231 protein-coding genes, 4 tRNA genes, 1 other RNA gene, 10 pseudogenes and 1 other annotated feature (2 of these 247 only partly in view) are annotated in these 230,686 nt (G+C 49.6%); of the genes and pseudogenes, 94 read left to right on the top strand and 152 right to left on the bottom strand.

Annotated elements, in window-relative coordinates; translation table 11 throughout:
• A protein-coding gene (locus F4V61_RS01545; protein WP_000493935.1) for a riboflavin synthase crosses the window boundary here: on the bottom strand, window positions 1-151 show its start. It extends 491 nt beyond the left edge of the window; the window shows 151 of its 642 coding nt (coding positions 1-151); it begins with the start codon at window positions 149-151; the stop codon falls past the left edge of the window.
• 216 nt (window positions 152-367) lie between these two features.
• Here F4V61_RS01545 and mdtK point away from each other — a divergent pair, with 216 nt between their 5' ends.
• The 3 genes from mdtK to F4V61_RS01530 all read left to right on the top strand — a co-directional run bounded on the left by mdtK (window position 368) and on the right by F4V61_RS01530 (window position 2,056).
• Window positions 368-1,741, top strand: coding sequence for a multidrug efflux MATE transporter MdtK (gene mdtK, locus F4V61_RS01540; protein ID WP_001175086.1), 1,374 nt, complete (start codon window positions 368-370; stop codon window positions 1,739-1,741).
• 151 nt (window positions 1,742-1,892) lie between these two features.
• Window positions 1,893-1,969: transfer RNA gene (locus F4V61_RS01535), tRNA-Val, on the top strand.
• A gap of 10 nt (window positions 1,970-1,979) precedes the next feature.
• A tRNA-Val gene (locus F4V61_RS01530) sits at window positions 1,980-2,056 on the top strand.
• Window positions 2,057-2,237: 181 nt separating this feature from the next.
• Here F4V61_RS01530 and F4V61_RS01525 read toward each other — a convergent pair.
• The 30 genes from F4V61_RS01525 to spiC form a co-directional block, all read right to left on the bottom strand.
• Complete coding sequence (locus F4V61_RS01525) at window positions 2,238-3,293, bottom strand: EscU/YscU/HrcU family type III secretion system export apparatus switch protein (RefSeq protein WP_001291704.1); 1,056 nt, start codon at window positions 3,291-3,293, stop codon at window positions 2,238-2,240.
• A complete protein-coding gene (locus F4V61_RS01520; RefSeq protein WP_079832353.1) occupies window positions 3,290-4,069 on the bottom strand; it encodes an EscT/YscT/HrcT family type III secretion system export apparatus protein in 780 nt (259 codons plus the stop codon). The genes F4V61_RS01525 and F4V61_RS01520 overlap by 4 nt, the downstream gene beginning before the upstream one ends.
• Window positions 4,070-4,336, bottom strand: coding sequence for an SPI-2 type III secretion system apparatus protein SsaS (gene ssas / locus F4V61_RS01515; RefSeq protein ID WP_000999984.1), 267 nt, complete (start codon window positions 4,334-4,336; stop codon window positions 4,070-4,072).
• Window positions 4,333-4,980, bottom strand: a complete 648-nt coding sequence (ssaR, locus tag F4V61_RS01510) for an SPI-2 type III secretion system export apparatus protein SsaR (RefSeq protein WP_000056362.1) — start codon at window positions 4,978-4,980, stop codon at window positions 4,333-4,335. Before ssaR ends, ssas begins: the two co-directional genes overlap by 4 nt.
• A gap of 65 nt (window positions 4,981-5,045) precedes the next feature.
• A complete protein-coding gene (locus F4V61_RS01505; protein ID WP_038396068.1) occupies window positions 5,046-6,014 on the bottom strand; it encodes a YscQ/HrcQ family type III secretion apparatus protein in 969 nt (322 codons plus the stop codon).
• The gene (gene ssaP, locus F4V61_RS01500) at window positions 5,995-6,366 is read right to left on the bottom strand and encodes an SPI-2 type III secretion system apparatus protein SsaP (protein WP_001223314.1); all 372 of its coding nucleotides are present in this window, start codon (window positions 6,364-6,366) and stop codon (window positions 5,995-5,997) included. The genes F4V61_RS01505 and ssaP overlap by 20 nt, the downstream gene beginning before the upstream one ends.
• On the bottom strand, window positions 6,347-6,724 hold the full coding sequence (gene ssaO / locus F4V61_RS01495) for an SPI-2 type III secretion system apparatus protein SsaO (protein ID WP_058345414.1): 378 nt from the start codon (window positions 6,722-6,724) through the stop codon (window positions 6,347-6,349). The genes ssaP and ssaO overlap by 20 nt, the downstream gene beginning before the upstream one ends.
• Window positions 6,725-6,726: 2 nt before the next feature.
• Window positions 6,727-8,028 carry an EscN/YscN/HrcN family type III secretion system ATPase gene (locus F4V61_RS01490; protein WP_080161016.1) on the bottom strand — a complete coding sequence of 434 codons (1,302 nt, stop codon included), beginning with the start codon at window positions 8,026-8,028 and terminating at the stop codon, window positions 6,727-6,729.
• Window positions 8,018-10,063 (bottom strand): SPI-2 type III secretion system apparatus protein SsaV, encoded by a 2,046-nt coding sequence (gene ssaV, locus F4V61_RS01485; RefSeq protein ID WP_038396070.1) that lies wholly within the window; start codon window positions 10,061-10,063, stop codon window positions 8,018-8,020. The genes F4V61_RS01490 and ssaV overlap by 11 nt, the downstream gene beginning before the upstream one ends.
• Window positions 10,048-10,416 carry a type III secretion system apparatus protein gene (locus tag F4V61_RS01480; protein WP_000383707.1) on the bottom strand — a complete coding sequence of 123 codons (369 nt, stop codon included), beginning with the start codon at window positions 10,414-10,416 and terminating at the stop codon, window positions 10,048-10,050. Before F4V61_RS01480 ends, ssaV begins: the two co-directional genes overlap by 16 nt.
• Window positions 10,417-10,473: 57 nt before the next feature.
• Window positions 10,474-11,466 (bottom strand): SepL/TyeA/HrpJ family type III secretion system protein, encoded by a 993-nt coding sequence (locus F4V61_RS01475; protein WP_000351794.1) that lies wholly within the window; start codon window positions 11,464-11,466, stop codon window positions 10,474-10,476.
• Window positions 11,456-12,130: an SPI-2 type III secretion system apparatus protein SsaK gene (gene ssaK, locus F4V61_RS01470; protein ID WP_080161017.1), complete on the bottom strand. Its 675-nt coding sequence runs from the start codon at window positions 12,128-12,130 to the stop codon at window positions 11,456-11,458. The genes F4V61_RS01475 and ssaK overlap by 11 nt, the downstream gene beginning before the upstream one ends.
• Window positions 12,127-12,696: a type III secretion system domain-containing protein gene (locus F4V61_RS01465; protein WP_080161061.1), complete on the bottom strand. Its 570-nt coding sequence runs from the start codon at window positions 12,694-12,696 to the stop codon at window positions 12,127-12,129. Before F4V61_RS01465 ends, ssaK begins: the two co-directional genes overlap by 4 nt.
• Window positions 12,693-13,442: an EscJ/YscJ/HrcJ family type III secretion inner membrane ring protein SsaJ gene (gene ssaJ / locus F4V61_RS01460; protein WP_080152497.1), complete on the bottom strand. Its 750-nt coding sequence runs from the start codon at window positions 13,440-13,442 to the stop codon at window positions 12,693-12,695. Before ssaJ ends, F4V61_RS01465 begins: the two co-directional genes overlap by 4 nt.
• Complete coding sequence (gene sctI / locus F4V61_RS01455; RefSeq protein WP_001026717.1) at window positions 13,439-13,714, bottom strand: type III secretion system inner rod subunit SctI; 276 nt, start codon at window positions 13,712-13,714, stop codon at window positions 13,439-13,441. The genes ssaJ and sctI overlap by 4 nt, the downstream gene beginning before the upstream one ends.
• Entirely contained in the window at window positions 13,711-14,001 is a 291-nt protein-coding gene (locus tag F4V61_RS01450) for an EscG/YscG/SsaH family type III secretion system needle protein co-chaperone (RefSeq protein WP_000444711.1), read from the bottom strand. Before F4V61_RS01450 ends, sctI begins: the two co-directional genes overlap by 4 nt.
• Window positions 13,979-14,194 (bottom strand): type III secretion system needle filament subunit SctF, encoded by a 216-nt coding sequence (gene sctF, locus F4V61_RS01445; protein WP_000351074.1) that lies wholly within the window; start codon window positions 14,192-14,194, stop codon window positions 13,979-13,981. The genes F4V61_RS01450 and sctF overlap by 23 nt, the downstream gene beginning before the upstream one ends.
• A 96-nt stretch (window positions 14,195-14,290) precedes the next feature.
• Window positions 14,291-14,983, bottom strand: coding sequence for a pathogenicity island 2 effector protein SseG (gene sseG / locus F4V61_RS01440; RefSeq protein ID WP_038396073.1), 693 nt, complete (start codon window positions 14,981-14,983; stop codon window positions 14,291-14,293).
• Window positions 14,980-15,768 (bottom strand): type III secretion systems effector SseF, encoded by a 789-nt coding sequence (gene sseF, locus F4V61_RS01435; RefSeq protein WP_038396074.1) that lies wholly within the window; start codon window positions 15,766-15,768, stop codon window positions 14,980-14,982. The genes sseG and sseF overlap by 4 nt, the downstream gene beginning before the upstream one ends.
• A 15-nt stretch (window positions 15,769-15,783) precedes the next feature.
• Window positions 15,784-16,218, bottom strand: coding sequence for a SycD/LcrH family type III secretion system chaperone (locus F4V61_RS01430; protein ID WP_024131908.1), 435 nt, complete (start codon window positions 16,216-16,218; stop codon window positions 15,784-15,786).
• A 48-nt stretch (window positions 16,219-16,266) separates the two neighbouring features.
• Window positions 16,267-16,686 (bottom strand): pathogenicity island 2 effector protein SseE, encoded by a 420-nt coding sequence (locus tag F4V61_RS01425; RefSeq protein WP_038396076.1) that lies wholly within the window; start codon window positions 16,684-16,686, stop codon window positions 16,267-16,269.
• Between the two features lies 1 nt (window position 16,687).
• Window positions 16,688-17,275, bottom strand: a complete 588-nt coding sequence (gene sseD, locus F4V61_RS01420; protein WP_080152496.1) for an SPI-2 type III secretion system translocon protein SseD — start codon at window positions 17,273-17,275, stop codon at window positions 16,688-16,690.
• A 15-nt stretch (window positions 17,276-17,290) separates the two neighbouring features.
• Window positions 17,291-18,745, bottom strand: a complete 1,455-nt coding sequence (locus tag F4V61_RS01415; RefSeq protein ID WP_080161018.1) for a type III secretion system translocon protein — start codon at window positions 18,743-18,745, stop codon at window positions 17,291-17,293.
• Window positions 18,746-18,751: 6 nt separating this feature from the next.
• Window positions 18,752-19,225, bottom strand: coding sequence for a CesD/SycD/LcrH family type III secretion system chaperone SscA (sscA, locus tag F4V61_RS01410; RefSeq protein ID WP_080161019.1), 474 nt, complete (start codon window positions 19,223-19,225; stop codon window positions 18,752-18,754).
• A complete protein-coding gene (gene sseB, locus F4V61_RS01405) occupies window positions 19,222-19,818 on the bottom strand; it encodes an SPI-2 type III secretion system translocon protein SseB (protein WP_080161020.1) in 597 nt (198 codons plus the stop codon). The genes sscA and sseB overlap by 4 nt, the downstream gene beginning before the upstream one ends.
• 6 nt (window positions 19,819-19,824) lie before the next feature.
• Window positions 19,825-20,175, bottom strand: coding sequence for a type III secretion system chaperone SseA (gene sseA, locus F4V61_RS01400; protein ID WP_080161021.1), 351 nt, complete (start codon window positions 20,173-20,175; stop codon window positions 19,825-19,827).
• Window positions 20,176-20,216: 41 nt separating this feature from the next.
• Complete coding sequence (gene ssaE / locus F4V61_RS01395; RefSeq protein WP_038396082.1) at window positions 20,217-20,474, bottom strand: type III secretion system chaperone SsaE; 258 nt, start codon at window positions 20,472-20,474, stop codon at window positions 20,217-20,219.
• A gap of 6 nt (window positions 20,475-20,480) precedes the next feature.
• Window positions 20,481-21,692: a type III secretion system inner membrane ring subunit SctD gene (gene sctD / locus F4V61_RS01390; RefSeq protein WP_080161022.1), complete on the bottom strand. Its 1,212-nt coding sequence runs from the start codon at window positions 21,690-21,692 to the stop codon at window positions 20,481-20,483.
• Window positions 21,673-23,166, bottom strand: a complete 1,494-nt coding sequence (gene spiA, locus F4V61_RS01385; RefSeq protein ID WP_038396084.1) for an SPI-2 type III secretion system protein SpiA — start codon at window positions 23,164-23,166, stop codon at window positions 21,673-21,675. Before spiA ends, sctD begins: the two co-directional genes overlap by 20 nt.
• 1 nt (window position 23,167) lies before the next feature.
• Window positions 23,168-23,569, bottom strand: a complete 402-nt coding sequence (spiC, locus tag F4V61_RS01380; protein ID WP_012210205.1) for an SPI-2 type III secretion system protein SpiC — start codon at window positions 23,567-23,569, stop codon at window positions 23,168-23,170.
• A gap of 400 nt (window positions 23,570-23,969) precedes the next feature.
• Between spiC and F4V61_RS01375 the strand changes: the two genes are divergently transcribed.
• The 4 genes from F4V61_RS01375 (at window position 23,970) to F4V61_RS01360 (ending at window position 29,429) form a co-directional block, all read left to right on the top strand.
• A complete protein-coding gene (locus F4V61_RS01375; protein ID WP_080161023.1) occupies window positions 23,970-26,732 on the top strand; it encodes a two component system sensor kinase in 2,763 nt (920 codons plus the stop codon).
• Window positions 26,733-26,762: 30 nt separating this feature from the next.
• Window positions 26,763-27,401 (top strand): two component system response regulator, encoded by a 639-nt coding sequence (locus tag F4V61_RS01370; RefSeq protein WP_000666339.1) that lies wholly within the window; start codon window positions 26,763-26,765, stop codon window positions 27,399-27,401.
• A gap of 168 nt (window positions 27,402-27,569) precedes the next feature.
• The gene (locus tag F4V61_RS01365; protein WP_000331735.1) at window positions 27,570-28,298 is read left to right on the top strand and encodes a MerR family transcriptional regulator; all 729 of its coding nucleotides are present in this window, start codon (window positions 27,570-27,572) and stop codon (window positions 28,296-28,298) included.
• 171 nt (window positions 28,299-28,469) lie between these two features.
• Window positions 28,470-29,429, top strand: a complete 960-nt coding sequence (locus tag F4V61_RS01360; RefSeq protein ID WP_000792038.1) for a YbgA family protein — start codon at window positions 28,470-28,472, stop codon at window positions 29,427-29,429.
• A 226-nt stretch (window positions 29,430-29,655) separates the two neighbouring features.
• Here F4V61_RS01360 and fumD read toward each other — a convergent pair whose 3' ends face one another.
• The 3 genes from fumD to ttrS all read right to left on the bottom strand — a co-directional run bounded on the left by fumD (window position 29,656) and on the right by ttrS (window position 32,340).
• Complete coding sequence (fumD, locus tag F4V61_RS01355; RefSeq protein ID WP_024131912.1) at window positions 29,656-29,868, bottom strand: fumarate hydratase FumD; 213 nt, start codon at window positions 29,866-29,868, stop codon at window positions 29,656-29,658.
• Between the two features lie 98 nt (window positions 29,869-29,966).
• Window positions 29,967-30,587: a tetrathionate respiration response regulator TtrR gene (gene ttrR / locus F4V61_RS01350; RefSeq protein WP_079781653.1), complete on the bottom strand. Its 621-nt coding sequence runs from the start codon at window positions 30,585-30,587 to the stop codon at window positions 29,967-29,969.
• Window positions 30,562-32,340 carry a tetrathionate respiration histidine kinase TtrS gene (gene ttrS, locus F4V61_RS01345; protein WP_077946357.1) on the bottom strand — a complete coding sequence of 593 codons (1,779 nt, stop codon included), beginning with the start codon at window positions 32,338-32,340 and terminating at the stop codon, window positions 30,562-30,564. Before ttrS ends, ttrR begins: the two co-directional genes overlap by 26 nt.
• Window positions 32,341-32,521: 181 nt before the next feature.
• Between ttrS and ttrB the strand changes: the two genes are divergently transcribed.
• The 8 genes and pseudogenes from ttrB to lpp all read left to right on the top strand — a co-directional run bounded on the left by ttrB (window position 32,522) and on the right by lpp (window position 40,251).
• Window positions 32,522-33,256, top strand: coding sequence for a tetrathionate reductase subunit TtrB (ttrB, locus tag F4V61_RS01340; RefSeq protein ID WP_345941255.1), 735 nt, complete (start codon window positions 32,522-32,524; stop codon window positions 33,254-33,256).
• Window positions 33,257-34,279 carry a tetrathionate reductase subunit TtrC gene (ttrC, locus tag F4V61_RS01335; protein ID WP_000149340.1) on the top strand — a complete coding sequence of 341 codons (1,023 nt, stop codon included), beginning with the start codon at window positions 33,257-33,259 and terminating at the stop codon, window positions 34,277-34,279. It abuts the gene before it with no gap.
• Window positions 34,272-37,334 (top strand): tetrathionate reductase subunit TtrA, encoded by a 3,063-nt coding sequence (gene ttrA, locus F4V61_RS01330; RefSeq protein WP_000002340.1) that lies wholly within the window; start codon window positions 34,272-34,274, stop codon window positions 37,332-37,334. The genes ttrC and ttrA overlap by 8 nt, the downstream gene beginning before the upstream one ends.
• A gap of 95 nt (window positions 37,335-37,429) precedes the next feature.
• A pseudogene (locus tag F4V61_RS01325) lies at window positions 37,430-37,560 on the top strand (proline iminopeptidase-family hydrolase); the annotation flags it as partial.
• Between the two features lie 4 nt (window positions 37,561-37,564).
• Window positions 37,565-37,891: pseudogene (locus F4V61_RS22210) on the top strand (amino acid permease); the annotation flags it as partial.
• Window positions 37,892-38,090: 199 nt separating this feature from the next.
• Complete coding sequence (locus F4V61_RS22205) at window positions 38,091-38,285, top strand: hypothetical protein (protein ID WP_244757366.1); 195 nt, start codon at window positions 38,091-38,093, stop codon at window positions 38,283-38,285.
• 7 nt (window positions 38,286-38,292) lie between these two features.
• Complete coding sequence (gene pykF, locus F4V61_RS01315) at window positions 38,293-39,705, top strand: pyruvate kinase PykF (protein WP_000751454.1); 1,413 nt, start codon at window positions 38,293-38,295, stop codon at window positions 39,703-39,705.
• Between the two features lie 309 nt (window positions 39,706-40,014).
• Window positions 40,015-40,251, top strand: a complete 237-nt coding sequence (lpp, locus tag F4V61_RS01310) for a murein lipoprotein Lpp (RefSeq protein ID WP_001082307.1) — start codon at window positions 40,015-40,017, stop codon at window positions 40,249-40,251.
• A 68-nt stretch (window positions 40,252-40,319) separates the two neighbouring features.
• Here lpp and ldtE read toward each other — a convergent pair whose 3' ends face one another.
• From ldtE to sufA, 7 genes are all read right to left on the bottom strand, one after another.
• Complete coding sequence (ldtE, locus tag F4V61_RS01300; RefSeq protein ID WP_000817053.1) at window positions 40,320-41,321, bottom strand: L,D-transpeptidase LdtE; 1,002 nt, start codon at window positions 41,319-41,321, stop codon at window positions 40,320-40,322.
• Between the two features lie 154 nt (window positions 41,322-41,475).
• Window positions 41,476-41,892 (bottom strand): cysteine desulfuration protein SufE, encoded by a 417-nt coding sequence (gene sufE / locus F4V61_RS01295; RefSeq protein WP_038396090.1) that lies wholly within the window; start codon window positions 41,890-41,892, stop codon window positions 41,476-41,478.
• Between the two features lie 12 nt (window positions 41,893-41,904).
• Complete coding sequence (gene sufS, locus F4V61_RS01290) at window positions 41,905-43,125, bottom strand: cysteine desulfurase SufS (RefSeq protein ID WP_000143846.1); 1,221 nt, start codon at window positions 43,123-43,125, stop codon at window positions 41,905-41,907.
• 2 nt (window positions 43,126-43,127) lie between these two features.
• Window positions 43,128-44,393, bottom strand: a complete 1,266-nt coding sequence (sufD, locus tag F4V61_RS01285; RefSeq protein WP_079835170.1) for a Fe-S cluster assembly protein SufD — start codon at window positions 44,391-44,393, stop codon at window positions 43,128-43,130.
• Window positions 44,368-45,114 (bottom strand): Fe-S cluster assembly ATPase SufC, encoded by a 747-nt coding sequence (sufC, locus tag F4V61_RS01280; protein WP_000932071.1) that lies wholly within the window; start codon window positions 45,112-45,114, stop codon window positions 44,368-44,370. The genes sufD and sufC overlap by 26 nt, the downstream gene beginning before the upstream one ends.
• A 16-nt stretch (window positions 45,115-45,130) precedes the next feature.
• A complete protein-coding gene (sufB, locus tag F4V61_RS01275; protein ID WP_000089391.1) occupies window positions 45,131-46,618 on the bottom strand; it encodes a Fe-S cluster assembly protein SufB in 1,488 nt (495 codons plus the stop codon).
• An 8-nt stretch (window positions 46,619-46,626) separates the two neighbouring features.
• Window positions 46,627-46,995, bottom strand: coding sequence for a Fe-S cluster assembly scaffold SufA (gene sufA / locus F4V61_RS01270; RefSeq protein ID WP_079781663.1), 369 nt, complete (start codon window positions 46,993-46,995; stop codon window positions 46,627-46,629).
• Between the two features lie 426 nt (window positions 46,996-47,421).
• On the opposite strand from sufA, the pseudogene F4V61_RS01265 reads away from it, so the two are divergent.
• A pseudogene (locus F4V61_RS01265) lies at window positions 47,422-47,746 on the top strand (cation:dicarboxylate symporter family transporter); the annotation flags it as partial.
• Window positions 47,747-48,033: 287 nt separating this feature from the next.
• On the opposite strand, the gene F4V61_RS01260 reads toward F4V61_RS01265, so the two are convergent.
• From F4V61_RS01260 to ydiJ, 3 genes are all read right to left on the bottom strand, one after another.
• On the bottom strand, window positions 48,034-48,222 hold the full coding sequence (locus F4V61_RS01260; protein ID WP_000102233.1) for a YdiH family protein: 189 nt from the start codon (window positions 48,220-48,222) through the stop codon (window positions 48,034-48,036).
• 98 nt (window positions 48,223-48,320) lie between these two features.
• Window positions 48,321-48,731 (bottom strand): 1,4-dihydroxy-2-naphthoyl-CoA hydrolase, encoded by a 411-nt coding sequence (gene menI, locus F4V61_RS01255; protein WP_000637925.1) that lies wholly within the window; start codon window positions 48,729-48,731, stop codon window positions 48,321-48,323.
• Entirely contained in the window at window positions 48,728-51,784 is a 3,057-nt protein-coding gene (gene ydiJ, locus F4V61_RS01250) for a D-2-hydroxyglutarate dehydrogenase YdiJ (protein WP_079903971.1), read from the bottom strand. Before ydiJ ends, menI begins: the two co-directional genes overlap by 4 nt.
• A 263-nt stretch (window positions 51,785-52,047) precedes the next feature.
• Between ydiJ and ydiK the strand changes: the two genes are divergently transcribed.
• From ydiK to aroD, 3 genes are all read left to right on the top strand, one after another.
• Window positions 52,048-53,166: an AI-2E family transporter YdiK gene (gene ydiK, locus F4V61_RS01245; protein WP_058345366.1), complete on the top strand. Its 1,119-nt coding sequence runs from the start codon at window positions 52,048-52,050 to the stop codon at window positions 53,164-53,166.
• Between the two features lie 182 nt (window positions 53,167-53,348).
• An RNA gene (gene rprA, locus F4V61_RS01240) (antisense sRNA RprA) lies at window positions 53,349-53,456 on the top strand.
• Between the two features lie 62 nt (window positions 53,457-53,518).
• Window positions 53,519-54,277 carry a type I 3-dehydroquinate dehydratase gene (aroD, locus tag F4V61_RS01235; RefSeq protein ID WP_000860211.1) on the top strand — a complete coding sequence of 253 codons (759 nt, stop codon included), beginning with the start codon at window positions 53,519-53,521 and terminating at the stop codon, window positions 54,275-54,277.
• Window positions 54,278-54,379: 102 nt separating this feature from the next.
• Here aroD and ppsA read toward each other — a convergent pair whose 3' ends face one another.
• The gene (gene ppsA / locus F4V61_RS01230) at window positions 54,380-56,758 is read right to left on the bottom strand and encodes a phosphoenolpyruvate synthase (RefSeq protein WP_080161025.1); all 2,379 of its coding nucleotides are present in this window, start codon (window positions 56,756-56,758) and stop codon (window positions 54,380-54,382) included.
• Window positions 56,759-57,093: 335 nt separating this feature from the next.
• Here ppsA and ppsR point away from each other — a divergent pair, with 335 nt between their 5' ends.
• The 3 genes from ppsR (at window position 57,094) to hemP (ending at window position 59,479) form a co-directional block, all read left to right on the top strand.
• A complete protein-coding gene (gene ppsR / locus F4V61_RS01225) occupies window positions 57,094-57,927 on the top strand; it encodes a posphoenolpyruvate synthetase regulatory kinase/phosphorylase PpsR (RefSeq protein WP_000370989.1) in 834 nt (277 codons plus the stop codon).
• A gap of 155 nt (window positions 57,928-58,082) precedes the next feature.
• Window positions 58,083-59,129, top strand: coding sequence for a 3-deoxy-7-phosphoheptulonate synthase AroH (aroH, locus tag F4V61_RS01220; protein ID WP_001082186.1), 1,047 nt, complete (start codon window positions 58,083-58,085; stop codon window positions 59,127-59,129).
• Window positions 59,130-59,287: 158 nt separating this feature from the next.
• Window positions 59,288-59,479, top strand: coding sequence for a hemin uptake protein HemP (gene hemP / locus F4V61_RS01215; protein ID WP_000089115.1), 192 nt, complete (start codon window positions 59,288-59,290; stop codon window positions 59,477-59,479).
• 34 nt (window positions 59,480-59,513) lie between these two features.
• On the opposite strand, the gene selO is transcribed toward hemP, so the two are convergent.
• The 16 genes from selO to F4V61_RS01130 all read right to left on the bottom strand — a co-directional run bounded on the left by selO (window position 59,514) and on the right by F4V61_RS01130 (window position 74,383).
• On the bottom strand, window positions 59,514-60,956 hold the full coding sequence (gene selO, locus F4V61_RS01210; RefSeq protein ID WP_080161026.1) for a protein adenylyltransferase SelO: 1,443 nt from the start codon (window positions 60,954-60,956) through the stop codon (window positions 59,514-59,516).
• Between the two features lie 61 nt (window positions 60,957-61,017).
• A complete protein-coding gene (ydiV, locus tag F4V61_RS01205; protein ID WP_080161027.1) occupies window positions 61,018-61,731 on the bottom strand; it encodes an anti-FlhDC factor YdiV in 714 nt (237 codons plus the stop codon).
• A gap of 312 nt (window positions 61,732-62,043) precedes the next feature.
• Complete coding sequence (locus F4V61_RS01200) at window positions 62,044-62,508, bottom strand: C40 family peptidase (RefSeq protein WP_038396098.1); 465 nt, start codon at window positions 62,506-62,508, stop codon at window positions 62,044-62,046.
• A gap of 76 nt (window positions 62,509-62,584) precedes the next feature.
• A complete protein-coding gene (btuD, locus tag F4V61_RS01195; RefSeq protein WP_038396099.1) occupies window positions 62,585-63,334 on the bottom strand; it encodes a vitamin B12 ABC transporter ATP-binding protein BtuD in 750 nt (249 codons plus the stop codon).
• Window positions 63,334-63,885 carry a glutathione peroxidase gene (locus F4V61_RS01190; RefSeq protein ID WP_001181558.1) on the bottom strand — a complete coding sequence of 184 codons (552 nt, stop codon included), beginning with the start codon at window positions 63,883-63,885 and terminating at the stop codon, window positions 63,334-63,336. The genes btuD and F4V61_RS01190 overlap by 1 nt, the downstream gene beginning before the upstream one ends.
• Before the next feature lie 91 nt (window positions 63,886-63,976).
• Window positions 63,977-64,957 carry a vitamin B12 ABC transporter permease BtuC gene (gene btuC / locus F4V61_RS01185; protein WP_038396100.1) on the bottom strand — a complete coding sequence of 327 codons (981 nt, stop codon included), beginning with the start codon at window positions 64,955-64,957 and terminating at the stop codon, window positions 63,977-63,979.
• Window positions 64,958-65,159: 202 nt separating this feature from the next.
• Window positions 65,160-65,459, bottom strand: a complete 300-nt coding sequence (gene ihfA / locus F4V61_RS01180; protein ID WP_001229266.1) for an integration host factor subunit alpha — start codon at window positions 65,457-65,459, stop codon at window positions 65,160-65,162.
• Window positions 65,460-65,463: 4 nt separating this feature from the next.
• A complete protein-coding gene (gene pheT, locus F4V61_RS01175) occupies window positions 65,464-67,851 on the bottom strand; it encodes a phenylalanine--tRNA ligase subunit beta (protein ID WP_038396101.1) in 2,388 nt (795 codons plus the stop codon).
• Window positions 67,852-67,866: 15 nt separating this feature from the next.
• Window positions 67,867-68,850: a phenylalanine--tRNA ligase subunit alpha gene (pheS, locus tag F4V61_RS01170; RefSeq protein WP_000018570.1), complete on the bottom strand. Its 984-nt coding sequence runs from the start codon at window positions 68,848-68,850 to the stop codon at window positions 67,867-67,869.
• Window positions 68,851-68,912: 62 nt separating this feature from the next.
• Window positions 68,913-69,037, bottom strand: a sequence feature (Phe leader region).
• Window positions 68,988-69,032, bottom strand: coding sequence for a pheST operon leader peptide PheM (pheM, locus tag F4V61_RS01165; RefSeq protein ID WP_001386830.1), 45 nt, complete (start codon window positions 69,030-69,032; stop codon window positions 68,988-68,990). It overlaps the preceding feature by 45 nt.
• Window positions 69,038-69,152: 115 nt before the next feature.
• Entirely contained in the window at window positions 69,153-69,509 is a 357-nt protein-coding gene (rplT, locus tag F4V61_RS01160) for a 50S ribosomal protein L20 (RefSeq protein ID WP_000124849.1), read from the bottom strand.
• Window positions 69,510-69,559: 50 nt separating this feature from the next.
• On the bottom strand, window positions 69,560-69,757 hold the full coding sequence (gene rpmI, locus F4V61_RS01155) for a 50S ribosomal protein L35 (RefSeq protein WP_001124225.1): 198 nt from the start codon (window positions 69,755-69,757) through the stop codon (window positions 69,560-69,562).
• A 95-nt stretch (window positions 69,758-69,852) separates the two neighbouring features.
• Window positions 69,853-70,395, bottom strand: a complete 543-nt coding sequence (gene infC / locus F4V61_RS01150; RefSeq protein ID WP_001574431.1) for a translation initiation factor IF-3 — start codon at window positions 70,393-70,395, stop codon at window positions 69,853-69,855.
• 3 nt (window positions 70,396-70,398) lie between these two features.
• Complete coding sequence (gene thrS / locus F4V61_RS01145; protein ID WP_080161028.1) at window positions 70,399-72,327, bottom strand: threonine--tRNA ligase; 1,929 nt, start codon at window positions 72,325-72,327, stop codon at window positions 70,399-70,401.
• A 365-nt stretch (window positions 72,328-72,692) separates the two neighbouring features.
• On the bottom strand, window positions 72,693-73,961 hold the full coding sequence (locus tag F4V61_RS01135; protein WP_000457668.1) for a Y-family DNA polymerase: 1,269 nt from the start codon (window positions 73,959-73,961) through the stop codon (window positions 72,693-72,695).
• 2 nt (window positions 73,962-73,963) lie between these two features.
• Window positions 73,964-74,383 carry a translesion error-prone DNA polymerase V autoproteolytic subunit gene (locus tag F4V61_RS01130; RefSeq protein ID WP_000394195.1) on the bottom strand — a complete coding sequence of 140 codons (420 nt, stop codon included), beginning with the start codon at window positions 74,381-74,383 and terminating at the stop codon, window positions 73,964-73,966.
• A 226-nt stretch (window positions 74,384-74,609) separates the two neighbouring features.
• Between F4V61_RS01130 and F4V61_RS22015 the strand changes: the two genes are divergently transcribed.
• The 3 genes from F4V61_RS22015 to F4V61_RS01120 all read left to right on the top strand — a co-directional run bounded on the left by F4V61_RS22015 (window position 74,610) and on the right by F4V61_RS01120 (window position 76,288).
• On the top strand, window positions 74,610-74,765 hold the full coding sequence (locus F4V61_RS22015) for a hypothetical protein (protein WP_000106124.1): 156 nt from the start codon (window positions 74,610-74,612) through the stop codon (window positions 74,763-74,765).
• Window positions 74,766-74,803: 38 nt separating this feature from the next.
• Window positions 74,804-75,073 (top strand): helix-turn-helix domain-containing protein, encoded by a 270-nt coding sequence (locus F4V61_RS01125; protein ID WP_001236869.1) that lies wholly within the window; start codon window positions 74,804-74,806, stop codon window positions 75,071-75,073.
• A 72-nt stretch (window positions 75,074-75,145) separates the two neighbouring features.
• The gene (locus F4V61_RS01120) at window positions 75,146-76,288 is read left to right on the top strand and encodes a lipopolysaccharide N-acetylglucosaminyltransferase (RefSeq protein ID WP_058345373.1); all 1,143 of its coding nucleotides are present in this window, start codon (window positions 75,146-75,148) and stop codon (window positions 76,286-76,288) included.
• Window positions 76,289-76,347: 59 nt separating this feature from the next.
• Here F4V61_RS01120 and F4V61_RS01115 read toward each other — a convergent pair.
• Together F4V61_RS01115 and F4V61_RS01110 are read right to left on the bottom strand one after the other, a co-directional pair.
• A pseudogene (locus tag F4V61_RS01115) lies at window positions 76,348-77,225 on the bottom strand (integrase core domain-containing protein); the annotation flags it as partial.
• A gap of 14 nt (window positions 77,226-77,239) precedes the next feature.
• Window positions 77,240-78,094, bottom strand: a complete 855-nt coding sequence (locus F4V61_RS01110) for a DNA/RNA non-specific endonuclease (protein ID WP_000335345.1) — start codon at window positions 78,092-78,094, stop codon at window positions 77,240-77,242.
• Window positions 78,095-78,541: 447 nt separating this feature from the next.
• Between F4V61_RS01110 and F4V61_RS01100 the strand changes: the two genes are divergently transcribed.
• Entirely contained in the window at window positions 78,542-79,501 is a 960-nt protein-coding gene (locus tag F4V61_RS01100; protein ID WP_001046443.1) for a lipid A deacylase LpxR family protein, read from the top strand.
• A gap of 48 nt (window positions 79,502-79,549) precedes the next feature.
• Here the strand turns inward: F4V61_RS01100 and F4V61_RS01095 are convergent, their stop codons facing one another.
• Window positions 79,550-80,308: a DUF481 domain-containing protein gene (locus F4V61_RS01095; RefSeq protein ID WP_012210221.1), complete on the bottom strand. Its 759-nt coding sequence runs from the start codon at window positions 80,306-80,308 to the stop codon at window positions 79,550-79,552.
• Window positions 80,309-80,595: 287 nt separating this feature from the next.
• On the opposite strand from F4V61_RS01095, the gene pfkB reads away from it, so the two are divergent.
• The 3 genes from pfkB to F4V61_RS01080 all read left to right on the top strand — a co-directional run bounded on the left by pfkB (window position 80,596) and on the right by F4V61_RS01080 (window position 82,882).
• Complete coding sequence (gene pfkB, locus F4V61_RS01090) at window positions 80,596-81,528, top strand: 6-phosphofructokinase II (RefSeq protein WP_080161029.1); 933 nt, start codon at window positions 80,596-80,598, stop codon at window positions 81,526-81,528.
• 96 nt (window positions 81,529-81,624) lie between these two features.
• Window positions 81,625-81,915, top strand: a complete 291-nt coding sequence (gene ghoS, locus F4V61_RS01085) for a type V toxin-antitoxin system endoribonuclease antitoxin GhoS (protein WP_080161030.1) — start codon at window positions 81,625-81,627, stop codon at window positions 81,913-81,915.
• A gap of 106 nt (window positions 81,916-82,021) precedes the next feature.
• Window positions 82,022-82,882: a fructosamine kinase family protein gene (locus F4V61_RS01080; protein ID WP_038396109.1), complete on the top strand. Its 861-nt coding sequence runs from the start codon at window positions 82,022-82,024 to the stop codon at window positions 82,880-82,882.
• Between the two features lie 50 nt (window positions 82,883-82,932).
• Here the strand turns inward: F4V61_RS01080 and F4V61_RS01075 are convergent, their stop codons facing one another.
• The gene (locus tag F4V61_RS01075) at window positions 82,933-83,469 is read right to left on the bottom strand and encodes a YniB family protein (protein WP_000222159.1); all 537 of its coding nucleotides are present in this window, start codon (window positions 83,467-83,469) and stop codon (window positions 82,933-82,935) included.
• 147 nt (window positions 83,470-83,616) lie between these two features.
• Here F4V61_RS01075 and hxpB point away from each other — a divergent pair, with 147 nt between their 5' ends.
• The 3 genes from hxpB to tcyP all read left to right on the top strand — a co-directional run bounded on the left by hxpB (window position 83,617) and on the right by tcyP (window position 86,549).
• A complete protein-coding gene (gene hxpB / locus F4V61_RS01070; protein WP_000106850.1) occupies window positions 83,617-84,285 on the top strand; it encodes a hexitol phosphatase HxpB in 669 nt (222 codons plus the stop codon).
• A gap of 137 nt (window positions 84,286-84,422) precedes the next feature.
• Window positions 84,423-85,022, top strand: a complete 600-nt coding sequence (locus tag F4V61_RS01065; protein WP_000505807.1) for a metal-dependent hydrolase — start codon at window positions 84,423-84,425, stop codon at window positions 85,020-85,022.
• A gap of 135 nt (window positions 85,023-85,157) precedes the next feature.
• Window positions 85,158-86,549: a cystine/sulfocysteine:cation symporter gene (gene tcyP, locus F4V61_RS01060; RefSeq protein ID WP_038396111.1), complete on the top strand. Its 1,392-nt coding sequence runs from the start codon at window positions 85,158-85,160 to the stop codon at window positions 86,547-86,549.
• A gap of 106 nt (window positions 86,550-86,655) precedes the next feature.
• On the opposite strand, the gene cedA is transcribed toward tcyP, so the two are convergent.
• Window positions 86,656-86,898 carry a cell division activator CedA gene (cedA, locus tag F4V61_RS01055; protein WP_000977506.1) on the bottom strand — a complete coding sequence of 81 codons (243 nt, stop codon included), beginning with the start codon at window positions 86,896-86,898 and terminating at the stop codon, window positions 86,656-86,658.
• A gap of 214 nt (window positions 86,899-87,112) precedes the next feature.
• Between cedA and F4V61_RS22195 the strand changes: the two genes are divergently transcribed.
• The 4 genes and pseudogenes from F4V61_RS22195 to F4V61_RS22190 all read left to right on the top strand — a co-directional run bounded on the left by F4V61_RS22195 (window position 87,113) and on the right by F4V61_RS22190 (window position 88,736).
• Window positions 87,113-87,337, top strand: a complete 225-nt coding sequence (locus F4V61_RS22195; protein WP_232081969.1) for a hypothetical protein — start codon at window positions 87,113-87,115, stop codon at window positions 87,335-87,337.
• Window positions 87,338-87,384: 47 nt separating this feature from the next.
• A complete protein-coding gene (locus F4V61_RS22585) occupies window positions 87,385-87,678 on the top strand; it encodes a catalase (protein ID WP_256865941.1) in 294 nt (97 codons plus the stop codon).
• Window positions 87,563-88,540, top strand: a pseudogene (locus tag F4V61_RS01050) (catalase). The gene F4V61_RS22585 and the pseudogene F4V61_RS01050 overlap by 116 nt, the downstream one beginning before the upstream one ends.
• Window positions 88,527-88,736, top strand: coding sequence for a hypothetical protein (locus F4V61_RS22190; protein WP_232081968.1), 210 nt, complete (start codon window positions 88,527-88,529; stop codon window positions 88,734-88,736). Before F4V61_RS01050 ends, F4V61_RS22190 begins: the two are co-directional and overlap by 14 nt.
• Before the next feature lie 43 nt (window positions 88,737-88,779).
• Here F4V61_RS22190 and chbG read toward each other — a convergent pair whose 3' ends face one another.
• The 7 genes from chbG to osmE form a co-directional block, all read right to left on the bottom strand.
• Window positions 88,780-89,538 carry a chitin disaccharide deacetylase gene (gene chbG / locus F4V61_RS01045; RefSeq protein ID WP_058819616.1) on the bottom strand — a complete coding sequence of 253 codons (759 nt, stop codon included), beginning with the start codon at window positions 89,536-89,538 and terminating at the stop codon, window positions 88,780-88,782.
• A gap of 12 nt (window positions 89,539-89,550) precedes the next feature.
• Complete coding sequence (locus F4V61_RS01040) at window positions 89,551-90,906, bottom strand: 6-phospho-beta-glucosidase (protein WP_080161031.1); 1,356 nt, start codon at window positions 90,904-90,906, stop codon at window positions 89,551-89,553.
• A 124-nt stretch (window positions 90,907-91,030) separates the two neighbouring features.
• Window positions 91,031-91,873: a transcriptional regulator ChbR gene (chbR, locus tag F4V61_RS01035; RefSeq protein ID WP_012210223.1), complete on the bottom strand. Its 843-nt coding sequence runs from the start codon at window positions 91,871-91,873 to the stop codon at window positions 91,031-91,033.
• A 10-nt stretch (window positions 91,874-91,883) separates the two neighbouring features.
• Complete coding sequence (chbA, locus tag F4V61_RS01030) at window positions 91,884-92,231, bottom strand: PTS N,N'-diacetylchitobiose transporter subunit IIA (RefSeq protein ID WP_000459884.1); 348 nt, start codon at window positions 92,229-92,231, stop codon at window positions 91,884-91,886.
• A gap of 50 nt (window positions 92,232-92,281) precedes the next feature.
• Window positions 92,282-93,640, bottom strand: coding sequence for a PTS N,N'-diacetylchitobiose transporter subunit IIC (gene chbC / locus F4V61_RS01025; protein ID WP_080161032.1), 1,359 nt, complete (start codon window positions 93,638-93,640; stop codon window positions 92,282-92,284).
• 83 nt (window positions 93,641-93,723) lie between these two features.
• Window positions 93,724-94,044 carry a PTS N,N'-diacetylchitobiose transporter subunit IIB gene (chbB, locus tag F4V61_RS01020; RefSeq protein WP_000412175.1) on the bottom strand — a complete coding sequence of 107 codons (321 nt, stop codon included), beginning with the start codon at window positions 94,042-94,044 and terminating at the stop codon, window positions 93,724-93,726.
• A gap of 300 nt (window positions 94,045-94,344) precedes the next feature.
• Entirely contained in the window at window positions 94,345-94,686 is a 342-nt protein-coding gene (osmE, locus tag F4V61_RS01015) for an osmotically-inducible lipoprotein OsmE (protein WP_001039301.1), read from the bottom strand.
• A 217-nt stretch (window positions 94,687-94,903) separates the two neighbouring features.
• On the opposite strand from osmE, the gene nadE reads away from it, so the two are divergent.
• On the top strand, window positions 94,904-95,731 hold the full coding sequence (gene nadE / locus F4V61_RS01010; RefSeq protein WP_079903668.1) for an ammonia-dependent NAD(+) synthetase: 828 nt from the start codon (window positions 94,904-94,906) through the stop codon (window positions 95,729-95,731).
• A 120-nt stretch (window positions 95,732-95,851) separates the two neighbouring features.
• The gene (gene cho, locus F4V61_RS01005; RefSeq protein WP_000252416.1) at window positions 95,852-96,733 is read left to right on the top strand and encodes an excinuclease Cho; all 882 of its coding nucleotides are present in this window, start codon (window positions 95,852-95,854) and stop codon (window positions 96,731-96,733) included.
• 74 nt (window positions 96,734-96,807) lie between these two features.
• Here cho and spy read toward each other — a convergent pair whose 3' ends face one another.
• The 6 genes from spy to astC all read right to left on the bottom strand — a co-directional run bounded on the left by spy (window position 96,808) and on the right by astC (window position 103,655).
• Complete coding sequence (gene spy / locus F4V61_RS01000) at window positions 96,808-97,293, bottom strand: ATP-independent periplasmic protein-refolding chaperone Spy (RefSeq protein ID WP_001229006.1); 486 nt, start codon at window positions 97,291-97,293, stop codon at window positions 96,808-96,810.
• Between the two features lie 334 nt (window positions 97,294-97,627).
• Window positions 97,628-98,596, bottom strand: coding sequence for a succinylglutamate desuccinylase (gene astE, locus F4V61_RS00995; RefSeq protein ID WP_080161033.1), 969 nt, complete (start codon window positions 98,594-98,596; stop codon window positions 97,628-97,630).
• A complete protein-coding gene (gene astB, locus F4V61_RS00990) occupies window positions 98,589-99,932 on the bottom strand; it encodes an N-succinylarginine dihydrolase (protein WP_058819620.1) in 1,344 nt (447 codons plus the stop codon). Before astB ends, astE begins: the two co-directional genes overlap by 8 nt.
• Complete coding sequence (gene astD, locus F4V61_RS00985) at window positions 99,929-101,407, bottom strand: succinylglutamate-semialdehyde dehydrogenase (protein ID WP_080161034.1); 1,479 nt, start codon at window positions 101,405-101,407, stop codon at window positions 99,929-99,931. The genes astB and astD overlap by 4 nt, the downstream gene beginning before the upstream one ends.
• A complete protein-coding gene (gene astA, locus F4V61_RS00980; RefSeq protein WP_001263898.1) occupies window positions 101,404-102,438 on the bottom strand; it encodes an arginine N-succinyltransferase in 1,035 nt (344 codons plus the stop codon). Before astA ends, astD begins: the two co-directional genes overlap by 4 nt.
• Window positions 102,429-103,655, bottom strand: coding sequence for a succinylornithine/acetylornithine transaminase (gene astC / locus F4V61_RS00975; protein WP_000059517.1), 1,227 nt, complete (start codon window positions 103,653-103,655; stop codon window positions 102,429-102,431). The genes astA and astC overlap by 10 nt, the downstream gene beginning before the upstream one ends.
• A gap of 444 nt (window positions 103,656-104,099) precedes the next feature.
• On the opposite strand from astC, the gene xthA reads away from it, so the two are divergent.
• Both xthA and F4V61_RS00965 read left to right on the top strand, forming a co-directional pair.
• Window positions 104,100-104,906: an exodeoxyribonuclease III gene (gene xthA / locus F4V61_RS00970; protein WP_058819622.1), complete on the top strand. Its 807-nt coding sequence runs from the start codon at window positions 104,100-104,102 to the stop codon at window positions 104,904-104,906.
• A gap of 72 nt (window positions 104,907-104,978) precedes the next feature.
• Window positions 104,979-105,395, top strand: a complete 417-nt coding sequence (locus F4V61_RS00965) for a pyrimidine (deoxy)nucleoside triphosphate diphosphatase (protein ID WP_000592143.1) — start codon at window positions 104,979-104,981, stop codon at window positions 105,393-105,395.
• Here the strand turns inward: F4V61_RS00965 and F4V61_RS00960 are convergent.
• On the bottom strand, window positions 105,355-105,630 hold the full coding sequence (locus tag F4V61_RS00960; RefSeq protein WP_080161035.1) for a YnjH family protein: 276 nt from the start codon (window positions 105,628-105,630) through the stop codon (window positions 105,355-105,357). The two genes, F4V61_RS00965 and F4V61_RS00960, sit on opposite strands and share 41 nt — an antisense overlap.
• Window positions 105,631-105,868: 238 nt before the next feature.
• Here F4V61_RS00960 and gdhA point away from each other — a divergent pair, with 238 nt between their 5' ends.
• Window positions 105,869-107,212 carry an NADP-specific glutamate dehydrogenase gene (gene gdhA, locus F4V61_RS00955; protein ID WP_058819624.1) on the top strand — a complete coding sequence of 448 codons (1,344 nt, stop codon included), beginning with the start codon at window positions 105,869-105,871 and terminating at the stop codon, window positions 107,210-107,212.
• 29 nt (window positions 107,213-107,241) lie between these two features.
• Here gdhA and topB read toward each other — a convergent pair whose 3' ends face one another.
• From topB to F4V61_RS00940, 3 genes are all read right to left on the bottom strand, one after another.
• Window positions 107,242-109,191: a DNA topoisomerase III gene (topB, locus tag F4V61_RS00950; RefSeq protein WP_038396119.1), complete on the bottom strand. Its 1,950-nt coding sequence runs from the start codon at window positions 109,189-109,191 to the stop codon at window positions 107,242-107,244.
• Window positions 109,192-109,195: 4 nt separating this feature from the next.
• Complete coding sequence (gene selD / locus F4V61_RS00945) at window positions 109,196-110,239, bottom strand: selenide, water dikinase SelD (protein WP_038396121.1); 1,044 nt, start codon at window positions 110,237-110,239, stop codon at window positions 109,196-109,198.
• A gap of 117 nt (window positions 110,240-110,356) precedes the next feature.
• Window positions 110,357-110,908: an NAD(P)H nitroreductase gene (locus F4V61_RS00940; RefSeq protein ID WP_000339320.1), complete on the bottom strand. Its 552-nt coding sequence runs from the start codon at window positions 110,906-110,908 to the stop codon at window positions 110,357-110,359.
• A gap of 173 nt (window positions 110,909-111,081) precedes the next feature.
• Between F4V61_RS00940 and sppA the strand changes: the two genes are divergently transcribed.
• The 3 genes from sppA to pncA all read left to right on the top strand — a co-directional run bounded on the left by sppA (window position 111,082) and on the right by pncA (window position 114,724).
• Window positions 111,082-112,938, top strand: coding sequence for a signal peptide peptidase SppA (gene sppA / locus F4V61_RS00935; RefSeq protein ID WP_038396123.1), 1,857 nt, complete (start codon window positions 111,082-111,084; stop codon window positions 112,936-112,938).
• Between the two features lie 86 nt (window positions 112,939-113,024).
• A complete protein-coding gene (ansA, locus tag F4V61_RS00930; protein ID WP_080152877.1) occupies window positions 113,025-114,041 on the top strand; it encodes an asparaginase in 1,017 nt (338 codons plus the stop codon).
• Window positions 114,042-114,067: 26 nt separating this feature from the next.
• Window positions 114,068-114,724 carry a bifunctional nicotinamidase/pyrazinamidase gene (gene pncA, locus F4V61_RS00925; protein WP_038396125.1) on the top strand — a complete coding sequence of 219 codons (657 nt, stop codon included), beginning with the start codon at window positions 114,068-114,070 and terminating at the stop codon, window positions 114,722-114,724.
• Between the two features lie 247 nt (window positions 114,725-114,971).
• Here pncA and F4V61_RS00920 read toward each other — a convergent pair whose 3' ends face one another.
• Entirely contained in the window at window positions 114,972-115,250 is a 279-nt protein-coding gene (locus F4V61_RS00920; protein WP_001046862.1) for a YeaC family protein, read from the bottom strand.
• Between the two features lie 41 nt (window positions 115,251-115,291).
• Window positions 115,292-115,705, bottom strand: coding sequence for a peptide-methionine (R)-S-oxide reductase MsrB (gene msrB / locus F4V61_RS00915; protein ID WP_001519539.1), 414 nt, complete (start codon window positions 115,703-115,705; stop codon window positions 115,292-115,294).
• Window positions 115,706-116,046: 341 nt separating this feature from the next.
• Between msrB and gapA the strand changes: the two genes are divergently transcribed.
• Together gapA and F4V61_RS00905 are read left to right on the top strand one after the other, a co-directional pair.
• Window positions 116,047-117,042: a glyceraldehyde-3-phosphate dehydrogenase gene (gene gapA, locus F4V61_RS00910; protein WP_000153505.1), complete on the top strand. Its 996-nt coding sequence runs from the start codon at window positions 116,047-116,049 to the stop codon at window positions 117,040-117,042.
• Between the two features lie 321 nt (window positions 117,043-117,363).
• Entirely contained in the window at window positions 117,364-118,248 is an 885-nt protein-coding gene (locus tag F4V61_RS00905; protein ID WP_058345388.1) for a D-hexose-6-phosphate mutarotase, read from the top strand.
• A gap of 117 nt (window positions 118,249-118,365) precedes the next feature.
• On the opposite strand, the gene F4V61_RS00900 is transcribed toward F4V61_RS00905, so the two are convergent.
• The 3 genes and pseudogenes from F4V61_RS00900 to F4V61_RS00890 form a co-directional block, all read right to left on the bottom strand.
• Complete coding sequence (locus F4V61_RS00900; protein WP_072160199.1) at window positions 118,366-119,223, bottom strand: aldo/keto reductase; 858 nt, start codon at window positions 119,221-119,223, stop codon at window positions 118,366-118,368.
• A gap of 108 nt (window positions 119,224-119,331) precedes the next feature.
• Window positions 119,332-120,088, bottom strand: a pseudogene (locus F4V61_RS00895) (SPASM domain-containing protein).
• Between the two features lie 290 nt (window positions 120,089-120,378).
• The gene (locus F4V61_RS00890; protein ID WP_058819629.1) at window positions 120,379-121,125 is read right to left on the bottom strand and encodes a MipA/OmpV family protein; all 747 of its coding nucleotides are present in this window, start codon (window positions 121,123-121,125) and stop codon (window positions 120,379-120,381) included.
• A gap of 424 nt (window positions 121,126-121,549) precedes the next feature.
• On the opposite strand from F4V61_RS00890, the gene yeaG reads away from it, so the two are divergent.
• From yeaG to F4V61_RS00870, 4 genes are all read left to right on the top strand, one after another.
• On the top strand, window positions 121,550-123,484 hold the full coding sequence (gene yeaG, locus F4V61_RS00885; protein ID WP_024131915.1) for a protein kinase YeaG: 1,935 nt from the start codon (window positions 121,550-121,552) through the stop codon (window positions 123,482-123,484).
• 122 nt (window positions 123,485-123,606) lie between these two features.
• Window positions 123,607-124,887 carry a YeaH/YhbH family protein gene (locus F4V61_RS00880; protein WP_000219709.1) on the top strand — a complete coding sequence of 427 codons (1,281 nt, stop codon included), beginning with the start codon at window positions 123,607-123,609 and terminating at the stop codon, window positions 124,885-124,887.
• Between the two features lie 646 nt (window positions 124,888-125,533).
• On the top strand, window positions 125,534-127,024 hold the full coding sequence (gene dgcJ / locus F4V61_RS00875) for a diguanylate cyclase DgcJ (protein ID WP_058345389.1): 1,491 nt from the start codon (window positions 125,534-125,536) through the stop codon (window positions 127,022-127,024).
• A gap of 58 nt (window positions 127,025-127,082) precedes the next feature.
• Window positions 127,083-127,601, top strand: coding sequence for a YbaK/prolyl-tRNA synthetase associated domain-containing protein (locus F4V61_RS00870; RefSeq protein ID WP_170243769.1), 519 nt, complete (start codon window positions 127,083-127,085; stop codon window positions 127,599-127,601).
• On the opposite strand, the gene yoaI is transcribed toward F4V61_RS00870, so the two are convergent.
• Window positions 127,598-127,702 (bottom strand): small membrane protein YoaI, encoded by a 105-nt coding sequence (gene yoaI, locus F4V61_RS00865; protein ID WP_058345415.1) that lies wholly within the window; start codon window positions 127,700-127,702, stop codon window positions 127,598-127,600. The two genes, F4V61_RS00870 and yoaI, sit on opposite strands and share 4 nt — an antisense overlap.
• A gap of 205 nt (window positions 127,703-127,907) precedes the next feature.
• On the opposite strand from yoaI, the gene F4V61_RS00860 reads away from it, so the two are divergent.
• Window positions 127,908-128,354 (top strand): DUF441 domain-containing protein, encoded by a 447-nt coding sequence (locus tag F4V61_RS00860; protein ID WP_000460699.1) that lies wholly within the window; start codon window positions 127,908-127,910, stop codon window positions 128,352-128,354.
• Here F4V61_RS00860 and F4V61_RS00855 read toward each other — a convergent pair whose 3' ends face one another.
• The gene (locus F4V61_RS00855; RefSeq protein WP_038396128.1) at window positions 128,355-129,128 is read right to left on the bottom strand and encodes an AraC family transcriptional regulator; all 774 of its coding nucleotides are present in this window, start codon (window positions 129,126-129,128) and stop codon (window positions 128,355-128,357) included. It lies immediately after the preceding gene.
• A gap of 100 nt (window positions 129,129-129,228) precedes the next feature.
• On the opposite strand from F4V61_RS00855, the gene F4V61_RS00850 reads away from it, so the two are divergent.
• A complete protein-coding gene (locus F4V61_RS00850) occupies window positions 129,229-130,413 on the top strand; it encodes a CynX/NimT family MFS transporter (RefSeq protein ID WP_079798802.1) in 1,185 nt (394 codons plus the stop codon).
• A gap of 181 nt (window positions 130,414-130,594) precedes the next feature.
• Window positions 130,595-130,942 carry a DUF488 domain-containing protein gene (locus tag F4V61_RS00845; protein ID WP_058345391.1) on the top strand — a complete coding sequence of 116 codons (348 nt, stop codon included), beginning with the start codon at window positions 130,595-130,597 and terminating at the stop codon, window positions 130,940-130,942.
• Here the strand turns inward: F4V61_RS00845 and F4V61_RS00840 are convergent.
• Window positions 130,928-131,239 carry a hypothetical protein gene (locus tag F4V61_RS00840; protein ID WP_000487134.1) on the bottom strand — a complete coding sequence of 104 codons (312 nt, stop codon included), beginning with the start codon at window positions 131,237-131,239 and terminating at the stop codon, window positions 130,928-130,930. The genes F4V61_RS00845 and F4V61_RS00840 overlap by 15 nt on opposite strands.
• 68 nt (window positions 131,240-131,307) lie before the next feature.
• Window positions 131,308-131,559 carry a putative hemolysin gene (locus tag F4V61_RS00835; protein ID WP_000671039.1) on the bottom strand — a complete coding sequence of 84 codons (252 nt, stop codon included), beginning with the start codon at window positions 131,557-131,559 and terminating at the stop codon, window positions 131,308-131,310.
• Between the two features lie 196 nt (window positions 131,560-131,755).
• On the opposite strand from F4V61_RS00835, the gene F4V61_RS00830 reads away from it, so the two are divergent.
• Entirely contained in the window at window positions 131,756-131,854 is a 99-nt protein-coding gene (locus F4V61_RS00830; protein WP_001589065.1) for a YoaK family small membrane protein, read from the top strand.
• Window positions 131,855-131,992: 138 nt separating this feature from the next.
• On the opposite strand, the gene F4V61_RS00825 is transcribed toward F4V61_RS00830, so the two are convergent.
• From F4V61_RS00825 to F4V61_RS00790, 7 genes are all read right to left on the bottom strand, one after another.
• Window positions 131,993-132,241: a GlsB/YeaQ/YmgE family stress response membrane protein gene (locus F4V61_RS00825; protein ID WP_000512151.1), complete on the bottom strand. Its 249-nt coding sequence runs from the start codon at window positions 132,239-132,241 to the stop codon at window positions 131,993-131,995.
• A gap of 308 nt (window positions 132,242-132,549) precedes the next feature.
• A complete protein-coding gene (locus F4V61_RS00815) occupies window positions 132,550-133,191 on the bottom strand; it encodes a hypothetical protein (RefSeq protein ID WP_058819343.1) in 642 nt (213 codons plus the stop codon).
• A gap of 228 nt (window positions 133,192-133,419) precedes the next feature.
• Complete coding sequence (locus F4V61_RS00810) at window positions 133,420-133,602, bottom strand: DUF1869 domain-containing protein (protein ID WP_024131918.1); 183 nt, start codon at window positions 133,600-133,602, stop codon at window positions 133,420-133,422.
• Between the two features lie 2 nt (window positions 133,603-133,604).
• Window positions 133,605-133,967, bottom strand: a complete 363-nt coding sequence (gene yeaR, locus F4V61_RS00805) for a DUF1971 domain-containing protein YeaR (RefSeq protein WP_038396133.1) — start codon at window positions 133,965-133,967, stop codon at window positions 133,605-133,607.
• A 172-nt stretch (window positions 133,968-134,139) separates the two neighbouring features.
• Window positions 134,140-134,778 carry a leucine efflux protein LeuE gene (gene leuE, locus F4V61_RS00800; protein WP_000457192.1) on the bottom strand — a complete coding sequence of 213 codons (639 nt, stop codon included), beginning with the start codon at window positions 134,776-134,778 and terminating at the stop codon, window positions 134,140-134,142.
• A 95-nt stretch (window positions 134,779-134,873) separates the two neighbouring features.
• On the bottom strand, window positions 134,874-135,656 hold the full coding sequence (locus tag F4V61_RS00795; RefSeq protein WP_080161037.1) for a transporter substrate-binding domain-containing protein: 783 nt from the start codon (window positions 135,654-135,656) through the stop codon (window positions 134,874-134,876).
• A 22-nt stretch (window positions 135,657-135,678) separates the two neighbouring features.
• Window positions 135,679-136,224, bottom strand: a complete 546-nt coding sequence (locus F4V61_RS00790; RefSeq protein WP_080161038.1) for a chorismate mutase — start codon at window positions 136,222-136,224, stop codon at window positions 135,679-135,681.
• A gap of 315 nt (window positions 136,225-136,539) precedes the next feature.
• On the opposite strand from F4V61_RS00790, the gene F4V61_RS00785 reads away from it, so the two are divergent.
• Window positions 136,540-136,788, top strand: a complete 249-nt coding sequence (locus F4V61_RS00785) for a biofilm/acid-resistance regulator YmgB/AriR (protein ID WP_038396136.1) — start codon at window positions 136,540-136,542, stop codon at window positions 136,786-136,788.
• Window positions 136,789-136,840: 52 nt separating this feature from the next.
• Here F4V61_RS00785 and F4V61_RS00780 read toward each other — a convergent pair whose 3' ends face one another.
• The 6 genes and pseudogenes from F4V61_RS00780 to F4V61_RS00755 form a co-directional block, all read right to left on the bottom strand.
• Window positions 136,841-137,689, bottom strand: a complete 849-nt coding sequence (locus F4V61_RS00780) for a MerR family transcriptional regulator (protein WP_012210236.1) — start codon at window positions 137,687-137,689, stop codon at window positions 136,841-136,843.
• Window positions 137,690-137,757: 68 nt separating this feature from the next.
• Window positions 137,758-138,351, bottom strand: a complete 594-nt coding sequence (locus F4V61_RS00775) for a helix-turn-helix domain-containing protein (RefSeq protein WP_072159237.1) — start codon at window positions 138,349-138,351, stop codon at window positions 137,758-137,760.
• A gap of 153 nt (window positions 138,352-138,504) precedes the next feature.
• Window positions 138,505-138,666, bottom strand: a pseudogene (locus tag F4V61_RS00770) (aminoglycoside adenylyltransferase domain-containing protein); the annotation flags it as partial.
• Between the two features lie 146 nt (window positions 138,667-138,812).
• Window positions 138,813-139,460 carry a metal-binding protein ZinT gene (gene zinT, locus F4V61_RS00765; protein ID WP_164967343.1) on the bottom strand — a complete coding sequence of 216 codons (648 nt, stop codon included), beginning with the start codon at window positions 139,458-139,460 and terminating at the stop codon, window positions 138,813-138,815.
• Window positions 139,461-139,573: 113 nt separating this feature from the next.
• Window positions 139,574-139,650: transfer RNA gene (locus F4V61_RS00760), tRNA-Arg, on the bottom strand.
• Between the two features lie 8 nt (window positions 139,651-139,658).
• Window positions 139,659-139,985, bottom strand: a complete 327-nt coding sequence (locus F4V61_RS00755; protein WP_001183701.1) for a four-helix bundle copper-binding protein — start codon at window positions 139,983-139,985, stop codon at window positions 139,659-139,661.
• Window positions 139,986-140,178: 193 nt separating this feature from the next.
• Here F4V61_RS00755 and F4V61_RS00750 point away from each other — a divergent pair, with 193 nt between their 5' ends.
• A complete protein-coding gene (locus F4V61_RS00750) occupies window positions 140,179-141,312 on the top strand; it encodes a mechanosensitive ion channel family protein (RefSeq protein ID WP_038396139.1) in 1,134 nt (377 codons plus the stop codon).
• Between the two features lie 81 nt (window positions 141,313-141,393).
• On the opposite strand, the gene F4V61_RS00745 is transcribed toward F4V61_RS00750, so the two are convergent.
• From F4V61_RS00745 to F4V61_RS00725, 5 genes are read right to left on the bottom strand one after another with little or no spacing between them, the layout of a single operon-like run.
• Window positions 141,394-141,984 carry an ATP-binding cassette domain-containing protein gene (locus tag F4V61_RS00745; protein ID WP_038396140.1) on the bottom strand — a complete coding sequence of 197 codons (591 nt, stop codon included), beginning with the start codon at window positions 141,982-141,984 and terminating at the stop codon, window positions 141,394-141,396.
• Window positions 141,978-142,775 (bottom strand): ATP-binding cassette domain-containing protein, encoded by a 798-nt coding sequence (locus F4V61_RS00740; protein WP_038396141.1) that lies wholly within the window; start codon window positions 142,773-142,775, stop codon window positions 141,978-141,980. The genes F4V61_RS00745 and F4V61_RS00740 overlap by 7 nt, the downstream gene beginning before the upstream one ends.
• Window positions 142,769-143,581 (bottom strand): ABC transporter permease, encoded by an 813-nt coding sequence (locus tag F4V61_RS00735; RefSeq protein ID WP_080161039.1) that lies wholly within the window; start codon window positions 143,579-143,581, stop codon window positions 142,769-142,771. The genes F4V61_RS00740 and F4V61_RS00735 overlap by 7 nt, the downstream gene beginning before the upstream one ends.
• Window positions 143,571-144,545 (bottom strand): ABC transporter permease, encoded by a 975-nt coding sequence (locus tag F4V61_RS00730; RefSeq protein WP_038396142.1) that lies wholly within the window; start codon window positions 144,543-144,545, stop codon window positions 143,571-143,573. The genes F4V61_RS00735 and F4V61_RS00730 overlap by 11 nt, the downstream gene beginning before the upstream one ends.
• Window positions 144,545-146,209 carry an ABC transporter substrate-binding protein gene (locus F4V61_RS00725; RefSeq protein WP_001141166.1) on the bottom strand — a complete coding sequence of 555 codons (1,665 nt, stop codon included), beginning with the start codon at window positions 146,207-146,209 and terminating at the stop codon, window positions 144,545-144,547. The genes F4V61_RS00730 and F4V61_RS00725 overlap by 1 nt, the downstream gene beginning before the upstream one ends.
• Before the next feature lie 686 nt (window positions 146,210-146,895).
• On the opposite strand from F4V61_RS00725, the gene F4V61_RS00720 reads away from it, so the two are divergent.
• Both F4V61_RS00720 and F4V61_RS00715 read left to right on the top strand, forming a co-directional pair.
• Entirely contained in the window at window positions 146,896-147,210 is a 315-nt protein-coding gene (locus F4V61_RS00720) for a TRL-like family protein (RefSeq protein WP_000791256.1), read from the top strand.
• Window positions 147,211-147,355: 145 nt separating this feature from the next.
• Window positions 147,356-147,885, top strand: a pseudogene (locus tag F4V61_RS00715) (cytochrome b).
• A gap of 92 nt (window positions 147,886-147,977) precedes the next feature.
• On the opposite strand, the gene F4V61_RS00710 reads toward F4V61_RS00715, so the two are convergent.
• The 4 genes and pseudogenes from F4V61_RS00710 to F4V61_RS22580 all read right to left on the bottom strand — a co-directional run bounded on the left by F4V61_RS00710 (window position 147,978) and on the right by F4V61_RS22580 (window position 150,578).
• A complete protein-coding gene (locus F4V61_RS00710) occupies window positions 147,978-149,021 on the bottom strand; it encodes a sialidase family protein (RefSeq protein WP_058819349.1) in 1,044 nt (347 codons plus the stop codon).
• A 340-nt stretch (window positions 149,022-149,361) separates the two neighbouring features.
• Window positions 149,362-149,829 carry an Hsp20 family protein gene (locus F4V61_RS00705; RefSeq protein ID WP_001218114.1) on the bottom strand — a complete coding sequence of 156 codons (468 nt, stop codon included), beginning with the start codon at window positions 149,827-149,829 and terminating at the stop codon, window positions 149,362-149,364.
• Between the two features lie 152 nt (window positions 149,830-149,981).
• A pseudogene (locus tag F4V61_RS00700) lies at window positions 149,982-150,254 on the bottom strand (hypothetical protein).
• Window positions 150,255-150,452: 198 nt separating this feature from the next.
• Window positions 150,453-150,578 carry a hypothetical protein gene (locus tag F4V61_RS22580; protein ID WP_000758949.1) on the bottom strand — a complete coding sequence of 42 codons (126 nt, stop codon included), beginning with the start codon at window positions 150,576-150,578 and terminating at the stop codon, window positions 150,453-150,455.
• 378 nt (window positions 150,579-150,956) lie between these two features.
• Between F4V61_RS22580 and F4V61_RS00690 the strand changes: the two genes are divergently transcribed.
• Window positions 150,957-151,301: a c-type lysozyme inhibitor gene (locus F4V61_RS00690; protein WP_012210244.1), complete on the top strand. Its 345-nt coding sequence runs from the start codon at window positions 150,957-150,959 to the stop codon at window positions 151,299-151,301.
• A gap of 729 nt (window positions 151,302-152,030) precedes the next feature.
• Here the strand turns inward: F4V61_RS00690 and F4V61_RS00685 are convergent.
• The 3 genes from F4V61_RS00685 to F4V61_RS00675 all read right to left on the bottom strand — a co-directional run bounded on the left by F4V61_RS00685 (window position 152,031) and on the right by F4V61_RS00675 (window position 153,823).
• Window positions 152,031-152,107 (bottom strand) — tRNA-Arg (locus F4V61_RS00685).
• A gap of 356 nt (window positions 152,108-152,463) precedes the next feature.
• Window positions 152,464-153,021 (bottom strand): Ail/Lom family outer membrane beta-barrel protein, encoded by a 558-nt coding sequence (locus tag F4V61_RS00680; RefSeq protein ID WP_038396145.1) that lies wholly within the window; start codon window positions 153,019-153,021, stop codon window positions 152,464-152,466.
• 283 nt (window positions 153,022-153,304) lie between these two features.
• The gene (locus F4V61_RS00675) at window positions 153,305-153,823 is read right to left on the bottom strand and encodes a hypothetical protein (protein WP_139814953.1); all 519 of its coding nucleotides are present in this window, start codon (window positions 153,821-153,823) and stop codon (window positions 153,305-153,307) included.
• Window positions 153,824-153,871: 48 nt separating this feature from the next.
• Between F4V61_RS00675 and pagD the strand changes: the two genes are divergently transcribed.
• The 4 genes from pagD (at window position 153,872) to F4V61_RS00655 (ending at window position 155,996) form a co-directional block, all read left to right on the top strand.
• On the top strand, window positions 153,872-154,135 hold the full coding sequence (gene pagD, locus F4V61_RS00670; RefSeq protein WP_038396146.1) for a virulence protein PagD: 264 nt from the start codon (window positions 153,872-153,874) through the stop codon (window positions 154,133-154,135).
• Between the two features lie 130 nt (window positions 154,136-154,265).
• Window positions 154,266-154,478 (top strand): cold shock-like protein CspF, encoded by a 213-nt coding sequence (gene cspF, locus F4V61_RS00665; RefSeq protein WP_080161040.1) that lies wholly within the window; start codon window positions 154,266-154,268, stop codon window positions 154,476-154,478.
• Window positions 154,479-155,024: 546 nt separating this feature from the next.
• Window positions 155,025-155,546 carry a ricin-type beta-trefoil lectin domain protein gene (locus F4V61_RS00660; protein ID WP_012210247.1) on the top strand — a complete coding sequence of 174 codons (522 nt, stop codon included), beginning with the start codon at window positions 155,025-155,027 and terminating at the stop codon, window positions 155,544-155,546.
• Window positions 155,547-155,756: 210 nt separating this feature from the next.
• On the top strand, window positions 155,757-155,996 hold the full coding sequence (locus F4V61_RS00655) for a DinI family protein (protein WP_000497456.1): 240 nt from the start codon (window positions 155,757-155,759) through the stop codon (window positions 155,994-155,996).
• 90 nt (window positions 155,997-156,086) lie between these two features.
• On the opposite strand, the gene F4V61_RS00650 is transcribed toward F4V61_RS00655, so the two are convergent.
• Window positions 156,087-160,241 carry a S6 family peptidase gene (locus F4V61_RS00650; protein ID WP_080161041.1) on the bottom strand — a complete coding sequence of 1,385 codons (4,155 nt, stop codon included), beginning with the start codon at window positions 160,239-160,241 and terminating at the stop codon, window positions 156,087-156,089.
• A 694-nt stretch (window positions 160,242-160,935) separates the two neighbouring features.
• Between F4V61_RS00650 and F4V61_RS00645 the strand changes: the two genes are divergently transcribed.
• The 4 genes from F4V61_RS00645 to F4V61_RS00625 all read left to right on the top strand — a co-directional run bounded on the left by F4V61_RS00645 (window position 160,936) and on the right by F4V61_RS00625 (window position 166,569).
• Window positions 160,936-161,337 carry a PPC domain-containing protein gene (locus tag F4V61_RS00645; protein ID WP_000695107.1) on the top strand — a complete coding sequence of 134 codons (402 nt, stop codon included), beginning with the start codon at window positions 160,936-160,938 and terminating at the stop codon, window positions 161,335-161,337.
• Between the two features lie 800 nt (window positions 161,338-162,137).
• Entirely contained in the window at window positions 162,138-162,428 is a 291-nt protein-coding gene (locus tag F4V61_RS00635; RefSeq protein WP_000598354.1) for a Bor family protein, read from the top strand.
• A 499-nt stretch (window positions 162,429-162,927) separates the two neighbouring features.
• Window positions 162,928-163,875, top strand: coding sequence for an omptin family outer membrane protease (locus F4V61_RS00630; RefSeq protein ID WP_038396149.1), 948 nt, complete (start codon window positions 162,928-162,930; stop codon window positions 163,873-163,875).
• A gap of 237 nt (window positions 163,876-164,112) precedes the next feature.
• A complete protein-coding gene (locus F4V61_RS00625; protein ID WP_080161042.1) occupies window positions 164,113-166,569 on the top strand; it encodes an SET domain-containing protein-lysine N-methyltransferase in 2,457 nt (818 codons plus the stop codon).
• Between the two features lie 622 nt (window positions 166,570-167,191).
• Here the strand turns inward: F4V61_RS00625 and F4V61_RS00620 are convergent.
• The 3 genes and pseudogenes from F4V61_RS00620 to F4V61_RS22715 form a co-directional block, all read right to left on the bottom strand.
• Window positions 167,192-168,259, bottom strand: coding sequence for an LD-carboxypeptidase (locus F4V61_RS00620; protein WP_232081967.1), 1,068 nt, complete (start codon window positions 168,257-168,259; stop codon window positions 167,192-167,194).
• 82 nt (window positions 168,260-168,341) lie between these two features.
• A pseudogene (locus F4V61_RS22720) lies at window positions 168,342-168,521 on the bottom strand (IS3 family transposase); the annotation flags it as partial.
• 111 nt (window positions 168,522-168,632) lie between these two features.
• The gene (locus F4V61_RS22715; protein ID WP_430624687.1) at window positions 168,633-168,779 is read right to left on the bottom strand and encodes a hypothetical protein; all 147 of its coding nucleotides are present in this window, start codon (window positions 168,777-168,779) and stop codon (window positions 168,633-168,635) included.
• Window positions 168,780-169,104: 325 nt separating this feature from the next.
• Here F4V61_RS22715 and F4V61_RS00610 point away from each other — a divergent pair, with 325 nt between their 5' ends.
• Window positions 169,105-169,791, top strand: a complete 687-nt coding sequence (locus F4V61_RS00610; protein ID WP_080161043.1) for a PipA/GogA/GtgA family type III secretion system effector — start codon at window positions 169,105-169,107, stop codon at window positions 169,789-169,791.
• 435 nt (window positions 169,792-170,226) lie between these two features.
• On the opposite strand, the gene icd is transcribed toward F4V61_RS00610, so the two are convergent.
• Window positions 170,227-171,477, bottom strand: coding sequence for an NADP-dependent isocitrate dehydrogenase (icd, locus tag F4V61_RS00600; RefSeq protein ID WP_079827582.1), 1,251 nt, complete (start codon window positions 171,475-171,477; stop codon window positions 170,227-170,229).
• A gap of 171 nt (window positions 171,478-171,648) precedes the next feature.
• On the opposite strand from icd, the gene rluE reads away from it, so the two are divergent.
• The 9 genes from rluE (at window position 171,649) to F4V61_RS00555 (ending at window position 179,837) form a co-directional block, all read left to right on the top strand.
• Entirely contained in the window at window positions 171,649-172,314 is a 666-nt protein-coding gene (gene rluE / locus F4V61_RS00595; protein ID WP_080161044.1) for a 23S rRNA pseudouridine(2457) synthase RluE, read from the top strand.
• A complete protein-coding gene (locus tag F4V61_RS00590; protein WP_058345829.1) occupies window positions 172,311-172,640 on the top strand; it encodes a lysozyme inhibitor LprI family protein in 330 nt (109 codons plus the stop codon). Before rluE ends, F4V61_RS00590 begins: the two co-directional genes overlap by 4 nt.
• Window positions 172,641-172,651: 11 nt before the next feature.
• Window positions 172,652-173,113, top strand: coding sequence for an NUDIX hydrolase (locus tag F4V61_RS00585; protein WP_000917250.1), 462 nt, complete (start codon window positions 172,652-172,654; stop codon window positions 173,111-173,113).
• Between the two features lie 53 nt (window positions 173,114-173,166).
• Complete coding sequence (gene mnmA, locus F4V61_RS00580; RefSeq protein WP_000004544.1) at window positions 173,167-174,273, top strand: tRNA 2-thiouridine(34) synthase MnmA; 1,107 nt, start codon at window positions 173,167-173,169, stop codon at window positions 174,271-174,273.
• A gap of 85 nt (window positions 174,274-174,358) precedes the next feature.
• Window positions 174,359-175,000, top strand: a complete 642-nt coding sequence (gene hflD / locus F4V61_RS00575) for a high frequency lysogenization protein HflD (RefSeq protein WP_058345858.1) — start codon at window positions 174,359-174,361, stop codon at window positions 174,998-175,000.
• Window positions 175,001-175,003: 3 nt separating this feature from the next.
• Complete coding sequence (gene purB / locus F4V61_RS00570) at window positions 175,004-176,374, top strand: adenylosuccinate lyase (protein WP_000423755.1); 1,371 nt, start codon at window positions 175,004-175,006, stop codon at window positions 176,372-176,374.
• Window positions 176,375-176,500: 126 nt separating this feature from the next.
• Window positions 176,501-177,172 carry a two-component system response regulator PhoP gene (phoP, locus tag F4V61_RS00565; protein WP_024131926.1) on the top strand — a complete coding sequence of 224 codons (672 nt, stop codon included), beginning with the start codon at window positions 176,501-176,503 and terminating at the stop codon, window positions 177,170-177,172.
• Entirely contained in the window at window positions 177,172-178,635 is a 1,464-nt protein-coding gene (gene phoQ / locus F4V61_RS00560; RefSeq protein WP_080161045.1) for a two-component system sensor histidine kinase PhoQ, read from the top strand. Before phoP ends, phoQ begins: the two co-directional genes overlap by 1 nt.
• 80 nt (window positions 178,636-178,715) lie before the next feature.
• Window positions 178,716-179,837 carry a cupin domain-containing protein gene (locus F4V61_RS00555; protein ID WP_080161046.1) on the top strand — a complete coding sequence of 374 codons (1,122 nt, stop codon included), beginning with the start codon at window positions 178,716-178,718 and terminating at the stop codon, window positions 179,835-179,837.
• A gap of 105 nt (window positions 179,838-179,942) precedes the next feature.
• Here F4V61_RS00555 and pepT read toward each other — a convergent pair whose 3' ends face one another.
• Window positions 179,943-181,169, bottom strand: a complete 1,227-nt coding sequence (gene pepT / locus F4V61_RS00550; RefSeq protein ID WP_080161047.1) for a peptidase T — start codon at window positions 181,167-181,169, stop codon at window positions 179,943-179,945.
• A 250-nt stretch (window positions 181,170-181,419) separates the two neighbouring features.
• Between pepT and potA the strand changes: the two genes are divergently transcribed.
• From potA to potD, 5 genes are all read left to right on the top strand, one after another.
• Window positions 181,420-182,556, top strand: a complete 1,137-nt coding sequence (gene potA / locus F4V61_RS00545) for a spermidine/putrescine ABC transporter ATP-binding protein PotA (protein WP_000531349.1) — start codon at window positions 181,420-181,422, stop codon at window positions 182,554-182,556.
• Complete coding sequence (gene potB, locus F4V61_RS00540) at window positions 182,540-183,403, top strand: spermidine/putrescine ABC transporter permease PotB (protein WP_000799379.1); 864 nt, start codon at window positions 182,540-182,542, stop codon at window positions 183,401-183,403. The genes potA and potB overlap by 17 nt, the downstream gene beginning before the upstream one ends.
• A gap of 321 nt (window positions 183,404-183,724) precedes the next feature.
• The gene (gene sifA / locus F4V61_RS00535; protein WP_001122915.1) at window positions 183,725-184,735 is read left to right on the top strand and encodes an SPI-2 type III secretion system effector SifA; all 1,011 of its coding nucleotides are present in this window, start codon (window positions 183,725-183,727) and stop codon (window positions 184,733-184,735) included.
• A gap of 440 nt (window positions 184,736-185,175) precedes the next feature.
• Complete coding sequence (gene potC, locus F4V61_RS00530; RefSeq protein ID WP_000580296.1) at window positions 185,176-185,955, top strand: spermidine/putrescine ABC transporter permease PotC; 780 nt, start codon at window positions 185,176-185,178, stop codon at window positions 185,953-185,955.
• A gap of 24 nt (window positions 185,956-185,979) precedes the next feature.
• Window positions 185,980-187,026 (top strand): spermidine/putrescine ABC transporter substrate-binding protein PotD, encoded by a 1,047-nt coding sequence (gene potD, locus F4V61_RS00525; RefSeq protein WP_080161048.1) that lies wholly within the window; start codon window positions 185,980-185,982, stop codon window positions 187,024-187,026.
• 81 nt (window positions 187,027-187,107) lie between these two features.
• Here the strand turns inward: potD and cobB are convergent, their stop codons facing one another.
• Genes cobB through lolC form a run of 5 tightly spaced genes read right to left on the bottom strand, consistent with a single transcriptional unit; the run spans window position 187,108 to window position 192,023 of the window.
• Complete coding sequence (cobB, locus tag F4V61_RS00520) at window positions 187,108-187,929, bottom strand: Sir2 family NAD+-dependent deacetylase (RefSeq protein WP_079781939.1); 822 nt, start codon at window positions 187,927-187,929, stop codon at window positions 187,108-187,110.
• A gap of 16 nt (window positions 187,930-187,945) precedes the next feature.
• Window positions 187,946-188,857 carry an N-acetylglucosamine kinase gene (gene nagK, locus F4V61_RS00515; protein ID WP_080161049.1) on the bottom strand — a complete coding sequence of 304 codons (912 nt, stop codon included), beginning with the start codon at window positions 188,855-188,857 and terminating at the stop codon, window positions 187,946-187,948.
• Window positions 188,858-188,885: 28 nt separating this feature from the next.
• On the bottom strand, window positions 188,886-190,130 hold the full coding sequence (lolE, locus tag F4V61_RS00510; RefSeq protein ID WP_000168085.1) for a lipoprotein-releasing ABC transporter permease subunit LolE: 1,245 nt from the start codon (window positions 190,128-190,130) through the stop codon (window positions 188,886-188,888).
• Complete coding sequence (gene lolD / locus F4V61_RS00505) at window positions 190,130-190,831, bottom strand: lipoprotein-releasing ABC transporter ATP-binding protein LolD (protein ID WP_001033711.1); 702 nt, start codon at window positions 190,829-190,831, stop codon at window positions 190,130-190,132. The genes lolE and lolD overlap by 1 nt, the downstream gene beginning before the upstream one ends.
• Entirely contained in the window at window positions 190,824-192,023 is a 1,200-nt protein-coding gene (lolC, locus tag F4V61_RS00500; protein ID WP_170243762.1) for a lipoprotein-releasing ABC transporter permease subunit LolC, read from the bottom strand. Before lolC ends, lolD begins: the two co-directional genes overlap by 8 nt.
• Before the next feature lie 337 nt (window positions 192,024-192,360).
• On the opposite strand from lolC, the gene mfd reads away from it, so the two are divergent.
• Both mfd and ldtC read left to right on the top strand, forming a co-directional pair.
• Entirely contained in the window at window positions 192,361-195,807 is a 3,447-nt protein-coding gene (gene mfd, locus F4V61_RS00495) for a transcription-repair coupling factor (RefSeq protein ID WP_080161050.1), read from the top strand.
• 148 nt (window positions 195,808-195,955) lie between these two features.
• Complete coding sequence (gene ldtC / locus F4V61_RS00490) at window positions 195,956-196,915, top strand: L,D-transpeptidase LdtC (RefSeq protein WP_058345825.1); 960 nt, start codon at window positions 195,956-195,958, stop codon at window positions 196,913-196,915.
• A 121-nt stretch (window positions 196,916-197,036) separates the two neighbouring features.
• Here the strand turns inward: ldtC and bhsA are convergent, their stop codons facing one another.
• Window positions 197,037-197,294 (bottom strand): multiple stress resistance protein BhsA, encoded by a 258-nt coding sequence (gene bhsA, locus F4V61_RS00485; protein WP_000800122.1) that lies wholly within the window; start codon window positions 197,292-197,294, stop codon window positions 197,037-197,039.
• A gap of 238 nt (window positions 197,295-197,532) precedes the next feature.
• Between bhsA and comR the strand changes: the two genes are divergently transcribed.
• Window positions 197,533-198,168, top strand: a complete 636-nt coding sequence (gene comR / locus F4V61_RS00480; RefSeq protein ID WP_000205978.1) for a TetR family copper-responsive transcriptional repressor ComR — start codon at window positions 197,533-197,535, stop codon at window positions 198,166-198,168.
• A 73-nt stretch (window positions 198,169-198,241) separates the two neighbouring features.
• On the opposite strand, the gene F4V61_RS00475 is transcribed toward comR, so the two are convergent.
• The 8 genes from F4V61_RS00475 to hinT form a co-directional block, all read right to left on the bottom strand.
• Entirely contained in the window at window positions 198,242-198,781 is a 540-nt protein-coding gene (locus F4V61_RS00475) for a glycine zipper 2TM domain-containing protein (protein ID WP_079829076.1), read from the bottom strand.
• Between the two features lie 178 nt (window positions 198,782-198,959).
• Window positions 198,960-200,264, bottom strand: coding sequence for an NADH-quinone dehydrogenase (ndh, locus tag F4V61_RS00470; protein ID WP_000211059.1), 1,305 nt, complete (start codon window positions 200,262-200,264; stop codon window positions 198,960-198,962).
• A gap of 247 nt (window positions 200,265-200,511) precedes the next feature.
• Window positions 200,512-201,054: an alpha/beta hydrolase YcfP gene (gene ycfP, locus F4V61_RS00465; RefSeq protein ID WP_038396169.1), complete on the bottom strand. Its 543-nt coding sequence runs from the start codon at window positions 201,052-201,054 to the stop codon at window positions 200,512-200,514.
• Window positions 201,055-201,078: 24 nt separating this feature from the next.
• Window positions 201,079-202,104 (bottom strand): beta-N-acetylhexosaminidase, encoded by a 1,026-nt coding sequence (nagZ, locus tag F4V61_RS00460; RefSeq protein ID WP_024131929.1) that lies wholly within the window; start codon window positions 202,102-202,104, stop codon window positions 201,079-201,081.
• 18 nt (window positions 202,105-202,122) lie between these two features.
• Window positions 202,123-202,938, bottom strand: coding sequence for a thiamine kinase (gene thiK, locus F4V61_RS00455; RefSeq protein WP_001257897.1), 816 nt, complete (start codon window positions 202,936-202,938; stop codon window positions 202,123-202,125).
• Entirely contained in the window at window positions 202,919-203,548 is a 630-nt protein-coding gene (gene lpoB, locus F4V61_RS00450) for a penicillin-binding protein activator LpoB (protein ID WP_000164364.1), read from the bottom strand. The genes thiK and lpoB overlap by 20 nt, the downstream gene beginning before the upstream one ends.
• 13 nt (window positions 203,549-203,561) lie before the next feature.
• Window positions 203,562-203,936 carry a YcfL family protein gene (locus F4V61_RS00445; RefSeq protein WP_012210257.1) on the bottom strand — a complete coding sequence of 125 codons (375 nt, stop codon included), beginning with the start codon at window positions 203,934-203,936 and terminating at the stop codon, window positions 203,562-203,564.
• Between the two features lie 2 nt (window positions 203,937-203,938).
• Complete coding sequence (gene hinT, locus F4V61_RS00440) at window positions 203,939-204,298, bottom strand: purine nucleoside phosphoramidase (RefSeq protein ID WP_000807126.1); 360 nt, start codon at window positions 204,296-204,298, stop codon at window positions 203,939-203,941.
• A gap of 341 nt (window positions 204,299-204,639) precedes the next feature.
• Here hinT and fhuE point away from each other — a divergent pair, with 341 nt between their 5' ends.
• The gene (fhuE, locus tag F4V61_RS00435) at window positions 204,640-206,814 is read left to right on the top strand and encodes a ferric-rhodotorulic acid/ferric-coprogen receptor FhuE (RefSeq protein WP_080161051.1); all 2,175 of its coding nucleotides are present in this window, start codon (window positions 204,640-204,642) and stop codon (window positions 206,812-206,814) included.
• Window positions 206,815-206,898: 84 nt separating this feature from the next.
• On the opposite strand, the gene ptsG is transcribed toward fhuE, so the two are convergent.
• The 6 genes from ptsG to pabC form a co-directional block, all read right to left on the bottom strand.
• Window positions 206,899-208,332, bottom strand: coding sequence for a PTS glucose transporter subunit IIBC (gene ptsG, locus F4V61_RS00430; RefSeq protein WP_000475728.1), 1,434 nt, complete (start codon window positions 208,330-208,332; stop codon window positions 206,899-206,901).
• Between the two features lie 293 nt (window positions 208,333-208,625).
• Window positions 208,626-209,423, bottom strand: a complete 798-nt coding sequence (locus F4V61_RS00425; RefSeq protein ID WP_038396172.1) for a metal-dependent hydrolase — start codon at window positions 209,421-209,423, stop codon at window positions 208,626-208,628.
• 10 nt (window positions 209,424-209,433) lie between these two features.
• Window positions 209,434-210,438 carry a DNA polymerase III subunit delta' gene (holB, locus tag F4V61_RS00420; RefSeq protein ID WP_000872462.1) on the bottom strand — a complete coding sequence of 335 codons (1,005 nt, stop codon included), beginning with the start codon at window positions 210,436-210,438 and terminating at the stop codon, window positions 209,434-209,436.
• On the bottom strand, window positions 210,435-211,076 hold the full coding sequence (gene tmk / locus F4V61_RS00415) for a dTMP kinase (RefSeq protein WP_000535398.1): 642 nt from the start codon (window positions 211,074-211,076) through the stop codon (window positions 210,435-210,437). The genes holB and tmk overlap by 4 nt, the downstream gene beginning before the upstream one ends.
• Complete coding sequence (yceG, locus tag F4V61_RS00410; protein WP_000736468.1) at window positions 211,066-212,088, bottom strand: cell division protein YceG; 1,023 nt, start codon at window positions 212,086-212,088, stop codon at window positions 211,066-211,068. The genes tmk and yceG overlap by 11 nt, the downstream gene beginning before the upstream one ends.
• Before the next feature lie 2 nt (window positions 212,089-212,090).
• On the bottom strand, window positions 212,091-212,900 hold the full coding sequence (pabC, locus tag F4V61_RS00405) for an aminodeoxychorismate lyase (RefSeq protein ID WP_079799192.1): 810 nt from the start codon (window positions 212,898-212,900) through the stop codon (window positions 212,091-212,093).
• Between the two features lie 350 nt (window positions 212,901-213,250).
• Here pabC and F4V61_RS00400 point away from each other — a divergent pair, with 350 nt between their 5' ends.
• From F4V61_RS00400 to F4V61_RS00375, 6 genes are all read left to right on the top strand, one after another.
• Window positions 213,251-213,799 (top strand): fimbrial protein, encoded by a 549-nt coding sequence (locus F4V61_RS00400; RefSeq protein WP_000975389.1) that lies wholly within the window; start codon window positions 213,251-213,253, stop codon window positions 213,797-213,799.
• 184 nt (window positions 213,800-213,983) lie between these two features.
• Window positions 213,984-214,661: a fimbria/pilus periplasmic chaperone gene (locus F4V61_RS00395; RefSeq protein WP_000675313.1), complete on the top strand. Its 678-nt coding sequence runs from the start codon at window positions 213,984-213,986 to the stop codon at window positions 214,659-214,661.
• 57 nt (window positions 214,662-214,718) lie between these two features.
• The gene (locus F4V61_RS00390) at window positions 214,719-217,262 is read left to right on the top strand and encodes a fimbria/pilus outer membrane usher protein (protein ID WP_048908564.1); all 2,544 of its coding nucleotides are present in this window, start codon (window positions 214,719-214,721) and stop codon (window positions 217,260-217,262) included.
• Between the two features lie 32 nt (window positions 217,263-217,294).
• A complete protein-coding gene (locus F4V61_RS00385) occupies window positions 217,295-218,293 on the top strand; it encodes a fimbrial protein (RefSeq protein WP_080161052.1) in 999 nt (332 codons plus the stop codon).
• Window positions 218,294-218,308: 15 nt separating this feature from the next.
• Entirely contained in the window at window positions 218,309-218,836 is a 528-nt protein-coding gene (locus tag F4V61_RS00380) for a fimbrial protein (RefSeq protein ID WP_000848751.1), read from the top strand.
• Between the two features lie 14 nt (window positions 218,837-218,850).
• Window positions 218,851-219,375 carry a fimbrial protein gene (locus F4V61_RS00375; RefSeq protein ID WP_000331639.1) on the top strand — a complete coding sequence of 175 codons (525 nt, stop codon included), beginning with the start codon at window positions 218,851-218,853 and terminating at the stop codon, window positions 219,373-219,375.
• A 73-nt stretch (window positions 219,376-219,448) separates the two neighbouring features.
• Here the strand turns inward: F4V61_RS00375 and fabF are convergent, their stop codons facing one another.
• The 8 genes from fabF to yceD all read right to left on the bottom strand — a co-directional run bounded on the left by fabF (window position 219,449) and on the right by yceD (window position 225,851).
• Entirely contained in the window at window positions 219,449-220,690 is a 1,242-nt protein-coding gene (gene fabF, locus F4V61_RS00370) for a beta-ketoacyl-ACP synthase II (RefSeq protein WP_058345814.1), read from the bottom strand.
• Between the two features lie 85 nt (window positions 220,691-220,775).
• A complete protein-coding gene (gene acpP, locus F4V61_RS00365) occupies window positions 220,776-221,012 on the bottom strand; it encodes an acyl carrier protein (protein ID WP_000103754.1) in 237 nt (78 codons plus the stop codon).
• A gap of 153 nt (window positions 221,013-221,165) precedes the next feature.
• Window positions 221,166-221,900 (bottom strand): 3-oxoacyl-ACP reductase FabG, encoded by a 735-nt coding sequence (fabG, locus tag F4V61_RS00360; protein WP_000007240.1) that lies wholly within the window; start codon window positions 221,898-221,900, stop codon window positions 221,166-221,168.
• Window positions 221,901-221,912: 12 nt separating this feature from the next.
• The gene (gene fabD / locus F4V61_RS00355; protein ID WP_000191344.1) at window positions 221,913-222,842 is read right to left on the bottom strand and encodes an ACP S-malonyltransferase; all 930 of its coding nucleotides are present in this window, start codon (window positions 222,840-222,842) and stop codon (window positions 221,913-221,915) included.
• Between the two features lie 15 nt (window positions 222,843-222,857).
• Window positions 222,858-223,811 carry a beta-ketoacyl-ACP synthase III gene (gene fabH / locus F4V61_RS00350; RefSeq protein ID WP_038396180.1) on the bottom strand — a complete coding sequence of 318 codons (954 nt, stop codon included), beginning with the start codon at window positions 223,809-223,811 and terminating at the stop codon, window positions 222,858-222,860.
• Window positions 223,812-223,890: 79 nt separating this feature from the next.
• A complete protein-coding gene (gene plsX, locus F4V61_RS00345; RefSeq protein ID WP_071820908.1) occupies window positions 223,891-224,970 on the bottom strand; it encodes a phosphate acyltransferase PlsX in 1,080 nt (359 codons plus the stop codon).
• A 134-nt stretch (window positions 224,971-225,104) separates the two neighbouring features.
• Window positions 225,105-225,278, bottom strand: a complete 174-nt coding sequence (rpmF, locus tag F4V61_RS00340) for a 50S ribosomal protein L32 (RefSeq protein WP_000290727.1) — start codon at window positions 225,276-225,278, stop codon at window positions 225,105-225,107.
• A 51-nt stretch (window positions 225,279-225,329) separates the two neighbouring features.
• Window positions 225,330-225,851, bottom strand: a complete 522-nt coding sequence (gene yceD, locus F4V61_RS00335; RefSeq protein WP_038396181.1) for a 23S rRNA accumulation protein YceD — start codon at window positions 225,849-225,851, stop codon at window positions 225,330-225,332.
• A gap of 197 nt (window positions 225,852-226,048) precedes the next feature.
• Here yceD and F4V61_RS00330 point away from each other — a divergent pair, with 197 nt between their 5' ends.
• A complete protein-coding gene (locus F4V61_RS00330) occupies window positions 226,049-226,633 on the top strand; it encodes a Maf family protein (protein WP_001137611.1) in 585 nt (194 codons plus the stop codon).
• 59 nt (window positions 226,634-226,692) lie between these two features.
• Here F4V61_RS00330 and rluC read toward each other — a convergent pair whose 3' ends face one another.
• A complete protein-coding gene (rluC, locus tag F4V61_RS00325) occupies window positions 226,693-227,646 on the bottom strand; it encodes a 23S rRNA pseudouridine(955/2504/2580) synthase RluC (protein WP_038396182.1) in 954 nt (317 codons plus the stop codon).
• A gap of 573 nt (window positions 227,647-228,219) precedes the next feature.
• Between rluC and rne the strand changes: the two genes are divergently transcribed.
• Window positions 228,220-230,686 carry the 5' portion of a ribonuclease E gene (gene rne, locus F4V61_RS00320; protein ID WP_038396183.1) on the top strand. It continues 743 nt past the right edge of the window, so 2,467 of the gene's 3,210 nt are visible here — the first part of the coding sequence; the start codon lies at window positions 228,220-228,222; its stop codon lies beyond the right edge, outside the window.

The following is a 230,686-nucleotide window of genomic DNA, read 5'->3' as shown; positions in this document are numbered from 1 at the left end:
CGGTCAAACAGCATCCGTTATTCGCCACGGACGCCCCCGTCTCCAGCCCCTCCAGCATGTGGTCCGGTAACGTCACCACATGTGTGCGAAAGTTGGGTTTTTCATCAATCAATACCAGTTTCGCAGTACCTTGTACGATCCCCGTGAACATATCTTCAACTCCTGAAATAAATAAAAACAGAACTGTTCAGCACAATAACAGGTGGAAAAACAGCTTGCCAGCAATGCCCCCTCAACGACTGTTTTTTCACTGGAGAAATAGTAATACCTCGCTACAATAGACTGAAATATCCCCTGCTATTTCTTTTGGCTGCCACTACGGCGGCTTTTTAGTCTTTCATATAACAACAAAATAAAAGGTGAATTCGTGCAGAAGTATACCAGTGAAGCGCGTCAGTTATTAGCGTTAGCTATACCGGTGATCCTTGCGCAAGTGGCTCAAACCGCAATGGGATTCGTTGATACCGTCATGGCAGGTGGCTATAGCGCTACGGACATGGCTGCAGTCGCTATCGGCACCTCTATCTGGCTTCCCGCCATTCTGTTTGGTCACGGCTTACTGCTGGCCTTGACGCCTGTGATTGCCCAGCTTAATGGTTCCGGTCGCCGTGAGCGCATCGCGCATCAGGTTCGACAAGGATTCTGGCTGGCGAGCTTTGTATCTGTGCTGGTGATGATTGTCCTGTGGAATGCCGGGTACATTATCCGCTCTATGCATAATATTGATCCGGCGCTGGCCGATAAAGCCGTAGGCTATCTTCGCGCGTTACTGTGGGGTGCGCCGGGATATCTTTTCTTTCAGGTAGCGCGAAACCAATGCGAGGGTCTGGCCAAAACCAAACCGGGTATGGTGATGGGATTTCTGGGCCTGCTGGTCAATATCCCGGTGAACTATATTTTCATCTATGGGCATTTTGGTATGCCGGAGCTCGGTGGTATCGGCTGTGGCGTTGCCACTGCCGCAGTCTATTGGGTGATGTTTATCGCCATGCTTTCTTACATTAAACACGCACGTTCAATGCGTGATATTCGTAATGAAAAAAGCTTTGGCAAACCCGATAGCGCCGTCATGAAACGCCTGATTCAACTGGGGCTGCCGATTGCGCTGGCGCTGTTCTTTGAAGTGACGTTATTTGCGGTCGTCGCGCTGCTGGTTTCGCCGTTAGGTATTGTGAACGTCGCAGGTCATCAGATTGCGCTTAACTTTAGCTCGCTGATGTTCGTACTGCCGATGTCGCTGGCTGCGGCGGTAACGATTCGAGTGGGTTATCGTCTGGGTCAGGGGTCGACGCTGGATGCGCAAACCGCAGCGCGAACCGGTTTAAGCGTCGGCGTTTGTATGGCTGTGGTCACCGCAATCTTTACCGTTACACTGCGTAAGCACATTGCTTTGCTCTACAATGACAATCCCGAGGTCGTGTCACTTGCCGCGCAATTAATGCTACTCGCTGCGGTTTACCAAATTTCCGACTCAATTCAGGTTATTGGCAGCGGTATTCTGCGCGGTTATAAAGATACACGCTCCATCTTTTTTATCACCTTTACCGCCTACTGGGTGTTAGGCTTACCCAGCGGTTATATTCTTGCGTTAACGGATCTGGTGGTTGATCGTATGGGACCGGCTGGGTTCTGGATGGGGTTCATCATCGGCCTGACCTCAGCGGCGGTGTTAATGATGCTACGGATGCGTTATCTGCAACGACAGCCATCCTCCATTATTTTGCAGCGCGCTGCGCGATAATACGAAAATAGCTGCCGCATGGCGGCTATTTTCTCGACATATTGCATATTTCAACCGCAATCAGGTGATTTTAGGAAGAAAATTGCGATTTCCCTCTTGCCTCATTGCGGTTGTGACGCTAATATTCGTCCCCGTTGTCACCTACAACGTTGCGTTCATAGCTCAGTTGGTTAGAGCACCACCTTGACATGGTGGGGGTCGTTGGTTCGAGTCCAATTGAACGCACCATCATTTTAATGCGTCTGTAGCTCAGTTGGTTAGAGCACCACCTTGACATGGTGGGGGTCGATGGTTCGAGTCCATTCAGACGCACCAATCCTTTGCATTCTGTGAATATTTGGTTTTATAATTCGCTATATCTTGTGCTGATACCAGTTAAAAGATATTATATTCAGTATCCCAGCGTTGTCATGAAACAAATCCGTTATCTGTTCTATTCTTTATTACCCATCCTGATATTCGCAGTAGTTTGAATGGAGTATACTAAAGGTATTCATTATGTTTCAGTAGAATGCGCATAATCTATCTTCATCACCATACGTAACAATGCTGCAACGGGTTCAAATAAAGTTTCAGGAATTTTATCTCCACGTTCTACTTCAAAAAATAATGAGCGGGCCAGATCAACATTTTCAACAACAGGAATGCAGTTGCGTTCAGCTATATTAACAATATAGTTAGCTTGAGCATCACTACCTTTCTCCAGAACCCGTGGTATTGGCATATCGGTGGGATGATAGCCAAGACAAACCGCAATATGCGTTGGATTACGCACTACCGCAACAGATTGTTTAACAGATTGAGCTAAACTACCACTTTGTATTTCACTCTGCATTTCCCGACGACGTGTCTTCATTTGAGGATCGCCCTCAAGATCTTTATGCTCCTGTTTTACGTCATCTTTGCTCATTTTTAGATCTTTTCTAATTTTATAATATTGAAAAGAATAATCAAGTATGCCAACAACTATATAAAAGGCCATCACCCCTACCCATAACCATTTTATTAAACAAAAAACCACAGGTAAGGCACAAGCTAATCCACAGTACGGTAGCGCCCGAAAAGTACTGACATAATAATAAAAGAAAAATGCTAAGATAAGAGATAATATGATAACTTTCAATGTGGATTTACATAATTCCACTACGCTATGTAAAGAGAATATCTGCTTAAAGTTGCTTACCGGATTTATGTGATCGCTTTTAAAACCAATGGCTTTGCTGGCAATAACTACTCCCACCTGAAGAAACACGCTAGCAACAGTAGAAATTATTATCCCTGCCCCCAGAAATAATATTACTGAACTTAATGAATCTACTAAAGAATAACTCAACTGCGTTAATGCATAAGAAAATGGTTTATTTATTAATTGTAATGTAAAATTTATTAACTCGATAATTCTCAATATAACCTTTTCAGTAAGGAAATGAAAATATAAAAAAAGTGCAATAAGCTGAAATAATGATGTTATCTCAATACTTTTGACAACCTGCCCCTCCTTACGGCCGTCACGTAATTTCTTTTCTGTAGGTTGTTCTGTTTTTTCGCTCATACAGATGGAAACCAGTTTTTTAGATAAATATAAAATTTATCGCTTTCAACCAAATAATGATGAAGGGCATAAGGGAATGATATCAAGAGCATTAATAAAACAAGTATACTTTTGAGTGGCATTGAGAAGAAAAACACATTCAGTTGTTGCGCCGAGCGATTTAAAAGACCTAACGCCAGATCAGCTAATACCATACATATTATGGCAGGAAGAGAGAAACTGATACATAGTTGATAAAGTGTTCTCCACTCTACCTGGATATATTTAAGAAATTGACGGTCGAATAATAAAGTACGCCCCGGTGGTAAATATTGGTAGGATTCATATAGAATGTTTAATATAAATTCCATACCGCCACTTATAAAAAAAATCATACACAGGAACTGGCTGAAAAGCAAGCCAAAGAGTGAGGTTTCAGCCTCCAGTGTAGAATTGAATATTGCACCCATTGTAGCCCCTCGTAAAGTATCTAACAAAAATCCTGCCATATCAACTGCCCAAAAGGGTATCGCCGCACAAAATCCAATTAAAAAGCCAATAATTATCTCTCCTGTGATTAAACCCAACCAACTGTAATCTTTACCAACATGCATAAAAATATGTTGCTGATAAATGATCGGCAATACGGGAAAGGTAAGCGATATAAGAACACCATTACGTAAAAGCTCGGTCCCAAGACTGCTACTTTTTAGTAGAGGAAGTAATAAAGAAAGGCCTAATGGTCTAATAAAAGCCACAGCTAATACAATAATCCATTCATTTAGCTGCTGCGTCATTCAACCATGTTCTCCAATTCGAAGCATTATTTGACGAGTATAATTCAAAAGAATGCCGCTAAGCCATGGGTAGCTAACCATTAAAGTTGTTGCAATTGCCAATAATTTAATCATGAATTGTAGAGTTTGATCCTGTATTTGGGTCAGGGCCTGAACAAGGCTTACGATGACACCAACTACCGATGCAACTAACACCACCGGCATAGAAGTAAAAAGAACGATCCATAAAAGTTGCGTTACAAATTGCGTCAGCTCAGAATCGTTCATGAAAAGCTCTGTACTAATTGTGCCAGTGTCAGATCCCAGCCGCCTGCCAGTAAAAATATCAGCAATTTAAACGGTAATGAAATAGTCATAGGCGATACCATCATCATCCCCATAGCTAGCAGTATATTTGAAATAAGTAGATCAATAGCCAGAAAAGGAAGATAAATTAATAATCCGATCCGAAATGCCTGCGTTAATTGACTCACAGTAAATGCAGGAATTAATATCAACAAAGAATCAGGCTTTATTTTTCTTTTTATATCTTCAGGCCAGGTTCGTTTTATCAAATTCCGAAAATAACTGGCCTCCTTTTCTTCAGAGTTTTTTTGCAAAAATTGTCGATAAGGAGCTAATGCTTTACTGTCCCATTCAGACATCCAGAATGGAGCGTCAGCGACCTGAACTGGATGCCAGCGCTCTTTTACAGCCAATAGCGTTGGTCCCATGATGAATAAGGAAAGTACAAGCGCAAGGCCATAAAGCGCAATGTTTGGGGGAACTTGTTGAATACCAAGAGCATTTCGTAAAATCGAAAAAACCACCGCCAGTTTAAGAAAAGAGGTTCCCATTACGATAATAAGAGGCAATATTGAAAGGAGAAACAATATACCAATCAGTTGCAAAGGCGAATCTGGTAAAGACATACTTTATATCTCATGATACTGCATGGAACCATATTATATTGTTTACATATTATTTTTTATCGGGTTTACACTGTATTTTTGCTTAGATACCAACGTGTAATACGCACCATGAATTCATTCCCACAGGCAATCAGCTCACCTTGCCCGATAACACGGCCATTTAACCTTATCGTTACCTCTGGCGCAAAGCACCCACCTACAGGCAAAACGTCACCCGCTTTAAGTTGTCGTAATTGTCCAATTTCTACGCTCGCACGACCGATCTCAAAGAGCACACTTTGCGGTAACCGCTCCAGTTCGACTGAAGACGCTACGTCACTCTTTAAAATAGGCCCCTCTTGCGCAAGCAACGTTTCGATATCTTGTACTAACTCATCAAATTTCATCATATTATCCTCTGTTAGCAACACCCTGGCATAGATACGTCCAGGTAATTGGATAACAAAACAACCAATTCTGACATCACCAAAGCAATGAATCCGAATGCCCATTCCAATTTCAATAGACTCAAGTTCAGTTAACGTAAGGTGGCACCAACCTAAATATACAGGAACCACTATTGGAGGAGCAGGATAAATCTGTTGACGCTCGGCAGAAAGCTCTCCGACTATATTTTGCAAAAACGCAGTTGGCCACTTAAAAATAATGCTATGGAATTCATGTTCCTCAACTATCCATTTGATGTTCAGCGTTAGCTGATGTGGTACATTACTGCAAAATGTTGGAGGCTCTTTCTGACAAAGTGTCGCATCACTGGCTTGCAATAACGGCGCCAGCCCCCATTCAGCTATTCCATATAGCAATTCAGGATCAATCGCTGATCGATTAGCTGTGCCAATTAACCCTTCACACCAGCGCAGCCAGCATTGTTCTGCAATCCATACCCTACCCAGCTCATTATTATAATTTATAGTAAATAATATCCCTTCCTGTACCGGATATTCTTGCATACGCAATGTCAGCTCCCCAATGGTAGCCCCTTCTGTTGGGAGTATATCCATCCACGGGCGCTCTTCATTCGCTATTGTTAACATAGAATATCTCCAGGGAGATTACATACCCTATATTCAGCAACTGAGATTCCAGCCACTGCTTTAGCGTTTTCATCGAACGATAAACTTCATGATGAGGAACATTAATTTTAAGCTGAATTAGTCCTCCGGATTCGCATACCTCACATTCTACACCGTCAAGATAACCGCCACTAACGCGATAACATTGCGTGAAAACCACGTTCTTATTCAATGCCACAAGATTATTTTCACCAATGGGTAACGCCTGGTACATGAGTTGCTCAAAGTCCGTACGCCCAGCCTCTGCCTCGTTATCATCCTGATAAGATTTGCGTGGCAACCCAAGACTTCCCTCAACTTTGGTAATACGCATCGTTTAATACCATAGTAATTTTTTCTTTTCTTTTCATAAGAGCATTGACATTCTCCTGTAATTTACTTTGCTGGGAGACAAGCTGCTGATATTGATTATCTAACTGCTGGCGCTGCGTCAAAAAACTCTGTGCCTGGGTGAATAGCCTGGCCATTTGTAGTTTCTTATCCAACAGTAAATGACAAGATAACGTTCCTTGCCAGTCCGTTAATTCTTTCAACCTGGCATTCACTGCTAAAGCGCGCGTCTGGCAAATCTGCTGTTCAGAAATAAGCGCCTGTTGCTGCTGATCAAGTACGGCAAGTTTGCCTCGTAATTGCTTTTCACGTCGCGCTATTATCTCCAGCAAGGTTTCCAGAATCACTCGGTGAGTATTTGCTGTAATTTTTCTATTAGTAACTCGGGCCCGCATACCTCATCCTTACTTTGTCGCAAAAATGTGCAAATATTCGGATACGTATCAATGGCTTTATCAGCAGCAGCATCGACCCCTCGCTGGTATTCCCCAATGCGTATTAACAGCTCAACGTCCTGGTAAAGCGCCAGATGTCGCCGCAGCGTAGTCGCTAATTGACGATGTTCAGGACTTGTAACGGCTGGAAAAACGCGACTTAGCGTTGCCAATACGTCAATTGCAGGATAATGCCCCATCTCTGCAAGCCGCCGGGATAGCACAATATGCCCATCAAGCAGTGAGCGGACTTCATCCGCCAGCGGCTCATTCATATCATCACCTTCAACCAGTACCGTATAAAACGCGGTAATACTCCCTTTTTCACCCATTCCTGTACGTTCTAAAAGTCGTGGCAATGCACTAAAGACGCCAGGCGGGTATTCTCCAGAAACAGCGGTTTCCCCAGCGGCCAGAGCGATTTCCCGTGCCGCCCTGGCATAACGCGTCAGTGAGTCGGCAAGCAAGACGACTCGTTTTCCATGGTCGCGAAAAAACTCCGCTATCGTGGTGGCCACAAACAGCGCCCTTACACGCTCTAAGGCTGGTCTGTCTGAGGTTGCGACAACAATGACACAACGTTTTCGGCTCTCTTTAGTCAGTGTAAAATCAATGAACTCGCGAACCTCTCGTCCACGTTCACCAATTAAAACCAGAACATTAACATCTGCGCCGGGGGCATTACACAGCATTGCCAGAAGCGTACTTTTACCCACGCCAGGAGCAGAAAAAATGCCCACTCTTTGCCCTTCGCCACAGGTCGCAACGCTATCTATGGCGCGAATTCCCGTCATTAATGGTTGAGTGATAGGCCGTCGAACCATAGCGGGTGGAGGCATTGCATCATAGTCTTTCCAACAGACCTCAGGCAGCTCGCTACCATCAAGAGGGCGACCAAAACCATCAATCACTCGTCCTAACAACACCTCTCCTACAGGGACCTGGTGACGTCGCCTTAAAGCCATCACTTGCTGTCCACAGTAAAGTCCGACGGTACTTGTAAAAGGAGACAACAAAGCTTTGCTGCCGTTAATCCCGACAACCTCCGCAAATTCACCGCCAGGCTTTATACAGCATAGCTCTCCCATAAATACCCCAGGCAACCACGCATTTAACAACGTTGCGCTGATATCCTGAATTCGGCCCCATCGCCGATACCCATCAGGGGGAGGATATTTCAGCCTCAGGCATTGCATCAATTCATTCTTCATTGTCCGCCAGTTCCTCTTCGCTAAGGTCAATACTTTCTACCACTTGTACAAAGCACTCCTCTCCCAGTTCCTGCCATGACAAAATCGGTACGTCGAATAAGGTCGCTTCTGTAATTTTTCGCAAGAAACGCCGGGTATCGACAGAGGTAACAATGAATAATTTGGCAGAGCGCTTCAGCGCCTGCTCAATCAATTGCAGAATCTGAGACTTATGGCGAGACGATAGCGCAGTATAGGTGCCCATTGCCGTCTGGCGAATAGATTCGCGAACGAGATTCTCAATACCTTCTCCGATCCGCAAAATCGGTAACGGTTTTCCTTCAGGATTAAGACGACGCAGAATATGACGGCGAAGTGCGATACGGACGTATTCTGTCAACATCAGGACATCTTTTTCACGTGGCGCCCAGTCAATTAACGTGCCGAAAATAAGGCGTAAATCTCTAATAGAGACCCGTTCTGATACAAGCCGCTGCAAGGTTTCAGCGATTTTGTTGATGGGCAACTGACGCTGAAGTTCTTTTACCAGTTCGGAGTAGTTTTTTTCCATTGCATTCATCAGATAACGCGTTTCCTGAACACCAATAAACTCTCCCATATGGCGAAGCAGCGCACATTTTAGTAAGGCAGAGATACGTTGGCTGCCAGCAAAAACTTCCAGCCCAAAACCTTGCGCCTTATTGCCCATGTCTTTTGAAAGCCAACAGATCTGCCCCATTCCGTTCGGTAATGTCTGGCTTTCGCCCACCACACTAGCATCCGCGCCTATTAATAAATAATCCGCCTGGGTGGGGATAGATAAACTAAAAACGGGTTCCTGATATAGCAGTACGGTCAATTTTTCAGTGGGTTCAGGTAAAACTTCAATATTAACTTCAGGAAGAGGAACTCCGGTATCCTCAAATACTAGCCACCTCATGGCATCAATATCACGTATCAGGTCAGCAGAATGTAACGTCGGTGTAAGACGTAAGATCAAGGGACACGCGCCGGGAACCATACTATCTTTTTCCGGCGCTTCTGCTCCACTTACGGAAACCACAGCCTTTTTGCGGCGAATGAGAATAATTGGTAACGCCAATAAAGCTGAAAAAAAAGCGAGAATGATAAAAGGGAAGCCAGGAATAAAAGCGAGGAGCATTAAAACAACAGCGGTTAATATGAGTGACTGAGGCTGTCTGGCAATCTGAGAACTCAACTCTGTCGCCAGGTTCTGGCGTTTCTCACCTGGAACACGGGTAACAATAATTCCCGCGCTAAGAGAAATAAGCAGAGATGGAATTTGCCCACATAAACCGTCTCCGATCGAAAGTACACTGTAAGTGTGAACAGCTTCACTCATTGACATATCATATTGTACGATAGCTATAATGATACCACCGATAATATTTACCAGTACTACAATAATACCGGCAATCGTATCGCCTTTAACAAATTTCATTGCGCCATCCATCGCACCGAGGAAGCGGCTTTCCTGCTGGACATGCTGTCTTAATGTACGGGCATGGTCTGCATCGATGACTCCGGCGCGCAAATCTCCATCAATACTCATTTGTTTGCCTGGCATGCCATCAAGTGAGAAACGTGCGCTAACCTCAGCCACCCTCTCGATACCTTTTGTAATGACAATAAATTGCACGATTGTAATGATGGTAAATACGACCAACCCAACGGTAAGATTTCCCCCAACGACAAACCTACCGAAAGCGTCTACAATATTACCGGCGTTGTGTTGCAACAGTACCAGCCGTGACGTGCTGATTGTTAGTGACAAACGATATAACGTAGTAATCAGTAATAAAGACGGAAATACAGATAAATCGAGTGGGTCGCTAAGATAAATTGCGATTAAGAGCAGGATCACTGAAAACATGAGGTTGATAGTAATCAGGATATCGACCATCCAGGTCGGTAAAGGTAACAGCATCATCACAATAGCGATTAATAATACCGTCGCCAGAACCATATCCTGCCGACCAGCACATACATTAAGCCAGTGTTGCGCCCTGATTCCCACACCTAAATGTGAACGCATTGCGACTCCAGGAATTTTATTTGTCGATGATGTAACCGTAACCAGAGCTCTGCAGAACTGGAAGGGGGAGGAGAACAACTAATTGCAAGCCCATCGCGCAACAAAAATAATCGTTGAGGAATACCTATAAACTCTGCTGGTTTCCAGTTAGTCAACGCTTTAAACAACAGGTCTTCATCTAAAAAGGTCTGCTGGAGTATCTGACATAAGTGAATACGACCATTCTGATAGTTGAGATAGGTTTCATATTGTCCTTGCCGCCAGAACATATTTGTCGCTAAAGGTCGTTCAGCTAATCCTGATAATCGAATAAAAAGCTGAATATTACGTTCAGTAATGAGATCCCAATCCATCCTACCGCCTCGCGATGAGCCAGAAAAAAAAATTACCGAAATGTTTAAAGTCAGCTATCAGAATAAAACCTGATTTACCTTTAATTCTCGAAGAGTTTCGAGGATTTGTTCACGTTGATCTTCATCGTTAAAACAGTTATCTGGTATCAACATAAACTGCGCATCAAGTTGTTGGAGTAACCGATTAAACATCCTCGATGAAGAAACTACAGCGGTAAGTCTGTCAAGCAACCAATCACTGAAAAGCCAGCGCTCACAAATGATGTCGAGCAACAGCGTTAGTAACGTATTAGGCGGTAACTGGCAAATAAGCTCCTCACGCTGGCACTCTTTTTCAAGGCCGAGGAATAGCAGCAAACGACGCAAACGTACTAATGCTGCGGCCAAGCGACTTTGCTGCGAGGGTTCGATGCATATGCTAAGTTCAAATGCGATTGCTCTTAGCAAAATACGGACCCGCTCACAACGATCCGGCCAGTCTGCCACGCGTCTAAACCACTGCGATAAGGGCATTTCATCGTTGTCTATCGCCTGTTGCATAAAACGCTTCAGAGATGCCAGCGTAGCGGTATCCACTTCGCCAAGTTCCATTAAACTAAAAACGGCAAGTTCCCACCCCTCCTCCGCTGTGAGCGTATCCAGTTGGGCTTGTAAAGCACGTTTTTTCTTTTTAGACAATCCACTGTCAGTAAGCGCCATTGCAAGAGAGATAATTTGATATGCATTCTGCAAATTAGGATCACTATTTTCTTCGGCAAGCGGGCGCAATGTTGCCCCATTATCCTCCTGTATTTGTTTTAGCAAACGCAGCAAAGCCTGCTGTCTGCGCTCCAGTTTCTCAGCATCAATGAGTTTATATTTCTCCCGGAGTTTACCACTCAGCGCCATTCCTATCTCTTCCATCGTCTCATAGAGCGCTGTCCCCGTGGTCTCCTGTAATTCCTGGAGAGCCAACATTGAAGGAGAATTAATCTCTTTTTCCTCTATAAGCTGATCCGGGGTAAACTCTGTAGGAGGCATTATTTTTATTTCATTAATTTTAATATCCATCGCCACCTCTATAATCTTCACCGTTACGTAACCATTTCAGTAACGCGTTGAAATGACGAGAGAGTGAAAATTCAACTGAATATCGTGTTGAAGAAAGCTCAGCCTGATCTGTAGAGAAACCAGGCTCGATAATCAAAGTGAACCGCTTCCCAAAGGTCTCACGCATCAACGCCTCTTTTTCAGGGTGAATATGCAAATAAAGCACCCCCTCTTCCGCTATAGTCATCGCCTGGCGTGCCAGACGATGACACATCACACTGTCTACCGACTGTTGTTCGAACCAGGACATCAGAACCTGTTCTATACTATTTTTAATATGATGTGCCGCTTGATCGACCAAGGCCCGAAATTGACTTTCATCTTCTAGTAAATATTTGACATGCCGTTCCAGCCATTCTGCCTCCAGTTCTTCCAGCGTATGTTTACGCAACCTCTCTATTTCCTGTTGCTGCTCCATTTTTTGTTGACGCTGGGAGCGATAGGCGTCTCGAATGATTTTTTCAGCCTTACGGTAAGCGGCGTTTACAATAGCATGTGAAACGCTATTAGCTTGTTGTTCCTGCGCAAATAATGTTAATTGTAAAGTTATCCATTGTGATTCAATGATATTTCGAGCTGGCAGTTTATGGTTAATTTCCGTCAGCGGTAGTGAATTGAAACTCATAGCAAATGCTCCATGAAGATAATCTCGTTAAGAGAAGTCTTCGGCCAAAGTGCGCGCTGAGGAGGGGGTAATAACACTAATAGCGCATGTAAAACCACATCGTCATACGCTTCCCGATTAAGAATGGCGGTACCGATCTGCAGTGCTGTTTGTAGCATCGCTTGCGGCGAAAGTAATTTGCCATCTCTTTGCCCCAACCAACCATATAGCTGCCAGATTTCATCCTCGCTAAACCACTTTAGGAGCAATTGCCGATACTCTGGTAGCATAAAATAGTCACTGCACCTGAGTTTGAATAACCCCAGTCCAAATGCAAATGCAGACATACGTGGCGCAAGGCGAACCTGACGTTTTTGTCTGTCGCTTAAACAGGCTGGAATAACAGAACTTCCCCTTAGCCCATACAACGATCTGTCAAGAAGGCGATCCAACTCTGGTCGATCGCCATAACGCCAGCAGCTGGAAGGATGAAAGCCCAGTTTGTGCAGCCATTCCGGTACAGCGTAACGAGCAGGTTGCCAGAAATAACGATAAAGCTGCAAAACCTCCGGATCAGGTCGGCTCAGAAACGGCGCCTCAGCCAAAAATAGCCGATCACAATGCCCACCCCCAATAGCAGTCCTGTTAATGATAACATCAACTGATAAGGGTATTTGATCAACCACTTCACCACCTTTTCTTTATTGGCACTGATAACGTCCATAATCGAGAACGTTTGTCTCGCTGGCGCGTCAGGTACCATCCTGAATTCAGCAGGCTGCATCAAGATACTAATCCTGCCGTATTGCAACCCAGGAATCGACTTCTCTATTAAGTCTTTAATTTTTATCCGGAAGGCCTCCATGTTGACCTGAGGTGAATATTTTATAAATACGGCAACAGAACTCGGAGAGGAATTACTTCCCTCATCATAAATCGGTAGTGCAATGGTAACTTTCGTATTAATCACTCCCTCCATCTGACTCAGCATTCCTTCAATTCTTTGCTCTTTTAAAAAATTAATTTTCTGCTGTTCTTCCTGGGGTGATACCACTAGCTGATTAGCCGGAAACATCTTATCCGCTGTCGTAAACTGGCGATGCGGGTAACCGTTAAGTCTCAGTAGCTCAACCGCATTAATAAACTGCGACTGCTCGACACGTAAGGTAATACCATTCTCTTCTTGTTTTTTTTCCGCATTGATGTGATGCTGCATTAGTAATGCCAGCATCTGATTCGCCTCATCTTCCGGCAATGAACGATAAAGATCCACATCACATCCCGTAAGAAAAAATGCCAGCGCAGTAAGGAATAATATACGATGAACCTTCATGTCATGCTTACCAGCTTATTAAGCGCTTGAGAGGTTGAGCCTGATATCCTGGCAAGAAAATCCATATCTACTGTCAATTCCATATAATTCATTTGTCTGGCCAACATAACCTGAGGTAGTAAGACATCGTCTTTACTGGTTGACATACCATCTGTCAATAATTGTTTAAAAAGATTAACTTGCTCCTGGTGTTCCTGGCCTGAGTCCGTAGAGGGCATTACAGAAGATTGAGTGTTTGCCGACATTACTCTGCTGATATCAGAAATATTCAATTTTTAAGCTCCTCATTTGGCGCAGGAAATAACAGGCGTAACGCCATAGCCTCTGGTAAATCAATACCCGCTAAAATCTCCCCAGCTTTTAATGGTTCATTTAAACCCGCCAACAATAATGCCAAACATACCAACTGTAATTTTTTATCCGGAACAATAACAGATAGCGCTGGTAACATCGCATGAACCTGAGAAATAAGGCTATGGTTAACGCCAGCAAACATAATTTCTAACAGCAACCGTCGAATATCGTCGCTAATAATTTCAGATTTTAGCAATGATTCCACTAAGCATGTCCTTGATCATTTTGATCATTGAGCTTTCGTAATTAATAAATGTAGAATACTGCTGTAAGGCAAATTGCACTTTAATCATTGATTCTGGGTTGAGCAAATCATTGCCATTCATTTTGTCATTAATGGCCTCTCCTGCCTGACGCGCCATGTGGGAGAGCATATCCACTAATTGTCCAATATCCATAATGCTTTTCCTTAATTAAATACATCGTAAGGATACTGGAAACATATCAAAATTTAGAAACCAGTTAACATCAGGTATATACCTGAAAAACGGTTACTACGGTACACTTTTTTCCGGCCTAACCTGAGCCAGCAAACGATATAATGGACTACTGACCTGCATACCAGTCATCGACATCCCATCCATACCAAAGCGAGTAAAACGCATTAGTCCATACGTAATATCATTAATACGCTCTAGTAAATGAGACTGTAGTCCCAAAGTACTACACCAGTATGAATGTGTCATCACCGTCGCTGTTAAGGCTACTCTACCTCCCAGGGAAACGGCTTTAGCAAGAGCCATACTTGAGCGTTGACTGATAAAACAATTAGCAATATAAAAAACAGCATTTCCAATGCTATCGTGAGCCATAGGCAAGTTATGTTTATGGTGATAGATAAGACAGGCTACATCAGCAATGGCGATAGCGAGGCCAACTCCCGCCAGGGCTAAGAGCGGTACGCCTCCACCACTTAGCACTGTTAACGCTATCCCGGCGGAACAACATAAAACCTGCCCGCCCAAAATGACCATTTGCCAATTAAAAATTTCTTTAGGAAAAACCGCTATCACTCGTTTAGCAAATCCGGTCAATAAGCGTTCTTTTCCTTGCTCAGGTCCTATTCTACCGATCTCCACATCCATATTGGTTTCCGGATGCGGCAATGAGGGGCATGGAGGTGAATCCGCAGGCGCGTGAACAGGAAGTTGCCCTCCCACCTGAGCATTTGGGCTAATAGGTTTCATGGTCCTCCCTCTCCCTGATATCCATTATCAATACATTCCATTAATGCAGGTGGAGTATCTGATTGACAAAACTCTGTAATTTTTTCAGCCAATAACACACAGGGATCGGCAGGGCGCTCATCAAAAGTAATTTCCTGATCGACATTTTGGGGGCGGACACGGCAATAATCCAGTACCGCACCTATCGCAGTCAGGCTAGCGGAGGTAATTACTGTTCCCATGACCAAAGAGGCCGCTATGTTGTCAGCGGCAGGCAGTGGAAACTGTATGGGTATAACCAGGGAAGAAATAGCGATCCCTGAACGTATCAATAAAGAAAGACAGTTGGCAAGGGTGTTAGCGCAGTTTAGACTTGCTCCGCATTCTAACGACAGCTTACTGACTACAAAAGCAACGCTATCACTGGCGGTTTGTAACGGTTCCTTTTGATGACATATCAATTGATAATTATGATATGCGCAGCAAGCATCTCCAGTGGCAATCACTAGCGCAACCCCCGCAAGAATAAGAATGGGTAACCCTGCCCCGCCAGAAATTACCGCTGCAGCGATCGATAATCCAAATACGACGGCTGCACCCAGTGCACGAATGGTGTATTGAATAAAATGCATAGCATAATCCCTCTGCTGCTTTATCTGTTCAGGCGTAAGCAGCACAGGTGTCGTGGGGGTGTCAGGGGCTGGAATTTCAGGAGGAAGAAACGATGCCCCCTCCGCTTGCATATCGGAAGGAACGCTATTATCCCCGACGATATTGTTTACCGCTGGCGGAATATGAACCACTATAATTCGCTCTGTTATTTAAGTAACAAGAGTGTCAAACATTATTTGCGCATTCTGGCGAATCTCGCTCCATGAGGCATCCGCATAACTCATCTTGATGGCGGTTTGAAAGGCCTCCCTCGCCAGCCCTGGTTCACCCATCATTTTGAGACAGACGCCTGTTTGATAAACCGGTTCTGGATGACTGGCATCCAGCATCAATGCATGTCCATAGAAATTGATGGCTGTTGAGTATTCTTTAAGCATCATCCAGGTCCCAGCCAATGCAATATGGGCACGCCAACTCCATGGCTGGGCCATCACCAACCAGCTAAAATCGATTAAAGCGCGCGAATAATCACCTTCCTGCCATGAGGCATAACCCTTGGCGTAAACGGTCTCCGGATCAACAGATAAGAGCTGTTTCAGAATTTCTTCGGGTACTTTATTTTTCTGATTTTCTTTCATCTGAATACCTATTGATTGTTATTTTTCACTTGACAGTGGGTTATGTCAGGGACGTCATTTAAAATGCCGCTGGATAAGTTGCTCTGCGGATAAAATTGTCCAGTTATCGCCATCAAGCATAGTGTAGGTCGCTCCCATTGCTGTCAGGATGCGCAATAATTTCCTGCGTAGCATTGATTGTTTTTCATCCAGAACATCGGTAATTATCAACATCTTTAAATATTTTAACTGCGGGTGATGAACAAATATCCCGCGTAAAAGGCCCAGTAAGTGAAATAATTGCTGCGGTCGAGGCTGCCCGGGCGTCAGGCGCCTAAACTCACAAATAATCATTTCTTCTGCCTCAATGCGATATACTACCAGGTAAGGTGATAATATAAACTGCTGCCCAAGGAATATAGAGGTTTCCCCTAAATATGCAGGTTCAGTTAACACCTGATGCCGGCGCAACCATTGCTCTATTTCTTGCACTATTTTACCTCGTTAATGACTGGAGTATATGAGCAAGAACATCGACCAGTGCTGTCCCCATGCCCATGATTTGCTGCATGATATCAGCCGCTTTATCCATGATATCCGTCAAGGTTTTATTATAAGATTGGACCCCCTTTTGTTGCAGGTCGGCAATCGCACCAGTTTGATCGCTTTGACGTTGCGCAGCACTGCCCCCCAGGCTAAAGCCACCCGCAGCGACGTGCCCTGCGCCTTGACCGAACATAACGCCGGCCTCCCCGCCTGTAGCCCCGAATCCTAACGTCAGCATTCCCGAACAAATTGAGCCAACCCCATTAAGTATTGAGGCTTTATACGTTTGATCAATCGTTTTCATTTGCGTGTTAAAGGCATTGACCTGTAGTTCCCAACTCAACTTCTGTTTTACTTCGTTATAGGCGCGCATGATATTGCGCAGCTTTTTGGCAAGCTCTATTAGCGTCTCCCAGATTTTATCAAATAACCAAAGCAATGATTCAGCATCCACTTTCTCCCCAGATGGGGATGGAGTGGAAGAAGGCGCTAACGAGGGAGACGTCGTTAATACCGGTATTACGTTACTCGTTTCCATATTTTTATCCTCAGATTAAGCGCGCCAGCCAGCAATTTTCGCCTGAACGCTACTATAATCATCAATGATATCTAATGTATCTTTAAGCGCTGCGCCGCTACCTTTATAAAGTACCTGTAAGCGTTTTTGTTCCATCTCTTTTTGACCTTCCGTTTGTTCCATTATGAAATCCAGAAACTGTTGCCGAGTTATTAATTGCTCTATTTTTTTTTCGAGCTTCGCTTTTTCTGCTTTAATCACCCCAGCATTCGTCTGATTGCCTCCTTCGGTTGCACATCTGATTGCCTGTAAGCTTTTGCATGAACAATCCGTCAGTAATGCAGACATAATTTTTTTAAACACCTTGACAAGGATCTGTTTACGAATATTTTTTAACAGAAATTTTTCCCCTTCTTGCGCACATTTTTCCAGGGCTTCTTTTGCCGCTTCTTTCACCATGGCTTTCACCCCCTCTTTCGTAAAGCTTTTTCCCGCCCTTCGTGTCATATTTTTTTCGGCGGTACGAGAGAACTCAGCAGATTCCTCTTCCATCTCTCCCAGCTCAACCATTTCACGATCAAGAGACTCGAATTGTTTGGAAAAATTTTCGCACACCTGCCTGCCAAACTCTTCAGCCAGCGCGTCTATTTCTGCTTCGCCTGCGCCTGCCATACGCTCAGCTAATTCCTCTCCAAAACCAGAGTCAAGCACTTTTTCAGCGGCGCCAGACAAGGCTCTCGTCGCCATAAAAGCACGACCAATCTGGAAAACATCCAGTACCAGCGCGACGGTTTCACAGCCAAGCTGAATCTTACTTGTAACGTTAATAATCGCCTTACAGGTATCGGGGTCAGCGCCGAATAACATTGCGGTTTCGGCTCCGGCTTTAACCATTCCTGCACAACCTGCGGCCATATAGGCTACGCCGCTAGCCATTTCTAAGGGATTATCTGACAGAAAACCTTCCACAACTTTGAAGGCGCCAATCACGGTTTCAAATATGCCGGTAATCCAGTCAAAAATAGCGCCAAAAATGCCCGCTTTACGCGCTTTATCAGCCTGCTCTATCGCTTTCTGAATCTGCTCCTGATACTCCTTCACCTGCTTATCACGTAATGCATTTTGTACCTCAGTTGCCCGCTCAAGCTGTTGGCATAACGATTGAGCGCTACTACCGAAGACGCTGAGTAATACTCCCGTCATCATCATTGATAAAACCGTGGGATCTATCAGCAAAAAGTCAGGCAATGATGGACTCCTATGATTTCCGGGGACCGCATCAAGTAGTTCCTTCAACGCGTTGTTTGCCTCCTGAAGGCTAATTTTCCCTGTTGTTACCGCACACATTGCGTTACCATTGCCAAAAGCAAAATCCGCACGCCGCTGGCGTTTTCCCAGCGATCCCGAGGAAACACAACTGACATTGCTTAAATGATGATGTGATGAAGCTACTCCCGCGGCGCTATCGCTATTACTGTAGATTCGATTCATTCTTACTTAGCTCCTGTCAGTAAGTTGCTGTAACATCTTTTCTGCGCGCAATCGGAGGATGTGATGTTCACTGGCCTCGCCGCAGATGCGCACCACGGCCTTTAACGCTTTCCTTGCATAACGAACGTTATCACACGCGAGATAGCATTCCGCTGCCGCCCAGGGCGCCTGCGGCGCATCCAGCTTAATCTGTGCCGCGCGTCCATAGGCGTATATCGCTTCCCCCCAGAGTTTTTGAGCCTGGCAGCATTCTCCTAACCGAAACCAGTAGTCAAATGACCAGGCATCATATATTGTCAACAATTGAAAGAGTCGCGCTGCGCCGGAGAACTCTTGTACCTCCATAAGCTGCATGGCATAGCGATACAAAGTATTAAGCGGCTGTGTAACATCATCATCCAACAACATACGCAGCGAGCCGCCACGCCGGAAAAATCGCATCGTGTCATATACTTGCTGTAGGGTTGGTTCTTTTTTCATGAATACGTTTTCTGCGCAATCATGGTGGAAATTTCTCCCCACTTACTGATAAGCCCCGTCAGTTGGCTAAGGACAGCGTTAAGCATCTGAGCCGCTTTTTGAATTAATAACTGTCCCTGACTCATCAAATCGGTTTTCCGGTTGGCGTCATTATCCAGGGCCGCTTTTACCTCCTGTAGACCACCTTTATCCAGTTTCCCATGATCGCCGTATTTAGCCATATACTGATCAATGGTCATACCTTCGACAGTAATATCATTCTTGCGCATGTAGTCAATTACATCCTTAGGCACCGTCTCTTTGGTTTTAGGATCCCCTTTGGCGGCTTCAGCAATAACCTTATCCATTTCATTTGACTTTTCCTGGGTATCTCTGGCACTTTCAGCGTTCTTCTGAACGTCCAAAAATTTAGCGTTTGCGATAGCCTGAATGACCATAAGGAGAGTAAGCAATACATCATAACCTTTGGCAAAAGGGTTTTGCTGATATAAACCATCCTGACTCTCTGTATCAGAATCAAAATTGCTGACTCCGAAATTATTTTTAACCTTAGTGGGGTTTGGTGTTCCCCAAAAGATGTTTCCTGCAGACATTGGACTTTACCTTTTTTTTGTTTTACCTGAGGGTATCTCCACCGTGGATTGAGTATTATCCACCGTGGATTGAGTATTAAGTTGTTGCAGCCGTGCTTCAAGTTGTTTAAACATATTTACTATTTTCTTTAAATCTCTCTCAGCCTCCCGGTTAACCCCGGCAACGCCTTGTGGAAATAAGTTATCAAGAATAGTATCTGGCTCTCTGTTTTTTTTTGAACTCTGTGCTCTTTCGGAAATCTGTTGACTCACTTTAGCCCTGATTTGATGAAATTTTTTAAGATAATGATTTAGCTGCATGTAACTCTGCTCTAAGTCACGATATTCATCACTTAAAACAACCTTTTTCTTTAACATCGCACTCCTCCTGTTATATACACGATAGAAAAATTAACGTGCTAACTAAGAGTTTTTTGCGGTCCTTCGCTCACTACAAGCGCACAGTTATGGTAACGATAATAAATAATGTTGATAATATTTTCTGCCTGTTCGATCGCTTCAATCAATAAGGTGTTCTGCTGATATTGCTGTGGGTCCTGTATCTTACCGCAGGCCTTTTCTAATTGCCGGCGGGCCGCTCTTAATTGTAAAATTATTCCTTTAGCCTCTTCACGGGAATGAAGCAGCAAATCTTCTAACTGCGTCAGAGTTGTCATTTTCACTCACTTAAAATCTAATGGATAGTTAATCAAAGTATCAGAATGTTTAATTGTTACCACATCAGCACTCAGATGGACAATTTCTCCCCCATCGGGTAATAGCGCTCCTACACGTAAACGCTCCTTGTCGGTCAGTAATAAATAATCACCATGGCGGCTCTGCACAAATCCAGCCACTGGCGCAGGTAGATACCTTCCTGCATCATGGGAAGGCGCAATATCCTGATAGATTATAGAAAGCGCGGGGTACTTTTTCTTTAATGCTGCTAGCGTTTCTTGCAAAATACGTTGGTGAGATTCATCTAGTACACCACTAATAACAAAAGAGCATCGCATTGGCGTAACATTAACAAGGCCCACTAATCCATTCTCTATTATCGCAGAAATAATGTCATTCCCCTGAGATTGATGAGAATTACTTATCCTCCAGTGTAATAAACCGGGAACATCTGCAAGTAACGGTTGGACTTTACGCCATTTCTGATCCATCTGTATATTATCATGAATTAATACGCTACCAGGCCCTTCACTGGATACTTCAGCATGGGGGTAACCCATTTGTATCAAAATATCCTGCACTTCTCGTATTAATAAGTCATCGCAGATTACGCCATCCCGGTACATGACCCCCCAAGATTCGAGAGTCGCTCTCACCTTTTGCATCTGTTCACTTGACGAACAATAGCCGGACAACTGCAAGCTTCCATCTTTTTTCCATTGTGTCCGGACATAATGAATGTTACTTTTATCTAATAAGGACTTAACCCGTAAAGGTAAGTCATTCACCGTTTCAGGCTGACCATCAATACTTAACAAGACACCGATTCCACCAATGAAAATCAAGAATATGCCAGCCAACCACCAATACCCTAAACTGGAAACCGGTATTTGGTAACTGGCAAGATCACAATCTTCTTTACCAAACGCCAGAGCAACTCCCGCAACCTGCAAAACCCCGCTGGACGGTAGCGGTTTATTTTGATTAAATCTGCGTCCATTAACTTTAACTCTGGCTTTCCCGGCATCAACAAACAAACTCTCTTCCTGTTCTCTCAGAACAATTTTTCCATTTATAGTAAGCGGAATACAAATATCACACCCCTTCTCCCCCAGTGATAAATTCCCCTCATTCAACCATACTTCTCGGCCCTGTAAAAGGTGACCCAAAAAACGTATTTTCCATGAACTCTTCAGATTAGCCATGAGATATGCCATTATTTACTACTGAAGCTTTAATCAAAAAAAGCCTGATTACACTATGTACTTGAGTCGTATCGTTGCGAAACAAATGACCTAAAACAGGAATATCGCCTAATAAAGGAATTTTATTTTGCGAGCGAATTTGCTTACCTTGTTTAAACCCTCCCAGCAATAAACTTTGTCCGGCCAATAATGTAGCTTGCGAAGCAATTTCAGAGTTTTGCACTTCGGGCAGTGGATTTGTTTCGCTTTGCGTATCACTTTGTTGACCATCCTGAATATTGAGATTCAGCATTATTTTTTGCGTCCCATTATCATTTAATAACCGAGGTGTAACACGCAGCAAAGACCCTGTAGTAATGGATTCAAGTTTAGCAACTTTTTCTCCCTGCAATTTGGTATAGAAAGTAATATTTTTATCCAGTACAGCCTGGATATTATTTAAAGTAACGACAGATGGTTGAGAAAGTACATAAGCCTGAGAGCTTTTCTCCAGCGCATTTAAACGCACCATAAAGTTTGAAGTATCACTGATTACTGTTGAAAAACCGTTAGTATCGCCTTCATTCGGACCCGAATTGAAAGCAATCTTCTTTCCGCCCAGCGACACTGCCGTCCCCCAGTCGATCCCTAACTGGTTAATATCTCCAGCATTAACATCAATAATTTTCACAGAAATCTCGATCATTTGCTGACGCTGATCCAATTCTGTGATCAGTTTCCGATAACCTGCCATATTGACCGAATAATCACGAACGATAACCGCATTTTGTCGTGGATCGGCAGCAAACATAGGTAATTCCTGTGTTGCGGGTGAACCATTATTCGTAGATGACGCCGGTACGCTAGATTTACTCATCTCACGCAATACACTCACAACCCCAGGAACCACAACGGCTTGATCTCGATATTGGTATTGAGTATCCATGGCAGTAGCATACTTAAGTGTGTATATACTCACACTAACCGCGCTATCTTTCTGTTTGATTAATGCATTATCCAGTACTGAGGCTAATTGACTAATACGAGTCAGACAACTTGGAACACCGCTCACCTCCACCGCGCTAGTACCGGTAATTTCTTTAACCTCGCATCCCGGTGATGAAAGAATATTCTGGCTACGTAAATAATGAATAAACCGCCCAGTAGATAAAATATTGAAATTGATGACCTGATGTTTTAATAATGATGCGGGATATACATATAGCATATTACCATCAAACCAAGTAAGTAAATCATATTGTGCAGCCAAGTTATTCAGAATATCTACGGGTGGTCCTGGAGATATTTTCCCGCTAAATGTGGCTGTTATAGATGGACTAATAGTAATAGCTGTATCATAGTTCTCTGAGAGAAGGTGTAAAACCTCTGTTAATGGCATCTGTCTGGCGTAGAGGGTAAAGTCATTACCTTTCCATGACAACTCATAACTTTTTGCTGTATTGAGCATAAACAGTAAAATTAATAATAAGCATCTATTTGCTATCATTTTATAGCCCACCCGAATAAAGTTTATGACGATTACGTATTACATTTTTTAAAATACAAGTTAAAGACAAGTGTTTTTCTATCTCAATAGCAATAAGCTCAGCGCTATTACTTGTAGTATAATAACCGTTTAACCATCCTGCATCCGCTGTGAGCTGTATAGCATAATCATGGATGTCCGGGTGTGCTGCAAGCAGTAATGTCACATAGACAAGACAAGGTGTAGGTAAACTTTCCAGGTTATTTAAGAACAAAGAAATAGAAAACGCGTCTGAGAAAATCTCTCCTCTGGCAGGATGTCCATCAATAGTCATTATCCAGAATCGGCTATTACCTTCCGCCTTGATATCCTGGATCAATGGAATACCTTTTAAAACTGCCAGCATGAATCCCTCCTCATACATAAAAATGAGTTTCTATCAAATTCGGTCACAACCACATCCGTAAAAAGCCTGATTCATATTTATTTTAACTATACTCTTCTTATACAATATTAGAATGTTGTCTACATACATCTTGTCAGGCACGATCCTATCACTCGGATTTTCCGATATATTTACAATTGTATTTTTATCATTGAAACAATACATTACAATTAGAAAAGTAATTTATTAAATTAACTGTTACGATGCTTTTACATCGCCACCTTATTAATAAGTAATTGTAGTCATCAGGTGAGTTATATATGAAGAAATTTATCTTCCTAATGATAACACACTCCATTAATCTTCTATTGAAACTATATGTACTGCTATAGTGATCAAGCACCAAATATTTTGCAACTGGAAACTGAAGGAAGGTATTATGAATTTACTGAACCTGAAGAATACGCTGCAAACTTCTTTAGTAACCAGGCTAACTTTTTTATTTTTATTAACAACGATAATTATTTGGCTGCTATCCGTGTTTGCAGCAGCTTATATATCAATGGCTCAGAACAGGAAGCATATAATGGAGGACTTATCCACTATCTCCGAGATGAATATTGTACTAAACAATCAACGTTTTGAAGAAGCTGAGCGTGACGCCCAAAAGTTAATGTATCAATGTTCATTTGCGACTGTTATTCGCCATAACAATACTTTTCCTGGGGTTAGTCGGCATCTGCCTGTAGGTCCCCCAAATTGCACGCCAACGCTAAACCGAGATAAGCCTCGTATTTTTCCACAGCCCTATGATATCGATGAAGAAAATAATCATCGCGATCATTTTATCCTTAACCATAAAAATGAGATTTCATTATTACCGGCTAATGCCCCCTCAGGGTATTCTACTCTACAGCTTATGACACTAAGACGTTTACCTTTATACCCGAACCATGCAGGGTTTTACTGGAGCAAACCAGAATACATAAACGGCAAAGGATGGAATGTTTCTGTTGCAGTTACCGATCAGCATGGCGTATTTTTTGGAGTGACTGTTGACCTACATGATCTCATTACCAATAACCATCCACAATTAGATGATAGTATTCATGTGTGGCTAGATCAGAACAATCACTTATTACCGTTTTCATACGCATCTCAAAAAATACGTACACGGTTAGAAAATGTAACGTTGCATGATGGATGGCAACAAATTCCAGGTTTTCTGATATTACGCACGACCCTGCATGGCCCCGGTTGGAGTCAGGTTATTTTGTACCCATACGGTAATCTATCTAGTCGCATCTTAAAAACTATCATTCAACAAATCCCCTTTACGTTAACAGCGTTGGTGTTGATAACGTCAACTTTTTGTTGGTTACTCCATAGCTTACTGGCCAAACCGTTATGGCATTTTGTCGATGCCATTAATAAAACCGCAACTGAACCGCTGAGCACACGTTTGCCAGAAGAACGACAAGATGAATTAGGTAGTATTGCCTACGCTTTTAACCAACTGCTTAACACCCTACAAGTACAATACGACAATCTGGAAAGTAAAGTTGCAGAACGTACCCACGCGCTAAATGAGGCAAAAAAGCGAGCCGAGCAAGCTAACAAACGTAAAAGCATTCATCTTACGGTAATAAGTCATGAGTTACGTACCCCGATGAATGGCGTACTCGGTGCGATTGAATTATTACAAACTACTCCTTTAAATATAAAACAGCAAGGATTAGCAGATACAGCCAGGTATTGTACATTGTCTTTACTAACTCTTATTAATAATCTGCTGGATTTTTCACGCATCGAATCTGGTCATTTCACATTGCATATGGAAGAAACGGCGTTACTTCCGTTACTGGACCAGACCATGCAAACCATCCAGGGACCAGCGCAAAGCAAAAAGTTGTCATTACGTACTTTTGTCGGTCAACATGTTCCCCTTTATTTCCACACCGACGCTATCCGTTTACGTCAAATTTTGGTTAATTTACTCGGAAATGCGGTAAAATTTACCGAAACCGGAGGGATCCGTCTGACGGTTAAACGTCATGCGGAACAATTAATATTTCTAGTTAGCGACAGCGGTAAAGGGATTGAAATACAACAGCAGCCTAAAATATTTACTGCTTTTTATCAAGCGGACACAAATTCGCAAGGTACGGGTATTGGACTCACTATTGCTTCAAGCCTGGCTAAAATGATGGGCGGTGAATTAAAAATAGATAGTATCCCCGGGGTTGGAACCTGTATATCGCTAGTATTACCTTTACAAGAATACCAGCCGCCTCAACCTATTAATGGTACACTGTCCGCCCCTATCTGCTTGCATCGTCAACTTGCCTGCTGGGGGATACGCGGTGAACTATCCCACCAGCAAAATGCGCTTTTCAACGCAGAACTTCTGTATTTCCCCGGAAAACTCTATAACCTGGCACAACAATTAATATTATGTACTCCGAATACTCCAGACATAAATAAATTGGTACAACCCTGGCAATTACAGATTCTTCTGGTTGATGATGCCGATATTAATCGGGACATCATCGGCAGAATGCTTGTCAGTCTGGGCCAAAATGTCACCATTGCAGCCAGTAGTAACGAGGCCCTGACTTTATCGCAACAACAGCGATTTGATTTAGTACTAATGGATATTAGAATGCCAGAAATAGATGGCATTGAATGTGTACAATTATGGCATGATAACCCGGCTAATTTAGATCCTGACTGCATGATTGTGGCGCTATCAGCTAGCGTTGCTTCAGAAGATATTAATCGTTGTAAAAAACATGGGATACATCATTACATTACAAAACCTGTGACATTAGCTACCCTGGCTCGCTATATCAGTATCGCTGCAGAATACCAGCTTTTACGAAATATCGAACTGCAGGAGCAAGATCCAAGCCGCTGTTCAGCGTTACTGGCAACAGATGATATAGACATTAATAGCAAGATTTTCCAATCACTGGACCTCTTGTTATCGGATATTGAAAGTGCTGTGTCTACTGGAAAAAAAGTCGATCAGTTACTTCACACATTAAAAGGCTGTTTAGGTCAAGCAGGGCAGACTGAATTGGCGTGCTATGTAGCAGATATTGAGTATCGAGTAAATATGGGGAAAATCATCACCATGGAGGAACTAACCAACCTACGCCAGAAAGTACGTATAATTTTTAACAACTACACCATTACTTAATGTTATCTTAATTTTCGCGGGAGCAGCAAAATGAAAGAATATAAAATCTTATTAGTCGACGATCATGAAATCATCGTTAACGGCATTATGAATGCCTTATTACCTTGGCCTCATTTTAAAATTGTAGAACATGTTAAAAATGGTCTTGAGGTTTATAATGCCTGTTGTGCACACGAGCCTGACATACTTATACTTGATCTTATCTTACCGGGTATCAATGGCCTGGATATAATTCCTCAATTACACCAGCGTTGGCCAGCAATGAATATTCTGGTTTACACTGCATACCAACAAGAGCATATGACCATTAAAACTTTGGCCGCAGGTGCCAATGGTTATGTTTTAAAAAGTAGTAGTCAGCAGGTTCTGTTAGCGGCATTACAAACGGTAGCAGTAAACAAGCGTTATATTGATCCGACGTTGAATCGGGAAGCCATTATGGCTGAATTAAATGCTGACGCCCCCAATCATCAACTACTCACTTTACGCGAGCGTCAGGTTCTGAAACTTATTGACGAAGGGTATACCAATCACGGGATCAGTGAAAAATTACATATCAGTATAAAAACCGTCGAAACGCATCGGATGAATATGATGAGAAAGCTACAAGTTCATAAAGTGACAGAGTTACTTAACTGCGCCCGAAGAATGAGGTTAATAGAGTATTAACCAAGGCATCCTATGGTATTGAGCATTTTGTCATACTTTGATGAGCTTTACGCCATTCAATATTGCTCATCACCGACAAAAGCCATACAGATGCCACACAATTTATAACTACCTTAATCTTTGGTTAGTTATGATATAGTAAAATTCTCATATTTAACGGGCTTCACCATGGCGTATTCTATCGGCGAATTTGCCAGACTATGCGGTATCAATGCCACCACGCTAAGAGCATGGCAGCGACGCTATGGTTTGTTGAAACCACAGCGTACTGACGGCGGACATCGCTTGTACAGTGATGAGGATGTACAACAAGCGCTTAGCATCCTCGAATGGATGAGAAAAGGCGTGCCGATAAGCCAGGTCAAACCCTTATTGTCGCGTCCGGTCATTCGCTTGGGCGATAACTGGATAACGATCCAGGAGACAATGCTTCAACATCTCCACGAAGGGCGAATCGACGCGCTACGGCAGTTGATTTATGACTGCGGCCGAGAATATCCCCGAGCGGAGCTGGTGACCCACCTATTGCGTCCGTTGCGCAGCAAAGTGTCAGCTCATCTTCCCGCCGTGATGACGCTGCGCGAAGTACTGGATGGCATTATTATTTCTTACACCACTTTTTGCCTTGAAGGCGACAGAAAAGCGCCCGGCTACAGTGCGTTTATTAGCGGCTGGAACCTCTCAGATCACTGCGAAATCTGGCTGGAAGCGTTGACGCGTACCGGACAGGGACTGCGGATCGATATTCTTCCCTCTCCACCAACTGTACTGGCGCCCGAACTGTTCTCCCAGAGAAAATGGTTCCTGGTGACCACCGGAAAGCTCACTGCCGGGCAGAAAAAACAGCTCGCCCAATGGCACAACGTTATTGCCTCGCTTGAGCTTATCACGCTATAAGCCCTTAAATGTACGTCCTTCCCTCATTTTATCTTACTAATATTCCAATACGTCAAAAAAATTCTCTCGAAAACTTAGACAAACAAACAAAGTTGTGTAAGTTTTAAATCTACGCAAGATAACGTTTTGCGCCATTCGGCGTCAGTCGTCGTGCTTCAATAAGGGGAAATCATGAAAAATAAACCCGTAATCGGCATTAGCGAATGTCTGACTGGCGCCGCGGTACGCTTCGATGGCGGACATAAGCGTATGGATTTCGTAATGAACTCTCTGGCGCCGTGGGTGACCTACAAAACGATCTGCCCGGAGGTTGCAATCGGCCTGCCCGTTCCTCGCCCTGCGCTGCGCCTTATCCAGACGACCTCCGGCGACATTCGGATGCGCTATAGTCATGCTCCGTACGATGATATCACCGATAAAATGAATGCTTTTGCCGATCGGTTTCTGCCAACGATGGGCGAACTGGCGGGATTTATTGTGTGTGCAAAATCGCCCAGTTGCGGAATGGAGCGTGTTCGCCTGTATGATGAAAAGGGAAATCGGGGCCGCAAAGCGGGCACGGGACTGTTTACCGCTGCGATGATGGCCAAATATCCCTGGCTACCGGTGGAAGAAGATGGTCGCCTGCACGATCCGGTATTACGCGAGAATTTTATCGAACGCGTCTTCGCACTAAATGAATTAAATGCGCTACGCGCGCAGGGCTTGAATCGTCACAGTTTGCTCGCGTTTCATAGCCGATACAAACTTCAGCTTCTCGCGCACCACCAGGCAGGCTACCGCGAAATTGGCCCTTTCGTCGCGCGTCTGCATGAGTGGGACGATCTGGAGGCATTCTTTGTTCACTATCGGGAAAAACTGATGGCTATCCTGCGCCATCCCGCTTCACGTAAAAATCACACTAATGTGCTAATGCATATCCAGGGGTATTTTCACCGCGCGCTGAACAGCAGACAACGCGCGGAATTACGCGAAGTGATTCTCGGCTATCGGGCAGGCCGGCTGCCGATCCTGGCGCCGTTAACGCTACTGAAACACTACCTGGCGGAACATCCGGATGACTATCTGCGCACGCAGAATTATTTTGAGCCGTACCCTGATACGTTAGGACTGCGTTTAACCATCACCTGATAATCCTGCGGATCGCTGCTTCGTTATTGATAACGCCACACTAACTGTCTGTAAGCCGTTCCGTTTAGATACGGCTTCGCGCCTGTTGTAATGAAGGCAAAGAGAAATCCCCCCTGAAAGCGAAGCGCATTCTCCAGACCAACCGCCTCATCGCGCATGATACAGATTGCGCGCACATTTCAACATACGTTATCGCCAACAGGCCGCTTATCCACCATGATACCGACTATGACCCCACCAGGGCGTTAATCACGGTTTCCATAGCTTTTTTTTCTAACGCGCTACGTTGGATACGTTGATTCGCCAGCGCGGTTCTTAACACCCCTGCAATAACAATATGCTTCGGCTCCTGTCCCAGATCGCGCATTTCCAGTACAACTTTGCCCACCACTCTGCACATCTCGCGGTACAGTTCGTCATCTTTTGTCGGTTTTCCCATACGTTTTTCTCGTCCGCCAGCGCAAACCAACAGAATATAACAGTCTCCGCCCTTAAACAAAATTTGATCCAAATCAAAGCAATAGCGTAGTTTATTATTCACGAATCATAATTTGTGCTAATTTTGGTCTCTGGCGCAGTCAGTTTTTCGAAGCGCCTAATCAGTTCCGCCAGGCTACCGGCCTGCATTTTTTCCATTACTCTGGCCCGGTGCACCTCTACGGTACGCAGCGCGATATTCATCGCTTCGGCAATTTCGCGGTTCATAAATCCTTTTGCCACCAGACTGGCCAGCTCACGCTCTTTCGGCGTCAACTGCTGGTAACAAAGCATAATTTCACGGCGCGCCACCGCTAGCGATGAAACCCTCAGCGCACGTTCCAGCGCCGCCTGTAGCGGTTTGACCGCTACCGGTTTTTGCAGAAAGTCGACAGCGCCGCGTTTCATCTGCTCCACGGCCATCGGTACATCGCCATGTCCGGTAAGAAAGATAACCGCCAGGGTACCTCCGCACTGGCGCAACGCATCATGAACATCTTGTCCATCCAGTACCGGCATTCGCATATCCAGTAATACTACACCGGTCTGATACAGACCGGCCTGCGCCAAGAAATCCGCCCCCTGCGTCCAGCATTTTACGTCATATCCCAAGCTTTCCAGTAAAAACGCGCACGCGTTAGTGACCGCCGTATCATCATCCAATAGATGTATTATCGCCATCCTTGCCCCCATTTTCCTGTAAGAAATGTATCGTGACCACCGTTCCCGCCTGGCCGTCCGGCGCGGTCTGATTCCTGATGCTGATATCGCCACGGCCATACCGAACCAGTCGCTGGCAAATCGCCAGCCCTAAGCCCATACCCTCTTTGCGAGTGGTCATAAATGGCTGAAACGCCTGACGTAATAGCGCGTTATCGATTCCCCCGGCGTTATCCTGTAAAACAATGCTGACGCCGTTTTCAATCCGTTCAGCAATGATCCATAAATGGGTGGCGCCCGCCTGAGCCGCATTAAGAATGACATTAGCCAGTACCTGCTCCAACAGTACCGGCGGCAACGTAACGCGTAGCGCGGCGCTAACCTCGGTATGCAGATCCACTGACGGAAATTGATGCGCCATACGCAACAATTGCCAGACGTGATCAATCGCCTCCCTAATGGCTATCGCCTTCCACTCTTCGGTCAGCACAGGGTTGCCCTGTGCCTGACTAACCCAGTGACGCAGGTTACGCAAAGTGTCCGCGCCACGTTGCGCCTGCTGGTCAATATGATCCAGCGCCGACAGCAAGGGATGCCGTTCATCTTCAACGCGCAGTCGAATCAGGCATCCCTGGGCGTAATGTCGAATCGCGGAAAGCGGTTGATTAAGTTCATGAGCAAACCCGGAGGTCATTTCCCCCAACACGCTCATTTGCCGGGCGGTCTCCAGTGCACGCTCATGCTGATGGAGTACCACGCTATTACGTTCCAGTTGTTTTCCGCGTCGACGCACCAGCAGCATGACCCAAATGTAATTGAGCGTGAGCAACAGGAACGCCAGCGTCACACCGCCGACCATCAACTGATGTTGAATCAACCAACTTTTAACGTCCAGCCACAGTCGACGCTGCTGAGGGTGCTGACGAACATCACGCAGCAACGCTTCCACCTGACTGGTTGACGCAGGCGCCCCCCAGTGAAATGGCGCGGCGGCAGGCGCGTTAAATAGCGCTCGCGTGACGCGATCCGCCAGCGCATCGCTTACCGCGGGTAGCGCCGCGAACGACCAGTCAGGATATAGCTGCGTACTGGTTAAACAAGGCAGGGTCGTCGGTCGGGAAAGCAGCGCGATAAAGTCCTTCTCATCAATCAACCCTTCCTGATCCATATTTTCTAATAAGCACACCGGCACAATTGCCGCCTGCACCGCTTTTTCGCGCAGCATATAGACTAAGGCATCGCCAGGAAATCCGGTAAAACGGAAATGGAAATCGCGCTCCGGGCGTAAGCCCGCGTCGCTGAGCGCTTTATAGCCTAATAAATAGCCGCCAAACGCCTGAGCATCAATCGCGCCGACCGTCTTACCGATCAGATCGTGCGCCGTGGTAATCCCGCTATCGCGCCGGGTAAGGATCACGCTGCCAATGACATTGCCAACCGCTTTCCCATCGCGCGTAGAGCGTAGGGAAGCCAACCAGCGCAGCGGCGCATGACTGTTAAGTCTGACAAATTGCGCCGGGTTGGTTATCACAAACTGCACGGTTCTCCGGTTGACGGCCTCCTGAATTTGATGCAAATCCAGCGGCTGGATGTGAAAGGTTTCGCCGGGGATTTGTTGATTTAACGTCATTTCCAACGGCTGCCAGTGGCGTCGCGTAGACGCTTCGCCGCGCATGGCCAGGATACCGATATTCCATGACCCTGCCCACACGCTATGACAAATTAGCCCTACTGCCGCCAATATTGCCAGGCACCTTACGGTTTTTCCTCTCACCCCAATATCCCTGTCAATTATGTTGTTTTAGATCAACAACAAGCCGGGTATGTGGTTAACCACAATAGAGCGCTCCCCGTCTCGATTTTTACACTGTAAATCATCGACATTCTTTATTCATTACACATAAACCAACATCGTGACAAATGTTTCATTGTTGGCAATGTGGACGGGAGTCAATATGGACAGCAGTAAACGGCAACTTCTCCAGCAACTTGGCATCCTGACCGTTGGCGCCTCACTGGTTCCGCTGGCTGAAGCAAAATTTCCTTTTTCGCCGGAGCGGCATGAAGGCTCTTTCCGCCACCGCTACGCCATGCTTATCGACCTGCGACGTTGTATCGGCTGTCAGTCCTGCACCGTAAGCTGCACTATTGAAAACCAAACGCCGCAGGGCGCGTTTCGCACGACGGTGAACCAATACCAGGTCCAGCCTGAAGGCAGCCGGGAGGTCACGAATGTGCTATTACCGCGTCTGTGCAACCATTGCGATAACCCTCCCTGTGTGCCGGTCTGTCCGGTACAAGCCACCTTTCAGCGGGAAGACGGCATTGTGGTGGTGGATAACAAACGCTGCGTCGGCTGTGCCTACTGTGTACAGGCGTGTCCTTACGACGCCCGATTTATCAATCATGAAACGCAAACCGCCGATAAATGCACGTTTTGCGTCCATCGTCTGGAAGCCGGGCTGCTACCCGCCTGCGTAGAGTCCTGCGTCGGCGGCGCGCGTATTATTGGCGATATCAAAGATCCTCATAGCCGCATCGCCACCATGCTTCATCAACATCGCGACGCTATCAAGGTATTAAAGCCAGAAAACGGCACGTCGCCCCATGTTTTCTACTTGGGTCTGGACGACGCCTTTGTCACCCCCTTAATGGGCCGTGCGCAGCCCGCGCTTTGGCAGGAGGTCTGAATGACGCATTTACTCATCATTGAAGAAGTGCTGGCTCACCCGCAGGACATTAGCTGGCTACCGTGGGCGGTACAATATTTCTTTTTTATTGGCATTGCCGCCTGCGCCGCGTTGTTTGCCTGTTATCTTCACTGGCGAAAAAAAGACGCCGCGACAGAAGAAAATCAGGCGTTACTGATTGCCGTTACTTGTGCGATTACCGCACCGCTGGCGCTGACGGCGGATCTGCATCAGACCGCGCGCGTCTGGCATTTTTACGCCTGGCCGACGCCCTGGTCGTGGATGCCGTGGGGAGCGTTATTCCTGCCAATGTTTACCGGATTTCTCGTTCTGTGGTTCCTCGCCCAGCAGATGAAAAGAATGCTAAATAAAAGTTACAACGTCACTAAGTGGTTGGCGCTGGCCAGCGCGCTTTGCGCGTTGGGTCTGCTGATTTATACCGGCCGCGAAGTCTCCGTTGTGATGGCGCGTCCGATCTGGTTTAGCTATGCCTTCCCCGTGGCGATGTTTCTTAGCGCCTTACAGGCATGCTTCGCGCTGATGATTGTCGCCGCCCGACGCGACTCTGCGCGACTGCCAAAAATACTGTGGGGACAAATCTGGACGCTGGCGGCGCTGGGTCTGGTCGTGGCCATGTGGGTTAGCGGCGATACCCTTTCCGGGACGGCAATCCGTCGGTGGATTACCGTCGCCCTGTCAGCCAAATATTACGCTGCCGGCTGGATAGCGCTGTGGGTATTAACGCTGTTGTTCTGTAGCCTGACGCTACGTCATCCCTTATCGCAGCTAAGACGTGTCCTGCTGGTTCTGAGCGCGCTGGCGTTATGTTGGCTGATGCGCTGGACCTTATTGATTCAGGTACAAACCGTACCAAAGTTCAACGCGCAATTTAATCCTTACTCGTTACCAGGCGGAACGGATGGCTGGCTGGCTATTCTCGGCACCTTCGGCCTGTGGATCGCGCTACTGATTATTATTCGTGAAACGCTCAACGGACTCACCAGGAGATTACAACATGGCTAATTTAACCCGTCGTCAGTGGCTAAAAGTCGGTCTCGCCGTCGGTGGGATGGTCACTTTTGGTTTGAGCTACCGTGATGTGGCGAAACGCGCAATTGATGGCCTGTTAAACGGGACGTCCGGCAAGGTAACGCGCGACCGCATCTTTGGCAATGCGTTAATTCCGGAGGCGCAGGCGCAAACGCACTGGCAGCAAAACCCACAACAAACCATCGCCATGACGCAATGCTTCGGCTGTTGGACACAGTGCGGTATCCGCGCCCGGGTTAATGCAGATGGCAAAGTGATACGCATAGCCGGCAATCCCTATCACCCCTTGTCGCAGGAACACCCGATTGATCCGTCCGTCCCTTTTAGCAAAGCCATGGAACAACTGGCGGGAGAAAGCGGTCTTGACGCCCGCTCAACCGCCTGCGCGCGCGGCGCCACGCTGCTGGAAAGTCTGTACAGCCCGCTGCGACTGCTTGAACCAATGAAACGCGTGGGTAAACGCGGCGAAGGGAAATGGCAGCGCATCAGCTTTGAGCAGCTTATTGAAGAAGTTGTGGAAGGCGGCGATCTGTTTGGCGAAGGTCATGTGGACGGACTGCGCGCTATTCATGCGCCGGATACGCCAATCGACGCAAAGCACCCCAGTTTCGGGCCAAAAACCAATCAGTTATTGGTCACGAATACCAGCGACGAAGGCCGCGATGCGTTTCTGCGTCGTTTTGCGCTAAATAGCTTCGGCAGCAAAAATTTCGGCGCGCATGGCGCCTACTGTGGACTGGCTTACCGGGCCGGCTCCGGGGCGCTGATGGGCGATCTGGATAAAAACCCGCATGTCAAACCCGACTGGGAAAACGTGGAATTTGCGCTATTTATGGGCACCTCCCCGGCACAGTCCGGCAATCCGTTTAAACGCCAGGCGCGCCAGTTGGCGAGCGCCCGGCTGCGTGAGAATTTTCAGTACGTCGTGGTCGCCCCTGCGCTGCCGTTATCAACAGTGCTGGCCGATCCTCGCGGCCGCTGGCAACCTGTCCTGCCCGGCAGCGATTCGGCGCTGGCGATGGGGATGATCCGCTGGATCATGGATAATCAACGTTATCATGCTGATTACCTGGCAATTCCCGGCGTACAGGCGATGCAGCAGGCCGGGGAACAAAGTTGGACCAACGCCACGCACCTGGTAATTGCGGATGAACTTCCGACGCTTGCCGGACAACACCTAACGCTGCGTCATCTCACACCCGGCGGCGAAGAGACCCCCGTCGTGCTTAACACCGACGGCGAACTGGTCGCCGCGTCCACCTGCCGACAGGCGCGGCTTTTCGTGACACAGGTCGTTACGCTCGCCGACGGCCAACGGGTCACGGTGAAGAGCGGTTTGCAACGCCTGAAAGAGGCGGCAGAAAAGCTCTCGCTGACGCAATACAGCGAACAGTGCGGCGTCCCGGAAGCACAAATTATCGCGCTGGCGGAAACCTTTACTGCTCACGGACGTAAAGCCGCAGTTATCAGTCACGGCGGCATGATGGCCGGTAATGGGTTCTATAACGCCTGGTCGGTCATGATGCTTAACACGCTGATCGGTAACCTTAGCCTGTCCGGCGGCGTCTTTGTCGGCGGCGGCAAATTCAACGGCGTAAGCGACGGCCCCCGCTACAACATGAACAGTTTTGCCGGGAAAATGAAACCGTCCGGGTTAAGTATTGCCCGCAGCAAAACCGCGTATGAAACATCGGAAGAGTACCGCGACAAGATTGCTGCCGGGCAATCTCCTTATCCAGCTAAAGCGCCGTGGTATCCCTTTGTGGCAGGCCAGCTTACCGAACTGTTGACCTCCGCGCTTGAAGGCTATCCTTATCCGCTTAAAGCCTGGATTTCCAACATGAGCAACCCGTTTTACGGTATTCCCGGTCTACGCGCCGTCGCGGAAGAAAAGCTCAAAGATCCTCGTCGACTGCCGCTCTTTATCGCGATTGACGCCTTTATGAATGAAACGACGGCGCTGGCGGACTACATTGTGCCGGATACGCATAATTTCGAGAGCTGGGGCTTTACGGCTCCCTGGGGCGGCGTAGCCAGTAAAACCACAACCGCACGCTGGCCGGTTGTCGCCCCTGCTACCAGCCGAACAGCGGACGGACAGCCTGTTTCAATGGAGGCATTTTGTATTGCGGTAGCAAAACGGCTGCGGCTGCCCGGATTCGGCGACCGGGCAATAACCGATCCGCAGGGCAACGCTTTTCCACTAAACCGGGCGGAAGATTTTTATCTGCGCGTAGCCGCTAATATCGCCTTCATGGGCAAGACGCCGGTTGCGCCGGCAAATCAGGAAGATATTACGCTTACCGGCGTTACCCGCATTCTGCCAGCGATTCAGCACACGCTTAAACCTGATGAAGTCAGCCGCGTGGCGTTTATCTACTCTCGCGGCGGCCGGTTTGCGCCAGAGGGCAGCGGCTATACGGATCAACGGTTGGGTAACGCCTGGGAAAAACCTTTACAAGTCTGGAATGCGGATGTCGCCGCCCACCGTCACGCCATCACCGGCGAGCGCTTCAGCGGTTGCCCGGTCTGGTATCCAGCGCGTTTGTCAGATGGCCGGGCAATTGATGACCAGTTTCCCGTTGGACAGTGGCCGCTGAAACTGATTTCATTTAAATCGAATACTATGTCCAGCTCGACAGCAGTCATCCCGCGCTTACACCATGTGAAGCCAGCAAACCTGGTGGCGCTGAATCCGCAAGACGGCGAGCGTTATGGACTGCAACATGGCGATCGGGTACGGATCATTACACCTGGCGGTCAGGTCGTGACGCAAATCAGTTTGTTAAATGGCGTGATGCCCGGCGTCATCGCCATCGAACATGGATATGGCCATCGCGAGATGGGCGCAACGCAGCACTCTCTGGACGGCGCGCCTATGCCGTATGATCCGCAAATCCAGTCAGGTATAAACCTTAACGATCTGGGTTTTGCCGATCCGACAAGAACCGTCACCAATACCTGGCTCGACTGGGTTTCCGGCGCGGCGGTACGTCAGGGGCTGCCGGCAAAAATCGAGCGTATATAACCCCGGGGCCGGAAAGCGTCATAGTCTTATTTCGTCGAGGATAGCGACTGGTAAGCGAACGCCGTACGGCTTCATCATTGTCATTTCAGGTTTCCGTATCTCCACTTATCTCTCATATTCCAGACTGCCGCGCAATCACTATTCCCGACAGTAGGTTAATCCGCACGGAGAAAATATCGCGCCCTGCTTCGCAGCAATAAGCGCGTTTTTACGCGATCAGGCATAAGCTTACCGGCGGAGTCACCTTGCTGCTCAGTTATCTGTGCAAGATTGAATCCATCTCCCCGCTGGTGAACTTTGGCGCGCTTTTCGCTTTTTTTGTCGTGAACCTGTGTGGGTTCAATTTCCGGATGAAATCCCAGCGGCGTATTTTTGCCCATGTCATTTTGCCGATCATGGGGATAATAGCCATCGGCTACGTCTGTTTAAGCATGAACATTCACGCTCTGTTAGTCGGCATTAGCTGGGCAGCGATCGGGATAGCGATTCTGTGCTATCAAAAAGCGCACAACCAAAATATTGCCATCGACCTGGAAGGGAAAAAGTTGCTCAATTGACATCATACGCAACACTCCGCCACGTTGCGCAACGCCGCCCATCGTCGAGCGGCATCATCGCCAACTAAATCGCAAACATCGTAATAAAAAACCGTTGTGAATCTGCACAGATGTCTTTTGAAACAGGGTTTACATTTTCCTTTTATGTAAATTTAAGCGTATAATGCGCGCCAATTGTCTCTTGAATGGTTTCAGCGCATTGGACTGTAAAACTCAACGACTAAAATTATCCCCTTCCCGTTGGGCTGAAACGCGAGCACACATTCCTCTGCACGCTCTTTCGATGTCACCTATCCTTAGAGCGAGGCATCATCACTTTAGCAACACAGGCTTAGCTTCCGGGCCGTGCGCGCCTGAAGCCAGATTTCCATATCCTTCTCAACTTAAAGACTAAGACTGTCATGAAAAAGACGAAAATTGTTTGCACTATCGGTCCGAAAACCGAATCCGAAGAGATGTTAACCAAAATGCTGGACGCGGGCATGAACGTGATGCGTCTGAACTTCTCTCATGGCGATTATGCAGAACACGGTCAGCGTATCCAGAACTTGCGCAACGTGATGAGCAAGACCGGTAAAAAAGCCGCTATTCTGCTCGATACTAAGGGACCAGAAATCCGCACTATTAAACTGGAGGGCGGCAACGACGTTTCATTGAAAGCGGGTCAGACCTTTACTTTTACCACCGACAAATCCGTGGTCGGTAATAATGAAATCGTTGCTGTCACCTATGAAGGCTTTACCTCCGATCTGTCAGTCGGCAACACCGTACTGGTTGACGATGGTCTGATCGGTATGGAAGTGACCGCTATCGAAGGCAATAAAGTGGTTTGTAAGGTGCTGAACAACGGCGATCTGGGCGAAAATAAAGGCGTTAACCTGCCAGGCGTTTCCATCGCACTGCCAGCGCTGGCTGAAAAAGATAAACAGGACCTGATCTTCGGTTGCGAACAAGGCGTTGATTTTGTTGCGGCTTCTTTTATTCGCAAACGTTCTGACGTAGTCGAAATTCGCGAGCATCTGAAAGCCCACGGCGGCGAAAACATCCAGATTATCTCCAAGATCGAAAACCAGGAAGGCCTGAACAACTTCGATGAAATTCTCGAAGCTTCCGACGGCATCATGGTTGCGCGTGGCGACCTGGGCGTAGAAATCCCGGTTGAAGAAGTGATCTTCGCGCAGAAGATGATGATCGAAAAATGTATTCGCGCACGTAAAGTGGTTATCACTGCAACCCAGATGCTGGATTCCATGATCAAAAACCCGCGTCCGACCCGCGCGGAAGCTGGCGACGTTGCGAACGCTATCCTCGACGGTACGGATGCGGTCATGCTGTCCGGCGAGTCCGCAAAAGGGAAATACCCGCTGGAAGCCGTTTCTATTATGGCAACTATCTGCGAACGTACTGACCGCGTTATGAACAGCCGTCTGGACTACCACAACGATAGCCGTAAATTGCGTATTACAGAAGCGGTATGCCGTGGCGCGGTAGAAACTGCCGAGAAACTGGAAGCGCCGCTGATCGTGGTAGCGACCCAGGGCGGTAAATCCGCTCGCGCTGTCCGTAAATACTTCCCGGACGCCACCATCCTGGCGCTGACCACCAATGAAGTGACCGCCCGTCAGTTAGTGCTGAGTAAAGGCGTGGTTTCGCAACTGGTGAAAGAAATCAATTCTACTGATGATTTCTACCGTCTCGGCAAAGATGTCGCCCTGCAAAGCGGCCTTGCCCAGAAAGGCGACGTTGTGGTTATGGTCTCCGGCGCGCTGGTTCCAAGCGGCACCACTAACACCGCCTCTGTTCACGTACTGTAATAATTGTTGTGTGAATTAATTTGTTTAGAAGAGCGCCCTCGCGGCGCTTTTTTTATTTAATCGATAGCTGCTATTAATAAAAAATCAAATCGGATTTTACTATCTTATTGCGGATTATCTAAGAAGAATCCGATGGAAGCTCCCTGTTTTCTCTCGGTTTTTTAGGGACTTTCATGCTTTTCGGTGCTTCTTTGAGCGAACGATCAAAAATAAGCGCATTCCCATCAAAAAAATATTCTCAACCTAAAAAAGTTTGTGTAATACTTGTAACGCTACATGGAGATTAACTCAATCTAGAGGGTATTAATAATGAATCGTACTAAACTGGTACTGGGCGCGGTAATCCTGGGTTCTACTCTGCTGGCTGGTTGCTCCAGCAACGCTAAAATCGATCAGCTGTCTTCTGACGTTCAGACTCTGAACGCTAAAGTTGACCAGCTGAGCAACGACGTGAATGCAATGCGTTCCGACGTGCAGGCTGCTAAAGACGACGCAGCTCGCGCTAACCAGCGTCTGGACAACCAGGCTACTAAATACCGTAAGTAATAGTACCTGCGTAATAAAAATGGCGCACTCTGTGCGCCATTTTTTTGTCTGTCACTTTTCCGCGAAAGCTACTGCGTCGCACGCGTTTGCCCCTCTTCCCCGACAAAACCGTTCTGTGCAGATTCGACCACTGTCGTATTAACCACTGGCGTCTGCCCGGCACTCACGCTCACAGGATGCCCGGCTCGCCGGTATAGCGCCTTATCGACGAGGCTGCTATCCACCTCTTTCGCGTTTCTGAACGAGGTAAATTCCGCAGGCAGCACGTAGGACATCGTCTGCACGTTTTGCTCTTTTTCCGACGATAGCGGCCTGTGTACCTCTACATAACGAACGCCATTCGGCTCGACAGAGAATTTCACCGGCTGGTTAATCACTTTTACCGGCGTCCCCGTTTTGACCTGCGTAAATAATGCTTTAATGTCAGGCGCGTTCATGCGAATGCAACCGGAACTCACGCGCAGACCAACGCTATCCGGCGCGCTGGTGCCATGAATGAGATATTCCCCATTACCATGCGCCAGACGCAGCGCATAGCGGCCAAGCGGGTTGTTTGGCCCGGCGGGTATCACCGGCGGCAGCGTAATACCCCGCTCAAGCGAACGCTGGCGTATGCCCGCTGTCGGCGTCCACGTCGGATTAGGGATTTTTTGCCCTATCCGGGTGTCCATGACGGGGGTTTCCAGTCCCTGCAAACCGATGCCGATGGGATACACCTGAACGCGATTTTCTCCCGCAGGGTAATAATACAACCGTAGCTCCGCGAGGTTAACGACAACGCCTTCCCTGGGCGCATCCGGCAATAGCATCTGCGAGGGAATGGTAATTAGCGTACCGGGCTTAGGCACCGGCGCAATTGTATTATTCGCTTCAAGAATGAGCATCGCCGCCGTATCAAAACGCCTGGCAATAGCTTGCAGGTTTTTATCACCTTCCTGTACGGTATAGGTTTGATTCTGACCGATAAGGCGACTGCCTTCGGGCGGCAATGGATAATCTACCGCCCAGGCCGCCTGTAACGCGCTATACGCGCCGATGAATGTAAGAGTAATGAAAGACGCACGTTTCATACCAAACCTCCTGTATTTCTGGTGATGCCCCTTGCGACGCCTGATAGCGCTTCGCTTATCAGAACAACAAAATACACGCTCTGTCCACTCTGGATAAAGCGACGTCGCCGTCCGGCAAAGGATTTGACATCAGGTAGAACGCTGTCTGTATAGTTTAGCTAAGAGTGGCGGCCTTAGCGCGAATCGCGCGAATCATGGCTTCCAGCCCCTGAGAACGAGAAGGCGTGAGATGCTGCGTAAGCGCCATTTTTTCAAACCATGGCCGGACATCGAAATGCACAATATCCTGCGCCGTCATGTGGTGATACAAAATAAACACTACGGCCATAAGACCTTTGACGATCGCCGCGTCGCTGTCGCCCTGCAATTCGATAATGCCGTCGGCGTTTCGCCCTATCACGATCCATACCTGGCTCTGACAGCCCTGAATCCTATTTTGCGGATTACGATCCTGCGTATTTAATTCCGCCAGGCGCTGCCCCAACTCAATAATATATAAATATTTTTCTTCCCAATTAGCGCAGCGTGTAAAGTTACGCAACAGTTTTTCTTTATCCGGTAGCGCAGCCATAAAACCTCACTGTTATCCCAATAAACGGTAAATACGCGTTAACCCCGCCACCAGTCGGTCTACTTCTTCGTAGGTGTTATACATCGCCAGCGAAGCCCGGCACATTGCCGGCACGCCATACCAGGCCATGAGCGGCATTGCGCAGTGATGCCCCGTTCGCACCGCGATGCCGTAATTATCAAGAAAACTGCCAACATCGTAGGCATGGTGTTTACCCAGATTAAAAGCGATTACGCCCAGCCGCTGCGCCGGACCGTATAGCCTTATATCAGGCACCTGCGCTAGTTGCTCCAGCGCATAATGCATCAGCATCTGCTCATAATCGCCAATCTTATCCAGCCCCAGCGACGCCACATAGTCAATTGCCGCGCCGAGACCGATGATGCCACCGGTATTCGGCGTTCCCGCTTCAAAACGCCAGGGCGCTTTCGCCCATGTCGTTCCCTGCGCCAGACTTACGGTCGCGATCATGGACCCGCCCCCTTCCCACGGCGGCATTTCTTGCAGCAACGCCTCTTTAACATACAGAATGCCGATACCGGTCGGCCCGTAGAGTTTATGGCCGGAAAACACGTAAAAATCGCAGTCCAACGCCTGGACATCAACGGCATGGTGCATAACGGCCTGGGCACCATCTACCAGCACTTTCGCCCCATGCTGGCGCGCCTGTGCAATCATTTCCGGCAGCGGGTTTTCGGTCCCCAGCACGTTGGAAACGTGAGTAATGGCCAGCAGTCGGGTCCGGTCATCGAATAGCGTCGCCAGGACCTCCAGCCGCAGCGTACCATCAGGATTCAATGGGATCACGCGCAGTTCAGCGCCTTTGCGCTCGCACAGCATCTGCCAGGGAACGATATTAGCGTGATGCTCCATTTCGCTAATGATAATGTTATCCCCGGCGCGAATATTTTCCGCCCCCCAACTGTTGGCAACAAGGTTAATGCCCTCCGTCGTGCCGCGCACGAAAATCAGTTCCTCTGCGCTGCGGGCGTTAATAAACCGCGACGCCTGCTTCCGCACATTCTCCATGCTTTCGGTCGCCTGCGCGCTTAGCGTATGGATACCACGATGTACCGCGGCGTAGCCATGACGGTAGAAGGCAGATTCGGCATCAATAACCTGATTGGGTTTTTGGGCGCTGGCCGCGCTGTCCAGGTAAGCCAGCGGCAGGCCGTTAACTTCACGCTGCAATATGGGGAAATCCGCCCGCACCTTTTCAACAGGAAATGTCATGCTCAGCCTCCGGGCAGTCGCTGGCCGATTCGCGCCAGCACCTGCTGTTTAAGGGTGCTATCATGGATAGCTTCCGTTAACTCTGCGGCAAACGCGTAAAGAATCATGTGCCGCGCCTCTTGTTGCCTGATGCCGCGTGACTGCAGATAAAACATCTGCTCATCGTCAATACGCCCGACCGTCGCGCCGTGACTGCACTTCACGTCATCGGCATAGATCTCTAATTGCGGTTTGGTATCGACTTCGGCCAGTTTCCCCAACAACAGGTTGTTATTGGTCATCTGGCCGTCGGTCTTAATGGCGTGTTGCGCCACGTTAATCAGGCCATTAAAGACCGCACGTCCTTTGTCGCTAACGATAGTTTTGTGCAACTGACGGCTGTTACAGTAGCCTTTGTTATGTTCCAGCCATGTCCGCGTATCGCATACTTCATTTTTTACCGGCATCGCCAGGCTATTCAGTCGAAGCGTCGCGTTTTCGCCATTCAACTGTGTGCTGGTATGGTGACGTAGTACTGCGGCCCCCAGCAGAAAACAGTGGCTAAACGCCGAGGCGTCCGTCGCCAGCAAAAGATCGTTATGCGCAAAGTGATAGCTGGACGCATTTTCAAACGCCAGTTTGATATGGCGTAGTCGCGCATTTTCTGCGACCTTCATCGTCAGACGCGCGCCGGTAAAATGTTTTGCCTCGCCATGGCTAACATAATGCTCAATAACCGTCGCCTCCGCGCCCTCCGCCAGCGACAGATGATGGCGATAATGCGCGGTGTTCAGTTCGTCTCCATCCACGCCCTGGGTGATATGCATCAACAGTAGCGGCTTAACCGGACGCTGATTCCGCCGTACCTGTATATACGTTACACAGTGCGCCAGGCTTTCCGTCAGATGCAGAAAAATCTCAGGCTGCACCGGCGCGGCAAGCGTCTGACGCTCGTCCCTGACGCTAACGTCAAATCCGCTGTTTTGCGTGCTATCACTAAGCTCTGGCATAAACCGTCCGTCGACAAACACCAGCCGCACGGCATCGTTCTTCAGCGCCAGCGCATCACGTTGTGCGGCGCTGATTGCCGCAAACTGCTGGATAAACTGACTATGGGCGAAGCCATCAAGCGGCGTGTATTTCCAGTCTTCATGTTTACGCGTTGGCAATCCCAGACGCAGCATCTGCTGTAGATGTTGTCTTGCCTCTTCAGTGCGGCTTTCGCCTTGCTCTTCAAAGAGATGCCGCCATTGCTGTAGCGCTTTACTGCTGTTCGGTAAGCCAGCCATAACCCTGCTCCTCCAGTTGTTTGACCAGAGTAAAATCGCCGGATCGGACAATTCGCCCCTGATAGAGGACATGGACGTAATCGGGCTTGATGTAGTCCAGTATGCGCTGATAGTGGGTCACTATAATAAAAGCGCGTTTATCGTCACGCAGCGCGTTGACGCCTTCCGCCACAATTTTCAGCGCATCGATATCCAGTCCGGAGTCAGACTCATCAAGGATGCACAGTTCCGGCTCCAGCACCGCCATTTGCAAAATATCATTGCGCTTTTTCTCCCCGCCGGAGAAACCGACGTTTACCGAGCGGGTCAGTAAATCCTCCGGCATTTTCAGCAATGCGATCTTTTCTTCCATCAGATCCTGAAAATCAAAGCGATCCAACGACGCCTGCCCTCGGTAGGCACGCACGGCATTCAGCGCGGTTTGCAGGAAAAACTGGTTACTGACGCCGGGGATCTCTACCGGGTACTGAAAAGCCATAAAAATACCTTCGCCCGCCCGTTCTTCCGGCGACAGTTCAAGCAGATCTTTACCGTTGAACGTAACCGAGCCGCCAGTGACCTCATACTCTTCTCGTCCCGCCAGGGTGGCGGAAAGCGTGCTTTTCCCGGAACCGTTCGGGCCCATAATGGCGTGCACTTCGCCGGGGCGAACCTCCAGATTCAGGCCACGCAAAATTGCTTTTTCTTCCACACTGACATGTAACCCTTTGATGTTTAACATGGTTTTCCCTTAATCATTAACCGACGCTGTGCTCAAGGCTAATCGCCAGCAGTTTTTGCGCTTCAACGGCAAACTCCAGCGGCAGTTCCGAGAAAACGTCTTTGCAGAAACCGTTGACGATCATCGAAATAGCGTCTTCTTCGCTGATGCCGCGTTGCAGACAATAGAAAAGCTGATCTTCACCGATGCGTGATGTTGTCGCCTCGTGCTCCAACTGCGCGCTGTTATTACGGCATTCAACATACGGGAACGTATGCGCGCCGCAATCCGTGCCAATCAGCATAGAATCGCACTGCGTGAAATTTCGGGCATTGGTCGCCGTCGGCATAATTTTTACCAGCCCACGATAGCTGTTCTGGCTGTGTCCGGCGGAAATGCCTTTTGAGATAATTGTTGAGCGTGTGTTTTTACCGATATGGATCATTTTAGTGCCAGTGTCGGCCTGCTGATGTCCACTGGTCAGCGCAACGGAATAGAACTCGCCGATAGAATTATCGCCGCGCAGAATACAGCTCGGATATTTCCAGGTAATCGCGGAACCAGTTTCCGACTGGGTCCAGGACATCTTGCTGTTTTCCCCTTCGCACAAGGCGCGTTTGGTCACAAAGTTCAGAATGCCGCCCGTGTTGTTGTCGCCTGGGAACCAGTTTTGTACAGTGGAATATTTTACTTCAGCGTCTTTATGGATGATGACTTCCACTACCGCAGCATGAAGTTGATAACTGTCGCGGACGGGCGCGGAGCATCCTTCGATATAACTGACATAGCTACCTTCATCCGCCACCAGAATCGTGCGCTCAAACTGACCAGTTTTCTCGGCGTTAATGCGAAAATAGGTGGATAGCTCCATTGGGCAGCGCACGCCTTTGGGAACATAGATAAACGTTCCATCGGAAGCGACCGCCGCATTCAGCGCGGCAAAGAAGTTATCATTCCCTGGAACGACAGTGCCAAGATATTTCCTGACCAGCTCAGGGTGATCGTGGATCGCTTCGCCAAAAGAACAGAAAATAATGCCCTGTTCCGCCAGCTTTTCACGGTATGTGGTCGCCACGGAAACAGAGTCAAAAATCGCATCGACGGCGACCTCTTTTCCTTCGCGAACCGGAACGCCAAGCTGCTCGAAGGCGTCTTCAACCTCTTTACTCAAAAAGGTATTCGCGCCCGTTTGCTGTACGGCTCCCGGCTGGGAAACGCAGCTATCATCGCAGTTTCCGCATGATGGCGCAGAGTAATAGCTGTAGTCCTGATAGTTCAGCTTATCGTAGTGCGCCTTCAGCCAGTGCGGTTCATCCATTTCCAGCCAGGATCTATAGGCATTGAGACGAAATTCCAGCATCCACTCAGGTTCGTTACGCTTTGCGGAAATCGCACGCACCACTTCTTCGCTGATGCCTTTTGCCAGCTCATCAGTGGGTAATTGCGTGAAAAATCCTTCTTTATAATTCAGACGTCCGCCCGTCCAGATGCCGACCTCTTCCGTTGCTTCAGTATTACGAGACATAGTACCGCCTATACCCCAAAACTTTCGCCGCAGCCGCATTCATTCTGGGCTTTGGGGTTATGAAATTTAAATAACTGGTTCAGCCCTTCCTGCACATAATCAACTTCGGTTCCGTCAATAAAAGGCATCGCCTTTAACGGCACGAAGAGCTTTGCGCCTTCGGCTTCAAAAACCAGATCATCTTTATCCGGTTCCCGGACGGTATCCAGAACATAGCCGAATCCGGCACATCCGGTCTGTTTTACGCTTAACCGCACACCCAATATGCCCGGCTGCTTTGCCGCCAGTTCGCGTATATGCGCCACCGCCGCTGGCGTTAACGTCAGCCCTTGCCAGGGGAAGTCTTCCGGGTTAAACGTTCCTGAATGCAATTCCATAGGGTTACCTCGCGTTCTTGATCACCTGGATATAACAGCATGTTAGTGATAATGATTATCACTTCAACCCCATAACCGCAGGGGCATTCTGACAAATGGGCATATTGAGCGCCATTTATTAAGCATAGACCCTGTCTGCCAGGTTATAAGACAGGCAAAAATTTAGTTAATTACTTGATATTTAATTAGTTATAAGACGATAACCGTTCTGACAGGTCAAAACCGAAAAGATGTATAGAAAATGACTATTTGATCAATAGGCTGTCGAGGTTAGCGGGTTACGAGGTCAGAACCCCATTTTTTGTATGGATACCTGGTGTCCCGCTCTTTATAATCCGTTGCGGTTCTATGACTCAGTTTAGGCTATAGGTTTACGTTAACTCTTTCCGGCATTTCAGGTGCTGAATGGGGCAAGAGGCTTAAAATATGGTTGTTACACTCGCGTATATCGCACTTTTTTTGGTTTTCTCATGGGCAATATTGAGAATTAATCAAAAAAGCGATTCCCTGTCGAAAAGCGTTTTTATCGCTATCTTTTTAGGGGCTATTATTGGTTTATCCCTGCATTTTATTTCAACAAATCACACTAAAACTATTATCGAATGGTACAGCATAGTCGGCAATGGTTATGTCAACCTGTTAAAACTGGTCGCCATACCGCTAATTTTTATTTCTATTCTTTCCGCTATCAATAACTATCAATAAACTGGAAAATAGCGCCGGCATCGGAAAAGTGTCGCTGGCGATCGTCGCGTAGTTTTCTGCGCGCCCGGAAAAAGAAAAACCCTTAAGGCTGTTCAGTACAGGCTTAAGGGCTTCGGCCCCATCCGGCGCTTATCTCCGGCACTCTTAATGGCTTAGCTCTTGAAGGGGCATAAGAATAATCTCATAAAAAGAGCACGCTTTTTTAGCACAAATGGCGATCTGTGTTTTTAAAAAAAATCAAAGGGGTATATTATCAGGGGCATTTTCTGGTGACACTGTCTGGTGACATAGCCGGATGGCGGCCAGAGCCTTATCCGGCCTACACAGGCTTTATTAATGAACGCCCAACCGCCAGGCGAAATAGATCTCTTCTTTCAGTTCGGTTGAAGAGAGGGCGAGGAGATCGGCAAACTCTAACTCCAGTTGTTTTAAACGCTTCAGATACTGAGCGGGAGAAAGTTCGGTTTTATCACGGCGTAAAAATTCAATCGCCAGTTGGGCTGGATCTAAATCAGTAGACATATCATCCTCGCTTATGGGTAAACGTGCACAGTATACCACCTTTTTCTGCACACATTTTGACCAAAAGCAATATACCTCACACTTTTATGGTGACAACGTCACACAATCGCAGTAGTGAGACGTGAAGAACAGCACAGGCGTCCCTGCTCATCAAAAATGTCTATCTGCCAGACCTGATGGCGAGCCCCGGTATGGAGCGCTTTACAGACCCCTCTCACGCGCCCCTGACGCGCCGACCGTACATGGTTGGCATTCACCTCCAGCCCCACCACTTTTTGCTCCCCCTGCGTACACAGATAGCCTGCGACCGAGCCGATACTTTCCGCCAGCACTACAGACGCTCCGCCATGCAGCAAGCCGAACGGCTGTTTGGTGCGGTGATCAACGGGCATCGTCGCTTCCAGCGTATCGTCCCCAATATGCTCAAAGCGGATATCAAGCAGGCCAACCATATTCCCTTCCCCCATCGCATTAAGCGCATCTAGGGTCACTTCACGTTTCCAAATCAACCTATAATCTCCAGTAATGCCTGCAACGGGTGACGCACGCCCGTACCTTCAATGCGTTTGACCTGGCTTCGGCAGGAATAGCCGGTTGCCAGGCAACGGTTTCGCGGTAGACGTTGCATCGCCTGATGCCAGGATAGCTCATAAATTCCCAGCGAATTTTGATGATTGGTTAGTTCATGTCCATAAGTGCCCGCCATACCGCAGCAGCCTACGCTGACATTTTCCAGCTTCGCGCCAAAATGGGCAAAGATGGCGGCCCACTGCGCAGGCGCGCCGGGTAAAGCCGTGACTTCCGTACAATGACCAAAAAAGTACCACGGTTCGCCGCTCACCTCGACGGACAGTCTTGCATTTATTTCCTGCGCCAACCATTCATTCACCAGCAACACATGAAAATCGCCGCGCTGTTCGCCCAGCGCCAGTTTGTATTCGTCGCGATAACATAGCACCAGCGCCGGATCGACGCCCACCATCGGCATCCCCAACGCGGCGATCCGATTAAGAAATTCAGAGGTTTTTTTCGCCGTTTTCGCAAAGCGATTAAGAAAACCTTTAATATGCTGCGCCTTACCATTCGGCGAGAACGGCAACAATACCGGTCTCCTGCCCAGTTTTTCCGCCAGGCTGATAAAGTCCGCCACGACCCGCGCGTCGTAGTAGCTGGTAAACGGGTCCTGAACCACCAGTACCGTTTTCGCTTTTTGCTCAGCGCTCATGCGCTCCAGTTGTTCAAGCGTCATATTGGCGGATGGATGGCCCACCAGTTGCTGTTGCAACGAGGGGGCGGAAAGCAGAGGTAAATCCACCATACCGATATGTTTTTTCGCCAGATTACGGACCATCGGTTGGTTAATAAAAAAGTTAAAGGTCTTTGGCGCACGCGCCATCAGCGGCGCATAGGTTTCGACTGTCGCCACCAGATGATCGCGTACCGGACGCAGATAACGGGTATGGTAAAGCTGTAGGAAACGTGAACGAAACTCCGGAACATCGATTTTAATCGGGCACTGGGTCGAACAGGCTTTGCACGCCAGACAGCCGGACATGGCCTCTTTAACTTCATGGGAAAAGTCGTACTCGCCTTTACGCCAGTGCCAACTATTCCGGGTGCGGGCAATTAGTGTTCGCAGGCTGGCGCGTTTTTCCGGCAGATCCTTTTCCAGCTTCAACGGATCGACGCCGCGATCGGCCAATAGACGGAGCCATTCCCGCACCAGCGTCGCCCGCCCTTTCGGCGAGTGGATTCGGTTAAGGCTAATTTTCATCGACGGGCACATCGGGCTTTTCGCATCGAAATTAAAACACAGGCCGTTACCATTACACTCCATAGCGCCGCGCCAGGTCTGCCGTACCGCCAGCGGGATTTGACGATCCCAGGTGCCGCGTTTTACCGCATCCACTTTCATCATCGGCGCCTCTATCCCCTGCGGCGGACAAATTTTACCCGGGTTAAGTCGATTGTGCGGATCAAAAGCCGCTTTTATTTTGCGCAGCTCGCCATACAGGACTTCCCCGAAAAAGGCCGGGCTGTATTCCGCACGGAAGCCTTTTCCATGCTCGCCCCACAACAGCCCGCCGTATCTGGCGGTCAGCGCGACGACCTCATCGGAGATCTGTTTCATCAACAGTTCCTGCTGCGGATCGCACATATCCAGCGCCGGACGCACATGCAGCACCCCGGCATCCACGTGACCGAACATGCCGTAACTTAATCCATGACCATCCAGCAGGGCGCGAAATTCGGCGATATAATCGGCCAGATGTTCAGGCGGTACGCAGGTATCTTCCGCAAATGGAATCGGTTTGGCAGAGCCTTTCGCATTACCCAGCAGCCCTACCGCTTTTTTACGCATCGCGTAAATACGCTCAATATCCGTCAAATCGGTACAAAATTGCCAGCCGATCACGCCCGCTTCCGCACGCGCCATCAGGCCATCCAGCCGTTGGCACAGCGCCGTAACCTGTCCGTCGATAAGCGCTTCGTCGTCACCCGCGAATTCCACGATATTCAGGCCAAGCATCTCTTTATCCGGCACATCAGTAATCAGTTCGCTAACGGAGTGCCAGACAATATCTTCCCGCGCGAGGTTAAGGACTTTGGAATCGACCGTCTCGACGGACAAGGCGCGCGCGTCAACCATAAAGGGGGCGTTACGCAACGCGGAATCAAAGGAGTCGTATTTTACATTCACCAGACGGCGGACTTTGGGTATTGGAGTGATATCCAGCCGGGCTTCAGTGATAAACGCCAGCGTCCCTTCCGACCCCGTTAAGATGCGGGTGAGATCGAAACGGGTCATGTCATCGTTAAAGACGTGGCGTAAATCGTAGCCTGTCAGAAAGCGATTGAGCTTTGGAAAGCTATCGAGGATAAGTTGACGATTTTCCCGACAAGACTGATAGACGGTCTGATATATGCGGCCCGGCGTCGTATTGTTTTCACCAAGCGTCTGGGCAAGCTCAACGGGCATCGATTGTGTGTCAAGGATATCGCCCCCCAGCAATACGGCCCGTATGCCTAAGACGTGATCTGACGTTTTTCCATAGACCAGCGAACCCTGGCCGGAGGCGTCGGTATTAATCATACCGCCAAGCGTTGCGCGATTACTGGTGGAAAGCTCCGGCGCAAAAAAATAGCCATACGGCTTTAGCGCCTGATTAAGCTGATCTTTTATTACTCCCGCCTCTACCCGCACCCAACCCTCTTCAGGATTGATTTCAATAATACGGTTCATATAGCGGGACATATCAACAATAATGCCCTGGTTTAGCGCCTGGCCATTGGTGCCAGTACCGCCGCCTCGCGGGGTAAACACCAACGAAGTAAAGCGCGGTTCTGCGGCCAGACGGGCAAGAAGCGCGACATCCGCCGTAGAACGAGGAAACACAACAGCATCGGGAAGAAGCTGATAGATACTGTTATCGGTCGACATTGTCAGACGGTCGGCATAGCTGGTTGCCGTATCGCCCGTAAACCCTTGCTGCTCCAGCGCCTGCAAAAAATTGAGCACCAACTGAACTACGCCGGGTGCCTGAGAAATTTGTGGAATCATTATATTGACCCTTTCCTGCGGTCTGTGTTGTGAACGGTGGCGCCCGACCCGGCGAGCGCGAGCAGTCTACGCACAGGAAGGGATGCTTAATCGTTTGCGTGTTGCGTTATTTGTTGTATCACATTTTTTTCCTGTGCGCCCAACAGAATTACATGCAGAATCGGCCTGTTAAAAACCTCTGAAATTGCTCATCATTATAAGAGGTAGTTTGCATGTTCACGTCGCGCCAACGTTCTGGCGTACAGAAAAGGTGAAAAGTATTTATGGTAAATGTTCGTCAGCCCAGGGATATTGCTCAGGCGCTGCTATCGGTGCTGTTTTTAGCCATCATGATTGTGGCCTGTTTGTGGATAGTACAGCCTTTTATTTTAGGGTTTGCATGGGCAGGTACGATTGTGATCGCGACCTGGCCCGTTTTGCTGAAATTACAAAAAATATTGTGGGGCCGCCGCTCGCTTGCCGTACTCGTCATGACGCTGCTATTGGTGCTGCTCTTCGTTATTCCCGTCGCCTTGCTGGTTAACAGTATTGTTGATGGTAGCGGCCCGCTCATCCATGCAGTGACTGGCGGCGATATGACGCTGCCCGACCTTGCATGGTTAAATACTATTCCGTTGGTTGGCGCCAAGCTGTATGCCGGATGGCATAGCCTGCTGGATATGGGCGGTAGCGCTATTATGGCGAAAGTGCGGCCTTATATTGGCACGACCACCACCTGGTTTGTCGGTCAGGCGGCACATATAGGACGCTTTATGATGCACTGCGCCCTGATGCTATTGTTTAGCGCCCTGCTTTACTGGCGCGGCGAACAAGTGGCGATGGGTATACGCCATTTCGCCTGTCGTCTCGCGGCTAAACGCGGCGACGCAGCGGTTCTGCTGGCTGCCCAGGCGATTCGCGCCGTGGCGCTTGGCGTAGTGGTTACCGCGCTGGTACAGGCGGTGCTTGGCGGCATTGGGCTGGCGATTTCCGGCGTGCCTTACGCTACCCTGTTGACAGTAGTGATGATCCTTTCGTGCCTGGTTCAGTTGGGGCCATTGCCGGTACTGATTCCAGCTATTATCTGGCTTTACTGGACAGGAGATACCACCTGGGGCACCGTGCTGCTGGTATGGAGCGCTGTCGTCGGCACTCTGGATAACGTGATTCGTCCGGTACTCATCCGCATGGGCGCTGATTTACCGTTACTTTTGATCCTTTCCGGGGTGATCGGCGGCCTGATTGCATTCGGCATGATTGGTCTGTTTATTGGACCGGTGCTTCTGGCCGTGACCTGGCGTTTGTTCTCCGCGTGGGTACATGAAGTTCCGGCGCCGACGAATGAACCCGAAGAGATCCTTGAAGAACTGGACGAAATCGAGGAAGCCAACAAGCAGTCATAACCATATTGGGCGGCGATGCCGCCCAATGCTTTAGCAAAGTTTATCAATTCAACACACCCGCCCATTTTGATTCGCCTGGCGGTTCCCTGTGATATCTCATTTTGTCGCAAATTCGTTACAGTTTTTAAACTATTGAGACGAATCTGATCGACGCAAAAAGTGCTCATGCCTACTATTAGCACACGGTTATAAATCAACACATTGATTTATAAGCATGGAAATCCCCTGAATGAAGCAACGAATTGCTGTGTGTAGTCTTTGCCCGTCTCCCACGATGGGCTTTTTTTTTTACTTCAAGCGGCGTGCCTCACAGTTCATAATGGCGAGAAGACAAAAAACCGACAGGACACGCATGAAAACCGTCACCGTAAAAAATTTAATCATTGGCGAAGGGATGCCCAAAATTATCGTGTCGTTGATGGGGAGAGACATCAACAGAGTGAAAGCGGAAATGCTGGCCTACCGCGAAGCCACATTCGATATTCTGGAGTGGCGCGTGGATCACTTTACGGATATCGCATCGACTCAATCCGTTCTTACCGCTGCGCGTGCTATCCGCGATGCGATGCCTGACATTCCGTTACTGTTTACTTTCCGCAGCGCCAAAGAAGGCGGCGAGCAGACGATACCCACTCAGCATTATCTAGCGCTTAATCGTGCCGCAATCGACAGCGGCCTGGTCGATATGATCGATCTTGAGCTATTTACCGGTGATGCTGACGTTAAAGCCACTGTCGATTATGCCCATGCGCATAATGTTTATGTCGTGATGTCTAACCACGATTTTCACCAGACGCCGCCCGCAGAGGAAATTGTTCTGCGGCTACGTAAAATGCAAGCGCTCGGCGCGGATATTGCTAAGATTGCCGTTATGCCGCAAAGCCAGCATGATGTATTAACGTTACTCACCGCCACACTGGAGATGCGGCAACGCTACGCCGACGGTCCGGTGATTACTATGTCGATGGCGAAAGAGGGTATAATTTCACGTCTGGCAGGGGAAGTGTTCGGCTCTGCCGCTACGTTTGGCGCGGTGACGCAGGCTTCGGCGCCGGGGCAAATCGCCGTTAATGATCTACGCAGCGTATTAATGATTCTGCACAACGCCTGACCCGGCATTATCAAATGCCGGATAGCGGCTTAGGCCTTATCCGGCCTACACAACATGTTTCTTGTGCAGGCCGGATTAAGCATAGCGCTATCTGGCCTCGGTTTACTTCTTCAGTTCCGCCAGACTTAGCCAGGTCTGAACCACGGTGTCCGGATTCAGCGACAGACTGTCGATCCCTTCTTCCATTAGCCAGGCGGCGAAGTCTTCATGGTCGGACGGACCCTGACCGCAAATGCCGACATATTTACCCTGTTTTTTCGCTGCGCGGATCGCCATCGACAGCAGCGCTTTCACCGCGTCGTTACGCTCGTCAAACAGTTCGGAAACCACGCCAGAGTCGCGGTCTAGCCCCAACGCCAACTGCGTCATGTCGTTAGAACCGATAGAGAATCCGTCGAAATAGTCGAGGAACTGTTCAGCCAGTAGCGCATTGGACGGAATTTCGCACATCATAATGATCTTCAGTCCATTCTCGCCGCGTTTTAGGCCCTGGCGCGCCAGTTCTTCGACGACCGCTTTCGCCTGATCGACCGTGCGCACGAACGGAATCATAATTTCGATGTTGGTGAGCCCCATATCGTTACGCACGCGTTTCACTGCTTCGCATTCCAGCGCGAAGCAATCGCGAAAACTTTCAGCGACGTAGCGCCCCGCGCCGCGGAAGCCCAGCATCGGGTTTTCTTCATGCGGTTCATAGCGTTCGCCGCCGATCAGGTTGGCGTACTCGTTGGACTTAAAGTCGGACAGGCGAACAATGACGCGTTTAGGGTAGAAAGCCGCGCCTAACGTCGCGATCCCTTCCGTCAGCCGACCCACATAGAATTCACGTGGCGAGTCAAACCCCTTCATCATCTCGCGAATGTCGTTTTGCAGCGCGGCATCCTGATCGTCGAACTCCAGCAGCGCGCGCGGGTGAACGCCAATCATACGGTTAATGATGAATTCCAGCCGCGCCAGACCTACACCTTCATTCGGCAGGCAGGCAAAGTCAAACGCCCTGTCCGGGTTGCCGACGTTCATCATGATCTTAAGCGGTAGATCCGGCATGGTATCTATGCTGGAGCTTTTGACGCTGAAATCCAACATGTCGGCATAAACATAACCGGTATCACCTTCCGCGCAGGAGACGGTCACTTTTTCACCATCTTTCATGCGTTCGGTGGCGTCACCGCAGCCGACTACCGCCGGGATACCCAATTCGCGAGCGATAATCGCCGCATGACAGGTTCGCCCGCCACGGTTAGTAACAATTGCCGCCGCTTTTTTCATGATCGGCTCCCAGTCCGGGTCGGTCATGTCGGTGACAAGGACATCACCAGGCTCAATACGGTTCATTTCGCCGATATCATGAATGACTTTCACCATACCCGCGCCGATACGGTGACCAATGGCACGACCTTCGGCAATGATTTTCCCCTGCGCATGTAGCGTATAACGTTCCATCACCTGGCCGCGGGAGCGCACGGTTTCCGGACGTGCCTGCACAATAAAGAGCTTACCTGTATGACCGTCTTTCGCCCATTCGATATCCATCGGACGACCATAGTGCTGCTCAATCTGTACCGCCTGCTTCGCCAGCTCCTGCACTTCTTCGTTGGTGAGCGAAAAAATGTCGCGCTGTTCCTGCGGCACATCTTCAATCTTCACTTGCTTACCGTGTTCCTGAGTCGCGGCGTAGACCATGCGGATTTTTTTCGACCCCATGGTGCGCCGAACGATAGCCGGACGGCCAGCCGCCAGGGTCGGCTTATGTACATAAAACTCATCCGGGTTAACCGCGCCCTGCACCACCATTTCACCCAGTCCCCATGCCGAGGTGATAAAGACGACCTGATCAAAACCGGATTCGGTATCGATGGAGAACATCACCCCTGACGAGGCGAGATCGGAGCGAACCATCCGTTGCACGCCCGCAGAAAGCGCCACGCCGCGATGATCATATCCCTGGTGAACGCGATAAGAGATGGCGCGATCGTTAAACAGAGACGCAAATACGTGTTTCACTGCCACCAGTACCGCATCGAAGCCCTGAACGTTAAGAAACGTTTCCTGCTGACCCGCAAACGAGGCATCGGGCATATCTTCCGCCGTAGCGGAGGAACGCACGGCAAAAGAGGCGTTTTCATCATCCGACGAAAGCTGCGCATAGGCATCGCGGATGGCGTTTTCCAGCGCGGGCTGGAAAGGAGTGTCGATAATCCACTGGCGGATCTGCGTGCCTGCTTTCGCAAGCTGGGAGACATCATCAATATCCGTCTTATCCAGCAGTTCATAAATGCGCTGGTTTACGCCGCTTTGATCCAAAAACTGGTTAAACGCATCAGCAGTGGTTGCAAAACCATTCGGTACGGATACGCCCATACCGGAAAGGTTAGTAATCATTTCACCCAGGGAGGCATTTTTGCCCCCAACTCTGTCTACATCATTCATGCCGAGTTGGTTATACCAAAGCACCAGCGGTGACGAGCCATTGTTGGACATCGAACAATCCTTTTGTGATAAATGAACGAGTTTAATAAACACATAATTGCGTATTTATCCTGGCATATTTAAACCTGTGAAAAAAACGGTGAATCGTTCAAGCAAATTTATTTTTCATTTTTTCAGATTGTTTACGTATTTGCGCAAACTCACGCATAGCGCGCCATTCCCTCAATAACCGTCGGTATAAATTGCGCTTCCATGAAATGAAACACACTTTTCATTTATTATAAAAAATACATGTCATTTTATAAAATAAGCGACAAGTTATACGTTTCCCGTTACTTTTAATTTATGCTTTCAGATAATTATGTTTACTCTTCAGGATGAACAGAATGGATAATGTTGTTGATCGCCATGTTTTCTATATTTCTGATGGTACCGCCATTACCGCCGAAGTTCTGGGTCATGCGGTTATGTCGCAGTTTCCGGTGACGATCAGCAGCATCACGCTGCCATTCGTGGAAAACGAGAGCCGCGCCCGCGCCGTCAAAGACCAAATTGACGCCATTTACCATCAGACCGGCGTGCGTCCGCTGGTATTTTACTCTATTGTTTTACCTGAAATTCGCGCCATCATCTTACAGAGCGAAGGTTTCTGTCAGGATATCGTCCAGGCGCTGGTTGCGCCGCTACAGCAGGAGATGAAACTGGACCCAACGCCGATCGCTCATCGTACTCATGGGCTTAATCCGGGCAATCTGAACAAGTATGACGCCCGTATTGCCGCTATTGATTATACCCTGGCGCACGATGATGGTATTTCGTTGCGCAACCTCGATCAGGCCCAGGTGATTTTACTTGGCGTTTCGCGCTGTGGAAAAACGCCCACCAGCCTCTATCTGGCGATGCAATTCGGTATTCGCGCGGCTAACTACCCTTTCATCGCTGATGATATGGATAATCTGACGCTGCCAACATCGTTAAAACCATTGCAGCATAAACTGTTCGGCCTGACCATTGACCCTGAACGCCTGGCGGCGATTCGCGAAGAACGTCGTGAAAACAGCCGGTACGCCTCATTGCGTCAGTGCCGCATGGAAGTTGCGGAAGTCGAAGCGCTGTACCGTAAGAATCAGATCCCCTGCCTGAACAGCACCAATTATTCCGTTGAAGAGATAGCCACCAAGATTCTCGACATTATGGGGCTTAATCGCAGAATGTACTAATAAACTAGTTCGATGGTTTGGTTTTTGTTATCATGCCGTTCAGCCTGCGAGGGGTGACACGCCTCGCACTTGAAATCAGCAGGGATTGGTTTATCGTGATGCCCATCACTTCCCGGTAGTCCTGCCGTTGAAGCAACAAATTTCTGAGACTTGTAATGAACAGAACCGACGAACTCCGTACTGCGCGTATCGACAGCCTGGTAACACCGAGCGAACTCGCGCAGCGGTATCCTGTATCGTCCTCCGTCGCCAGTCACGTTACCGACTCCCGACGCCGGATAGAAAAAATTTTAAATGGTGAAGATCCACGGCTACTGGTCGTCATTGGCCCCTGTTCGATTCACGATTTGAATGCTGCCATGGAATACGCGACGCAACTCCATACGCAACGCCAAAAGCATCAGGCGCGTCTGGAGATAGTCATGCGTACCTATTTTGAAAAACCTCGCACCGTAGTGGGATGGAAAGGCTTGATTTCCGATCCCGATCTGAATGGAAGTTATCGTGTCAACCATGGACTTGAACTGGCGCGCCGCCTGCTATTACAGGTGAACGAACTGGGAGTGCCAACCGCCACAGAATTTCTTGATATGGTCACGGGTCAGTTTATTGCCGATCTGATCAGTTGGGGAGCGATTGGCGCACGCACCACCGAAAGCCAGATCCATCGGGAAATGGCCTCTGCGCTCTCTTGCCCGGTTGGCTTTAAAAATGGTACGGATGGCAACACCCGCATTGCCGTCGACGCTATTCGCGCTTCCCGCGCCAGCCATATGTTTCTCTCGCCGGATAAAGACGGACAGATGACCATCTACCAAACGAGTGGAAATCCGTATGGGCACATCATCATGCGCGGCGGTAAAAAACCGAACTACTATGCTGAAGATATTGCCGCCGCCTGCGACACGTTGCATGAATTTGATCTTCCGGAACATCTGGTCGTCGACTTCAGCCACGGCAACTGTCAAAAACAGCATCGCCGCCAGTTGGATGTCTGTGATGATATCTGCCAGCAGATTCGTAACGGTTCCACGGCGATTGTCGGGATTATGGCAGAGAGTTTTTTGCGGGAAGGCACGCAAAAAATTATCAGCGGTCAACCATTAATCTATGGTCAGTCCATTACCGATCCCTGCCTGAGCTGGGAAGCTACTGAAATTCTGTTAGAAAAACTCGCCGCTGCGGTAGACAGCCGCTTTTAATACCCCGCCCATCCTGCCGGGGATGGGCGTTTCTTCGATGCGTTACCCGCCCTTTTTCTCTACGCGCGCGTATATCACTCCACAGAATTAGCACTTGCTGTTATCGCATTAATTATTGATAATAATAATCATTGTGAGTTTGATTATTAATAAATAGCATATCGCGTATGGATAACACCGAGCTGCCTCACCCTAAGGAAATAGACAATGAAACGCTTCTCCCTGCTGCTGAACGGCGCGTCAACAGTCAGGCGCTATTAGGTCCGGACGGCAAAGTCATTATCGATCACAACGGTCAGGAGTATCTGTTGCGCAAAACTCAGGCCGGTAAGCTACTGTTAACCAAATAGCGCTCCGCCAGCGGACGATTCTGCTGGCGTCAGGCTAACTTGAACAACTGACCTCCAGCCGTTTTCCCCACTCCGGCGGGCGGCTGGCATAGTCATCATCCCGATCGATGAAAGGCTGACGTAAAATTTCATGTAACCGATGCAGTTCGGACATGTCCCCCTGTCCAGCCGCGTCTATTGCGCGTTGCGCCAGCCAGTTGCGCAACACTACCGCGGGATTCACACTTTGCATCTGCTGTTGGCGCAGCGCGTCATCCACCGCCTCTGTGCGTAATCGCGCCCGGTAGCGGTCGAACCAGCCATCGAACGCCGCGCGATCAATAAACGTATCACGCAACGGCGATGAGGCGCTCTGTTGCTCTGTATGGCTTAACATCCGAAATGTACGGGTATAATCACTTCCTTCGCGCGCCATCAGACTAAACAATTCATTCAGTAAAACGTTATCGTCTTTTTGCTCGGTAAAGAAGCCCAGCTTCTGTCGCATTCGCTGCCCATAGCGCGTTAACAACGCGTCCTGGTAGCGATCCAGCGCTCTGTTTAAAGCGTCGATCTCAATAAAAGGGGTTAACGTTTGCGCCAGACGTTGTAAATTCCACAACGCTACCGACGGTTGATTATCGAAGCGGTAACGTCCCTGATGATCGGAATGGTTGCCAATGAAGCCAGGATCGTAGTCGTCAAGAAAACCAAAGGGACCATAGTCGATGGTCAACCCCAGAATCGACATGTTATCCGTATTCATGACGCCGTGCGCAAAACCTATGGTTTGCCAGTCGGCGATGAGTCTTCCGGTACGCGCCGCCACCTCTTCAAACCACAAATCATATTTTTCTGGCGCATCCTGCCATTGCGGCCAGTAATGACGAATAGCGAAATCAGCCAGTTGCTGAACTTTTTCCGGCTCACGGCGGTAGTAAAAATGTTCGAAATGACCAAAACGCATATGACTTTGCGCCAGACGCATTAACATCGCGCCCGCTTCCTGCGTTTCTCGCTGCACCGGCGTATCGCTGGTTACGATAGATAACGCGCGCGTAGTGGGAATACCCAGATAATGCATGGCTTCGCTGGCAAGGCTTTCACGTATGGTTGAACGCAGCACAGCGCGTCCGTCCCCCATTCGCGAATAGGGTGTTAATCCAGCGCCTTTCAGATGCCAGTCGAGGGTCGAGCCATCCGCCAGGAGTTGTTCGCCCAGCAAAATACCGCGCCCGTCGCCAAGTTGCCCTGCCCAGACACCGAACTGATGCCCACTATACACCTGCGCTACGGGCGACATGCCAGGCAATAGGGTTTCACCGCCCCAAACGCCTGCGCCGTTTGTAACGTCAAATAGCGAAGCGGGAATGGCTAACTGCTGCGCCAGTTTGTCGTTATACCAAATCAGACGCGTATTTTTTAACGGTGTGGGTAAAAGCGCGGTATACGTTGCTGGCAGTTCATCGCGCCAGTGGGCAGTAAAAGACAGGGTCATAGGGCCTCCTGTCTCCAGTGTAGACGGTTAATCACCGGTTAAACACCGGCAAACAGAAAGGTTATCTCTGAACGAGTCTAACTAGCTGGCTTACCGGCACCGGAGGCCACAGCCCTCCCTGTAAAGCGCTAAATCCCAATGGCGCAGCGCGCGCAAACATTGCCTCATTGTCAATACCGGCAATCATCAGAGACTCGCAACTGCTGGAGATCTGTGCAACTATGGCGTGCATAAACGGTTCGAATGAGATCATGTCAGCACGCTGCTGAATAAAATTTTTATCCAACATAATTCGTTTGAAAAGCCCATCGAAAATAGCTTTAGTAGATGCCTCGCCTGCTCCAAAATTTGCCAGCATTAATGGGAAATGCATTGCCAGATTGGCTAATGTTTCATTCTCCTTGCCGTGGTTTAATCCAGGATAATTCTCATTTATAGCTAATTCAAGAAACGGAAAACGCGCCGCCCGAGAAAAAAGTTCGCTATCTAATAATAATAAGCCACTAATTGCGGGTGGTAAATTAAGCCATGCAATAAGTTTATGCTGAATAAAAAAGTGTTGACACGTTTCTAACAGTGCAAGTTTTTCAACAAATAGACAGTATTGTTCCTCCACCGAAAGGCGTGGCGCCACCAACTCAGTCGGCATCCGCACAGCACCATCTTCAGTAGCAAACGTCGCAATAATTTCTAAGCCAACAAGCCGAGCGTTTTTATCCATTGCGGGAAGGAAAAAGAGTTCGGAATGGTAAAGCTCATCAAGTGAAGCAATCATTACGCCAGTCCCATGGTTAGAGCGTTATTCGCCATCCAGTCACTACGGACGGAAACAGACGCAACTTCAGATATTGATTGAAGCGTCATCATTTTTCTTTTTTACCGGTAAACCGGTTCCTTTTTTAACTTACCCTGATTATAAACCAATATCTAACGTTGTACTTTTAACAGGACGTGAAAATGCCCATTTTTAATAGAAGTACGTTTGTAAATGCTACGGTTATATCGTTATATAGGATGACGACAGGCGTCATAAGTTCAACCAGCGATATGCTAAAAATAGACCATAAAAATTATGTCGTCTGCGAGATTAAATTCGCCGCGCCTGCCAGAAGTTTTTCCGCCAGTACACATTATCCAGCGATGAACGCATCACACCACGACTGGTAGAGGCATGAATGAACTCATTATTTGTATCGTAAATACCAACGTGTAAACCACTTTCTCCCGAACCGGTTTTAAAGAAAACCAAATCTCCGGGAAGCAATTCATCTTTATCGATTCTGGTACCAATTTTTGATTGCTCACGCGTATCGCGCGGCAACTGCAAATCAAACTTATCACGCATAGTGACTACCACAAAACCGGAACAGTCCACGCCTCTGCGACTCATACCGCCGTAGCGATATGGCGTACCGCGCCATGACTGCAACTGATCGTCCAGACCCGCAATGACGGTAATCGAGTCTGATAACCTGGCGTTTGGCGCCGGCGCCCGGTGAGTACTGCATCCTGCCAGGAACAATGCTGTGATAACAAGAAGCCAAAAACGCATGCCGCAACAATCCTCTGTTTTTATTTTCGTATTAATTTAGCGTCGAAATTACCTGCTTTTCAAGAAACGATTTCACTTAAGTGCCCAATATGAGCATTTGATGGCCCTCGACATCGACTCGCCGAAAGCTCAACCCGTAGGCTTGCGCCAGATAAAATGGAGTGAGAACCTCATCCCGGCGGCCGCAGGCAATGAGTTTACCGCGCTTTAGTAACCAGGCTTTATGCGCATGGCGCAGCGTGTGGTTCAGATCGTGACTGCTCATCACAATCGCGATTCCAGCCTGACACAACTGGTGTAATACCCGGTCCAGAGCGTTTTGTTGCGCAACATCAAGGCTATTCATCGGTTCATCAAGCAGCAGTAATTGACCGACCGGATTAGCGTCGGGATGAATTTGTAGTATGACGGCAGCAAGGCGAACACGCTGCCACTCGCCGCCGGAAAGCTGATTGACGCATCTCCCCAGTTTGTCGCCCAATCCAAGCATATCGGCCACGTCGTTAAGATGCCCGGTTCGCGTTTTATCAGGTTGATGCAATGTCAGGTAGTGCCAGACCGGCATAGCGAAGGGCGGATTTTGTTGTTGCGCAAGGTAAGCGCGGTGTTGGGCAAGCTTTGACGCTATCCATGTCTCTAGCGGCGCTCCGCCAAACCTAATGCTCCCCTCGCCGGAGGTTAACCCTGCCATACGTGCCAGAAGCGTGCTTTTCCCGGCGCCGTTCGGCCCGACAAGGTGAAGGATCTCTCCTGCGCTTACTTCGCCGGAAAGCGGCCCCAGGCGGGTGCTCTCGGCGACATCCTTTAATTGCATCAATTGAGACATTATTTTGCCAACGCGATTTTTATGCTTTCCATCACAATAGGATCTTCAGGCGTCATATCCGGTGAAAAACGCTGTACTACCTGACCATCCCGGCCCACCAAAAATTTTTCAAAATTCCACAGAATATCATCCGGATAGAGCGGAGTACGCCCTTTGCTTACCATTCGTTCGTAAAAACCGCTCTTGTCCGGCGCGACTGCCGTTGGCGCAGCGGCTATCAGTTTTTGGTACAGCGGATGGCGCGCTTCTCCATTCACGTCAATTTTGCTGAACATCGGGAATGTTACGCCCCAGGTGTTGGCGCAGTAGGTTTTAATCTCTTCTTCACTGCCTGGTTCCTGCCCCATAAACTGATTGCAGGGAAAGCCCAACACGACAAACCCCCGATCTGCCCACGCCTTATGGATATTTTCCAACTGTTCATATTGCGACGTCAGACCACATCTGGAGGCGACATTCACAATGAGCAGCACTTTTCCAGCGTATTTTTCAAGTGTAGTGGCCTCTCCATCAATCGTCGTAACATGAGTATTAAGAAGCGAGTTTTGCATGGCGTCTCCCTGATGTCGGTAGAATAGTGGGTTTCATCGTTAGCCTTTAATCATAGACTGCGAATGATGAAAACAGTTGCTTACCGATGCGCTAACGCGCAGATTTGAGCAGCAGCCAGATAAATACCGGCGCGCCCAGCGTGGCGGTGACGACCCCGATAGGCAGTTCAGCCGATGCCAGCGCCAGGCGGGCGACCACATCAGCCAATAGCAGCGCGATAGCCCCGGCCAGCGCACAACCGGGAAGTAAAACCCGGTGATCGGTTAAACCACATAAACGCAGGATATGCGGAATGACCAGGCCGATAAAACCAATCGCCCCCGCCATCGCCACACTGACGCCCACCATCCAGCCGGTAGCGACGACTAGCAGATTGCGCCAGAGCCACAGCGGCAGTCCGAGCTGCCGCGCCGGAGTCTCCCCTAGCGCCAGTATATTCATCGGTTGCGACTGACAACATATCCAGATCAGCACCGGGATGAGCGCCGTCATCAGCCAGCTCTGCTGCCAGTCAACGCCGCCGAATCCTCCCATCATCCAGTACATTAATTGCCGCAAATCGAAAGAGGTGGAAAAATAGATGGCCCACGTCATCAGCGCACTGCAGATAATGCCCAGCGCGACGCCCGCCAACAACAAGCGGCTGGTAGAGAGATGGCGGCGCGCAAAACGCAGTAGAATTAACGTAATAGTGAGCGCGCCGGCTATAGCGCACAGTCCCAGCGACCATCCTGGCAGTTGCCCCTGCCCCAACAGGACGGCGGCAATAAGCCCAACACCGGCCCCGTTCGAAACGCCGAGTAAGCCAGGTTCAGCAAGCGGATTTTCAAACAGCGCCTGCATCACTGCGCCAGATAGCGCCAGCGAAGCGCCAACCAGCAATACCGCAAGCGTACGGGGAAGGCGAATTTGCCAGACAAACAGCTCCCCCCGGGAGCTTAACCAGTCACCGGGAGCAATCCACTGTTCGCCTGCGCATAAACTCAGAAGTGTAGCCAGTAGCACCAGCAGTGACAGGCTCAGAAGCCAGCGTACGTTTCGTCGCTGTTGTTGGCGGGCAAAAGTCAGCATGTTATCCATTCAGCTGAAAAGAGGTAGCGTGATTTTACGGTGGGTATTCCATACTTGAAAGAAAAAAGGCCGCAATGCGGCCTTTTTAGTTATACGCGTCATCTTTCAGACTGGCAAATCCCCTCGCCTCCTGCAGATCGACTTTCAGGAGAGCAGGATATCTGCCGCAATGCACCCTGATGGATGTTATGCCTGGATCTGATTACTCTTCTTTGGGCGAAGCGTTTTCGACCCGGCTCTTTAACTTCTGTCCGGGTCTGAAGGTCACCACGCGCCGTGCTGTAATAGGAATATCTTCACCCGTTTTCGGGTTACGCCCCGGACGTTGATTTTTATCACGCAGATCGAAGTTACCAAAACCAGAGAGTTTCACCTGCTCACCGTTTTCCAGAGCACGACGGATCTCTTCGAAAAACAGTTCAACCAGTTCTTTGGCATCCCGCTTGCTAAGCCCAAGCTTATCAAACAGATATTCTGACATTTCAGCTTTTGTAAGCGCCATAGGTTCAATCCCTCAATGATGCCTGGAATCGCTCTTTTAATGCCTCTACACATTTGGCGACGGTAGCGGCAATCTCCTCTTCTTCGAGTGTACGGTTGGTATCCTGAAGGATCAGGCTGATAGCGAGGCTCTTATAACCCTCCGCAACACCCTTACCGCGGTACACGTCAAATAAGTTTACGCCAACTACCTGATTTACGCCAACTTTCTTACATTCGGATAAAATATCCGCTGCGGGAACGTTTTCTGCAACAACAACCGCAATGTCGCGACGATTGGCCGGGAAGCGTGAAATCTCCCGCGCCTGAGGCACGATACGGTCTGCCAGACTATTCCATTCCAGTTCAAACACCAGCGTACGACCATTTAGATCCAGTTTACGTTCCAGTTCTGGGTGAACAACCCCAATAAAACCAATACGTTCATCTTTCAGATAAATCGCCGCAGACTGTCCCGGATGCAGCGCCGGATTCATCTCCGGCTTGAACTGGATATCGTCCAGTTTGCCGGTTAAATCCAACACCGCTTCCAAATCGCCTTTCAAATCATAGAAATCAACGGTCTCTTTTGCCAGGTTCCAGTGTTCATCATAGCGGTTACCGCAAATCACGCCAGCCAGCATCAGATCCTGCCGAATACCCAGATTGGCTTGTGTATCCGGAACAAAACGTAAACCGGTTTCGAAAATACGCACGCGATTCTGCTGACGGTTCTGGTTATAAACTGCTGTCGCCAGCAATCCGCTCCACAGCGACAGACGCATCGCCGACATCTCAACGGAGATAGGATTTGGCAGCAGCAGCGCTTCTACGCCCGGATGGATGAGTTGTTGTACTTTAGGATCGACAAAGCTATAGGTAATTACTTCCTGGTAGCCTTTGTCGTTCAGCATAGTTTTAACCCGCTTCAACGACAGATCGGCTTCACGATGCGTCCCCATGATTAAACCGGCCTGGATTGGCTCGTCCGGAATATTGTTATAGCCGTAGACGCGGGCGACTTCTTCCACCAGATCTTCTTCAATCTCCATATCGAAACGCCAGCCCGGCGCAACGGCTTTCCACTCATCCTGCCCTTCGGTTACTTCACAACCCAGACGACGCAGAATATCGCTGACCTGCTCATCCGCAATGTGATGCCCGATCAGGCGATCCAGTTTGCTGCGACGCAACGTAATGGTGGCACGTTTCGGCAGAGTAGCTTCGTTCGTTATGTCGATTACTGGACCGGCTTCACCGCCGCAGATATCAAGAAGCAGGCGGGTCGCACGCTCCATCGCTTTATATTGCAATGCCGGATCAACGCCGCGCTCGTAGCGATGAGACGCATCGGTATGCAGACCGTGGCGGCGAGCGCGACCGGTGATAGACAACGGGTTAAAGTACGCGCACTCCAGCAACACGTTTTGCGTTTCACCGTTCACACCGGAATGTTCGCCGCCAAAAATACCGCCCATTGCCAACGCTTTCTGATGGTCAGCAATAACCAGAGTATCGGTATCCAGCTTAGCCTCGGAGCCATCGAGCAGAACCAGCGTTTCACCTTTTTTCGCCATCCGCACGACAATCCCGCCGTCAATACGGTCTTTGTCGAAGGCGTGCATCGGTTGGCCCAGCTCAAGCAGGACATAGTTAGTGACGTCAACCACCGCATCAATGGAACGAATACCGCAGCGACGCAGTTTCTCTTTCATCCACAGCGGCGTCGGCGCGTTAACATTGATGCCTTTCACCACCCGGCCAAGATAGCGTGGGCACGCATCAGCAGCGTCTACCGTAATCGGCAGCGTATCGCTGATGGTTGCCGCAACCGGCGTCATTTCCGGCTCCTGCAACGAGGCTTTGTTCAGTACAGCCACATCACGAGCGATGCCGATGATGCCTAAGCAGTCCGCACGGTTCGGCGTGACGCTAATTTCGATGGTATTGTCATCAAGCTTCAGGTATTCGCGAATATCGGTACCGATCGGCGCATCCGCTGGTAGTTCGATAATGCCGCTGTGATCGTCGGAAATCCCCAGTTCGGAGAAGGAGCACAGCATCCCTTCAGATGGTTCGCCGCGCAGTTTCGCCGCTTTAATTTTGAAATCGCCCGGCAGGATGGCGCCAATGGTGGCCACCGCGACTTTCAGCCCCTGACGACAGTTTGGCGCGCCGCAGACGATATCCAACAGGCGTTCGCCGCCGACGTTGACTTTCGTTACGCGCAATTTGTCAGCGTTCGGGTGCTGGGCACACTCAACCACTTCCCCAACCACAACGCCATTGAAACTTCCCGCGACCGGCTCAACACCGTCGACTTCCAGGCCAGCCATCGTAATCTGGTTTGCCAGAGCATCGCTATCGATTGCCGGGTTAACCCACTCGCGTAACCACAGTTCGCTGAATTTCATTATTTTATCCTGCCTTTATTTAAACTGTTTGAGGAAACGCAGATCGTTTTCGAAGAATGAACGCAGATCGGTGACACCGTAACGCAACATGGTCAGACGCTCCATCCCCATACCAAAAGCAAAGCCGGAATAGATTTCCGGATCGATACCGACATTACGCAGCACATTCGGATGCACCATTCCGCAGCCCAGCACTTCCAGCCATTTGCCGTTTTTGCCCATCACATCCACTTCGGCAGAAGGTTCGGTAAACGGAAAATAAGAGGGACGGAAGCGAATCTGCAGATCTTCTTCAAAGAAATTACGCAGGAAGTCGTGCAGCGTCCCTTTGAGGTTGGTGAAGCTGATGTTGGTGTCAACAATCAGACCTTCCATCTGATGGAACATCGGAGTATGCGTCTGGTCGTAGTCATTACGGTATACGCGGCCCGGCGCGATAATACGGATCGGCGGTTGCTGCGCTTTCATCGTCCGGATCTGGACGCCAGACGTCTGGGTCCGCAGCAGACGGGTCGCGTCAAACCAGAAGGTATCGTGATCGGCGCGGGCCGGATGATGACCCGGAATGTTTAACGCATCGAAATTATGATAATCGTCTTCGATTTCCGGGCCAGTCGCCACGGTAAAACCAAGCTCGCCGAAGAAACTTTCAATACGGTCAATGGTACGCGTGACCGGATGCAGACCGCCGTTCTCAATACGGCGCCCCGGCAGAGAGATATCGATGGTTTCAGCGGCCAGACGGGCGTTAAGCGCTGCGCTTTCCAGCTCGGCTTTACGCGCGTTAAGAGCCTGTTGTACCTGCTCTTTCGCTGCGTTAATGACTGCCCCGGCTGCCGGACGTTCTTCCGGCGGCAGATCGCGTAAGGTCGTCATCTGAAGGGTTAAATGCCCTTTCTTGCCCAAATATTCGACGCGTACATTATCTAACGCGGCAACATCTGACGCCTGGTTAATGGCGGCCGCTGCATTGGCAACCAGCTCTGCGAGATGTGACATGGTTTTCCTCATTGTGTCGGTGAAGACACCGGTTCATTGGATGTAATCTCTCGATTTCAGGTACAAAAAAAGCCTCCATCAGGAGGCTTTTTTTGCGCTGTTTTTCGTTTCGTTTTTCACGCGCTAGCCTCCTGGGATCAGGTGCTAAAGTAAAAAAAGAAACGGAAAATAGCAGCGTTCATGCTTGCGTTACCTTATGTGGTAAAACCGGATATCCTTTATTGAAAAGGGTTACGAGTTAATTGTCAATTCACTGAACCGTAATTAAAAGAGAGGGAGCCAGGCTCCCTCTCTTCACTGGCTTATGCCAGAGCTGCTTTCGCTTTTTCAACCAGCGCGCTGAACGCGACTTTGTCAAATACGGCGATATCAGCCAGGATCTTACGGTCGATTTCAACAGAGGCTTTTTTCAGGCCGTTGATGAATTTGCTGTAAGAAATACCGTTCTGACGTGCTGCTGCGTTGATACGCGCAATCCACAGTTGACGGAACTGACGCTTACGTTGACGACGGTCACGGTAAGCATACTGACCAGCTTTGATAACTGCCTGGAAGGCAACGCGGTATACGCGAGAACGCGCACCGTAGTAGCCTTTGGCTTGTTTCAAAATTTTCTTGTGACGTGCGCGTGCAATTACACCACGTTTTACGCGAGCCATATGTGCTCTCCTGTATCTATTCTAATTAAAAAGTTAAAAACGTTAACGGCTTATGCGTACGGCAGGCACGCGATAACCAAGCCCAGATCGCCTTTAGAAACCATGGCTTTCGGACGCAGGTGACGTTTACGTTTAGTCGCTTTTTTGGTCAGAATGTGACGCAGGTTAGCGTGCTTGTGCTTAAAACCACCTTTACCGGTTTTTTTGAAGCGCTTAGCAGCACCGCGTACGGTCTTAATTTTTGGCATTTTAATAACTTCCACTTCGCATTGTTAATAAACGAAACCCAGGCGAACAAAACCTGTGAAGCCCGAAAGCTTCACAGAATTGTTACTTGAAGGCCTTACTGTTTCTTCTTGGGAGCAAGCACCATTATCATCTGGCGGCCTTCGATCTTCGTTGGGAAGGATTCGACCACTGCCAGTTCTTGCAAATCGTCTTTCACGCGATTAAGCACTTCCATACCGATTTGCTGGTGAGCCATCTCACGACCGCGGAAACGCAGCGTGATTTTGGCCTTATCGCCCTCTTCGAGAAAGCGAATCAGGCTGCGGAGTTTTACCTGATAGTCGCCTTCATCTGTCCCAGGACGGAATTTAATTTCCTTAACCTGGATAACTTTTTGCTTTTTCTTCTGTTCCTTAGAAGACTTACTCTTTTCATAGAGGAATTTGCCGTAATCCATTATACGACAAACCGGCGGCTCGGCGTTAGGGCTGATTTCGACTAAGTCTACTCCGGCTTCTTCAGCTTTTTCCAGAGCTTCTCTCAGACTCACAATACCAAGCTGCTCGCCTTCCAGACCTGTTAAGCGAACTTCTTGCGCGCGAATTTCGCTATTAATACGATTCGGACGCGCCGTTTGAACTCGTTTTCCGCCTTTAATACTTTATTCCTCCAGTTGTTGAAGACTGCGGCTGCGAATCTCTTGTTGCAGCTTCTCAATCACCTCATTTACGTCCAGACTGCCCAAGTCTTTACCGCGGCGGGTGCGAACGGCAACTTTGCCTGCTTCCACCTCTTTATCACCACAGACCAACATATAAGGGACACGACGTAAAGTGTGCTCGCGGATTTTAAAGCCAATCTTCTCATTTCTCAAGTCTGCTTTTACACGAATGCCCGCATTTTGTAGTTTCTGCGTCAATTCGTTAACGTATTCAGACTGCGAATCGGTAATATTCATCACCACTACCTGAACCGGCGCAAGCCAGGTCGGGAAGAAACCAGCAAACTCTTCTGTCAGGATACCGATGAAGCGTTCCATCGACCCAAGAATCGCACGGTGAATCATTACCGGCACCTTACGCTCGTTGTCTTCGCCTACATAGGAAGCGCTCAGACGAGACGGTAAGGAGAAGTCCAACTGTACTGTACCGCACTGCCATGCCCGATCGAGGCAGTCATATAGGGTAAATTCAATTTTCGGACCGTAGAATGCGCCTTCACCCAGTTGATACTCAAACGGAATATTATTCTCTTCCAGCGCAACCGCCAGATCCGCCTCAGCACGATCCCACATCTCATCGCTGCCAATACGTTTGTCAGGACGAGTGGAAAGCTTGACGACAACCTTCTCGAAGCCAAAGGTGCTGTACATATCGTAGACCATACGAATACAAGCGTTAACTTCATCGCGGATCTGCTCTTCTGTACAGAAGATATGCGCATCATCCTGGGTAAAACCGCGCACGCGCATCAGACCATGCAGCGCGCCTGACGGCTCGTTACGGTGGCAACTCCCAAACTCCGCCATACGTAGCGGCAAATCACGATAGGATTTCAGACCCTGGTTAAAGATCTGAACGTGGCCCGGGCAGTTCATCGGTTTGATGCAGTATTCGCGGTTTTCTGAAGACGTGGTGAACATCGCATCTTTATAGTTGTCCCAGTGCCCGGTTTTTTCCCACAGCACGCGGTCCATCATGAACGGGCCTTTTACTTCCTGATACTGGTACTCTTTGAGTTTAGAACGAACAAAGACTTCCAGCTCGCGGAAAATAGTCCAGCCGTCGTTATGCCAGAATACCATGCCCGGCGCTTCTTCCTGCATATGATACAGATCGAGCTGCTTACCAATTTTACGGTGGTCGCGTTTTGCAGCCTCTTCCAGGCGCTGCAGATAGGCGTTCAGGGCTTTTTTATCTGCCCACGCCGTGCCGTAAATACGCTGCAGCATCTTATTATTACTGTCGCCGCGCCAGTATGCGCCTGCGGTTTTCATCAGTTTGAAGTGATGGCAAAAACGCATATTCGGTACATGCGGACCACGACACATGTCGACATATTCTTCATGGTGGTACAAGCCAGGTTTATCATCATGGGCAATATTTTCATCAAGAATAGCCACTTTGTAAGTCTCGCCGCGCTTCACGAAGGTTTCGCGCGCGTCATGCCAGCTCACCTTTTTCTTGATAACGTCGTAATCTTTCTCGGCGAGCTCATGCATCCGCTTTTCGAGCGCTTCAACATCTTCCTGGGTTAGCGTGCGGTCAAGATCAACGTCATAGTAAAAACCGTTGTCGACAACCGGCCCGATAGCCATTTTCGTGTGCGGCCAGAGTTGCTTGATGGCATGGCCTAACAGATGCGCACAGGAGTGACGAATGATCTCAAGCCCCTCTTCATCTTTTGCGGTGATGATGGAAAGCGTCGCATCATTTTCAATCAGATCGGAGGCATCAACCAGCTCGCCGTTCACACGACCCGCAATGGTGGCTTTCGCCAGGCCAGGACCAATGTCCAGCGCAACATCCATTGGGCTTACAGGGTGATCATAATGGCGTTGGCTGCCATCAGGAAGAGTAATAACAGGCATGTTATATCCTTATTTGCAGTGGTGACCCATACGCAAGATCACATACAAAGAGAAAATTAATTTATTAACAGTAAGTTGCGTATCCATCTAACCAACAATTGCTAAATTGGTACACAATCTGGTACACAAATGATCATCCGCTACGCGTGATCTGTCATTTGGTCAAATGATGGTAACACTAATAAAAGGGAGATTGCACCTTTCTGTGTTACATCACCGTTCCATCATCAAATTCCCAGGATCTCATGATGTTGGAGGGAAGCAAGCTGGGGAGGTAATTCCCGCCTGTGCCGCGCCGACAGAAAAATTTATCTGGCGCGCTGTGGGGAATGTGAAAAATCAAGGCCAAGAACTGATGGAGCCTGTTACCTAACACGCAGTAGATCAGAGTACCTTGTGGTGTACCGCGGCGAAAGCATTTCTCGCTTCATAGCCCACTGTCGCAGAATCCCCTGCCCGGCGAAGTATAGCGTCCCCTTCCCGTCTTTTGCGTTAAGGTGGTCCAGCACTTCCATCAGTTTCTCGCTACCAGCGCGCGGCGCGTTATCATCGAAAAGGTTGAGTTGCGCTACGCCCTGGCTGAAGAAGTCACCCAGCATCACACCCGCTTTCTGGTAGCGGTGGCCATCTCGCCAGATTTTATCCAGGCACTTCACAGCCGCATTGATAATGTCGCGTGAATCCTGCGTGGGGGTGAGAAGCATCACACTGGCGCTGTTGCCGTAGCATGGCTCGTTCAGGACAAAGGGGGATGTTTTGACGAATGTTGAAATGAAACGACAGTACTGATGCTCGCCACGGAGTTTCTCTGCCGCGCGCGCAGCGTAGCTGCAAATAGCCTGGCGCATCTCCTCATAGCTTGTGACTCGCTCGCCGAAAGAACGGCTACAAACGATTTCCTGCTTTGTCGGCGCAAACTCTTCAAGTTCCAGACATGGCTCTCCGCGAAGCTCTCTCACGGTACGCTCCAGCACTACATTGAAATGTTTCCGGATAAAGCGGATATCGGAATCAGCCAAATCCAGAACCGTTCTGATGCCCATGACTTCCAGCTTCTTGTTGATACGATGCCCTACACCCCAGACTTCACTCACCGGCAATACCGCCATAAGTTTACGCTGACGCTCAACATTCGATAAGTCGACTACGCCGCCCGTTGATTGCTGCCACCGTTTTGCTGCATGATTAGCCAGCTTTGCCAGAGTTTTGGTCTGCGCAATTCCCACCCCCACAGTCAAACGCGTTCGTTGTTGTATCGTGGCGCGAATCTCCCTACCAAAATCTGTCAGATCGCGGCAATTTCTTACTCCTGTCAGATCACAAAAAGCCTCATCGATGCTGTAAATCTCAACCCTCGGCGACATCTCTTCGAGCATGGTCATTACCCGATTCGACATATCAGCGTAAAGCTCGTAGTTGCTGCTGAAGCAAACGACACCGGATCGCCGGAAGAGTTCTTTCTGTTTGAAGTATGGCTCGCCCATTGCGATACCGAGCTGTTTCGCCTCAGCGCTGCACGCTATGACGCATCCGTCGTTATTTGAGAGAACTACGACAGGGCGTCCCTTCAAATCTGGTCTGAATACAGTCTCACAACTGGCGTAAAACGAATTTACATCGCAAAGCGCGAACATACTTAACTCGCTACTTTAACGATGAAAGTAACGACGCCGAATACGTCCAGCGTGTCTTCACTGCCGATGATGATCGGTGAATAGGCGCTGTTCATCGGATTGAGCTGAACCGTAGGCCGCAGCTGCAGACGTTTAACAGTAAATTCCCCCCCCACAGCCGCGATAACAATATCGCCGTGTTCAGCAGTTCGTGAACTATCTACTACCAGCAGGTCACCGTCGCTAATGCCTGCTTCAATCATTGAATCACCAGTTGCTTTGACAAAATACGTTGAGCCAGGGTGAGAAACGAGCAATTCGTTAAGATCGATACGCTGTTCAACGTAGTCCGCCGCGGGACTGGGGAATCCACACGGCACTAAGTAACTGAAAAATGGGAGAGAAATAATTCCAGGCAATTCTGTAGGTCTGAAAAACTCCATAATCCATACCTTAAATACTGTTTTTATATACAGTAGTTTTAAAAAAGAAATAATTCAAGCATGTCATCACCTATCAACTGCTTAGATGTAGTAATTCTTTGATTTTTCTTATACAAAACTTTTCTAAAAACCAGTAATAGCGAGTTGACAAGTAGCACCAATGGGGCTATATTTAGACGCATGAGGTAACGGAAAGGCCGCCGTCCGAATCCCGAAAGGAAGAACGATGAGCACTAACGAAATGACCCAAGCCGAATTAGCAAAAATCAACGCTGAAATCGCTAAGCTGACTGCTGAGACATCGAAACTCAACAGAGAGTCAGCCTGGTATCCAATCGTCATTGCTATTGGTCTTATTGGAGCCGTAGCAAAACTGATTTAACAATTTAAGCCCCGGTAGGGGCTTTTTACAGGTGATACATGCGACTGATCAAAGACTACACGCCACCTACGCCGGAAGATCTGAACCAGTTAAAAGAGAAACTGGGTTATACCGGAGCACAGATGGCTGACCTTGCTGGCGTGGCAAGTAACAGCCAGTGGCGTAAATACACCGGCGGTGAATCCCCCAGAGCAATGTCGCCTCATATCCTGTTTTTTATGGCGGCACAACTTGCTTTAGACGATAAGGAATTAGCTTCCGTTCTGGAAAAAATGCAAGAAATCGGAGCTTCGTTTGAGAATATATAATGTTTTCTACAGGTTCTGCTTTCGTATTAAAAATTAGGATAAGAACATATTATAAATATTTTGAGGCAAATCATGGTTGATAAGATTATTTTAACTGTTACACCTATTTTTTCTATTCCGCCACGCAGCGCAGCAGCCGTCGAGACCTGGATGTATCAGGTTGCCAAGAGAACAAAGATACCAAACCGGATAGTATGCATAAGGGAAGAAGGATATCCGGATTTCACTACAGTTAACGAAAGATGCTCTATTCACCGCATCGGGTTCAGTAGAATTTATAAACGTATATTTCAAAAGTGGACTCGTCTGGACCCAATCCCTTACTCACAGCGTATTCTGAATATTGCAAAAGACTTCAATATTACTGACGAAAGCGTAATTATTGTACACAATAGTATGAAATTATACCGACAAATTCGTCAGCGCGCTCCTCATGTAAAGATGATAATGCATATGCATAATGCCTTCGAACCGGAAGGGTTAGATAAAGATGTCAAAATGATCGTTCCCAGTGAGTTCTTGAAGAATTATTACCGCAATCATCTCCCTTATGCAGATATTTCTATTGTCCCTAACGGAACAGATCCTTATTCCCTCGATAAAGACCTGGAGAAATTAAAGAAATCTGATCTAAATATTCCCTCTGATAAAAAAGTCATTTTTTACGCTGGCCGCATTTCTCCTGACAAGGGCGTAACTTTGCTTTTACAGGCTTTTGAATATTTGCTCAAAGAACGCAGCGATATAGAATTAGTTGTCGTTGGTGACTATATGAATAAAAGCAAAGGTGAAAAAGCCGCCTATCAGCGCGAAGTGCGAGAATTAGCAGAACGGCTAAAACCGCACTGCCATATGCTGGGAGGGGTTGCCCCAGAAAAAATATATAGCTATTATTCTTTGGCAGATTTAGTTGTTATCCCCTCTCAATTTCAGGAACCGTTCTGCATGGTTGCAATTGAGGCGATGGGCACAGGAAAACCTGTGCTGGTCAGTACACGCGGTGGAATGACAGAGTTTGTAAAAGAAAATGAAACCGGGTATCACTTGCAAGAGCCAATGACACCATTGACTATTGCACAAGATATAGAAAAAGTGCTCGATGCTCCTGACCTGAGCAATATAGCAAATAATGGAAGGAAATATGTTCTTGAAAATTATCTATGGTGGCATGTTACAAATAAATTCGAAAAAGTAATTGAAAAATGGTTTGATTAAATGTATTAGCTCAGACCTGATCTGACAGTTACTGGTTATTTATACAGGCATCTGTCAGATTACATCTGGCTTAACTTTTTCTCAGCCCAAATGCGCTTTCTATCAAGTAATATTTCCCTCGTCGTACGGCCACAACACATTTTCCCTGATGGGTTCGCTCATTATTATAGTGAGCCGGTCATTCATCAAGATCCAATTATAATGTATCAAGATCGACATATAACTTTTTACGGAACGCCACTTGATAAAACTCATTCAGTATCGTTTTATGGAACCGCTCGCGGATGCCGTTAGTCTGCGGCGACATCGCTTTGATTTTCGTGTGGTCGATATCATTTATCGCCAGATAAAGCTGATCATCATGGTGCTCCATTTTACCACAGCACTCAGTGCCTCTGCCGGTCAGTATTCTCAGCACCAGCCGTAAAATGGCAGCACACGATTATTCAGCAGATCCGCCTTAGTAATCAGCGCCTTGGTGATATACAACTTACAGTGAACAACTTTCGAGTACGTATCAACAAATATCTGCTGATAAATACGTCCGACGCCTTTCAGGTTGCCCACACAGAACGTCCTGTGAACCCAGATAACCCAGATGAGCGGTTTCAATCTCTCCACAGGCTTCGTCATCACTGACTTTACGCTCCAGCGCCGCGATCTGGCTGTCGGTCAGTTCGATGCCATTGCTGGTCACTTTCTCCTCCAGCGCTTTCAGGCATTTTTTGAAGTTCTCAGGGGGATGACGTAACCAGATGGAACGGACACCACTGCCGTAAATAAAAATGCCCTGTTTACGTCGCTCGTTGCTGGTCCGGTGCTGGCCGTGAGCCGGGAATGCGACAGCATAATCAACAACAGCCCGCTCAGTGGACTCATCGGTACGGTTTTTAAAGTTAGGCGAGCAGCGTCTACGATTTATCAACGCATCCACGCCCCACATAGCGCATCTCATCGACAACCTAACTTCTGCGCCAGATTCCCCTTTGTCGTTTTCACCTCGTTGGCTACCGCTTCAGGCAAGGCAGACCACAACGTCAGCACTGGCTTCGTTTTATGTTCGATAGCGTCCACAGTAACCTGGTAGTCGCAAAAATTCGCCGATCGGGGCGTATTCTGATCCATGATAAACGCGGCATAATTTCCTTCACTTTTTGACGGCGCCGTTCCGGTGAATAAAACTTTCCAGTAGCCGCTGGGAATTTCTACTGTAGCATCTTCTGGCAATGTAGCGATATGCCGCTCAAAAAGCGGGCCGGTTACCACATGTACTACGGATATATCAGCCTGTTTAGCAAGTTCGCGCACCCGGTTTTCCAGTGAAGCCCATGCCCCCTGATTCAGGGCGGATTTCTGCGGCGTAATATTCGATAAATAATTTAACGACGGCCAGTCTGATATACCGCCCAGCCCAGCCAACGGCGCCTGATGTCCCCTGTCGACTTTTAATAGCGCATGGGCATTCTTATAGGCGGAGGGCGCCAATGTATCCGAGGGCGGTAAATCGGGATCCTGCGCCCAGTTTCGCGGACGACCGCTTGCCTGGCTGGTTTTTGTCACGCTATAGGCAACCCAGTTCGCAAATTTCGTGGCGCTATTATTATTGAGCGTATAGGCATAACGGTAGAGGGTTTGATGACTTCCTCCCTGAGGACAGCCAACACTACAGTTATCAGGTTGCTGAACGAGTCCTTCACGATGAGGTAGCGCGGGCGCCGATGTTGTATCCTGGGGATGATACGATGTTGTACAGGCACTTAATAAAATTACGGGCAGTAATTTTAACAAATTAATGGTTTTACACACACTATTTTCCTTAATAATAAACACCCTAATAATACATGAGACAAGAATTTGGTGATCTTAACCCGGCAGAGATTAAGAAACCCCATCATTAAGGACAACATTACCACAGAAAAAATTAATAACAGGTTAACATTAAAACCATCAAATAAAATGAGCCCAAAAGGACACTCATGTTATTACATACAGGCATCATATTATATGCATAATCATAAAACCAACAATTGTTCGCACTCTGATAATAAATGAAAAAATGGGTACCCAATAACGTCTGTGGCGCAGATTTTTCAGGGCCATTTTTTCAACATTAAGGCAACGTATCATCTCAATAACTCGCTGCTGGCAGGAGTTCAGTTATATTAATGTTTTAAGAAGCACTGCGTGTCTTGCCTCGGTGCTTATTGCTTTGTGAAAAATAAGAGTATTCACTTTCATAATCAGGGGTAAAAAGTGAACAAATACAGCTATTATGCAACAACGTTTGCCGCCATACTCAGTACGACCACAATGGCTAATGCCAGTAGCCTTGCCATTTCATTGGCGAATGATGATGCAGGTATATTTCAACCAACATTAAATACTCTTTATGGGCACCAGGCTGCAGACCGGGATGATTATAGTTCTGGGCTATTTTTAGGCTACAGCCACGATATCAACGACGCCAGTCAGCTCTCTTTTCATATCGCACAAGATATTTATTCTCCATCAGGTGCTAACAAGAGAAAGCCCGAGGCTGTTAAGGGTGACCGTGCGTTCAGCGCATTTCTTCACACCGGACTGGAGTGGAATTCATTAGCTACGAATTGGTTACGTTATCGTTTTGGTACCGATATCGGTGTTATTGGTCCTGACGCAGGCGGTAAGGAGGTTCAGAATCGGGCGCACCAAATAATAGGCGCAGAAAAATACCCTGCCTGGCAGGATCAAATTGAAAACCGTTATGGTTATGCGGCAAAAGGCATGGTGTCTCTTACGCCAAGCGTTGATATTCTTGGCATCAATGTGGGCCTCTATCCAGAAGTCTCTGCAGTTGGCGGCAACCTTTTTCAGTATTTTGGCTATGGTGCAACTGTTGCGCTGGGAAATGATAAGACCTTCAACTCTGATAATGGATTTGGGTTACTGGCTCGCCGTGGATTAATGCATAGTCAAAAAGAGGGATTAATATATAAGGTTTTTGCTGGCGTTGAGCGTCGGGAAGTTGATAAAAACTACACGTTACAGGGGAAAACGTTGCAAACAAAAATGGAAACGGTGGACATTAACAAAACCGTGGATGAATATCGCGTCGGTGCTACCGTCGGCTATTCTCCCGTCGCATTTTCGCTTTCTTTAAATAAAGTTACGCCGGAATTTCGCACCGGGGGCGACTATTCTTATATAAACGGCGATATCACCTTCTTCTTCTGAGGCGCCATTGCGGAATAACCGGGTTACGCAACGTAACCCGGGGCAATATTACATCTTATAACCCAGCGTTACCGTAGTGCGACGATCGGTATGTTCAGGCGCTGATTCAGGCGGCTGCGAGTTCCATGTCAGATTATACCCCACCTTTAAACCAAAATGTTCGTTAATGGCGACATTGAGGGCCGTTTCCGAGTTCAGTGTGGTATCTTCTGCGCCAAATATTGACACTCCCTGCGTAAACTTAGCATTGTCGGTCAACTGCCAGGCATAGCTGCCGGAGGCATAACCCAGCGGCTGCGTTTCAGTGGTATCGTCCGTATGTTCGTCATAGCGAACCCCCGGGCCAAATTCAAAACGGAAGCTGTGTACTGGACCATTAAGGAACTGCCGCCCGTAACCGGTGGTCAGTACGTCGCGCTGACGATAACCGTTAAAACGATCTGTCAGCCAACTGGCCTGACCAAAGGCATAATCATAATTCGTTATATTAAAACGGTTACGCGCGCCTACCGCATATTTTTCTGAAGAGCGTTCATCATTAGAAGAAGTATTGCTGGCATTGCCCCATAACGACCATGCGGTACGTTGTCCGTACCAGGTCATCGTTGTGTCAGCCGTTAAAGAAGAACTTTTTGTATTGCCTGACTGGGCAAGGTAACCCGCATTCAGATTACCTTCAAAAGGTTTCTTCGCTGTGGAGGGATCATCCATGACAGTAAAAACGGAATCATCGGCGGCTGCATGCAGAGACGCGAACACGCCACCCGCCAGCATAACTGCAGCGGGTACTGTCTTCAAAAGCTTCATTTATAAAGAGTCCGTACAACTAAAAAAGAGACCACGACGGTCCCGGAAACTTTCATAGGGATCAATGACAAACGCCCCAGGAAAGGTAGCGAATTATAAGAAGCCCCGAATAACATAGCAATGAATTACTATTTCATTTTTTGAATAAGAACCCTCCCAAAGCATTAATTTATTTATATATCTTTACACCATACTTTTTAAATAAAGATTCGGAAAATCATATTGTTAATTACTTCACTTTCCGGTGATTAAGTGCCAGACTGAAATCAGCCTAACAGGAGGTAACGATGGTACGTATCTATACGTTGACGCTTGCGCCTTCTCTCGATAGCGCAACAATCACGCCGCAAATTTATCCCGAAGGTAAACTTCGCTGCTCCGCGCCGGTATTCGAACCTGGCGGCGGCGGTATTAATGTCGCTCGCGCCATTGCGCATCTTGGCGGCGCCGCGACCGCGATTTTTCCGGCTGGCGGCGCTACCGGTGAACATCTGGTTGCACTACTGGCCGACGAAAATGTCCCCGTTTCTACCGTCGATACGAAAGACTGGACTCGCCAGAACCTGCACGTCCACGTTGAGTCCAGCGGCGAACAATATCGTTTTGTTATGCCCGGCGCCACGCTGGACGATGACGAGTTTCGCCAGCTTGAAGAACAGGTGCTGGAAATTGAATCCGGAGCAATCCTGGTTATCAGCGGTAGCCTTCCGCCCGGTGTTAAGGTCGAGAAACTCACGCAACTGATTTCCGCCGCGCAGAAGCAAGGCATTCGCTGCATTATTGATAGCTCTGGCGACGCGCTCACCGCCGCGCTGGCGCTTGGCGATATCGAACTGGTAAAACCTAACCTGAAAGAATTGAGCGCGTTGGTCAATCGAGATCTTACGCAGCCTGATGATGTGCGCAAAGCAGCCCTGGAAGTAGTGCAAAGCGGCAAGGCGCGCCGGGTAGTGGTCTCTCTGGGGCCGCAAGGGGCGCTGGGCATAGACAGTGAGAATTGCATCCAGGTTGTTCCTCCCCCAGTGAAAAGTCAAAGTACTGTCGGCGCAGGCGACAGTATGGTGGGCGCAATGACGTTAAAACTGGCGCAAGACGCGTCGCTGGAAGAGATGGTGCGCTTCGGTGTGGCGGCAGGCAGCGCCGCTACGCTCAATCAAGGTACACGTCTGTGTTCTCGTGACGATACCCAAAAAATATACGCCTATCTTTCCGCGCAATAATCGTATCCCCCTCGCCGAGGGGGATACCGGAAAATCGGTTAACGGGCGGCGCATCCGCCGCTGTTAAAAACACAGTTGCTCCCAACGAGGTGAACGATGGCCAGTGGCGATATTACCCGTTATGTTATTACCGTAACCTTCCATGAAGATTCCCTGACCGAGATTAACGAACTCAATAACCATCTGACGCGCAGCGGTTTTTTGCTGACATTAACGGACGATAAAGGGAATGTGCATGAGCTCGGCACCAATACGTTTGGCTTTATTAGCGCTCAGAGCGCTGATGAAATCAAAGCGCTTGTCGCCGGACTTACGAAAAGCGCGTTAGATAAGGACGTCGACATTACCGTGACGACCTGGGAGGCGTGGAGTAAAAACGCACAATAAGTGCCATTCCCGCCGCGGCGCGTCCGCGATGTGCGTTAGCTCGTATTTTTTAACCGCATTTTTGCGCTAACTTTATGATCTGGCAGACAACGTGGGGAGAGACATTATGTGGCAGGCTATCAGTCGTCTTTTAAGCGAGCAAGTCGGTGAAGGCGAAATCGAACTGCGTAATGAACTGCCTGGCGGAGAAGTTCATGCCGCATGGCATTTGCGTTATGCAGGTCATGATTTTTTCGTGAAGTGCGATGAACGAGAAATGCTTCGCGGTTTTACCGCTGAAGCCGATCAGCTGGAGCTGCTCTCCCGCAGTAAAACTGTTGTTGTACCTAAAGTATGGGCGGTAGGTTCAGATCGGGATTACAGCTTTTTAGTCATGGACTACCTCCCGCCCCGCCCGCTGGACGCCCATAATGCGTTTATTCTTGGGCAACAGTTAGCGCACCTGCACGAATGGAGCGATCAACCACAATTTGGTCTCGATTTTGACAACGCGCTCTCTACCACGCCGCAGCCGAATGCCTGGCAACGCCGTTGGTCGACTTTTTTCGCCGAACAGCGCATTGGCTGGCAGCTTGAATTAGCTGCGGAAAAAGGCATTACCTTTGGCAACATTGACGCCATTGTTGAACATGTGCAACAACGTCTTGCATCGCACCAACCGCAGCCTTCTCTTCTACATGGCGATCTGTGGTCAGCGAACTGCGCGCTTGGCCCTGACGGCCCTTATATCTTCGATCCGGCCTGCTATTGGGGAGACAGAGAGTGCGATTTGGCGATGCTGCCGCTGCATACCGGTCAGCCTCCGCAGATATATGACGGCTATCAGTCCGTCTCGCCGTTACCGATGGATTTTCTCGACAGGCAGCCAATTTACCAACTCTACACCCTGCTTAATCGGGCAAGATTGTTTGGCGGTCAGCACCTGCTCATGGCGCAAAAAGCGATGGATCGGCTGCTTGCGGCATAGCTACACCGCCCATGCCGGATAAGCTGCGCACGTTATCCGGCATTTTCAGCTTACATAAAACCTAACAAAGTAAAGAAAAAGTAGCCGAGCACGATAATAATAACCGGCAAAATATAGAGCGAGAAAAACTGTAAAAAGATGGTATGGTGCGGCACCACGATACGTGACTCTATCTGCTCACGCGTTAGTCCTTCCGCGCCTTTTGCTTTTTCCAGGATCAATTGATCTTCCACGCCTTCACGTAAAAAACGTGACTGACGGCTCATTCTGGCACCGGAATCCTGCATCGCCAGTCCGACAAAAATCAGAATAAAAATCAGCCAGAAGCCGATGTTCAGACTTCCCTGAAAATTCGGCGTCGGCGAGTTGTACCAAAATACATTCAGAAACGGCGTATTCACGCGCATCATGTCTATCATTACGTGGGTAAAATCCAGCATTACCGCATTTATCCCTTCCTGCTTTTCACTATGCGCATACATAAATTTAAGAACTGAAATGAGAGTGGAAAGCAGCGCTGGAATAAAAATGACCCATCCTACAACTCTTTTTAGGATTGCAATGCGTCCAGCTTGTTGATACGTCATAAGTTCCCCTTGATAAAGACGCGTCGTTTTAGCCTAAGTCTACCTGGTGATTCCCATTTTCGCCTGATCTTTAAGGGCGTTATACTAGTAACATAGTCATAATGAACGTTTGATCCGTAATTTTTAATCTCATCAGGAGAGGTTGTGATGTCAACCCCGCGTCAAATTCTTGCTGCAATTTTCGATATGGATGGGCTACTGATCGATTCCGAACCGCTCTGGGATCGCGCTGAACTGGACGTGATGGCAAGTTTAGGCGTAGATATTACTCGACGCCATGAACTGCCGGACACGCTTGGGCTACGCATTGATATGGTTGTGGATCTTTGGTTTGCGCAGCAACCGTGGAGCGGCCCCGATCGCCAGGAAGTAACAAACCGCGTCATTGCCCGCGCTATTACGCTTATCGAAGAGACACGTCCTCTTTTGCCGGGCGTGCATGAGGCCGTGGCGCTGTGTAAAGCTCAGGGGTTATTTGTGGGGCTCGCCTCGGCATCGCCGCTGCATATGCTGGAAAAAGTGCTCACCATGTTCGAACTGCGCGACAGTTTTGACGCGCTAGCTTCTGCGGAAAAATTGCCTTACAGCAAACCGCACCCGCAGGTCTATCTTGATTGTGCGGCCAAATTAGGCGTTGATCCTTTGACCTGCGTGGCGCTGGAGGATTCAGTTAATGGTTTAATCGCAGCAAAGGCGGCGCGAATGCGCGCCATTGTGGTGCCGGCAGAAGAGAACCAGCGCGATCCACGCTTTGCGCTGGCGAATGTAAAACTTAGCTCGCTGAGGGGGCTGACGGCGGCGCATCTGCTCGGTTAAGATATTTCCGTAACAAAGCAAACAGGCGATTAGCCGCTTAGCCAGACGGCAAGCGGCTTTGACAGAGACAAAGAGTTACAACGTCACCACTTCCGCCTACTGTATAAAAACCCTATACTGTATGAATTGACAGTTTTATGGGTTTTATCATGACGGCGGAAGGACATCTTCTTTTTTCTATAGCCAGCGCGGTTTTCGCCAAGAATGCCGGGCTAACGCCGGTCCTTGCGCAGGGCGACTGGTGGCATATTATTCCTTCGGCTATTTTGACCTGCCTGCTGCCGGATATCGACCACCCCAAATCTTTTCTTGGTCAGCGTCTGAAATGGGTATCGAAACCGATCGCCAGAGCGTTCGGCCACCGGGGGTTTACCCATAGCCTGCTGGCGGTTTTTGCCCTACTGGCGACCTTTTACCTTAAAGTGCCGGATACGTGGATTATTCCCGCAGATGCGCTGCAAGGCATGGTACTCGGCTATTTAAGCCACATCGTCGCAGATATGCTCACGCCTGCGGGCGTTCCCCTATTGTGGCCGTGCCGCTGGCGTTTCCGCCTGCCTATCCTCGCGCCGCGAAAAGGCAATCAACTGGAGCGGTTTTTATGTATGGCGTTGTTTGCCTGGGCAGTGTGGATGCCGCAGTCTATTCCAGAAAACAGCGCAATACGCTGGTCTTCGCATATGATCAATATCCTGCAAATGCAGTTCAATCGTTTTATAAATCACCAGATTGATTAGTAAAACAACGCAAAAGTCATTTTTGGCATAACCCATTCTATTTGAATATAAGAACCAGCTCACAGTTCTGCTAACCTTGCGGCAACAGAATCGCTAAAACAGAGCGTTTCATAATAAAAAATTAGGAGAACGGGGATGAATTTTCCATTAATCGCGAACATTGCGGTGTTCGTCATTCTGCTGTTTGTACTGGCGCAAGCCCGTCATAAACAGTGGAGTCTGGCTAAAAAAGTGCTTATCGGCCTTGTGATGGGCGTGATCTTTGGTCTGGCCCTGCACACCATTTATGGCGCTGACAGTCAGGTGTTAAAAGACTCAATTCAGTGGTTCAATATTGTCGGCAACGGCTATGTGCAATTGCTGCAAATGATTGTTATGCCTCTGGTATTCGCCTCTATTTTAAGCGCCGTGGCGCGGCTGCATAATGCCTCTCAATTGGGGAAAATCAGTTTTCTGACGATCGGCACGCTGCTATTTACTACCCTTATTGCAGCTCTGGTGGGCGTGCTGGTTACCAATCTGTTCGGGCTGACGGCGGAAGGTTTGGTTCAGGGAGGCGCGGAAACCGCGCGTCTGAATGCCATTGAGACGAACTATGTCGGCAAAGTAGCCGATCTCAGCGTGCCGCAACTGGTGCTATCTTTTGTGCCGAAAAACCCGTTTGCGGATCTGACTGGCGCAAACCCTACGTCTATTATCAGCGTGGTGATATTCGCCGCATTTCTGGGCGTTGCCGCGCTCAAACTGCTGAAAGATGATGCGCCAAAAGGCGAGCGCGTGCTTATCGCTATCGATACCCTGCAAAGCTGGGTGATGAAACTGGTACGTCTGGTGATGCAACTGACGCCTTACGGCGTCCTGGCGCTGATGACCAAAGTGGTTGCCGGCTCTAATCTGCAGGACATCATTAAGCTGGGAAGCTTCGTGGTAGCGTCATATCTTGGTCTGGCGATTATGTTTGTGGTTCACGGCATTTTACTGGGCGCGAACGGTATCAGCCCGTTGAAATATTTCCGCAAGGTATGGCCGGTGCTGACATTTGCTTTTACCAGCCGTTCCAGCGCCGCCTCCATTCCATTAAATGTTGAAGCGCAAACCCGCCGCCTGGGCGTGCCGGAATCCATCGCCAGCTTTGCAGCCTCTTTTGGCGCGACCATTGGCCAAAACGGGTGCGCCGGTCTTTACCCTGCAATGCTGGCGGTAATGGTTGCGCCAACGGTCGGCATTAATCCATTAGATCCTGTATGGATAGCAACACTGGTGGGTATCGTTACCGTGAGTTCGGCGGGGGTTGCCGGCGTTGGCGGCGGCGCGACGTTCGCCGCGCTGATTGTGCTGCCTGCCATGGGCTTACCGGTCACGCTGGTCGCGCTGTTAATTTCCGTTGAACCGTTGATTGATATGGGGCGCACCGCGCTGAACGTGAGCGGCTCAATGACCGCCGGTACGCTGACCAGTCAGTGGCTGAAGCAGACCGATAAAACCATTCTCGATAGCGAAGAAGACGCCGAACTGGCGCACCGATAGTACGTTATCGGGAGTTCACATCGCCCTCCAGCACACGAGGTTCAGTAACTAAAGATTGCTTGTCACTAAAAGCGCCGGTACTTGAGACCGGCGCTTTTAATTTTGCTTAGTCAGCGATTTCGTTTTCCTGGCGAACCTGATTCGCCCAGCGCTGCGCCGATTCCGGCACGCTAAAGGCGGGCGACCGTTGAAATGACTCCCCCATCAAAACAAATGCAACATATTTACCGCGCAGTATCCAGACGTCGCGAAACGCATCCATTTTTATCGCATGTTCCGGCGGCGCGGGTTCAACACGCGGAATATAGCTAATAATCTGGCGATTTTGCTGGCGAAGAGGTTTCATCATTAATGCTTCACTAAAAGGCTAAGGCTAAAAATCAGAAAAACACTATCTTAGCCGATCTTCCCCCTCAACGTCCTGCTCTGCGCGTGCGATTTCCCCATTGCGCCTTTTCCGACGTTCCGCTCTCCCCTGGCATAATTGCTGAAATATTCTATAGTTAGAGTGATTTTGACTACTACCACGCCCATTTCAGTGATGCAAGCCGAAGACAAGTTCAATGTCGCATAATGAGAAATCCCCCCATCAATCCCCCGTACATGATACCCGTGAATCACAACCCGGCCTGGATTCCCTGGCGCCGTCAGATGGTTCACATCGACCTACGCCAGAATCGACGCCGCCGGGCGCTCAGCCGACAGCTCCCGGCAGTTTAAAAGCCCCCGATACCGCAAATGACAAGGTCACCGCCCTCGACGCCTTTCGTAAAGGCAGCAAAAATTAATCGCCGACGATCAAAATTCTCTGCGCGCAGGCAGCTGCGGCCCTACTTTGCTGGAAGATTTTATCCTACTTGAGAAAATTACCCACTTTGATCATGAGCGTATCCTGGAGAGGATCATTCATGCCCGCGGCTCTGCCGCGCACGGCTATTTTCAGCCCTACAAAGACCTGAGCGATATCACGAAAGCTGCGTTTCTGTGCGATCCAGAGAAAATTACCCCGGTCTTTGTTCGCTTTTCGACAGTACAGGGCGGCGCCGGTTCAGCCGATACCGTGCGGATATCCGCGGTTTTGCGACCAAATTTATACCGAAGAGGGAATTTTCGATCTCGTCGGCAATAACACCCCGATCTTTTTTATCCAGGATGCGCATAAATTTCCGGATTTTGTGCATGCCGTTAAGCCCGAACCACACTGGACTATTCCGCAAGGGCAGAGCGCGCATGACACTTTCTGGGACTATGTTTCCTTACAGCCTGAGACGCTGTACAACGTGATGTGGGTAATGTCGGATCGCGGCATTCCGCGCAGTTATCGGACGATGGAGGGGTTCGGTATTCACACCTTCCCGCCTGATCAATGCGCAAGGAAAAGCGACCTTTGTCCGTTTCCACTGGAAACCGTTGGCGGGTAAAGCCTCGCTGGTATGGGATGAATCACAAAACTGACCGGCCGCGATCCAGATTTTCACCGCCGTGATCTGTGGGAGGCTATCGAAGCGGGCGATTTCCCGGAATATGAGCTGGGTCTGCAGCTCATTGCGGAAGAAGATGAATTTAAATTCGATTTTGATCTGCTCGATCCGACCAAACTGATCCCGGAAGAATTGGTGCCAGTACAACGCGTCGGCAAAATGGTGTTAAACCGTAATCCGGACAACTTTTTCGCTGAGAACGAACAAGCGGCATTTCATCCGGGACATATTGTTCCCGGCATTGATTATACCAACGACCCGTTGTTACAGGGACGCCTGTTCACTTATACCGATACGCAAATCAGCCGTCTGGGGGGGCCAAACTTCCACGAAATTCCGATTAACCGTCCCACCTGCCCCTATAATAATTTCCAGCGTGACGGTATGCACCGAATGGATATCGACACCAATCCGGCGAACTATGAACCGAACTCCATTAATGACAACTGGCCGCGCGAAACGCCGCCAGCGCCAAAACGCGGCGGATTTGAGTCCTGTGGATGGTCATAAAATCCGCGAACGTAGCCCCGCACTAGCAGGCGATGCCCGACGGTTTAAGGCGATATTAAACATTGATAGCCAGGGGGAAAAAGGGCTGGTTGAGGCGGATAACGTTGACCACCACTTTATGGACACCCTGCTAACGCTGATGGCGGCGCACTGTGTCTGGTCACGTGCGGGAAAAATTAACGCGATTCCTGCATAAGCGGCAAAAAATGCGGCGCAGGAATGCGCCGCAAACTCAGGAGCTAAATATCAAGAAAACTGCCAGGACGATATCCTCGTTCCGCAATCGCTGCCTTGAGTGACGCAGAGGTCAATACATCCAGTTCAGTTAAGCGGGGGTAACAATAAGCGCTCTGGCGAATAATGTTGTCAACAAAGGCGGGATGACACATCACTTCCAGCGAACCTTCTCCTCGATGCGCCGAAGTATCCAGAATGTGTAAAAAGCGCGCTTCGGAGATTTCCTCGCCGTAAAACTCACTACTAAATCCCTGCGTACTGCGCAAATTTGACGGCAGATTGCCTGCGTTAAACACCGTCTGACGGTCAATACGTAACGCAATCCCGCGCTGCGCCGCAAAGCGGGCGGCGATGGGGAAAATTTGCGGGAACATATGCACATGATGGTGGCTGTCGAGATGCGTGGGCTCCCGACCAAATAATTCGATGAAACGCTGATACTGACACGCCAGCTCATGCGCAATTTCATCCAGCGGAAGCGTATCCTCCTCCGCCATCTGCCAGATCCATTTCCCCAACAGGCCGTCTCGCGTCAGACCCGGCATCTCTGACACCGGTTTACCTAACGTCAAAACAAAATGCATTCCCACCCCCAGCGCGGGCAGCCCGTGGCTAAGCTGCGCCGCATGGTCAATAGCCTCGCCATTGACCAGCGCAGTTGTGGAGGTCACAACGCCGTTGCGATAGGCTTCAACAATGCCGTAGTTTTGCCCTTTACTCAGGCCAAAATCATCTGCATTCACAATCAACACGCGTTTCATAGCCTACCTCTGTCAGTGTTGCTTACCTTTAAGCGCTTCGATGCAAGTGGCAAAGTTAGGCAACCATTTTTCATGCGCCAGAATGAGTTCACGCGCCAGGACTTCTGCGTCGCGGTCGGAATGCACTAACGGACTCAGGTTAAGCGCCAGCAGTACATCATTGAAGTTTCCGCTCAACGCCGCATTGCTGGCCGCGACCTCAAACCCTTTAATGGTATGGATAAGCCCCAGTACTTTTTCGTCAAAACGGGTGATACGCGGGTGGGGCGTCGCGCCATTGCGTCCCAGGGTGCAGGTCATTTCTACCGCCCAGTCAGCCGGGATATTCTTTACATGCCCATGATGCGGAATATTAACGTAGTGCTCGGTCTGCTTGTCATTATAAATAGCGTTAATGACTTCACAAGCAGCATCGGAATAATAAGCGCCGCCGCGCTGCTCAAGCTCTTTCGGTTTCACGTTTAGCTCAGGATTTTTGTACAAATCGAAGAGTTGTTTCTCCACTTTTTGCACTACCTGAGCGCGCGCACCGCCTTTGTAGTATTCGCCCATTTCAATAGCCAACATCTCTTTTTGCTTGAAGTAATACAGCAAATAAGAGCACGGCAGCATGTTCAGCGAGCGAATCAATCCTTCACTAAACGGCAGATCAAAGATATTTTTTACGGTTGACGCTTTCAACTGACCGGACGCCACGCCATCCAGTAATTCTGCGAACCGTGAGGTGCCATTTACCAGCACATCTTTAATAAAGACCATATGGTTTAAACCAAACAGGTCAATGGAAAGATCGTCATTCTCATTCAGCGCCAGCACGTCATGAATAAACATTTTCATGCCGACAGGAATATTACATACGCCGATGAATTTTTTAAAGTTGGTATGGCGATAAACCGCTTCCGTCACCATCCCCGCCGGATTAGTAAAGTTAATGACCCATGCATTCGGACATAATTCTTCGACATCTTTTATGATGCCAAAAATAACCGGAATGGTACGCAGCCCTTTAAATAAACCGCCAGCGCCGTTGGTTTCCTGCCCCAGATAGCCGTGGCTAAGCGGAATACGTTCGTCCAGTTCACGGGCTTTAAGCTGACCAACGCGTAGCTGGGTAGTGACAAAATTAGCGTCTTTCAGCGCTTCCCGGCGATCCAGCGTTTTATACAGTTTTAGCGGAACGCCTGCTTTATCAATCATTCGCTGGCATAGGTCAAAAATAATATCCAGCTTCTCTTTTCCATCTTCAACGTCAACCAGCCATAATTCAGTGACAGGTAATTCATGGTAGCGTTTAATAAAGCCTTCAAGTAATTCAGGGGTGTAGCTGCTCCCGCCACCAATAGTGACGACTTTTAATTTCTGGCTCATAATATCTCCCTTCAGTGCATGACACTGATATGTATTACACTATACCCACTCGTAAATAATAGCGTGACGTTCCCCGCGCTATTGGGGCAAGCGTGAAATGTGGTTAATCGAGCAATGCAAACCGTTATTCATTAATTTCCGTCAATCGTTTCCGATAACTATTCGGCGTGAATGAGGTCATTTTCTTAAACGTTTTAATAAACAGGCTAGGACTACTATACCCAGCCTCATAAGCAATATCCGTAACCGAATAGTTGGTCATTTCCAACTGTTTCTTGGCAAAATTAATGCGAATCTCATTAATGATTTGCATCGGCGTTTTGCTGTAATAACGTCGGGTGGCACGCGTCAGATATTCCTGGGATTTTGCCGACAGGCGTACCATATTTTCCAGCGCATTTTCGCCAAACTGCGATTTATCATGCATTATCTCAACGGTCGCTTTCAGCCATTGTGGTATATCATCATAAACCTGCTCTTCGCGGTAATGGCGTAAGCGGTTTATAATGTAAAACGTCACTACTTCTATAAATTCGTCGAGCCCATTGCCGCGAAAATTCAGCGATGCAATCACCGTTTCAATATAGGTCAGGAAGGTGCTATTCACCCTATATACCTGCGATGCCACAAAACAAAACGGCAGTAACGGAAGATAATGCTGTTCAAAAAAACGTTTACTAATTCCTACGTTCAGAATACGCGTTGCGCCAAACTCATAGAAACTTTGGTGATTCGATCCCACCGGGATAAAAACAAAATCTCCACGTTCCAGCAGCACACGCTTTCCGTTGATTTCCTGGTAATAGCGTCCGGTTAATACCAGGGTAAATTCATAGTAGTCGTGCTGATGCAGCCCGGTGACGCTTTCCGTCTTGTTATAGATAAACACATGGAAATTTTTGCCATTGAAGAGCTGCTGCTCATAAACCGTTTTGATTTCCGTCGCGTTAACCTGTAACTGCATCATCCGCCCCCTGTTATTTCAGTTTCTCATGGAGCTCAATCAACTCGGCAATCAGTTCACGAGCCAGCATTGACGTCATCAAATGATCCTGAGCGTGAACCAGGACCAGACTGACTTTCATTTTACCTTCGCCCTGATCGCCTTCAATGAGTTTTGTCTGCACAAGATGCGCTTCATTGAGCGCCATGCGCGACTGGTCCATCATCGCTTTCGCCGCCTCAAAATCGCCTTCTTTCGCTTTTCTGAGCGCACCATATGCCAGGCTGCGCGCCTGGCCAGAATTGATGATAAGCCCCATAACGACTTCTTCGAGTTCCTCAGCCGCTGTCTGGCTATCTACAACATTTTCAAGATCAAACATAGTCTTTCCTCTGATTCAGCCCGGCATGGCATCCCATGCCGGCGCGGAGTTTAGAATTTCAGTGCGTTAGCGATATCTTCTTCGCTTTCTTCCTGCTCAATGGCGTTCTGCGCTTTGTTGGCAACCACCACGAAGGGGAGGTAAATCAGGGTGGCGACCCCCAGGTTAAATAGCGCGACCAGTAATGCGGCGACGCTGCCGTTAGTGTTAAAGAACGCCCCCAGCCCGGTTGGCATGGTCCACGGGGCAATATTGGTAATCGGCGGGATAATACCCAAATAGTAAGCCACCAGCGTGATCGCCGCCAGAATCGGTTGAACCAGAATAAATGGGATAAACATTACCGGGTTCATAATAATCGGCAGACCAAACAGGATAGGCTCATTAATCTGGAAGATACCCGACGGCAGCGCCAGTTTTGCGACCTGACGATAGTCCGCGCGACGAGATGCCAGAAAGATAGCGATGATCAGACCCAGCGTTGCGCCGCTACCACCGAGGAAGATATAAGAATCCAGCATCGGTTTTGCCCAAACATGGAACGTTTTACCCGCTTCCAGCGCCGCATCGACAGAGCCAAACTGCTGGTAAATAGAGATGTTTTCCAGCGCCCAGGGTGTCATGATGCCGCTGTCCAGCGCGGTCAGCGCCAGAGAACCGTGAATACCAAAGAACCACAGTAGCGGGACAAATATGACATACGCCCATCCTACTACGCTGCCCAGTGATGCCAGCGGCGTAGAGATAGTGTCCATAATAATCTGATGGAAGTTAGAACCGTAATTAGACAGGACCCAGGAAATAATCCCCATAATGGAGAGAATAATAAAGCCGGGAATTAATGCTGAGAATGAGCGGGACACCGAAGCGGGTACGCTGTCCGGCAGTTTAATGACCCAGTTGCGCCGGACAACAAACGTAAACATCTCCGCGACGACCAAACCAATAATAATACCGGAGATAATATTCGCGCCGCCCAGCCAGTTAGCGCCCACGGCGTAAGCCTCGCCTACGCTATACGGCGTTACGGTCATAAACGCCGCCACGGAGAGCAGTCCGGCGGCCAGCGCGTCAACCTTACGCTCTTCCGCTAACGCCATGCCGATAAAAAATGGCGCCATGAGCGACATAATACCTAATGTGCCGTTATAGACATTGCCGCCAATACCTTTCAACCCATTAAGCGTTTCAATGATTGAGGCATCAAGCCGAATGCCCATAGAATAAAAAAATGACCCCTCCCCAAAGCTCAGAAAAACGTTGTTAATTAATACAAACATCGCCCCTGCAAGGGTTAACGGCATTAAGCGAATAAAGCCGTTTTTGATTGCATTAACGTGTGGCTGTTTTCCTATTTTTACAGCAAAAGGAAGGAGTACCTTTTCAAGTGAAGCAATGACGTTACTCATAGAAAAATACCCTTAAATACCGCAATAAACTATTGCGGTTAGTGTATGAAATAACTCTTTGACGGGAAAAATTAAAAAAATAATTAATTCGCTGCGGCTTTTTTAATTGCTGCTACCGCAGCTTTAAGCACGCCTAAACCATCCACCTTGCCGTACAACATTGAATCAATAACTTCTACCGGTTTATCGGATAATAAACGCTGAATTTCGGGTAACATATAAGCGATTTGTGGACCTAACAGCACAACGTCCGCTGTCGGGCCTTTTTCACCGACCAAGGTTTCAGGGAATGCTTCAATAATAACCGGCACTTCATATTTTTCAGCCTGAGCGCGCATTTTCGATACCAGTAATGACGTTGACATGCCCGCAGAACAAAACAGATAAATGTGTTTCTTTTCCATAAAAACCGTCCTCATGTGCGATTATCTGTCAGCAAGATACGCCGCAAGCCTCAACCTGCATCCATACTCTGGGCGACTTGCGTAACCGAATTTACTTTTTTAGGTGGCTGAAATGAGTATACGGGATTGGACCGCCGGATGGTATTTCCTTGACTAACAAAATTGTCTCTCATTGACCTGACGTTATGACCCCCCTCACATTTCGGGTAAATAATTCGCGATAATAAATAAGGTTATTGCAGGCGCAAAAAAACCGGCTCGCTGGCCGGTTTTCTGGAATGTACAGGCAATATACAGTTGTTACTGCTTCGGTGCCTGTGGGTCAGTATCATACTCTGCGCAGGTCTGATAGCCGGAGTTAATTACGTGTCCAGTATCATCCAGCGCAACAAAGTAGGTTTCCGCTTTACCATCACGTTGACCCAGGATGTAAGTCTGACAGGTACCGCGCGCATGAATCATGCTAACTTCAGATGACGGTTTACCCGCAATCTGCGCAACCTGCGCCCTGCTCATTCCTTTTTTAACGTCTTTAACAACAGGCTCAACAAATTGGTCTTTTGTACGATCATACGCCGTACAGCCTGCCAGCATAGTCATTACCGCCGCTGCGCTTAAAATTCCTGCTACATTCTTGTTCATTTTCCGTCCTCTTGTTTATCAGCGTGTTATGTAAGCCTGGAATACATCAAAACATTTTTCAAGCCGCGACTTACCACAAAAAACCTTTCGGAAAATTCTATAACGCAGATATATGTTGTTTTAAACACCTCTTAATCCGCCAGACCTTGTCGTTTCAACGGTAAAGGGTTAGCTTTAACAGGGTAACGATGCATTTTTTAATGTCGAAGGGGGTTAAATGACTCTGCAGCAAGAGATAATCCAGGCGCTTGGCGCGAAATCGTATATCAACCCTGAAGAAGAAATTCGCCGCAGCGTGGATTTTCTTAAAGCGTACCTGAAAACCTATCCCTTTTTGAAATCGCTGGTCTTAGGCATCAGCGGCGGGCAGGATTCGACGCTGGCCGGGAAACTAAGCCAGATGGCTATCTCCGAACTGCGGGAAGAGACGAACGATGATGCGTTGCAGTTTATCGCCGTTCGCCTGCCTTACGGCGTACAGGCTGATGAACAGGATTGTCAGGACGCCATTGCTTTTATTAAACCGGACAGAGTGCTAACCGTTAATATTAAAGGCGCCGTCCTCGCCAGCGAGCAGGCGCTGCGCGAGGCGGGAATTGAGCTGAGTGATTTCGTTCGCGGCAATGAAAAAGCCCGTGAGCGAATGAAAGCGCAATATAGCATCGCCGGTATGACTCATGGCGTAGTGGTAGGAACCGACCATGCGGCGGAAGCGATAACCGGATTTTTCACCAAATATGGCGATGGCGGTACCGATATTAATCCGCTTCATCGCCTTAACAAACGCCAGGGAAAACAGCTTCTCGCGGCGCTGGGCTGTCCTGAGCATCTGTATAAAAAAGTCCCCACCGCCGATTTGGAAGACGACCGCCCTTCACTGCCTGATGAAGCCGCTCTGGGCGTGACGTATGACAATATTGATGATTATCTGGAAGGCAAAACTCTGGCCCCCGCCATCGCTAAGATCATCGAAGGCTGGTATGTAAAAACTGAACATAAACGCCGTTTACCGATTACGGTATTCGACGACTTTTGGAAAAAATAAGCGTACTTCTACCGTTGTGCCGGATATCACTCGCCTATCCGGCCTTCTCGCTTACCCGCCTCTTTTTTAATCACACACCTGCTGTTATACTGGATGAATAACCAGTTAACGGAGAGCACTGTGGTACGGCGTCAATCAGCCCCCCGCCTTGAATTTGAGGCGGCAGCCATTTACGAATATCCAGAACATTTACGCCCATTTCTCAGCGAGTTGCCAGCCTTACCGGGCGTGTATGTATTTCATAGCGAAAGCGATACGTTGCCGCTTTATATCGGTAAAAGCGTGAATATTCGCAGCCGGGTGCTCTCGCATCTGCGAACGCCTGACGAGGCCGCCATGCTGCGGCAGTCGCGGCGGATAAGCTGGATTTGCACCGCCGGTGAAATGGGCGCTCTACTACTGGAAGCGCGGCTGATCAAAGAGCAACAACCGCTGTTTAACAAGCGGTTACGTCGCAATCGCCAGCTTTGCTCCCTACAGTTAAGCGAACAAAAGATTGAGGTCGTCTCCGCCCGCAGCGTCGATTTTTCCCATGAGCCGAACCTGTTTGGACTTTTCGCCAACCGTCGGGCGGCGCTGCAAAGCTTACAGAGCCTCGCCGATGAACAAAAATTGTGTTACGGCCTGCTGGGGCTTGAACCATTAAATCGTGGGCGCGCCTGTTTTCGTTTCGCTCTGAAGCGCTGCGCTGGCGCGTGTTGCGGGCAAGAAAGCCCGCAGGCGCATTTTCTTCGTCTGCAGGCATCACTGGAGCGGTTACGTGTTGTTTGCTGGCCCTGGAAAGGCGCCATCGCGTTAAAAGAGAGCCGCCCGCAAATGACCCAGTTCCACATTATCAACAACTGGTTATGGCTGGGGGCGGTATCCTCGCTGGTTGAGGCGACCACCCTGGTACGTACGCCTGCGGGCTTTGATCAGGACGGCTATAAAATTCTCTGTAAGCCGCTAATGTCTGGTCAATATGAGATCATTGAACTGAATACTGACTGTCGCCAGTCATAAAGAAAACCGCCGATCCTGTCCACCTCAACGACCGTGTTGTCAACAAGGCCGGCGGTCTTAAATGGTGCGGGAAATTATTCTGCCGCAGCCGGCATTTTACCTTCTTGCGCCGGGCGTTCTGTCAGACGCTTCTCAAAATTAGCGTTATATTGCTTTTTCTGTTCTGGCGTCAGAATGTTATAAATTTTATTCTGGGTTTCCATATGCGCCAGCATATTGGCTTTGCGCTGCGCTTCCATTTTGGTAATTTGCGCTTCTGCTTTGGCTTTATCGAACGTATCGCTGGCAATAATATCATGTATGGCGCGACGCTCTTCCAGCGGCGGACGTTTCATTTGTTCGCGCTGCGCTTTCATAATGTCGCGAATTTGTTGCTTCTGCGCATCCGTCAGGTTCAGGTTTTTAAACATCATATCGTGATGCGGGCCAAACTTACCTTTATGTTGCATCATTGGCTTCACATCCGCTGGCGCGGCGGTGTTGGTCTCATCGGCATGAGCCAGATTCGCAGCCCCCATCGCCAGGGTAGAGGCCACAAACAGAGCGGTCAGTTTACGCATATTTTCATCCTTCCTTTCGGTTATTTTTACGGCATATTTAAAACAGTGCCATGTTCACGTGATTAACTTTAACCGTATTAGCGTCAATTAGTCATAACAACGGTAAAACAATGAAAGTATAAAAGACACTTTTTCACCAATTGTGAAGAAAAAAAGAATAAATTGCGTAGAGCTGAAAGAGAAATATACAGCGGCATGATATACCAGAAATTATGCAGAACTATAACGCAACAACGCTTATTAATAAAGCAATTCTCCAGGAATAATCCGTAATAGCGTGAAGCGCTATCCTAAATCATCCCTGTAACATAACGTGATCTTACAGGGAAATTTATCAGGGAAGCCTTTCCAGCATTAATCCGGCCCGCAATCCGCAGGCAACGGCGGGGTTAGGAAAGAGAACATATTCAACGTCATGCGTCACCGTCACGCGCTTGTCCCCCTCCTCGGCCAGTAATGTCCCCTTCGTAAAGGCAGTAAAATTCAGCGTTTGCGCATCCATATAAAGCGCGAAATTATCGCTGTGACGCGTGATTTGCGACACCACCCGATACCGTAACGGCAATGAAGACGAGGTTGGCATTACCAGCCCCCCCAGCAGCGCCGACAACGCCTGCGAAGTTACGCTGAACTGCGCCAGATCGTTTTGCCCAAACGGCAGCGCCTTCCCCAGCTCCAGCGTACAGGAAAGCGCCCCGAAATGTTCAGTACTAAAGTGCGTAAACGTACCGCCCGGCACCTGATGAAATACCAGCGCCTCCAGCCCGGCCGCGCCCAGCCACGCCAGAAAATCTGTATCCCACGGTCGGTCGCGTTGCGGCAGTATGCCAAAGCGCAAATGATGCGAGCCACGAATGGCGGTATGCAGATCCAGGTGCCAGCGTATCCGCGCCTGCTCGTATGAAAAGAATGTCTCCAGGCTTAGCTCCAACTCACGCGCCCGCCGCGTTTCATCGCTTTCGGCAAAGGACTGCCAGCGCCTACCGAACATACGGTTCATATCACTATGGCAATAGCGCTTTCCCGCCGCCAGCGCCTGCGGATTACCGAATACCACCAACACTCGCCACGTTAAAGACAAGCTGCCGATATATAGCGCCGACAGCAGTTTATCCAGCATCTCTACCGGCGCGGTTTCATTACCGTGTATTCCCGCAGAAAGAATCAACGCGCGGTCAACCGGCGCATTGGGCGTGAGTTCAAGCAGACCATGACCTAACCAGCGCCAGCGAAAATCAGCGCCCTTGCCCTGCGTCACCCGTGGAGTCTCTCCGGTTAACGTCAACGACAGAAAGTTATCCATCAGCCGCCCCCGTTTGCTGGAAAGGATAAACCGACCCAAGATCAAGCAGTCGCGTTAACACATCCAGAGCCTCCCGACCTTCTCGCAGTAATAACGGATCGGCAAGATCGGCGGCGGTCAGGCGATCGCGATAAAAACGCTCCGCCCACGCATTGAGGGCCGTAAACAGAGCGTCATTCATCATTACCGCTGGATTCACCGCCCGTTGCTCTTCTTCTGTTAGCACTACGCGTAATCGCAGGCAGGCCGGGCCGCCGCCGTTGGCCATACTTTCCCGCAAATCAAACACCTGCATCGCGCTGATTGGGTTGTCTTCCGCCACCAGCTTGTTCAGATAGCGCCAGACGCCGACATGGTCCTGACATTCCTGGGGCAATACTAACAACATTGATCCGTCGTCACGGCTTAACAACTGGCTATTAAACAGGTAGGTCGCCACGGCATCTGACACGGAAACCTCGTCGGCGGGTACCTCTATCGCCATAAAACCATCAACGCGCGTGCGCAAGTGATTGATGAGCCTTTCCTGCCGGGCAAACGCCGCTTCGTGACAAAACAATACCTGGCGATTCGAGACGGCGATGACATCATTATGAAATACGCCTTGATCGATAGCTTCCGGGTTTTGCTGAGCGAAGATAACCTGTTGGGGATTCACCTGATTAAGTCGCGCCACGGCCTCGCTGGCTTCGCGGGTCTGGCGCGCCGGATAACGAGCGGGTCGCTTTTCGTTCCCCTCTTCGCGTCCATAGACAAAAAGCTGCACGCCTGCCAAACCATACTCGCCGCCAAGACGGTTATGATTCGCCGCCCCTTCATCTCCCAATAATGCTACCTGCGGTAATGCGCTATGCAGCGAAAACCGACTTTCATCGCGGAATATGGTACGTAACAACGCTTCCGTGACTGGCGCCTCAAGAGAACGATGAAATTTATTGTTTAAATTCGCCACCGTCAGATGTACTTTCCCGTCCAGCGCGTCTGCCGACGGGCAAACCGTCGCCGCATTCGCAACCCACATTGGCGAAGCGGAACTCACGCGGGAAAGCCAGCGCGGTGCCTGACGGGCAACCTTATCCAGAATCTGCTCGTCGTTACCGCTGAAGCCGAGCTGACGCAACGCCGGAATAAAAGGCCGCTCATGCGGCGGGATCACGGCCTGGGGAAAGCCGGCATCCGCCAGTGCTTTCATCTTTAGCAGCCCCTGCTTCACCGCCAGAAGAGGGTTCGCCACCTGAAAACGGTGGCGGGTCGACGCTTCATTGCCGAAGGATAGCCCGGCGTAATGGTGAGTCAGCCCCACCAGTCCGTCAAAATTAACTTCATGCGCTGTCATACCGCCTCCCTGCGAGAAAAATCGAGGCCGGGGCTTAATGTCGCAGGCAACGTCAGTTCGGGAGATTCCAGAGTGGCCATCGGCCAGGCGCAATAATCAGCGGCGTACCAGGCGCTGGGCCGATGATTGCCGGACGCGCCGACACCGCCAAACGGCGAGGTGCTCGCCGCCCCGGTGAGCGGCTTATTCCAGTTAACGATTCCTGCCCGCGCTTCCAGCAAGAGCTGTTCGAACTGTGCGCGATCCGTCGACACCAGTCCACACGACAGGCCAAAACGGGTGCTATTCGCCAGATGAATCGCCTCATCGAAATGATCATAACGCCAGACGCTCAGTAGCGGACCAAACACCTCTTCATCCGGCACATCCGTGACACTCGTCAGTTCAATGATGCCAGGCGTAAGCAGGGAGGTTCCCTCTTTGACCTTCCGCGGCGCCAGTAGCGTGCGTCCGCCTAATGCCTCTCGTTGGTGCCAGGCCTCAATGACATGTTGCGCCGCCTGCGCTGAAATCAGTCCGCCGATAAACGGCTGCGGATCGTCATCCCACCTGCCGGGTTGCAGGCGTCCGGCGACATCAACCAGCCGCGCCAGAAATGCATCGCCCTGCACGCCCTGTTTTACCAGAAGGCGTCGCGCGCAGGTGCAGCGCTGTCCGGCGGTAATAAACGCCGATTGCAACGTCAGATGTACCGCCGCATCAATATCTTCCGCGTCCTCAATAATGAGCGGATTGTTTCCGCCCATTTCAAGGGCAAGAATTTTTTCTGGCTGGCCGGATAGCTGGCGATGAAGCTGATATCCGGTACTGGCGCTGCCGGTAAACAGCAGCCCGTCGAGATCGTCGAGCAAACTCAGAGCGTGTCCGGTCTCCCGACCGCCCTGAACCAGATTAAGAACGCCTGCCGGTAGCCCCGCCCGCTCCCAGAGTTTTATTACCGTTTCCCCGGTCCACGGCGTTAGCTCGCTGGGCTTGAAGATCAGCGTATTGCCTGCCAGCAACGCGGGCACAATATGCCCATTCGGTAAATGACCGGGAAAGTTATAAGGACCGAATACTGCCAGCACACCGTGAGGTCTATGGCGTAACGTCGCGGCGCCATCGGCAAGTTCGCTTGTTTGTTCGCCTGTTCTGGCATGATACGCCTTGATAGAGATGGCGATCTTATTGATCATCGCCGTAACCTCCGTTGCCGCCTCCCAGCGCGGTTTACCGGTTTCACGCGCGATAACCGCCGTGAGTTCGGCTTTATGCTCCTCCAGCAAAACGGCAAATTTCTCTACGATGGCCTGTCGCGCCGCAAAAGGCTGTCTGGCCCAGCAAGGAAACGCCGCGCGCGCCGCCTCACAAGCCCCGGCGACCTGCGCCGCATCCGCGTCATTCCCCTGCCAAAGTATCTCCGCGCTCACCGGATTGGTTTTGCTGCGGCGCTCGCCCTGACCGGTTATCCAGTCGCCATTTATCCATAGCGTCATACAGTTTTCTCCTCTGCGCAAAGACGTACCAGCCGAACGTGGTCTCCCGCGCGACATTTCAGCGCATCCAACTGCGCGGCGGTAAATACCAGTCGTGAAGTCTGCGGATCGGCACGCACCAGCGCGGCCCGAAAGTGGTGATAGTTTTCATTGGCCACCAGACATGCCGGATAGTCGCCAGGCGCGGGTTGACCTTCAGCGATCTCCACCAACCGGCTTTTACGAATGGCCCGCACGCGATCAATATCACACTCCAGGGTCGGTCCGCCGTCGAAGATGTCGATATAGTGGCGATAGCGAAAGCCCTCTTTTTCCAGTACCGCGCGGGCTGGCGCCGTTTGCGGGTGAACTTCGCCAATCACAGCCTGTGCCTCTTCAGATAAGAAATGGGTATAGATAGGATGTTTAGGCATCAGCTCGGCGATAAACGCCTTTTGCCCAGTACCGCATAAAAAGTCCGCGCGGCTGAAATCCATTGAAAAAAAGCGTTTGCCGAGGCTTTGCCAGAAGGGAGAGTAACCGTGCTCGTCAATGACGCCGCGCATTTCCGCCACCACTTTCTCATTGAATTTATCGCGAAACGCGGCCATAAACATAAAACGCGATTTTGACAACACGTAGCCGTTACCCTCTTTACGCCATTCGGGATCAAGAAACAGCGTGCAAAGTTCACTGCTGCCGGTGTGATCATTACTCAGGAATAATGTTGGCAACGCGTTGTATACATTCAGCTCTTTGGAGGCATGAACCAATGTACCGACACGATAGTTATACCAGGGATCGTTGAGGCCGACCGCAACCTCAATGGCGCAGATCCCGCCGACCTCTCCCGTTTCACTGTCCTCCAGAACAAACACATACCCTTGCTCGCTTTTTGGCAGATCGTCAGACCAGGTTTTCCGAGCACGCTCAATGCGGGCCGCCAGCGTCGCTTCATTTGCCGGTAGCGAGGTTAAGCCGCCGCCCGTTTTTCCTGCAAGCCGCATCAGCGCGGCGATATCCGCATGTTCGACAGGACGAATCACCCGCATGATGCGCCTCCCGTTTGAATGCGTCCGCATGCCTGGGTAAAACGATCAAGCCCGGTGGCTATTTCCTCGTCGCTCACATTTAACGCTGGCGCAAAACGCACCACGTCACCGCCGGCGATAAGCACCATGACGCCTGCTTTTGCCGCTTCCTGGGCGATGAGTTTGGCTTTTCCAGCAAACTCCCCCTGTAGCGCACAGCCAAGCAGTAGCCCCAGCCCGCGAATTTCACTGAACATTCCAAAACGTTCATTAATCGTAGTTAGCCGTTCAATAAACGCGTCGTGGCGCTGCCTGACGCCGTTTTGCATCTCCGGTGTATTGATGATATCCAGCACTTTTCCGGCGACGGCCGTCGCCAGCGGATTACCGCCGTAGGTGGTGCCATGCGTGCCTGGCGTCATGACGCTGGCATAGTCTTGCGTCGTCAGCATAGCGCCAATCGGGAAGCCGCCGCCCAACGCTTTAGCGGTCGTCAGGATATCGGGCGTAACGCCATAATGCATATACGCATACAGTTCGCCGGTACGTCCGACGCCCGTCTGCACTTCATCAAAAATCAGTAACGCCTGATGCCGGTCGCACAATTCACGTAGTCCCTGCAAAAAGGCTTTCGTGGCGGGGATCACGCCGCCCTCGCCCTGAATTGGCTCCACGATCACAGCGCAGGTATTGTCATCAATTAGTGCGCTGGCGGAGTTCAAATCGTTATAGGCTGCGTGACGAATATCAGGCGGCAGCGGCGCAAAGTCCTGTGAATACGCTGGTTGGCCGCCAGCGCTTACGGTAAAGAGCGTGCGACCGTGGAACGCATTTTTAAAGGCCACAATGCCGCCTTTATAGTTGCCGACACGATCGTGGGCGTATTTGCGCGCCAGTTTTAACGCTGCTTCATTCGCTTCAGCGCCCGAATTACAAAAGAAAACGCGTTCGGCAAAGGTGGCGTCAATGAGTTTTTTCGCCAGTCGCAGCGCCGGTTCATTGGTGTAGCCATTCCCGGTATGCCAGAAGCGACTTGCCTGTTCATTTAACGCTTCGCGCAGCGCCGGATGCGCATGTCCCAATGCATTGACCGCGATCCCGCCAGCAAAATCAATGTACTCTTTCCCCTGCTGATCCCACAGGCGTGAACCTTCTCCGCGAACAGGAATAAAAGGCGCGGGAACATAAACCGGCACCATCCATTCATCAAAGTTTTCACGCGTAACTGACAGAGACATAGCGACCCCTTTTAGTAAAAATAAAGTTATTTATATGTTAATTAATATGTGTGTTTGCGCTGTAAATGTAGATTGCAGCGTTCGTGCCAGCCAGCGCTAAAATTGCATAAACGAAAGTGATGAACGGTAAATCAAGAAGTTACAACGTAGCGATATTCACTTTTACTGCATGGAAAGTGAATATTTCCGCATAGTCGGTGACTAAAAAGAGGAAAAAGCGAAATATTATTCAGTTGCCAAATATAATTCTGGAATTGTGATCTTATACGAAATTTACTGGAAATTACCGCTCCGTTCTGGTGCATTTACACTCAAGCAACGCCATTTTTGCGCTATAGAAAACCCCTACGCTTCAATTGGCCGAAACCGATGATGAGTGGCAGTCACCCGGTAAAATTTCTGCTACCATCCCAACACTATTCATCTTGCAAAGTGGCAGTAACTATGAAATTTGTCTCTTTTAATATCAACGGCCTGCGCGCCCGTCCCCATCAGCTTGAAGCGATTGTCGAAAAACACCAGCCCGATGTGATCGGCCTACAGGAGACAAAAGTTCACGATGAGATGTTCCCGCTCGAAGAGGTCGCGAAGCTGGGCTATAACGTTTTCTATCACGGACAAAAAGGGCATTACGGCGTCGCGCTGCTAACGAAAGCCACGCCAATTTCCGTCAGACGCGGTTTTCCGGATGATGGCGAAGAGGCGCAGCGTCGCATTATCATGGCGGAGATTCCCTCCCCGCTGGGTAATATCACCGTCATTAACGGCTATTTCCCTCAGGGAGAAAGCCGGGATCATCCGCTCAAGTTTCCCGCAAAAGCGCAGTTTTACCAGAACTTGCAAAATTATCTTGAGACCGAACTCAAATGTGATAATCCGGTATTGATTATGGGCGACATGAATATCAGCCCGACCGACCTGGATATTGGTATAGGCGAAGAGAACCGCAGACGCTGGCTGCGAACCGGTAAATGCTCCTTCCTGCCGGAGGAGCGTGAATGGATGTCTCGGTTGCTGAAGTGGGGATTAGTGGACACGTTCCGTCAGGCGAATCCGGAAACGGTGGATAAATTCTCATGGTTTGATTACCGCTCTAAGGGTTTCGTGGATAATCGCGGACTGCGAATAGATCTTTTGCTGGCAAGCCGCCCGTTGGCGGAACGTTGCGCAGAAACCGGTATTGACTACGACATTCGCAGTATGGAAAAACCCTCCGACCATGCGCCGGTCTGGGCGACGTTTCGCGTTTGATTCAGCCGCCTGATTGACCGTAAGGCCGGGGTAGTGCGACGCTTCCCGGCAGGAATAGCAACCTTAACGACGATGATAAAAAAACTTGATGTTGTTGCCGCCATCATTGAACGCGACGGCAAAATTCTGCTGGCCCAGCGCCCGAATCATGCGGATCAAGCCGGTTTATGGGAGTTTGCCGGGGGTAAAGTCGAACCCGGCGAAACTCAGCCGCAGGCGCTTGTCCGCGAGTTACGCGAGGAGTTAGGCATTGACGCCACGCCCGGCGCCTATATCGCCAGCCATCAACGCGACATATCTGGCCGACGGATTCATTTACACGCCTGGCATGTGCCTGCATTTAACGGTCTGATACGCGCGCTGGAACATCAGGCATTAGCCTGGTGTACGCCGGAAGAGGCGCTGGAATATCCTCTCGTCCCGGCAGATATTCCTCTATTGCAGACGTTTATGGCGTTACGCGACGCCAGACTAACGGATTCGTGCTGATGGTTTTTTCGTCACGTTGGCACTGGAGCAATACCCCTTCCACTTTTATTACCGCGCCTTCGGAGTAATTCTGATCCAGGTAAACGCAGCACTGAATGCAGGGCTGGGACGACTGACCGCGCGTGCTGAAAACTTCCGGCGGGACATTCACTTGTATATCAGGACGACTGCTCTGGTTTGCCAGCGCGACCATTGGTATGACCGCCATCGCGGCGGCCACAAGGCTTCGGCGCATAGGATTTCCTTATTTTTCTGAGCATATTCTCAGTATAACGGTAAACCGATGCGAAAACTTTAATCCTCTTTCGTCATCGCGTTTAGTTATGACCCTCGTTCCGTTATGAATTTACTTAGCGGCATCATTTTTTCCTTGCTTACCGTCACATTGCTGATGGTATAGTCGAAAACTGCAAACACTTATTCTGATAACACGCAAATACAACCACATTAATATATAAGAGGTTTTTATATCTATGGATCAGACATGTTCTCTGGAATCGTTCCTCACCCATGTACAAAAGCGCGACCCGCATCAAACTGAGTTCGCGCAAGCCGTCCGTGAAGTCATGACCACCCTGTGGCCGTTTCTTGAACAAAATCCCCGTTACCGCCACATGTCTTTACTGGAACGTTTGGTTGAGCCAGAGCGCGTGATCCAGTTTCGCGTAGTATGGCTGGACGACAGAAACCAGGTACAGGTAAATCGCGCCTGGCGCGTGCAGTTTAATGCCGCGATTGGCCCCTATAAAGGTGGTATGCGCTTCCACCCTTCGGTAAATCTGTCCATTCTTAAATTCCTCGGCTTCGAACAAACCTTTAAAAATGCCCTCACCACATTGCCGATGGGCGGCGGTAAAGGCGGCAGCGATTTCGATCCGAAAGGGAAAAGCGAAGGCGAAGTGATGCGTTTCTGCCAGGCGCTGATGACCGAACTGTATCGCCATTTAGGGCCAGATACCGACGTGCCTGCCGGTGATATCGGCGTGGGCGGACGCGAAGTGGGTTTTATGGCGGGAATGATGCGTAAGCTTTCCAATAACAGCGCCTGCGTCTTCACTGGCAAAGGGCTTTCCTTCGGCGGTAGCCTGATTCGTCCGGAAGCAACAGGCTATGGCCTGGTCTACTTCACCGAAGCGATGCTTAAACGTCATGGTCTCGGTTTTGAAGGAATGCGCGTCGCCGTTTCTGGCTCAGGCAACGTAGCGCAATACGCCATTGAGAAAGCGATGGCCTTTGGCGCGCGCGTGGTTACCGCATCGGATTCGAGCGGTACGGTTGTCGACGAAAGTGGTTTCACGCAAGAAAAGCTGGCGCGTCTGTGTGAAATTAAAGCCAGCCGCGATGGGCGCGTCGCTGACTACGCCCGTGAGTTCGGGTTAATCTATCTGGAAAGCCAGCAGCCCTGGAGCGTACCGGTGGATATCGCTCTGCCGTGCGCGACGCAAAATGAATTGGATGTTGACGCGGCGCGCGTACTGATTGCCAATGGCGTAAAAGCGGTGGCGGAAGGCGCAAATATGCCAACCACGATTGAAGCGACCGATCTGTTCCTTGAGGCGGGCGTACTGTTTGCGCCGGGCAAAGCCGCCAACGCGGGCGGCGTAGCGACATCGGGGCTGGAAATGGCGCAGAACGCCGCGCGTTTAAGCTGGAAAGCCGAGAAAGTGGATGCCCGTTTGCATCACATTATGCTGGATATCCACCACTCCTGTGTGGAATACGGCAGCGACAATAAGCATACCAACTACGTTCAGGGCGCCAACATCGCCGGTTTCGTGAAAGTCGCCGACGCCATGCTGGCGCAGGGCGTCATTTAATCCCGTCGTCAGGCCAGATGGCTTTGCGCTTATTCGGTCTGACGGCCTGTCTCCTCAGCAGGCGGGCTTTTTTTGCCCGCTCGCTTGCGCGGCGCGCTCTTTTTCTTTTCTCCGCCGCCTGGCGCGACTATCCCTCTGAAGCGCTTCACTGGCGTGCGCTTAGCCTGATCGATCAACTGGTACAACGTGCCGACCAGCGGTTGCATAAAATCCTGGTAACGGCACTGCTTTTCGCTGATTTGCGTCAAAACAGATTCCCAGTGCGCGGTCATATCCGGACGGGCCGCCATTTCCGGCAGCGAGTGGATTAACGCTTTTCCGGCCTCGGTAGAATGAATGTAGCGCCCTTTTTTAGTCAGAAAGCTGCGTTTGAACAGCAATTCGATAATCCCGGCTCGCGTGGCTTCCGTCCCCAGCCCATCGGTCGCGCGCAGGATCTTTTTCAGATCTTTATCCTGCACGAAGCGGGCAATTCCGGTCATCGCTGAAAGCAGTGTCGCATCGGTGAAATGGCGTGGCGGCTGGGTTTGTCGTTCGACCACTTCACCTTTTTCGCACAGCAACTCATCGCCTTTCGCGACGACCGGTAGCGGCGTACCGTCGTTCTCCTCGTCGCGCTCTTTGCTGCCCAGCAACGTTCGCCAGCCAGCCTCCGCCAGAAAACGCGCTTTAGCGACAAATTTCCCTTTGGCGATTTCCAGTTCAATAACACATTTACGAAACACCGCGTCCGGACAGAACTGCATCAGATACTGACGCGCAATCAGGGTGTAAACTTTCGCTTCGTTTTCCGTCAGATGGACAGAAGAACTGCGCGCCGTCGGGATAATCGCGTGGTGCGCATCCACTTTTTTGTCATCCCAGCAGCGATTGCGCGTATCAGGATCAACAACAGGCTGCGGCAGTAAATCCGGGGCGTGGACGCTAATCGCGTTCATCACCGCCTGCCGTCCGGCAAAGTGTTCTTCCGGCAGATAACGGCAGTCGGAACGCGGATAGGTAATTAGTTTGTGGGTTTCATATAGCTTCTGACAAATATCAAGCACGTTTTGCGCGCTCAGGCCAAAGCGTTTGGCGGCTTCAATCTGTAGCGTCGAGAGCGAAAACGGCAGCGGCGCGGATTCTGATTCCCGTTTATCATTATAACTGGTTACCAGCGCGGGCTGACCGTTGATTCGGTTCACTACATGCTCCGCCAGCGGACGATGAAGCAAGCGCCCCTCTTCATCCTGATAAGGTTCGCACGCCTCGCTCGGCTGCCAGATAGCGGTAAAACGCTCGTCGGCAGGCGTAACGATGTGCGCCTTTACTTCAAAGAAGTCTTTGGCGACGAAGTTCTCAATCTCTTCATCTCGCCGCACCACCAGCCCCAGTACCGGCGTCTGCACGCGTCCCACGGATAACACGCCCTGATAGCCGGCATTACGGCCCAGGATCGTGTAAGCGCGGGTCATATTAATGCCATACAGCCAGTCCGCTCGCGCTCGCGCCAGCGCGGAGACGCATAGCGGCACGAAGTCGCTGTTCGCTCGCAGCCTGTCGATAGCACGCTCGACCGCCTGCGGGTTAAGGTCGTTTATCAGACAACGCCGCACCTGCTGGCGCTTTTCGGCAGGAAGCTGGAGATAATCCAGCACTTCATCAACCAGAAGCTGTCCTTCGCGATCCGGGTCGCCGGCGTGAATAATTTCACCGGCTTGATGCAAAAAGCGCTTAATCACATTGAGCTGTTTGGTGACGGAAGGACGAGGCTGAAGCTGCCATTTTTCCGGCACGATAGGCAGGTCAGCCAGATTCCAGCGCGCATAACGGCTGTCATACGCATCGGGCTGCGCCTGTTCCAGCAAATGACCAATACACCAAGTGACGACCTGCCCGTTTCCGCACTCAATAAAACCATCGCCTTTACGGTGCGGTTTTGGCAGCACATCCGCAATGGCGCGCCCCAGACTCGGTTTTTCGGCAATAAACAACCGCATCAGGTTAACGAATCTCAACCATAGCGCGACCGCCACGGGCGTCGACCAGTTCGCCAATCGCGGTCAGATCGATACCAAATTCCGCCGCGGTGGCTTTAACATCGTCTTCGGCGTCCGGCGTTACCGCCAACAGCAGACCGCCTGACGTTTGCGGATCGCACAGCAGGCTACGAACTTCACGCGACATGTCGCCCATCAGATGACCATAGCTGGCGAAGTTGCGCTCTGTGCCGCCCGGTACGGCGCCCAGAGCAATATACTCTTCCACGCCCGGCAGTTTAGGGATGTCCTGATAGCGAAGCAGCGCCTGCACGCCTGCGCCCTGGCACATCTCGCTCAGGTGTCCCAGCAGACCAAAACCGGTAACGTCAGTCATGGCTTTTACGCCGTCGATATTGGCAAAAGCCGCGCCAGCAATGTTCATCCGACACATGACCTCCGTCGCCAGCCCCTGATGTTCAGGTTTAAGCAGCGATTTTTTCTCGGCGGTGGTCAACACGCCAATCCCCAACGGTTTGGTCAGGAAGAGTTTGCATCCGGCCTGCGCGGTACTGTTTTTCTTCACCCGTTCGGTTGGCACCACGCCTGTGACCGCGAGACCAAAGATCGGCTCCGGAGCGTCAATAGAGTGTCCGCCCGCCAGCGCGATACCAGCCTGACGGCAGGCAAAACGTCCGCCCTCGGTTACTTCGCGCGCAATCTCAGGCGACAGGGTATTGATCGGCCAGCCAAGGATCGCGATCGCCATAATCGGTTTGCCGCCCATCGCAAAAATATCGCTGATGGCGTTTGTTGCCGCAATGCGGCCAAAATCAAACGGGTTATCGACTATGGGCATAAAGAAGTCGGTGGTACTGATAATACTGGTGCCATTACCCAGATCATAAACCGCCGCGTCATCGCGGGTTTCATTACCCACCAACAGATTCGGGTCGACGAACTTCGCCTGCTCGCTGTGCAGAATAGTCTCCAGCACTTTTGGGGAAATTTTACAACCGCAACCGGCTCCGTGGCTGTATTGCGTTAAACGAATGGCTTGCTCGCTCATGGACATCTCCTGTCATTGCAATCGCGCTATGGTAGCGCTCATTCCCTGATGTAGTAAGTATCACTGTCTGAATTACCGCGCCTTTGCTCAGAAACCAGACAGTTTTATCCCTCTGCGTCAGAAATAACGCACAAATGGCGTGGGATCGGGCGTACTGATCGTGGTTGACGCTTTGAGCTGCGGCGTGCCGAGATAGAGAAAACCGACGATTTTATCCTGAGGGCGGCATTCAAAGGCTTCCCGCACGACAGGGCTTTCAGTTAACGCGCCGCTACGCCAGATACCATTAAACCCTTGCGCAATCGCCGCCATTTGCATCGCCATCACCGCGCATCCGGCGGACATCTCCTGTTCCCACACGGGAACCTTATGGTTTTCTTCGCATTTCGCCACCACGGTAATGATCAGCGGCGCGCGAAACGGCGCATTGCGCGCTTTTTCAATCGCTTTCTCATCATCCCCGGCAGCAACAGCGCCTTGTTCAAGAACGGCGCTGAAACGGTGGCGCCCTTCTCCTTCAATCACAAAAAAACGCCACGGCTGTAGCGACTTATGATCGGGAACACGCATCCCCGCCCGCAGAATGTTCTGTAATTGCTCTCCGACAGGCGCCGGTTCTGCGAGACGAGAGGCGCTACGACGGTTGACTAACAGTTCGAGTGCATCCATTTGATTAACTCCACCAATGATATTTATTCACAAAATTAACACGGGAGCGGATTTTGTTACAGCACAGGCAGTGATTCCTGCTGACAACTGCCTGATGGGTCATTACGATAGCCACATCTTAATGCTTTATCCTCATTAAGGCATAAACGTTGTTACTCAGATAGGGAGAATACATGCGAACCCTTTGGCGATTTATTGCCGGATTTTTTAAATGGACGTGGCGATTGTTGAACTTCGTCCGTGAAATGGTACTCAACCTGTTCTTTATTTTTTTGGTCCTGGTAGGCGTTGGGATCTGGATGCAGATCGGTAACGGCAGCAACAGTGAGCAAACGGCGCGCGGCGCTCTGCTGCTGGATATTTCCGGCGTTATTGTGGATAAACCGTCCACCAATCATCGTCTGGGCGCGCTGGGTCGCCAGTTGTTTGGCGCCAGCTCCAACCGTTTGCAGGAAAACTCTCTGTTTGACATCGTCAATGCTATTCGTCAGGCTAAAGATGACCGTAACATCACCGGTATCGTTCTGGATCTGAAAAATTTCACCGGTGCCGATCAGCCGTCCATGCGCTATATCGGTAAAGCGCTGCGCGAATTCCGCGACAGCGGCAAACCGGTTTTCGCTGTGGGTGAAAACTACAGCCAGGGCCAGTATTACCTCGCCAGTTTCGCCAATAAAATCTGGCTCTCCCCGCAGGGTCAGATAAATCTTCACGGCTTCGCCACTAATGGCCTGTACTACAAAACTCTGCTGGATAAACTGAAAGTCTCTACCCACGTTTTCCGGGTCGGCACCTATAAATCCGCCGTTGAGCCATTTATCCGCGACGATATGTCGCCCGCCGCTCGCGAGGCCGACAGCCGCTGGATAGGCGAATTGTGGCAAAATTACCTGAATACCGTCTCCACCAATCGTCAGATTTCACCGCAACAGCTCTTTCCCGGCGCACAGGCGATTATCGACGGGTTAACAAGTGTAGGAGGCGACACTGCCAAATATGCGCTTGACCATAAACTGGTGGACGCCCTCCTTTCCAGCGCAGATGTTGAAAAAGCGCTGACGAAGCAGTTTGGCTGGAGTAAAACTGAAAATAACTATCGCGCGATCAGCTATTACGATTATTCGCTGAAAACACCAGCGGATAACGGCGGTACTATTGCGGTTATTTTCGCCAATGGCGCGATTATGGATGGCGAAGAGACGCCAGGGAATGTCGGCGGCGACACTACGGCATCGCAGATCCGCGACGCACGCCTCGATCCTAAAGTGAAAGCGATTGTGCTGCGCGTCAATAGCCCTGGCGGTAGCGTCAATGCCTCCGAAGTTATCCGCGCCGAACTGGCGGCGGTAAAAGCGGCTGGCAAACCGGTGGTGGTCTCGATGGGCGGCATGGCGGCCTCCGGCGGTTACTGGATCTCTACGCCGGCAAACTATATCGTGGCCAGTCCCAGCACGCTGACGGGTTCAATTGGTATCTTCGGCGTCATTAATACGGTAGAAAACAGTCTGTCGTCGATTGGCGTACACAGCGACGGCGTATCCACCTCGCCGCTGGCGGAGATTTCGATGACCAAAGCGCTGTCGCCGGAAGTGCAGCAGATGATGCAGCTCAGTATTGAGTACGGTTACAAACGCTTTATCACGCTGGTGGCAGAAGCGCGTAAGCGTACGCCGGAACAGATTGATAAAATCGCTCAGGGCCACGTCTGGACCGGACAAGACGCAAAAGCCAATGGCCTGGTGGACAAGCTCGGCGACTTTGACGACGCCGTCGCCAAAGCGGCGGCGCTGGCGAAACTGAAACAGTGGCATCTTGATTACTATCAGAACGAACCAACAGTCCTTGATATGATAATGGACAGTATGACCGGTTCTGTCCGCGCCATGCTGCCGGAGGCTATTCAGGCGATGCTCCCGGCGCCGCTCGTTTCCGCCGCCAACACGGTGAAAGCCGAAGGGGATAAACTGGCGGCATTTAACGATCCGCAAAACCGTTATGCGTTCTGTTTGACGTGCGCGAACGTTCGCTAATGCTTCCTCAATAGCCATGCCGGATGGCGGCGTACAGTGATAGCCGCCATCCGATATTCATTAATACGTTCTGACTTAACATTATCATGCAAAAGAAATCAATTTACGTTGCCTATACCGGCGGTACTATCGGTATGCAGCGCTCAGAGCAGGGGTATATCCCGGTGTCCGGGCATCTTCAGCGTCAGCTAGCGCTGATGCCGGAGTTCCATCGCCCGGAGATGCCGGACTTTACCATCCATGAATATGCCCCGCTGATGGATTCATCAGATATGACGCCGGAAGACTGGCAGCATATCGCTGAGGATATCAAAACGCACTACGACGAGTATGACGGTTTTGTTATTCTGCACGGCACCGACACGATGGCGTTTACCGCATCAGCGCTCTCTTTCATGCTGGAAAATCTGGGTAAACCGGTTATTGTGACAGGGTCACAAATACCGCTGGCCGAGCTGCGCTCCGACGGGCAAATTAATTTACTGAATGCGCTTTATGTCGCCGCTAACTACCCTATTAACGAAGTAACGCTGTTTTTTAACAATCGTCTGTTTCGCGGTAATCGCACGACCAAAGCACATGCGGATGGTTTTGACGCTTTTGCCTCTCCTAATCTGCCGCCCTTGCTGGAAGCAGGAATTCACATTCGCCGTTTAAATACGCCTCCCGCGCCCTACGGTTCTGGTGAGTTAATCGTTCACCCTATTACGCCGCAGCCGATAGGTGTCGTGACTATTTATCCAGGGATTTCCGCCGAGGTAGTATGTAACTTCCTGCGCCAGCCAGTAAAAGCGCTGATTCTGCGCTCTTATGGCGTAGGCAACGCGCCGCAAAATAAAGCGTTTTTGCAGGAGCTGAAAGAGGCCAGCTCACGCGGCATCGTCGTGATTAACCTGACGCAATGCATGTCAGGGCGAGTCAATATGGGCGGGTACGCTACCGGGAATGCGCTGGCGCACGCTGGCGTGATTGGCGGTGCCGATATGACCGTCGAAGCTACCTTAACCAAACTGCATTATTTGTTAAGCCAGGGTCTGGACACTCAGGCGATTCGTAGCGCGATGGCGCAAAACTTGCGTGGTGAATTGACGCCGGATGATTAAAAAATCCCGACGACAAGGAGAAGATAATGACAAACCGGGCCTTACTACTGGTCGACTTACAGAATGATTTCTGCGCTGGCGGCGCACTGGCTGTGCCGGAAGGCGACAGCACTATCGACATCGCCAACCGGCTTATTGACTGGTGCCAGCCCCGCCAGATTCCGGTGCTCGCCAGCCAGGACTGGCATCCCGTCGGGCATGGCAGTTTCGCCAGTCAGCATCAGGCGGAACCCTATAGTCAGGGAGAACTGGACGGTCTGCCGCAAACGCTCTGGCCGGATCACTGTGTTCAACATACCGACGGCGCGGCGTTACATCCCCTGCTTAACCAACATGCGATTGACGCTACCATTTATAAGGGTGAAAACCCGCTGATTGACAGTTATAGCGCGTTTTTTGACAACGAACATCGGCAGAAAACAACCCTTGATGCCTGGCTTCGCGAGCATGACGTCACCGAGCTTATCGTGCTGGGGTTGGCGACCGATTACTGCGTAAAATTTACGGTACTGGATGCATTACAGTTAGGCTATGCTGTTAACGTTATTACCGATGGCTGCCGCGGCGTGAATATTCAGCCACAGGATAGCGCGCACGCGTTTATGGAGATGGCGGCGGCAGGCGCAACACTGTATACCCTGGCAGACTGGGAAGAAACGCAGGGTCAGGTTGTCGCCGAATAACAGAGCAGGTATCGTATCCGGCCAATAAACACGCAACGATGAGACCATTGCGTAGATTTCCGGGGCCGGATACATTGCATTAGCATCGTCACCAGACAAAGCTCAACCCAGGCTGGAGAGCGCTTCTAACGAAACTCTTCTCGTTTCAATGCCAAAACAAAACGCAAAATCGTACACAGTACAACTCCTCGGGCAATGGAATCGCCGGAGGGCGGCTACATCTTACCTGGTCTACGGTTCTATCTTATTACTGCATTTTCAGCGTCGCAATCGGCTTTGGCGTAATGCCGAAATCCGCTTTAAGCTGCTGCTTGCTTTTCATTACCATCTGACCGTGAGTATCGATCGTCATATGTTGCGCTTCGGTATTGTGCCGCGCCTGCCATAGCATCACCAGTTGCAGGCTGTTTTCTTTCTGTTCCGGCGTCAACGCCACGCCATCCGGCCATTTACCCAGCTCAACGGCGGTGGATAAACGTTGATACACTTCCGGCGTCATGCTGTTAATGATCTCATCAAGATTCATGATGTGTCCGCTCCTGTGGAATAATTTGCTGAATCGTTTTTTCAGCCTTTCAGTTGATCGCCGTTTTTCTCGTCAGAAAAGGCCAGCGAGGCCGAATTAACGCAATAGCGCTCACCGGTTGGCTGCGGACCATCCGGGAAAACGTGTCCGAGATGCGCATCGCAGTTTCCGCAACGAATTTCGACACGCTGCATGCCATGAGAAAAATCGTCTATGTAACGAATCGCCTCTTCGCTGACAGGCTGGTAAAAGCTAGGCCAGCCGCAGCCTGAATCGTATTTGGTGTGGGAGTGAAAAAGCGGCGTATCACAGACCAGACAGTGATAAACCCCATCGCGTTTATTATGTAGCAGGCGTCCGGTAAATGGCGGTTCTGTGCCACGATCCTGCGTCACATAGAATTGCATTTCGGACAATTTTTTCTTGAGTTCTTCTGCTGAAGGTTGGTTAGCCATTTGCTCACATCTCACTTTAAACGTGCTCACATTGCCTGACCGATTCTAACAAAACATTAACACCTCAGTACCAACTTTTGTTCTAAACTTGATCATTGCGAAATGGCGGCTCATGAATCGTGACTGATGTCACATTATTATCTCGGTTGCCCTTTAAAATTCGGGGCGGCGCCCCCATGTGGTTTCAAGCCGAAAGGAAGAGTGAGGCGAATCAGCCGCGCAAAGGTTGTGCAGAGGATTGATTTGTCGCAATGATTGACACGATTCCGCTTGACGCTGCGTAAGGTTTTTGTAATTTTACAGGCAACCTTTTATTCACTAACAAATAGCTGGTGGAATATATGACTATCAAAGTAGGTATCAACGGTTTTGGCCGTATCGGTCGCATTGTTTTCCGTGCTGCTCAGAAACGTTCTGACATTGAGATCGTTGCAATCAACGATCTGTTAGACGCTGAGTACATGGCTTACATGCTGAAATATGACTCCACTCACGGCCGTTTTGACGGTACTGTTGAAGTGAAAGACGGTCATCTGATCGTTAACGGTAAAAAAATCCGTGTTACCGCTGAACGCGATCCGGCTAACCTGAAATGGGACGAAGTTGGTGTTGACGTAGTGGCTGAAGCTACCGGCATCTTCCTGACTGACGAAACTGCGCGTAAACACATCACCGCTGGCGCGAAAAAAGTGGTTCTGACTGGCCCGTCTAAAGACAACACTCCGATGTTTGTTAAAGGCGCTAACTTTGACAAATACGAAGGCCAGGACATCGTTTCTAACGCTTCCTGCACCACCAACTGCCTGGCGCCGCTGGCTAAAGTTATCAACGACAACTTCGGCATCATCGAAGGCCTGATGACTACCGTTCACGCGACTACCGCAACTCAGAAAACCGTTGACGGCCCGTCTCACAAAGACTGGCGCGGCGGCCGCGGTGCATCCCAGAACATCATCCCGTCCTCTACCGGTGCTGCTAAAGCGGTAGGTAAAGTGCTGCCAGAACTGAACGGCAAGCTGACCGGTATGGCGTTCCGCGTTCCGACTCCGAACGTATCCGTAGTTGACCTGACCGTTCGTCTGGAAAAAGCGGCAACCTACGAGCAGATCAAAGCTGCTGTTAAAGCTGCTGCCGAAGGCGAAATGAAAGGCGTTCTGGGTTACACCGAAGACGACGTGGTCTCTACCGATTTCAACGGCGAAGTATGCACTTCCGTGTTCGATGCTAAAGCAGGCATCGCACTGAACGACAACTTCGTGAAACTGGTTTCCTGGTACGACAACGAAACCGGCTACTCCAACAAAGTACTGGACCTGATTGCCCACATCTCCAAATAAGGTGAGATGAAACAGTCATTGGTAAGAGCGACTCTGGTCGCTCTTTTTTTTGCCTAAAAATAGCCCCGTCATACTTCAGGTTGCAGGTGCGTTAGCTATGCTCTCTCACCCGAATCACTTGCGAAAGCCTGGCTCATCGGGATAAATCAGGCACATCCGTGTCCCTTGGCTGAAGGCAATCTTCGGTTGTTCAAATTCGTTGCTGACGAATTTGTCGTTCGCTTGCCGCATGACCCGGCCTACGGGACCAACGCAAGTACTGTTCAAGGCACAAGCGCCTTGCCCTGCAACTCGAATATTTTAAGATAAAAGGATTGCGTAATGATTAATAAAATTTTTGCTCTCCCGGTTATCGAACAGGTTACCCCTGTCTTTTCCCGCCGCCAGCTTGATGACCTGGAGCTGATCGTCGTTGACCATCCGCAGGTTAAAGCTTCTTTTGCATTACAGGGCTCGCATCTTCTCTCCTGGAAACCCGCCGGCGAAGAAGAAGTGTTGTGGCTCAGTAATAATACGCCTTTCAAAACCGGCGTGGCGCTACGTGGCGGCGTACCGATCTGCTGGCCCTGGTTTGGACCTGCGGCTCAACAAGGCCTGCCGTCACACGGCTTTGCGCGTAATCTGCCGTGGGCGCTAAAAGCGCATAATGAAGATGACCATAGCGTAATGCTAACATTTGAGCTGCAAAGCAGCGATGCCACCCGGAAATACTGGCCGCACGATTTCACGCTGCTGGCACGCTTTAAAGTCGGCAAAACCTGTGAAATTGAACTGGAAGCGCATGGCGAGTTTGAAACCACATCCGCTCTTCATAGCTATTTCAATATTGGCGACATTGCTAACGTTCAGGTCAGCGGGCTCGGCGATCGGTTTATTGATAAAGTTAACGACGCCAAAGAAGGTGTCCTTACCGACGGCGTACAAACCTTTCCGAGCCGTACCGATCGCGTTTACCTCAATCCTGAAGCATGTAGCGTGATTCACGATGCAACATTACGCCGCACGATTGATGTGGTTCATCACCACCAGATCAACGTTGTAGGCTGGAACCCCGGCCCGGCTTTGTCCGCCAGCATGGGCGACATGCCGGATGACGGCTATAAAACATTTGTCTGCGTTGAAACGGCTTACGCTACTGCGCCACAATACGCCACAGAAGAAAAGCCATCTCGTCTGGCGCAAACTATCTGCGTCGCTCAACGCTAAAAGTGTATTGATGCCAGCGTTTCTGTAGGCCCGATAAGGTGCCAGCCGCCATCAGGCATTGCTTGCCGGATGGCGATGCTTACGCATTTTATCCAGTCTGGTAAGCGTTACCCGGCATCACACCATATCCAGAGCGGTTTTCCCTTTTGGTGCGGGCCAGGCGCTATCCAGTAAGGCAATTTCGTTTGCTGATAAAGCGATCTCAAGCGCCGCCGCATTTTGCTTCACATGTTCTGCGCTCCCGGCTTTCGGGATCGCCACCACGCCCGGATGAGCAATCACCCACGCGAGTAAGATTTGCGCCCCCGTGGCGTTATGCGCCTGCGCAATCTCATTCACCACCGGATGATTCAGCAAACCGCTACGCAGCCGGCCTGCCTGCGCAAGCGGACTATAGGCCATCACTGGCATCCGCTGTTGCTGGCACCACGGCAATAAATCATATTCAATACCGCGTGACGCCAGATGATAGAGCACCTGATTTGTCGCGCATTGTTGTCCCCCTGGGGTGCGCCACAGCGCCTGCATATCGTCATAATCAAGGTTAGAGACTCCCCAACGGCGAATTTTCCCCTGCGCCATTAGCCTCTCCATGCCCTCAATGGTCTCTTCGAATGAAAAACTTCCGGCCCAGTGCAATAAATAGAGATCGAGATAATCTGTTTTCAGACGGCGCAGGCTTCCTTCGCAAGCGGCAATTATTTTCTGGCCGCCTGCGTTCCACGGATACACTTTTGACACCAGATATGCCTCATCGCGCCGTCCCGCCAGCGCCTCGCCCACCACCTTTTCCGCACCGCCGTCGGCATACATTTCCGCCGTATCAATAAGGCGTAGCCCCAAGTCCAGCCCCGCGCGCAGCGCCGCAACCTCACGCTGACGATTATCCGCGCGCTCGCCCATATACCATGTTCCTTGTCCTATGGCAGGGAGCGTCGCCTGCCCGCAAAACGTTACGTTTTTCACTGTCCTCATTTCCTTTTTAATGTCACACAACGGTAAAACAATACAGGACTCTTATACCCTACGGTAATGTCCGACATCATACCGTGCAAGGGAATGTGCGTGAGGCTGATTTTCTTATCACTGACGAACGTCATCCGCAATCATGTCAACGATGCGGGTAATATGCGCGGCGGGTCGATGATTCAAGAGTAATTGACGCATCACATTCATATAGGGCGTCACATGTTGAAAGAACTCCAGGTATCCTTTACAGAGATAATTTTGCCGTTCGCCGTTATCCATACAAATTCGGTGTTTCGGACTGCCTCCATGGCAGGCAAAGCGCCACGCGCAGTTCTGGCAGCGTGAGGAAAGATTTGCTTTAGCTTGTCAAATTGCCGCTGAAAGGGGGGAGACCGCTATCTCTTCTAAAGTGTATTGCCGTAAATTGCCCATCTTATAGGCGGGAAAAACAAAATAGTCACTGCTAAAAACGTCGCCATTCTGCTCCACCAGAAAACAATGCTCAACTTGCGCACCATCAATCGATATACTGCTCAGAAAATGATGCTGTGCAAAGAAGGCCGCCCACTCTTCAGTGATTAATGCGCCATTGGTTTGCAGGCTATTGTAGATAGTTTTGCCGTTAGCATAGCGCTGCTGCAAGAGCACCACTTTTTGGGTAAAAAGAGAGACTACATAACGTCAGCACCCCACCCTGCCAACAAGACGAGACGTCTTAGGATCGCGTATCATCAATTACCCGGCGGATATACGTCTCCAGCACATCATCAGACATGACGCGCTGCCCCCGGGGTTTATCGAGATAGAGACAGTATTTGCAGGATAAGTTACACAAACTGCCGCTGGGCTTGGCTACCGTATTGAATACTATGCTCGTTCGTCTTACTCGCTGTGAAGAATGGGTATAGCATAAGCGGGACGTTACAGGGCGATAACCGTCAGCATTAAAACAATTTATATATTAATTATAACCAAGATTATAATAACCTTGATTTTTCATATAAACGGCTAGTTTTTTTAAATGAATGTAACAAAGTGTGAGCCACGTAAGGTTGCGCCATACTCGACCATCTGCGCATTTATGCAAGCCGCAACGTTCGCGTATCCGTCAGTACAAAGCCTGCATAATGCAGGCTTGTAGCAGTTTTCCGGCAACTTCAATCAGAATCTATATGTCACGCCAGTGGAGAGGATACCGGTCCAGGATTTATCCACCATCGGGCTATCGGTAATTTCATCCGACAGACGGGTGTAGCGCGCAGTACCATATACGCTCCAGTTACCCGCGAAGTTATAGTTAGCGCTAAACTCAAGATACGGGTTCCAGCTGTCATTCGGGTTATAGCCGCGTAGGCCGCTACGCGAAGACTCTTTACGTGATACGCCGTAATAGTAGTCATTCTGGTTCTCGCTATTCCATTCTACCCCGATACCTGGCGTTAAGGTCAGTCCGCCATTGGTATACCGATACAGCCAGGCCAGATCCCAGACGATACCGTTACTGTTATCCAATGTATCCCCTGCCAGGGAGGTACGCAGGAAACCATATTGGGTGTGATGCGCGTAAGAGACGCCCGCCATCATAGTACTTTTACGCCTGTCCAGACGACGTAGTTGATGGTCATCGCTGTCGCCCGGCTTGAAGTACATCGGGGACCAGTACGCCATGATTGACAACTTATCGGTATTGTCATTCCACAAGTAATAACCACCACCCAGACCGCGGAACCAGAAGTTATCGCTTTCATAAGCGATAACCGGTATCGGATAAACATCGCTATCGTAATCTTTATAAGGGTGTTCAACCACACCAACGCCTGCGCCCAGCGTCAGGTTGCTTTCAGCGTGCGCGACGCTAGCGGACGTTGCGATAAGAACGCCAAGAGCCAGAAGTTTAAGTTTGGTCACAATCCATAATTCCTTATTCAAATGTTCTGCGGCGAAAGTGTAACTGCCAATACGTACAAGCCCAACTATTTTACACAATGCAACCGTTTAATATCACCATCACAGATTATTTTCAGATGATTGGCTGATGATCGTTACGTGATCAGGAGCGCTTTTTCTGACATTCGCCAGGCTTTTCTACCCGATGAGTTATTGATATGTCATCGAAAACCAGTGGCGTGTACAGGCAAGTTTTGCAAATGCCATCTACGCTTAATGTTAAGAAGGTGTATCACCGGGCACGTTGATCTTCTGACCAAAAAAACGGCATGAGAGTTGCTTTTTTCCTTAGCGGAGACGGCGCTCAGTCTACCTCTTCCGGGAGCCTCTACTATTCATATGAACGGCTCTTAACATGTGCGAAAAAACGAAAGGATGGCATATCATGAATATATTCGATCACTATCGCCAGCGCTACGAAGCTGCCAAGGACGAAGAGTTCACACTGCAGGATTTTCTTACCATTTGTCGGCAAGATCGCAGTGCTTATGCCAACGCGGCAGAGCGGCTATTAATGGCTATCGGCGAGCCTAGTATGGTCGATACTGCCCAGGAACCCCGACTTTCTCGACTCTTTTCTAACCGGGTTATTGCTCGCTATCCTGCGTTTGAAGAGTTTTACGGCATGGAAGACGCGATTGAACAGATTGTCTCTTATCTGAAACACGCGGCACAAGGGCTGGAAGAGAAGAAGCAAATTCTCTATTTGCTGGGGCCTGTGGGGGGGGGCAAATCATCGCTCGCTGAACGACTGAAATCGCTGATGCAGCGCGTGCCAATATATGTTTTAAGCGCCAACGGCGAACGTAGCCCGGTAAACGATCATCCGTTATGCCTGTTTAATCCGCAGGAAGATGCGCAGATTCTGGAAAAAGAATACGGTATTCCGCGCCGCTACCTCGGCACAATTATGTCCCCGTGGGCGGCCAAACGCCTGCATGAGTTTGGCGGCGATATTACTAAATTCCGCGTGGTGAAAGTCTGGCCCTCCATTCTGGAACAGATTGCCATCGCAAAAACGGAACCAGGCGATGAAAATAATCAGGATATTTCGGCGCTGGTCGGTAAGGTGGATATTCGTAAACTTGAACACCACGCTCAGAACGATCCGGATGCGTATGGTTACTCCGGCGCTCTGTGCCGCGCTAACCAAGGCATCATGGAGTTCGTCGAGATGTTTAAAGCACCTATTAAGGTGCTGCATCCATTGCTGACTGCAACCCAGGAAGGTAACTACAACGGCACGGAAGGCATTTCCGCCCTGCCCTTTAATGGCATCATACTTGCCCACTCAAACGAATCTGAATGGGTGACTTTCCGTAATAATAAAAATAACGAAGCCTTCCTCGACCGTGTCTATATCGTGAAGGTACCTTATTGCCTGCGAATCTCTGAAGAGATCAAAATCTACGAGAAATTACTTAATCATAGCGAACTGGCTCATGCGCCTTGCGCGCCGGGTACGTTGGAAACGCTTTCGCGTTTCTCAATTCTTTCACGCCTGAAAGAGCCGGAAAACTCCAGCATTTACTCGAAAATGCGCGTTTATGACGGTGAAAGCCTGAAAGATACCGACCCGAAAGCCAAATCGTACCAGGAGTATCGCGACTATGCGGGCGTGGACGAAGGGATGAACGGTCTCTCCACCCGATTCGCGTTTAAGATCCTCTCCCGCGTGTTCAACTTCGACCATGCGGAAGTAGCGGCCAACCCGGTACATCTGTTCTACGTTCTGGAACAACAAATTGAGCGAGAGCAGTTCCCGCAGGAGCAAGCTGAACGTTATCTGGAGTTCCTGAAAGGCTACCTGATCCCGAAATACGCCGAGTTTATCGGCAAGGAGATCCAGACGGCCTATCTCGAATCTTACTCTGAGTACGGCCAGAACATTTTTGATCGCTACGTGACTTATGCGGACTTCTGGATTCAGGATCAAGAGTATCGCGACCCGGATACGGGTCAACTGTTCGATCGTGAATCACTGAACGCCGAGCTGGAAAAAATAGAAAAACCAGCGGGTATTAGTAACCCAAAAGATTTCCGTAATGAGATAGTAAACTTTGTCCTGCGCGCCAGAGCCAATAATAGCGGCCGTAATCCAAACTGGACCAGTTACGAGAAACTACGCACGGTAATTGAGAAAAAAATGTTCTCTAATACCGAAGAATTGTTGCCGGTCATTTCTTTTAACGCCAAGACCTCAACTGATGAGCAGAAAAAACACGACGACTTTGTCGATCGGATGATGGAAAAAGGGTATACCCGTAAGCAGGTTCGTTTGCTGTGCGAGTGGTACCTGCGCGTGCGTAAATCGTCGTGATGTTAACGCCCGGAGGCGCTTGCGCTTACCGGGCCTACAAAGTAATGTTCTGTAGACTGGCTAAGCGTTAGCGCTATCCGGCGCTGACAGAATAGGCGCACAGTTGGCAGTACGGGGGGCATATGACCTGGTTCATAGACCGACGTCTTAACGGTAAAAATAAAAGCACGGTGAATCGCCAGCGCTTTTTGCGCCGTTATAAAGCACAAATTAAGCAGTCGATCTCCGAAGCGATTAACAAACGCTCAGTGACCGATGTCGACAGCGGAGAATCTGTCTCTATTCCAACCGATGATATTAGCGAACCGATGTTTCACCAGGGGCGTGGAGGTCTGCGCCATCGCGTCCATCCAGGCAACGATCACTTTATTCAGAATGATCGCATTGAGCGTCCGCAAGACGGTGGCGGCAGCGGTTCCGGCAACGGCCAGGCCAGCCAGGACGGCGAAGGCCAGGATGAGTTTGTCTTTCAGATTTCAAAAGATGAGTATCTGGATCTGCTCTTTGAAGATTTAGCGCTGCCTAATCTGAAAAAAAACCAACATCGCCAGCTTAACGAGTATAAAACCCACCGCGCCGGTTTCACCTCGAACGGCGTGCCGGCCAATATCAGCGTGGTACGTTCGCTACAAAACTCTCTGGCGCGCCGTACTGCGATGACTGCCGGAAAACGCCGCGAACTGCACGCGCTGGAAGCGGAACTGGAGACTCTCAGCAGCAGCGAACCAGCGCAACTGCTTGAAGAGGAACGATTACGCCGGGAGATTGCCGAACTGCGGGCTAAAATCGAGAAAGTGCCGTTTATCGACACTTTTGATTTACGCTATAAAAATTATGAAAAACGGCCTGACCCCTCCAGTCAGGCGGTGATGTTCTGTCTGATGGACGTCTCTGGTTCGATGGATCAGGCAACTAAAGATATGGCTAAGCGTTTTTATATTCTGCTCTATCTGTTTTTGAGCCGAACGTATAAAAACGTAGAAGTGGTTTATATCCGCCATCATACCCAGGCGAAGGAAGTGGACGAACATGAGTTCTTTTACTCGCAGGAGACCGGGGGAACGATTGTCTCCAGCGCGCTGAAGCTTATGGATGAAGTGGTTAAAGAGCGCTACGATCCTGGGCAGTGGAACATCTATGCGGCGCAGGCGTCAGACGGCGATAACTGGGCCGACGATTCACCGTTGTGTCATGAGATCCTGGCGAAAAAACTGCTGCCGGTAGTGCGCTATTACAGCTATATCGAAATTACTCGCCGCGCCCATCAGACCTTATGGCGCGAGTATGAACATCTGCAAGCGATGTTCGATAACTTTGCTATGCAGCATATTCGCGATCAGGACGATATTTATCCAGTGTTCCGCGAACTATTCCAGAAACAGAGCGCCAACCAAAGCGCATAACCATAAATCAGCCTGTAATATATAACGGGCTGATTTATAACTACCAAGGCGGTTATACATACTGCCCCTATAATAGCCGTAAACTTATATATCTCCTGACTGGATTTAGCTTACATGCGCTTACTTACAACTGGAAGCTTATAGATTTATTAATGCCAGAAAAACTCACCAAAGGGTGGAGATAATCCCATAGAATCAGAGAGTTATATTTTACAAAAAAGCCAATGACCAGAAAAATCGATATCAAAAAACCATGGGGCGATACTATCTGACGATGTCATAGCAGGCGACGTAAAAGCCGCGGCCAGTAATGTAAAAAGCAAAATTTCGGCCATTTGTTTAAACCTTTTCGTAAGGTCCCCTAACGGATATACATTATTAACGTTACCACTTCACATTCCTTTCACCGTAATAATAAAGGCTATTTTATTTACGTTAGCGTTAAATTGATGCCGTTAATTAACAATTTACTTTTTGTAACAATGGTTATATTTAAAAATATCAACGCCACGTATTATTGATTTATTAAATCGAGAATGATTTTTATTCCCGAACAACGACACGTTTTATTCTTAAACAGTCTATTAGAGGAATTCTCATCATTATGGTAAACTAACGCATCCGACTTTCAGGGCTGTAGTTCATCATGAATTTGCATCATAAAGCGCTCAGGCACTTTATCTCAGCAAGCGTCATCGTTTTGACATCGTCCTTCCTGATTTACGAACTTATTGCCAGCGACAGGGCAATGAATGCCTATATGCGTTATATCATGGAGAGAGCCGACTCGTCGTTTCTGTACGATAAGTACCAAAATCAAAGTATCGCCGCACATTTGATGCGGACCTTTGAAGCGCCGGGAGAGCCAGTCACCACGGAGAAACGCCGCGCGTTTTGCGACGCATTTGAAACCGTTAACGGTACGCACGGCGTCAACCTGATCCGTCATAATTATCCGGCGCTACATGGCACGCTGCAAACCGCTGCGACACAGTGTACCGATAATATTGATGACGTCTTTTTGCTGCCTGCGTTTGATCAGGCGGTAAGTATCAACCGGGCGCAGGACGACCACAGTCACGGACTGGGCACACTTGAGCTTAAATTCCGCTATTACGTTGATTTAAAGAAACATTATGTTTATTTCTACGATCTAATCAACTCGCAACGCTTCGCCATGCATCGTTGGACTTTTTTACAAAAAGGCACAATGGGTATTAATAGGAAAGATATAGATAAACTTTTTACCGGCCGTACGGTTATTTCAAGTATTTACATGGATGATATTACTCAGGAAAATGTCATGAGTTTTTTAACACCAGTCTATCTGTCGGGCACGTTAAAAGGTATAGTGATGGTGGACGTTAATCAGGATAATCTAAAAAATATTTTCTATACCCAGGACCGTCCGCTGGTTTGGCGTTATCTTAATATCACCCTGAAAGATCTGGACTCAGGAAAAGAGATTATTATTAACAAAAGTAAAAACAATCTGTTTCAATATGTGGATTATAACCATGATATTCCTGGCGGACTGCGCGTTTCTTTCTCCCTTGATTTAACCTATTTTATTGTCTCGTCCTGGAAAGCACTGGCCTTTTACTTACTGGCAACGGCGCTCCTGCTTAATATGGTGCGGATGCACTTTCGGCTTTATCGCGACGTCACGCGCGAAAATATTAGCGATGCCATGACCGGACTTTACAACCGTAAAATATTGACACCGGTTTTGGAACAGCGACTGCAACGACTGGTCAATACCGGTACGCCAGTGACATTTATCGCCATTGATTGCGATAAGTTAAAACTGATCAACGATACCCTGGGACACCAGGAAGGCGACCGGATCATTACCCTGCTGGCGAAAGCGATTAAAACATCGATTCGTAAAAGCGATTATGCTATTCGTCTCGGCGGCGATGAGTTCTGTATCATTCTTGTCGATTACGCTGCGGATCTGGCTATCCATCTGCCAGAGCGCATCGTTCGTAACCTGCAAATTATCGCACCGGATAAGTCAGTTCATTTTTCCGCCGGGATTTATAATATGCAGCCCAATGACACAATTAATGATGCCTACCAGGCTTCCGACGCGCAGCTCTATCTGAACAAACAACAAAAACAGCGTCGTTCATAATAGTGTTTCGCAGTAAAAATCAATTTTCATGTCGCACCAGGAGTGAGAAATGACCGAAATGACTGAAGTCGCTAAGGGCGTCGCTACACACCAGCGTTTAGTGGCCTTATTAACGCAGGAGAACGCGCGCTATCGTGTGGTTAGCCATGAAGCGGTAGGGAAATGCGAAGCGGTTTCTGAAATACGTGGTACCGCGCTGGGCCAGGGCGCAAAAGCGCTGGTCTGTAAAGTCAAAGGCAACGGCCTCAACCAGCATGTTCTTGCTATTTTAGCGGCCGACCAGCAAGCGGATCTCTCTCAGCTTGCTTTGCATCTGGGCGGCTTACGCGCCTCCCTTGCCAGCCCGGCGGAAGTCGATATGCTGACCTGCTGCGTTTTTGGCGCGATCCCGCCTTTCAGTTTTCATCCAAACCTGAAACTGGTCGCCGATCCGCTCCTGTTTGAACGTTTTGATGAAATTGCCTTTAATGCCGGTCTGCTGGAAAAATCGGTCATTATGAATACACAGGACTACCTGCGAATCGCCCGGCCGGAACTGGCAACCTTCCGCCGCGCGCAGTCATCGCCAACGAGTTAGCCTTCTCTTTCAAGGAACAAGACAGACACAACGATAACCATAAAAATGGCGAAAAACGACGCCGTAATCAGCAGCGCTTCAAGAAACGGTGGATTGTACATAAGGCATCCTCTGGAAGACAACAATAACGGTTTGCTTGTTATCAATACGCTGCGCTGATGGCAATTTAATGACAAACGCCGTTTTTCGCGTCGAGAGTGTCTTTCAGGCGTTTGCCTGAAAACCGCATTAATCGTTAAAAACGCCTGGGTGCTTTCCCATTTGGGCGTAAAGTAATTGGGCTTACTTTTTGGCAAGGAAACCATCATGTTTGATGTCACTCTGCTGATCCTGCTCGGATTGGCAGCTCTGGGATTTATCAGCCACAACACCACTGTCGCCGTTTCAATTCTGGTGCTGATTATTGTTCGCGTAACCCCACTGAATACCTTTTTTCCGTGGATTGAAAAACAGGGGTTAACCGTAGGGATTATCATTCTGACCATCGGCGTGATGGCCCCCATCGCCAGCGGAACCCTGCCGTCCTCCACCTTGCTCCACTCTTTTGAGAACTGGAAATCACTGGTAGCGATTGCTGTCGGCGTTTTCGTCTCCTGGCTGGGCGGTCGCGGTGTTGCACTGATGGGAAATCAACCGCAGCTCGTCGCCGGGCTGCTGGTCGGTACGGTACTGGGCGTCGCGCTGTTTCGAGGCGTGCCTGTCGGCCCACTGATTGCGGCAGGACTGGTCTCTTTAATTGTGGGCAGGCAGTAACTAGCCCGTCAGATACTGGCCTGGGGTCTGCCCCAGGCCCTTTTTAAACATTGTAATAAATGCCGAAGTGGAATCATAACCCAGCATGTGCGCCGTCTGCTGTACATTACGTCCCGCTATCAGCGCTTGCAACGCCAGAATTAATTGCAACTGATGGCGCCAGCGACGAAAGCTTAGCCCTGTCTCTTTGACAACCAGCCGGGCAAGGTTACGCTCGCTCATCGCGAATACGCTGGCCCACTGCCCTAACGTATTCCATCGCGCAGGCTCCAGCGCCATTGTCTCAACCATTTGGCGAATTTTCGGATGCGCCGATACCGGTAATTGCAACTGTTCCTGCGGCTGCTGCGGCAGTTCATCAAACAACACCTGTATAAGGCGCTGCGTTGGCATTTGCGTTCTCTCGAGGTCAGTTCTGCGCGCCAGCGACAAAATCAACTCCCGACATAACGGCGAAATCTTTAACGTGCAGCAACGCTCCGGCATGACGACCGCCGTAGGTTCAATAAATAAAAAGCACAGTTCCGCGCCTGCGGTCACATGATTACTGTGCGGCAGCGAGCCGGGGAGCCATACGGCATATTGTGGAGGAACCATCCACATCGCATTTTCCACCTCGCAGGTAATCGCGCCGTGCAGCGCGAGGATCAACTGCCCCTTCCGATGCAGATGGCGAGGACTAAACAGTTCATCGTCTCTTGCGCGAATACAAAAGGCCACAGCGGCGTCGTAGTGCAGATCGGGATCGTAACCGTCCAGTCTCAGACCTCTCATAACATTGTCCGATTTTAGTGATAAATTGTCATTTTAGCTTGATTCATCCAAACAGTAAAAACTGTTAAGGTGTCGCCTCGCCTGACGAGATGAGAAAACAATGACGACTGCCCTTTCACTACGCGGCAAACAGGGCGCTTTCCTGATTGCCGGTATTTTAATGATAGCCACAACGCTGCGCGTAACGTTTACCGGCGCGGCGCCGTTGCTGGAGACAATCCGTGCGGATTATGGTCTTTCCACCGCCCAAACGGGCCTGCTAACAACCTTGCCGCTCCTGGCGTTTGCGATGGTTTCGCCGCTGGCAGCTGGTCTTGCCCGTCGATTTGGGATGGAGCGCAGTCTGTTCGCCGCAATGCTGCTGATTTGCGCGGGTATTGCCCTCCGCTCCCTGCCCTCCGCCGCGCTGTTGTTTGTCGGAACCACGATTATTGGTTGCGGGATCGCGTTGGGTAATGTGCTGTTACCAGGATTGATTAAGCGCGATTTTTCACAGCATGTCGCCAGACTGACGGGCGCGTATTCATTGACGATGGGTGCCGCTGCCGCGTTAGGGTCCGCTCTGGTGGTTCCGCTGGCGTTGCACGGTTTTGGCTGGCGCGGCGCGCTGTTAATGCTGATGCTGTTTCCGCTGTTCGCGTTTCTTATCTGGTTACCGCAGTGGCGCACTACCCGCGCGGCTAACCTGAGTAGTTCCCGGGCATTACATGAACGCGGTGTATGGCGCTCGCCTTTAGCCTGGCAGGTTACGCTATTTCTCGGACTTAACTCACTGATCTATTATGTAATTATCGGCTGGTTACCGACAATACTTATCAGCCACGGTTACAGCGAAGCGCAGGCAGGATCGCTACATGGCCTGCTGCAACTAGCGACCGCCGCGCCTGGGTTAGCCATTCCGCTTATTTTGCATCGTCTTAACGATCAACGCTGGATTGCTGCGCTGGTCTCACTATTGTGCGCGACTGGCGCGGCGGGACTTTGGTTTGCACCGGACCAGGCGCTCATCTGGACGCTGCTGTTCGGCTTCGGTTCAGGCGCGACGATGATCCTTGGCCTGACGTTTATCGGTCTGCGCGCCAGTTCGGCGCATCAGGCGGCGGCGCTTTCCGGCATGGCGCAGTCTGTCGGGTATTTACTGGCGGCATGTGGCCCCCCCGTCATGGGAAAACTTCATGACGTCAGCGGTAGCTGGTATCTGCCGCTATCAGGCGTGGCGGTTCTGGCTATCGTCATGGCGATTTTTGGTCTCTACGCCGGACGAGATCGGGAGATAGCCTCATAAATGGGCCTGATGGCCCCCCGGCTTCGCTTATCAGGCCTGCCCCATTAAAATTAGTGCAACCAGTAGGCCGGCTAAGGCGCTTACGCCGCCATTCGGCAAAATGAGCCCCTTAAACGCTAGTCAGCGTGGTATATATTTAACGACAAACGTACCGTAAGCGGCACCGTTACAGGAGAGAAAAATGCTAATCCAGTGTAAGCGCGTCTATTTTCCAGCGGAAAAAAATGATGGCTATCGGGTGTTGGTTGACAGACTATGGCCGCGTGGCATCAAAAAAATGGCGCTGATCTATGATGAATGGAATAAAGCTATTGCACCCTCACCTGAATTGCGCAAAGCCTTTCATAGCGAACTGATTGATTTTAACCACTTTGCGCAACAATATCGGGCAGAACTTGCACAACAGCCGGAGGAAGGCAAACGGCTGGCGGATATTGCCCGTCAACAACCGCTCACGTTGCTATATGCCGCCAAAAATGCTCGTCAGAATCATGCCATTGTCCTGGCGGAGTGGCTACGAACGTTGTAATTGTCGAACCGCTGCCCGGCCTGGTTGTCTGTCCGGTGACAGCGGTATCAAATGTTCTGTGCGCACCCAGGCAAAGCCGTGCTGACTATCGGCAGAGGCTACATCGCCCGTTACTAGCCACAGCGACCGAGGCGCCTCTTTCGGCAGTAAGGTTACGTGCCCATTTACCGGATTAATGAATTTATCGCCGGGTTGGCACAGGCAAAATAGCTCAACCGACTTACCAATATTCCGCCGTCCGGCGGGCGTTTTAGCGCCAATAACTATTGCCAGCGCGCCCGGCTTTAACTGAAACATATTTTCTTGCGCCGCGTGAAACTGATTATAAGATTGTTCTCAATCATATTCCGTCGGACCGCAGTTTGTCACTTTTTCGTATTGGAATGATCTCTGCGCCACAACGTCCACTCATCAATCACCTCGCCATTGGGCAATTTACAATCGGAACGCACGCCTTGCGGAGTCTGCACTGGTGCCAGCGTACCGCCCTGTTGTTCGCAATAGACGGCTGCCGGATTAGGCATACCGATGCGCGACTGCCTGGAAGCGTCAGGTTGCGACGATGAACAAGCGCTCAGCAACAATACGCCTGGCAATGCAATCCACATAAATTTCATAACAACTCCGGTAAATGGATATTTTGCCCAGGATAACCTGACTGATACGCTATTTCCATACTTTCTGTCAGTGCCCTTACAAATATTTATCCCAGGTTAAGTGAGTGGCAACAACGGCCTGCCTCAGAACATCTGGCCTTTTGTCGTTAAGGGAACCCTCCTATTCTGGCGGCCCCTGAACAGTGAAGGTAATAGCATGAGAGTAGGTATCCTCTTCCCTGTCGTCATTTTCATTACGGCAATACTATTTTTGGCATGGTTTTTTATTGGCGGTTATGCCGCGCCGGGAGCATAACAATGCGGAAAACTACAATGGTGTTGATGGGTATCGCGCTAATGGCGGTGCTGGGCACAAAACTGGGCTGGTGGTAAATCCAATTTAAATAATAAAGGCTACCTGTCGCAGCCTTTATTATATCTGAAGATTCTGCGTTTAGCTTTTAATTTTTCTGTAGATTAACAACACGACAATCGCGCCGATCACTGCGACTGCAAAGCTGCCGAAGTTGAAACCATCCACTTTACCGAAGCCAAAGAGCGTACTGATCCACCCTCCGACTACCGCACCGACGATCCCCAGAATGATAGTCATAAAGAATCCACCGCCATCTTTACCCGGCATGATCCATTTAGCTAAAATACCCGCGATAAGCCCAAAAATAATCCATGAAAGAATACCCATTTTTTCCTCACTTATGTCTTAACGTTAGCGGTTTATTTGCCGTTAAAAAGAATAGCACATTGTCAGGAAAGTGAAGTCTGTGATGTTTATCACCTTTTAGCGCCGTGAATAAAAGCGCATAAACATCAGGGTTGCATTCATTAATGATAACGATTATCTTTATCAATACCAAACGATTGAGTTTATTACTCATCTATTCGGTACGACATTGCTTACATTGCTTCCAGTATTGTTTGCCCGCCTCACCGAGAGCGGGCTTTTTTTGCTCACTCTGCACTTATGTCAAATCGTGGCCTTTGTCAGCCGAACTATTTTGCGTGATACGGAGTCATCTCCAGCGTAGTATCCTCATCCTGCTTGTCCTGCTGCATAAACCCAACGGTCACCATAAACAACCCGATCATAAATGGCACTTCATACAGCTCTTCAATCAAATCCGTATAATGGGCGTTATGCAGGAATATCGGCGACAGCAACCGATGATGCTCAACGGTATCGGAAATCAGGTATGAACACGCCGTCACGGCAAACAGCCATAATGGCAGGGGAACGTTCCGCAGGCGACGAACGATCTCCTTACGAAGCCCGACAGAAAACAGGACAGGCAATACCAGCGCAGCAATTAACAGCACAGAAATTGTTCTGAACACTATGCGCGGCTCGCCAGGGAAATAGTCACGCCCCCAGCTAGTGCTTCTGCCCAGCAGTACCATCCACCAGACAACAGCCCATAGCCAAAACTGTTTTGCCCCTTCGGGACGGGAAAATGGCCGTATGTACCAGGCGGTAAATAGTGCCCCAAACAGCAACCATAACGCTTGTGCGTTTTCAATCCATCTGACCACCACGCCGTTAAGCAAAGGCAATTGCCAGTCCGCCGCAAATGGGATGACCACAGCGGCAAGCGCGAGAATAAGTGCTGACAAAGTTAATTGGGTATCGAGTTTCATGCTCACAAGACTCTTCTGGTTTTTAATACCCAATCATAAATTTTATGAATACGCTCTCATTAGCAAACAATGCGATATTCTTAATGTTTTCTTAATGTTTCTTTTCAACCGATGTCTGATGTAAATAAACAGAGCTTCCCGATAAGCAAAAACCGCATTACACTGGCCACGTGCGATGCGGTATCTGTTTTAAAAAGTCATTTATATCAATGGCATATTACGCTATTCTTACCAGCCACAAACGTCGTGTTCGTTTTCGGTATCGTAGGAGCGCACGGTATTAACCAAATCCTTTACAACTTCTGCCGCGACTTCAGGCACCAGCAACGTCATCGGCGCTTCCGTTTCATAGTCTACGGAGACGCCGTTGCTATTATTCGTTACCGTGACGGTATAAGTGGCTTTTCTCATCATTATTCTCTCCCGGAATGAATGACTTTCCGTGGGTTCGCCCCTTCCATCAGCACTTCCGGCGCGACAAAAAAGTCAATGTTAAAATAAGTGTCGTCTGTCATGACCTCAATATTGTGCCATTTTTGTGGAGGAAATACGCCAAACTCGCCGGCATTGATAACCATGATGTCTTCAGGCTCAGAGCTATGTTCATCAGCATATCCAAGATATTTGACCGCCCCCTGCATCACTGAAAGGCGAGGATAAACGCCAGGCCGCGTGCCCTTATCAAGGTGGCGTTCGAAAATTCCGGCAGGTGCCGTCTTTTTGTTCCAGAATGGCGTAGAACGGGTATGAATATGGTTTTGTGGAATTTGAAGCATTTTCTTCCCTCTTCCCGTTGATAATTCAACGATAGTCTCACCGCTGTCGTAAAAAGGTTACGCCCAAAAAACAGCATTTCAAATACCATTTATTGGTTACTATTATGCTGTTTTCACGCGATAAAAACGGAAAGGAGAGTAATGACCCGCCGTGGTCAACGGGTCGATGACGTTAAGACTGAAGCGTTGCCAGCCGGGCGGCAAACCCGACGAAAAGAAGGCCAATTAATGAATTGCCCACTTTTGCCAGTTTCTTTTTGGTACCAATATAGTGGGTTACAAAAGCGCCAGAAAGAATCAGAAAGCTCAGATAGTAAAAACTGACGATTTCAAGAGTAATCGCCAAAATAAAAAATGACATCCCAGTATTCGGCGCATTAACGTCGATAAATTGCACAAAAAACGAGACATAAAAAAGTATGGCTTTAGGATTTGTTAGACTAAGAATTAAAGCACGTTTAAAAATGGCGCCAAAAGGTACCACCGTATCCGCCGTCGCACGCCCCTTCGAGGCCAGCGTGGCGTAAAGAATTTTTGCGCCGAGGTATAGCAGGTAAAACGCCCCGAGATAGCGAACAATGTTAAACAGAATCGGCGTTGTTTTGATAAGCGTCGCCACGCCTGCATACGCCAGAAACATTAATACCGCATCGCCGATAAACACGCCGCATGCGGCAAGATATCCTCCTTTCACCCCACGCCCTACGCTATTTTTAAGCACAAAAAGCGTATTCGGCCCCGGCACCAGCACAATAAAAATCGCCCCGACCAGGTACGTCCAGTAATTCAGAACACCATACTCCGCGAACACATTAACCTCTTCCTGAAAAGATTTACGCTTAACTGCGAAACAATATGCTAACGAATGCACCGGAAGATAGGAAGCGAAACCATGCCTCTGCGCCGCTATTCTGTCACGCTTATATCCAAATCACCAAAATAACGTTCTTTTATCGCTAACCAGACGCCGTTACGCTTAATTTGCTCCAGTCCCTGATTGATTAATCGTTGTGTCGCCTCATCCTCTTTACGGATACCGTAAGCCGAACCAATGCTGAATAAATGCGTATCCGTCACTGCTGAACCTTTTACTTCAAACGCCTTGCCTTGCGCAGTTTGTAAAAAACCAAATTTCAGCGCGATGGCCGGACACAGCGCGCCATCCAGGCGTCCGGTCACTAAGTCCTGATAAATCGACGTCATATCAGGATAGCTTTTTATCACTGCCCCCGCAGGCAGCCAGTAGGTGTTTGCCCATGTTTCCTGAATGCTTCCTTGCTCCACCGCAATATTTTTGCCCTTAAGCCGCGCAGCCTGCGGCAGTATATTCACCGTTTTTCTGGCAACCAGTACCGTGGGGTCATGGTATACATAGCGGCTAAAAGCAATTGACGCCCTTCTTTTTGGCGTAACGCCAAGCGGCATGATGAAATCAACTTTTCGCGCCAGCAGTTCTGGGATCTGGGCATCAAAGCTGTTCACGACATAATGACATTTTACATTTATGGTTTGACACAGCGCGTTTGTTATATCAATCACAAACCCTGTCGGATTGCCACATTGATCTCTGACCTGGAGTGGAGGATTTGTTAAATCTACCCCGACACGCAGAACTTTTGGTTCCGCGTGTCCTGCGGTTGCCAATAAGAATAAGCCTGTCATGGTCTGTATTCTCATTTTTCGGGACATCACTTCTTCTCTTCTTGTGGCATTAACGCGCTCGTCGCACCAGAGACAACGCAGCCAACACATCACTGATATCGTTCTCATTCAGATTCGGCGCATTAAACTGCGCTCTCAGCCACACCATATCCTCGTGACTGAAAGCGCCGACCATCAAACGCTGGCTGATAATGATCACCAGTTGATTATCAAGTTGGCGAATACGTTGCCGCGATACCGACAAGGTTTGTATCGGAAAAGAGGGTTCCGGCCCGGTTCGCCACTGCGCTAAGTAGCGGTACTGTATCGCTTTACTGGCTTCCATTAGCGAACTAATAAAAGGTATTATCGAATGCGGGTCCAGCCCGTTATTTTTCGCTTCTTTTTCAGCCTCAGCGAAAACGTTTTGTTCACGAATGAAATCATCTATTGGTAGATGGTGCTTCATTTTATAAGCAGCGATTTCTTTCATTAATAACATGCGTTCATTGAGCACGGTAGAGAGCGCGCCGAGCGATACCGACGTTACCGAATCAGCAAAAGTGCTGCTACACATCAATAAAGAACAAAGAAAAACGGCAATATAGCGAATCATTATATCAATCTCCTTTTACGGAGACTTGACAATAATTTACCATCTTTAAGATAACATTAAGAAATTATCGCACAGCGGTATTAATAATCGTTAGTTTAAATATGGGTAAGAAAAAGAAAAGACCATTGATTCTCTAAGATCTTTACCTTCACTTAAAGTGCATAGAATATACAACAAATTACTCAAACGTGACGGATATCACGTTTTTATGAATTTTTATTACAATTTTATGATATAGGTCTAACTTTAATAGGTCACTAATTTTCTCCCCCGCTCAGGGAGATCGGCTTCAATTTACATCGAATATGGTGAAATATGACTACCATTACACTAGTCAACGAAAAAAATAGCACTGGCAATCCTTTTTCTGCACATATGTTATGTGAACAGCGAGCTATTCAGGAAATTACTTACGAACTATTGCAATCACAGCAGCATGTCTCAAATAAGGATATTATCGCAAAACTTATTGAAAAACTGGAAACAGAAAAAGACGTAGTTCAGCTTGATATTTACCGTAATGCCTTAGAAGCCGTTTTGTTTCAGACGCCTGACGACATCTAATATAAACAAAGGGGGGGTTAACCCTCCCTTTTTCGTTAATAATGAAGAGGCATCAACGTTCTGTGCCTGATTTTTCATAACCTTCGGAATGAGTTTGCGGCGGGACATGCCGCACTCTCCCTGGCATGTCATGCTGCCGATATACGGCTGGCAGTAATGTTAAGCCTGGGCCATTTTTTACCTGAAGACTAAATTTACCCGATTCTTTTAAATCCTGAATAAGATTTTCCTGGGCGGGTGTTAATGCCTCATCATGCCACAGAACAATATGCCCGAAAGAAGTTGATAAAAGATCGGGCATCGGCGCCTGCCAGGGAATTACTTCAACCCGCATACCTTCACTACAATATTTAATCGTTTCCAGCCATAGCTCAACGGGGTCATTCAGCGAAAACGCGGCAATAAGCATCGTGCCCGCCGGCGCCTTCCGTACGCTACTTAACTGGAAAGTGGCGTATTCGATAATCGCAGTATCCAATAATGCCTTTTCAAATCGGCGCGCATCATCATCGCCTGCGGACAACCACAGCCGTAAAGGGCGCAGTATTGACTCAATCACGATACCAGGCGGGATTTCCCGACCATAACGCCAGAGTAATTTTCGCAGTTTGGCGGGCTCGAATTTTCTACACTGCGCTAAAATCTCTTCCTGGTAGAATAACCATCCAGATCGGCAATGCATCTCTTCACCATAGAGGGCTGGCTTAATCTCTTTTAATGAGAAGCCCTTGCTTAACGCGTCGATAATATGCTGTATTCTGATAGCATCTTCTATGCAATAAAAACGATTTCCGGCTTCATCCTTAACGGGCTCAAGCAGACCATAACGTTCCCAGGACCGGATATTTGCTGTTGTGACGCCACACTGCGCAGCCATTGCGCTAATACTAAAAGTAGCCATGCCTGTCTGGTCTCATGAGGATGTAAGAAAGTATAGTGAACCTAAACGTCATCAGAAGCAAATCATTATTAAGCAATAACCTCACTATTTACATGAGAAATTATATTGCTGGCACTATTTATTGTAATCCAGTGCGTAAATAATTTAGAGACCGAAAGTATTTGATAGTCCAGAACCGTTCTACAACCTAATTTAGCCAAAACATGGTAGCGTACTGAATAGATGGTTTTTAAATGCACATTTAGCTCACAGCTTATTTGTCGGATATCCATTCCTTTAATAAGCATCGCCAGAACTTTTTTTTCATTCGCTGTCAATCGGAATTTCTGTGTTCTAGGGATAACCTGGCCCGAACCAGCCAGAATCAATAAATCGCGCCACTCGGCAATAGAGGCATCTGATTTTATTCGATATATAGCATGGTATTCATCAATAAAGTTATATTCATTATGGGTAACAACTCCAATAAGTACCGTTTTAAATGTGGTGGTAATATATTGCTGTATAGTGTAGTAATCGTCGATATCAAAAATAATATAATTTACGTTACCAACAATTATTGCGACGTCCTTAAATAAGGATTCCAGACCATAATTAAGAAACAGGTTTTCGCTCAATAGTCTTGTTACTGTCTTTAAAACAGATGTTGCGGAACCAGTCATATCCACCTCAACAAAACGATAGCCATGTGGGAATGTCCATTCTATGGCTCGCATAAGATCATCTTCTTAGTTAAGTGATGATAACCTATTAAGTAGTAGTTGAGGAACACCGTTTGCGCAACCCGGCAGACATTCTGGGACAACTTATCTGAACTATGTGGGGATATGCGCTTTCGCAAAATCCACAAAGCGTACGACCTCAGGCAGTAAAATATGCCAGTCCTTTTTCTCCAGACCTAAATATTCACGCTCCGCCGCGCGCAATGTAGCAACATAATCTTCTGGCTGAGGTAACAGCCAGTCGGCAGTCGCATCCGCCCGGCGTTGAATCGAGGGCGGTAAGGATAACGCCACCGTTGCTCTGGGTTGCAGATATCTTTTTATTTTAGTAGCCAGGGATTATGACATCACAGCAGAAAAAAGCTCGCTGTGAATAGCGAGCTTTAATACAACGATTACACTTAGTGGTGCAGCATTTCGTCAACTACCTCATTCGTCTTTAACTGATAGGGATAATAGGTAGGCCAGTTTTCCATCTCCTGTAGCAACGCCTGCTGCGAAGTATTTCCCATAAAGATATGGAAGTGACCAGATTTGCGCGGCGCGATGATATGATCGCTAAACTGAATATATTTAGGCGCTTTGCTATTCGCATTTTTACATTCGAACAGATAGCGCACCCCTTTTTTACCTGAAGTATATGTTAGAATTTTATAGCCGGCATAATCATATTTGCAGGACGCGACGCCATTGTCGCGATGAAATTCTATAACGCCATTTTCAATGCCGATAGTCTCGACATTAGTCGCATATCCTTTGCGATAATATGCCTTAATATCCTCAAACGTTTTCCCTGGGTCTTTCTTCGACTTTTGTCTGAATACAGGATCCAGTTCGCCGCTGACCAGATAAGGATAGACGGATTGCCACATCCCATCCCAGTCTGTGAGTGCGCGATCGCGTACATTAGCGTCATCAAACACACCCGCTGCCGCTTTTTGCTCAACCTCCGTCATCGGCGCGCCATGAGCATGATGACCATGTGCGAAAGCAGGGCTATTCACAAACAACATTCCCAGAACTATTGTCAGTTTTTTTAAATTAATCACCAAAATGTTTCCCTCATCTTTCTAAGAAAGATGAATGTTATAATATAACATCTCATTTACTTCAACAGAAACTAAGCGGCCACCGCGCGCAGGTGGCCTTTTTTGGCGTCAACTGGTCCGCCATCGAGGAATTGAACCCCGAACCTTAGAGGTAGAAGCTCTATGCTCTATCCGGTTGAGCTAATGGCGGGAGAAAAATTACGCGGTCATTTTAAGGCAGGCGTCAGCGCATTGACTGCACGCCCGCGCACAGTTCTGGCAATGATCGTGGTCGTGCCTTGCACACGCTTCGGCGCAGGCTTTGCAGATATCCGCGCAAAGGCGACATACTTTTTGTGAATATTCGCTTTCCAGAGCCATAAATTGCGCCGCCAGGCGGCAAATAGCCGCACATTGCATATCTAACTGAATACAATGCTTCATCATCCCGACGTTATCTTCACGCAGACAAGAAGAAGCGCAGACATCACACGCCGCTGCGCATTCATAACACTGTTCGATACATTCACGATGTTCTTGTTGCATAAGTCACTCCTTATTTTATTAAGAGGAGTAGATAAGTCTGCACAGAAACGCCGGGATAGCCAAACGGCTAACCGTCTTTTTCATACTTTTTGAACAACATCGCTGAATAAAACGGCAATAATAAAGCCGAAAATCGGCCGCCGTGATGTGACGTCTATACTGTAATGTTCATCTGCTTTTCATCGGAGGTAAAATGGAGTATCTGGCACGACTGAATATCGTTACGCTGCTGATGTCGACCACTTTCTGGATCAATCTGGCGGTCGTTTTTTTCGTCACTCTCATCACTTACTGGCTTATCAACTGGCTACTCAATGTGGTCTATAAAACGCTAGAACGCCCGGATAAAAAGGATGATGCGCATGGACGGCTGCGTTCCATTATTTTCGAGATGTTGAAAAAGACCAGTAAAATGCTGATCTTCTTTGCCGCGTTTCTCTTTAGCCTGCGTTTTGTCGCACTGCCTGACCGGTTATTCTCTACCCTCTCCCACGCCTGGTTTTTAGTGGTTGCGATTCAAATGGCGATTTGGCTTGATCAGGGCGTACAGTCATGGATGCGCCATTTACTGTACGCCCCAGGCTCCAATAAAAACCCGGTGACGCTGGTCATTCTTGGTATGATTTTGCGCGTACTCGTCTGGTCTATGATGCTACTCTCCATCCTGGCGAACGTAGGCGTAGATATTACCGCTCTGGTAGCAAGCCTTGGCGTTGGCGGTATTGCTATTGCACTGGCGGTGCAAACCGTTCTGAGCGATGTCTTCGCTTCGCTGTCGATTGGTTTCGACAAGCCCTTCGAAATCGGCGATTTCGTCGTCTTTAATGATGTAGCCGGTACGATTGAACATATCGGTCTGAAAACCACTCGCATCCGTAGTCTCAGCGGCGAACAAATCGTTTGCGCGAATGCGCAGCTGTTGCAGCAAACCATACATAACTATAAACGGATGCAAACGCGTCGTATCGTGTTTACTTTTGGCGTCGCTACTGCGACACCGCCGGAAAAGTTACGCCTCATCGGCGATATGGTGAAAAAGATTATTACCGATGTTGGCGAGACACAATTCGACCGCGCCCATTTGCTGGCCTTTGCTCAGGATCGGCTGACCTATGAGGTGGTACATATCGTCAATACCGCAGATTACAATAAATACATGGATATTCAACAAGAGATAAATATACGTATTATTGAAAAATTAATTGAGAATGGTATTGAACTGGCGCTGCCAAGCCTGGTCGTCAGAGCGCCGGTACAGATTGAAGAGACAACGGACTACAGTAATACCGCTAATGCAAAAGACGCAGATAAACGCGTCATCCAGTAAAAGCTATGCCGACAATACCGGGAGCCCGCCGGTTCCCGGCGCGTTAACTGCGACCATGCTATGCAGGTAAACCACCTGCTACTATTCCACTCGTAAATGGCGGGTACAGATCTGATCAAGCAGCGCGGACTGATGGCTAATCACCAACATACCTAATGGACGGTTACGGCACACCTCAAGCACGTATGCCCATATCGCTTTTTGAATAGATGGATCGAGTTGCGCCGTCATTTCGTCGGCAATCAGAAAACGTGTACGTGGATCAAGCGCGCGCAGTATTGCAATACGCGCCAGCTCCCCGCCTGAAAGCTGCACTGGCCGACGCGTCAGCCATTCGGGTTGCACATACAGACGCCTCATCGTTTCCAGGTCGGAGCGCCAGGCATCGCGTACAGTTTCTCCGGCGCTTCGCCAGGGGTTAAACGTCAGTTCAGGATGCTGGGGAACAAGCTGTACCGGACAATACTGATGCAGGGGTAATGGCCTGCCGTCCAGCAGCACGTCGCCTGCCGTCGGCTTTTGCCATCCGGCCAGGACGCGTCCCAACGTCGTTTTCCCCGTTCCGCTTGGCGCATGAATCCCTACCCGTTCACCGGCAGAAATCGCAAACGTCAGGTTCTGCCATAAGACTTTCCCGCCATGACAAATAACGAGGTCGCGGCAGCTCAGCATTCTCCCCCCTCTCCAGTCTGCATAAATAACGGGTTTATTTCAGGTAATGCTTGCCATTGCCGTTTTAACGGCTCACTCATCTCTTCCGGCTGTAGCCGCTCGCGGCGGATATCGTCCGTGATATGGCCCTGATGCAGCGCGACAATGCGATCGGCATACCGCGCGGCCAGCAGCAGGTCATGCGTCACCCATAGCACGCCGCATCCCTTCTCGCAAAGCCCCCGCAAATGTTCAAGCAACTGGTTTGCCAATGCCGTATCAAGCCAGGCGGTGATCTCATCCGCGAGGATATAACGCGCCTGGCTGAGCGAGGCGTGGCAAGCCAGAATACGTTTAGCCATCCCGCCGGAGAGCTGGCGGGGGAAGCGCTCCAGAACCGCCGGTTCGAGATCGCTTTGCTGTAATAGCTGTACCATCTGCTCCTCATCCCAGGCGCGTCCGGTCAGATAACATGCTCTGTTCAAATGTTTTTTGATATTCAGCATGGGGTTAAGCGCCTGTACACCCTGCGGCACATAACTAAAAGTATTGCCTCTAAGCTGCCTGATGGTATGTCTGTCCAGACGGTTGCCATCAAGCATAATCTCGCCACGAAAGCGTAAGTTTTCCGGCAGCAGATCGAGTAAACATTGCAGCAACAGACTTTTGCCCTCTCCGCTTCCACCAACCAATGCCACCATTTCTCCGGGCGCGATATCAAAAGAGACATTCTGTAACAACGCCGACCAGCGTCTCGCGCCATACCAGCGATAACGGACGCTCTCCAGCGTAACCTGTCGTAAACTCAGCATACGTCACTCCTTAGCCACAGCCGCTGAACGGCGCGCGCGAACTGATCGAAGAGCATAACCAGCGTGAATAACATTAGCCCCGGAAACAGCACCAGCCACCAGTTACCATGGCTAATAAACCGCAACGCATCCGCCAGTAGCAGCCCCAGCGAAGGCTCATGCGGCGCCAGCCCGAACCCTAAAAAACTTAACGCCGCGCTGTGCAATACCGCATGAGGAAACATCAATAACGTCCCCGTCAGCCATTGCGGCAACAGCGCCGGAAGATAGTGGTATCGCCAGCAATAGAGGTGTCCGTGCCCCAGACGATACGTCAACGTCAGGTAGTCGCTCTGCGCCACCCGCTCTGCATCGGCGCGCAGAATCAGCGCCAGACGGGGCCAGTGCGTTAACGCCACAGCCGCAATGACGCCGCTTTTACCGCCGCCAAGCGTAAAACAGATAAGGATCAGCAAAAGTAAATGCGGCATGGCGAGCATGGAATCCGTTATTAGCCGCATCAGGATATCCAGTCGGGGATGAATACGCGCCGCTGCCGCCATCACTAATGCGATAATGCCACTGCACAGCGCGGCGCCAATGCCAATTTGCAAACTGACGAAGGCGCCCTGAAAGCAACGAAGCCATACATCACGCCCCAGATTATCGGTGCCAAACCAGTGCTGGATATCAGGCGACAGATGCCGGGCAAGCAGATTTATCTCTGGCGGCTGGCTCAATGTGGCATAACCGTATCCGGCAATAAACAGCAGGCAGGCGGCGGAGAAGATCAGACGCAGCAACGTCTGGGCGGGATTATAGAGCATCGGGACGCTCCAGCGATCGATTGAGTACCCCCACAAGCCAGGCTGAAATCGTATTTCCGGCAAAAACTAACAGCGTACTGAATAAGACAATCCCCATGAGAAGCGGAACATCGCCGCGCAGGCCGGCATCGATTGTCGCCTGTCCCAGTCCCGGATAAGCAAAGACTTTTTCCGCCAGTAATGCCCCTCCCAGCAGCTCCCCCAGAGAAGCAAACTGTAAACAGATTGCCGGGGTAATCGCATGACGTAACACCTGGTGGCGTAATAGCGACCATCCCTTATCCCCCTGAGCACGCGCAAAACGAATAAATTCACTCTTCATCACACTGGCTATTTTTTCCCGCGTATGCAGCGCGATTTGCCCCATGCCCAACAGACTTAACGCACATACCGGAAGCACGAGATGGCGTAAACGCTCCGATAACAGAGCGGCTCCTGCATTGTTTCCAGGTTCCCAGGCGCAACAAACAGGCAATACCGGCCAGCGGACGGCAAACAGCGCCAGCAACAGCATTGCTATCCAGAAGGTGGGCAACGATGACAATAGGTAGCTGATACGGCAAATAATCCTATCCGGCCAGCGGTTGAGAAAACGTCCGGCCAGAAAACCCAATGCCACGCCCAGGAAACCAGACAATAGCCAGGCGCCTGCCAGCAGCGCGAATGACGTTGCAAAACGTTCCCGGATCACACTGGCGACAGGCGCGTTGAACAGCATGGAATACCCCATGTCGCCCTGGAGCAGGCGCCAAAACCAGTGACCGAAACGCTCCCACAGCGGCTGGTCAAGCCCCCAGCGCGCTGCAATCCGCGCATATTGTTCTGGCGGCACATGGAGCAGATCATTGCCGATATAAGCGCGAATAGGATCGACTGGCGAAAAGCTGAGCAGAATGAAGGTGCCGGCAGCCACCAGCACCAACAGGGTAATCAGCCGCAAAAAATGACTGAAGAGAGATTTCATTACCGGCAGGTCCAGGCCCAATCATCAAGATTGTTTAATACCGACCAACTGCCGTGGATTTCTGGCGCGCCTTTCCCCAGGTCAATACAGGAGTTTGCCAGATAAGTATGCTGAATATTAAGCAGCCACGCCCACGCTGCATCGCCCTGGACGCCCGCGCCCTGCTTCCCGTCCCACTCAACTTGCTGCCAGAAAGGAACCGCCTTTTGCCAGTCAGGCGCATCTATAGCCTGTTTCAGATGCGCTTCTACCACAGGATTGCTGTAATAGCCAGGGTTATAATATTCCACGCCAGCGGCTTTCCCGCTGTAGTGATGAAAGAGTTCCATCGGGTCCAGACTTCCCCAGCCAAACAGCGTAGGGTTAGCGTGCATATGGCGCTCTACGGTTTCCCAGCTTCCTGATTGCAACGAAACCACAATGCCTAAAGGCTGCAACATGGCGCGCACCGCCTCGGCCAGATCCCGCCGTGTGCTGTCGCCACTGGCATACCATAAGGTCAGGCGCGCTTCGTTACCTGCTTTTTCACGCACGCCCGCACTGTTTTTCTTCCAGCCTGCCTCGTCCAGGATAGCGCGCGCTTTTGCCATATCGCCGTCACTGAATACCACTGAAGGATTTTGCCACGGTAATCCCTGCACCGCGCTATAAGCGGGTATCGCATGGCCTTCCATCACCTGTTCCGCCAATTGCTTACGATTAATGGCATAGTTAATGGCGCGCCTGATAGCGACATCAGCGGTCACATCGTTGCCGACAGGATAGCCGTTAGCATCCTTTTTACCGGCTGGAACCATCGGGAACACAATACCTCTGTTTTCAACGCTATCGCGTACCCAGAGTTTTAGATTATCCTGCTGCGGAGCCACCGCCATAGAAGGGGCAATGCGAACCAGTCCCAACTGCCCGCTGCGCGCGGCGGCATAAGCATTGTCTTCATCCAGGAAGACGAAAACCAGCCGGTTAAAGTCATTCTTTTTACCCGCATACCAGGGATTGGCTTCAACGATCAGTTGTTGACCCGGCTGAAAGCTGACCAGCCGATACGGACCAGCGCCTATCGGTTCACGGGCGAACGTTTTCTCATCATAACGGCTGGCAGGAACAATCCCTAACGACCCTAATACATTCACGAAAGTGCTCTGCGGATGGCTCAGCGTCATCTCAATTCGGCGCGCATCCAGCGCTTGCGCATGGCTAAAATTGCCCATATCAATTTTACCGCCGCTCTTCGCCGCCTTGTTGTACGTAAATACGACATCTTCGGCAGTCAATGGCGAGCCGTCAGAGAATTTCAGATCGGGTTTTAAGGTCAGCGTCCAGGTTTTACCGTCAGGGCTGGTATCCACTTTCTCCGTCAGTAAATTACCCCAACTCATATCGGCGTTTTGCTTGAGCAATGGCGCATGGAGTAATAAGTAGCTGCCGTGGGTCCAGCCCAGCATAGGATCAAATCCTTCCGTCGGCTCAGGGCCAATGGCCAGCTTCAGGGTACGAGCGTCTGTCGTATCCGACACAGCGAAAAGCGGTGAGGTGAATGCCAAAGTCAGTGCACACGTCACGAGCGCCAGTTTGCCTTTAATCATCAGCTTATCCCAGATTATGCGTTGTTTTTGTTCCTCCCGGCGAAGCGTAAACGTCGGGAAGCCTCCTGAGGACGGCATTATGGCGACCATTTGTGATGAAAAAAATGATGCAGAACAGAAAGTATGACGATTCTCTAAAAACATCATACTAAAAATTTGGACGTCTACTGACGGTCAATACAGTATGCGCCATTTGCCAATGCCACCGTCGAGTAAAGACTGCTTTTGACTGGGATAAACGGTGCGGGGAATGACGCAAAAAACACCGGGTTAATTGACCCCATCTTATTTTCTTATTTCAACAATATCCTGCATTAAGCCTACGCATTCAGCACTGTTCATTTTCTCATCGTTTTTATTTAGCTGTGAAGCGTAAGAACGTATCGCAATTAGCATCCATTGCCTCAAACCTAAACCAATATTAAACGAATCGGGGGTTAATGAAACTTATCATCAGAACACCAGTCATATGGCAACCCTATAAAATGACATGCTGAGGAGTTGAGCAGAAAAATGCTAACGTAGACACGGTTCATAGTGATTTTTTTAACCGTACTGTCCTCATTGCTAGCAGGATGTGCAAGTTCCAAAAACTCTGCGTAGGGAATATATCCGGCTTCTACAGATATTTGTCCATCAGGTACGACATCAACAGGAGGATGCAAAGAGTAATATTGTGTATTTAATGTACACAATCATTTTAAATGGCTGTCCGGACGCTTCTGGACGGTAGTTTTTCTATTAATTTATAATGGACTATTTCTATGAAAAATAAAAAACACATCTTTTCAATTATCTTTATTGGTTCTCTTTTAACGGGCTGTGCTACAGGGCCGTCGCCGACAGGGATTGGGTTATATACAGATGTTAAAGGGCCAATTACGACCACCAGTCTCCCGGCAACCAAAACCGGTAAAGCATGTGCGCAAACGGTATTGGGTATTGTCAATACCGGGGACGCATCCATTGATTCAGCGAAAAAAGCAGGGGCTATTTCTTTAGTGTCAAGCGTTGATTATGAAACTACGGGTTCATATCCGTTTTATGGTAAAACCTGTATTGTCGTAAGAGGGCAATAACAACGTGAAGCCGGCGATACAGCCGGCTTTTTATCCATTTTACGTGCCGCTATCCATATCAGTTCTTCGCGACTACGAATCGCGCTTTAAGGTTCTGTTAAGATTTTACGCATATCCTACAAATAGTTGTCAAGAAAGGATAATAATGGCACATTTCTCAAGACTGCAAATAACACTTCACTGGTTAACACTGCTCCTGACAGGCATTGCTTATGCCGCCACTGAGTTACGGGGGTGGGCGCCAAAAGGTTCCAGCGTTTACCTGTTTATGAAAGATATGCACTATGATATGGACGTTCTGGTCTGGGCGTTGATGTTTTTACGTTTATACCTTAAACATAAATACCCGGCCCCCGCCATTACGCCTCCCCTTCCTCGCTGGCAGCAGGTGGCCGCTACATTAGTGCATATCGCGCTTTATCTAACTTTTCTTACCTTACCGCTGCTGGGCGTCGCGATGATGACGTTAAGCGGGAAAACTGGAGCTTTTTTGGTATTACTGTACCGGTATTTTTGACTTCAGATAGTACGCTAAAATCGGATATAAAGCGCATTCATGAAGTGCTGGCGAATATCGGTTATTTCCTGATTGCAATGCATGCGGCAGCGGCGTTGTTTCACCTTTACATACAAAAAGACGATATTTTTTCAAGGATGTTGCCCGGTAAATCGTAATTATTCGGCCATCTCGCATGATAGACCCGCACCTGGCAAGACATTATTATTCCAAATTTTGCCAGGCGCTGTCGGTTTCGCCTTATAGCGCCTTACTTAGTTTGTAATCGACAGTATACGATATTTTTCCGGTTCCACGTGTAGGTGATATGTACAACTCCCTCCTCATTAATAATAGCGGGATAAGAATACTCACCACGGTTACTTTCAAGTTCCAGTAATGGTAGCCATGATGTGCCATTATCACAGGAAGCAATGAGTGAGAGCGGATAACGCTTTCCCCAGTTGCCGTTGACAGGGTTTAACGCGAGAATCAGCGTACCGTCCTGCATACTAACCAAATCGATACCGCTATTGTTATTTGGTAAGGCTGTGGCGCGAGCAACAGACCAGGTAGCGCCATAATCTGTTGAATCACTCCGGAAAACTGCCCCGCGTGTACTTCGTAATAACATATGGATATGCCCCGGAGAAGATTCCCACAGCGTAGGCTGAATAACGCCATCCCAGCGCAGAAGGTTTTCCAGACAACACTCCCACAACATGCCCTTTTTTATTCCCTCCCACAACGCTACGTTTTTCCCGGAAATCATGTTATGAGGCTCCAGCGGAACAAAAGAGATATCCCAATGTTTTCCTTCGTCACAGGAACGATCCACAAATGCCTCCCAATGTTCAGCGTTCTCAATCGATCCCGGCGCAATCCAGGCGCCATTTGATGCCAGCAGGAGTTTATTTTTTGCTGGGCCGCGCGGCAGAATATCACCCTTGACCAACTCAGTTGGCGTGCTCCAGGTAAATCCTCGATCGCTGGAGGTGATAAACCAGGTTTTCCACACATGTACATCGCTGCCCACTTTATAAAATAACCACAATCTGTCCGACGGGGAAAAGAGCACCGGATTCCAGTGTGCTTCCCCTTCGCAAGCTGCTACTCGCTGCGGTTTCGTCCAGATATTATGTTCATAACGAGATAGCCAAATGGCCGTATCTTCACTTCCTTCGCGCAGACCCGCGAACCATGCGGCCACAAGCGTACCGCACGGTAGACATACCAGCGTAGAAGCATGGCACTGGAAAGGCGCGGCTCTACTTGCAGGTATAATTTTCTGTCGATTGACGAGCGCTAATTTCATACCTGCCTCTGATAAATGATGTTGTAAGGCACCCGCTTTTTTCACCTATAACAGCAGTGATAGCAGAAATAGCATCAACAAGATTAAAACGATGGATCGTTATACGAATTTCGTTCAGATATCGCGATCATTACAGGCAGGATTATAGAGAATGGGCAGAAATTGGACTGACCTCGCGGATAATTCCAACTTACCGCCGTCCAATGGCGACGAGGTCAGTGGCACGGGATAATATAGAGGTCAGGGTTATAATATTTAGCTATCTGTGCCTACAGGCAAGACAAGATTTTTTTCGCTACAGGCAATGAAGGCCCGTCTAATCGGGCCTTCATTAACGTGATTATGATTTGTGTTCAAGCGCCTTTTGCTTGCTTTCTATGGCTATTTTTTTCGGTTTCTCGCTTTCAGGAATCTCCTGGTAAATCTCTACCGACAAGAGCCCCTGTTCGAGTTTCGCATTATTCACCTTAGCATGTTCAGGCAAAGAAAAACTTAACTGGAAATCAGTCTTACGAATACCGCGGTAAATCCAGTTAGCCTGATCTTCTACGGTATCTTCGGTGTGTTTACCCGTAATATTCAGGTTGCCTCCAACGGTTTCAATTTCAAGCTCCTCCTCCTTCCAGCCTGGAACACTCAAGGTAAGCAGATAGTTATTCGCATCGCGCTTTTTCAGATCGTAAGCCGGCGTCGCAGCGACTGGCGTATCTCCTGTTAATTGGCTGAAAAGTCTGTCAATACGGTGGAAACGGTCCGAGAAAAGAGAATCAGCAAACACGGGAAGTGCTGACAAGGTTCTGAGTGCCATCATTAACCTCCTGAATCACTATTCAAAAGTTCAACATTAAGGCAAGCATTGCTTGTTCATTGACTAAATAGGGGCAGATGAAACATTTTCAAGCCTGTAAAAGCATTTTTTTATCTACGAATTTAAGGGCTAACGAAAAACACCATCCCTATTCACTGCCATTTCTGATATCCCTTCATCTTTACAATTTTTCTTCACCGCATAATTGATAATGATTACCAATTGCATTAATGTAAGCAAGTTGGTTATGGCAGTGACCAACACCCCTTCTCCATTATTAGACCCAGCGCCGCCTTCGGGCGGCCTTTTTGGAGGAAATATGGTCGCCAAAAATAAAATTCACGGTCGTCGTATGCGTCAACCTCTACAACAGTTACACAATCGTTGTTTTTTTCAGCAACTGGCAGTAAGCCCACCGGGAACAAAATATGTTTCAGTCACCGCTGGCACAAAAACCTGGCTTATTCATCTTGTCACGTCAGAGGACCGTTAGCACGCTACAGGGACTATTCGCATTGACGCTAAAATCTTTATGAAATGGTATTAATGTAAATACAATTTGCGCCCGGCGGCTCAGGGGCGCAACATCTGAAGAGAGGGGCCAGTCTAAACCAACAGAAGATTTAATTATCGTCTCCGGCGTAGAAAGCTTCTATATCTTTGTTAAACCATTTATCAATATTGTGCCACATCAGACATCCTGTCAGAAAACTTGCGATCAACATCCCCCCTATAAGCCACTTTTTCACATATACTCCTGAATTATCCCTGCTAACTTCATTACCTGACCTATAATAAAAAGACCACCATTTGAAGAAATAGTTTCACTGACAGCTTCTGTTTGAAGCAAGATAGTGAATGGTAACGTCTTCCCCAGTTGCATTGCGTTAGTATTGAACAGAAGTGAAGATTATTTTCCATCGCGCGATAATGATTTGCCGCCTATGGTTTATGATTTTAAGAATTGTCTGCTCATCGCATATGTCAATGATGGATAAATTATAACATGTTTTTCTGGCGACACTTATCACCAGTATAGAGGAACGCTATAGCATTAATGATATTGATCCTGCCGTATCTCCCGTACTTTAGGGAATTAACTACAACAATATGAACCAAGGACACTAATGATGAAACGAAAATTGATCCCACTGACTCTCTTTCTCACGGCGCTTAGCGCCAGTACCGCTTCTATAGCAGCTTCGCAGGAGATTTCTAAATCTATATACACCTGTAATGATAACCAAGTTATGGAGGTGGTTTACGTCAACACCGAAGCTGGAAACGCCTACGCGATTATCAATCAGGTAAACGAGATGATCCCGATGCGCCTAATGAAGATGGCTTCAGGGGCAAACTATGAAGCCATGAACAAAAATTATACTTATAAACTTTATACCAAAGGCAAAACGGCCGAACTGGTAGAGGGTGATGATAAACCCGTTCTCAGCAACTGTTACTTAGCTAACTAAACTTTAGAAATGTCTGATGATGAGTCTTCAGGCATTTCCTTTTCAAGCATCCATTAAGTAACGTTAAAGAATATATGAGTCATCACCGTGTCACAACGGCTAACTAATAACCATTTTTAAAGAAAAGTTCGAACTGTCTGAATTACCGTTGTTTAGCATCTAAATGTTTTGCTTTATCAGATGGCATAGGTAGAATTCGCAGCGGCTGGTAACCATTCATATTCGCACTATCGAACGATCACCAGCCAACCGCGCCAGGGTCTTGCATACGCTCTGGCGCGGTTAAATCTTCAGGCCATCAATGGAACCATTTATTTCTGCTATTGATCGTACCTTTCAAGCTGACCAGCATTATTCCTGCCTGATGTGAAAAACCACCGCACTAAACCATAGACGGTGAATTTCACTTTATAAAATAGCGGTGCCGGGTGCCTCCCGGTGAACCATACCACAGTCAATATGATTCGCGAGGAACATTAACTATTTCGACTGGACGCCCCGCCGCAAAGGGGGATTCACCGCATAAGAAAAATCTACAACTCACCAGAAATAAACGACAATAACATTTTTGTGCATTTTTTATAAATGACTATCTTGTCACGTAATAAATGAAATAATCCTGTAACATAATTGCAAAACAAGACTTATTCAAAACTGAAGTGGTCAGTGGGAATCTAACCCACATCATCAGCCAGACACTGAGGTAATAACGTTATACGATAACCACATTGGACCGCCACCGAGGCCTCGAACCTCGCACCATCAACTTAGGAGGTTGATGCTCTATCCCGCTGAGCTAGTGGCGGCTGGAGACCCCTGTCAGGAGCAAAAATGGCGCTCTACTGGATAAGATCCATCCATTGCTACTTTTCACCAGTCGGTCAACGGCGGGTACAATATGCAAAGGTTGTCACAACATCTTGATGACATTGTGATTAATCCACAGAAAATTTTTATGGATGCCTCTTGTTAGTTCTGTCGTTATTTACACCAGGTCTTCCGTCCTGCTTATCACTTACCTGCGCTCATGCTGTGAAATGTTATGTTCAAAGCGATATCATGAAGAGAGAAAAGACAGGAGGGTACTTGTTTACGGTAAAAAGGCCCCCTATTTTATTGTCTGGCGGTGCGGAAGGCGAACCTTCCGCATAGATCAGGCTTTTCAGAAACGGTATCCAACCCCGACGTTGAAGCCGTTTATTTTTGTAGAGGAGATATTGCTTCCTTCATACCCTACATCAATAACAATATTCTCCATCGGGTTCATCTGTACACCCGCGCCCCAAGCAAACCCGGTTTTCCTTGAGGATATTTTGCCAGAGGCCGACTCACCATCCTGAGTGGAGTGTTCTTTAAGTGTTGCCTTCATTGTACCGGCACCGCCCAGCGCGTATAACGAGAAATTATCGTTCAATCGATAAGCTGGCCCAACCATTAAAGAACCATACTTCACCTCAAACTTGTCATGGTAATGGATGCCTTCAGGTTCACTCGACCCCGAAGCCTTGCTATCTCCATATAAATAACTTAGCGAGGTAATGAAACTTACCGGAGAGTCATCCTCATAGCGGTATTTCATATTTACCCCACGAATGTTTTTGAAATCCTGAACTTTACTTTGTGCATACCCCACGGAAAGTGCGTTAGTATCGGCCTGTGCAACATTTACAACCCAAACGCTTGTAGTAACAACTAAAGTGGAAAAAATAAAGTTTTTCATAACAACTCCTTAATGCCTTAATACTACTTCTTATTTACGGTGCGTTTAAACACCCGCAGTACCGATCCGACATTCAGTTATCGCCACTATGCCGAATCGATAAAACCACGAATAATTCACCGCTATCGCTCCCGATGCGTTTACTTCCTTAAGGATATTTTCACTAACGAGGACCCGTATCGTTTATTAAGACAACCAGCTCTCCAGGGTCATCTAATATTAATAAATGTGGATTCTAATCTTTCTCATACATACGAATTTAAGAGCCCCTATTATGAAGTATTTAGCCACTACAGAAAAAACAATTCTGGTTTAAGTTGTTGATATTCAAATAAAATATTCTGCATCTCTCGTATACCGAAATAGCTGACGCCGACCAGCCCAAAACATGCCCAGTAAGCAAATTCGCCATATAACCAGAAGATATCGCATTGTGCTTCATAGTCCTCACTTGACTCTCCAGACGAAATACAGTTATATGCCATCGTTGGCGCTGCAAACATGTTTCACTATGCTGCCCAGTACTATTGGTTGCAAAAATTTCACAACATGCATCATTCCCTCCTCCAATTAATTTTTTAACATATCTATCAATTACAACATTTCTTGTTATAAGAATAGAATCAACCCTCACAATCCCAACATAAATATCGCCTGTATTGATAAAAAGTTTACATTCCACAAAAATAATAACAACCGCAAATATTGAATATTCAATAAAATTGCTTATCTCTATATAAAACATATTAATATTAAGAATAGTTAACTCTTCGTTTAATAAAAGATGGTGATGACGATCCATAATTCCGCATATGAAATACATAAGTCATTACATATAACAGGAGGTATTATGAAGCATCATGCTTTTATGCTTTGGTCATTAATTATTTTTTCATTACCTGTTTTAGCCAGTTCATACCGTTCTCCCGGTTTACAACAGGCATCCTGGGAAATTTTTATCTACGATTTTGGTAGTAAAACCCCGCAACCCCCTGCAAATACCGATAAAAAACAAGCCAGGAAGATTAATTCGCCGTTCTGTTCTACTACAAAACCTATGATGCCCGCGCCAACCAATGGGTCTAAAAAAGAAAATACTTTAACCAGAATGTAATGCCACCATCTGCGATGGCGCCGATCGGCTACTTTTAGCCATCCGGAAATCTTTATTGCCATGAAATATAGTTGGTATCATTTTTACTAGCGTGTATAGTGCGCCTCGTTATCCCCTTTGAGGTATGTGTTTGTCTTGTAAAATGACAGGAATTGTCAAGACCTTTGATTGTAAGAGCAGTAAAGGTCTCCTCACCCCTTACGATGGACGTAAAGATGTTCAGGTCCATATTTCAACATGCAGCCAACACGAAGCAGAAGTGCTTATCCCCGGTATATGCGTTGAGTTTTGTCGCATTCATGGCCTCCGCGGGCCTACCGCCGCCAACGTTTATCTTTCATAATTCAGCATTTTTTCAGAAAAAGTTAGTGAGGGCGCTATGGCAGGAGCGTTCTTATAAAACAGGCTGTTTATTTAAGGTAGCTGGCTGATAGTGCTAAGCGTTCATATTATATGCTAACCATTAATGAACTATGTTTAGATTCACCAGGTAAGGGTATGTATAGCTCTGCCGCCTGGAATGAAGTTTTGCTTAAAAAAGACACAAGCCATTTTCAGTGACAAACATCTCAATAATTTATTTTACTAATGTCATCCCGCTGCCACTTTTAACACATATCGGATGTCATCAAATCATCTCATTTTGTTTAACGTAGAGAAATGTACAACCGTTTTCCGCTGTGATAGCATTTAATATTACAAAAGTATCCAGCACTATATACCCATCGTCATAGGAGTCGCCTCCCGGCTGGCTGCGTGCGTTTAACCGAGTTATTTATGTAAGACTATCGGAATTCTCTCTATTGCCACCTCGACGCTACGTAATATGCAGTGGGTATAAATTTCTTAATATAGTTATAACGCTATTTATTTTTAGGGTAATAATTTAATGGCATTACTTTCAGGAAAAACAATACTAGTCCTCTGCCTCTCCTCTGTTTTATGTGGATGTACGAATGACGGCTTACCAGCACCTTATAGTATTAATTTATCGTTTCCGGTCATTACGCAAAATCAGATTAATTCCGACGGTTATTACATAAATGATGCGGAACAAATTCGGACAACAGATGGTCTGTGTCTTGATGCGGGCTCAGAGCAACAGAATCGTTTGACGCTTCAGGAGTGTAAACATGTGCAATCTCAGCTTTTCTCATTTTACCGGGACAGGATCACGCATGGTGTGAAATGTCTGGATGCCGCAGGACAGGGGACAAAAGAAGGTACGCCAGTCATTCTTTATTCATGCACGGGTAATGATAATCAGCGCTGGTTTACTGATGATAACAAAATTAAGGGGAAACAGAGCCGAAAATGCCTGGGTACAAATAGTTTTATTGTCAGAAAAGGCAACCCTGTTGTGTTGGCCGATTGCGATTTCAGCCGCGCTCTGGAATTTACCATCAGGTAGTAGTCGCCAACAGGAATCACTGTGAGACTCATGCCGCTAACCTCATGACACAGCAACGGGTTGGCGGCTTTCACTCTCACGTTCGGTCGATTTACTTTGATGTCCGCAACGTTAACCGTCGTCAGGATGACAAAACTGCGGCTAAACCTTGACACTGGTAATTCACCCAGTTTAAATACTGTTTATCTAACCAGTAAAAAGGAAATAACGATGTTCGTCGAACTCGTTTATGACAAGAGAAATGTAGAAGGCCTGCCGGGAGCACGAGAGATTATCCTCAATGAACTCACAAAGCGTGTGCATCGCATCTTTCCCGCTGCGCAAGTGAGAGTTAAGCCAATGCAAGCAAATGCATTAAACAGTGACTGTACAAAAACCGAGAAAGAACGGTTGAACCGCATGCTGGAAGAAATGTTTGAAGAGGCCGATATGTGGCTGGTTGCAGAATAACGCGTGTAACCTCCTGAGAAAGTACAGTATATCCGGGAAAAAACAGCGCGCTAAGGCGCTGTCTGTGACGATATAACGCAAATGCGCCGCTCAGAACATATAGCGGAAGTTAGCGTTTATGGCATGGTCAACATTATATTTGCCAAATGCCGACTGCTCCAGCTCCAGGCCAAAACGTACATTGTCCTTCACCTGCGCATTCAGGCCCACGTTGTACAGCATTCTGCTGTCCTTTTCACCGGTAAAACGTTTCTCGCCGGATGCATCACGTAGCGCCGTCTCGCCATTGGTTACCAGGTCAAACTGGTAATCCACGCCAGTATGGGCCGTAACGCTCCAGTCCTTTCCACTGAACGTTTTCCCCAGGGCCACGCCTGTACGCCCTATCAACGGGTTATACGTCTTGCTGCGCATCGACACATCCATGCCATTATCGTTCCATTTCAGCGTCGTTCCGGACACGATTCCGTAAACCAGTTCCGCCTGCGGCTCAATATACAGGCTTTCTGTGAGATGATAGCGATATCCGCCCTCCAGACCGGCATACCATGAGTGTGTACCGTAATTCCGTTTACCCAGACCGGCAAATCCGGCGTTATAGTCATTATCATGGTGGATATACTTGCCGATAACATCCATATATGCCCCCGAATCAAACATCACGGAGGCGTACAACCCGCCGCCGAGCGAATGTGTGTCGCCACTGTAGGCCCGACCGCTGGCGCTGCTGTCGGTATAACTCATCAGGACACCGGTGAATAAGTCAGCCCCTGGCAACCGATGTTTTTTATCAAACCCCGTTTGCAGATGGGTGTAGCGATCAGAATATCCGGCGTCACCGGTTCCGGCACCATTCATGATACGTACCCACATCCCGTCCTCGCCCTGAGTATCCCGCAGATCACCCATACGTTTGTTCAGATTGTTCACTTCGGTCATGAAGTTTTTATACCCCATGCCCATAAAACTGTTGGCCGACCTGGCTGCCCCTTTGTCCGGCGCGGTTTTAAACCCGTCCAGTATCCACTGTATTTTGCCATCCTGCTCTGTCGTGTGCAGGGTCGGCGTCACCAGACTAAACCCGGTCACCCGTTCTGCGGCCTTAAACATCGCTGGATTTGTCCCCGCCGGGGCGCTGACCAGTGGAATATTCAGGGATTCTTTCCCGGACGGTTTTTTCAGGAAGTTCACAAACAGGGTGTTGTCCCGGCCCTCTGCGTTCTGGTTTACTACAATCTTGTCACTGTCCTTCAGGTCCGTTCTGAGCGCAAAAGCAGACTGGTTGGCCTGTAATGTGTCGGTAACCAGGGTGTGGAATCCGCGCCCGGTAAAGCCGGACAGCGACCGTGTCATACGCAGTGCCCCTATACGAGAATCGCCAGGCATCTGCCACTGCGTATCCGTCATCGCCATTCGCCCTTGCGGGGCGCTAACATTACCCGAATAGACGTTACGGAAACCATTAAACAAACCGTACATCATCTGCTCTTCCAGGGGTAGATTATCTGCCAGGACGACATTATCACTACTACCAATGGCGATACGGGCATCTCCCGCTGCCCGGATATCGCCGGTTACAAAGGTGTAAGGAGAAAATTGCAATTCACTAGCGGCCCCCAGTTGATAACCCGCACCATAATTGGTGGAATAAAACGCCGGACTCATCTGCCCTGGCAGGCTAGCTGCGGGCGTACCTGTCAGGCTCAGCGTAGCGGCTGGTCCGACAATGACGTCTGAATCACTCCACCACCCGCCGGTGGCGGTTAATCTGGCCCCTTCCTGAAGAGTCAGTGACGTGTTGCCGAACCGGCTGTAATCATCCAGCTTCGCATGACGCGAGGAAACGGTGACGTCGCTGTCCTGGCTTTGGATACTGCCGGTGAAAATTTCACGCACGTCGAGAGTTGACTGCTCGCTAAGCGTCACTTTCCCGGCATAGCGGCTCATATCCGATTCTTGTCCGGCAACCGAGATTCCCTTTTGTGGCGTTACTTTTGTGCCATTACCGTCATTCAGGTCAATATACAAATTCGGCGTACCCAACGTTACGGACGAATGAACAGCCTCAATATTCCCGTTCAGGGACGCGTTTCTGGCCAGGCCGAAATAGGTATTTTTCAGTACTAATGTTTTCAGATGAAATGTCCGGTTCTCCCAGTCAGGCTGGTCAAAAGACGTTGGTTGATTTCTGACAGAGTCATCACCAAGTGATTTAAGCTTATCAGTCAACCATTTGCCGTTATAGGCATGGATAACCGGATGGCCCTGGAAAGTCAGTTGGCCGCCAGACTGCATCAACTCGCCATCAGGCGTATCGATATTGCCGTCAAAAATAACGCCGCCGTTACTGTGAGAGGTATCAATATTAAGATGAATATTGCCTACGATATTACCGTGATAAATTCTATCATCAATAGGTCGCCGCGATTTTACCCGTTCAATAGCCTGCATCTCATTGTGTCCTACATACTCCCAACTGTCGTTGTCTGACTGATTTACAGGATAATATCCATACCCTTTTCGCTTCTGGATAAAATAATCTACTGTATGGGTGTAAATGTTATTATATTTATACAATAACCCGGCAGCACCGCCGGAAGGCTTATTTTTATCCCAGTCATTAATAGTAACCGTCATGTCCGTGAGGGGCTTAATTGAAACGGTAGCAAAGGTATCACTGGTATTAATGATATTCGCGCCATTATCCGCGGCGTTAATTTTATGAAAAGTGACATCATTGCCGTTTATATCAAGCCGGCCTCCCCTAAAGCCCCAGCTAATGTTATCCGGGTTCACCTGCCGGCTATCGGTAAGGATCACCGTTGGTCGGCCACTGGCGATATTCACCGAACTGAAGGCCTGAACCTTTCCGTCCTCATCAGGACGCTGAGCCAGAATAACCGTACCGTCCCCAACCTTCAGTCCGCCTGGGTTAATACCGGTTCCATTGACCTTCAGCACGCCCTCGCCAATCTTATGCAAATTGTCGCCCTGAACACCGTTCACCTGCCAGCTCACCTCCGCATCTTGGGTAATGTCCAGGCCTGCGCCCCTCCAGGTGGAGCCGTTAGTGGTGAATACCGTATAATTACCATTAAAAGCCAGCGCCCCCGCCCCCTGGTTAACCGCGTCTTCCAGCGCAATCTGGCCGTCAGCGCCATTGAATACCAGATTTTTCCCCTCATTCAGGTCTGTGCCTTTCTGACCATGCATCTGATAGACAGTCTCTTGCTGGATAAGCGTTCCTGTACCATCGGTTGAATTAAACGCCCAGCGCAGAGGGCCCTGGTCTGCCATAAAAGTTGCGGGCGCATCGGTATCGTCCTGAATGGCCTGGTTTACAAAATTCGCATCAACCACTGCCCAGTTAGTTCCACCGCCGCCGCCGGAGCTATCCACCCCGACAATGACCCACTTTTGTAAAACAGAATCATAGGCGAATAAAGGTGAACCACTATCACCAACGCGTGGGTGTGTTCCCATCGGCCCCTGCGCCAGGCTATACAACTCTTTATTAGTATTAGTACTGATCATCTGGCCCTGATTATAAGATCCCGGCGCACCTGCCGTACCGCCGGTCAGATAACTGTATGCCCCAGAAATTGAGATTATATGGCCATCTGTCTCTTTGATTTCCTGGGTTCCGGACCCTACACGGTAAAACGCGGGATAACGATTTTTGTCACTATAAGCCCCAGACACCATCCCCGACTGCGTCATCAATGAAGGCTCGACTTCGGTAACTAATTTATTTAAACGTGGGGCATGAAAATCTCGTCCAGGCTGATTATTTCTGTCAACAAGACGATACCCATTTTCGCCATCACCAAAACTGACACTCTGATAGCCGCCATTATGTTTTACGCTCACGATATACTGTGGCGAAACAAGTGTGGCAACCGCTGACTGGTGGTTGGCGCTACTGAAATCGGGCATTGGAGCATTATTCAGATAACCAATAACTGTGCCTGTTTTACTGTAAACAGGAATATTCATACTACCCGGCGTAAATTGCCCTTTATTCTCCGCAAAGTCTCTTATTGTCTGGTAGGGGATATCATACCTGACGACTGAGGCCAGCGATGTGACTGAATATCCTAAAAGAAGGGTGTTAATAATAACCGATGGAATAAGTCTTTTTATCAGACCTGTACGAGATGATTTTTTTGCATGGGTTGCCAGTTCCGAAACAGGCACAAGAGCACCTTGTCTGACACTATACTTCAGTGCATATATTTTATTCATGGATAATCCCTGTATATTTTATTATACAATGCAAGTTGGATGTCATTCCTGACATTATAAAACGTACCAGCTATAAAAATGATTGGCAATAAATTACCATACATTAAAAATCTTTTTTTACATTCGTAACTTTTTACTTTCGAAAATATATCACACACTACCAAAAATGGTAGTAAATAAAATTTGCATTAAACCACCTGACTTTCAATCATCACTACTGGAAAAAACTCACATAAACTAAAACCACAGAAATACTGTTTCACCTAAAGCCACAAAACTGGAAGATAATATAGTTTTAGTTTTCAGTACCAGTGCATATTTTATAAATAACCACTGTACCAGAAGAGATACAATAACGACAGGCACTCTCTGTTTTGGTAAGCAGCCAGACCAAGGCACGCTATTTTCGATGGACGTAATTTAAAACAAAATCATAATAAGTGGTGGACTTTATCAGTGGGAGGCATTAGATCTTAGTCTGCGCATCTGGCTGGGCTTCTCTGATAAAGGAGTCTGAATCGTCAGGGACACCTCTGTCTTTATCATCACCTTTAAAAAGCTATAATTTTTCTGACCATGGAAATAAGTCACCCACTTAATGCGCCGAAACGATGGAAAGGCTCTGGATCACCATAACAACATATTGTTATAGTATAACAAAGGCTCATGTTAATCCTGACGGAGGAACTGACATATGAAAATCAAGCGTATCGGTAAAGCCGTTTTTCTTTTAGCGCTTCTAACCTCAACGTGTCTGGCGGCTGGTAAGAACATAAATGTCGAGTTCAGGAAAGGACATTACAGTGCCCAATACTCAGGAATAATAAAGGGATACGATTACGATACCTATAAGTTTCAGGCCAAAAAAGGACAACAACTACATGTCAATATTTCTAATGAAGGCGTGGATACTTACCTATTCGGACCAGAGATAAGCGACTCGGTCGACCTGTCCAGGTATTCATCGGCACTTAATGACAACGGTCAGTACACGCTCCCCGCATCTGGTAACTATGAACTGAGAATACTTCAAACACGCAATGACGCCCGTAAAAACAAAGCTAAAAAATACAGGGTCAATATTCAGATTAAGTAGACATCAATCTGGCGGCGTCACTCTCGCTATAACCTGACCCCGACCGTGTATACACAATTATGTAGAATTAAACGGAGATATTATCAAATGAAGCTCAGAAACATATTCGTCATATCATTGGCTGCCTCATCGTTTAGTTGCCTGGCGTTCAAAGCGCCGCCCAACGTGACATCTACGACGCCTGATAAAACTAACGCTCTCGAAAGTAAGATTCTGGGCAGCTTCTACAGTCAGCATGGCACCCTACCGCAGGTCACTGTCCTTGGGACGTGTGACGCCTCACCCGTTCCAGGTTGCTCATGCCCATTCTGCAAAATGCTCCGTAGCCATATCCGCTGATGAGCTATACGCCTTCCATATATTAGTACAGGCCTCATGGAGGAAATGTCGCTGATAAGCATATAAAAAACTTCGCGTGAAGATATAGTGGTCAATACTGTTCTCCGACATGATGACAGGAGACTCGTTTTTTCATTTAATTCATCTCCACATCTCCTGCTTACGGTTACTGATGAATGAGATTTATATCCTGTTCACCATTGCTGGCGGCTGTCCGAAGTGGCTATCAGACAAGAGATTCAGACATACGAACCAGTACGAATAATATTGCCTTCCTTTATTTTCTTTGTTGTCAGGTTTCAATTCTGCCCAGTCCCTTTAGCCGGGGCCATCCTATGCCGCCCATTTAAATGATAAAAATTATCATTTTCAACCATAAAAAAATTGTATATAATTGCCTTCCGTTACAAACGAGCTGACCAAAAATGACTCAATTGGCATTATTACCATGGAGGTAATGTATGATTAAAACGGTATCCGCTTATGCACTGGTACTTCTCCTCTCAGGCTGCGCTCAACAAACATTTAAAATGAGTTCAGAACCGGTTACCTCACCCAAACAAATTATCACCCATCATTTCTTCATTTCCGGACTGGGGCAGAAAAAAACCGTTGATGCCGCTGCAATCTGTGGTGGTACAGATAAGGTGATGCGTACGGAAACTCAGCAAACCTTTGTGAACAGTCTGTTGGCCTTTGTTACTCTTGGAATTTACACGCCTCTTGAAGCCCGAGTGTATTGCTCAAACTAACATTGCGGCCCGTGCAGGCGGGCTATTTAAGAAAAAACAAAACTCATAAGTTAAAACAAAGGAATTAATCGAATGAAATATATTATTCTCATTTCCGCGCTTTTATTATCCGCGTGTTCGGGTCCCCGGGGAGTGACATGGGGAGTTACACCAGCAAACTCCGATATATGTCCGTCAGGAAAATCATCCGCTGGGGAGTGTCGTTAAACACGCATTACATCTACTCCGAACGCGCTAATGAAGTTCGGTTTCCGCCTCACTCATCATGTATATACGAGTCGACGAAGGAATAATACATCATGGCAAAAGATACGTCGTATGATATCCTATGGTCATTTTGTCCATTGTCATACCTGACCTGGCACATAATAGTGAATCAGCAAATTAACCCCTAATATTAAACAAACACTAAACAAAACAGTGTGCCATTATTGACTAATTGGCCTGAATAAAAAGAATACCTACTTGATAATTAACTATGACGAATGGAGTCATCTTTATGCGTTTAAAACTTCTGGGAATTGCTCTCACCGCCCCTGTTGCATTCAACTCTTTAGCCTCAACCGAATTCAGCTTCCTTACCCCTGAAAAGGTAAGTGCAGATATCAGTTTGGGAACGCTAAGCGGAAAAACAAAAGAACGCGTTTACGAGCCAGCAGAAGGCGGGCGCAAAGTTAGCCAACTTGACTGGAAATACAATAACGCTGCAATTATTAAAGGTGCAATCAACTGGGATCTGATGCCATGGTTATCTGTTGGTGCTGCCGGATGGAGCACCATCGACAGTCGTGGAGCCAATATGGTTGATAAGGACTGGCAGGATGCCAGTCATGCCGGAACATGGACAGATGAAAGTAGACATCCTAATACTCATCTTAATTACGCCAATGAATTCGATCTTAATATTAAAAGCTGGTTTTTAAATGAGCCGGACTATCGACTTGGTGTTATGGCTGGTTACCAGGAAAGCCGTTACAGCTTCAATGCCACCGGGGGTACCTATATTTACAGCGAGAATGGTGGTTTCCGGAATGAAACTGGATCATTCCTTGATGGCGAAAGAGGAATAGGCTACAAACAACAATTTAAAATGCCTTATGTCGGTCTTACGGGTAGCTACCGTTACGATAACTTTGAGTTTAGCGGCGCATTTAAATACAGCGGTTGGGTACGTGCATCTGATAACGATGAACACTACGCAAGGGAGATCACTTTCCGTAGTAAAGTTAAGGATCAGAACTACTACTCTATTGCAGCAAACGCGGGGTACTATGTTACTCCTAACGCGAAATTGTATGTTGAGGGGACATGGAATCGCATAACCAACAAAAAAGGCGATACTACGCTTTATGACCGCAGCAATAATACCTCTGAACACAGTAAAAACACCGCAGGTATTGAAAATTACAATTTCATGACTACTGTCGGTCTAAAATATACATTCTAAACACTTCCGTCGGGCCACTAAGCCCGACAAATTAATCGATTGATTATACATAACGAATAAAACTATTTTAAAATAATATAGCGACTGAAAAAGATCAAACAGTGACCTGATGCTCACCTTTTTGGAGTACCCAACCGAGCTGGGGCACGTTAGTCCTGATGGTCATAATTTAAAATGAACGATGGTAGCGTCCTCTTGTTAGCCTCAAAAACCAGATAAGCATCAGCAGGAGGTACTATGCGGGGTATTGGAGCTGTTATCCATCTTCACCCACCGGCAGGTAGTAGCGAACCGCCCATCAACTTCAGCGGGATGTGGAACAATCTCAGGGACTGGTTCGCCCTGCCCGCTCAGGATGAGGCCGCACAATGCTTTCGCGCGTTTTATCAGCCGGATGAAGGAAGGTCGTCGTCGGACAGACTGATGTGTTTTTTTAAACTAAAGGCGCTGGCGTCTCCGGGACGGCAGGCTAACTTCACCGCGGAGCGAAGAATCGATACCGGTGAAACCATCTGCGTGATTGCCTCCGGTAAAAACAACGATTTTCCCACCGTCACACTTCACCTGAGCGACCAGGAATGGCATACGGCACAATCTCAGGAAGAAACGATTGACAGCACACTATTGCCGCTAAACGCTGATAACCCGGTAGCTACCACAACAGAAGAGAGCGCCGAAAAAAGCCGAAAAGGAACCCGCATTACAAATGCACAGATTCAGGCATGGCGGGACCTGCCGCCGGAGACGAAACGAGAGGCAGGCGGCTGGAAAATATGGGCGCATACACAGGGAATATCCATCAGCGGTGCCAGACATTATCTGACAAACACCGGACTGACCACCTACGGTATGGTGCGGCTGCAACAGCCTGAAGAGAAGGGGTATTCCATTACAAATGCACAGATTCAGGCATGGCTGGGCCTGCCCCCGGAGACGAAACGCGAGGCAGGCGGCTGGAAAATATGGGCGCAGACACAGGGAATATCCATCAGCAGTGCCAGACATTATCTGACAAATACCGGACTGACCCCTCAAGGTATGGTGCGGATGCAACAACCCGAAGAGAAGGGGTCCTCTATTACAAATGCACAGATTCAGGCATGGCGGGACCTGCCGCCGGAGGCGAAACGCGAGACAGGCGGCTGGAAAACATGGGCGCAGTTACAGGGAATAGCCTCCGGAAGTGCAGGAAACTTTCTGACCAACAGCGGACTGACTCTCGTTGGTACAGAGCGCCTGAAACCGCCAGGGGAAAGAAGTACCCCCATTACAAATATGCAGATTCAGACATGGCGGGACCTGCCGCCGGAGACGAAACGCGAGGCAGGCGGCTGGATGAAGTGGGCGCAGTTACAGGGGATAAACATCAAAAGTGCCAGAACCTTTCTGACAAACAGCGGGCTGACTCTCGTTGGTACAGAGCGCCTGAAACCGCCAGAGGAAAGAGGTACCCCCATTACAAATACGCAGATTCAGACATGGCGAGACCTGCCGCAGGAGGCAAAACGCGAGGCAGGCGGCTGGATGAAGTGGGCACAGGCACAAGGGGTAGACATCAGTTGTGCCAGATCCTATCTGACAAACACGGGACTGAAGCCCAAAGGGATAGTACGACTGCAACCCCCCGGAGAAAGAGGCTCCCCGATCACACAGGCGCAACTTCTGGCATGGTTTAACATGTCACCGGAGGAGCGCCACACATCAGGAGGATGGGCAGCATGGGCGCAGACACAGGGGATATCCTACAGGAGCGCCAGAAAGTATTTGGCACTGGCAGACCACGAAATGTCCCCCCGTCACACATCGCGATCATCGCCGTCCGCAACCGTCACAAGTGCCAGTCCACAAGTATCGTCATCCTCAGACACTGGCGATGAGATAACCGTCATCGTGAGTCCCCCCCCGCAGAACCACGGGGAAAAACGCTCACTTCCCCGGACCAACGAAGATAACTCCGCCCCGCCGGCAAAACAGATCAAGGAAGAGGAAGACGCCGTGACCTGGCGGACACACCAGATAAACAATGACCTGCCCATCCTGCAGCACTGGCGTGATCCGACGATATCGGTTATGGCGCAGGCGGAAGGCCGGATTGAAACCCTGCGGGTCACACGGTGGGGACCGCTTTTTAGCACGTTATCCCGGCAGACCAAGGCCAGGATTAATCAGGTGATCGGCTGGTTTCTGCAAAATGAAGGAAGCCATGATGTGCGAATGAATGAGATGATGTCCGTCGCTATCCCCCTTGATGACAGCGATGGTTACAGGGGGAGAACAGTCTACGCAAGAACCGATCTGGCGGCGTTTACCGTACTGGGTCCCTACTCCGGTCGCCTGCTGGACAGTGAAAAGGTACGGTGTGAATATGAGAAAGAATATGGGAAGGATGCCAGTAATTATTATTTTGCCACGCGAAGCCAGGAGCGCCTGGTGTCCGGCTTCCCGCAGGGTAATCTCCTTAGCCTGATTAACAACCCGGTATTTACCCATCGGACGGCGGAAGGAGAAGCAAGACAGAACGTCAGCGCGGTGCTTGTCGGGAAGAATATTCACTTTTTCCTCACCACACGCGACATCAGCGCCGGGGAAGAACTCTGGTTTGATTACGGACCGGACTACATGCATTTTGAGTCAGGTGAAGCGCTACGCTCAGTGCAGGTTAAGGAAGAGTCGCCCTCTTCGGATGAAGGGTAAAAATGCGTTATTCTGTCCTGTTACCCGGCACCAGGGAGGCAGATTTTTTAGCGAACGCTTTTCATAAGTCGTAAAGAACGGGAATCTATCGGCTCCCGTTCTTTACAATTCATTGAGTTTAAAACCTCTTCCCAAAATAAAAAAATGTATTTGTCTATTATCGAATAGATAAAGCCAACTTTTCATGTCTATAAAATATAGACTGTTATCATTAATAATCATCAGCTTAGTGAATAGAGCCCCACAAAGTTCAATACAACAAAGTTATATTTCACACTCCATTAGACACTTATACACTTCGATCGAAATCATTAAGTTACAATTACTTTTAAATAAATGTAGATTGCCATAAACAAGAGATACAGACTATTTTTTAGATTCAAACCGACTATTACCAAAACATGTTATAGTCGGTAAAATACTTATTTGTAACCCATTGATCTTACCCAGCAATAGTGGACACAGCCCTGAGCGAGGTTCTGGTTTTAGTCAGACTATGTTTATACTAAAGCACTATCTATCTTGCTCGCTCTTCGCGAAACCAGGCAACAATGTAGAGTAAACCGGGCCTGGTGACTGATGAAGTATGTCGGGGAAAAAGGCCATATCTGAGTTAATAAGCTCAAACTCTATTAGTACTAATTGTAGCAGTTATATTCGCTCCACTACGCTTTACCACAGCAAAAGTATTAAGTGGCAATGGCATATTTATCGCACCATGGCCAAAAAGATTATTTGCTTTCAAAGCAATTTTATCTTCAATGAATTGTTCTGCGAATCGGTGAATAATATAATCAAACTGACTTTGCACCAGAGGTGAGTTTGTTTTGCCACCATCTTTAATAACATCCCCAAATATTACCCCTAAGCAATCCTTTATTACTGGCGAATAGGCCAGCCCCATCAGCTTCCTGGAAAACTGGCCTGGATCATCTGCAATAGACTCAAGGAATAGAAATTTCCCCTTAGTTTTAAGCGAAAGACCCGGCGCTCCATTAAGCGCAGATACCAAAAGAGAATTTCCACCAACAATTTTACCTGTAACCTCTGTCATTGAAGCAGCTAATTTATTGAGCGGTGATAATTCATACATGACCTCTGTTTTTTTTCCGCTAAGAATATCTAGTGTTGCTCCTACTCCATTTTTATTGTATCCAAGGGAAATATCGCCATTAATACCTAGCACAACGGAGTGTATCGAGGGAAAATTTAAATATTCATTTGCATAAATATGTAATGCCGTAATGTCAGAATATCCAATAATTGGCTTTATTTTATCTGGTTTCGGATAACTCATCAATTCGCCAAGTATACTAGCGCCCCAACCTCCACCTGATATCGCCCAGATCGCTTTTGACTCCGAACTGAAAGCATCATAGACAAATTTCGCGCGCTTCCAGATTGTATTTGCTTCATCCAGTAACGCTGTAGGCTCTATTAAATGGTCCGGAATGTTTATCTTAAAAGGCGTGTTTTCTTTAAAGTACTTTTCTATTTTTTTATAACGTTCTTGTGGATCATCGATTGGCGAGGATGGAGCTATAACATCAATGACATCCCCTTCCTTTAAAAAATCCCAGGATGGTACATTGAGTGATGTATCTTTTATACCCGCAAACGAATTAAGCTCTAATGAGCTACAAACTGCTACACCAACTGTTTTCAAAAGAAGCTCACGGCGAGTCACCATTATACTGCCTCTTTAATGCAGGACTTTAAGTTTCATATTATCATAAAGTAAATCAACACTTATTAAATAAGTTGTACATTGATCAGTTATAAAGATACCTGCGATTGTAATCGCACTCAATATCATCAAATACCGTCGGTCGCATTATTTCCCGGCTGGCAAAGTGCTCACCGTGGACACATTCTACCTTCAGTGAGTGGAAGAAGCTTTCCGCGCGGGCATTATCGTAGCAGTTACCTTTAGCGCTCATGCTGCCGCGCATTGCCCCGTAAACGGCGGTTACGCCAGGCGTACCAGCCGCTACGGACAACACGGAGCACCCGTTACATTGCCCTACTGAACTCGGCCTGATGTTTTTCGATAAAGATAGACTTCATTTCAGGCGCTTCGCGAAGTATGTCACGGCCTTTTGCAGGATGGACAGCTCTTCATCACGTTCAGCAAGCTTCAGGGCTTCCTTGCGAAACTCAGGTGTGTGTTGTTTACGTGGCTTCTTGTTGGTTGATGCTGGTTTTGTCATGTGAGTCACCTCTGTCAGAGTGTTTACTCACTTAGCCGCCTGTTTACTACAGGTGGCTAAGATCAAATTTTGACAGTGCCGGATGCCTTCCGGCGATCCATGTCCCTACCCACATGGCTCGCAAGGAATATCTACTTTGATCGGGTGCCCTACCACTGAGGGGAATTCACCATGACAAAACTTTATCAGCAACAGAGCAAAAAATTCACGCCAACTTGTTGATTTTACCTGAATCATAGCGTTATCTATTTGTGACACATTAACCCAAAACAATATTATGATTTAATTTAAATAATTCATAATAATAGTCAGGGAATAAAAAATTATGCTTCCAGGCACCTCCAGAATATCATCTCACAGTGGAACATCCACATACGGATTAAATACCGCAGATACACCGGTTTTCCCCGATATTCCCGAACATGGACAAAGCCCCTCACAGCTACGTCTTGCTTATGACACCCTTGCCATAAACAGTGAATTCCGTCTGGAGCCAGAGTATGCGGTGGAGTATCTTATCTCAGGCGCGGGAGGAATAGACCCTGATACAGAAATTGATGACGACATTTATAACGAATGCTATAGTGAACTATCCTCCGTACTTCAAAATGCCTACACCCAAAGCGGAACATTCCGCAGACTGATGAATTACGCATATGAAAAAGAACTATATGATGTGGAGAAGCGTTGGTTACTGGGGGCAGGCGAAACCTTTGAAACTACCGTGACTCCGGAAGACCTCAATCTTTCAGGAGGCAGGAGAGTCATATGTCTTAATCTGGACGATACTGATGATGATGATGTATATCCTGAGCATTATGAAAGTAACGAAGGTCCACAACTTTTTGACACAACACGTTCGTTTATGCATGAAATTGTACATGCGCTGACCAATCTTCAGGATGAAGAAGAAAATCATCCAAGAGGCCCTGTTGTCGAATATACCAACATTATTCTGAAAGAGATGGGGCATCCTTCACCTCCAAGAATAGCCTACGCCAGCAATAACTAGACACATCTGGAAACAAAAAAACACAAAAAAACACATAAAAACGCTTAGTAGCGGGCTTGTCTGTAAATACTTCAATATCTTCGCTGGTGGTTGTAACGGCCCTAACAACACTTCTGCTTCACACGTTATGGCAGATATCATCGCCTCTGGTCAGGTGGAAAACACCAACAATAAGACGTCCTGATTCCAGATCGTCAACAGTATTGTTCGTGTAGTATGTTTTACGAGGCTCAGGGGATTAATACTCAAAAGCGGCTCGGACATAAATCGCCAAATCAGGCAGCCCGTTACCATAAAGATCGGGGTAAAGAATGGACTATTATTTATTGCGGCCTGAATTAAGGGTGTTTTGATAAAACTTTGATAACCGTTCGAAAGCTAATAATAAAACCGGGGACGTTAAGCCCCCGTTAATGTTATTAACAATTATCGATATTACATATTCGCGATAATCGCGTCGCCAAACTCTGAACATTTCAGCAGCTTCGCGCCTTCCATCAAACGTTCAAAATCGTAAGTGACAGTTTTCGCGGCAATGGCACCTTCCATGCCTTTAACAATCAGGTCTGCGGCTTCGAACCACTGCATGTGGCGCAACATCATCTCTGCAGACAGAATAATGGAGCCTGGGTTGACTTTATCCTGGCCCGCATATTTCGGCGCCGTTCCGTGAGTCGCTTCAAAGAGCGCGCATTCGTCGCCGATATTCGCACCCGGTGCAATACCGATACCGCCAACCTGAGCTGCCAGGGCATCGGAAATATAGTCACCGTTCAGATTCATACAGGCGATAACATCGTATTCCGCCGGACGCAACAGGATTTGTTGCAGGAACGCATCAGCGATAACGTCTTTAACCACGATCTCTTTACCCGTGTTCGGGTTCTTAATTTTCAGCCACGGACCACCGTCGATAAGCTCACCGCTAAACTCGTCGCGCGCCAACTGGTAGCCCCAGTCTTTAAACGCGCCTTCGGTGAATTTCATGATATTGCCTTTATGCACCAGCGTGACAGAATCGCGATCATTGGTAATAGCGTATTCAATCGCCGCACGAACCAGACGTTTGGTACCTTCTTCAGAACACGGTTTGATACCGATGCCGCAGTGCTCAGGGAAGCGAATTTTCTTCACGCCCATTTCTTCGCGCAAGAATTTGATCACTTTCTCAGCGTCCGCAGAGTCAGCTTTCCATTCAATCCCCGCGTAGATATCTTCAGAGTTTTCACGGAAAATGACCATATCGGTCAGTTCCGGATGTTTCACCGGGCTTGGGGTTCCCTGGTAATAGCGTACCGGGCGTAGACAAACGTAAAGATCTAATTCCTGGCGTAGCGCCACGTTGAGAGAGCGAATACCGCCGCCAACTGGCGTGGTCAACGGACCTTTAATCGCCACACGGTAATCACGAATTAAATCAAGAGTTTCAGCGGGAAGCCAGACATCCTGGCCGTAAACCTGTGTGGATTTTTCCCCGGTGTAAATTTCCATCCAGGAAATCTTACGCTCGCCTTTATAGGCTTTCTCGACGGCGGCATCGACCACTTTAAGCATGGCTGGTGTGACATCAACACCAATACCATCGCCTTCAATAAACGGGATAATCGGATTCTCAGGAACGTTGAGTTTACCGTTTTGCAGGGTGATCTTTTTACCTTCCGCCGGAACAACTACTTTGCTTTCCATTCACCTCTCCTTCGAGCGCTTCTGGTTTGCTCGTCTGTCATCGCGCTGCATGTGCAATGGCGTCCTGCTGCACGACTGCGTTAGAGCAATTTTTTGTTAATGTTTTGTAATGAGCATGTCAATACTACCCTATTGTTTGCCGCCATGAAAGACACTCCTTATTGCGCTATAATGCGGCAATTAATAAGTTATGAACATACCATGAAAAAAACTTCTTTTAGAAATCACTACGTTAAGCGATTCAGCTCACGACAAGCGCCTAAACCACGGAAAGGAAACCAGCCAAAACGCGTGGTTTTGTTCAATAAACCTTACGACGTGTTGCCGCAATTTACGGATGAAGCAGGCCGCCGCACGTTAAAAGATTTTATTCCTGTGCAAGGCGTTTATGCCGCAGGCCGCCTGGACCGCGACAGTGAAGGACTTTTGGTGCTGACTAATGACGGCGCGCTACAAGCGCGCCTTACACAACCCGACAAACGTACCGGTAAGATTTACTATGTTCAGGTAGAAGGCATCCCGGATCACGAAGCGCTGCAGGCGCTACGTGTTGGCGTCACGCTCAACGATGGCCCTACCCTACCCGCCGGTATTGAGATTGTCGCGGAGCCGGACTGGCTGTGGCCGCGCACTCCGCCAATTCGCGAACGCAAAAATATTCCCACCACCTGGTTAAAGGTCACCTTATATGAAGGCCGTAACCGCCAGATAAGACGCATGACAGCGCATGTCGGCCATCCCACTCTACGATTAATTCGCTACAGCATGGGCGACTACATGCTCAACGGTCTCAATAATGGACAGTGGCGCGAGATCGCACAGGAGAAAGACAGATGAAACGGCTTCTGATTACTTTTGCTTTACTAACACCCTTATTAGTCAACGCGGCCAGCTTCGACTGTCAGAAAGCAAAAGCCGCGGATGAAAAGACTATCTGCGCGCATCTGGCGCTCAACGATAAAGATGTGGAAATGCACACCAAGTATCAGTTTCTGAAAGGGTTGTTTGCGATGGGCAGTCGCGGCGCGCTTCAGGACGCCCAGCGGAGCTGGCTTAAACAGCGTCAGCAGTGCAAGACCGACGCCGCGTGCCTGACGAAAGCTTATAATGAGCGTCTGAAGCAACTTGACGCACTTTATGATCACATTGATAAACCACTTTAATAAGGAGGCATATGCTCAAGCCACACGTGACCGTCGCCTGCATCGTACATGCCGAAGATAAATTTCTGGTGGTTGAAGAAACCATCAACGGTAAATCGTTATGGAATCAACCTGCCGGACATCTGGAAGCAGATGAAACGCTGGCGCAGGCCGCTGCGCGTGAACTGTGGGAAGAGACTGGCATTACAGCGCAACCACAATATTTTATCCGTATGCATCAGTGGATTGCGCCGGATAAAACCCCTTTCTTACGCTTTTTATTTGCTATTAAGCTGGATCATATTTGCGCAACCGAACCTCATGACAATGATATCGATTGCTGCCGCTGGGTTAGCGCCGACGAGATTCTGAATGCGTCTAATTTACGCTCTCCCCTGGTGGCTGAAAGTATTCGCAGTTATCAAACGGGACAACGCTACCCTCTATCCATAGTGGGAGAATTTAACTGGCCGTTCACAGAGGGTGTCAAGTAAAGGGCTGCGTGGTAGAATACGCCGCCTTGAAGTTCAATGTCGCGAGTATTCCAATGTCAGAAAGCCCAAAAAAAGTGATCGTCGGCATGTCCGGCGGTGTCGATTCCTCCGTTTCCGCCTGGCTGTTGCAACAACAGGGTTATCAGGTAGAAGGCCTGTTCATGAAGAACTGGGAAGAGGACGACGGTGAGGAATACTGTACCGCAGCAGCCGATCTGGCTGACGCACAGGCCGTTTGCGACAAACTCGGCATTGAACTGCATACCGTCAATTTTGCCGCAGAATATTGGGATAACGTCTTTGAACTGTTCCTTGAAGAATACAAAGCGGGCCGTACGCCGAATCCAGATATTCTGTGCAATAAAGAGATCAAATTTAAAGCCTTCCTTGAATTCGCCGCAGAAGATTTAGGCGCCGACTACATCGCCACCGGCCACTACGTCCGTCGCGTGGATATAAACGGCAAAAGCCGCCTGCTGCGCGGGCTCGACGGCAATAAAGATCAGAGCTATTTCCTCTATACGCTTGGCCATGAGCAGATTGCGCAAAGTCTGTTCCCGGTTGGCGAGCTGGAAAAACCCCAGGTACGCAAGATCGCCGAAGATCTGGGACTGATCACCGCAAAGAAAAAAGATTCCACCGGCATCTGCTTTATCGGTGAGCGTAAGTTCCGCGACTTTTTAGGGCGCTACCTGCCCGCACAGCCGGGGAAAATCATTACCGTTGATGGCGATGAAATCGGCGAACATCAGGGGCTGATGTATCATACGCTCGGTCAGCGTAAAGGGCTGGGAATTGGCGGTACCAAAGACGGTAGCGAAGACCCCTGGTATGTAGTGGATAAGGACGTTGAAAACAATGTCCTGATTGTCGCCCAAGGGCATGAACACCCACGCCTGATGTCGTCAGGCCTTATCGCCCAACAGCTACACTGGGTCGATCGCGAGCCGTTCACCGGCACCCTGAGCTGTACGGTAAAAACCCGCTACCGCCAGACCGATATCCCGTGCACAATTAACGCGCTGGATGACGATCGTATCGAGGTCATCTTTGACGAGCCGGTTGCCGCCGTCACGCCGGGCCAGTCCGCCGTCTTTTACAGCGGGGAAGTCTGCCTGGGCGGCGGTATTATTGAGCAGCGGCTGCCGCTGACGGTCTGATTATTCAATGCACAAAATCATTCCAGTCGCATCAAGGCGGCTTAAAAGATGAAGTGTATTTATTTGATACAAGGAAGCAGTGATTGTGGCAAAGAATTTTTATGACATCACCCTCGCTCTGGCTGGCATTTGCCAGTCGGCACGCCTGGTACAGCAGGTGGCGCACCAGGGACACTGTGATGCCGACGCGTTGCACGTTTCACTCAACAGTGTCATTGATATGAATCCCAGCTCTACTCTGGGCGTGTTCGGCAGCAGCGAAGCTAACCTGCGTCTCGGTCTGGAAACGTTGCTCGGCGTCCTTAATGCCAGCAGCCGACAGGGACTTAACGCCGAGCTGACCCGTTATACGCTTAGCCTGATGGTGCTGGAGCGCAAGCTGTCATCAACCAAAGGCGCGTTGAATACGTTAGGCGATCGCATTAACGGCCTTCAGCGCCAGCTTGACCATTTTGATTTACAGTCAGACACGCTGATGAACGCCATGGCGGGTATCTATGTGGATGTCATTAGCCCGTTGGGGCCGCGAATTCAGGTGACGGGCTCCCCGGCTGTCCTGCAAAGCCCGCAGGTTCAGGCCAAAGTCCGCGCCTCGTTACTGGCAGGCATCCGCGCTGCCGTACTCTGGCATCAGGTAGGCGGTGGTCGCCTACAGCTTATGTTTTCTCGTCATCGCCTGACGACTCAGGCAAAACAAATTCTTGCTCATTTAACCCCGGAGTTATGATCTATGGAATTATCCTCACTGACCGCCGTTTCCCCTGTCGATGGACGCTACGGCGATAAAGTCAGCGCGCTGCGCGGGATTTTTAGCGAATACGGTTTGCTGAAATTCCGTGTACAAGTTGAAGTACGTTGGCTACAGAAATTAGCCGCGCACGCAGCGATCAAGGAAGTTCCTGCTTTTGCTGCCGACGCAAACGGTTACCTGGATACTCTCGTTGCAAACTTCAATGAAGACGATGCCGTGCGCATTAAAACTATTGAGCGCACCACTAATCACGATGTGAAGGCGGTTGAGTATTTTCTTAAAGAGAAAGTCGCCGCAATCCCGGCGCTCCATGCCGTTTCCGAGTTCATCCACTTTGCCTGCACCTCAGAGGACATAAACAACCTGTCGCACGCGTTAATGCTCAAAACCGCGCGCGATGAAGTGATCCTGCCCTACTGGCGTCAGGTGATTAACGCGATTAAAGATCTCGCCACGCAGTATCGGGACATCCCGCTGCTCTCCCGCACCCACGGCCAGCCGGCAACCCCTTCCACTCTGGGTAAAGAGATGGCGAACGTGGCGTATCGTATGGAGCGTCAATTCCGCCAGCTAAACCAGGTGGAGATCCTCGGTAAAATTAACGGCGCCGTAGGCAACTATAACGCGCATATCGCGGCCTACCCGGAAGTCGACTGGCATCAGTTCAGCGAAGAGTTCGTCACCTCGCTGGGCATCCAGTGGAACCCCTACACCACTCAGATTGAACCGCATGATTATATTGCGGAGTTGTTTGACTGTATCGCGCGTTTTAACACCATTCTGATCGACTTCGATCGCGATGTCTGGGGCTATATTGCGTTGAACCATTTCAAACAGAAAACCATCGCCGGGGAAATCGGCTCTTCCACCATGCCACATAAAGTTAACCCTATCGATTTTGAAAACTCTGAAGGCAACCTGGGTCTGTCTAATGCGGTACTGCAACATCTGGCAAACAAACTGCCGGTTTCCCGCTGGCAGCGCGATCTGACCGACTCGACCGTCCTGCGTAACCTTGGTGTCGGTATCGGCTATGCGCTTATCGCTTATCAGTCCACTCTTAAGGGCATCAGCAAGCTGGAAGTGAACCGCGACCGCCTGCTTGACGAACTGGATCACAATTGGGAGGTATTAGCCGAACCGATCCAAACCGTTATGCGCCGCTATTCCATTGAAAAACCATATGAAAAATTGAAAGAATTGACGCGTGGCAAACGTGTCGATGCTGAAGGAATGAAGCAATTTATTGATAGCCTGCCTCTGCCGGAAGCTGAAAAAACGCGTCTTAAAGCCATGACGCCGGCAAATTATATAGGTCACGCCGTGACTCTGGTCGACGAACTTAAATAATGCGGGCCGCACCCTCTTTTCTTCAGAAAGAGGGTGACTATTTGTCTGGTTTATTAACTGTTTATCCCCAAAGCACCATAATCAACGCTAGACTGTTCTTATTGTTAACACAAGGGAGAAGAGATGATGCGCGTACTGGTTGTAGAGGATAATGCATTATTACGCCACCACCTGAAGGTTCAGCTCCAGGATTCAGGTCACCAGGTCGATGCCGCAGAAGATGCCAGGGAAGCAGATTACTACCTTAATGAGCACCTTCCGGATATTGCTATTATCGATTTAGGTCTGCCGGATGAAGACGGCCTTTCCTTAATACGCCGCTGGCGCAGCAGTGACGTTTTACTACCGGTTCTGGTGTTAACCGCGCGGGAAGGTTGGCAGGATAAAGTCGAGGTTCTCAGCTCCGGAGCCGATGACTACGTGACGAAGCCGTTCCATATTGAAGAGGTAATGGCGCGTATGCAGGCGTTAATGCGCCGCAATAGCGGCCTGGCCTCCCAGGTAATCAATATCCCGCCTTTCCAGGTGGATCTTTCACGCCGGGAATTATCCGTCAATGAAGAGATCATCAAACTCACGGCGTTCGAATACACTATTATGGAAACGCTTATCCGTAACAACGGTAAAGTGGTCAGCAAAGATTCGCTGATGCTTCAGCTATATCCGGATGCGGAACTGCGGGAAAGCCATACCATTGATGTTCTCATGGGACGTCTGCGAAAAAAAATACAGGCCCAGTATCCGCACGATGTCATCACCACCGTACGTGGGCAGGGGTACCTTTTTGAATTGCGCTAATGAATAAATTTGCTCGCCATTTTCTGCCGCTGTCGCTGCGGGTTCGTTTTTTGCTGGCGACAGCCGGCGTCGTGCTGGTGCTTTCTCTGGCTTATGGCATGGTTGCGCTGGTCGGCTATAGCGTGAGTTTTGATAAAACCACGTTTCGTCTGTTGCGCGGCGAAAGCAACCTGTTTTATACCCTCGCTAAATGGGAAAATAATAAAATCAGCGTTGAGTTGCCTGCAAATCTGGACATGCAAAGCCCAACAATGACGCTGATTTACGATGAAACGGGCAAATTATTATGGACGCAGCGCGACATTCCCTGGCTGATTAAAAGTATTCAACCAGAATGGTTGAAAACGAACGGCTTCCATGAAATTGAAACCAACGTAAACGCCACCAGTACTCTGTTGAGCGACGACCATTCCGCGCAGGAAAAACTAAAAGAAGTACGTGAAGATGATGATGATGCGGAAATGACCCACTCGGTGGCGGTGAATATTTATCCTGCTACGGCACGGATGCCGCAGTTAACGATCGTGGTAGTTGATACCATTCCGATAGAGCTAAAGCGTTCATATATGGTTTGGAGCTGGTTCGTGTACGTACTAGCCGCCAATTTACTGTTAGTCATTCCTTTACTGTGGATTGCAGCATGGTGGAGCTTACGCCCTATCGAGGCGCTGGCGCGAGAGGTCCGTGAGCTTGAGGATCATCACCGCGAAATGCTCAATCCGGACACGACGCGTGAGCTTACCAGCCTGGTGCGTAACCTTAATCAACTGCTAAAAAGCGAGCGAGAACGTTACAACAAATACCGCACGACCCTGACCGACCTGACGCACAGTTTAAAAACACCGCTCGCGGTATTGCAGAGTACGCTACGCTCTTTACGCAACGAGAAGATAAGCGTCAGGAAAGCTGAACCAGTGATGCTGGAACAGATCAGCCGGATTTCCCAGCAGATCGGCTATTATTTGCATCGCGCCAGTATGCGCGGCAGCGGCGTTTTATTAAGCCGCGAACTGCATCCCGTCGCGCCGCTGTTAGATAATCTGATCTCCGCGCTGAATAAAGTTTATCAGCGTAAGGGCGTGAATATCAGTATGGATATTTCACCAGAGATCAGTTTTGTCGGCGAGCAAAACGATTTTGTCGAAGTGATGGGCAACGTACTGGACAACGCCTGCAAATATTGTCTGGAATTTGTTGAAATTTCGGCTCGCCAGACGGACGATTATTTACATATCTTCGTTGAAGATGACGGCCCCGGTATTCCCCATAGTAAACGTTCCCTGGTATTTGATCGCGGTCAGCGCGCCGATACCCTACGACCAGGACAGGGCGTAGGACTGGCTGTCGCTCGCGAGATTACGGAGCAGTACGCCGGGCAGATCATCGCCAGCGACAGTTTACTCGGCGGCACCCGTATGGAAGTCGTTTTTGGCCGACAGCATCCCACACAGAAAGAGGAATAAACATTTCTGCGCGTTCTTCCACGCATCTCGTTAAGCATCCGTTATAATCGGTATCTGATACCAGCCTGCGGATACTTAACATGGAATACCAATTAACTCTTAACTGGCCCGACTTTCTTGAATGCCACTGGCAAAAACGTCCGGTTGTCTTAAAACGTGGGTTTACCAATTTTATCGATCCGCTCTCGCCGGATGAGCTGGCGGGACTGGCGATGGAAAGCGAAATCGACAGTCGTCTCGTTAGTCATCAGGATGGTAAATGGCAGGTCCGCCACGGCCCCTTCGAAAGCTACGATCATCTCGGTGAGAGTAACTGGTCGCTGCTGGTACAAGCGGTAAACCACTGGCACGAACCAACCGCCGCGTTGTTGCGCCCGTTTCGCGCGCTACCAGACTGGCGTATCGACGATCTAATGATCTCATTTTCAGTTCCCGGCGGCGGCGTTGGCCCACACCTGGATCAGTATGATGTGTTTATTATCCAGGGTACCGGCCGCCGTCGCTGGCGCGTGGGCGAAAAGCTGCAAATGCGCCAGCACTGCCCCCATCCCGACCTGTTGCAGGTCGATCCATTCGACGCCATTATTGACGAAGAGCTGGAGCCGGGCGACATTCTTTATATCCCGCCAGGGTTCCCGCATGAAGGCTATGCGCTGGAAAACGCCATGAACTATTCGGTCGGTTTTCGCGCGCCCAATACCCGTGAGCTGATCAGCGGTTTTGCTGATTATGTACTGCAACGTGAGCTGGGCAACACGTACTACAGCGATCCGGATATGCCGTCCCGCAAGCATCCAGCGGATATCCTGCCGCAGGAGATGGATAAACTGCGCAATATGATGCTCGATTTGATCAATCAACCCGCACATTTCCAGCAGTGGCTTGGCGAGTTTATCTCCCAGTCACGCCACGAACTGGATATCGCGCCGCCGGAGCCGCCGTATCAGCCTGATGAAATTTATGATGCCTTAAAGCAAGGCGAGGTGCTGGTGCGTCTCGGCGGTCTTCGCGTATTGCGTATCGGCGATGATGTCTATGCGAATGGCGAAAAAATAGACTCCCCGCATCGCCCCGCACTGGAGGCGCTCGCCAGTCATATTGTACTGACCGCCGAAAACTTCGGCGATGCGCTGGAAGATCCGTCCTTCCTCGCTATGCTGGCGGCGCTGATCAACAGCGGATACTGGTTTTTTGAAGGATAAGTTTATGATGTTGTGCCTGATGGCGCCGCTACCGCGTCTTATCAGGCCTACGAGAGTAAAACCTTGTAGGCCTGATAAGCAAAGCGCCATCCGACACTTACAACATTACTGCTGTTTCGCGGTTAACTCCGCAATCCGCACAATCACTTGCACCGCTTTTTCCATCCCTTCCAGCGTCACAAATTCATGTTTACCATGATAATTATACCCGCCAGTAAAGAGATTAGGACACGGCAGCCCCATAAACGAAAGCTGCGCCCCATCGGTGCCGCCGCGAATCGGTTTCATCTCCGGCGTAATATCACAGTCACGCATGGCCTGCTGGGCGATATCGAGAATATGCGGATGCTCAACCACTTTTTCGCGCATATTGTAATAACTGTCTTCAATAACCAGTTCGATATAACAGTCCGGATGCAGCCCTTTACCGACTTTTTTGGCAATCTCCATCATCTTGCGTTTGCGCGCTTCAAACTGCTTACGGTCGAAATCGCGAATGATATAGTGCATATCGGCCCGGTCAACGGTGCCTTTCATACTGGCCAGATGATAAAACCCTTCGTAGCCTTCGGTGGTTTCAGGCGTTTCATCCACCGGCACTTCCGCGTGAATCCTCGCTGCCAGCGACAGCGCATTGACCATTACGCCTTTCGCCGTACCGGGATGCACGTTATTGCCGACGATTTTGATATTTACCGAGGCGGCATTGAAGTTTTCAAACTCCAACTCCCCTACGCCGCCGCCGTCGACCGTATAGGCCCACTGCGCGCCAAAGGCCTCAACGTCGAAGTGCTTCGCGCCTTTTCCTACCTCTTCGTCAGGCGTAAACGCCACTTTAATTTCGCCGTGGGGAATATTATTACCTTTCAACACCGCCAGCGCGGTCATGATCTCCGCTACGCCAGCTTTATCATCCGCGCCCAACAATGTCTTACCATCGGTAGTAATCAGCGTCTGCCCCAGCAATTGATGCAGTACCGGGAACATAACGGGTGATAACACCTCATCGCCAATCCCTAATGCAATATCGCCGCCACGGTAATTCTCGACAATCTGCGGGGTAACATTTTTACCGCTGAAATCCGGAGAGGTATCCACATGGGAGATAAAACCAATGGCGGGAATATCACCCTCAACATTGGCCGGGAGCGTCGCCATCAACGTCCCTTTTTCGCTTAATGTAATGTTAACCAGCCCCATCTCTTCAAGCTGCTGTTTGAGCAAACGTAATAACTTCCACTGCCCCTCAGTGCTGGGAACCTGCCGAACACCCGACTTTGATTGGGTATCCAGCGATACGTAGTGTAAAAAACGCTCAAGTAGTTTATCCATGCAGTCACCCTCACTTTTCGTGACAACATTATTAATAAGCAAGAAAAGACAAATATTGCGTCAGGTCACCTTTATCCCTGCAAACAAGAATATTTCACTTTGACACGCTTTCTGACTATAAAGCTAAGTCAGTAATTCGCAACAAGGATTGGCGATTACAGTGGTTTGCCGTAGAATGACCGACCTCATTAAGAGTGATTAAGGTGGTTAACCACAAACCCCGCAGCGGTCAGCCATCCGTTGCGTCTACATGGGACAGAATAAGAAATTGAATAAACAACCGCGTTCGCTTTCACCACTGGTGCTTTTGTCGGGAATTAGCAAAAGTTTCGATGGCAAAGAGGTCATTTCGCAACTGGATCTGACCATTAACAATGGCGAATTCCTCACGCTGCTTGGTCCTTCCGGCTGCGGTAAAACAACCGTACTTCGCCTGATTGCCGGCCTGGAAACGGTTGATGCCGGGCATATCATGTTGGATAACCAGGATATCACCCACGTTCCCGCCGAAAATCGTTATGTGAATACCGTATTTCAAAGCTACGCTTTATTTCCGCATATGACGGTGTTTGAAAATGTCGCGTTTGGCTTACGAATGCAAAAAACACCCGCTGCCGGGATAGCGTCTCGCGTTACCGACGCGCTGCGTATGGTGCAGCTTGAAGAGTTTGCACAACGTAAACCGCATCAGCTTTCCGGCGGACAACAGCAGCGCGTGGCTATCGCCCGCGCGGTGGTGAATAAACCTCGACTGCTATTGCTGGATGAATCGCTCTCCGCGCTGGACTATAAATTGCGCAAACAAATGCAGAACGAGCTCAAAGCATTGCAGCGTAAACTCGGTATCACGTTTGTTTTTGTCACTCACGATCAGGAAGAAGCGCTAACCATGTCCGATCGTATCGTGGTGATGCGAAATGGCGTTATCGAGCAAGACGGCACGCCTCGCGAAATCTACGAAGAGCCGAAAAATCTGTTTGTCGCTGGTTTTATCGGCGAAATTAACCGCTTTGACGCTACCGTCATTGAACGGCTTGATGAGCAGCGCGTCCGCGCCAGAGTCGAGGGACGGGAGTGCAATATTTACGTTAATTTTGCCGTCGAACCAGGTCAAAAGCTGAACGTCCTGCTGCGACCGGAAGATCTACGCGTCGACGAAATCAATGATGATAATCACATCGAAGGGCTTATCGGCTACGTGCGCGAGCGTAATTACAAAGGTATGACGCTGGAGTCGGTCGTCGAACTGGAAAATGGCAAAATGGTGATGGTCAGTGAATTCTTCAACGAAGACGATCCTGACTTCGACCATTCACTTAACCAAAAAATGGCCATTAATTGGGTAGAAAGCTGGGAGGTCGTACTGGCCGATGAAGAACACAAGTAAATTCCAGAATATAGTGATTGTCACTATCGTCGGTTGGCTTGTGTTGTTTGTCTTTCTGCCCAACCTGATGATCATTGGCACCAGCTTTCTGACCCGTGACGACGCCAGGTTCGTCAAGATGGTCTTTACGCTGGATAATTACGCGCGCCTGCTCGATCCGCTCTATTTTGAAGTGCTCCTGCACTCTCTGAATATGGCGCTGATCGCCACCCTCGCCTGCCTGGTGCTGGGCTATCCTTTTGCCTGGTTTCTGGCGAAGTTACCGGAAAAGATACGTCCGTTACTGCTGTTTTTGCTGATCGTTCCTTTCTGGACCAACTCGCTGATCCGCATCTATGGACTGAAAATTTTCCTGAGCACTAAAGGCTACCTCAATGAGTTCCTGCTGTGGCTGGGTGTGATTGATACGCCGATTCGCATCATGTTCACCCCAAGCGCAGTGATTATCGGCCTGGTCTACATTTTGCTGCCGTTTATGGTAATGCCGCTCTACTCCAGCATTGAGAAGCTCGATAAACCGCTGCTTGAGGCCGCACGCGATCTCGGCGCCAGTAAAATGCAAACGTTCATCCGTATCATTATTCCACTAACCATGCCAGGCATTGTCGCCGGTTGTCTGCTGGTGATGCTACCGGCAATGGGGCTGTTTTACGTCTCCGATTTAATGGGTGGCGCGAAAAACCTGCTGATTGGCAACGTGATTAAGGTACAGTTTCTGAATATCCGAGACTGGCCATTTGGCGCCGCCACCAGCATTACGCTGACCATCGTGATGGGACTGATGCTGTTGATTTACTGGCGAGCTTCCCGCTTGCTGAATAAGAAAGTGAGTGATATAAGCGATTAATTGCGCAACACTAACGAATCCACTCGGGTTTGGGCATGAAGTTACTCAAAGGCAAACTTCATGCCCCTCCATAAAAAACGCATAAAGGCCAGTTGTAGCCAATATTGCAAACGTACATCATCATCCACTACAGGCATGCTTTTACCTATATCGGAACTATCATATGCAGTGATGCGTTTATATATGAACTTGTCAGGTATTATACTGATTGCCAGTCTCATTTAAACATTATATCATATCTACTAAGCCCCGCTGTTAAGATAAATGGGTTAATTTGAACGCTTATATAGCCATTTTTACTTCAGTTTAAGTGAAACTATTATGCCGATCACAATAGGGAATGGTTATTTAAAAAGTGAAATATTTATAAATGCCCCGAGCAAAACGAGAGAACCATGGTGGAAAGCTTTATGGGAAGCTTTGAAAGACTTGTTCTTTTCTACCGGCAGAGCAAAAGCAGATAGCTATATACATGAGATGTTCTTTTCCGATCCCCCTCCCACACGAGAGCGGCTTGCAGATATTTTTTTCGAGTTGAAAGGGTTAGCTTGCCCATCACACAAAGAAAGATTTCAAGTCTATAATCCTCATGAAGATGATTCAACAATTATTTATCACATTCTGGATGAAAACGGAAAGGACGAGCTGTTATGCATCATACAAAATACCGATACCGTTCACTGTAAAGCCATGGGGAATAGCTATTTTGCAGTAAGAGAACAACCTGTTTGTTTAAAATCTTATCCACAAATGACGTACACTGTAAATAAAAAATATAGTGAGATTGTAGAGAGCTCGCTCCCCTCAACTTTATGTCTCAAGCTTGCTGGCACGCCATTTTTATCGGTCCCCTTAAATAACATAGTGAAGTATTTATACTCTGAATTGGATAACAGAAATTTAGATAAGTGGAAAACGCAAGAAAAAGCTAATTACCTGGCAGAGAAGATTCGGTCTGGTATTGAAAAAGCAATGCGCATTTTATACCATGCGGATATATCCGAAAGTATGCAGCAAAGAGCATTTTTAGAAACAATGTCGATGTGTGGATTAAAATCGACTGAAACATCACCACCGCCTACACACATACCCATTGTAAAAATAGTACAAGAGGTCTTACTGGCGGATAAGAAGTTTAAAAGGTTCCTCGCAACGGATACCAACGCCAGCCAAAGCATGTTAGCTGAGATAATCGAAATAGTCTCTGATGGCGTTTTTCGCGCCCTTTTTAGAACAGATCCACAGGCTATACAAAAAATGGCGGAAGAGCAGTTAACAACTTTACATGTTCGCTCAGACCAACAAGATGGCAGATTAGGGGGTTTTTTATAAAATCAGACAACGGGTTATCAGACTTCAAGGCTCAGGATAACAAGGCAGCTTCCTCCGTGTACTCTATGTAATGACATAGTCAATTATCCACGAATTGCCCATAAACAGAAAAAGCCACAACGCCATAAACCGTGTGCCTGTAGCTACGTGAACGGGACAAGTATATCATGATAAAACAACTATTGCCTAAAGTATAACCTCTTGCCAGGCGCGATAATACCGCATATGACAGGTTCGGATGAGAATCGTCATTTAAATGGCTTTTTTGTCCGCTCGTCTGTCAATTTGTTGTAAAATTCGTGACTTCAGGCGGCAGCCTGTTTTTCTCTGGCTGCTAATAACCGCGAGACGTTTTGGAGAGATTTTGGAGAAGAGAAAAAATTGTTCATTTTCAATACGCTAAAAGCATCCCATCCTCTGAATAAGAAGGTGGAGCTCGAATGATCGGTCGACTGCTTCGTGGCGGTTTTATGACCGCTATCTACGCGTATCTGTATATTCCCATCATTATTCTGATTGTGAACTCCTTCAACAGTTCGCGGTTCGGCATTAACTGGCAGGGCTTTACCACTAAATGGTACGAGCATCTGATCAGTAACGACAGTCTATTGCAGGCCGCTCAACATTCGCTGACGATGGCGATTTTCTCAGCAACCTTCGCCACGGTAATCGGCTCGCTAACGGCAGTAGCACTTTATCGCTACCGCTTTCGCGGAAAGCCATTTGTCAGCGGGATGCTGTTTGTGGTGATGATGTCGCCGGATATCGTGATGGCGATATCCCTGTTGGTGCTGTTTATGTTACTTGGCATTCAGCTGGGTTTTTGGTCATTACTGTTTTCGCATATCACCTTTTGCCTGCCATTTGTGGTCGTCACCGTCTATTCGCGTCTGAAAGGATTTGATGTACGGATGCTGGAGGCGGCGAAAGATCTGGGTGCCAGTGAGGTAACAATCCTGCGCAAAATCATTCTTCCGCTGGCGATGCCTGCGGTTGCGGCAGGCTGGTTGCTAAGCTTTACCCTGTCGATGGATGATGTGGTGGTCTCGTCGTTTGTCACCGGGCCGGGCTATGAAATTTTACCCTTAAAGATTTATTCCATGGTAAAAGTCGGTGTTTCACCAGAAGTGAACGCGCTGGCAACCATTTTATTGGTGCTGTCTCTGGTAATGGTCATTGCCAGCCAGCTTATTGCTCGTGATAAAACCAAGGGCCGATAAGGCCCGTAATTCAGGGGACGTTAAATGAAAAAATGGTCGCGCCACCTGCTCGCGGCGGGCGCCCTGGCGCTGGGTATGAGTGCCGCTCATGCCGATGATAACAACACGCTCTATTTCTATAACTGGACTGAGTATGTACCGCCAGGGCTGCTGGAACAGTTCACTAAGGAGACAGGCATTAAGGTTATTTATTCGACCTATGAGTCGAATGAAACCATGTATGCCAAACTCAAAACGTATAAAGATGGCGCGTATGACCTGATCGTTCCTTCTACATACTATGTCGACAAGATGCGCAAAGAAGGCATGATCCAGAAGATCGATAAGTCGAAATTAACCAATTTCCACAATCTCGATCCGGAAATGCTCAACAAACCGTTTGACCCCAACAACGATTATTCTGTTCCGTATATCTGGGGCGCAACGGCAATTGGCGTGAACAGCGATGCTATCGATCCAAAAACCATTACCAGCTGGGCTGACCTGTGGAAACCGGAATATAAAAACAGCCTGCTTTTAACCGACGATGCGCGAGAAGTGTTTCAGATGGCGCTGCGCAAACTGGGGTATTCCGGTAATACTACCGATCCGAAAGAGATCAAAGCGGCTTATGAAGAGTTAAAAAAACTGATGCCAAATGTAGCGGCCTTCAACTCCGATAACCCGGCGAACCCGTATATGGAAGGGGAAGTCAGCCTGGGAATGGTGTGGAACGGCTCGGCCTTTGTGGCACGTCAGGCTGGCACGCCGCTGGAGGTCGTCTGGCCGAAGGAAGGCGGCATTTTCTGGATGGATAGCCTGGCTATTCCGGCGAATGCGAAAAATAAGGAGGGCGCCCTGAAGCTAATCAACTTCCTGCTACGTCCTGACGTCGCGAAAGAGGTGGCGGAAACCATCGGCTACCCTACCCCAAACCTGGCGGCGCGTAAGCTGTTAAGCCCGGAACTCGCCAGTGATAAATCGCTCTATCCGGATGCGCAAACCATCAGCAAAGGCGAGTGGCAAAACGATGTCGGCGACGCCAGCGCAATTTATGAAGAGTATTATCAGAAGTTAAAAGCAGGACGCTAATTCAGCCAAAGCGCCTATCAGGCCTACAGATGAGCGTAACGTGAAATGTAGGCCGGACAAGGCGTCATCTGGCAAATAAAACTACAAACCTTTCAATAGGTTATCGACAAATTCCGGCACAACCCGGCTTGCCGGACCGTAGTGCTTCTCTTCAAACTCGCTGCCGACCTGACTTGGCTCAAGATTCAGTTCCACCGTATGCGCGCCGTGCAGTTTTGCTTCATGCACAAAACCCGCAGCCGGATAAACATGACCGGATGTGCCGATGGCGATAAAAATATCCGCCATCGACAGCGCCATATAAATTTCATCCATGCCAAGCGGCATCTCGCCAAACCATACCACGTGCGGGCGTAGCGGTGCCGGGAACTGGCAGCAGTGACACTTATCTTCCGGCATCACATCGCCGTCCCATTCCAGAATCTGACCACTCTGCGAACAGCGCACTTTCAACAGCTCGCCATGCATATGAATGATGTTGCGGTTGCCCGCGCGCTCATGCAAATTGTCGATATTCTGCGTCACCAGCAAAAAGCGATCGCCAAGCGCCTCTTCAAGCTTTGCTAACGCCAAATGCGCCGCATTGGGTTGAATTTCCGGCTGTTGAAGCTGCTGGCGGCGGACATTATAAAAAGTCTGTACCAGCGCTGGATTACGCGCGAATCCTTCCGGCGTCGCCACATCTTCAACCCGATGCTCTTCCCAAAGGCCATCCGCCGCGCGAAACGTGCGAATACCAGACTCTGCAGAAATTCCTGCACCTGTAAGGACTAATACTCTTGGGTTTTCCATCATTTCCGGCACCACTCTGTCTCTGAAAAAGATCCGCTGACGCAGCCGTTCACGCAACAGACGTTTATTTTTACGAAAGCGGCTTAATCGATGAAACCGACGCGACTGCATAACAACCTCTTTTTTATTAGTCGGTAAGGTGTAAAAAAGCAGCGCCACGCATCCCACCGGCATCCCCGTGCCGCGCACGCTCAATGCGAGGCACGCGGGCAACAGGGAGGAGATGGCGCGGCAGTCTTTCCGACAGTTGCGTTGTTATTGCCGTAAAGTTCGATAGTCCGCCTCCGATCACCAACAGGCAGGGATCGACAATCGTCAGTATATTCCCCAGACAAACCGCCAGTAAATCCAGATAGCGTTCAACATGCGCGTGCGCCTGTTTATCGCCCTGCTCCCACAAGGCGATAATCTCCGGCGCCTGCAGCGATTGATGATAATAATGCTGATATAGCCACGCAAACCCGCGCCCGGACAGATAATTCTCAATACAGCCCATCTGACCGCATCCGCAGCGGCGTAAAGGAAAATCAAAACCCATCAACGTTAGCGCGTCAACCGGCAAACGTATATGACCAAACTCGCCGGTGATATAGCTCTGACCGGTAATCGGCTTCCCATTTAGCACCAGACCGCCGCCAACGCCGGTTCCGAGGATAAGGCCCATGACCAAAGGGTATTGTGTGAATTCATCATCCCAGGCTTCGGATAAGGCAAAACAGTTAGCGTCATTGTCCAGACGCACATCGCGCTCCAGTCTCGCGCTGAGATCGGCGCGCAACGGTTTACCGCTGGCCGCCGGGACATTCGCGGCGTACAGCGTGCCATCTTCGGTTTCCGGCATACCGGGTATGCCAATCCCTACCGCCCCTTTAACGCCAAATCGCAGGTCGGCTTCCGCGACCAGTTCGCATACGGCGTCTAAAAAGGCGCTATAGCTGGTATGGGGCGTGGGAACACGTTTTTCCCACTGCAACCGCCGCGTCGAATCAAATACGCCTAACGCAATCTTTGTCCCGCCAATATCAAACCCGTAAAACATCACCGCTCCTTGTTTTTATATCCTGCGATTACTGGCCGCTCAATACTCGCGCAGGGTCAATGTTGCTTGCCCGCCGCGCTGGATACCAGCTCGCCAGTAAGCTTAACAACAACGCCGTGACCAGTACGTATACAACGTCCAGCCAATGCAGTTCGGATGGCAGGAAGTCGATAAAATAGATATCACCGGACAAAAACTGATGCCCGATCGCTTTTTCAATCCCATTAATAATGGCGGTAAGCTGAAGCGAAACGACAATACCGATCGCCACGCCAATCAAGCTGCCTAACAATCCCGCCAGCAGTCCGTACCAGACGAAAATGGCACGAATTAAACCATCTTTTGCCCCCAGCGTTCTTAATACCGCAATATCGCCGCTTTTGTCTTTTACCGCCATCACTAAGGTGGAAACGATATTAAAACAAGCCACGCCGATCACCAGGATCATCGCCAGATACATAATGGCGCGAATCATCTGGATATCGCGATACATATAGCCGTAGGTGCCGATCCAGCTCTTAATGTAAACATAGCTGTTAGTCACCTCGCCCGCGTCCCGCACCAGTTTGTTGGCATTAAACACGTCATGAACTTTAAGCGCGATACCGGAAACGCTGGACCCCATATCCAGATACTGCTGCGCATCCTCAAGCGGGATCATGGCGAAGCTGTGATCGAGCTGGCCGCTCAGTTGCAGAATCCCGGTGACATGCAAACGCACGCGTTTAGGCTGGAGCAGCTTATGATCGGCATTCGCATTGGGGATCATGATTGACACCCAGTCGCCCTGTTTCACTTTCAGCGCATCAGCAACGCCTTTGCCGATAATGACCTGCTGCTCGCCAGCTTTGAAATGATCCCAGGCGTGATTTTGCACAAATGACGGTAGCGCGCTAAGCTGCTGCTCTTGCTTAGGATTGACGCCTTTAACCTGAATGGCGCGTAAATTCGCCCCGCTCTCAACCAGGCCGGTAAAGTTGATATACGGCGCGGCAGCGGCAATGCCCGGCACCTTCCGCACTTTTTCCAGCGCTTCACGCCAGTTGGTCCACGGCTGATTGACAGCTTCAATCTCCCCGTGCGGCACCACCGCCAAAATACGGTTATTCAGCTCGCGTTCGAAACCGTTCATGGCGCTCAAGCCGACAATCAATACCGCCACGCCCAGCGCGATACCGATGGTAGAAATCACGGAAATGAGCGAAACTATACCGCCGCGCCGCCGTCCACGGCTGAAGCGCAACCCAATTAACAGTGATAAAGGCGACGCCATTACTTTGCTCCCATCAGGCTCAGTTCCGCCGTCAGGCGACCATCGCGCATCTCAAGCTGGCGGCTCATACGTTTCGCCAGTTGCAAATCGTGAGTCACAACCAGAAATGCGGTTCCCTGTAGACGATTTAACGCGCCCAGAAGCTCAAAAATACTGTCGGCGTTACGCGCGTCCAAATTGCCGGTTGGCTCATCCGCCAGCACCAGACGCGGGTTATTAACCAACGCGCGCGCTATCGCAACGCGCTGGCGCTCACCGCCGGAAAGTTCCGAAGGCCGATGGGTAGCACGATGTTCCAGCCCTACAGCGTGCAGCATTTCCCGCGCCCGCGCGTCAATCTCCGCCGGTCTTTTCTTGCCAATCAATAATGGCATCGCCACGTTTTCCAGCGCCGTAAAATCCGGCAGGAGATGGTGAAACTGGTAGATAAACCCCAGTTTCTGGTTACGCAATTCCGCTTTTTCCGCAGAAGCGAGTTTGCTCATCGGCTGGCCGCTAAAAATCACATCGCCGGATGTGGGCGTATCCAGCCCACCTAACAGGTGCAGCAACGTACTTTTACCCGAACCGGAACTACCGACTATCGCCATCATTTCGCCTTCGCCGATACTGAAGCTGACATCGTGCAATACGTCGGTTTGTACGGTGCCTTCCTGATAGCGTTTGCACAGGTTGTCGCATTGCAACAGGATCTTATTCATAACGTAAAGCCTCAGCGGGTTGTGTGGCGGCAGCGCGCCAGGAAGGGTAAAGCGTAGAAAGCAGCGCGATGGCCATCGCTACCAGCGCGATAACGATCACCTGTAACGGCTCTATCGCCACGGGCAGCGCGGCGCCGTCCAGAAAGGCGCCGATGACTGGCATCAGGTTATTCAGTTGACTGGCAAGCAATGCGCCAAGCACGGCGCCCAACAGTGCGCCGATAATACCAGCGCTGGCGCCTTGCACCATAAAGACCATCATAATTTGTCGCGGCGTCAGCCCCTGGGTTTGTAAAATCGCTACTTCGCCCTGCTTCTCCATGACCATCAGGCCCAACGAAGTAATAATATTAAAAGCCGCGACCGCTACTATCAGGCTCAACAACAGTCCCATCATGTTCTTTTCCATGCGCACGGCCTGGAACAGTTCACCTTTGCGTTCGCGCCAGTCCTGCCACTTCGTGCCTTTCGGCAGCGTCTGCTGACTGAGGGTATCGACTTTCAGCGGTTCATCCAGCCACAGGCGCCAGCCGGTAATATTACCCGCCGGATAGCGCATTAAACGCGACGCGTCCTGAATATTGACCAGCATTTCATAGCCATCAACCTCGCTATTGGCGGCAAATGTGCCAATCACCGTAAACAGACGCTGGCTGGGCAGGCGTCCCATTGGCGTAAACTGGCTGGCAGATGGCACCATTAACCGAATCTGATCGCCGCGGTTGACCCCTAACTGTCCGGCGAGCTGCTCGCCGAGGATGACATTATACTTACCCGGCTGTAATTCGCTTTGCTTCACATTGACCAGATACGGCGTTAACGGATCTTTTTGCGCCGGATCGATACCCAACATCACGCCAACCGCAACGCTACGCGCGCTTTGCAGTACGACATCGCCCGTCGTCAGCGGCGCAATACGGCTAACGCCTTGCAGATCGACGTCTTTTTTCGGCACCTGATTCGGGTTAAGAGAACCATGTTCAGGGGAGAGGATGGCCTGAGGCATCAAACCAAGAATGTTATTTTGCAGTTCTCGCTCAAAACCGTTCATTACCGACAATACCGTGACCAGCGCCATCACCCCCAGGGTAATGCCGATAGTGGAAAGCCAGGAAACGAAGCGACCAAAGCGATCTGCTGCACGCCCGCGCATGTAACGCAGGCCGATGAATAGAGCGACAGGTTGATACATGTAATCCGTCTGGTTGCTGTTAGCAAAGTCCCGAGTATATAAGCGAAAGCGGAATGCGTAAATGTCTGAACCGTAAGAGTTCGTCAGCGTTCTTCTGAAAAATGCCCATAAATCAAGTTACTTATGCGTTCATCCTTCGCCTGTTCGGCTCGTTATCCGGCGGATTCAATTTGCTAATAGGCAACGATCGCGGATAATAAAGAACATTGCTTATCAGTCATATGCCCCTGAATACCTGAGCCCTTCATACTGCCCCGGCGCACAGCCAACCATGAAGCAGCCTGAAGGGTGACGCGTAGAGTGCGGCGTAAAACAAAAAGAGATACTGACAACCGTTATGCCTGAAAAACAACGTTACACGCTGCCGACAAAAGCGGGCGATCAGCGCCAGTTGGGCGAACTTACCGGCGCCGCCTGCGCTACGCTGGTGGCAGAGATAGCCGAACGCCATGCCGGTCCGGTGGTACTCATAGCGCCTGACATGCAAAATGCTCTGCGACTGCATGATGAAATCCGCCAGTTTACCGATCAGATGGTCATGAACCTGGCGGACTGGGAAACGCTACCGTATGATAGCTTCTCCCCGCATCAGGAAATTATCTCTTCGCGTCTGTCCACGCTCTACCAGTTGCCGTCGATGCAGCGCGGCGTCTTGATTGTACCGGTAAACACCCTGATGCAGCGCGTTTGTCCGCATAGCTATCTGCATGGTCATGCACTGGTGATGAAAAAAGGCCAGCGGCTGTCCCGCGACGCTCTGCGCGCGCAGCTTGACAGCGCCGGTTATCGGCATGTCGATCAGGTGATGGAGCATGGCGAATACGCGACGCGCGGCGCGCTGTTGGATCTCTTTCCGATGGGCAGCGAACAGCCTTATCGCCTCGACTTTTTTGATGATGAAATCGACAGCCTGCGTCTGTTTGACGCGGATACCCAGCGTACGCTGGAGGAGGTCGAGGCCATCAATTTGTTGCCCGCGCACGAATTTCCTACCGACAAAGCCGCTATTGAGCTTTTCCGTAGCCAGTGGCGCGATACCTTTGAGGTAAAACGCGACGCCGAGCACATCTATCAGCAGGTCAGCAAAGGCACCCTGCCCGCCGGGATCGAATACTGGCAACCGCTCTTTTTCAGCGAACCGTTACCGCCATTATTTAGCTACTTCCCCGCCAATACTCTGGTGGTGAATACCGGCTCGCTGGAAACCAGCGCCGAACGCTTTCAGGCCGATACGCTGGCGCGATTTGAAAATCGCGGCGTCGATCCTATGCGCCCGCTTTTACCACCGGAAGCCCTCTGGCTACGGGTGGATGAGCTCTTTTCCGAGCTTAAACGCTGGCCTCGCCTCCAGCTTAAAACCGACCATCTGCCGGAAAAAGCCGCCAATACCAATCTCGGTTTCCAGAAATTACCGGATTTGGCTATCCAGGCGCAGCAGAAAGCGCCGCTGGACGCGCTGCGTAAGTTCCTCGAATCTTTCAGCGGCCCGGTGATTTTTTCGGTGGAAAGCGAAGGACGCCGCGAAGCGCTGGGGGAACTCCTTGCCCGCATAAAAATTGCGCCGAAGCGGATTTTACGTCTGGACGACGCCAGGGATGCGGGACGCTACCTGATGATTGGCGCCGCGGAACATGGCTTTATCGACACCCAACGCAATCTGGCGCTGATTTGCGAAAGCGATCTCTTGGGTGAACGGGTCGCGCGTCGTCGCCAGGATTCCCGCCGCACGATCAACCCGGATACGTTGATTCGTAACCTGGCGGAGCTCCACGTCGGCCAACCTGTAGTGCATCTGGAACACGGCGTCGGACGCTATGCGGGAATGACCACTCTGGAGGCTGGCGGCATCAAGGGCGAGTATCTGATGCTCACTTACGCCAATGACGCCAAACTGTACGTGCCGGTCTCCTCATTGCATCTGATTAGTCGCTATGCTGGCGGCGCGGAAGAAAACGCGCCGCTGCATAAACTGGGCGGCGACGCCTGGTCGCGCGCCCGGCAAAAAGCGGCGGAAAAAGTACGCGATGTGGCGGCGGAACTGTTGGATATTTATGCGCAACGGGCGGCAAAAGAGGGATTTGCCTTTAAGCACGACCGCGAGCATTACCAGTTATTCTGCGACAGCTTCCCGTTTGAAACGACGCCCGATCAGGCACAGGCGATTAACGCCGTATTGAGCGATATGTGCCAACCGCTGGCGATGGACCGGCTGGTGTGCGGCGACGTTGGCTTCGGCAAAACGGAAGTGGCGATGCGCGCCGCGTTCCTGGCGGTGGAAAACCATAAACAGGTGGCGGTACTGGTGCCAACCACGTTGCTGGCGCAGCAACACTATGACAACTTCCGCGACCGTTTCGCCAACTGGCCGGTACGCATTGAGATGCTGTCCCGCTTTCGCAGCGCCAAAGAGCAGGCGCAAATCCTGGCGGAGGCCGCCGAGGGTAAGATCGACATTCTGATCGGTACGCATAAACTGCTACAAAGCGACGTGAAGCTACGCGACCTCGGCCTGCTGATTGTCGATGAGGAGCACCGTTTCGGCGTGCGCCACAAAGAGCGAATTAAGGCGATGCGCGCCGATGTCGATATTCTGACGCTCACGGCGACGCCAATCCCGCGGACGCTGAATATGGCGATGAGCGGTATGCGCGATCTCTCCATTATCGCCACGCCCCCTGCCCGCCGTCTGGCGGTGAAAACCTTTGTTCGCGAGTACGATAGCCTGGTTGTACGGGAAGCAATTCTGCGTGAAGTTCTGCGCGGCGGTCAGGTTTACTATTTGTACAATGACGTTGAAAATATCCAGAAAGCCGCAGAGCGGCTGGCGGAACTGGTGCCGGAAGCGCGAATCGCCATTGGTCACGGCCAGATGCGCGAACGTGAGCTGGAACGGGTGATGAACGATTTCCACCATCAACGTTTTAACGTACTAGTGTGTACGACCATTATCGAAACGGGGATCGACATCCCCACCGCTAACACGATCATCATTGAACGCGCGGATCATTTCGGCCTTGCGCAGTTGCATCAGTTACGCGGCCGCGTAGGGCGCTCGCACCACCAGGCCTACGCCTGGCTGTTGACGCCGCACCCTAAGGCAATGACCACCGATGCGCAAAAACGGCTGGAGGCGATTGCGTCGCTGGAGGATTTAGGCGCTGGTTTTGCGCTGGCGACCCACGATCTGGAAATCCGCGGCGCGGGCGAACTGCTTGGCGAAGAGCAAAGCGGCTCAATGGAAACCATTGGCTTCTCACTTTACATGGAACTGCTGGAAAACGCCGTCGATGCTCTGAAAGCAGGCCGAGAACCGTCGCTGGAAGATCTCACCAGCCAGCAAACGGAGGTCGAGCTGCGAATGCCGTCGCTACTGCCAGATGACTTTATTCCGGATGTTAATACCCGGCTGTCGTTCTATAAACGTATTGCCAGCGCGAAGAACGAAAACGAACTGGAAGAGATCAAAGTGGAATTAATCGATCGCTTCGGCCTGCTGCCCGATCCGGCGCGTAATCTGCTGGATATCGCCCGTCTGCGCCAACAGGCGCAAAAACTCGGCATCCGAAAACTGGAAGGTAACGAGAAAGGCGGAACGATTGAGTTCGCCGAGAAAAACCACGTTGACCCTGCATGGCTTATCGGACTGCTGCAGAAACAGCCGCAGCATTTCCGCCTGGATGGCCCGACGCGCCTCAAGTTTATTCAGGATTTAAGCGAACGGAAAACGCGTATAGACTGGGTACGCCAGTTTATGCAGCAACTGGAAGAAAACGCCATCGCGTAAGTGTCAGGCTGGGGGTTGTTATTCTGCGCCCGGCCTAATCTTTACAAAAGATTTGCACTTCCCTGCAATTCCAGACACAGCCACCCGCCATAATTCTTATTCTTGCTTTATATAAAAATAACCATATAATAATCATGGGCTTATTATAATGTTCAAAAATACGCGACTCTCTCGCTGGTGGGCGTTGCTTGCGCTTACCGCAACCATCATGCTTGCGCTTACCGCGCAGGCGAATACGTGGCCTCTTCCGCCTCCCGGCAGTCGACTGGTGGGGGAAAATAAATTCCATGTCGTAGAAGATGACGGCGGTTCGCTGGAGGCGATCGCCAAAAAATATAACGTGGGTTTTTTGGCCCTGTTACAGGCCAACCCTGGCATTGACCCTTACGTGCCGCGCGCAGGCAGCGTGTTGACGATTCCGCTGCAAACGCTGCTACCGGACGCGCCACGTGAAGGTATCGTCATTAACCTCGCGGAATTACGGCTTTACTATTACCAACCGGGGAAAAATACGGTCACAGTCTACCCTATCGGGATTGGTCAACTGGGCGGCGATACCCTGACGCCAACGATGGTGACCACCATCTCAGATAAACGAGCCAACCCGACCTGGACGCCGACTGCTAATATTCGCGCCCGCTACAAAGCGCAAGGCATCGATCTTCCCGCCGTGGTGCCTGCTGGCCCCGATAACCCGATGGGACATCACGCGATTCGCTTAGCGGCCTACGGCGGCGTGTATCTGTTACATGGCACTAATGCCGATTTTGGCATTGGTATGCGTGTCAGCTCCGGCTGTATTCGCCTGCGCGACGGCGATATAGAGACGTTGTTCCGCCAGGTCACGCCGGGGACCAAAGTGAATATTATTAATACGCCGATTAAAACCTCAGTTGAGCCAGGCGGCGTGCGGCTGGTGGAGGTCCATCAGCCACTGTCTAAAAATATTGGTGACGATCCGCAGGTGTTGCCGATTGTGCTGAATGGCCCTATGCAGACGTTTAAGGACGCGCCGCAGACCGACGCCGCGGTGATGGAACATGTCATGGAAGTGCGCTCCGGAATGCCGGTGGATGTGACCCGTACCCCGGAGACGAAACCGCTGTAAGTGTGAATGGGTGATTACCGGTTGGCGACTAATGCCTTTATCCGACCGACAAAAAAGCCTCGCGATCAATCGTGAGGCTTTTTATTGTGGCAATCACAGCGGCATTAATGAGGGTTAATGCTTACTTGTAGATTACCGCCGTACCGTGAAGGGTATTCGGGCCAGTGATAGAGGTAATACGGAAAGACTTCGCGCCCATCTCTTCCGCTTTCTGCGCTAGCTGATCTTCCAGCGATCCCAGATTCGTGCCGCCATTCGCGGAAATTGTACCGAACTTCTGTTGGCCTTCCGGCGTTGCCTGGACTTCCACGGCGGCGAAACTGGCGAATGAGAGCGAACTAAATACCACAGCAGCGATGAGGATTTTTACGTTTTTCATAGTCATGACCTTTAGCAGATGAACAGGTGTCGGAACATTAAATTAACAATCGATAATTTAATAATAAATGTGATCGGCGTCACTCACAAATCCATTTTTATAATGATCATTATATAATTTACAAATGTGTTATTTTTCATGTAAATAGAATTGTTTTATTTTTCTAATGCATACTCTGGAGCCAGACGTCGTTTGTTTTTATAATAAAGTTCCCCCTTTAAACAGGTACAACGGCATCATGACAACGGATACCACGAGTTGCGCGAAGAAAAGCCGTGGCCGACCAAAAGTGTTCGACAGGGAAGCCGCGCTTGACAAGGCCATGAGACTCTTCTGGCAGCACGGTTATGAAGCAACTTCGCTTGCCGATCTCGTAGAGGCTACCGGGGCGAAGGCGCCTACTCTCTATGCGGAATTTACTAACAAAGAAGGATTATTTCGCGCTGTCCTGGATCGTTACATCACTCGCTTTGCCTTAAAACATGAGGCCCAACTCTTTTGCGACGAGAAAAGCGTTGAATCCGCGCTGGAAGATTATTTCAGAGAAATTGCCGCCTGCTTTACCAGTACAGACACGCCAGCCGGCTGCTTTATGATTAATACCTCCGCCACCCTGGCCGCTTCCTCGCGCGATATCGCCCGTACGGTAAAATCACGCCACGCCATGCAGGAACAGACGCTCATCCAGTTTCTGCGCCAGCGTCAGGAACGCGGTGAAATTCCGGCGCATTGTAACCCGCAGATGCTTGCGGAATATATAAACTGTATTTTACAGGGAATGTCGATTAGCGCCCGTGAAGGCGCCACCTTCGAACAACTGATGCAAATCGCGCGCACGACTCTGCGTATCTGGCCTGAACTGCTCAAGCCCTGAACGACGCTGTGTCGGATAAAAAAAACCCCTCAGCCTGAGCGAATGAGGGGCTAACTTGCAGAGTACAGCTTTTTTATGCTTTGTTATTCAGGATCAGTTGGCCATTACCGTCGAGAGGAATTTGCGTTCCGGGGTCTTTATCCATGCGGATTTTGCCCTGCTGATCGCCAATTTTGTACGTCACGTCGTAGCCAAGCATCTTTTCAGATTTGTCATACACCGTTTTACAGCGCTGCTGCGTGGTGGTGTAAGTATCACCTTCCTGCATTGCTCCCTGGATTTGGTTGCCAGCATAACCGCCGCCCAGCGCTCCGACGACCGTCGCCAGATCTTTACCACGACCGCCGCCAAATTGATGTCCAATTACGCCGCCTGCTACTGCGCCAAGCACCGAGCCGGCAATACGATTTTCGTCCTGGACCGGCCTGCGATGCGTGACCGTGACATTACGGCACTCCTGACGCGGCGTTTTTACCGTCTCTTTAATCGGTTTAGCCGATATCACTTGCGCATATTGCGGACCACGATCAAATACGTTGAGACTGGCTACCGCCGCCACACCCAGCGCCGCCGCTACGCCAATCCCTATACCCGCCAACATGGATTTATTCACGGGAGTTCCTCCTTCGTTGCTATTGGTAACAATTTTGCAAGCAGTATGCGAACAACGCCAATCGGAATGAGGATGAAAAGTGCGGGATGAAACGGGAAAGTCGAAGGATTCGGACAACTCCGAAGAAAGATACGAAGAAACGCTCACCGGCGCTAACAGCCGGTGAGTCGCAGAGAAATTAATGCAGTTTCAGGCGCGGGCGAATGACACGGTTAATACTTCCCACCAGCATCATCAGCCCGGTTTTAAAGTATCCATGCAATGCTATCTGGTGCATACGGTATAGCGAGATATACACGAAGCGGGCGATACGTCCTTCAATCATCATTGAGCCGCGGGTCAGGTTCCCCATCAGGCTGCCAACCGTAGAGAAGTTGGACAGCGAGACCAGCGATCCATGGTCTTTATACTGATAGGCTTTCAGCGGCTTGCCATTCATTTGCGCCAGAATGTTATTCATCGCGCAGGTAGCCATCTGATGCGCCGCCTGAGCGCGAGGCGGCACAAAGCCCCCTTCCGGACGAGCGCAGGAAGCGCAGTCGCCAATCGCAAAAATATCGGGATCGCGCGTGGTTTGCAGCGTCGATTCCACCACCAGTTGATTAATGCGGTTAGTTTCCAGGCCGCCAATCTCTCTCATAAAATCTGGCGCTTTGATACCTGCCGCCCACACCATCAGATCGGCCTGAATATACTCGCCTTCTTTGGTATGCAGACCGCCTTCGTCGGCGCTGGTAACCATGGTTTGCGTCAGTACGCGAACGCCCAGTTTAGTCAGTTCATTATGCGCAGCGCTGGAGATACGCGGCGGTAGCGCAGGCAAAATACGCTCGCCAGCCTCAACCAGGGTCACGTTCAGCGCGTCGTTGGTCAGCCCCTTATAACCATAGCTATGCAACTGTTTTACCGCATTATGCAGTTCAGCCGACAGCTCAACCCCCGTAGCGCCGCCGCCGACGATAGCGATATTGACCTTGCCGTTAGCGCCCAGATTAGCCGAATATTTGAGGAACAGGTTCAGCATCTCCTGGTGGAACCGGCGTGCCTGATGCGGGTTATCGAGGAAGATACAGTGCTCTTTCACGCCCGGCGTGTTGAAATCATTAGAGGTACTCCCCAGCGCCATCACCAGCGTGTCATACGCGATTTTGCGCTCCGGAACCAGCAACTCGCCCTTTTCATCACGCAACTCGGCAATGGTGATGGTTTTCGCTTCCCGATTGATATCCATCACCGATCCAAGTTGGAACTGGAAACCATGATTACGCGCATGGGCCAGATAGCTCAGCGCATCCACGCCTTCATCCAGAGAGCCCGTCGCCACTTCGTGCAGCAACGGTTTCCACAAATGGCTATGATTTCTGTCTACCAGCGTGATTTTCGCTTTTTTCTTGCGCCCCAGTTTATGGCCTAACTGCGTCGCCATTTCCAGTCCGCCAGCGCCGCCGCCGACAATCACAATCTTTTTTAATGGTGTAGTCAACGTGACCCCCTTAAATTTATTAACCAATTGTTAATTAAAAGTTATTATCATAGCCTTTAATTAACAACAAGTTACGTTAATGAAAGTTGTCTTCTACTATGAGAATAGCATGAACGGTGCATTGGTCATACCAAAATTGATGTGCATCAAGTTTTCATGCTGAAAAGATAGACAATCCCGGAGAATTGAGCATAAAAAAACCAGCCGCAAGGCTGGTTATCCCGTAATTGACAACGCCATCAGGGTGCTATCCCAACGTTTTAAACGCCTTGATACGTTGTAAATGCGGCGAAATATTTTTGAATTTGTGAGTCTGTTCCTCATCCCATACAATTTCATAATACTGGTGAAGCGCTTCCGCTGAGCGTTGGCTATCCAGCGCTTCGTCATGACGAGAGAGGATCACCAGACAGCGATCGCGGTTTTTTTCGCGAAAGTTGGTCACGCACTTCGTGGCGATATCGGCGTATTCTTCCGGACGATCGATTTTCCCCTCCATGTTTTCATAGGGAAACAAATTCGGGTTAAATACCACCTGACGGATATCGCACAGAAAGCCAATTCTCTCCGCCCAATAACCGCCCAACCCCACTCCACAGATTAAAGGGCGATCGTCCACATTCAGTTGCAACATTTTATCCACTTCTTTCAGCAGATGCTGCATATCATGCTTAGGATGCCGCGTACTGTAGCTTACCAGTCTGACATCCGGGTCGATAAACTGTAATTGCAACACTTTCTCATGGTTGCCCGGACTATTTGAATCAAAACCGTGCAAATAAATAATCATCTGGCACCCTCACGAAAACCCGAGTTAATGACCTGCTTTTTCTTCCTGCCAGCGTTCATGTAACTGTTTGAGCTGGGCGCTGGCTGTTTTCCAGCGCGTTGAGTCCATGAGCTCCCGGCGCGAAAATGAACCTTTATGATACAAACGTGTAACACGTTCTGCTTTGATCGGCGACAGATTATCCAGCACGCTGACTGCGCCTTTACGATTATTGCAGACCAGAATCATATCACAACCCGCATCCAGCGACGCCTGAGCGCGCTCAGCATAGCTGCCCATAATCGCCGCGCCCTCCATAGACAGATCGTCGGAGAAAATGACGCCGTCAAAACCCAACTCCTGACGCAGCACCGTTTTCAGCCAGTGTGGCGAACCGCTCGCCGGACGCGGATCGACAGCGCTGTAGATCACGTGGGCAGGCATAATCGCATCCAGCTTATTCTCGCTAATCAGCGTGCGGAACACCGACATATCTTTGCCGCGAATGTCCGTTTCAGGACGTGGATCGCACGGCGTCTCTTTGTGGGAGTCCGCCGTTACCGCGCCGTGACCGGGGAAATGTTTACCGGTTGTTTTCATCCCGGCGTCATGCATACCGTCAATAAAGCGTGTCGCCACTGCCAACGCTTTTGCGGGATCGGCGTGATAGGATCGCTCGCCTATTGCCGCGCAGATATGCCCGACATCCAGCACTGGCGCAAAACTGATATCAATATCCATCGCGATCATTTCGCTGGCCATCAGCCACCCCGCTTCCTGCGCCAGTCGTCCCCCCTCTTCCAGCCCATGCAGCGCAAAAAAAGATTGCGCCGCAGGCAGGCGAGTAAATCCTTCGCGGAAACGCTGTACGCGCCCGCCTTCCTGATCGACGGCCACCACCAGTTGGTTACGCGACGCCGCCCGAATCTGGCGAACTAATTCACGCAACTGTTCCGGGTCATGGTAATTACGCGTAAACAGGATAAGCCCACCAACCAGCGGATGCGCCAGTATCTCTCGCTCCTCCGCATCCAGCTCAAATCCTTCAATATCCAACATTACTGGGCCCACACTGCTCTCCTCATCCTTTCAACGTAGCTGGCGCCAGGTTTCATCGGCCAGCCTGATAAATTGTTGCTCGCCGGTTTGTCGCCAGCGATATTCGAACCACCCTGCTTTCAGCATAATGACCCAGGGTTGCCAGAGTCGTATCTGCCGCCATAACAGCCGGGCATCAATTCGCGCGCGCGCGGCATAAGCGTTTGCCAGTTGCCGGCGCTGTCGTTCATCCTCAACCCATACCGCCGCCAGCTCCAGCGCGATATCGCCGTCGCCAGCATATTCCCAGTCAATCAGTCGCAGCCCGGCTGCCGTTAACACTATATTGTCGCCATGAACATCCATATGCAAAGGCGCAAGCCGCAGCGGGCGGGGTTCACCGTTTTTTTGCAAATATTTGAGCCGCCCTAACCAAAACGGCGTTCGCCTCGTCGGATCGCAACACGCCCAGTACTGCGCCAGCAATGGCGACAGCGCGATACGCCAGCCAAAACGCGGCTGCTGATGCAAATGATACAGTAAGGCCGCCAGTCCGTCGGCGTCCGGCAAGGCGGAATTTACTGCGCCATGCAGATATTCTACCGCCATCCAGCCTGGCGTATAAAAAAGCGCTCTGGGCGCGAGGCTGACCGGCAACCGGGATAAGGCGCGGTAATGGCGTAAAAAGTGGGATTCCGGAGCGTCAGGGTCATGATGACGGCGCAGCACGATACGATGAGTATCATGTGCAATGATGCAGCTCCCGCCGCTTAGCCCCTGCGCTGCGGCGGCGACGGGAAGATACTGCGGAAAATAGCGCGACAGGATCTCGTCGCGCGTTAAGGGATTATTGTTGCTGGACCGCACCTTTACCTGACCAGATTATCTCGCCAGTTTGCACCAGCATTAACTGCATCTGTAATGCAGGCGCGTTAACATTACCGGAGGCGCTGGAGTAAAGCACATACTGCGCCCCGACATTGCGCGCGATACCGATCGCTTTACTGCGCGTACCCAGACTATCCTGCGGAGACAACCCTAACTGTTGTTTTGCCATCGAGAGTTGCTGTACGGAAACCAACGTAAATTTACCGTTGTTAGCCAGCGCATTGCGTAATATTTCGGTTGCCTCGCCTGTGTTTAACGACCCATTCGTCCGGTTATTCACGCTGTCGACAAGCAATATGCTTCCGGCCGTCACGCCATCAGCTTGCAACATTTTGCTGACCATCGGTTGCATAGCGCCGTTCCAGTCATAGTGGCGCACCTTAGGCGCTGGCTGACCAGCTTGATCTTCATGCTCTATCGGCCCCGGTTGCTGGGGGATCGTCGGTACAGACGGCACAACAGGAGGCTGCGCTGGTTGTTCTGGCGCTGGTTTTACCTCTTCAACTGGCGCAGGTTCGCGTTGCGCCACACACCCGGAGAGAAATATCGCCAGCGCAGCGATTGCGGCGTAGCGATGCATTTTTGTCATCAAATTTCACACCTCACAAATAAAGATAAAGCCTGACTTTATGCGCTCCCAGATAATTAGCGCTGCCAAATAGCGTTACCGAAGAACGCGCGGGTATGGTTACGCTACGCGGCGCTTCCAGCGGATGCATCTCCAGCCCCCGTGCGTCATACCAGTAAAACCGATAATGAACGGTAATGGGCTCTTGCCTTTCGTTATAGACGCGTGAAGAAGCAGATGGCTGGATATCAGACGCCGTCAGTTCAGGCTGCTCTGCGGTGATGCCCGCCGCCAGAACTGTGGACTCCATCACCAGCGACTGTTCGTCACTTACCGGGATCTCAGGGTGTGAGCGGCAGCCGGTAAGCAGCAACAAGCCCAGAGAAACCACGATGCATCCTCTGGTCATATTTACAAGCCTTTGTACGCAAGCATCGGGCCAAGTGGACGACCGCCCAGCAGGTGCATATGGATATGATAGACCTCCTGGCCCCCATGACGGTTGGTATTCATGATTAAACGATACCCATCTTCGGCAATTCCTTCCTGTTCGGCGATTTTCGCCGCCACGGTGATCATCCGACCTAACGCCTGTTCATGTTCCGCCGTCACGTCATTGACGGTTGGGATCAGGATATTAGGAATAATCAAGATATGCGTCGGCGCCTGCGGTGAAATATCGCGAAAGGCGGTGACCAGCTCGTCCTGATAAACGATATCCGAAGGGATTTCACGACGGATGATTTTGCTGAATATAGTTTCTTCTGCCACGACGTTTTCCTTTTTCATAATAGCCCTTGCGGCGCACATGCTACGCCGAGCCATACTGCGAGTATAGAGTATGAGCGAGTTACCGACGCTCTTTCAACTTTAACCCACGATTTATTAAGCGAAAAATGACGACATGCTGGACTTACCGCCATATCCCCCTGCCATGACGCCTTTATACGCTTAAAAAATATTTTTGGTTGCACGGTTTATACCGTTTTACATATTTAATGCAAATGCGTATATTTCTCATTTGCATTTTTATGCGCATTATTTGGCAAAGAATAAAAAGGTTCAGCGTTATACGTCCTGAACTTACCCCAATAACATGCAAGGATTTTCAGATGTTTTTCATTCAATACCGCCGGGATAAACATATTCAGTCCACCGCCGCGCCATCGCTGTTAGCCATGGGGATTGCGATGGCATTTATGCCTGCCGCCTTCGCGGCTGAGGATACTGTTATTGTCGAGGGCGCGATGTCCGCCGACGCTTCAAACAGCGAAGAACAAGATTACAGCGTGAAAACGACCGCAGCGGGCACCAAAATGCCGATGACTCAGCGCGATATTCCACAGTCGGTCAGTATTGTCAGCCAGCAGCGTATGGAAGACCAGCAATTGCAGACGTTAGGCGAAGTGATGGCTAATACGCTGGGGATCAGCGGAAGCCAGGCTGACTCCGATCGCATCAGTTATTATTCACGCGGGTTTGAAATTGATAACTATATGGTCGACGGTATTCCCACGTATTTTGAGTCCCGCTGGAATCTGGGCGATGCGCTAACGGATACCGCGCTGTATGAGCGTGTGGAGGTGGTTCGCGGAGCGAATGGGTTGATGACCGGAACCGGTAATCCCTCTGCCTCGATCAATATGATCCGTAAACATGCCACCAGCCGGGAGTTCAGAGGTAACGTCTCAACAGAATACGGTAGCTGGAATAAGCAGCGTTACGTCATGGATCTGCAAAGTCCGCTCACCCCGGATGGCAACGTACGTGGGCGCATCGTGGCGGGTTATCAGAATAATGACTCCTGGCTGGACCGCTATAACAACGAGAAAACGTTCTTTTCCGGGATTGTCGATGCCGATCTGGGGGTAACCACTGGCCTTTCAGCCGGTTATGAATATCAAAAAATTGATGTCAACAGCCCAACCTGGGGCGGTCTGCCGCGCTGGAACACCGATGGCAGTAAAAACAGCTATGACCGCGCGCGTAGTACCGCCCCGGAGTGGGCTTATAACGACAAAGAGATTAATAAATTCTTCGTCACGCTTAAGCAGCGTTTTGCCGAAAGCTGGCAGGCGACCCTGAATGCGACCCACACAGAGGTCAAATTCGACAGTAAAATGATGTATATCGATGCGTTAGTGGATAAAGAGAATGGCGCATTGGTAAGCCCTTACGGCGCAAGCTATCCCGTGGTCGGCGGAACAGGCTGGAACAGCGGTAAACGCAAAGTCGATGCCATAGATCTCTTTGCCGATGGCGCTTACGCGTTGTTTGGTCGTCAGCACAACATGATGTTTGGCGGGAGTTATAGTAAGCAGAACAACCGCTATTTCAGCGCCTGGTCGAACGTCTTCCCGAACGAAATTGGCCACTTCAGCGCGTTTAACGGTAATTTCCCGCAAACCAACTGGGCGCCACAAAATCTGGCGCAGGACGATACCACGCACATAAAATCGCTTTATGCCGCCACGCGCATGTCGCTGGCCGACCCGCTGCATCTGATTCTTGGCGCTCGTTATACCAACTGGCGTATTGATACCCTGACCTACGGCATGGAGAAAAACCATACCACGCCATATGCCGGACTGATTTATGATATCGACGACAACTGGTCTGCTTATGCCAGTTATACCTCTATCTTCCAGCCGCAGAATAAACGCGACAAAGCGGGTCAATATCTGGCTCCGATTACCGGTAACAACTATGAAGTGGGCCTGAAGTCCGACTGGATGAACAGTCGCCTCACCAGCACGTTGTCCGTATTTCGTATTGAGCAGGATAATGTCGCTCAGGCGACTACTATTCCCATTCCTGGCAGTAACGGGGAGTTTGCCTGGAAGCCTACTGACGGTACGGTGAGCAAAGGTGTCGAATTTGAAGTGAACGGCGCGATCACCGATAACTGGCAGATGACTTTCGGGGCCACCCGTTATATTGCCGAGGACAACGAAGGTAACGCCGTGAACCCTAATCTGCCGCGCACCAGCGTGAAGCTATTCACCCGCTATCGTCTGCCGGTAATGCCGGAACTGACCGTTGGCGGCGGCATAAACTGGCAGAATCGGGTTTACAAAGATACCGCGACGCCTTACGGCGCTTTCCGCGCCGAACAGGGCAGCTATGCGCTGGTCGATCTGTTTACCCGCTATCAGGTGACGAAAAACTTCTCCGTACAGGGGAATATTAACAATCTGCTCAATAAAACCTACGACACTAATATTGATGGTTCCATTGTTTACGGCGCGCCGCGTAACGTGAGTCTCACCGCCAATTATCAGTTCTGACAGACTGCCGGAGGGCAGCATGTAAAACGTCATTAAAAAAAGGCAGCCGAAGGCTGCCTTAGTTCTCCCCAACATCATTACTGCTTAGCTGTTACGAATGTACTCATCCATTTCCGTTTTCAGGTTATCGGATTTCGTACCGAAGATAGCCTGAACGCCGGAACCTGCTACTACAACGCCCGCTGCGCCCAGTTGCTTCAGGCCAGCCTGGTCCACTTTCGCTACGTCGGCCACACTCACGCGCAAACGCGTGATACAAGCATCCAGGTTAGTGATGTTCTCTTTACCGCCAAAAGCCGCCACCAGAGCTGGCGCCATTTCGCTGCTTGCGCCCGCTTTTGCGTCATCAGTAGAGTCTTCACGACCCGGCGTTTTCAGATCCAGCGCTTTAATCAGCACGCGGAACACGGTGTAGTACACAATCGCATAACCGGCGCCGACAATCGGAAACAGCCACAGTTTGCTGCTGTTGCCGGACAGCACGATAAAGTCGATCAGACCGTGGGAGAACGACGTACCGTCACGCATCCCCAACAGAATACAGATCGGGAATGCCAGACCTGCCAGAATCGCGTGAATAATGTACAGGATCGGCGCCACGAACATGAAGGAGAACTCGATAGGCTCGGTAATACCAGTCAAAAACGAGGTCAGCGCGGCGGAGATCATGATACCGCCCACTTTCGCACGGTTTTCCGGTTTAGCAGAGTGCCAGATGGCAATGGCCGCAGCCGGCAGGCCATACATTTTGAACAGGAAACCGCCGGAGAGCATACCCGCCGTCGGGTCGCCCGCCATATAGCGAGGAATGTCGCCGTGGAATACCTGGCCCGCAGCGTTGGTGTATTCGCCGATCTGCATCTGGAAAGGAACGTTCCAGATATGGTGCAGACCAAACGGCACCAGGCAGCGCTCGATGAAACCGTAAATACCAAACGCCACAACCGGGTTCTGGTAAGCCGCCCACTGCGAGAATGCCTGGATAGCCGTACCGATCGGCGGCCATATGAAAGACAGCACCACACCGGTGAAAATAGCGGCCAGACCCGAAATGATCGGCACGAAGCGCTTGCCTGCAAAGAAGCCCAGATACTCAGGCAGTTTGATGCGGTAGAAGCGGTTAAACATATACGCTGCGATCGCGCCGGAGATAATACCGCCAAGCACCCCCGTGTCAGCGAGGTGTTTTACGGCAATCTCTTCAGCAGGTAAATGCAGAACCAGCGGTGCAACCACAGCCATGGTTTTCACCATGATGCCATACGCAACCACCGCAGCCAGCGCCGAAACGCCGTCGTTGTTAGTGAAGCCCAACGCCACGCCGATAGCGAAAATCAGCGGCATATTGGCAAAAACAGATCCGCCCGCTTCCGCCATAACGTGCGATACAACGGCTGGCAGCCAACTGAAGTTAGCGGAACCGACACCCAGCAGGATACCTGCGATAGGGAGTACGGATACCGGCAGCATCAGCGATTTACCGACCTTTTGCAGGTTAGCAAATGCATTCTTAAACATAATTGAGAGTGCTCCTGAGTATTTGTGCTTTTCTACGTTCTCACGCATTGGCGAGGGGGGAGAACCCCGCCGTGGACAGGGCATCTAAGTGCCCTTTATTTATTACACAGAGTAAAATAAATAAGCCTGATTTTGTTTGACGGCTATCACGTTTCAATGCCAGACAGCTTAAAAAGTATCACATTTTGGCAAAATGAGTTTCTGAATATTTCTAAAAGCTCGTTCACCGCCCATTTTGTGGCGGTGAACTTTACGCGTTTTGCTTATTAATTACGAGCATTAAAAAAACGCGTTTAGCGGATGGATGACAGACGAGACGCGTCGATATGAAACAGGCGAGCAAAATTATCGGTAGTAATCTGCGCCAGCTCTTCAACGGCAACCCCTTTCAATACCGCCATATATTCTGCAACGTCGCGTACCATCGCAGGCTGGTTCTCTTTACCGCGATGCGGCACCGGAGCCAAATAAGGAGAATCGGTTTCTACCAATAAACGATCCAGCGGCACATAGCGCGCCGCATCACGCAGTTGCCCGGCATTACGGAACGTTACGATGCCGGAAAAGGAGATATAAAACCCCAGATCCAGCAATTTACCAGCCGTTTCTCTGTCTTCTGTAAAACAGTGTAGTACGCCGCCGCAATCCGTCACCTTTTCTTCACGCAAGATAGCCAGCGTGTCGGCACGCGCGTCGCGGGTATGTACAATCACCGGTTTTTTCAATTCGCGGCCAATATGGATATGATTAATAAAGGACGCCTGCTGGCGTACTTTGGTCTCCGGCATGTAAAAGTAATCGAGCCCGGTCTCGCCCATCGCCACCACATCGTCTTCTGCGGCAAGGGCGCGTAACTCGGCTACATCATACGCTTCATCCTGATTTAACGGATGCACGCCGCAGGAAAAGACCACGTTGTCGCGCTTACCCACAAGCTCGCGCATATGGCGGTACCCCGGCAGCGTTGTCGCCACCGCTAAACAAAACTTCACATCGCGCGCGGCGGCTTTCGCCAGCACATCGTCCACGTCCTTATGCAAAGATTGATAATCCAGGCCATCAAGATGGCAGTGCGAGTCGACTAAAAACATAATGTCTCTCTCAAAGATGAGGAACAGGCAACAGGGTGCCTGGTTGCAGGTAATGCTCAATGCGGAGAATGAGATCGGTTAATACCAGTTCGCGGTTTAATCCGGTCACATGAAGTAATTGATCACGACAATGGCAAACATCGTTCAGGATTGCCTGAATACGCGCCGGGGATAGCGGCCCCGCCAGCGCGGCAACAACCGCGTCCGCATCAACGTTTGTCAGGTACGACGCGCCGTGCTGACGTTTCAGCGCGTCAACCAGCAGCGTCGCCAGCCAGTGCAGGCGCGCCGGGGCTTGCTCATGATTGAGCGCCGTTAATAACGCATACCAGTCGCCCGTATGCAAACTGTCCATTAACGCCTGACACAGCGCCTCACGCTGCGCCCAACGTTCAGACTGCAACAGCGCCAGCGCGGCGCCGGGCGACCCCGCGTTCAGGCGTAGCGCCGTGAGCAATGCTTCTTGTGACGCCGTCACTTCTCGCGACAGCCATGACATCGCATACGATTCAGACGGCGGCGCCAGATGATGCAGCCGACAACGGCTGCGTAATGTTGCCAGCAGACGAGCAGGCTCCGGGCTGGCAAGGAAAAACCAGGTTTGCTCCGGCGGCTCTTCCAGCGTTTTGAGCAACGCATTGGCAGCAGCGTCGGTTAATAGCGCCGCATCCGCAATCCACACCACCTTCGCACCGCCCAGACGGGAGTGCTCGTACAATTTCTCGCTGACCTCGCGTACCGAATCTACGCCGAGGCTGCTTTTGCCTTTATCCGGCGTCAGCGTGTAATAGTCCGGATGCGTGCCAGCCTGCATAAGCTGACAACCACGGCAATGCCCACAGCTTTTGTGGCCTTCAGGTTGCTGGCATAACAGATAGCGGCTAAGCGCGTAGCTCAGCGCCTCATCTCCCATGCCAGGTAAGGACTGAATCAGTAGCGCATGGTGGCCACGTCCCGCCTGGTAACTTTCTACCAGTTTTTCATAGGCAGGTCGTAACCATGGATACCATTTCATGCCGCTTGTCCCTGTACCCACGTCGTCACCGTGGCGCGAATGTCGCGCATGACGGCATCCAGCGGCTGGGTCGCGTCAATGGTGCGGATACGCGGATCCTGCGCCGCCAGTTCCAGATAACGCGCGCGAGTCCGGTTAAAGAAATCAAAAGACTCCTGCTCAATGCGATCCAGATCACCGCGCGCTCTGGCGCGTTTTAGCCCGACTTCCGGCGTGACATCCAGATACAGCGTCAGGTCAGGGCGAAAATCGCCCAGCACGGCATCGCGTAGTGTCGCCAGCATGGTTTGATCAATGCCGCGCCCTCCCCCCTGATACGCCTGGGTCGAGAGATCGTGGCGATCGCCGATCACCCATACGCCTTGCGCCAGCGCGGGTTTGATTACCGTTTCGACGAGCTGTACGCGAGCGGCATAAAACATCAGCACTTCCGCTTTATCGGTAATCACTTCGTCGCCTACCGATCGAATATCCAGCACCAGACTTCTTAGTTTTTCGGCAAGCTGCGTACCGCCCGGCTCACGGGTAAAAATCATGTTACGAATACCCAGTTGCTCAAGGGTCTCCACCACCACGTCGCGCGCAGTGGTTTTTCCGGCGCCTTCCAGGCCCTCGATGACGATATAATTACTGCCCATTTTTTTCCTTAAGCACTTTCAGGTACTCCTGCACTGACCGGTTATGGCTGGCAAGATTGGTGTTAAATGTGTGACCGCCTTTACCGTCGGCCACAAAATAGAGATACGGCGTTTTCGCCGGATGCGCCGCCGCTTGCAACGAAGCTTCACTGGGCGATGCGATCGGTCCTGGCGGCAGTCCGGTTATAGTATACGTGTTATAGGCCGTCGGCTTTTCCAGATCCGCACGCGATAATTTACCATTATAACTCGCCCCCATCCCGTAAATCACGGTTGGATCGGTCTGAAGACGCATACCAATTCTCAGGCGATTAATAAAGACCGACGCCACCTGATCGCGTTCGCTGGGGATAGCAGTCTCTTTTTCAATAATCGAGGCCATTGTCACCAACTGATTCTGATCTTTATAAGGCAGTCCCCCGGCCCGGCCTTTCCAGACAGTATCGACAGCCTTCACCATCCTCTGGTGCGCTCGCTTGAGAATAGCGACATCGCTGGTGTTGGCGGTATACATCCAGGTATCAGGCCAGAACCACCCTTCTACCCATTCCGGGTGAGCAAGCTTTAATGCCCGGGCGACGGTGGCATAGTCATCATCCGGCAACGTATGGCGGATATACGGCGCCTCTCGTAACTGTTTGAGGTAGTCGCTAAGACGCATCCCTTCAACAAATCGCAACGGGAATTGCGCCTCTTTCCCGCTCTCCAGCAGCTCAAGCATATCCCTTACGGTCATGCCGGGCATAAAACGGTAGGTTCCCGCTTTAAAGTGCGATAACTCAGGCTCAACGCGCAGCAGCCACTGAAATACCCGAGGGCGATTAATGATTTTTTCATCATAAAGCTGGTCGCCAAGCGCCAGCCGCCCTGTTCCCGCCTTTAGCGTAAAGATAGTCTCGTCTTTAATAAGTAACGTGCTGTTCGCCAGATGGCGAACCTTCCACACCCCTACGCCTGCGGCAATACCCAGCACAACCAATAGCAGAAGGAAAACGCCTGACAATTTTTTCATAACTAATTCGGATGCTCACAAAATGGGGCTAAAAATTGAAACAATGTTCGCGAAGAGTACGACGTGCCGTCAAAGGCGCGTATGGGAATAATCGGCATTAACGCGTTGCAGATGATAACCTCATCAGCCTGCCTTACCGCCTCCTCTCTCGCCTGTACTTCGAGGACGTGGAAAGGGGATTGCGCCAGTTTGCGCAAACAAAATTGTCGCATAATACCGTTTACCCCGGCCTGATCCAGGCGCGGCGTAGAAACAATATCGCCTGTACGCCAGAACACATTAGCCGCACAGCATTCCGTAACCCATCCCTCGCTGTCAAGAACCAGCGCCTCATCGGCGTCCGTCTGCTCAAGATGAGAACGAATCAGCACCTGCTCCAGGCGGTTAAGGTGTTTTAACCCAGCTAAAGCGGGGTTACGCCCCAGCCGTATCGGGCTTAACGCCAGCGTTATCCCTTTTTCTCGCCAGTGAGAATAGTGAGCAGGATATGGCGAAACGCTGACAACTCGCGTCGGCGTTTCGCATCCCATAGCGCTATACCCTCGCCCTCCGACACCACGAGTAATCATTACCTTCAACACGGCCTGGCTTTTCCCGGCCGCCAGATGCTGCATCTCGTCTGCCAGCAATTCCCAGTCCTGAAAGCGAATGCCCAGCCTGTCGCAGGCAAATTGCAAACGATGCAAATGCATCGACAACAAATCGATGCGGCCATTTACCCCCCTGGCCGTCGTGAAACATCCATCGCCAAATTGCGTACCCCGATTATTAACGGCCAGCGTATCCGTTGATTTACCATCGATCAAAAACATTTACCCACCTCGTCATTTCTCGGTCAAGCAGCGCGTGAACTCAAGTGTTTTACCCTAACCCAACTGGAGTCAACACCTCGACTCTTTGGTAACAAAAAGCACAAATGCCGCAAAATATCAAAACGCGGCCATAAGTATAGATCATAATATATTATGACATTTAATTATGCATTTAGAGAATGATAATAATAAAACATTCACAATGTTAATTTAATATAAATAAAATTAAATTTCAGTTTTATTTATCATTACAACCGCCATTTTCCGTTAAAATAGCTTGGCGCAATACCTCATGCAGCTATTTCTATTGCGCATCGAAATCAACCATATGTTTTAATTAAGGATAATAAATGATGAAAGGAAAATTTGCCGTTGTAGCATTCGCTGCTTTACTGGGAGTAAGTTCAACTGCAATGGCCGATAACAAGGATGGCGACGGGAAAATTGAATTTTTCGGTAATATTATCGATGCAGGCTGCCAAATTGATACTGGAGCCTCAAACCTCAGCGTTAAATTAGGTGATGTCGCAAAAACAACGTTTACTGCGGCGGGGGATACTGCGGCAACGACGAAATTTGTTCTGACATTGAAAGATTGCCCGGATACGCTGAATAGCAAACCTGTGACCATCAAATATAGCGGAACGCCAGACACTACGGACAATGATTACCTGCAACTGACTCAGGAAACTGGCGTAGCGAAAGGCGTGGCAATCCAGTTACTCAACAGCGACGCGTCGCCATTACCGCTGGGTTCCGCATCCACACAAACCGTGACGGTTGCATCCAATAAAGCGGAGCTTGACTTCTTCGCCCGCTACATTGCCACCGCAGCCGCCTCCGGAATTGAGGCTGGTAAAGCGAACGGTTCCGTCAACTTCACGATGACCTATAACTAACAGCGCCAGCTTTGTTTGTATGACGTTGAGTAATAAGGCTACAACAGCGCGTTCCTGACATTACATTAATATAATATATTAAATGTAATGCCGATATAACAAACGCCCTTATGTCGTGATTCCCTTATTACTGTTACTACTTATAAAGCTGGAGTAGCTCCAGCTTTATTTCAGAGATGACAGAATGAAATTCTATAGCCCACTCCTCGCATTCGTACCTTTATTCGCTATTGCTACTGTGGCAGAAGCGGGTGTTATTGTTGGTGGAACACGTATTATCTACGACGGTAATAAGAAAGAAACCTCAATCAGCGTCAAAAACCCGGATAAATTTTCCTATCTTATTCAGTCATGGGCCGATATTAGCGAAGGCAGCAAAGAAAAAGCACCTTTTATCGTTACACCTCCCTTATTTCGCCTGGGCGCCGGTCAGGAAAATATGCTGCGGATTATCCGCACCGGCGGCAACCTACCGGAAGATCGCGAATCTCTGTTCTGGATGAACATTAAATCTATTCCGGCTACGGAGAAGCAGGAAAGCGCCAATGTCTTGCAAATTGCGGTCAAAACCCGGATCAAAATCATTTACCGACCGCAAACATTGAAAAACGTCCCGGAAAACTTTGCTGATAAATTAACCTGGCAACGTATGGGTAATCAATTACGGGTAAACAATCCAACGCCCTATTACATGAATTTTAGCCTGGTAAACGTTGGTACGACCATGATACAGGACGCCACCTATGTTGCCCCAATGAGCAACTCGACTTTTACCATTCCAACTGGCGCGGCAGGAGACGTATCCTGGACTCTGATTAGTGATTATGGTGCAGCAGGCGCGAAACACTCCAGCCACCTGTAATACGGTTTAGCCCTCTGATTCCGTAAGGAATGTGGAATAAAAGTCGATGCGAATAACATGCGAAAGAATAAAATAACGCTCAGTCATATCGCTTGCTTTGTTGCTTTGCAATGTTCATTACCTGTAGCCCTTCCTGGTTATGCTCGGGAATACTTTAACCCCGCTATGCTCGGTATCGACGGACCAGGTAAAGATATTACCGATCTGTCTGCCTTTGAGGAAGGCGTAGGTCAAATGCCTGGCACTTATCATGTTGATGTTGTCATCAACAATGCAGCACAGGGAACTTATGACATCCCCTTCTCAATGCAAAAAAACGCCCAAGGTCAGCAGAGCTTACAGCCCTGCCTGAGCATTGATATGCTCAAAAGCTTCAGGATTCGCACAGAACTGTTTCCCCAGCTCGTTGGCGACGGACAGTGCGCCGTGCTCAACGCGATCCCCATGGCTAGCGCCGAATTTGATTTCAACCATCAACGGCTGTTGCTGTCCATTCCACAGGCGGCAGTATCCACCATGGCCCGAGGCTGGGTCGCGCCGGATCGTCTGGATGAAGGTATCAATGCCCTGTTACTTAACTATACATTTACGGGTGGGAACACCAGCGCGCGCCAGTCAGGCAACAGCGATTCCGATAGCTATTTTCTCAACTTACGGCCAGGGCTGAACCTGGGACCATGGCGTCTGCGCAACTACAGCACCTGGAACCAGAACAAAACCGGTGACACAAAAGAGGAAAGCTGGGATTCCGTCTATACCTATGCTCAACGCGATATTATCGCGCTAAAAAGCCAACTGACGCTGGGCGATAGCACTGCTCCTTCGGATATGTTTGACAGCGTGCCTTTTCGCGGCGTGCAGTTAGCTTCAGATGACGACATGCTGCCAGAAAGTTTACGTGGCTATGCTCCGATCATCCGTGGCATCGCCCGCACTAATGCTCAGGTGAGTGTGAAGCAAAATGGCTACGTTATTTATCAGACATACGTTTCACCCGGCGCTTTCGAGATCGCAGATATGTTTCCCACTGGCAGTAGCGGCGATCTGGATGTAACGATTAAGGAAACCGACGGCAGCGAGCAGCACCAGGTTATCCCCTTCGCCTCTCTGCCGGTTTTACAACGGGAAGGCCGTCTGAAATACAGCGTGACAAGTGGACAATACCGCCCCTACGATGGCGACATTGATAAAGAATGGTTTTCCCAGGCGACGGCGATCTACGGCCTGCCCGCAGGATTCACCCTCTATGGGGGTGGACAGTTCGCTCAACACTATCAATCTTTACTGGCTGGTTTCGGTAAAAACCTCGGCGAACTGGGTGCCTTTTCAGTAGACGGTACTCAAGCCTGGTCAACCCAGCAAGATACGGATAAAGAAAGCGGACAATCCTGGCGCGTACGCTACAGCAAAAACATGCTGGCGACTGGGACGAATATTTCCATTTCCGGCTACCGTTACTCCACTTCGGGATATTACAGTCTGTCGGAGACGCTTGACACCTGGCGCGAAAACGAATGGAAAACCAGCAACGAGCGGCGACGTAACCGGGCGGAAATCATGCTCAACCAGAGTCTGGGGGACGTTGCGGGTTCACTGTCTGTCAACGCCGTCAGCGAAGATTACTGGAACAGCGATCGCGAAATGCGTTCCATCGGCGTCGGTTACAGTAACAGTTTTTCAGGAATTACCTGGAACCTCAACTACAGCTATAACCGCAACACGACTGCTGGTCGCGATAGCGATAAAGTCTACAGTGAAGATCAGGTCTTCACGCTGAATTTTAACATCCCTCTAGACTGCTGGCTTAGCAATAGCTGGGCAAGTTACAGCCTCAATACCAGCAAACGCGGCGATACCAGTCACACTGTAGGTCTGAACGGCACCGCGCTGGAAAATCAAAATCTCAACTGGAGTATACAGGAAAGCCAGACCAATCACGGCCAGGGCAATGGCGGTTATGCCAACCTCGATTACCAGGGAACTTACGCGCGTGTGAATGCCGGTTATGGTTACGACCACGATCAAAGAAATCTTAATTACAGTATCGACGGGGGCATCATTGCCCACGCCCATGGTTTGACATTCAGTCAGTCATTGGGGGAAACGGCGGCACTTGTCGAAGCGCCCGGCGTCAGCGGCGTCGAAGTCACTAACCAGACCGGGGTCAAAACTGACTTCCGCGGCTATACCGTCGTGCCTTATCTCTCGCCTTATCGGGAGAATACGGTTGGCCTCAACCCCGAGACGCTGCCGGATGATGCCGATTTAACGCTGACTAATCAGATCCTTACTCCGACGCGCGGCGCCATCGTTCGCGCCCGTTTCGATACGCGTGTAGGTAAACGTGTGCTGATGACCTTGACACGCAGTAACGGCAAAACCGTCCCCTTCGGGGCAATCGTTTCTGTTCACGGGGAGAATCAGGCACAGAGTTTTATCGTTGGCGATGCAGGCCAGGTCTATCTTACCGGCATGCCGTTAAGCGGCTCACTGTTGGCGAAATGGGGAAATGCCGCTAGCGAAATATGTAAGGTGACGTTTCAGCTTCCAGAAGAGGATAACACTATCGGTGTAATGCAAACCAATGCCCGCTGTAATTAACCCCAATGACAACTTATTAAGGATGATGCTTGATGAATAAAACATCAATTATCGCTTGCACGCTTGCGACCATACTGTATACAACACCAGGCATATCATTTGCTATTGCCATTGATACCAAGGACGCAGGTCGCAACACGTATAACTATGATTTATCCTTATGGTCAATCCCCACTAACGTCGGCGGAATATCGTGGTTTGATGACCATGGTCTTTACAAACTAAGCACACTAGACGAAACGGGTACAGCAAGGGTCACCCTGACCATCAACGGCACGCCGATAGGCACCGCATCGGATGGTTCCACCGTTTACGCGACGAACAACCCAGGGATAGGTATTGCTTACAACCTTAACTATTCCACGCCGACAATCACTACCCCGCAAAATGACAGCGTTGCACCTTATGAATTCGTCTTCGATAATGGCTACTATGCGTCTGGCTATCTTCACGTCAAATATACCATCGTGCGTCTGACCGACCAGATTCCTTCCGGGCAAATAACCACGGCCCCCGTGGTTACCGTAAATTACTTTAATGAACCTGCACGAACGGACTATCCGGATATCTCTTTTACCGCGCTTTCCGGCACCGTCACCAAACAGCCAGTCATAACTGCATGTAGCATTAACGCCCCTACCGAAGTCAAGTTGCCGACACTTTATGGCAATAACTTATCCAACGGCGCGCAGGGTGTAACCGACGTCCCTACGATCACATTAACGAACTGTCCAGGTGCAAGAAACGGCATCTCCTACAACTTATCCGCTGTTTATGGCACCCATCAGGCCAGTAATGCCGAGCTAAAGACCGTTACTGGCGAAGGTTATGCCCGAAATGTGTATATACAGGTACAAAATGATGACGGCACCGCGCATATCGTTAATGGTGACATTCCTCTTAGTGATTACATCGGGTCTGGTAACTACACCATCCCGAAGTTTAAAGTGGCGTATTACATTGATGACGTCAATAACGTCACCGCTGGCAATGTCAAATCGGCGATAGAAGTAAAACTCGCTTATAACTAATCTGAAGGATCCAACATGAAAACTATCCATGGAAGAAAAACCGCGTTGTTATTACTGGCTGGTGGCATGCTATTCCCTGCACTCAGTCAAGCTGGAAATACCGTTATCGACATTACCGGGAAGGTGGTTGCGTCTCCCTGTGTTATCAACAGCGGCGAACCGACTCTGGCAGTCAATATTGGCAATGATATACAGGCCGATAGCCTGTCTACCGCCGGTAGCGCATCCGCATGGAAGGATTTTACCCTTAAGGTTTCCAACTGCCCGAGCTCAACCACCAGCTTTAACGTGACGTTTTCCGGAACGCCCGACACCGACGCTAATTATTATAGAAATACTGGTGACGCAACGAATTTAGCAGTGGAGCTTGCCACGACAAATGACAAAACCAGCCTGAAAAATGGCACAGCGCTAAACAATCTTATCATTGACACCAGTACGCGTGGATACGACCTGTTGATGAGCGCCCGTGCGGTTTCTAAAGGCAACGTCATGCCAGGCTCTATCGCCAGCCAGGTTCAACTTACATTTACTTATCAGTAATTCAGGGGAACGTTATGGCGTATCGGGTTAAACAGCGTATTCCTGTACTGGCGGTTTTACTGTCGCTTACTGTTTGCGGTCTTGTGCATGGGGCGGACATTAATCTTAGTGGTATCGTGATAGCTTCAGCCTGCACCATTGACACAGCAACGCAAAGTCAAAAAGTGACGTTTGACCAGGCCAGAGCAACCGATTATCAAACGCCCGGTGCAAGTGGGGAATGGCAGGATTTCAGCCTGACGCTATCATCCTGTCCAACCTCAACCAGTAGCGTTACTGCGACATTCAGTGGCGATCCTGACAGTGATGATCCAACAAAATTCGCTAACACTCAGGGAGACGCTGCCGGAATGGCGCTGCAAATCATGTCACGGGATCACCTCACGGAGATTCGACCTGCGGGTACGTTTACGGTAAATGTAGACGGTGCCAGTCACCGTGCTGAATTTCCACTATCAGCGCGGATGTATGCTCCAACAGGAGAAGTGACAGCAGGAAGTTTTTACACTGTCGTGCAGTTCACCTTCACTTACCAGTAAGTATTTCGAAGAAAAAAGGAATAAAAAACCTCCGGCATAGCCGGAGGTTTTTATTTTCATGCACGTGCCGGTATCATACCTTTTTAAAGATTAATGAACCGTTGGTACCGCCAAAGCCAAAGGAGTTACACAGAGCGTACTCCAGTTCTTTTACCTGGCGCGCTTCGTGCGGTACGAAGTCCAGATCGCAACCTTCATCCGGGATATCCAGGTTAATGGTCGGCGGAATGGCCCTATCGCGCAGCGCCAGAATAGAGAAAATAGACTCTACTGCGCCTGCGGCACCCAACAGATGGCCGGTCATCGATTTAGTCGAGCTCACCATCACACGGCTTGCGGCATCGCCAAAGACCGACTTAACAGCCTGCGCCTCGGCTTTATCGCCCGCTGGTGTCGACGTGCCGTGCGCGTTGACGTAGCCAATCTGAGCAGGCTCAATAGCAGCATCACGCAACGCGTTAACCATTGCCTGTGCAGCGCCTGCGCCATCTTCCGGCGGTGACGTCATATGGTAAGCATCGCTGCTCATACCAAAGCCCACGATTTCAGCATAAATTTTCGCACCACGCGCTTTTGCATGTTCGTACTCTTCGAGCACCAACATACCGGCGCCGTCGCCCAATACAAAACCATCGCGTTCTTTATCCCACGGGCGGCTGGCTGCCTGCGGGTTATCGTTGCGGGTAGACAGCGCGCGCGCTGCGCCAAAACCGCCTACGCCCAGCGGCGTACTGGCTTTTTCAGCACCACCCGCCACCATCGCGTCCGCATCGCCATAAGCGATGATACGCGCGGCGTGACCGATGTTATGCACGCCCGAAGTACAGGCAGTCGCAATAGAGATGCTTGGCCCACGCAGGCCATACATGATAGTCAGATGGCCTGCTACCATGTTAACAATCGTCGACGGGACGAAGAACGGGCTGATCTTACGCGGTCCGCCTTTTACCAGCGAACTGTGGTTTTCTTCGATCAGACCGAGACCACCGATACCGGAGCCGATAGCGGCGCCAATACGGGTTGCGTTCTCTTCCGTCACTTCAAGGCCAGAATCCTGCATGGCCTGGACGCCAGCGACAATTCCATATTGAATGAAGGCATCCATCTTGCGCTGTTCTTTGCGCGAGATAATGTCATCACAATTAAAATCCTTTACTAAGCCAGCAAATTTCGTTGCATAGGCGCTAGTATCGAAATGGTCGATCAGGCTGATGCCACTCTGACCGGCAAGGAGAGCTTTCCAGGTAGACTCTACGGTATTGCCGACAGGAGACAACATGCCCAGTCCGGTCACAACTACACGACGCTTAGACACGGTTGTCCTCCAGGGAGGGAAAATGATTCTAGTGGGACAAAAAGATAAAACTCAGGCGGTCGAATGACCGCCTGGAGATGTTCACTTACGCCTGGTGGCCGTTGATGTAATCAATGGCAGCCTGAACGGTGGTGATTTTCTCAGCTTCTTCGTCCGGAATCTCAGTATCAAACTCTTCTTCCAGAGCCATTACCAGCTCAACGGTGTCAAGAGAATCTGCGCCCAGGTCTTCAACGAAAGAAGCATTGTTGGTAACTTCTTCCTGCTTAACGCCCAGCTGTTCGCCGATAATTTTCTTAACGCGTTCTTCGATAGTGCTCATACTCTTAAATTTCCTATCAAAACTCGCTTTCGCGATGGTTTTCGTAGTGTATAAAATGTTGAAAAATTTGCAACTAAATCCCGGCAAGTCTTACCACGATTTTACGTTATTTTGCGGCTTTTCACCCAAATAACGCAAATTTTTTTATCATGATTAAACCATGTACATTCCGCCGTTGACATGCAGAGTCTCACCAGTGATGTAACTCGCTTCGTCAGAGGCTAAAAATGCAACCGCGCTGGCGATTTCCTGAGCGCCGCCGAGGCGACCTGCAGGCACCTGCGCCAGGATACCCGCACGCTGATCGTCAGACAGCGCACGCGTCATGTCCGTTTCAATAAAACCCGGAGCCACAACATTGACAGTAATACCACGGGACGCAACTTCGCGCGCCAGTGATTTACTGAAACCGATCAGGCCCGCTTTCGCCGCAGCGTAGTTTGCCTGACCTGCATTTCCCATGGTACCAACCACAGAACCAATAGTGATAATACGACCACAACGCTTTTTCATCATAGCGCGCATTACCGCTTTTGACAGGCGGAAAACAGATGATAAATTGGTTTCTATAATATCGTTCCACTCATCATCTTTCATTCGCATCAATAGATTATCACGAGTAATACCGGCATTATTAACCAGGATATCCACTTCACCAAATTCTGCGCGAATATTTTCCAGAACAGATTCAATAGATGCAGGATCGGTCACATTCAACATCAGACCTTTCCCGTTAGCACCTAAATAGTCGCTAATGTTCTTCGCACCATTTTCACTGGTTGCAGTCCCGATAACTCTCGCGCCGCGGGCAACGAGAGTCTCTGCAATTGCGCGGCCTATGCCACGGCTTGCACCAGTCACCAGCGCAATCTTTCCTTCAAAGCTCATGGTTTTCCTCTTTTATTGCGTAAGTGCCGCAGACAGCGCCGCCGACTCGTTCAGCGCCGACGCTGTCAGGGTGTCGACAATACGTTTCGTCAGACCAGTGAGGACTTTACCTGGACCCACTTCATAAAGATGTTTAACGCCCTGCGCCGCGATAAATTCCACGCTCTTCGTCCACTGTACCGGATTGTACAACTGGCGAACCAGCGCATCGCGGATAGCGGCAGCATCGGTTTCACATTTCACATCAACGTTGTTCACTACTGGCACCGTTGGCGCGCTAAAGGTAATTTTGGCTAATTCAACCGCCAGCTTATCAGCCGCTGGTTTCATCAGCGCGCAGTGCGACGGCACGCTCACCGGCAACGGCAACGCGCGTTTCGCTCCAGCGGCTTTACAGGCTGCGCCCGCGCGTTCTACCGCTTCTTTATGCCCAGCGATAACCACCTGCCCCGGCGAGTTGAAGTTAACCGGAGAAACGACTTGCCCTTCGGCAGACTCTTCACAGGCTTTGGCGATAGAGGCATCATCCAGACCGATGATCGCAGACATGCCGCCGGTGCCTTCCGGAACCGCTTCTTGCATGAATTTACCACGCATTTCCACCAGACGAACGGCATCAGCAAAATTGATGACGCCAGCGCAGACCAAGGCGGAATATTCGCCCAGGCTGTGACCCGCCATTAATGCTGGCATTTTACCGCCCTGCTGCTGCCAAACGCGCCAAAGCGCTACGGACGCGGTTAATAACGCCGGCTGCGTCTGCCAGGTTTTATTCAGTTCTTCCGCCGGACCTTGCTGGGTGAGCGCCCACAGATCATATCCCAGAGCCGCAGAGGCTTCAGCAAACGTTTCTTCTACGATAGGGTAATTTGCCGCCATCTCGGCCAGCATCCCAACGCTTTGGGAACCCTGACCGGGGAACACAAATGCAAATTGCGTCATGTTTAAATCCTTATACTAAAAACGAATCAGCGCGGAGCCCCAGGTGAATCCACCCCCGAAGGCTTCAAGCAATACCAACTGACCAGCTTTAATTCGCCCGTCACGCACGGCTTCATCCAGTGCGCACGGTACAGAAGCCGCTGAGGTATTGCCATGTCTGTCCAGCGTGACGACGACATTGTCCATCGACATGCCGAGTTTTTTCGCTGTCGCGCTAATGATACGCAGGTTAGCCTGATGCGGCACCAGCCAGTCGAGTTCTGAGCGATCCAGGTTATTGGCCGCCAGCGTCTCATCGACAATATGCGCCAGCTCAGTGACCGCCACTTTAAAGACTTCATTACCCGCCATCGTCAGGTAAATCGGGTTATCCGGATTTACGCGATCGGCATTCGGTAGGGTCAGTAATTCACCGTAACGGCCATCGGCATGAAGATGGGTAGAGATAATACCCGGTTCTTCAGAAGCGCTCAGTACGACCGCGCCTGCGCCATCGCCGAAAATAATGATCGTACCGCGATCGCTGGGATCGCAGGTGCGAGCTAATACATCGGAACCGACAACCAGCGCGTGATTAACCGCGCCGGATTTAACATACTGGTCGGCAATGCTTAACGCATAGGTGAAACCTGCGCATGCTGCCGCGACATCAAACGCCGGGCAACCTTTAATACCGAGCATACTTTGAATCTGACATGCCGCGCTTGGAAATGCATGCGTTGCTGATGTGGTAGCCACCACAATCAAGCCAATTTGGTCTTTATCGATTCCCGCCATCTCAAGCGCGCGATTCGCAGCGGTAAAGCCCATCGTCGCGACGGTTTCATTTGGCGCGGCGATATGGCGTTCACGAATACCTGTACGAGTGACAATCCACTCGTCAGAGGTTTCAACCATTTTTTCCAGATCGGCGTTAGTCCGCACTTGTTCGGGCAGATAGCTGCCAGTACCAATAATCTTCGTATACATGTACGCTCAGTCACTTTTCGGTTATATACCGTCACCTGTAAATGTCTGGCACGCTGGCGGCGCCGGGTACACAGCGAAATTATCTGTGCGCCCGCAGGTTTACGCTTTTGCCATCGTCCAGCGATTCAAATCCGGCTGGGTATACAGATTCCAGGCGAGCGGCAATTCGCTGAGGAACTTGTCGCTGCACCGCCTGCACTGCCTGTTCAATCGCGACTGCAAATGCTCGCTGATTGGCCGCACCATGACTTTTAATCACCGTGCCGCGCAATCCTAACAGACAGGCGCCATTATACTGGTCGGGGTTGAGGTGACTGAATCGCCTCATCAGGCTTTTTTGTAACCAACGTTTTAATAACAGCAGCCACCACGACCGTTTTTTCCCTTCGCCCTGTGATTTCAGCAGTGAAAGGAACATTCTGACAACACCTTCCATCGTTTTAAGTGTGACGTTGCCTGTAAAGCCGTCACACACCAGTACATCGGTTTTTCCCGTCAGTAACTCATTCGCCTCAAGGTAGCCGATGTAGTTGATGGATGGGACCGTTTTTAGCGTTAAAGAGGCTTCACGAATACTGTCGAGGCCTTTGGTTTCTTCTTCCCCGATATTGAGCAACGCCACCCGGGGATTTTTGATCCCGACGACCTCTTCCGCCAAAACGGCGCCCATCACAGCAAACTGTACCAACATGGTACTGTCGCAATCGACGTTGGCCCCCAAATCAAGCACTACTGTTTTGCCCTTGTGCTGGTGTGGTAATACCGTCACCAGCGCCGGACGCTCAATCCCCTCAAGGGGCTTGAGCAATAATTTCGCCAGCCCCATTAACGCCCCGGTATTACCAGCGCTAACACAAGCTTCGGCTCGACCTTCTTTCACAAGCTCCAGGGCCACACGCATAGATGTCCCGCGACTGGCGCGGATCGCCTGCGAAGGCCGGGCATCACTGGCAATAACTGACTGCGCAGGGATAATCTGCAGACGCGAACGTTGTTCAAAGTCAGCTTTGGCAAGTAATGGCGTGATAATATCGGGATTCCCGACTAAAAGAAGAGTGAGCTGCGAATTAGCGTTCAGTGCCTGCAATGCTGCAGGCACCGTCACGGAAGGACCAAAATCGCCCCCCATGACATCTAACGCCAGGGTTAGACGTGTCAAAGTATCGTCGCTGCCTGGTTCGGCCTTTCTCCGCTTGCGCGGAGAAATCCTCACTAAGCTATATCACGCTTGTACTCTTCGACTTTTACACTACAGGCGCGCCTGTGATGCAAAAGGCATCGAGTATCGCGCGATTACTTAGCGATGACCTTACGGCCGCGGTAGTAACCGTCGGCAGTGATGTGGTGACGCAGATGTTTTTCACCAGAAGTTTTGTCTACAGACAGGCTGGTGACTGCGGTCAGAGCGTCATGAGAACGACGCATACCACGTTTGGAACGAGTTGGTTTATTCTGTTGTACGGCCATGGACCTTACTCCTCAATTACGGTTTATCCCTGCGTCCGCGGGGAAGACCTATTACTTACGCTTTAAGCTGGCTAATACGGCAAATGGATTTGGCTTTTGCGCTTCATCAGGCAATTCGCCAAAGACCATGTCCGCTTCGGACACTTCACAGTGTTCAGAATCATGCACCGGAACTACCGGCAAGGTAAGGATGATTTCATCTTCAACCATTGCAAGCAGATCGATTTCGCCGAAGTCGTTTACCTCAATCGGCTCATACGCTTCCGGCAGTGCTTCAGCCTGCTCGTCGGAACGGACAGGGCTAAAACAATACGTTATGTGAACCTGATGAGTAAACGGTTTCCCGCAACGCTGGCATTCTAGCGATACCGTAACCACCGCATCGCCGGTTAAAACGGCGAGACGTTGGTTATCGATAGCGAACGACATAGAGCATTCCACATCACTGTCCACACTGACTACGGATTCGGCAACGCGCTCGACCTGATCGGGGGTATAGATACCCTGGTAATCAAGGCGTTTTTGAGCGGTACGAACCGGATCAAGCGTCAGGGGTAATTTTACCTTTTGCATAGGGCGCGCATATTAACTTCGTAATGTCATATAGTCAAAGAAAAAGGCAGCCTGCGGTTGCCTTTTGCCAATAATTCGCACACATTGCGGGTTACAGACTTATTTTCGCTCAAGACAAGTCAAAATGACAGGCTTGAAGGACGAAGAGCATAGTTTAAGATGGCTCTCATCATTACGCTATATCTGAGGGAAAAAATATGCCCCGTCTCATCCTTGCGTCGACCTCTCCCTGGCGTCGCGCACTGCTGGAAAAACTGACGATTCCTTTCGAATGCGCCGCGCCGGAGGTTGATGAAACCCCCATCCAGGGCGAAGCGCCGCGTCAGTTGGTGTTACGTCTGGCGCAGGCTAAAGCGCAATCGCTCGCCCACCGTTATCCAGCGCACCTGATTATTGGCTCCGATCAAATTTGTGTTCTTGATGGTGAGATAACCGGCAAACCATTAACAGAAGAAAATGCGCGCCAGCAGTTACTCAAAGCCCGTGGCAATATTGTGACGTTTTACACCGGACTGGCGCTGTATAATTCTGCAACCGGACATTTACAAACTGAAGTTGAGCCGTTTGACGTTCATTTTCGTCATTTAAGCGAAACAGAAATTGAAGATTATGTACGCAAAGAGCGCCCGCTACATTGCGCAGGTAGTTTTAAAAGCGAAGGTTTGGGCATTGCCCTATTTGAGCGTTTAGAGGGCCGCGATCCGAATACGCTAATCGGATTACCGCTTATTGCCCTATGCCAGATGCTCAGACGGGAAGAGATGAACCCGCTTAACGCATAGCCGGATAAGCGTTGTAGACCGGATAAGCGGCAAACAGCGCCATCCGGTCTACAAACACGTCAGGCAGGATTACGTAACACCTGTAAACACCGTTTAAGCTGGTCATCCATCGGCGCTTCAATGCGCAATACGTCCCCCGTCCCCGGGTGGGTGAATTTCAGCGCGGCGGCGTGAAGAAACAGACGCGATAATCCCGTACCTGCCAGTTGCTTATCAAATTCCCGATCGCCGTAGCGATCGTCAAACGCAATAGGATGACCGACATATTGGGTGTGCACGCGAATCTGATGTGTACGGCCCGTTACCGGGCTACAGCGCACCAGCGTGGCGAACGCAAAGCGCTCTTCCACCTTAAAACGAGTTTCTGACGGTTTGCCTTCCTGACTCACCCGTACAATGCGCTCGCCGCTTTGCAGAATGTTTTTTAATAACGGCGCCTGCACAGTTTTCACGTGCGATTGCCACTGACCGCGCACCAGCGCCAGATAATCTTTTTGCATTCCCTTCTCGCGCAGTTGCTCATGCAGCGAACGTAACGCGGAGCGCTTTTTCGCCACCAGCAGCACGCCAGAGGTATCGCGGTCGAGACGATGCACCAGTTCCAGAAATCTCGCTTCCGGGCGCAAAGCCCGTAGCCCTTCGATTACGCCGAAACTTAACCCGCTTCCGCCGTGTACAGCGGTGCCGGAAGGCTTATTCAGCACCAGAATGTGATCATCTTCATACAAAATGACGTCAGCCAACGCCGCCACTTTTTGCAAATGCGGCGACACGGCCTCTTCTTCGCGTTCAGCGACGCGAACCGGCGGAATACGGACTTCATCGCCCGCTTCCAGTTTGTATTCCGGTTTGATGCGTTTTTTATTCACCCGCACCTCGCCTTTACGCAAGATACGATAAATCATACTTTTTGGTACCCCTTTCAGTTGGGTGCGCAAAAAGTTATCAATGCGTTGCCCCGCTTCGTCAGCGGCGATGGCAACAATTTTTACGGATGGCGTTTCTGTTTTCATGGGGGGCGATTCTAAATAGCCTGTGAGATTCGCGCCACACATTTTTCTATGCTTATAGAGACGTCTACGCTAGTGGATGAACATTTTTCAGCGCGGTTTTGTTGGTTATTAACGCGATCTCACCGCACTGGTGAAAAAACTGTGAGTAAGCGGGTGATAAATGGCAAAAGTCATCTTGCTATAACAAGGTTAGCAGTGGAATAATGATGCGGTTTCCGCACCGAAACTTGTTAAAACAAAAAGTTTAGCGGAATAACCCATTTTGCCTGACCGATCATCAACGCAGCAATGGCGTAAGACGTATTGATTTTTCAGGCAGTTAGCGGGCTGCGGGTTGCAGTCCTTACCGGTAGATAGGATCTTCTCTGGAGAGTAATACCCAGGCTGCTTCCCTGATAATTGCGCTGTGTTTCCGTATGAAATACAGGCAACCGACACTCTGCGCCTCTTTGAGCTGACGATAACCGTGAGGTTGGCGACGCGAAATAGTCACGAGGCCATCGGTTCATGCCCGGTAAGGCGTCACCATGCCCGCAGCTTAGTCGTCAACGTAAGAATAATGAGTAAGTTACGATGAAAAGAATGTTAATCAACGCGACTCAGCAGGAAGAGTTGCGCGTCGCCCTTGTAGATGGGCAGCGTCTGTACGATCTGGATATAGAAAGCCCCGGACACGAGCAGAAAAAAGCGAACATCTATAAAGGCAAAATTACCCGTATTGAACCGAGCCTGGAAGCGGCTTTTGTTGATTACGGCGCAGAACGCCACGGTTTCCTCCCGTTAAAAGAAATTGCCCGCGAATATTTCCCCGCTAACTACAGCGCACATGGTCGCCCAAACATCAAAGACGTGTTACGCGAAGGCCAGGAAGTTATTGTTCAAATCGATAAAGAAGAACGCGGCAATAAAGGCGCGGCGTTAACCACCTTTATCAGCCTGGCGGGTAGCTATCTGGTTCTGATGCCGAATAACCCGCGCGCGGGCGGTATTTCCCGTCGCATCGAAGGCGACGATCGTACCGAGTTAAAAGAGGCATTGGCCAGTCTGGAACTCCCTGAAGGGATGGGGCTTATCGTACGTACCGCGGGCGTTGGAAAATCCGCCGACGCGTTGCAGTGGGATTTAAGCTTCCGCCTGAAACACTGGGAAGCGATTCAGAAAGCCGCTGAAAGCCGCCCTGCGCCGTTCCTGATCCACCAGGAAAGCAATGTTATCGTTCGCGCCTTCCGCGACTATCTGCGTCAGGATATCGGTGAAATTCTTATCGATAACCCGAAAGTACTCGAACTGGCGCGTCAGCATATCGCCGCGCTGGGCCGTCCAGACTTTAGCAGCAAAATTAAGCTGTACACCGGTGAAATCCCGTTGTTCAGCCATTATCAGATTGAATCGCAAATCGAGTCGGCTTTCCAGCGTGAAGTGCGCCTGCCGTCCGGCGGCTCCATCGTGATTGACAGCACCGAAGCGTTAACCGCCATCGATATCAACTCCGCCCGCGCGACTCGCGGCGGCGATATTGAAGAAACCGCATTCAACACTAACCTCGAAGCGGCCGACGAGATTGCCCGCCAACTGCGTCTGCGCGATCTGGGCGGCCTGATCGTTATCGACTTTATCGATATGACGCCAGTGCGTCACCAGCGCGCGGTAGAAAACCGTCTGCGTGAAGCGGTGCGTCAGGACAGAGCGCGCATTCAGATCAGCCATATTTCCCGCTTCGGCCTGCTGGAAATGTCACGCCAGCGCCTGAGCCCGTCGCTGGGTGAATCCAGCCATCACGTATGCCCACGCTGTAGCGGTACCGGCACCGTGCGCGATAACGAGTCCCTGTCGCTGTCTATTCTGCGCCTGATTGAAGAAGAAGCGCTGAAAGAAAATACGCAGGAAGTTCATGCCATTGTTCCGGTGCCGATCGCCTCTTACCTGCTTAATGAAAAACGCACGGCAGTTAACGCTATAGAGACGCGTCAGGATGGCGTGCGCTGTGTAATCGTCCCGAACGATCAGATGGAAACGCCGCACTATTCCGTGCTGCGTGTACGTAAAGGGGAAGAAACGCCGACCCTGAGCTACATGCTGCCGAAACTGCACGAAGAAGCGATGGCGCTGCCTTCTGAAGAAGAGTACGCCGAGCGTAAACGTCCGGAACAGCCTGCGCTGGCGACGTTTGCCATGCCGGAGGTCCCTCCGGCGCCGACGCCTGCCGAACCAACGGTCAACGTCGCCACGGCGAAAAATGCTAATGTTGCTGCCGCACAGCCTGCCCAACCAGGACTGTTTAGCCGCTTCCTTAACGCTCTGAAACAACTGTTCAGCGGTGATGAAGAGACGAAAACCGTCGAAAAAGCCGCGCCGAAAGTGGAAGAAAAACCGGAACGCCAGCAGGATCGTCGCAAGCCGCGGCAGAACAACCGTCGCGATCGCAATGAACGCCGTGACACCCGTGATAACCGTGCCGAGCGTGATGGCAGCGAAAGCCGTGACGATAATCGTCGTAACCGTCGCCAGGCGCAGCAGCAAAATGCGGAAACGCGTGATACCCGTCAACAAGAAACGACGGAAAAAGTCAAAACCAGCGATGAGCAGCAACAGACGCCGCGTCGCGAACGCAACCGTCGCCGTAATGATGAGAAGCGCCAGGCGCAGCAGGAAGTAAAAGCGCTCAACCGCGAAGAGCAACCAGTTCAGGAGACCGAACAAGAAGAGCGCGTTCAGCAAGTTCAGCCGCGCCGCAAGCAGCGCCAACTTAATCAGAAAGTCCGCTTTACCAACAGCGCGACGGTTGAAACGGTTGACACACCGGTCGTCATCGATGAACCGCGTCCGGTTGAAAACGTTGAACAGCCCGTTCCGGCGCCGCGTACCGAACTGGCGAAAGTCGATTTACCGGTCGTTGCCGACATTGCGCCGGAGCAGGACGATACCGTAGAACCTCGCGATAATACCGGAATGCCGCGTCGCTCCCGCCGTTCTCCACGCCATCTGCGCGTAAGCGGTCAGCGCCGTCGTCGCTATCGTGACGAACGCTATCCGACACAAT

Origin of the sequence: Salmonella enterica subsp. arizonae (assembly GCF_008692845.1) — a bacterium.
Lineage (GTDB): Bacteria > Pseudomonadota > Gammaproteobacteria > Enterobacterales > Enterobacteriaceae > Salmonella > Salmonella arizonae.
The sequence above is the reverse complement of the archived record's forward strand: the minus strand, read 5'-3'. Positions and strand labels throughout refer to the sequence as shown.

Excerpts from the sequence above, each read along its gene's own strand:
- chbC (WP_080161032.1), bottom strand. The coding sequence starts at position 93,640 with ATGAGTAACGTCATTGCTTCACTTGAAAAGGTACTCCTTCCTTTTGCT.
- astC (WP_000059517.1), bottom strand. The coding sequence starts at position 103,655 with ATGTCTCTGTCAGTTACGCGTGAAAACTTTGATGAATGGATGGTGCCG.
- F4V61_RS00705 (WP_001218114.1), bottom strand. The coding sequence starts at position 149,829 with ATGGCACTCAGAACCTTGTCAGCACTTCCCGTGTTTGCTGATTCTCTT.
- F4V61_RS01065 (WP_000505807.1), top strand. The coding sequence starts at position 84,423 with ATGGGTTTTATCATGACGGCGGAAGGACATCTTCTTTTTTCTATAGCC.
- spiA (WP_038396084.1), bottom strand. The coding sequence starts at position 23,166 with ATGATAGCAAATAGATGCTTATTATTAATTTTACTGTTTATGCTCAAT.
- F4V61_RS00635 (WP_000598354.1), top strand. The coding sequence starts at position 162,138 with ATGATTAAAACGGTATCCGCTTATGCACTGGTACTTCTCCTCTCAGGC.
- F4V61_RS01130 (WP_000394195.1), bottom strand. The coding sequence starts at position 74,383 with ATGGAGTTTTTCAGACCTACAGAATTGCCTGGAATTATTTCTCTCCCA.
- F4V61_RS00660 (WP_012210247.1), top strand. The coding sequence starts at position 155,025 with ATGGCATTACTTTCAGGAAAAACAATACTAGTCCTCTGCCTCTCCTCT.
- yoaI (WP_058345415.1), bottom strand. The coding sequence starts at position 127,702 with ATGTACAATCCACCGTTTCTTGAAGCGCTGCTGATTACGGCGTCGTTT.
- selD (WP_038396121.1), bottom strand. The coding sequence starts at position 110,239 with ATGAGCGAGCAAGCCATTCGTTTAACGCAATACAGCCACGGAGCCGGT.
- nadE (WP_079903668.1), top strand. The coding sequence starts at position 94,904 with ATGACTCTGCAGCAAGAGATAATCCAGGCGCTTGGCGCGAAATCGTAT.
- F4V61_RS01095 (WP_012210221.1), bottom strand. The coding sequence starts at position 80,308 with ATGAAGCTTTTGAAGACAGTACCCGCTGCAGTTATGCTGGCGGGTGGC.
- astE (WP_080161033.1), bottom strand. The coding sequence starts at position 98,596 with ATGGATAACTTTCTGTCGTTGACGTTAACCGGAGAGACTCCACGGGTG.
- chbB (WP_000412175.1), bottom strand. The coding sequence starts at position 94,044 with ATGGAAAAGAAACACATTTATCTGTTTTGTTCTGCGGGCATGTCAACG.
- sufA (WP_079781663.1), bottom strand. The coding sequence starts at position 46,995 with ATGGAATTGCATTCAGGAACGTTTAACCCGGAAGACTTCCCCTGGCAA.
- F4V61_RS00385 (WP_080161052.1), top strand. The coding sequence starts at position 217,295 with ATGAATAAAACATCAATTATCGCTTGCACGCTTGCGACCATACTGTAT.
- F4V61_RS00795 (WP_080161037.1), bottom strand. The coding sequence starts at position 135,656 with ATGTCCCGAAAAATGAGAATACAGACCATGACAGGCTTATTCTTATTG.
- btuD (WP_038396099.1), bottom strand. The coding sequence starts at position 63,334 with ATGTCTCAATTGATGCAATTAAAGGATGTCGCCGAGAGCACCCGCCTG.
- F4V61_RS00690 (WP_012210244.1), top strand. The coding sequence starts at position 150,957 with ATGATGAAACGAAAATTGATCCCACTGACTCTCTTTCTCACGGCGCTT.
- F4V61_RS00780 (WP_012210236.1), bottom strand. The coding sequence starts at position 137,689 with ATGGCTACTTTTAGTATTAGCGCAATGGCTGCGCAGTGTGGCGTCACA.
- ttrR (WP_079781653.1), bottom strand. The coding sequence starts at position 30,587 with ATGGCGATAATACATCTATTGGATGATGATACGGCGGTCACTAACGCG.
- F4V61_RS00725 (WP_001141166.1), bottom strand. The coding sequence starts at position 146,209 with ATGCCGTCCTCAGGAGGCTTCCCGACGTTTACGCTTCGCCGGGAGGAA.
- sseB (WP_080161020.1), bottom strand. The coding sequence starts at position 19,818 with ATGTCTGCAGGAAACATCTTTTGGGGAACACCAAACCCCACTAAGGTT.
- potC (WP_000580296.1), top strand. The coding sequence starts at position 185,176 with ATGATCGGTCGACTGCTTCGTGGCGGTTTTATGACCGCTATCTACGCG.
- mfd (WP_080161050.1), top strand. The coding sequence starts at position 192,361 with ATGCCTGAAAAACAACGTTACACGCTGCCGACAAAAGCGGGCGATCAG.
- sseA (WP_080161021.1), bottom strand. The coding sequence starts at position 20,175 with ATGTTAAAGAAAAAGGTTGTTTTAAGTGATGAATATCGTGACTTAGAG.
- yeaR (WP_038396133.1), bottom strand. The coding sequence starts at position 133,967 with ATGCTTCAAATTCCACAAAACCATATTCATACCCGTTCTACGCCATTC.
- ttrB (WP_345941255.1), top strand. The coding sequence starts at position 32,522 with ATGGACAGCAGTAAACGGCAACTTCTCCAGCAACTTGGCATCCTGACC.
- phoQ (WP_080161045.1), top strand. The coding sequence starts at position 177,172 with ATGAATAAATTTGCTCGCCATTTTCTGCCGCTGTCGCTGCGGGTTCGT.
- osmE (WP_001039301.1), bottom strand. The coding sequence starts at position 94,686 with ATGAACAAGAATGTAGCAGGAATTTTAAGCGCAGCGGCGGTAATGACT.
- rluE (WP_080161044.1), top strand. The coding sequence starts at position 171,649 with ATGCGGCAATTAATAAGTTATGAACATACCATGAAAAAAACTTCTTTT.
- nagK (WP_080161049.1), bottom strand. The coding sequence starts at position 188,857 with ATGTTTTACGGGTTTGATATTGGCGGGACAAAGATTGCGTTAGGCGTA.
- F4V61_RS00585 (WP_000917250.1), top strand. The coding sequence starts at position 172,652 with ATGCTCAAGCCACACGTGACCGTCGCCTGCATCGTACATGCCGAAGAT.
- F4V61_RS00900 (WP_072160199.1), bottom strand. The coding sequence starts at position 119,223 with ATGAGGACAGTGAAAAACGTAACGTTTTGCGGGCAGGCGACGCTCCCT.
- F4V61_RS00965 (WP_000592143.1), top strand. The coding sequence starts at position 104,979 with ATGATAAAAAAACTTGATGTTGTTGCCGCCATCATTGAACGCGACGGC.
- ycfP (WP_038396169.1), bottom strand. The coding sequence starts at position 201,054 with ATGATTATTTATTTGCACGGTTTTGATTCAAATAGTCCGGGCAACCAT.
- ihfA (WP_001229266.1), bottom strand. The coding sequence starts at position 65,459 with ATGGCGCTTACAAAAGCTGAAATGTCAGAATATCTGTTTGATAAGCTT.
- F4V61_RS00730 (WP_038396142.1), bottom strand. The coding sequence starts at position 144,545 with ATGAAATCTCTCTTCAGTCATTTTTTGCGGCTGATTACCCTGTTGGTG.
- btuC (WP_038396100.1), bottom strand. The coding sequence starts at position 64,957 with ATGCTGACTTTTGCCCGCCAACAACAGCGACGAAACGTACGCTGGCTT.
- F4V61_RS00555 (WP_080161046.1), top strand. The coding sequence starts at position 178,716 with ATGGAATACCAATTAACTCTTAACTGGCCCGACTTTCTTGAATGCCAC.
- potA (WP_000531349.1), top strand. The coding sequence starts at position 181,420 with ATGGGACAGAATAAGAAATTGAATAAACAACCGCGTTCGCTTTCACCA.
- F4V61_RS01365 (WP_000331735.1), top strand. The coding sequence starts at position 27,570 with ATGGCGTATTCTATCGGCGAATTTGCCAGACTATGCGGTATCAATGCC.
- yceG (WP_000736468.1), bottom strand. The coding sequence starts at position 212,088 with ATGAAAAAATTGTCAGGCGTTTTCCTTCTGCTATTGGTTGTGCTGGGT.
- sctD (WP_080161022.1), bottom strand. The coding sequence starts at position 21,692 with ATGGCATATCTCATGGCTAATCTGAAGAGTTCATGGAAAATACGTTTT.
- fabD (WP_000191344.1), bottom strand. The coding sequence starts at position 222,842 with ATGACGCAATTTGCATTTGTGTTCCCCGGTCAGGGTTCCCAAAGCGTT.
- F4V61_RS01475 (WP_000351794.1), bottom strand. The coding sequence starts at position 11,466 with ATGGATATTAAAATTAATGAAATAAAAATAATGCCTCCTACAGAGTTT.
- F4V61_RS01525 (WP_001291704.1), bottom strand. The coding sequence starts at position 3,293 with ATGAGCGAAAAAACAGAACAACCTACAGAAAAGAAATTACGTGACGGC.
- F4V61_RS00920 (WP_001046862.1), bottom strand. The coding sequence starts at position 115,250 with ATGAATCTTGATGAGATCATTAACAGCATGACGCCGGAAGTGTATCAA.
- F4V61_RS01135 (WP_000457668.1), bottom strand. The coding sequence starts at position 73,961 with ATGTTCGCGCTTTGCGATGTAAATTCGTTTTACGCCAGTTGTGAGACT.
- fumD (WP_024131912.1), bottom strand. The coding sequence starts at position 29,868 with ATGGGAAAACCGACAAAAGATGACGAACTGTACCGCGAGATGTGCAGA.
- pykF (WP_000751454.1), top strand. The coding sequence starts at position 38,293 with ATGAAAAAGACGAAAATTGTTTGCACTATCGGTCCGAAAACCGAATCC.
- dgcJ (WP_058345389.1), top strand. The coding sequence starts at position 125,534 with ATGAATTTGCATCATAAAGCGCTCAGGCACTTTATCTCAGCAAGCGTC.
- F4V61_RS01120 (WP_058345373.1), top strand. The coding sequence starts at position 75,146 with ATGGTTGATAAGATTATTTTAACTGTTACACCTATTTTTTCTATTCCG.
- ttrC (WP_000149340.1), top strand. The coding sequence starts at position 33,257 with ATGACGCATTTACTCATCATTGAAGAAGTGCTGGCTCACCCGCAGGAC.
- F4V61_RS01520 (WP_079832353.1), bottom strand. The coding sequence starts at position 4,069 with ATGACGCAGCAGCTAAATGAATGGATTATTGTATTAGCTGTGGCTTTT.
- F4V61_RS00380 (WP_000848751.1), top strand. The coding sequence starts at position 218,309 with ATGAAAACTATCCATGGAAGAAAAACCGCGTTGTTATTACTGGCTGGT.
- sufD (WP_079835170.1), bottom strand. The coding sequence starts at position 44,393 with ATGGCTGGCTTACCGAACAGCAGTAAAGCGCTACAGCAATGGCGGCAT.
- chbR (WP_012210223.1), bottom strand. The coding sequence starts at position 91,873 with ATGATGCAGTTACAGGTTAACGCGACGGAAATCAAAACGGTTTATGAG.
- icd (WP_079827582.1), bottom strand. The coding sequence starts at position 171,477 with ATGGAAAGCAAAGTAGTTGTTCCGGCGGAAGGTAAAAAGATCACCCTG.
- selO (WP_080161026.1), bottom strand. The coding sequence starts at position 60,956 with ATGACCCTGTCTTTTACTGCCCACTGGCGCGATGAACTGCCAGCAACG.
- F4V61_RS00720 (WP_000791256.1), top strand. The coding sequence starts at position 146,896 with ATGAAAAATAAAAAACACATCTTTTCAATTATCTTTATTGGTTCTCTT.
- F4V61_RS00625 (WP_080161042.1), top strand. The coding sequence starts at position 164,113 with ATGCGGGGTATTGGAGCTGTTATCCATCTTCACCCACCGGCAGGTAGT.
- rluC (WP_038396182.1), bottom strand. The coding sequence starts at position 227,646 with ATGAAAACAGAAACGCCATCCGTAAAAATTGTTGCCATCGCCGCTGAC.
- F4V61_RS00620 (WP_232081967.1), bottom strand. The coding sequence starts at position 168,259 with ATGGTGACTCGCCGTGAGCTTCTTTTGAAAACAGTTGGTGTAGCAGTT.
- ssas (WP_000999984.1), bottom strand. The coding sequence starts at position 4,336 with ATGAACGATTCTGAGCTGACGCAATTTGTAACGCAACTTTTATGGATC.
- pheT (WP_038396101.1), bottom strand. The coding sequence starts at position 67,851 with ATGAAATTCAGCGAACTGTGGTTACGCGAGTGGGTTAACCCGGCAATC.
- msrB (WP_001519539.1), bottom strand. The coding sequence starts at position 115,705 with ATGGCTAACCAACCTTCAGCAGAAGAACTCAAGAAAAAATTGTCCGAA.
- F4V61_RS00375 (WP_000331639.1), top strand. The coding sequence starts at position 218,851 with ATGGCGTATCGGGTTAAACAGCGTATTCCTGTACTGGCGGTTTTACTG.
- purB (WP_000423755.1), top strand. The coding sequence starts at position 175,004 with ATGGAATTATCCTCACTGACCGCCGTTTCCCCTGTCGATGGACGCTAC.
- F4V61_RS00750 (WP_038396139.1), top strand. The coding sequence starts at position 140,179 with ATGGAGTATCTGGCACGACTGAATATCGTTACGCTGCTGATGTCGACC.
- F4V61_RS00745 (WP_038396140.1), bottom strand. The coding sequence starts at position 141,984 with ATGCTGAGCTGCCGCGACCTCGTTATTTGTCATGGCGGGAAAGTCTTA.
- F4V61_RS01375 (WP_080161023.1), top strand. The coding sequence starts at position 23,970 with ATGAATTTACTGAACCTGAAGAATACGCTGCAAACTTCTTTAGTAACC.
- F4V61_RS00395 (WP_000675313.1), top strand. The coding sequence starts at position 213,984 with ATGAAATTCTATAGCCCACTCCTCGCATTCGTACCTTTATTCGCTATT.
- yceD (WP_038396181.1), bottom strand. The coding sequence starts at position 225,851 with ATGCAAAAGGTAAAATTACCCCTGACGCTTGATCCGGTTCGTACCGCT.
- F4V61_RS00740 (WP_038396141.1), bottom strand. The coding sequence starts at position 142,775 with ATGCTGAGTTTACGACAGGTTACGCTGGAGAGCGTCCGTTATCGCTGG.
- ldtC (WP_058345825.1), top strand. The coding sequence starts at position 195,956 with ATGTTCAAAAATACGCGACTCTCTCGCTGGTGGGCGTTGCTTGCGCTT.
- F4V61_RS00655 (WP_000497456.1), top strand. The coding sequence starts at position 155,757 with ATGTTCGTCGAACTCGTTTATGACAAGAGAAATGTAGAAGGCCTGCCG.
- pepT (WP_080161047.1), bottom strand. The coding sequence starts at position 181,169 with ATGGATAAACTACTTGAGCGTTTTTTACACTACGTATCGCTGGATACC.
- F4V61_RS00880 (WP_000219709.1), top strand. The coding sequence starts at position 123,607 with ATGACCTGGTTCATAGACCGACGTCTTAACGGTAAAAATAAAAGCACG.
- F4V61_RS00810 (WP_024131918.1), bottom strand. The coding sequence starts at position 133,602 with ATGAGAAAAGCCACTTATACCGTCACGGTAACGAATAATAGCAACGGC.
- yeaG (WP_024131915.1), top strand. The coding sequence starts at position 121,550 with ATGAATATATTCGATCACTATCGCCAGCGCTACGAAGCTGCCAAGGAC.
- F4V61_RS00675 (WP_139814953.1), bottom strand. The coding sequence starts at position 153,823 with ATGGATCGTCATCACCATCTTTTATTAAACGAAGAGTTAACTATTCTT.
- F4V61_RS00905 (WP_058345388.1), top strand. The coding sequence starts at position 117,364 with ATGATTAATAAAATTTTTGCTCTCCCGGTTATCGAACAGGTTACCCCT.
- F4V61_RS00870 (WP_170243769.1), top strand. The coding sequence starts at position 127,083 with ATGACTGAAGTCGCTAAGGGCGTCGCTACACACCAGCGTTTAGTGGCC.
- F4V61_RS22715 (WP_430624687.1), bottom strand. The coding sequence starts at position 168,779 with ATGACAAAACCAGCATCAACCAACAAGAAGCCACGTAAACAACACACA.
- fabH (WP_038396180.1), bottom strand. The coding sequence starts at position 223,811 with ATGTATACGAAGATTATTGGTACTGGCAGCTATCTGCCCGAACAAGTG.
- ldtE (WP_000817053.1), bottom strand. The coding sequence starts at position 41,321 with ATGAAACGTGCGTCTTTCATTACTCTTACATTCATCGGCGCGTATAGC.
- ssaV (WP_038396070.1), bottom strand. The coding sequence starts at position 10,063 with ATGCGTTCACATTTAGGTGTGGGAATCAGGGCGCAACACTGGCTTAAT.
- F4V61_RS00775 (WP_072159237.1), bottom strand. The coding sequence starts at position 138,351 with ATGACTGGTTCCGCAACATCTGTTTTAAAGACAGTAACAAGACTATTG.
- F4V61_RS00815 (WP_058819343.1), bottom strand. The coding sequence starts at position 133,191 with ATGAAACTCGATACCCAATTAACTTTGTCAGCACTTATTCTCGCGCTT.
- lpp (WP_001082307.1), top strand. The coding sequence starts at position 40,015 with ATGAATCGTACTAAACTGGTACTGGGCGCGGTAATCCTGGGTTCTACT.
- sscA (WP_080161019.1), bottom strand. The coding sequence starts at position 19,225 with ATGAAAAAAGAACCAACCCTACAGCAAGTATATGACACGATGCGATTT.
- F4V61_RS00825 (WP_000512151.1), bottom strand. The coding sequence starts at position 132,241 with ATGGGTATTCTTTCATGGATTATTTTTGGGCTTATCGCGGGTATTTTA.
- rpmI (WP_001124225.1), bottom strand. The coding sequence starts at position 69,757 with ATGCCAAAAATTAAGACCGTACGCGGTGCTGCTAAGCGCTTCAAAAAA.
- chbG (WP_058819616.1), bottom strand. The coding sequence starts at position 89,538 with ATGAAACGCGTGTTGATTGTGAATGCAGATGATTTTGGCCTGAGTAAA.
- ssaK (WP_080161017.1), bottom strand. The coding sequence starts at position 12,130 with ATGAGTTTCAATTCACTACCGCTGACGGAAATTAACCATAAACTGCCA.
- fabG (WP_000007240.1), bottom strand. The coding sequence starts at position 221,900 with ATGAGCTTTGAAGGAAAGATTGCGCTGGTGACTGGTGCAAGCCGTGGC.
- pncA (WP_038396125.1), top strand. The coding sequence starts at position 114,068 with ATGACAAACCGGGCCTTACTACTGGTCGACTTACAGAATGATTTCTGC.
- cedA (WP_000977506.1), bottom strand. The coding sequence starts at position 86,898 with ATGATGAAACCTCTTCGCCAGCAAAATCGCCAGATTATTAGCTATATT.
- lolD (WP_001033711.1), bottom strand. The coding sequence starts at position 190,831 with ATGAATAAGATCCTGTTGCAATGCGACAACCTGTGCAAACGCTATCAG.
- F4V61_RS00680 (WP_038396145.1), bottom strand. The coding sequence starts at position 153,021 with ATGAAAAACTTTATTTTTTCCACTTTAGTTGTTACTACAAGCGTTTGG.
- F4V61_RS00590 (WP_058345829.1), top strand. The coding sequence starts at position 172,311 with ATGAAACGGCTTCTGATTACTTTTGCTTTACTAACACCCTTATTAGTC.
- tcyP (WP_038396111.1), top strand. The coding sequence starts at position 85,158 with ATGAATTTTCCATTAATCGCGAACATTGCGGTGTTCGTCATTCTGCTG.
- sufS (WP_000143846.1), bottom strand. The coding sequence starts at position 43,125 with ATGACATTTCCTGTTGAAAAGGTGCGGGCGGATTTCCCCATATTGCAG.
- F4V61_RS01490 (WP_080161016.1), bottom strand. The coding sequence starts at position 8,028 with ATGAAGAATGAATTGATGCAATGCCTGAGGCTGAAATATCCTCCCCCT.
- F4V61_RS00390 (WP_048908564.1), top strand. The coding sequence starts at position 214,719 with ATGCGAAAGAATAAAATAACGCTCAGTCATATCGCTTGCTTTGTTGCT.
- topB (WP_038396119.1), bottom strand. The coding sequence starts at position 109,191 with ATGCGGTTGTTTATTGCCGAAAAACCGAGTCTGGGGCGCGCCATTGCG.
- ssaP (WP_001223314.1), bottom strand. The coding sequence starts at position 6,366 with ATGCGTATTACCAAAGTTGAGGGAAGTCTTGGGTTGCCACGCAAATCT.
- pfkB (WP_080161029.1), top strand. The coding sequence starts at position 80,596 with ATGGTACGTATCTATACGTTGACGCTTGCGCCTTCTCTCGATAGCGCA.
- hxpB (WP_000106850.1), top strand. The coding sequence starts at position 83,617 with ATGTCAACCCCGCGTCAAATTCTTGCTGCAATTTTCGATATGGATGGG.
- F4V61_RS01125 (WP_001236869.1), top strand. The coding sequence starts at position 74,804 with ATGCGACTGATCAAAGACTACACGCCACCTACGCCGGAAGATCTGAAC.
- xthA (WP_058819622.1), top strand. The coding sequence starts at position 104,100 with ATGAAATTTGTCTCTTTTAATATCAACGGCCTGCGCGCCCGTCCCCAT.
- F4V61_RS00790 (WP_080161038.1), bottom strand. The coding sequence starts at position 136,224 with ATGATTCGCTATATTGCCGTTTTTCTTTGTTCTTTATTGATGTGTAGC.
- holB (WP_000872462.1), bottom strand. The coding sequence starts at position 210,438 with ATGAAATGGTATCCATGGTTACGACCTGCCTATGAAAAACTGGTAGAA.
- F4V61_RS00860 (WP_000460699.1), top strand. The coding sequence starts at position 127,908 with ATGTTTGATGTCACTCTGCTGATCCTGCTCGGATTGGCAGCTCTGGGA.
- rpmF (WP_000290727.1), bottom strand. The coding sequence starts at position 225,278 with ATGGCCGTACAACAGAATAAACCAACTCGTTCCAAACGTGGTATGCGT.
- ssaE (WP_038396082.1), bottom strand. The coding sequence starts at position 20,474 with ATGACAACTCTGACGCAGTTAGAAGATTTGCTGCTTCATTCCCGTGAA.
- aroD (WP_000860211.1), top strand. The coding sequence starts at position 53,519 with ATGAAAACCGTCACCGTAAAAAATTTAATCATTGGCGAAGGGATGCCC.
- F4V61_RS22195 (WP_232081969.1), top strand. The coding sequence starts at position 87,113 with ATGTCGCATAATGAGAAATCCCCCCATCAATCCCCCGTACATGATACC.
- ssaJ (WP_080152497.1), bottom strand. The coding sequence starts at position 13,442 with ATGAAGGTTCATCGTATATTATTCCTTACTGCGCTGGCATTTTTTCTT.
- gapA (WP_000153505.1), top strand. The coding sequence starts at position 116,047 with ATGACTATCAAAGTAGGTATCAACGGTTTTGGCCGTATCGGTCGCATT.
- ssaR (WP_000056362.1), bottom strand. The coding sequence starts at position 4,980 with ATGTCTTTACCAGATTCGCCTTTGCAACTGATTGGTATATTGTTTCTC.
- ydiJ (WP_079903971.1), bottom strand. The coding sequence starts at position 51,784 with ATGATTCCACAAATTTCTCAGGCACCCGGCGTAGTTCAGTTGGTGCTC.
- F4V61_RS00735 (WP_080161039.1), bottom strand. The coding sequence starts at position 143,581 with ATGCTCTATAATCCCGCCCAGACGTTGCTGCGTCTGATCTTCTCCGCC.
- ptsG (WP_000475728.1), bottom strand. The coding sequence starts at position 208,332 with ATGTTTAAGAATGCATTTGCTAACCTGCAAAAGGTCGGTAAATCGCTG.
- F4V61_RS00835 (WP_000671039.1), bottom strand. The coding sequence starts at position 131,559 with ATGAAATTTATGTGGATTGCATTGCCAGGCGTATTGTTGCTGAGCGCT.
- F4V61_RS00630 (WP_038396149.1), top strand. The coding sequence starts at position 162,928 with ATGCGTTTAAAACTTCTGGGAATTGCTCTCACCGCCCCTGTTGCATTC.
- astD (WP_080161034.1), bottom strand. The coding sequence starts at position 101,407 with ATGACGCTATGGATAAATGGCGACTGGATAACCGGTCAGGGCGAGCGC.
- F4V61_RS01370 (WP_000666339.1), top strand. The coding sequence starts at position 26,763 with ATGAAAGAATATAAAATCTTATTAGTCGACGATCATGAAATCATCGTT.
- F4V61_RS00650 (WP_080161041.1), bottom strand. The coding sequence starts at position 160,241 with ATGAATAAAATATATGCACTGAAGTATAGTGTCAGACAAGGTGCTCTT.
- ppsR (WP_000370989.1), top strand. The coding sequence starts at position 57,094 with ATGGATAATGTTGTTGATCGCCATGTTTTCTATATTTCTGATGGTACC.
- F4V61_RS00830 (WP_001589065.1), top strand. The coding sequence starts at position 131,756 with ATGAGAGTAGGTATCCTCTTCCCTGTCGTCATTTTCATTACGGCAATA.
- ttrA (WP_000002340.1), top strand. The coding sequence starts at position 34,272 with ATGGCTAATTTAACCCGTCGTCAGTGGCTAAAAGTCGGTCTCGCCGTC.
- F4V61_RS00710 (WP_058819349.1), bottom strand. The coding sequence starts at position 149,021 with ATGAAATTAGCGCTCGTCAATCGACAGAAAATTATACCTGCAAGTAGA.
- sctF (WP_000351074.1), bottom strand. The coding sequence starts at position 14,194 with ATGGATATTGGACAATTAGTGGATATGCTCTCCCACATGGCGCGTCAG.
- bhsA (WP_000800122.1), bottom strand. The coding sequence starts at position 197,294 with ATGAAAAACGTAAAAATCCTCATCGCTGCTGTGGTATTTAGTTCGCTC.
- sseD (WP_080152496.1), bottom strand. The coding sequence starts at position 17,275 with ATGGAAACGAGTAACGTAATACCGGTATTAACGACGTCTCCCTCGTTA.
- F4V61_RS01190 (WP_001181558.1), bottom strand. The coding sequence starts at position 63,885 with ATGCAAAACTCGCTTCTTAATACTCATGTTACGACGATTGATGGAGAG.
- F4V61_RS00940 (WP_000339320.1), bottom strand. The coding sequence starts at position 110,908 with ATGGATGCACTCGAACTGTTAGTCAACCGTCGTAGCGCCTCTCGTCTC.
- potB (WP_000799379.1), top strand. The coding sequence starts at position 182,540 with ATGAAGAACACAAGTAAATTCCAGAATATAGTGATTGTCACTATCGTC.
- lolC (WP_170243762.1), bottom strand. The coding sequence starts at position 192,023 with ATGTATCAACCTGTCGCTCTATTCATCGGCCTGCGTTACATGCGCGGG.
- chbA (WP_000459884.1), bottom strand. The coding sequence starts at position 92,231 with ATGTTTGATCTTGAAAATGTTGTAGATAGCCAGACAGCGGCTGAGGAA.
- F4V61_RS00840 (WP_000487134.1), bottom strand. The coding sequence starts at position 131,239 with ATGTTTCAGTTAAAGCCGGGCGCGCTGGCAATAGTTATTGGCGCTAAA.
- F4V61_RS00845 (WP_058345391.1), top strand. The coding sequence starts at position 130,595 with ATGCTAATCCAGTGTAAGCGCGTCTATTTTCCAGCGGAAAAAAATGAT.
- F4V61_RS00855 (WP_038396128.1), bottom strand. The coding sequence starts at position 129,128 with ATGAGAGGTCTGAGACTGGACGGTTACGATCCCGATCTGCACTACGAC.
- rplT (WP_000124849.1), bottom strand. The coding sequence starts at position 69,509 with ATGGCTCGCGTAAAACGTGGTGTAATTGCACGCGCACGTCACAAGAAA.
- gdhA (WP_058819624.1), top strand. The coding sequence starts at position 105,869 with ATGGATCAGACATGTTCTCTGGAATCGTTCCTCACCCATGTACAAAAG.
- F4V61_RS00960 (WP_080161035.1), bottom strand. The coding sequence starts at position 105,630 with ATGCGCCGAAGCCTTGTGGCCGCCGCGATGGCGGTCATACCAATGGTC.
- F4V61_RS01505 (WP_038396068.1), bottom strand. The coding sequence starts at position 6,014 with ATGTTAACAATAGCGAATGAAGAGCGCCCGTGGATGGATATACTCCCA.
- comR (WP_000205978.1), top strand. The coding sequence starts at position 197,533 with ATGACAACGGATACCACGAGTTGCGCGAAGAAAAGCCGTGGCCGACCA.
- cobB (WP_079781939.1), bottom strand. The coding sequence starts at position 187,929 with ATGCAGTCGCGTCGGTTTCATCGATTAAGCCGCTTTCGTAAAAATAAA.
- ppsA (WP_080161025.1), bottom strand. The coding sequence starts at position 56,758 with ATGTCCAACAATGGCTCGTCACCGCTGGTGCTTTGGTATAACCAACTC.
- spiC (WP_012210205.1), bottom strand. The coding sequence starts at position 23,569 with ATGTATGAGGAGGGATTCATGCTGGCAGTTTTAAAAGGTATTCCATTG.
- F4V61_RS00330 (WP_001137611.1), top strand. The coding sequence starts at position 226,049 with ATGCCCCGTCTCATCCTTGCGTCGACCTCTCCCTGGCGTCGCGCACTG.
- F4V61_RS01415 (WP_080161018.1), bottom strand. The coding sequence starts at position 18,745 with ATGAATCGAATCTACAGTAATAGCGATAGCGCCGCGGGAGTAGCTTCA.
- lolE (WP_000168085.1), bottom strand. The coding sequence starts at position 190,130 with ATGGCGTCGCCTTTATCACTGTTAATTGGGTTGCGCTTCAGCCGTGGA.
- sifA (WP_001122915.1), top strand. The coding sequence starts at position 183,725 with ATGCCGATCACAATAGGGAATGGTTATTTAAAAAGTGAAATATTTATA.
- F4V61_RS00425 (WP_038396172.1), bottom strand. The coding sequence starts at position 209,423 with ATGTTTTTAGTCGACTCGCACTGCCATCTTGATGGCCTGGATTATCAA.
- pagD (WP_038396146.1), top strand. The coding sequence starts at position 153,872 with ATGAAGCATCATGCTTTTATGCTTTGGTCATTAATTATTTTTTCATTA.
- phoP (WP_024131926.1), top strand. The coding sequence starts at position 176,501 with ATGCGCGTACTGGTTGTAGAGGATAATGCATTATTACGCCACCACCTG.
- F4V61_RS00850 (WP_079798802.1), top strand. The coding sequence starts at position 129,229 with ATGACGACTGCCCTTTCACTACGCGGCAAACAGGGCGCTTTCCTGATT.
- ghoS (WP_080161030.1), top strand. The coding sequence starts at position 81,625 with ATGGCCAGTGGCGATATTACCCGTTATGTTATTACCGTAACCTTCCAT.
- F4V61_RS01075 (WP_000222159.1), bottom strand. The coding sequence starts at position 83,469 with ATGACGTATCAACAAGCTGGACGCATTGCAATCCTAAAAAGAGTTGTA.
- astA (WP_001263898.1), bottom strand. The coding sequence starts at position 102,438 with ATGCGGGTGATTCGTCCTGTCGAACATGCGGATATCGCCGCGCTGATG.
- ydiK (WP_058345366.1), top strand. The coding sequence starts at position 52,048 with ATGGTAAATGTTCGTCAGCCCAGGGATATTGCTCAGGCGCTGCTATCG.
- F4V61_RS01360 (WP_000792038.1), top strand. The coding sequence starts at position 28,470 with ATGAAAAATAAACCCGTAATCGGCATTAGCGAATGTCTGACTGGCGCC.
- pabC (WP_079799192.1), bottom strand. The coding sequence starts at position 212,900 with ATGTTTTTGATCGATGGTAAATCAACGGATACGCTGGCCGTTAATAAT.
- pheS (WP_000018570.1), bottom strand. The coding sequence starts at position 68,850 with ATGTCACATCTCGCAGAGCTGGTTGCCAATGCAGCGGCCGCCATTAAC.
- F4V61_RS00400 (WP_000975389.1), top strand. The coding sequence starts at position 213,251 with ATGATGAAAGGAAAATTTGCCGTTGTAGCATTCGCTGCTTTACTGGGA.
- sppA (WP_038396123.1), top strand. The coding sequence starts at position 111,082 with ATGCGAACCCTTTGGCGATTTATTGCCGGATTTTTTAAATGGACGTGG.
- lpoB (WP_000164364.1), bottom strand. The coding sequence starts at position 203,548 with ATGACAAAAATGCATCGCTACGCCGCAATCGCTGCGCTGGCGATATTT.
- sufB (WP_000089391.1), bottom strand. The coding sequence starts at position 46,618 with ATGTCTCGTAATACTGAAGCAACGGAAGAGGTCGGCATCTGGACGGGC.
- ydiV (WP_080161027.1), bottom strand. The coding sequence starts at position 61,731 with ATGATTGCTTCACTTGATGAGCTTTACCATTCCGAACTCTTTTTCCTT.
- F4V61_RS00610 (WP_080161043.1), top strand. The coding sequence starts at position 169,105 with ATGCTTCCAGGCACCTCCAGAATATCATCTCACAGTGGAACATCCACA.
- F4V61_RS00645 (WP_000695107.1), top strand. The coding sequence starts at position 160,936 with ATGAAAATCAAGCGTATCGGTAAAGCCGTTTTTCTTTTAGCGCTTCTA.
- F4V61_RS01260 (WP_000102233.1), bottom strand. The coding sequence starts at position 48,222 with ATGTCTACTGATTTAGATCCAGCCCAACTGGCGATTGAATTTTTACGC.
- fhuE (WP_080161051.1), top strand. The coding sequence starts at position 204,640 with ATGTTTTTCATTCAATACCGCCGGGATAAACATATTCAGTCCACCGCC.
- F4V61_RS01200 (WP_038396098.1), bottom strand. The coding sequence starts at position 62,508 with ATGCGTTTTTGGCTTCTTGTTATCACAGCATTGTTCCTGGCAGGATGC.
- F4V61_RS00785 (WP_038396136.1), top strand. The coding sequence starts at position 136,540 with ATGACTACCATTACACTAGTCAACGAAAAAAATAGCACTGGCAATCCT.
- sufE (WP_038396090.1), bottom strand. The coding sequence starts at position 41,892 with ATGGCTGCGCTACCGGATAAAGAAAAACTGTTGCGTAACTTTACACGC.
- F4V61_RS22015 (WP_000106124.1), top strand. The coding sequence starts at position 74,610 with ATGAGCACTAACGAAATGACCCAAGCCGAATTAGCAAAAATCAACGCT.
- F4V61_RS01480 (WP_000383707.1), bottom strand. The coding sequence starts at position 10,416 with ATGGATTGGGATCTCATTACTGAACGTAATATTCAGCTTTTTATTCGA.
- tmk (WP_000535398.1), bottom strand. The coding sequence starts at position 211,076 with ATGGGCAGTAATTATATCGTCATCGAGGGCCTGGAAGGCGCCGGAAAA.
- acpP (WP_000103754.1), bottom strand. The coding sequence starts at position 221,012 with ATGAGCACTATCGAAGAACGCGTTAAGAAAATTATCGGCGAACAGCTG.
- sseG (WP_038396073.1), bottom strand. The coding sequence starts at position 14,983 with ATGAAACCTATTAGCCCAAATGCTCAGGTGGGAGGGCAACTTCCTGTT.
- sufC (WP_000932071.1), bottom strand. The coding sequence starts at position 45,114 with ATGTTAAACATCAAAGGGTTACATGTCAGTGTGGAAGAAAAAGCAATT.
- potD (WP_080161048.1), top strand. The coding sequence starts at position 185,980 with ATGAAAAAATGGTCGCGCCACCTGCTCGCGGCGGGCGCCCTGGCGCTG.
- aroH (WP_001082186.1), top strand. The coding sequence starts at position 58,083 with ATGAACAGAACCGACGAACTCCGTACTGCGCGTATCGACAGCCTGGTA.
- astB (WP_058819620.1), bottom strand. The coding sequence starts at position 99,932 with ATGACAGCGCATGAAGTTAATTTTGACGGACTGGTGGGGCTGACTCAC.
- F4V61_RS01040 (WP_080161031.1), bottom strand. The coding sequence starts at position 90,906 with ATGAGCCAGAAATTAAAAGTCGTCACTATTGGTGGCGGGAGCAGCTAC.
- spy (WP_001229006.1), bottom strand. The coding sequence starts at position 97,293 with ATGCGTAAACTGACCGCTCTGTTTGTGGCCTCTACCCTGGCGATGGGG.
- F4V61_RS01080 (WP_038396109.1), top strand. The coding sequence starts at position 82,022 with ATGTGGCAGGCTATCAGTCGTCTTTTAAGCGAGCAAGTCGGTGAAGGC.
- thrS (WP_080161028.1), bottom strand. The coding sequence starts at position 72,327 with ATGCCTGTTATTACTCTTCCTGATGGCAGCCAACGCCATTATGATCAC.
- F4V61_RS00755 (WP_001183701.1), bottom strand. The coding sequence starts at position 139,985 with ATGCAACAAGAACATCGTGAATGTATCGAACAGTGTTATGAATGCGCA.
- mnmA (WP_000004544.1), top strand. The coding sequence starts at position 173,167 with ATGTCAGAAAGCCCAAAAAAAGTGATCGTCGGCATGTCCGGCGGTGTC.
- F4V61_RS00445 (WP_012210257.1), bottom strand. The coding sequence starts at position 203,936 with ATGACCAGAGGATGCATCGTGGTTTCTCTGGGCTTGTTGCTGCTTACC.
- ansA (WP_080152877.1), top strand. The coding sequence starts at position 113,025 with ATGCAAAAGAAATCAATTTACGTTGCCTATACCGGCGGTACTATCGGT.